At 65.4% G+C, this 170,749-nt stretch carries 172 protein-coding genes and 1 tRNA gene; 101 read left to right on the top strand and 72 right to left on the bottom strand.

Features of this window, described 5'->3' with window-relative positions:
- Positions 1 to 499, top strand: a 499-nt coding sequence (locus tag LI953_RS05020) for a hypothetical protein (RefSeq protein WP_227074937.1), incomplete at its 5' end; no start/stop codon positions are given.
- A gap of 219 nt (positions 500 to 718) precedes the next feature.
- Here LI953_RS05020 and arsB read toward each other — a convergent pair.
- The 6 genes from arsB to LI953_RS04990 all read right to left on the bottom strand — a co-directional run bounded on the left by arsB (position 719) and on the right by LI953_RS04990 (position 6,809).
- Complete coding sequence (gene arsB, locus LI953_RS05015; RefSeq protein ID WP_227074936.1) at positions 719 to 1,813, bottom strand: ACR3 family arsenite efflux transporter; 1,095 nt, start codon at positions 1,811 to 1,813, stop codon at positions 719 to 721.
- 10 nt (positions 1,814 to 1,823) lie between these two features.
- Entirely contained in the window at positions 1,824 to 2,237 is a 414-nt protein-coding gene (locus LI953_RS05010; protein WP_227074935.1) for an arsenate reductase ArsC, read from the bottom strand.
- A gap of 32 nt (positions 2,238 to 2,269) precedes the next feature.
- Positions 2,270 to 2,791: an arsenate reductase ArsC gene (locus tag LI953_RS05005; RefSeq protein ID WP_227074934.1), complete on the bottom strand. Its 522-nt coding sequence runs from the start codon at positions 2,789 to 2,791 to the stop codon at positions 2,270 to 2,272.
- Complete coding sequence (locus tag LI953_RS05000) at positions 2,788 to 3,144, bottom strand: helix-turn-helix transcriptional regulator (RefSeq protein WP_227074933.1); 357 nt, start codon at positions 3,142 to 3,144, stop codon at positions 2,788 to 2,790. Before LI953_RS05000 ends, LI953_RS05005 begins: the two co-directional genes overlap by 4 nt.
- Positions 3,145 to 3,216: 72 nt before the next feature.
- Positions 3,217 to 4,839, bottom strand: coding sequence for an ABC-F family ATP-binding cassette domain-containing protein (locus tag LI953_RS04995; protein WP_227074932.1), 1,623 nt, complete (start codon positions 4,837 to 4,839; stop codon positions 3,217 to 3,219).
- A 368-nt stretch (positions 4,840 to 5,207) separates the two neighbouring features.
- Positions 5,208 to 6,809: an ABC transporter substrate-binding protein gene (locus LI953_RS04990; RefSeq protein ID WP_227074931.1), complete on the bottom strand. Its 1,602-nt coding sequence runs from the start codon at positions 6,807 to 6,809 to the stop codon at positions 5,208 to 5,210.
- Positions 6,810 to 7,095: 286 nt separating this feature from the next.
- Between LI953_RS04990 and LI953_RS04985 the strand changes: the two genes are divergently transcribed.
- Genes LI953_RS04985 through LI953_RS04970 form a run of 4 tightly spaced genes read left to right on the top strand, consistent with a single transcriptional unit; the run spans position 7,096 to position 12,131 of the window.
- Positions 7,096 to 7,440 (top strand): PqqD family protein, encoded by a 345-nt coding sequence (locus LI953_RS04985; RefSeq protein ID WP_227074930.1) that lies wholly within the window; start codon positions 7,096 to 7,098, stop codon positions 7,438 to 7,440.
- Positions 7,412 to 8,515 carry a hypothetical protein gene (locus LI953_RS04980; protein WP_227074929.1) on the top strand — a complete coding sequence of 368 codons (1,104 nt, stop codon included), beginning with the start codon at positions 7,412 to 7,414 and terminating at the stop codon, positions 8,513 to 8,515. Before LI953_RS04985 ends, LI953_RS04980 begins: the two co-directional genes overlap by 29 nt.
- Positions 8,515 to 9,942: an alanine racemase gene (locus LI953_RS04975; protein WP_227074928.1), complete on the top strand. Its 1,428-nt coding sequence runs from the start codon at positions 8,515 to 8,517 to the stop codon at positions 9,940 to 9,942. Before LI953_RS04980 ends, LI953_RS04975 begins: the two co-directional genes overlap by 1 nt.
- Positions 9,942 to 12,131, top strand: a complete 2,190-nt coding sequence (locus LI953_RS04970; RefSeq protein WP_227074927.1) for an urea transporter — start codon at positions 9,942 to 9,944, stop codon at positions 12,129 to 12,131. The genes LI953_RS04975 and LI953_RS04970 overlap by 1 nt, the downstream gene beginning before the upstream one ends.
- A 6-nt stretch (positions 12,132 to 12,137) precedes the next feature.
- Here LI953_RS04970 and LI953_RS04965 read toward each other — a convergent pair whose 3' ends face one another.
- Positions 12,138 to 12,935 carry a dienelactone hydrolase family protein gene (locus tag LI953_RS04965; RefSeq protein ID WP_227074926.1) on the bottom strand — a complete coding sequence of 266 codons (798 nt, stop codon included), beginning with the start codon at positions 12,933 to 12,935 and terminating at the stop codon, positions 12,138 to 12,140.
- Between the two features lie 322 nt (positions 12,936 to 13,257).
- Here LI953_RS04965 and LI953_RS04960 point away from each other — a divergent pair, with 322 nt between their 5' ends.
- The 3 genes from LI953_RS04960 to glcF are packed head-to-tail and all read left to right on the top strand — an operon-like array spanning position 13,258 to position 17,148.
- Complete coding sequence (locus LI953_RS04960) at positions 13,258 to 14,745, top strand: FAD-linked oxidase C-terminal domain-containing protein (RefSeq protein WP_227074943.1); 1,488 nt, start codon at positions 13,258 to 13,260, stop codon at positions 14,743 to 14,745.
- Positions 14,746 to 14,747: 2 nt separating this feature from the next.
- Positions 14,748 to 15,881 carry a glycolate oxidase subunit GlcE gene (gene glcE, locus LI953_RS04955; protein ID WP_227074925.1) on the top strand — a complete coding sequence of 378 codons (1,134 nt, stop codon included), beginning with the start codon at positions 14,748 to 14,750 and terminating at the stop codon, positions 15,879 to 15,881.
- Between the two features lie 4 nt (positions 15,882 to 15,885).
- Entirely contained in the window at positions 15,886 to 17,148 is a 1,263-nt protein-coding gene (gene glcF, locus LI953_RS04950) for a glycolate oxidase subunit GlcF (RefSeq protein ID WP_227074924.1), read from the top strand.
- Between the two features lie 7 nt (positions 17,149 to 17,155).
- Here glcF and LI953_RS04945 read toward each other — a convergent pair whose 3' ends face one another.
- Positions 17,156 to 17,662: a MarR family winged helix-turn-helix transcriptional regulator gene (locus LI953_RS04945; RefSeq protein WP_227074923.1), complete on the bottom strand. Its 507-nt coding sequence runs from the start codon at positions 17,660 to 17,662 to the stop codon at positions 17,156 to 17,158.
- Positions 17,663 to 17,891: 229 nt separating this feature from the next.
- Between LI953_RS04945 and badH the strand changes: the two genes are divergently transcribed.
- The 10 genes from badH (at position 17,892) to fabG (ending at position 30,415) form a co-directional block, all read left to right on the top strand.
- Complete coding sequence (gene badH, locus LI953_RS04940; RefSeq protein ID WP_227074922.1) at positions 17,892 to 18,659, top strand: 2-hydroxycyclohexanecarboxyl-CoA dehydrogenase; 768 nt, start codon at positions 17,892 to 17,894, stop codon at positions 18,657 to 18,659.
- A gap of 15 nt (positions 18,660 to 18,674) precedes the next feature.
- Positions 18,675 to 19,457 (top strand): 2-ketocyclohexanecarboxyl-CoA hydrolase, encoded by a 783-nt coding sequence (gene badI / locus LI953_RS04935; RefSeq protein WP_227074921.1) that lies wholly within the window; start codon positions 18,675 to 18,677, stop codon positions 19,455 to 19,457.
- 8 nt (positions 19,458 to 19,465) lie between these two features.
- Positions 19,466 to 20,617 carry a cyclohexanecarboxyl-CoA dehydrogenase gene (gene aliB / locus LI953_RS04930; RefSeq protein ID WP_227074920.1) on the top strand — a complete coding sequence of 384 codons (1,152 nt, stop codon included), beginning with the start codon at positions 19,466 to 19,468 and terminating at the stop codon, positions 20,615 to 20,617.
- Positions 20,618 to 20,659: 42 nt separating this feature from the next.
- Positions 20,660 to 22,321, top strand: coding sequence for a cyclohexanecarboxylate-CoA ligase (gene aliA / locus LI953_RS04925; protein WP_227074919.1), 1,662 nt, complete (start codon positions 20,660 to 20,662; stop codon positions 22,319 to 22,321).
- Entirely contained in the window at positions 22,311 to 23,084 is a 774-nt protein-coding gene (locus LI953_RS04920; RefSeq protein ID WP_227074918.1) for an enoyl-CoA hydratase-related protein, read from the top strand. Before aliA ends, LI953_RS04920 begins: the two co-directional genes overlap by 11 nt.
- Positions 23,085 to 23,103: 19 nt before the next feature.
- Positions 23,104 to 24,264 carry an acyl-CoA dehydrogenase family protein gene (locus LI953_RS04915; RefSeq protein ID WP_227074917.1) on the top strand — a complete coding sequence of 387 codons (1,161 nt, stop codon included), beginning with the start codon at positions 23,104 to 23,106 and terminating at the stop codon, positions 24,262 to 24,264.
- 1 nt (position 24,265) lies between these two features.
- Positions 24,266 to 26,302 carry a 3-hydroxyacyl-CoA dehydrogenase NAD-binding domain-containing protein gene (locus LI953_RS04910; protein ID WP_227074916.1) on the top strand — a complete coding sequence of 679 codons (2,037 nt, stop codon included), beginning with the start codon at positions 24,266 to 24,268 and terminating at the stop codon, positions 26,300 to 26,302.
- Positions 26,299 to 27,501: a 3-oxoadipyl-CoA thiolase gene (pcaF, locus tag LI953_RS04905; protein WP_227074915.1), complete on the top strand. Its 1,203-nt coding sequence runs from the start codon at positions 26,299 to 26,301 to the stop codon at positions 27,499 to 27,501. The genes LI953_RS04910 and pcaF overlap by 4 nt, the downstream gene beginning before the upstream one ends.
- A gap of 552 nt (positions 27,502 to 28,053) precedes the next feature.
- Positions 28,054 to 29,583, top strand: coding sequence for an APC family permease (locus LI953_RS04900; RefSeq protein ID WP_227074914.1), 1,530 nt, complete (start codon positions 28,054 to 28,056; stop codon positions 29,581 to 29,583).
- A gap of 67 nt (positions 29,584 to 29,650) precedes the next feature.
- The gene (gene fabG, locus LI953_RS04895; RefSeq protein ID WP_227074913.1) at positions 29,651 to 30,415 is read left to right on the top strand and encodes a 3-oxoacyl-ACP reductase FabG; all 765 of its coding nucleotides are present in this window, start codon (positions 29,651 to 29,653) and stop codon (positions 30,413 to 30,415) included.
- 34 nt (positions 30,416 to 30,449) lie between these two features.
- Here the strand turns inward: fabG and LI953_RS04890 are convergent, their stop codons facing one another.
- Positions 30,450 to 31,253, bottom strand: coding sequence for a DeoR/GlpR family DNA-binding transcription regulator (locus tag LI953_RS04890; protein ID WP_227074912.1), 804 nt, complete (start codon positions 31,251 to 31,253; stop codon positions 30,450 to 30,452).
- Positions 31,254 to 31,423: 170 nt separating this feature from the next.
- Here LI953_RS04890 and LI953_RS04885 point away from each other — a divergent pair, with 170 nt between their 5' ends.
- Genes LI953_RS04885 through LI953_RS04845 form a run of 9 tightly spaced genes read left to right on the top strand, consistent with a single transcriptional unit; the run spans position 31,424 to position 37,853 of the window.
- Positions 31,424 to 32,698, top strand: coding sequence for an aspartate aminotransferase family protein (locus LI953_RS04885; RefSeq protein WP_227074911.1), 1,275 nt, complete (start codon positions 31,424 to 31,426; stop codon positions 32,696 to 32,698).
- Positions 32,682 to 34,238: an aldehyde dehydrogenase family protein gene (locus LI953_RS04880; RefSeq protein WP_227074910.1), complete on the top strand. Its 1,557-nt coding sequence runs from the start codon at positions 32,682 to 32,684 to the stop codon at positions 34,236 to 34,238. The genes LI953_RS04885 and LI953_RS04880 overlap by 17 nt, the downstream gene beginning before the upstream one ends.
- A gap of 2 nt (positions 34,239 to 34,240) precedes the next feature.
- Positions 34,241 to 34,840 carry a BMC domain-containing protein gene (locus LI953_RS04875; protein ID WP_227074909.1) on the top strand — a complete coding sequence of 200 codons (600 nt, stop codon included), beginning with the start codon at positions 34,241 to 34,243 and terminating at the stop codon, positions 34,838 to 34,840.
- Positions 34,841 to 34,843: 3 nt separating this feature from the next.
- The gene (locus tag LI953_RS04870) at positions 34,844 to 35,230 is read left to right on the top strand and encodes a hypothetical protein (RefSeq protein ID WP_227074908.1); all 387 of its coding nucleotides are present in this window, start codon (positions 34,844 to 34,846) and stop codon (positions 35,228 to 35,230) included.
- The gene (locus tag LI953_RS04865) at positions 35,227 to 35,478 is read left to right on the top strand and encodes a EutN/CcmL family microcompartment protein (RefSeq protein ID WP_227074907.1); all 252 of its coding nucleotides are present in this window, start codon (positions 35,227 to 35,229) and stop codon (positions 35,476 to 35,478) included. The genes LI953_RS04870 and LI953_RS04865 overlap by 4 nt, the downstream gene beginning before the upstream one ends.
- 31 nt (positions 35,479 to 35,509) lie before the next feature.
- Positions 35,510 to 35,794 (top strand): BMC domain-containing protein, encoded by a 285-nt coding sequence (locus LI953_RS04860; protein ID WP_227074906.1) that lies wholly within the window; start codon positions 35,510 to 35,512, stop codon positions 35,792 to 35,794.
- 38 nt (positions 35,795 to 35,832) lie between these two features.
- On the top strand, positions 35,833 to 36,486 hold the full coding sequence (locus LI953_RS04855; RefSeq protein ID WP_227074905.1) for a hypothetical protein: 654 nt from the start codon (positions 35,833 to 35,835) through the stop codon (positions 36,484 to 36,486).
- A 10-nt stretch (positions 36,487 to 36,496) separates the two neighbouring features.
- Entirely contained in the window at positions 36,497 to 37,510 is a 1,014-nt protein-coding gene (locus LI953_RS04850; protein WP_227074904.1) for a phosphotransferase enzyme family protein, read from the top strand.
- Positions 37,511 to 37,565: 55 nt separating this feature from the next.
- Positions 37,566 to 37,853 carry a response regulator transcription factor gene (locus tag LI953_RS04845; RefSeq protein WP_227074903.1) on the top strand — a complete coding sequence of 96 codons (288 nt, stop codon included), beginning with the start codon at positions 37,566 to 37,568 and terminating at the stop codon, positions 37,851 to 37,853.
- Positions 37,854 to 37,856: 3 nt separating this feature from the next.
- Here the strand turns inward: LI953_RS04845 and glpD are convergent, their stop codons facing one another.
- Both glpD and LI953_RS04835 read right to left on the bottom strand, forming a co-directional pair.
- Positions 37,857 to 39,377 (bottom strand): glycerol-3-phosphate dehydrogenase, encoded by a 1,521-nt coding sequence (gene glpD / locus LI953_RS04840; RefSeq protein ID WP_227074902.1) that lies wholly within the window; start codon positions 39,375 to 39,377, stop codon positions 37,857 to 37,859.
- Positions 39,374 to 40,897, bottom strand: a complete 1,524-nt coding sequence (locus LI953_RS04835; protein ID WP_227074901.1) for a glycerol kinase — start codon at positions 40,895 to 40,897, stop codon at positions 39,374 to 39,376. The genes glpD and LI953_RS04835 overlap by 4 nt, the downstream gene beginning before the upstream one ends.
- A gap of 245 nt (positions 40,898 to 41,142) precedes the next feature.
- On the opposite strand from LI953_RS04835, the gene LI953_RS04830 reads away from it, so the two are divergent.
- From LI953_RS04830 to LI953_RS04820, 3 genes are all read left to right on the top strand, one after another.
- A complete protein-coding gene (locus LI953_RS04830; protein WP_227074900.1) occupies positions 41,143 to 41,859 on the top strand; it encodes a hypothetical protein in 717 nt (238 codons plus the stop codon).
- Positions 41,856 to 42,548, top strand: a complete 693-nt coding sequence (locus tag LI953_RS04825; RefSeq protein ID WP_227074899.1) for a cysteine hydrolase family protein — start codon at positions 41,856 to 41,858, stop codon at positions 42,546 to 42,548. Before LI953_RS04830 ends, LI953_RS04825 begins: the two co-directional genes overlap by 4 nt.
- A gap of 127 nt (positions 42,549 to 42,675) precedes the next feature.
- Positions 42,676 to 43,209, top strand: coding sequence for a hypothetical protein (locus LI953_RS04820; protein ID WP_227074898.1), 534 nt, complete (start codon positions 42,676 to 42,678; stop codon positions 43,207 to 43,209).
- Between the two features lie 27 nt (positions 43,210 to 43,236).
- Here the strand turns inward: LI953_RS04820 and LI953_RS04815 are convergent, their stop codons facing one another.
- The 5 genes from LI953_RS04815 to LI953_RS04795 all read right to left on the bottom strand — a co-directional run bounded on the left by LI953_RS04815 (position 43,237) and on the right by LI953_RS04795 (position 47,352).
- Complete coding sequence (locus LI953_RS04815) at positions 43,237 to 44,469, bottom strand: EAL and HDOD domain-containing protein (protein WP_227074897.1); 1,233 nt, start codon at positions 44,467 to 44,469, stop codon at positions 43,237 to 43,239.
- 206 nt (positions 44,470 to 44,675) lie between these two features.
- Positions 44,676 to 45,194, bottom strand: a complete 519-nt coding sequence (locus tag LI953_RS04810; RefSeq protein ID WP_227074896.1) for a hypothetical protein — start codon at positions 45,192 to 45,194, stop codon at positions 44,676 to 44,678.
- An 83-nt stretch (positions 45,195 to 45,277) separates the two neighbouring features.
- Positions 45,278 to 45,448 (bottom strand): hypothetical protein, encoded by a 171-nt coding sequence (locus LI953_RS04805; RefSeq protein ID WP_227074895.1) that lies wholly within the window; start codon positions 45,446 to 45,448, stop codon positions 45,278 to 45,280.
- 29 nt (positions 45,449 to 45,477) lie between these two features.
- Complete coding sequence (locus tag LI953_RS04800) at positions 45,478 to 46,410, bottom strand: class I SAM-dependent methyltransferase (RefSeq protein WP_227074894.1); 933 nt, start codon at positions 46,408 to 46,410, stop codon at positions 45,478 to 45,480.
- A 57-nt stretch (positions 46,411 to 46,467) separates the two neighbouring features.
- Positions 46,468 to 47,352 (bottom strand): LysR family transcriptional regulator, encoded by an 885-nt coding sequence (locus LI953_RS04795; protein ID WP_227074893.1) that lies wholly within the window; start codon positions 47,350 to 47,352, stop codon positions 46,468 to 46,470.
- A gap of 106 nt (positions 47,353 to 47,458) precedes the next feature.
- On the opposite strand from LI953_RS04795, the gene LI953_RS04790 reads away from it, so the two are divergent.
- The 3 genes from LI953_RS04790 to LI953_RS04780 are packed head-to-tail and all read left to right on the top strand — an operon-like array spanning position 47,459 to position 51,641.
- The gene (locus tag LI953_RS04790; RefSeq protein WP_227074892.1) at positions 47,459 to 48,802 is read left to right on the top strand and encodes an aspartate aminotransferase family protein; all 1,344 of its coding nucleotides are present in this window, start codon (positions 47,459 to 47,461) and stop codon (positions 48,800 to 48,802) included.
- A 16-nt stretch (positions 48,803 to 48,818) separates the two neighbouring features.
- Complete coding sequence (locus tag LI953_RS04785) at positions 48,819 to 50,315, top strand: CoA-acylating methylmalonate-semialdehyde dehydrogenase (RefSeq protein ID WP_227074891.1); 1,497 nt, start codon at positions 48,819 to 48,821, stop codon at positions 50,313 to 50,315.
- Between the two features lie 33 nt (positions 50,316 to 50,348).
- Positions 50,349 to 51,641, top strand: coding sequence for an FAD-binding oxidoreductase (locus LI953_RS04780; protein WP_227074890.1), 1,293 nt, complete (start codon positions 50,349 to 50,351; stop codon positions 51,639 to 51,641).
- On the opposite strand, the gene LI953_RS04775 is transcribed toward LI953_RS04780, so the two are convergent.
- The gene (locus LI953_RS04775) at positions 51,638 to 52,564 is read right to left on the bottom strand and encodes a DMT family transporter (RefSeq protein WP_227074889.1); all 927 of its coding nucleotides are present in this window, start codon (positions 52,562 to 52,564) and stop codon (positions 51,638 to 51,640) included. The genes LI953_RS04780 and LI953_RS04775 overlap by 4 nt on opposite strands.
- Positions 52,565 to 52,653: 89 nt before the next feature.
- A complete protein-coding gene (locus LI953_RS04770; protein ID WP_227074888.1) occupies positions 52,654 to 53,487 on the bottom strand; it encodes a class I SAM-dependent methyltransferase in 834 nt (277 codons plus the stop codon).
- Between the two features lie 99 nt (positions 53,488 to 53,586).
- Between LI953_RS04770 and LI953_RS04765 the strand changes: the two genes are divergently transcribed.
- From LI953_RS04765 to LI953_RS04750, 4 genes are all read left to right on the top strand, one after another.
- Complete coding sequence (locus tag LI953_RS04765) at positions 53,587 to 54,030, top strand: OsmC family protein (RefSeq protein WP_227074887.1); 444 nt, start codon at positions 53,587 to 53,589, stop codon at positions 54,028 to 54,030.
- Between the two features lie 21 nt (positions 54,031 to 54,051).
- Positions 54,052 to 54,429 carry a group II truncated hemoglobin gene (locus LI953_RS04760; protein WP_227074886.1) on the top strand — a complete coding sequence of 126 codons (378 nt, stop codon included), beginning with the start codon at positions 54,052 to 54,054 and terminating at the stop codon, positions 54,427 to 54,429.
- Positions 54,430 to 54,439: 10 nt separating this feature from the next.
- Entirely contained in the window at positions 54,440 to 54,949 is a 510-nt protein-coding gene (locus LI953_RS04755) for a PaaI family thioesterase (RefSeq protein ID WP_227074885.1), read from the top strand.
- A gap of 130 nt (positions 54,950 to 55,079) precedes the next feature.
- A complete protein-coding gene (locus LI953_RS04750; protein ID WP_227074884.1) occupies positions 55,080 to 56,549 on the top strand; it encodes a basic amino acid/polyamine antiporter in 1,470 nt (489 codons plus the stop codon).
- A 36-nt stretch (positions 56,550 to 56,585) separates the two neighbouring features.
- Here the strand turns inward: LI953_RS04750 and LI953_RS04745 are convergent, their stop codons facing one another.
- The 13 genes from LI953_RS04745 to LI953_RS04685 form a co-directional block, all read right to left on the bottom strand.
- On the bottom strand, positions 56,586 to 58,331 hold the full coding sequence (locus tag LI953_RS04745; protein WP_227074883.1) for a sigma-54-dependent Fis family transcriptional regulator: 1,746 nt from the start codon (positions 58,329 to 58,331) through the stop codon (positions 56,586 to 56,588).
- A gap of 57 nt (positions 58,332 to 58,388) precedes the next feature.
- A complete protein-coding gene (locus LI953_RS04740; protein WP_227074882.1) occupies positions 58,389 to 59,384 on the bottom strand; it encodes a 2Fe-2S iron-sulfur cluster-binding protein in 996 nt (331 codons plus the stop codon).
- Positions 59,384 to 60,370, bottom strand: coding sequence for an aromatic/alkene monooxygenase hydroxylase subunit beta (locus tag LI953_RS04735; protein ID WP_227074881.1), 987 nt, complete (start codon positions 60,368 to 60,370; stop codon positions 59,384 to 59,386). Before LI953_RS04735 ends, LI953_RS04740 begins: the two co-directional genes overlap by 1 nt.
- A gap of 11 nt (positions 60,371 to 60,381) precedes the next feature.
- Positions 60,382 to 60,696 carry an MmoB/DmpM family protein gene (locus LI953_RS04730; RefSeq protein WP_227074880.1) on the bottom strand — a complete coding sequence of 105 codons (315 nt, stop codon included), beginning with the start codon at positions 60,694 to 60,696 and terminating at the stop codon, positions 60,382 to 60,384.
- Positions 60,697 to 60,722: 26 nt separating this feature from the next.
- Positions 60,723 to 61,058 (bottom strand): Rieske 2Fe-2S domain-containing protein, encoded by a 336-nt coding sequence (locus tag LI953_RS04725; RefSeq protein ID WP_227074879.1) that lies wholly within the window; start codon positions 61,056 to 61,058, stop codon positions 60,723 to 60,725.
- A gap of 5 nt (positions 61,059 to 61,063) precedes the next feature.
- Positions 61,064 to 61,324, bottom strand: coding sequence for a toluene-4-monooxygenase system B family protein (locus LI953_RS04720; protein ID WP_227074878.1), 261 nt, complete (start codon positions 61,322 to 61,324; stop codon positions 61,064 to 61,066).
- A 1-nt stretch (position 61,325) separates the two neighbouring features.
- Positions 61,326 to 62,831 (bottom strand): toluene monooxygenase, encoded by a 1,506-nt coding sequence (locus LI953_RS04715; RefSeq protein ID WP_227074877.1) that lies wholly within the window; start codon positions 62,829 to 62,831, stop codon positions 61,326 to 61,328.
- Positions 62,818 to 63,003 carry a hypothetical protein gene (locus LI953_RS04710; RefSeq protein ID WP_227074876.1) on the bottom strand — a complete coding sequence of 62 codons (186 nt, stop codon included), beginning with the start codon at positions 63,001 to 63,003 and terminating at the stop codon, positions 62,818 to 62,820. Before LI953_RS04710 ends, LI953_RS04715 begins: the two co-directional genes overlap by 14 nt.
- A gap of 190 nt (positions 63,004 to 63,193) precedes the next feature.
- Positions 63,194 to 63,547, bottom strand: coding sequence for a carboxymuconolactone decarboxylase family protein (locus LI953_RS04705; protein ID WP_227074875.1), 354 nt, complete (start codon positions 63,545 to 63,547; stop codon positions 63,194 to 63,196).
- Between the two features lie 15 nt (positions 63,548 to 63,562).
- Positions 63,563 to 66,766, bottom strand: a complete 3,204-nt coding sequence (locus LI953_RS04700) for an efflux RND transporter permease subunit (RefSeq protein WP_227074874.1) — start codon at positions 66,764 to 66,766, stop codon at positions 63,563 to 63,565.
- On the bottom strand, positions 66,763 to 67,749 hold the full coding sequence (locus tag LI953_RS04695) for an efflux RND transporter periplasmic adaptor subunit (protein WP_227074873.1): 987 nt from the start codon (positions 67,747 to 67,749) through the stop codon (positions 66,763 to 66,765). The genes LI953_RS04700 and LI953_RS04695 overlap by 4 nt, the downstream gene beginning before the upstream one ends.
- A gap of 37 nt (positions 67,750 to 67,786) precedes the next feature.
- Positions 67,787 to 68,119 (bottom strand): rhodanese-like domain-containing protein, encoded by a 333-nt coding sequence (locus LI953_RS04690; protein WP_227074872.1) that lies wholly within the window; start codon positions 68,117 to 68,119, stop codon positions 67,787 to 67,789.
- Positions 68,120 to 68,152: 33 nt separating this feature from the next.
- Positions 68,153 to 68,503, bottom strand: a complete 351-nt coding sequence (locus LI953_RS04685) for a helix-turn-helix transcriptional regulator (RefSeq protein WP_227074871.1) — start codon at positions 68,501 to 68,503, stop codon at positions 68,153 to 68,155.
- Positions 68,504 to 68,567: 64 nt separating this feature from the next.
- Between LI953_RS04685 and LI953_RS04680 the strand changes: the two genes are divergently transcribed.
- Genes LI953_RS04680 through LI953_RS04655 form a run of 6 tightly spaced genes read left to right on the top strand, consistent with a single transcriptional unit; the run spans position 68,568 to position 72,835 of the window.
- Positions 68,568 to 69,848 carry an NAD(P)/FAD-dependent oxidoreductase gene (locus LI953_RS04680; RefSeq protein ID WP_227074870.1) on the top strand — a complete coding sequence of 427 codons (1,281 nt, stop codon included), beginning with the start codon at positions 68,568 to 68,570 and terminating at the stop codon, positions 69,846 to 69,848.
- An 8-nt stretch (positions 69,849 to 69,856) separates the two neighbouring features.
- Positions 69,857 to 70,294 carry a thioredoxin domain-containing protein gene (locus tag LI953_RS04675; protein ID WP_227074869.1) on the top strand — a complete coding sequence of 146 codons (438 nt, stop codon included), beginning with the start codon at positions 69,857 to 69,859 and terminating at the stop codon, positions 70,292 to 70,294.
- Between the two features lie 10 nt (positions 70,295 to 70,304).
- Positions 70,305 to 70,508, top strand: coding sequence for a DUF2892 domain-containing protein (locus LI953_RS04670; RefSeq protein WP_227074868.1), 204 nt, complete (start codon positions 70,305 to 70,307; stop codon positions 70,506 to 70,508).
- Position 70,509: 1 nt separating this feature from the next.
- The gene (locus LI953_RS04665) at positions 70,510 to 71,142 is read left to right on the top strand and encodes a bifunctional 2-polyprenyl-6-hydroxyphenol methylase/3-demethylubiquinol 3-O-methyltransferase UbiG (RefSeq protein ID WP_227074867.1); all 633 of its coding nucleotides are present in this window, start codon (positions 70,510 to 70,512) and stop codon (positions 71,140 to 71,142) included.
- Positions 71,139 to 72,056: an MBL fold metallo-hydrolase gene (locus tag LI953_RS04660; protein ID WP_227074866.1), complete on the top strand. Its 918-nt coding sequence runs from the start codon at positions 71,139 to 71,141 to the stop codon at positions 72,054 to 72,056. Before LI953_RS04665 ends, LI953_RS04660 begins: the two co-directional genes overlap by 4 nt.
- Before the next feature lie 5 nt (positions 72,057 to 72,061).
- On the top strand, positions 72,062 to 72,835 hold the full coding sequence (locus LI953_RS04655; RefSeq protein ID WP_227074865.1) for a sulfite exporter TauE/SafE family protein: 774 nt from the start codon (positions 72,062 to 72,064) through the stop codon (positions 72,833 to 72,835).
- A gap of 7 nt (positions 72,836 to 72,842) precedes the next feature.
- Here the strand turns inward: LI953_RS04655 and LI953_RS04650 are convergent, their stop codons facing one another.
- Complete coding sequence (locus tag LI953_RS04650; RefSeq protein WP_227074864.1) at positions 72,843 to 73,259, bottom strand: GFA family protein; 417 nt, start codon at positions 73,257 to 73,259, stop codon at positions 72,843 to 72,845.
- 174 nt (positions 73,260 to 73,433) lie between these two features.
- Between LI953_RS04650 and modA the strand changes: the two genes are divergently transcribed.
- The 12 genes from modA to nadC all read left to right on the top strand — a co-directional run bounded on the left by modA (position 73,434) and on the right by nadC (position 85,438).
- A complete protein-coding gene (gene modA, locus LI953_RS04645) occupies positions 73,434 to 74,213 on the top strand; it encodes a molybdate ABC transporter substrate-binding protein (protein ID WP_227074863.1) in 780 nt (259 codons plus the stop codon).
- Positions 74,214 to 74,219: 6 nt separating this feature from the next.
- Positions 74,220 to 74,885: a molybdate ABC transporter permease subunit gene (gene modB / locus LI953_RS04640; protein WP_227074862.1), complete on the top strand. Its 666-nt coding sequence runs from the start codon at positions 74,220 to 74,222 to the stop codon at positions 74,883 to 74,885.
- The gene (gene modC, locus LI953_RS04635; RefSeq protein WP_255643064.1) at positions 74,882 to 75,952 is read left to right on the top strand and encodes a molybdenum ABC transporter ATP-binding protein; all 1,071 of its coding nucleotides are present in this window, start codon (positions 74,882 to 74,884) and stop codon (positions 75,950 to 75,952) included. The genes modB and modC overlap by 4 nt, the downstream gene beginning before the upstream one ends.
- An 86-nt stretch (positions 75,953 to 76,038) precedes the next feature.
- Positions 76,039 to 77,031, top strand: a complete 993-nt coding sequence (locus LI953_RS04630; RefSeq protein WP_227074861.1) for an HlyD family secretion protein — start codon at positions 76,039 to 76,041, stop codon at positions 77,029 to 77,031.
- Positions 77,028 to 77,969 (top strand): ABC transporter ATP-binding protein, encoded by a 942-nt coding sequence (locus tag LI953_RS04625; protein WP_227074860.1) that lies wholly within the window; start codon positions 77,028 to 77,030, stop codon positions 77,967 to 77,969. The genes LI953_RS04630 and LI953_RS04625 overlap by 4 nt, the downstream gene beginning before the upstream one ends.
- Positions 77,966 to 78,913: an ABC transporter ATP-binding protein gene (locus tag LI953_RS04620; RefSeq protein ID WP_227074859.1), complete on the top strand. Its 948-nt coding sequence runs from the start codon at positions 77,966 to 77,968 to the stop codon at positions 78,911 to 78,913. Before LI953_RS04625 ends, LI953_RS04620 begins: the two co-directional genes overlap by 4 nt.
- Positions 78,910 to 80,046: an ABC transporter permease gene (locus LI953_RS04615; protein ID WP_227074858.1), complete on the top strand. Its 1,137-nt coding sequence runs from the start codon at positions 78,910 to 78,912 to the stop codon at positions 80,044 to 80,046. The genes LI953_RS04620 and LI953_RS04615 overlap by 4 nt, the downstream gene beginning before the upstream one ends.
- A 2-nt stretch (positions 80,047 to 80,048) precedes the next feature.
- Complete coding sequence (locus LI953_RS04610; RefSeq protein ID WP_227074857.1) at positions 80,049 to 81,179, top strand: ABC transporter permease; 1,131 nt, start codon at positions 80,049 to 80,051, stop codon at positions 81,177 to 81,179.
- 51 nt (positions 81,180 to 81,230) lie between these two features.
- Positions 81,231 to 82,106 (top strand): NrtR DNA-binding winged helix domain-containing protein, encoded by an 876-nt coding sequence (locus LI953_RS04605; protein ID WP_227074856.1) that lies wholly within the window; start codon positions 81,231 to 81,233, stop codon positions 82,104 to 82,106.
- Between the two features lie 79 nt (positions 82,107 to 82,185).
- On the top strand, positions 82,186 to 83,145 hold the full coding sequence (gene nadA / locus LI953_RS04600; RefSeq protein ID WP_227074855.1) for a quinolinate synthase NadA: 960 nt from the start codon (positions 82,186 to 82,188) through the stop codon (positions 83,143 to 83,145).
- Positions 83,142 to 84,587 (top strand): L-aspartate oxidase, encoded by a 1,446-nt coding sequence (locus LI953_RS04595; RefSeq protein ID WP_227074854.1) that lies wholly within the window; start codon positions 83,142 to 83,144, stop codon positions 84,585 to 84,587. Before nadA ends, LI953_RS04595 begins: the two co-directional genes overlap by 4 nt.
- Positions 84,587 to 85,438 carry a carboxylating nicotinate-nucleotide diphosphorylase gene (nadC, locus tag LI953_RS04590; RefSeq protein WP_227074853.1) on the top strand — a complete coding sequence of 284 codons (852 nt, stop codon included), beginning with the start codon at positions 84,587 to 84,589 and terminating at the stop codon, positions 85,436 to 85,438. Before LI953_RS04595 ends, nadC begins: the two co-directional genes overlap by 1 nt.
- Here nadC and LI953_RS04585 read toward each other — a convergent pair.
- Positions 85,435 to 87,687, bottom strand: a complete 2,253-nt coding sequence (locus tag LI953_RS04585) for an aminotransferase class III-fold pyridoxal phosphate-dependent enzyme (RefSeq protein WP_227074852.1) — start codon at positions 87,685 to 87,687, stop codon at positions 85,435 to 85,437. The two genes, nadC and LI953_RS04585, sit on opposite strands and share 4 nt — an antisense overlap.
- A gap of 172 nt (positions 87,688 to 87,859) precedes the next feature.
- On the opposite strand from LI953_RS04585, the gene LI953_RS04580 reads away from it, so the two are divergent.
- Together LI953_RS04580 and LI953_RS04575 are read left to right on the top strand one after the other, a co-directional pair.
- Positions 87,860 to 88,330, top strand: a complete 471-nt coding sequence (locus LI953_RS04580; RefSeq protein WP_227074851.1) for a host attachment protein — start codon at positions 87,860 to 87,862, stop codon at positions 88,328 to 88,330.
- Between the two features lie 127 nt (positions 88,331 to 88,457).
- On the top strand, positions 88,458 to 89,543 hold the full coding sequence (locus tag LI953_RS04575; RefSeq protein WP_227074850.1) for an OmpA family protein: 1,086 nt from the start codon (positions 88,458 to 88,460) through the stop codon (positions 89,541 to 89,543).
- Positions 89,544 to 89,654: 111 nt separating this feature from the next.
- On the opposite strand, the gene LI953_RS04570 is transcribed toward LI953_RS04575, so the two are convergent.
- Positions 89,655 to 89,730 (bottom strand) — tRNA-His (locus LI953_RS04570).
- Between the two features lie 27 nt (positions 89,731 to 89,757).
- A complete protein-coding gene (locus LI953_RS04565) occupies positions 89,758 to 90,939 on the bottom strand; it encodes an aminotransferase (RefSeq protein WP_227074849.1) in 1,182 nt (393 codons plus the stop codon).
- Between the two features lie 270 nt (positions 90,940 to 91,209).
- Here LI953_RS04565 and LI953_RS04560 point away from each other — a divergent pair, with 270 nt between their 5' ends.
- The 15 genes from LI953_RS04560 to pgmG all read left to right on the top strand — a co-directional run bounded on the left by LI953_RS04560 (position 91,210) and on the right by pgmG (position 108,497).
- A complete protein-coding gene (locus tag LI953_RS04560) occupies positions 91,210 to 91,548 on the top strand; it encodes a P-II family nitrogen regulator (RefSeq protein WP_227074848.1) in 339 nt (112 codons plus the stop codon).
- 130 nt (positions 91,549 to 91,678) lie between these two features.
- Positions 91,679 to 93,109 carry a type I glutamate--ammonia ligase gene (gene glnA, locus LI953_RS04555; protein WP_227074847.1) on the top strand — a complete coding sequence of 477 codons (1,431 nt, stop codon included), beginning with the start codon at positions 91,679 to 91,681 and terminating at the stop codon, positions 93,107 to 93,109.
- Positions 93,110 to 93,211: 102 nt separating this feature from the next.
- Positions 93,212 to 93,907: a hypothetical protein gene (locus tag LI953_RS04550; RefSeq protein ID WP_227074846.1), complete on the top strand. Its 696-nt coding sequence runs from the start codon at positions 93,212 to 93,214 to the stop codon at positions 93,905 to 93,907.
- Complete coding sequence (locus LI953_RS04545) at positions 93,904 to 94,971, top strand: GSCFA domain-containing protein (RefSeq protein ID WP_227074845.1); 1,068 nt, start codon at positions 93,904 to 93,906, stop codon at positions 94,969 to 94,971. Before LI953_RS04550 ends, LI953_RS04545 begins: the two co-directional genes overlap by 4 nt.
- A gap of 124 nt (positions 94,972 to 95,095) precedes the next feature.
- Positions 95,096 to 95,620: a ribosome maturation factor RimP gene (rimP, locus tag LI953_RS04540; protein ID WP_227074844.1), complete on the top strand. Its 525-nt coding sequence runs from the start codon at positions 95,096 to 95,098 to the stop codon at positions 95,618 to 95,620.
- A gap of 8 nt (positions 95,621 to 95,628) precedes the next feature.
- Positions 95,629 to 97,146 carry a transcription termination factor NusA gene (nusA, locus tag LI953_RS04535; RefSeq protein WP_227074843.1) on the top strand — a complete coding sequence of 506 codons (1,518 nt, stop codon included), beginning with the start codon at positions 95,629 to 95,631 and terminating at the stop codon, positions 97,144 to 97,146.
- Complete coding sequence (locus tag LI953_RS04530) at positions 97,130 to 97,756, top strand: RNA-binding protein (protein ID WP_227074842.1); 627 nt, start codon at positions 97,130 to 97,132, stop codon at positions 97,754 to 97,756. The genes nusA and LI953_RS04530 overlap by 17 nt, the downstream gene beginning before the upstream one ends.
- Positions 97,757 to 97,814: 58 nt before the next feature.
- On the top strand, positions 97,815 to 100,502 hold the full coding sequence (gene infB / locus LI953_RS04525; RefSeq protein WP_227074841.1) for a translation initiation factor IF-2: 2,688 nt from the start codon (positions 97,815 to 97,817) through the stop codon (positions 100,500 to 100,502).
- Positions 100,477 to 100,881 carry a 30S ribosome-binding factor RbfA gene (rbfA, locus tag LI953_RS04520; RefSeq protein ID WP_227074840.1) on the top strand — a complete coding sequence of 135 codons (405 nt, stop codon included), beginning with the start codon at positions 100,477 to 100,479 and terminating at the stop codon, positions 100,879 to 100,881. Before infB ends, rbfA begins: the two co-directional genes overlap by 26 nt.
- Before the next feature lie 12 nt (positions 100,882 to 100,893).
- Positions 100,894 to 101,850, top strand: a complete 957-nt coding sequence (locus tag LI953_RS04515) for an L-threonylcarbamoyladenylate synthase (protein WP_227074839.1) — start codon at positions 100,894 to 100,896, stop codon at positions 101,848 to 101,850.
- Between the two features lie 43 nt (positions 101,851 to 101,893).
- A complete protein-coding gene (locus LI953_RS04510; RefSeq protein WP_227074838.1) occupies positions 101,894 to 102,730 on the top strand; it encodes an alpha/beta fold hydrolase in 837 nt (278 codons plus the stop codon).
- Positions 102,727 to 105,165, top strand: a complete 2,439-nt coding sequence (locus tag LI953_RS04505) for a hypothetical protein (RefSeq protein ID WP_227074837.1) — start codon at positions 102,727 to 102,729, stop codon at positions 105,163 to 105,165. Before LI953_RS04510 ends, LI953_RS04505 begins: the two co-directional genes overlap by 4 nt.
- Positions 105,126 to 106,109, top strand: a complete 984-nt coding sequence (locus LI953_RS04500; protein ID WP_227074836.1) for a protein-L-isoaspartate O-methyltransferase — start codon at positions 105,126 to 105,128, stop codon at positions 106,107 to 106,109. Before LI953_RS04505 ends, LI953_RS04500 begins: the two co-directional genes overlap by 40 nt.
- A gap of 100 nt (positions 106,110 to 106,209) precedes the next feature.
- A complete protein-coding gene (galU, locus tag LI953_RS04495) occupies positions 106,210 to 107,085 on the top strand; it encodes a UTP--glucose-1-phosphate uridylyltransferase GalU (protein ID WP_227074835.1) in 876 nt (291 codons plus the stop codon).
- An 8-nt stretch (positions 107,086 to 107,093) separates the two neighbouring features.
- Positions 107,094 to 108,497 carry a phosphoglucomutase/phosphomannomutase PgmG gene (gene pgmG / locus LI953_RS04490; protein WP_227074834.1) on the top strand — a complete coding sequence of 468 codons (1,404 nt, stop codon included), beginning with the start codon at positions 107,094 to 107,096 and terminating at the stop codon, positions 108,495 to 108,497.
- A 31-nt stretch (positions 108,498 to 108,528) separates the two neighbouring features.
- Here the strand turns inward: pgmG and LI953_RS04485 are convergent, their stop codons facing one another.
- From LI953_RS04485 to LI953_RS04430, 12 genes are all read right to left on the bottom strand, one after another.
- Complete coding sequence (locus LI953_RS04485) at positions 108,529 to 109,461, bottom strand: tartrate-resistant acid phosphatase type 5 family protein (protein WP_227074833.1); 933 nt, start codon at positions 109,459 to 109,461, stop codon at positions 108,529 to 108,531.
- A gap of 81 nt (positions 109,462 to 109,542) precedes the next feature.
- Positions 109,543 to 110,826, bottom strand: a complete 1,284-nt coding sequence (locus tag LI953_RS04480) for a folylpolyglutamate synthase/dihydrofolate synthase family protein (protein ID WP_227074832.1) — start codon at positions 110,824 to 110,826, stop codon at positions 109,543 to 109,545.
- On the bottom strand, positions 110,823 to 111,686 hold the full coding sequence (gene accD, locus LI953_RS04475; RefSeq protein WP_227074831.1) for an acetyl-CoA carboxylase, carboxyltransferase subunit beta: 864 nt from the start codon (positions 111,684 to 111,686) through the stop codon (positions 110,823 to 110,825). Before accD ends, LI953_RS04480 begins: the two co-directional genes overlap by 4 nt.
- A gap of 11 nt (positions 111,687 to 111,697) precedes the next feature.
- Complete coding sequence (gene queG / locus LI953_RS04470) at positions 111,698 to 112,753, bottom strand: tRNA epoxyqueuosine(34) reductase QueG (RefSeq protein WP_227074830.1); 1,056 nt, start codon at positions 112,751 to 112,753, stop codon at positions 111,698 to 111,700.
- The gene (gene queF, locus LI953_RS04465) at positions 112,740 to 113,204 is read right to left on the bottom strand and encodes a preQ(1) synthase (protein ID WP_227074829.1); all 465 of its coding nucleotides are present in this window, start codon (positions 113,202 to 113,204) and stop codon (positions 112,740 to 112,742) included. The genes queG and queF overlap by 14 nt, the downstream gene beginning before the upstream one ends.
- Positions 113,197 to 114,321, bottom strand: coding sequence for a tRNA guanosine(34) transglycosylase Tgt (tgt, locus tag LI953_RS04460; protein ID WP_227074828.1), 1,125 nt, complete (start codon positions 114,319 to 114,321; stop codon positions 113,197 to 113,199). Before tgt ends, queF begins: the two co-directional genes overlap by 8 nt.
- A complete protein-coding gene (gene queA, locus LI953_RS04455) occupies positions 114,318 to 115,340 on the bottom strand; it encodes a tRNA preQ1(34) S-adenosylmethionine ribosyltransferase-isomerase QueA (protein ID WP_227074827.1) in 1,023 nt (340 codons plus the stop codon). Before queA ends, tgt begins: the two co-directional genes overlap by 4 nt.
- Positions 115,341 to 115,736 (bottom strand): VOC family protein, encoded by a 396-nt coding sequence (locus LI953_RS04450; RefSeq protein WP_227074826.1) that lies wholly within the window; start codon positions 115,734 to 115,736, stop codon positions 115,341 to 115,343.
- Complete coding sequence (locus tag LI953_RS04445; RefSeq protein WP_304505183.1) at positions 115,733 to 117,379, bottom strand: fumarate hydratase; 1,647 nt, start codon at positions 117,377 to 117,379, stop codon at positions 115,733 to 115,735. The genes LI953_RS04450 and LI953_RS04445 overlap by 4 nt, the downstream gene beginning before the upstream one ends.
- Before the next feature lie 5 nt (positions 117,380 to 117,384).
- A complete protein-coding gene (locus LI953_RS04440; RefSeq protein WP_227074825.1) occupies positions 117,385 to 117,891 on the bottom strand; it encodes an SspB family protein in 507 nt (168 codons plus the stop codon).
- Positions 117,892 to 117,938: 47 nt separating this feature from the next.
- Complete coding sequence (locus LI953_RS04435) at positions 117,939 to 118,760, bottom strand: GNAT family N-acetyltransferase (RefSeq protein ID WP_227074824.1); 822 nt, start codon at positions 118,758 to 118,760, stop codon at positions 117,939 to 117,941.
- Positions 118,761 to 118,771: 11 nt separating this feature from the next.
- Positions 118,772 to 119,182 carry a Fur family transcriptional regulator gene (locus tag LI953_RS04430; RefSeq protein ID WP_227074823.1) on the bottom strand — a complete coding sequence of 137 codons (411 nt, stop codon included), beginning with the start codon at positions 119,180 to 119,182 and terminating at the stop codon, positions 118,772 to 118,774.
- 58 nt (positions 119,183 to 119,240) lie between these two features.
- Here LI953_RS04430 and LI953_RS04425 point away from each other — a divergent pair, with 58 nt between their 5' ends.
- The gene (locus tag LI953_RS04425) at positions 119,241 to 119,489 is read left to right on the top strand and encodes a sulfurtransferase TusA family protein (RefSeq protein WP_227074822.1); all 249 of its coding nucleotides are present in this window, start codon (positions 119,241 to 119,243) and stop codon (positions 119,487 to 119,489) included.
- A gap of 68 nt (positions 119,490 to 119,557) precedes the next feature.
- Here the strand turns inward: LI953_RS04425 and rpsU are convergent, their stop codons facing one another.
- Positions 119,558 to 119,761 carry a 30S ribosomal protein S21 gene (gene rpsU, locus LI953_RS04420; protein WP_048880420.1) on the bottom strand — a complete coding sequence of 68 codons (204 nt, stop codon included), beginning with the start codon at positions 119,759 to 119,761 and terminating at the stop codon, positions 119,558 to 119,560.
- A gap of 140 nt (positions 119,762 to 119,901) precedes the next feature.
- Here rpsU and LI953_RS04415 point away from each other — a divergent pair, with 140 nt between their 5' ends.
- The 7 genes from LI953_RS04415 (at position 119,902) to LI953_RS04385 (ending at position 126,196) form a co-directional block, all read left to right on the top strand.
- Positions 119,902 to 120,435 carry a peptide deformylase gene (locus LI953_RS04415; protein ID WP_227074821.1) on the top strand — a complete coding sequence of 178 codons (534 nt, stop codon included), beginning with the start codon at positions 119,902 to 119,904 and terminating at the stop codon, positions 120,433 to 120,435.
- Positions 120,436 to 120,437: 2 nt separating this feature from the next.
- Positions 120,438 to 121,049, top strand: a complete 612-nt coding sequence (locus LI953_RS04410) for a COQ9 family protein (RefSeq protein WP_227074820.1) — start codon at positions 120,438 to 120,440, stop codon at positions 121,047 to 121,049.
- 84 nt (positions 121,050 to 121,133) lie between these two features.
- Complete coding sequence (locus LI953_RS04405) at positions 121,134 to 122,390, top strand: gamma-glutamyltransferase (protein WP_227074819.1); 1,257 nt, start codon at positions 121,134 to 121,136, stop codon at positions 122,388 to 122,390.
- A gap of 45 nt (positions 122,391 to 122,435) precedes the next feature.
- Positions 122,436 to 123,548 (top strand): pyridoxal phosphate-dependent aminotransferase, encoded by a 1,113-nt coding sequence (locus tag LI953_RS04400; RefSeq protein WP_227074940.1) that lies wholly within the window; start codon positions 122,436 to 122,438, stop codon positions 123,546 to 123,548.
- A gap of 94 nt (positions 123,549 to 123,642) precedes the next feature.
- Positions 123,643 to 124,392, top strand: coding sequence for an electron transfer flavoprotein subunit beta/FixA family protein (locus LI953_RS04395; RefSeq protein WP_227074818.1), 750 nt, complete (start codon positions 123,643 to 123,645; stop codon positions 124,390 to 124,392).
- Positions 124,393 to 124,394: 2 nt separating this feature from the next.
- Positions 124,395 to 125,324, top strand: coding sequence for an FAD-binding protein (locus LI953_RS04390; RefSeq protein ID WP_227074817.1), 930 nt, complete (start codon positions 124,395 to 124,397; stop codon positions 125,322 to 125,324).
- On the top strand, positions 125,321 to 126,196 hold the full coding sequence (locus tag LI953_RS04385) for a 3-hydroxybutyryl-CoA dehydrogenase (protein WP_227074816.1): 876 nt from the start codon (positions 125,321 to 125,323) through the stop codon (positions 126,194 to 126,196). Before LI953_RS04390 ends, LI953_RS04385 begins: the two co-directional genes overlap by 4 nt.
- A 59-nt stretch (positions 126,197 to 126,255) precedes the next feature.
- Here LI953_RS04385 and LI953_RS04380 read toward each other — a convergent pair whose 3' ends face one another.
- A complete protein-coding gene (locus LI953_RS04380; protein WP_227074815.1) occupies positions 126,256 to 127,026 on the bottom strand; it encodes an SDR family oxidoreductase in 771 nt (256 codons plus the stop codon).
- A 124-nt stretch (positions 127,027 to 127,150) separates the two neighbouring features.
- On the opposite strand from LI953_RS04380, the gene ald reads away from it, so the two are divergent.
- Entirely contained in the window at positions 127,151 to 128,266 is a 1,116-nt protein-coding gene (ald, locus tag LI953_RS04375; protein WP_227074814.1) for an alanine dehydrogenase, read from the top strand.
- 6 nt (positions 128,267 to 128,272) lie between these two features.
- Here the strand turns inward: ald and LI953_RS04370 are convergent, their stop codons facing one another.
- The 4 genes from LI953_RS04370 to LI953_RS04355 all read right to left on the bottom strand — a co-directional run bounded on the left by LI953_RS04370 (position 128,273) and on the right by LI953_RS04355 (position 131,020).
- Positions 128,273 to 128,596, bottom strand: a complete 324-nt coding sequence (locus tag LI953_RS04370; protein WP_227074813.1) for a hypothetical protein — start codon at positions 128,594 to 128,596, stop codon at positions 128,273 to 128,275.
- 77 nt (positions 128,597 to 128,673) lie between these two features.
- Complete coding sequence (locus LI953_RS04365; protein ID WP_227074812.1) at positions 128,674 to 128,973, bottom strand: PilZ domain-containing protein; 300 nt, start codon at positions 128,971 to 128,973, stop codon at positions 128,674 to 128,676.
- A gap of 78 nt (positions 128,974 to 129,051) precedes the next feature.
- Positions 129,052 to 130,242 carry a DUF5666 domain-containing protein gene (locus LI953_RS04360; RefSeq protein ID WP_227074811.1) on the bottom strand — a complete coding sequence of 397 codons (1,191 nt, stop codon included), beginning with the start codon at positions 130,240 to 130,242 and terminating at the stop codon, positions 129,052 to 129,054.
- Positions 130,232 to 131,020, bottom strand: coding sequence for a DUF6502 family protein (locus tag LI953_RS04355; RefSeq protein ID WP_370635757.1), 789 nt, complete (start codon positions 131,018 to 131,020; stop codon positions 130,232 to 130,234). The genes LI953_RS04360 and LI953_RS04355 overlap by 11 nt, the downstream gene beginning before the upstream one ends.
- Before the next feature lie 140 nt (positions 131,021 to 131,160).
- Here LI953_RS04355 and LI953_RS04350 point away from each other — a divergent pair, with 140 nt between their 5' ends.
- Entirely contained in the window at positions 131,161 to 131,919 is a 759-nt protein-coding gene (locus LI953_RS04350) for a hypothetical protein (RefSeq protein WP_227074810.1), read from the top strand.
- A 159-nt stretch (positions 131,920 to 132,078) separates the two neighbouring features.
- The gene (locus LI953_RS04345; protein WP_227074809.1) at positions 132,079 to 132,576 is read left to right on the top strand and encodes a hypothetical protein; all 498 of its coding nucleotides are present in this window, start codon (positions 132,079 to 132,081) and stop codon (positions 132,574 to 132,576) included.
- 12 nt (positions 132,577 to 132,588) lie between these two features.
- Here the strand turns inward: LI953_RS04345 and LI953_RS04340 are convergent, their stop codons facing one another.
- The 3 genes from LI953_RS04340 to LI953_RS04330 are packed head-to-tail and all read right to left on the bottom strand — an operon-like array spanning position 132,589 to position 135,466.
- Positions 132,589 to 133,524 (bottom strand): UDP-glucuronic acid decarboxylase family protein, encoded by a 936-nt coding sequence (locus tag LI953_RS04340; protein WP_227074808.1) that lies wholly within the window; start codon positions 133,522 to 133,524, stop codon positions 132,589 to 132,591.
- A 2-nt stretch (positions 133,525 to 133,526) separates the two neighbouring features.
- The gene (locus LI953_RS04335; protein ID WP_227074807.1) at positions 133,527 to 134,519 is read right to left on the bottom strand and encodes a glycosyltransferase; all 993 of its coding nucleotides are present in this window, start codon (positions 134,517 to 134,519) and stop codon (positions 133,527 to 133,529) included.
- Between the two features lie 14 nt (positions 134,520 to 134,533).
- Complete coding sequence (locus LI953_RS04330; RefSeq protein ID WP_227074806.1) at positions 134,534 to 135,466, bottom strand: glycosyltransferase family 25 protein; 933 nt, start codon at positions 135,464 to 135,466, stop codon at positions 134,534 to 134,536.
- 324 nt (positions 135,467 to 135,790) lie between these two features.
- On the opposite strand from LI953_RS04330, the gene LI953_RS04325 reads away from it, so the two are divergent.
- On the top strand, positions 135,791 to 136,609 hold the full coding sequence (locus tag LI953_RS04325; protein ID WP_227074805.1) for a universal stress protein: 819 nt from the start codon (positions 135,791 to 135,793) through the stop codon (positions 136,607 to 136,609).
- Between the two features lie 7 nt (positions 136,610 to 136,616).
- Here the strand turns inward: LI953_RS04325 and recQ are convergent, their stop codons facing one another.
- Complete coding sequence (gene recQ / locus LI953_RS04320; RefSeq protein ID WP_227074804.1) at positions 136,617 to 138,458, bottom strand: DNA helicase RecQ; 1,842 nt, start codon at positions 138,456 to 138,458, stop codon at positions 136,617 to 136,619.
- Between the two features lie 89 nt (positions 138,459 to 138,547).
- On the opposite strand from recQ, the gene LI953_RS04315 reads away from it, so the two are divergent.
- Genes LI953_RS04315 through LI953_RS04305 form a run of 3 tightly spaced genes read left to right on the top strand, consistent with a single transcriptional unit; the run spans position 138,548 to position 143,933 of the window.
- Positions 138,548 to 139,855, top strand: coding sequence for a TolC family protein (locus LI953_RS04315; RefSeq protein ID WP_227074803.1), 1,308 nt, complete (start codon positions 138,548 to 138,550; stop codon positions 139,853 to 139,855).
- Positions 139,852 to 140,892 (top strand): efflux RND transporter periplasmic adaptor subunit, encoded by a 1,041-nt coding sequence (locus tag LI953_RS04310; RefSeq protein WP_227074802.1) that lies wholly within the window; start codon positions 139,852 to 139,854, stop codon positions 140,890 to 140,892. The genes LI953_RS04315 and LI953_RS04310 overlap by 4 nt, the downstream gene beginning before the upstream one ends.
- On the top strand, positions 140,892 to 143,933 hold the full coding sequence (locus LI953_RS04305; RefSeq protein WP_227074801.1) for an efflux RND transporter permease subunit: 3,042 nt from the start codon (positions 140,892 to 140,894) through the stop codon (positions 143,931 to 143,933). Before LI953_RS04310 ends, LI953_RS04305 begins: the two co-directional genes overlap by 1 nt.
- A gap of 57 nt (positions 143,934 to 143,990) precedes the next feature.
- Here LI953_RS04305 and LI953_RS04300 read toward each other — a convergent pair whose 3' ends face one another.
- Genes LI953_RS04300 through LI953_RS04290 form a run of 3 tightly spaced genes read right to left on the bottom strand, consistent with a single transcriptional unit; the run spans position 143,991 to position 146,356 of the window.
- On the bottom strand, positions 143,991 to 145,049 hold the full coding sequence (locus tag LI953_RS04300) for a DMT family transporter (protein WP_227074800.1): 1,059 nt from the start codon (positions 145,047 to 145,049) through the stop codon (positions 143,991 to 143,993).
- A 40-nt stretch (positions 145,050 to 145,089) separates the two neighbouring features.
- The gene (locus LI953_RS04295) at positions 145,090 to 146,070 is read right to left on the bottom strand and encodes a cation diffusion facilitator family transporter (protein ID WP_227074799.1); all 981 of its coding nucleotides are present in this window, start codon (positions 146,068 to 146,070) and stop codon (positions 145,090 to 145,092) included.
- Positions 146,071 to 146,077: 7 nt separating this feature from the next.
- Positions 146,078 to 146,356 carry a metal/formaldehyde-sensitive transcriptional repressor gene (locus LI953_RS04290; protein WP_227074798.1) on the bottom strand — a complete coding sequence of 93 codons (279 nt, stop codon included), beginning with the start codon at positions 146,354 to 146,356 and terminating at the stop codon, positions 146,078 to 146,080.
- A gap of 70 nt (positions 146,357 to 146,426) precedes the next feature.
- On the opposite strand from LI953_RS04290, the gene LI953_RS04285 reads away from it, so the two are divergent.
- Positions 146,427 to 147,023 (top strand): cation transporter, encoded by a 597-nt coding sequence (locus tag LI953_RS04285; protein WP_227074797.1) that lies wholly within the window; start codon positions 146,427 to 146,429, stop codon positions 147,021 to 147,023.
- 20 nt (positions 147,024 to 147,043) lie between these two features.
- Here LI953_RS04285 and LI953_RS15400 read toward each other — a convergent pair whose 3' ends face one another.
- Positions 147,044 to 147,175, bottom strand: a complete 132-nt coding sequence (locus tag LI953_RS15400) for a hypothetical protein (RefSeq protein ID WP_255643060.1) — start codon at positions 147,173 to 147,175, stop codon at positions 147,044 to 147,046.
- Positions 147,176 to 147,993: 818 nt separating this feature from the next.
- On the opposite strand from LI953_RS15400, the gene LI953_RS04280 reads away from it, so the two are divergent.
- The 3 genes from LI953_RS04280 to LI953_RS04270 all read left to right on the top strand — a co-directional run bounded on the left by LI953_RS04280 (position 147,994) and on the right by LI953_RS04270 (position 153,170).
- Positions 147,994 to 150,633, top strand: a complete 2,640-nt coding sequence (locus tag LI953_RS04280; RefSeq protein WP_227074796.1) for an AAA family ATPase — start codon at positions 147,994 to 147,996, stop codon at positions 150,631 to 150,633.
- Between the two features lie 144 nt (positions 150,634 to 150,777).
- A complete protein-coding gene (locus LI953_RS04275) occupies positions 150,778 to 152,055 on the top strand; it encodes a hypothetical protein (protein WP_227074795.1) in 1,278 nt (425 codons plus the stop codon).
- On the top strand, positions 152,052 to 153,170 hold the full coding sequence (locus LI953_RS04270) for a hypothetical protein (protein WP_227074794.1): 1,119 nt from the start codon (positions 152,052 to 152,054) through the stop codon (positions 153,168 to 153,170). The genes LI953_RS04275 and LI953_RS04270 overlap by 4 nt, the downstream gene beginning before the upstream one ends.
- Before the next feature lie 2 nt (positions 153,171 to 153,172).
- Here LI953_RS04270 and LI953_RS04265 read toward each other — a convergent pair whose 3' ends face one another.
- Complete coding sequence (locus tag LI953_RS04265) at positions 153,173 to 154,054, bottom strand: DMT family transporter (protein WP_255643059.1); 882 nt, start codon at positions 154,052 to 154,054, stop codon at positions 153,173 to 153,175.
- An 88-nt stretch (positions 154,055 to 154,142) separates the two neighbouring features.
- Here LI953_RS04265 and LI953_RS04260 point away from each other — a divergent pair, with 88 nt between their 5' ends.
- Positions 154,143 to 155,534, top strand: a complete 1,392-nt coding sequence (locus tag LI953_RS04260; protein ID WP_227074793.1) for a PLP-dependent aminotransferase family protein — start codon at positions 154,143 to 154,145, stop codon at positions 155,532 to 155,534.
- Positions 155,535 to 155,680: 146 nt separating this feature from the next.
- Here the strand turns inward: LI953_RS04260 and LI953_RS04255 are convergent, their stop codons facing one another.
- The 5 genes from LI953_RS04255 to LI953_RS04235 all read right to left on the bottom strand — a co-directional run bounded on the left by LI953_RS04255 (position 155,681) and on the right by LI953_RS04235 (position 159,111).
- Positions 155,681 to 156,157: a hypothetical protein gene (locus LI953_RS04255; RefSeq protein WP_227074792.1), complete on the bottom strand. Its 477-nt coding sequence runs from the start codon at positions 156,155 to 156,157 to the stop codon at positions 155,681 to 155,683.
- Positions 156,158 to 156,573: 416 nt separating this feature from the next.
- A complete protein-coding gene (locus LI953_RS04250) occupies positions 156,574 to 156,813 on the bottom strand; it encodes a hypothetical protein (protein ID WP_227074791.1) in 240 nt (79 codons plus the stop codon).
- 48 nt (positions 156,814 to 156,861) lie between these two features.
- Positions 156,862 to 157,116 (bottom strand): hypothetical protein, encoded by a 255-nt coding sequence (locus LI953_RS04245; RefSeq protein WP_227074790.1) that lies wholly within the window; start codon positions 157,114 to 157,116, stop codon positions 156,862 to 156,864.
- A gap of 213 nt (positions 157,117 to 157,329) precedes the next feature.
- A complete protein-coding gene (locus tag LI953_RS04240; protein WP_227074789.1) occupies positions 157,330 to 157,791 on the bottom strand; it encodes a hypothetical protein in 462 nt (153 codons plus the stop codon).
- A 186-nt stretch (positions 157,792 to 157,977) separates the two neighbouring features.
- On the bottom strand, positions 157,978 to 159,111 hold the full coding sequence (locus LI953_RS04235; RefSeq protein ID WP_227074788.1) for an AAA family ATPase: 1,134 nt from the start codon (positions 159,109 to 159,111) through the stop codon (positions 157,978 to 157,980).
- A gap of 566 nt (positions 159,112 to 159,677) precedes the next feature.
- Here LI953_RS04235 and LI953_RS04230 point away from each other — a divergent pair.
- From LI953_RS04230 to LI953_RS04200, 7 genes are all read left to right on the top strand, one after another.
- Entirely contained in the window at positions 159,678 to 159,977 is a 300-nt protein-coding gene (locus LI953_RS04230; protein WP_227074787.1) for a hypothetical protein, read from the top strand.
- Positions 159,974 to 160,666, top strand: a complete 693-nt coding sequence (locus LI953_RS04225; RefSeq protein ID WP_227074786.1) for a hypothetical protein — start codon at positions 159,974 to 159,976, stop codon at positions 160,664 to 160,666. Before LI953_RS04230 ends, LI953_RS04225 begins: the two co-directional genes overlap by 4 nt.
- A 140-nt stretch (positions 160,667 to 160,806) precedes the next feature.
- On the top strand, positions 160,807 to 161,079 hold the full coding sequence (locus tag LI953_RS04220) for a hypothetical protein (RefSeq protein ID WP_227074785.1): 273 nt from the start codon (positions 160,807 to 160,809) through the stop codon (positions 161,077 to 161,079).
- Positions 161,080 to 161,120: 41 nt separating this feature from the next.
- Positions 161,121 to 161,747 (top strand): hypothetical protein, encoded by a 627-nt coding sequence (locus LI953_RS04215; RefSeq protein WP_227074784.1) that lies wholly within the window; start codon positions 161,121 to 161,123, stop codon positions 161,745 to 161,747.
- Between the two features lie 199 nt (positions 161,748 to 161,946).
- Entirely contained in the window at positions 161,947 to 162,216 is a 270-nt protein-coding gene (locus tag LI953_RS04210) for an AlpA family transcriptional regulator (protein ID WP_227074783.1), read from the top strand.
- A gap of 118 nt (positions 162,217 to 162,334) precedes the next feature.
- On the top strand, positions 162,335 to 163,552 hold the full coding sequence (locus tag LI953_RS04205; protein WP_227074782.1) for a site-specific integrase: 1,218 nt from the start codon (positions 162,335 to 162,337) through the stop codon (positions 163,550 to 163,552).
- An 83-nt stretch (positions 163,553 to 163,635) separates the two neighbouring features.
- Positions 163,636 to 163,920: a hypothetical protein gene (locus tag LI953_RS04200; protein ID WP_227074781.1), complete on the top strand. Its 285-nt coding sequence runs from the start codon at positions 163,636 to 163,638 to the stop codon at positions 163,918 to 163,920.
- 183 nt (positions 163,921 to 164,103) lie between these two features.
- Here LI953_RS04200 and LI953_RS04195 read toward each other — a convergent pair whose 3' ends face one another.
- The 5 genes from LI953_RS04195 to LI953_RS04175 form a co-directional block, all read right to left on the bottom strand.
- Entirely contained in the window at positions 164,104 to 164,421 is a 318-nt protein-coding gene (locus tag LI953_RS04195) for a TIR domain-containing protein (protein ID WP_370635756.1), read from the bottom strand.
- Positions 164,379 to 164,939 carry a hypothetical protein gene (locus LI953_RS04190; protein WP_227074779.1) on the bottom strand — a complete coding sequence of 187 codons (561 nt, stop codon included), beginning with the start codon at positions 164,937 to 164,939 and terminating at the stop codon, positions 164,379 to 164,381. The genes LI953_RS04195 and LI953_RS04190 overlap by 43 nt, the downstream gene beginning before the upstream one ends.
- A gap of 6 nt (positions 164,940 to 164,945) precedes the next feature.
- On the bottom strand, positions 164,946 to 165,653 hold the full coding sequence (locus tag LI953_RS04185) for a helix-turn-helix domain-containing protein (RefSeq protein WP_227074778.1): 708 nt from the start codon (positions 165,651 to 165,653) through the stop codon (positions 164,946 to 164,948).
- Positions 165,654 to 166,033: 380 nt separating this feature from the next.
- The gene (locus tag LI953_RS04180; RefSeq protein ID WP_227074777.1) at positions 166,034 to 166,840 is read right to left on the bottom strand and encodes a bifunctional 2-polyprenyl-6-hydroxyphenol methylase/3-demethylubiquinol 3-O-methyltransferase UbiG; all 807 of its coding nucleotides are present in this window, start codon (positions 166,838 to 166,840) and stop codon (positions 166,034 to 166,036) included.
- Positions 166,837 to 167,634, bottom strand: coding sequence for a glycosyltransferase family 25 protein (locus LI953_RS04175; protein WP_227074776.1), 798 nt, complete (start codon positions 167,632 to 167,634; stop codon positions 166,837 to 166,839). The genes LI953_RS04180 and LI953_RS04175 overlap by 4 nt, the downstream gene beginning before the upstream one ends.
- 123 nt (positions 167,635 to 167,757) lie before the next feature.
- On the opposite strand from LI953_RS04175, the gene LI953_RS04170 reads away from it, so the two are divergent.
- Positions 167,758 to 168,027, top strand: coding sequence for a helix-turn-helix domain-containing protein (locus LI953_RS04170; RefSeq protein WP_227074775.1), 270 nt, complete (start codon positions 167,758 to 167,760; stop codon positions 168,025 to 168,027).
- A 153-nt stretch (positions 168,028 to 168,180) separates the two neighbouring features.
- On the top strand, positions 168,181 to 169,863 hold the full coding sequence (locus LI953_RS04165) for an anti-phage dCTP deaminase (RefSeq protein WP_227074774.1): 1,683 nt from the start codon (positions 168,181 to 168,183) through the stop codon (positions 169,861 to 169,863).
- Positions 169,864 to 170,749: the final 886 nt, after the last annotated feature.

The raw sequence follows: 170,749 nt of genomic DNA, 5'->3' as shown, positions 1-170,749 counted from the left end.
TCTGGTCTGTTGCCGGACGATCACCTCCGGGCGCCCGATAAGATTAAATAGAACCGATTCTGCCATTATTGCGCCGAGTGACGTGATAAAAACGCATATCACCCATTTTAACATGCGTTTTACGCATGCCTCTCTTGGCCAGAATACGTTCTTCCAAGTGTTGAGTGACAGCCTCGTTTACCATACATCGTCGTCTGTCGCAGGGCGCGATCGCCCTTTCGAACGAAGGACTTTTATCATGTCACGTTTCACGAAGTTTGTTTCTGTCGCCATTTTTGCCGCGTCTTTCGCGCCGCTGGCGGCTCAGGCCCGCGTTGGCGAACTCGCCGTCAATGCGCCTGTTCAGCAGCTGGCCCCTGACGCCGGTGCGCAGAATGCCCCGGTCCTGCACGGCCGCGCGGTCGAGAATGCCCCGGTTCCCGTCGGGTTCGACGTGGTTCCGGCGTCCAATCAGGGCGGCAATCCGGATAATCAGAACGCTTTTGTCGGCAAGCGCTGAGACGGGTTCAAAATCGGTGAGGGTCAGAAAATTGTCATTGCAGCCCTGTTAAATCGGCGCTGCTGTAGGAGCGAAGTCCTGACGTACAGATAGCGCTACAGGATTACTTGTCTTCCTGCTTTTGGACATTGATCTCCCTGACCTCGGCGGCGCAGTTTTGCGCCGCCTTTTTTTGGCAGTCTCGGCCTGTGTAAGAAAAGTCGCCGCGATAAAATAACTTTATACGCGCTTTTTCAGCGCTCCCGCGCGGCCGTCATCATACCAGCTCTTGGATGCGATCACGATCCTGACCACCAGCAGCATCACCGGCACCTCGATCAACACGCCGACTACCGTGGCCAGCGCCGCGCCGGAATTGAAACCGAACAGGCTGATCGCCGCCGCCACCGCCAACTCGAAGAAATTCGACGCGCCGATCAGCGCTGAGGGGCAGGCGATATTGTGCGCCTCGCCAACGGCGCGGTTGAGCCCATAGGCGAGGGCGGCATTGAAGAAGACCTGCACCAAAATCGGCACGGCCAGGAGCACGATAACCAGCGGCTGCGCGATGATGGCCGCCCCCTGGAAAGCGAATAGCAGCACCAGCGTAAGCAACAGGGCGAGGATCGACCAGGGCCCGATCTTGGCCATGGCCGCGTCGAAACCCGCCTGGCCGCGCTTGAGCAGAGCGCGCCGCCAGAATTGTGCGATGATCACCGGAATCACGATGTAGAGCACGACTGAGGTGAGCAGCGTTGCCCAGGGCACGGTGATGGATGACAGCCCCAGCAGCAGCCCCACGATGGGCGCGAAGGCGAAGACCATGATGGTATCGTTGAGCGCGACCTGAGACAGCGTGAACAGCGGATCGCCATTGGTAAGCCGGCTCCAGACGAACACCATAGCCGTGCACGGCGCCGCGGCGAGCAGAATCAGCCCGGCGATATAGCTGTCGATCTGCCCCGCCGGCAGGAGCGGGCGGAACAGATGCCCGATGAACAGCGAAGCCAGCAGCGCCATCGAGAACGGCTTCACCAGCCAGTTGACGAACAAGGTGACGCCGATGCCCCGCACATGTTGCCGCACCTCGTGCAGCGCGCCGAAATCGACCTTCACCAGCATCGGGATGATCATCACCCAGATCAGCAGCCCAACCGGCAGATTGACCTGCGCGATCTGCATGCGGCCGACCGCCTGAAACACCCCAGGCGCGGCCTGCCCCGCCAGTATGCCGGCGATGATGCAGAGAAACACCCAGAGGGTGAGGAAGCGTTCAAACACGCTCATCGGCGCGCCAGATGCCGCTTTGGCGGTAACGTTACATTGCACGGACATTGGGCAGGCCTTAAAGTTTGAGGGCGGCGCGTACGGCGGGCACCAGCCGGGCGCGGATGTCGTCACGCACGCGCAGAAAGCTCTCCAGCGGTTCGCCGTGCGGGTCGTGGAACGCCATATGCAAGCGCGGCACCGGACGCGGGAAAACCGGGCAGGTTTCCTTGGCGTTGTCGCACACGGTCACGACCAGATCGATCGGCTCGCCGAGCATCGTATCGATGTCCTTGGGGTATAGCCCTTCGGCTGGCAACCCAGCCTGTTTCAAGGCTTCAATCGCGCCCTCGGCCACTTTGGGCTGCGGGCGTGTTCCCGCCGAAAGTGCGCGCACCGCGCCATGCAGATCGTGGCGCAGAATCACCTCGGCCATCTGCGAGCGGCAGGAATTACCCGTGCAAAGAATGAGCACGGTCTTCGGTGTGGTCATGGTCTGTTATCCGCGTGGTGGAAAAGAGAGGGTCAACCGGGCGTCCCGGTTTGGTCTGGCGTCATTCGGCCAATGGCCGCGCTGCGCTGGGCGAGCGCGATGCGGTCCAAAGACTCGAAGGGCAAAACAACGAAAATCTTGATACGATTCTCCAGCATGCGCAGCGCGTCGCGATAGGCTTGCGCCTTTTCCATCGCGGAACCTTGCACGGCGGCGGGGTCGGGCTGCCCCCAATGCGCGGTAACCGGCTGCCCCGGCCAAGCCGGGCACGCTTCGCCCGCCGCTTGGTCGCAAAGCGTGAAGATGAAATCCATCTCCGGCGCGCCGGGTTTGGCAAACTCCTCCCAATTTTTGCTGCGCAGCCCCTCGGTCGGCAGACCAAGCGAGGCCAGCAGCGACAGGGCGCCGGGCTGTACGACGCCCTTCGGGTGGCTGCCCGCGCTGTACGCCCGGAACTTGCCCTGTCCCCAATGGTTCAGCAGCGCCTCGGCCATGATGCTGCGCGCCGAATTTCCCGTGCATAGAAACAGCACATTGAAAGGCCGCTTGGTCATGCCGGTGTCCCCATCGCGGGTTTGATGAGCTTGGCGCCATCGCAAAGGCTGGGGCCGCAGGCGGCGGTATCACCCTGGCAGCAATTTTCGGTGAGATAAGCCAACAAGGCATTCATGTTAGCGAATTCGGCCGAATAAATCAGCGACCGGCTTTCGCGCTGGAAGCTCACCAGCCCGGCATGGCGCAATTCCTTGAGGTGGAAAGACAGCGTGGCCGCAGGCAGGGCCAGACGCTCGCCCAATTGTCCGGCCGGCAATCCCGCCGGCCCGGCTTGCACAAGTAGGCGGAAAATATCCAGCCGGGTCTCCTGGGCCAAAGCGGCGAGAGCGGCGATGACGTCTGTTTTATCCATAATTCCATATTTATGGAAATATGATCTTTGGTCAAGTGGCCTCGTCACACTATGCTCACCCCGCACTCAGCCTCAGGCGTGCAGCCCCGGCGCCTCCTGCCCGGTGCGTGCCACGTATTCGATGTAACCTCCGTCATATTGATGGATACCCTCGGGCGTGAGCTCCAGCACGCGGTTGGACAGCGCCGCCAGGAAATGCCGGTCGTGAGACACGAACAGCATGGTGCCCTCGTAATTCGCGAGCGCCTTGATCAGCATCTCCTTGGTCCCGAGGTCCAGATGGTTGGTCGGCTCGTCCAGCACCAGGAAGTTCGGCGGGTCGAACAGCATCATCGCCATCACCAGCCGCGCCTTCTCGCCGCCCGAGAGCACGCGCACGCGCTTCTCCACCTCATCGCCCGAAAACCCGAACGCCCCGGCCAGGTTGCGCAGCACACCTTGCCCGGCATGGGGGAAAGCGGCGTCCAGCGCCTCGAACACGGTGGCGCTGCCATCGAGCAGGTCCATGGCGTGCTGGGCGAAGTAACCCAGCTTCACGCTGCCGCCCAAGGTCACGCTTCCCGCATCCGGCGCGGCGGTGCCGGTGACGAGTTTGAGCAGGGTGGATTTGCCCGCGCCATTGATGCCCAGCACGCAGCAGCGCTCCTTGCGGCGGATCAGCAGATCCAGCCCGTCATAGATCACCTTGCTGCCATAGGCTTTGCTCACGCCTCGCAGATTGGCGACGTCATCGCCCGAGCGCGGCGCGGGCTTGAACTCGAACTCGATGGTCTGGCGGCGCTTGGGCGGGTCCACCCGCTCGATCTTGTCCAGCTTCTTTACCCGGCTCTGCACTTGGGCGGCGTGGCTGGCGCGGGCCTTGAAGCGCTCGATGAAGGCGATCTCCTTGGCCAGCATCGCCTGCTGGCGCTCAAATTGCGCCTGCTGCTGTTTCTCGTTCAGCGCCGCCTGGGTGGCGTAGAATTCATAATTACCGGAGAAGCTGGTGAGGTTGCCGGCATCGATCTCGATGACCTTGTTGACCACACGGTTCATGAATTCGCGGTCATGCGAGGTCATCAGCAGCGCGCCGTCATACCCGGCCAGGAATTGCTCCAGCCAGATTAGGCTTTCCAGGTCGAGATGGTTGCTCGGCTCGTCGAGCAGCATCACATCCGGGCGCATGAGCAGGATGCGGGCCAGGGCCACGCGCATTTTCCAGCCGCCGGAAAGCAGGCCGACATCGCCATCCATCATCTCCTGCGAGAAGCCGAGCCCGTGCAGCACTTCGCGGGCCTTGGCCTCCAGCGCATAGCCGCCGAGTTCCTCGAAGCGCGTCTGCACCTCGCCGAAGCGCTCCAAAATCTTGTCCAGCTGGTCGAATTGTTCAGGGTCGGCCATGGCCGCTTCCAGCGTGGCCAGCTCGGCCGCCACCTCGCTCACCGGCCCGGCGCCGTCCATCACCTCGGCCACGGCGCTGCGCCCGGCCATTTCGCCGACATCCTGGCTGAATAGCCCGATGCTCACGCCCTTATCGACCAGGATCTGCCCCTCATCGGCCTGCTCCTGCCCTGTGATCAGCCGGAACAGGGTGGATTTGCCCGCCCCGTTGGGGCCGACCAGGCCGATCTTCTCGCCCTTTTGCAAAGCGGCCGAAGCCTCGATGAAAATCAGGCGTGAGCCGTTCTGCTTGCTAATATTATCCAGGCGAATCATTTGTCTCTCATGTCTGCGGGGCGTGCGGAAGGCTCATAAGCCCTCTGCCGCGGCGCGGCAAACATGGCGGCCCTGCCGCATGCATCATACTCACTCAGGTACAGGCGGCGTGCTTCTTCGTGGGCGTGATCAGGCCGTCATCGGTTGTCGCGATGGTGGGCACTGGCAATGCCTCGCCCGGTTGGTGCTGATCCAAACATTGCGAAGCGCGGGCTCGTCGGGCCGCTGCTGATGGCGTCGTAGAGCTATGGCCGAAGTTGATGTCCGATGCCGACATCTTCGCCGTGGCATGCAGATTTCTGTTTTGGGACATAAAAACATATCGGCCCAGCGCACTGGGCCGATATGTAAGTGGGCATGGCGATTTTTCAGGGGGTCATTTCCCAGAAGAACTGAACTGGTGTGGTCAGGCCAGACACACTCTTGTTGAACGCGATTGGTTCGAAGAACTGCCCAAGGATGCCCACGGTCGCATCATTCAACACGTCCTGCTGAACCAATCCGGCCTTCGCTTGCTGGTCAGCCAAGGTCGTCGCTTCGACAAATGCGGCACGATCAGCTTCAAGTTTCGGATCATTCGGCCAGCCAACCCAGCCGGTTTTCGGATCGCCTGAATACGCGATTGCCTGCGGCGTCGCGATATCATCCGCGATCCACCAAGTATCGAACACGTTCCAGCCGTTTTCTGCGCCCTGGTTGGTCCGGCGTTTCAGCATTTCCTCCCAGGTCATGTTCTCAACCTTGACGGTCATGCCGATATCTTTCAGCATTTTTACGGTGACATCTGTAAATGCGGCTAACACGGGTATGTCAACCGGATCGAGCACCACCACCGGCGTATCCTTATATCCGGCTTTTTCCAGTGCATAGCGAGCTGCCTGGGGATTGGCCATTTTCATGATCCAATTGCCCGCATCCGTGGCATATGGCGTGCCGCAGGGGAAGATGGAGTAACACGTCCGCCACCAGCGCGGATCGCTGCCAAAGGCCGCCTTCATATAGGCTGTCTGGTCGATAGCCTCGAGCACGGCGCGGCGGATGGCTGGATTATTGAAGGGAGGAATTGTTGTGTTGAAACGCATCATGCCGACCGACCCGGGTGGGGATGTCGGCTCGACCACGATATTCTGATCCGCCTCTAGCATAGGGACGACGCTCATCGGCGGAGATTCGTCGTATTGCACATATCCATTCATCAAGGCCTTGGCGGCTGCCTTTGGATCCGTGTAATGGATCAATTCGATTTTGTCGGCTTGCGCTATTTTCGCCCCGGCGGCCAATGAAGGCGCGCCCGATCGCGGCGTGTAATAGGGATTTTTAACGTAAACCGCCTTTTCGCCGGGCACCCAATCCTTCATGACAAACATATACGGACCGGAACCTGTGGGATCCTTGATCGAGACGTAAGGGCTTGTTTGAGCGATGCGGGCAGGCATCATAAACGGCACGTTCGATGACAACTTACCAAGCGAGTAGAGCACCATATCGTCCGGCGCCTTCAGTTGCATCACGATTGTCTTGTTATCGCTCGCCGTCAGGCTGGTGATATCGGAGAAGAGCTGTTGCCCCATGCCGTCGCGCTTGCCCCAGCGTTCAAGCGAGGCAACGCAATCCGCCGCGGTGACATCGGTGCCGTCGCTCCATTTCAGCCCGTCACGCAGCACGAACGTCCAGGTCTTCTGGTCGGGGGATACTGTCCAGCGATCAACCATCTGAGGTTGTGGTTGGAGGTTCTTGTCCAGGGCAAAAAGCGTGTCATAGACCAGATAGCCGTGGGTCCGGTCGATATAGGCCGTGGTCGCGATCGGGTCGAGCGTCTCAAGGCCCACATGGACGGAAACGCGCAACACCGATGGCGCGGGCTTTGGCTGCGGACCAGCATAAGCCGGCCCTGCCATAACGCCGCCAAGCATGACTGGAGCCAAGAGAGTTGCTGACAGAGCCAACTTCCTTAATTGTCGCAGCGACATGGCTAGAGCCTCCTATTTGCTTATCATGCCTTTTTAACGGGACTATTTCCGGCCCGTATAAATTGTTGTCTTGAATTTCAATTTACACAGAATTAAGCTTTGTCGGCATTGACGAAAATCAAGGTTTTTTCGCGCCAGCAAGGATACAAGAATATTAAACGTCGTAAATTTTTCTAAACGCCGGTGGAAGTTGGTGTTTGTGGGGAAGGGCGGCAGCTGCTCAAGCAATTGTGATTTATTCGCGGCGCCAGGGAATGGCAATGATGAGACGCGACGGGAGAGGCTTATGGATGTTCATCTCACCAATCACTTAGCTGAAGCCGCCAAAGCCGGGGCGCGTGAGAGGGTGTCTGAGAATAATGGAGCGATCATCTCAGGGCTGCGCTTTTATGGGGATGAGTTCGTCTTTGACACCGTCTCGGGCATGTTTTTCCGGTTGAGCGCGACGGCAAGTTTTATTCTCCGGTCGATTGTGGAGGGCGTGCAGCTTGCTGATCTGCCGGCAGCCATGGAGCGGCGATACGGTATAGACCGTGCGACCGCGGCCAGAGATGTCCAGCTTTTCTTGAACGAGTTGTCTGCACTCGAACCCTTGGGCCGTTTTGTTCATGACAAAGCAACTACCCATTAACACCATTTCAGTTGCTGTCACGGGGTTGCATCGGGGCGATAATCCACAACCTGGGGCGGCGGTGATCGCGAGTTTACGCAGGCGGTTTCCGGGCATCCGGATCGTCGGCTTGTCCTATGATCCGATGGAAAGCTCGATTTATTGCCGGGACAATAACCGCCTCGATGCGGTATATCTTCTGCCCTACCCGCGGACCGGTGCCAAGGCGCTAATGGAGAGACTCGAGGTTATTCTCGATAAAGAGAAAATTAGCGTGATCATTCCCTGCCTAGATTCGGAGGTTATGAATTTCATAGAACTTCAGGATAGTCTGGCGCGGCGTGGGATCAAGATGATGTTGCCGAGCAAGGCGGCCTTCTTGCGGCGAAGTAAAGAGGCGCTCTCGCTGCTTTGTCATCGTATTAACATTCCGGTTCCAGAAACGAGAGTGGCCCATGACGCGGCCGATTTGGCGCGCTTTGCCGAACAGATCGGCTACCCCGTCTATGTGAAGGGTAAGTATTACGAGGCTCATTTGGCGACGACGGAGGCAGAGCTATACGCCGCGTTCAAGGATCTCACCGATATGTGGGGGCTGCCTGTTCTGGTGCAGGAAATGGTTGTTGGAGAGGAATATGACGTTGTGGGCCTCGGCGATGGGCGGGGCGGCATCGTTGGCAGCTGTTCCATCAGAAAGATGTTGCGGACGTCGGCGGGCAAGGGCTTTGCCGGGGTGGTGGTTGCCGACCCCAGGATTGACCATTTAGTGCACAGGTTTATCCGCGCACTGCGCTGGGCGGGGCCATTCGAGCTCGAATTTATCAAGGCGCCAGCGAGGCCGCATTTGCTGTTTGAAATGAATCCTCGGTTTCCGGCCTGGGTCGATTTCCCGTCGCAGCTTGGCTGTAACCTGCCTGCTCGCCTGCTGGAGCTGTTGGTGGGGTTTGAAGAGACGGAACTCGCTCCGTGCGAGGCGGGACGCATGTTCATCAGGCACTCTGTCGATGTTCTTGGAGATATCACCGATTTGGCGGAGCTCGCCGCCAAGGGTGAACGCACGGGCGCGCCGCTGCTCAACTTGTCTGGGAGGTCATGATGGATCGCTCTTACGTTCCGCCTGTCATCAGTGGCGAACTTGGGCGTAACGCCCCGCGCGTGGCTGAAGACCGCAATTTTTATGCGCGCGGCCCACGGGCGCCGTCGTTGTTCCAGATTGACGGTCTTCCCGTCACCGGGCTCATCGAGGAATTCGGTTCGCCGCTTTTTGTCTTCTCGGAATATGATCTCCGGGCGAAGGCAAAGAGAATGCGCGAGGCGTTCAGAAGCCGCTATCAAAAAACCAGCTTTGCTTGGTCGATGAAGACTAATTATCTTGGAGCGATATGCAAAATTTTCAAAAGTGAAGGTTGGATCGCCGAGGTCGTTTCGCAATTTGAATACGAAAAGGCCAGAAAAATCGGTTTTGATGGCAGCGAGATCGTATTCAACGGCCCCTACAAGCCCCGCTCGGCCCTGAAGGCGGCTATCGACGATGGCGCGCTCATTCAAATCGATAATTGGGATGAGTTGAGCCTGGTTGAGGAATTGGCGTCAGAGCACGGCAAGGTCATCGAGGTTGGACTCCGGGTTTGGCTTGATCCTGGTATAAAGCCAGTATGGTCTAAATTTGGTTTCGCGTTGGAAAATGGAGAGGCGGAAAGGGCAGCTACCCGGATTATCGATAATCCGAAACTGCAATTGCATACCCTGCATTCCCACATCGGCACATATATATTGATGCCCGATGCTTACGCGGTGACGGCGAAAAAGCTGGTCCAGTTGCGTGAACAACTGCGGCGCAAACACCATCATTTGGTGCCTTATCTGAATCTGGGCGGCGGTTTCCCGTCGCAGAGTCTTCTGCATGGTTTCCTTGGCCCGGTAGAGCAGGTAGTCCCACCGATCGAAGCCTTCGCGACCGCGATCACGGAGGTGCTGCGGGAGTTACCTCCCGCAGAGCAGCCTATGTTGCGGCTTGAGTCGGGCCGCTACCTGGTGGATGAGGCAGGCTATTTGCTCAGCACGGTGATCGCCGTGAAGGGGGTGAATCGTCCGATGCTCACCGATGAGGGGCTTTCAGCACGCGCTTACAAGGAACGCATGATCCTCAACGAGGATTCGCGCATTGGCTATGTCATCGATGCGGGAATCAATCTTCTGTATACCAGCGCCTGGTATCAGTTCCAGATCTTGCCAGCGCGAGCGATCGACGCCCCTCCCGTGCCGTCGCGGATTTACGGCTCTCTGTGCATGGCCATCGATGTTATCAGAGATCATGTCGATCTGCCGCCACTGGAGACCGGTGACATTCTAACAATCCATCCGGTCGGTGCCTATAACATTACGCAGTGGATGCAGTTTATCCAATACCGGCCCGCAGTGGTGTTGATTGGCAGTGACGGCAAGGCGGATATTATCCGTGCGCGTGAGACGCTTGAGGATGTTTGCGGCCCGGAGCGGATGCCCGAGCATCTGACGAAATAATGCTGGAGCAAACGAATCTTGCGGCCCAGGCGGGAGAGCCGCGCTCTTCCCGCCAGGTGCGTCGCGCCGGTGATCTTCTGATGCTTCGCGTGGGCAGCGCGCTGGCGTCGGCCTTCTTGATCGGAGACGCGAAGCTCGGCCTCTTGCTGTGGGCGGCAGTTGCGGTCGGGCATCTCCGCGGGCTGATCTTTGGTCTGTTCGGGCTTTGGGTTGGGGATTTCATCGGCCGCGTCATCGGCGTGCAGGACAAGCCGGGAATAGGCGGTGGCGTTCGGGCCAATGCGATTTTGGCCGCCATCGCGGTGTCATGGCTCACCTACGGCTCTTACGTGTCAACCGAAACCGATATCGCCTTGACGACATTGGCAGCGAGTTCGGCGGCCGTGATTAGCGCGGCCTTGATGCGTGGCCTTGCCGGCATGATCCTGCCGCCGATGGTGCTTGGCTTCAGCATCGTCGCAGGCACACTCTTCACGCTTTTCCCGGTTTGGGTGGCGAATGCGTCAAGCCAGCTTCTCGTCTGGCCCGTTCCGGTCAATGCCTGGGCGGGAATGCAGATTTTTATACGTTCTCTTGGTTCGTTGGTATTTTCACCAACATTGCAGGTTGGCCTTCTCGTCTGTTTCGCGCTGCTGCTGTGGTCGCGTGCCATTTTTCTGGGCGGCCTTGTCGGCTGGCTGGCCGGGGCGCTCACCTCGATCGAACTGCAGGGCCTTTCCGTGCCATTTTACTGGCAGCCCGCCTCGTATAATTTCTTTATCGCGGGTATGGCGCTGGGGGCGGCATATTTTCTGCCCGGCTGGCGGAGTTTGATGTTGGCGGCGGTCGGCGGTGCCGGGGCGGCCGTGATTGCGGCGCTGGTGCAGCATGTGCAGCCAGCTTGGGCGTTTTTACCGCTATCGGCGATTGGCGTCGTCTGGATTTGCCTGTTGGCGTTCACCCTGACCGAGGGAAAGGCGCTCGTGAGGCGCAATGAACGTAACGACCTGCCTCCTGAGCAGGCTTGGGTATATGTGGTGGACCAAGCCCGCCGCTTCGGTAGCCGCGAGCCTCTGCTTGTTGTGCCCATGGCGGGTGACGTCAAGATCTCCCAGGGCTTTGACGGAAGGCTGAGCCATTCCGGCGCGTGGTGCCATGCGCTCGACTTCCAGCGCCCGGATGGCGAACCGATCTGGGAAGCGCCGGTCATCGCACCGGCGTCAGGTGTGGTGGAGCGCGTGCGCGCCGACGTCGCGGATAATCAGGTTGGCGTATGCAACTACGCGGAGAATTGGGGTAATTACGTGCTGCTGCGCATGGACCAGGGGGGCTGGGCGCTCCTCGCGCATCTTAAGCAGTCGAGTATCGCGGTCACGGCCGGCGCGCGTGTGGAACTTGGCGCTTATCTCGGCAAGGTGGGTAATTCGGGTCGTTCACCTGTTCCCCATCTGCATCTGCAAGTTCAGGAATCATCTTTCATCGGGGCGCCGACGATCCCATTCCGGATCGCCAATTATCAGACCCGCCCCGCCCAGCCAGGTGCGGGGCTACTCTGGCGCGAATCCGGTATCCCGCCCGAAGGGATCGTGATCGCCGCAGCTTGGGCAAACGCACCCACCCATGGCGTATTGACGAGTTTGGCGCCGGGGAGCGGCGTGTGGGGAGCCGAGGTTGTCGGCAAGGTGCCGGCGCGGTTTCGTCAGCCGCGTGGCCGCGCCAGGATTGAGAATATCACAACTCGTCTCGATGCCGCCGGGCAGCATGTCCTCACCTCGGCAGCAGGGGATGATTTGGTTCTGCACCTCGATCCTGATGCGTGGCGTATCCGTGAAGTTCACAGCCTGAGCGCGCCGCTGCTGAGATTGCTCACACTAGCGGTGCCATCCATTCCTTATGCCGCCAAGACCGGCATGGAGTGGTATGAACCGGCGCTTGCATGGGCGTGTGCCGCGGATTCCCTCACGCTTTCACTTTGGCCTTATCGGCGGCTGCCAGTGCCAGAGATGCGGTGCCTTTGCGTGGAAGCGCCGGCTACCGATCGTGACATGTTGACGGTGGAGACCGTTCCACTCAAGCCTGCATCGTCGCTGCCCATGAAGATAAACTGTAGCTTCCAGCGCCTGCGCGGTCCGGTAAAGATTGAGGCGGTCTTCGAGGATGGTAGCGTCACCTATACGCAACTATCCTTCCAACCCGGCTTGCCATTCTAGTGCCGTTCAGTCTTGGCGGATGTCAGGTGTAAGTTTGGCGTTGAAGAAGGCAAGCATTCTTGTCTCGCTATCCTGGGCCGCTTGCGGATCGTAGCCGACCCAGTGGCCCTGGTAGAGTTGTTTGGGGATGTCGATGTCGAATGAATGCACCGCATCGGGGTAGGTGATTTCCGACACATTCTCACCGGAGGCTTGGATTTTTGTACATTGGCTGGCCGAAACCCAATTATCGGCGCCGCCGTTGAAGATCAGCAGAGGTGAGGCGAGCGCGACTTCGCGCTGCTCCGGGAAGACGCCGCACCAGGGGTAATAGGCGACAACACCGCGAAACGTGCCGGGGGCGTCAAACGTCTTCAAATCATCGGCGGCGGCGGCCTCCATCGCCACGCTGCCGCCATTGCTCTGGCCCATCAAAAATATATCCTTCGGCTCGACGAAAGGCTGTGAGCGCAGAAACTTCATCGCATCGAAGGCATCATGGGCGCGATAGATAAGGGCTTGGCGTAACCGCGCGTTGCTGGCGCACATGTCGTCGCCCGAGAGATTGCGGGGGCCGAAGCTATCGACGCTGAGCACGACATAGCCATGCTCGCTCAGATATTCAGAGAGCAGGTCCAGCGAATACCGCACGGCGGGCTGCCAGCCGCCGCATCCATGCATCAGCACCACGGCGGGAAAGGGGCCATTGCCGAGCGGCTTGTTCAATACGCCGGTGAGGGTGATCTGGCGGGCGGTGAACGGATCTGAGGCGGGGAATCCGACCTGCTCCTGAGCCCGGGCAACTCCAACAAAAACAGTACACAAGCAGATAGCCGCAGCCATCGCCGCGGCAAGCGACCGGATGATTTTCATATTTGCTCCCAGAAAAGCCCCGCCGGCGACAAAAGATACCGGTAGAATAAGCTGGTATCGGCCAAAAGGCGTAGGTCAAATTAACGATTTTTTATTTTGTTTGCCAAAGCTGCCAGTTCACCGTTGAAAAAGGAGCCGTCCAGCAATCCGCCGCACAGGAAGCTGTGCTCCGGGGCCTTGCCCGTTATCCTGATATGGGCAGACGGCCCCGTCTGGCGGCATCGGCCAAGCCTGCTATTCTCGCGTTACCGAAGCCGCCCCGAGGTGCCGCATGATCCTGATGCCCGAACCCGATGCCACGGCGCTGGCCCGCCGGGCCGAGATTGTCTCCGCGCTGCGGCGCATTGTGCCCGGCGAGGGAGTGGTGGACAGCGAGACCGGCCTGCGCGCTTATGAGTGCGACGCGCTCACCGCCTATCGCCAGATGCCGATGGTGGCGGTGCTGCCCAGCACCACGGCGCAGGTGGCCGCGGTGCTCAGCTATTGCCACGAGAACAATATCAAGGTGGTGCCGCGCGGGGCGGGCACCTCGCTCTCGGGCGGGGCGCTGCCGCTGGCCGATGGCGTGTTGCTGGCCATGGGCAAGTTCAACCGCGTCGTCGAGATCGACGAGGCCAATCGCTGCGCCGTGGTGCAGCCGGGCGTGACCAACCTTGGCATCTCCCAGGCGGTGAAGCATCTCGGGCTATATTACGCGCCCGACCCGTCCTCGCAGATTGCCTGCACCATCGGCGGCAATGTGGCGGAAAATTCCGGCGGCGTGCATTGCCTGAAATATGGGCTGACCACCAACAACGTGCTGGGCGTGGAGATCGTCACGCTGGAAGGCGAGATCATCCGCCTCGGCGGCAAGCATTATGACGGGCCGGGCTACGACCTGCTCGGCGTGGTGGTCGGGTCCGAGGGGATGCTGGGCGTGGTGACGGAGGTGACCGTCCGGCTGCTGCCGATCCCGCCCATCGCCCGCGCGGTGATGATCGGCTTTCCCAGCGTGGAGGCCGCCGGCGACTGCGTGGCGGCGGTGATCGCGGCGGGCATCATTCCCGGCGGCATGGAGATCATGGACAAGCCCGCCATCGCCGCCGCCGAGGCGTTTGTGCAGGCGGGGTATCCGCTGGATGTGGAGGCGCTGCTGATCGTCGAACTCGACGGCAACGAGGCCGAGGTGGATCATCTCGCGGCGGCGGTCGAGCGCATCGCCCGCGCGCATGGGGCGGTCAGTGTGCGCACCAGCGCCAGCGAGGAGGAGCGGCTGCTGTTTTGGGCCGGGCGCAAGGCGGCGTTCCCCGCCGTGGGGCGGCTCTCGCCGGATTATCTGTGCATGGACGGCACCATCCCGCGTAAGCGCATTGGTGAGGTGCTCAACCGGATGAAGACGATGGAGAATGAATTTGGCCTCAGGGTTGCCAATGTCTTCCACGCTGGAGACGGCAATCTGCACCCGCTCATCATGTACGACGCCAATATTCCCGGTCAACTCCAGGCGGCCGAGGATTTCGGCGCGGCCATCTTGCGTCTGTGCGTGCAGATGGGCGGGGTGCTGACCGGCGAGCATGGCGTGGGCATCGAGAAGCGCGACCTGATGCCGGAGATGTTCACCCAGGCCGATATGGACCAGCAGCAGCGCCTGAAATGCGCCTTCGACGATGCCGGGCTGCTCAACCCCGGCAAGGTCTTCCCCATGCTGTGCCGCTGTGCGGAGTTGAACCGGACGCATGTGCATGGCGACGCGCTGCGCTTCCCTGAGATCGAGCGGTTTTGAGCATGAGCAGCGTCACCCCGGCGGATGCCGCCGAACTTGCCGAGATCGTCAGCCGCGCGGCGGCGGAAGGCGCGCCATTGGAGATCGTCGCCGGTGGCTCCAAGCGCGGCCTCGGGCGGTTTGCCCCGGTCGCGCGGCGACTCGACATCAGCCGCCTGAGCGGGGTTATCGATTACGATCCGGCGGAGCTGGTGCTCACCGCCCGCGCCGCCACGCCGCTGGCCGAGATCGCGGCGCTGCTGGCGGGGCAGCGGCAGATGCTGGCCTTCGAGCCGCCGGATTGGACGGCGCTGCTGGGCGGCACCGGCGCGCCAACGCTGGGCGGGGTGCTGGCGGTCAACCAGTCCGGCCCCAGGCGGCTGAAGGCGGGGGCGGCACGCGACCATCTGCTCGGCTTCGCGGCGGTGAACGGGCTGGGTCAGATCTGGAAGGCGGGGGCCAGGGTGGTGAAGAACGTCACTGGCTACGACATGGCGAAGCTGCAGGCGGGCGCCTTTGGCACGCTTTCGGTGCTGACCGAGGTGAGCGTGAAGGTGCTGCCCCGCCCGGAAACCGAGCTGACTCTGCTCTGGCCGGTGGCGGATGCCCGCGCGGCCGTGGCGCGCATGAGCGCGGCGCTGAACACGCCGCATGAGGTCAGCGGCGCGGCCTATCTACCGGCGCGGGGCGTGGTGGCGCTGCGGTTGGAAGGCCCGGCGCCCTCGGTGGCGCATCGCGCCGCCGCGCTGGGCGGAGAACGGCTGGACGAAGCCGCCAGCGCGGCGCTGTGGCACGATATCGGCGCGGTGCTGCCAGTGCTCGGCGCCCATGCCGAAATCTGGCGCCTCAACCCCGAACCCGCCGCCGCCCCGGCCGTGCTGGCGGCGCTGCACGCGCATTTCCCCGAGGGCGCCGCGTTTCTCGACTGGGGAGGGGGGTTGCTCTGGCTTGGCCTGCCGCGTGCCAACGGCGGGGCGGTACGCACTTGCCTGCGGGGCGGCCATGCCACGCTGTTTGCCGCGCCCGAGGATGTGCGGGCCAGCGCCGATGTGTTTGAGCCGCTGCCCCCGCCGCTCGCCGCCCTCACGCGCCGGGTGAAGCAGGGTTTCGACCCGCTCGGCATTCTCAACCCGCGCCGGATGTACCGGGAGTTTTAGGCCGATGCAGACATTCTTCTCCCCGGCTCAGCTGGCCGATCCCGCTCTCGCCGCCGCCGAGGGCATTCTGCGCAAATGCGTGCATTGCGGCTTCTGCACCGCCACCTGTCCGACCTATGTGCTGCTGGGCGACGAGTTGGACAGCCCGCGCGGGCGCATCTACCTGATCAAGGACATGCTGGAGAATGACCGCCCGGTGACGCCGGAGCTGGTGAAGCATGTCGATCGCTGCCTCTCCTGCCTGAGCTGCATGACCACCTGCCCGTCGGGGGTGGATTATATGCACCTCATCGACCATGCCCGCGCGCATATCGAGCATCGGTTCCGGCGCCCGCTGCGGGAGCGCCTGCTGCGCGCGGTGCTGAAAAAACTGCTGCCCGACCCGGTGCTGTTCAGGCGGGCGCTGGTATTGGCGCGGCTGGGGCGGCCATTCGCGCCGCTGCTGCCGCGGCAGATACGCGCCATGTTGGCGCTGGCGCCGAAAACGCTGCCCAAGGCGCGGGAATGGCCCAGACCACAGAGAGCTACGCGCCGTGTGGCGCTGCTGCCGGGCTGCACGCAAAAAGTGCTGGCCCCGCATATCAACGAAGCCACGGCCCGGCTGCTCGCCCGCCATGGCTGCGAGGTGGTGGTTTTGCCGGGCACGGGCTGCTGCGGCGCGCTGCGCCAGCATATGGGCGAGGATGACCACGCCGAAGCCAGGGCGAATGTGCGGGCCTGGCGGGCGGCGGTCGAGGCGGGGGAGGTGGAGGCCATCGTCATCAACGCCTCGGGCTGCGGCACCACGGTGAAGGATTACGGCTTCATGCTTCGCCACGACGCCGAGCTGGCGGCGACCGCCGCGAAAATCTCCGCGATTACCCGCGACATTACGGAGCTGATGACCGAGATTGGGTTGCAGACCCCGGCCGACCCGCCGGGCGGGCGTGTGGCGTATCATCCGGCCTGCTCGCTGCAACACGGGCAGAAGCTCCGCGAACCACCCAAGGCGCTGTTGCGCGCGGCGGGGTTCACGGTGCTGGAGATCCCCGAAGCGCATCTCTGCTGCGGCTCGGCGGGCACTTATAACATCCTGCAGCCCGAAATCGCCACGCAGCTGCGTGCGCGCAAGGTGGCGAATATCGAGGCCACATCGCCCGAGATCATCGCCGCGGGGAATATCGGCTGTATCGTGCAGATCGCCGCCGGCACCGGGCTGCCGGTGGTGCATACGGTGGAGTTGCTCGATTGGGCCACGGGCGGGCCGAAACCCGCCGCCTTGGGGTGAGTGCGCGTTATTCCTCGCCGTCGCCACCGCTCTGCGCGTCGATCTGCTGCATGTTGTTGAGCAGCTTCATCAGATAGTGCAGCGCATGGGTCATATCGGATAGGGAGAACTCGTGCAGCGCCTGCGCGTAATACGCCGCGATTTTTGGCTGCGCGCTGTTGACCCAGACTTCGCGCCCGGCCTCGGTCATCTGCACGATGCGTGAGCGGCGGTCGCGCGCGTCGGGCACTACGTGGATATGCCCGGCGGCTTCCATGCGCTTGAGCACGCCCGCGAGATTTTGGCGGCTGACCATGAGGTAGCGGGCCAGCTCGTTCACCGCCATGCCCGCCGCCGCCGAGGGGCGAGAGAGCGCGCCCATCACCGCCCATTGCTGCGTCGTCAGTCCCTCATCGGCGACCGCGCGTGTGCCGGTTTTGTGCAACATATTGGCGCATTGATAGAGCCGGAAGAAAATCCGGTTGGCCATTTCCAGCCGCGCCACGGCGGCCTGGGCATCGGGCAAAGACGGCATGGGACCCCGTGAATACAGACTTTGCTATACATGGCTGAGATTCTGCGCCAAGCAAAGCCTGATCTGTGGCCCAGTCGCGCGGGGGCGGGGCAAGGCGGTGGTGCGGCGCCGCAGCGTTGGCATGTGACGAAATAAGACAATACATTTACCAAATTTTACTTGCGCGCCCTCCGTGTGCCGGCTAAATAAACGACAATACATTGTCGTATTTTGCGCCAGCGGAGGAAGCATGACGAATTTTGCGGACAAGACCGTCATCGTGACGGGGGGCGGCGGCGGCATTGGCGGCGCCACCTGCAAGCTGTTTGCGGCGCGCGGCGCCAAGGTGGCGGTGTTCGACATGAATCTGGAGGCTGCGCAGAAGGTGGCGGCTGAGATCGCCGCGGCCGGGGGCACTGCCGCCGCGTTCAGCGCCGATATCACCGATCGCGCCGCCGTGGACGCCGGCGTGGCTGCGGCGGAGGCGCAGTTCGGGCCGGTCGGCGTGCTGGTGAACAATGCGGGCTGGGATGTGTTCAAGCCTTTCACCCAGACTATTCCCGCCGAGTGGGAGAAGCTGATCGCCATCAACCTGACCGGGGCGCTGCACATGCATCATGCAGTGTTGCCGGGCATGTCGGCGCGCAGATATGGGCGTATCGTCAACATCGCCTCCGACGCCGCGCGCGTCGGCTCCTCGGGCGAGGCTGTGTATGCCGCCTGCAAGGGCGGGCTGGTGGCGCTGACCAAGGCGCTGGCGCGCGAGCATGCCCGCTATGGCATCACGCTGAACGTGGTTTGCCCGGGCCCCACTGACACCGCGCTGCTGGCCGGCGTGGCCGAGGGTGCGGCCAACCCGGAGAAACTGATCGAGGCCTTCACCCGCGCCATTCCGCTCGGCCGCCTGGGCCAGCCGGATGATCTCGCCAAGGCCATCGTCTTTTTTGGCTCCGATGAGGCGGCCTTCATCACCGGCCAGGTGCTGAGCGTCTCCGGCGGCCTGACCATGAACGGTTAACGAGAGGGAAGCGCGATGAATTACGAGGATATTCTCTACGAGGTCCGCAACGGCGTGGCCTGGATCATCATCAACCGCCCGGAGAAGATGAACGCCTTCCGCGGCACCACTTGCGACGAGATCATCAAGGCGATGAACCGCGCGGGCTATGATAAATCGATTGGCGCCATCGTGCTCACCGGGGCTGGCGACAAGGCGTTTTGCACGGGTGGCGACCAGTCGGCGCATGATGGCAATTACGACGGGCGCGGCACGATCGGTCTGCCCATGGAGGAACTGCACACCGCCATCCGCGACGTGCCGAAGCCGGTGATCGCCCGCGTGCAGGGTTACGCCATTGGCGGCGGCAATGTGCTCGCCACCATCTGCGATCTGACGATTTGCTCGGAGAGGGCGATCTTTGGGCAGGTTGGGCCGAAGATGGGGTCGGTCGATCCGGGTTATGGCACCGCCTTTCTGGCTCGCGTGGTGGGCGAGAAGAAGGCGCGTGAGATCTGGTATATGAACCGCCGTTACTCGGGCAAGGAGGCGGAGGCGATGGGGCTGGCCAATCTTTGCGTGCCGCATGAGCAGCTCGACGCCGAGGTGCAGAAATGGGGCGAGGAGCTGTGCGAACGCTCGCCCACGGCGCTGGCCATCGCCAAGCGCAGCTTCAACATGGACACCGCGCATCAGGCCGGTATCGCCGGGCTGGGGATGTATGCGCTGAAGCTCTATTACGACACGGATGAATCGCGCGAGGGCGTGAATGCGCTGAAGGAGAAGCGCAAGCCCGAGTTCCGCAAATACGCAAAGTGAGCGGCGCGATGAACCCTTATATCACCGAGGAGCTTCAGGCGCTGGCCGAGCAGGCGCGGCGCTTCGCGCAGGACCGTGTGGCACCGGGTTTTCAGGAGCGTGACCAGACCCGCGTGCTGGACCGCGCGATCATGCGCGAGATGGGAGAGATGGGGTTTATCGCTCCCGAACTGCCAGAGGAATATGGTGGGCTGGGCATGAGCCGCATCGCGGCGGGCGTGATCCATGAGGAAATCGCGAGGGCTGATCTCAGCATTTCCTATATCAACCTGCTCGCCTCGCTGAATGGGCAGATCCTGGCTGAACATGGCGAGCCGGAAATCGTCGGCCCCTGGCTGCGCAAGCTGGTGGCGGGCGAGGCGCTGTTCGCCATCGCGCTGACCGAGCCGCGCGGCGGGTCGGATGCCGCTAATCTGCGCCTGCGCGTGGAGCGCGACGGCGATTTTTACGTGCTGAATGGCGAGAAGACCTCGATTTCGGCCGCTGACCAGGCCGATGCCGCCGTGGTTTTTGGCCGCACCGGCACGGTGGAGTCCGGCGCGCATGGCGTGACCGCGCTGCTGGTGCCGATGGATCTGCCGGGCATTACCCGCAACCGGTTCGACTGCCACGGCCAGCGCGCCATTGGCCGCGGCTCGATCTTCTTCGAGAATGTGCGCGTGCCGGTGAATCATCGCCTGGGGTCCGAGAACAAGGGCTTCGTGCAGGTGATGCAGGGCTTCGATTTCTCGCGCGCGCTGATCGGGTTGCAGGTGCTGGCGGTGGCCCGCGTGGCGCTGGAGGAGACATGGGAGTACGTCGCGCAGCGTGAGGCCTTTGGTAAACCTCTGGTATCATTCCAGGGTGTTTCCCACACGCTGGCGGATTTCGATACACAGGTTGAGGCCGCGCGCCTGCTCTGCCTGCAGACGCTGTGGCTGAAGGACAGCCATCTGCCGCACACCGCCGAGGCGGCGATGTGCAAATGGTGGGGGCCGAAACTGGCCTATGACGTCATCCACCAATGTCTGCTCTGCTTTGGCCATGGCGGTTATGACCGTGGGCTGATGGAGCAGCGTCTGCGCGACGTTCTGGGGTTCCAGATCGGCGACGGTACGGCGCAGATCATGAAGACGATCATCGCGCGCACCCGCGTCGGGCGTCAGGCCGTGCCGGCCTGAGCGAGTATAAAAACAAGAATGCCATGATGAGGAACATGATCCATGCAATTCGACGCCGTCTTGCTGCCGCCCCGGCGCGCGAAGATGCTCGCCCAGGGCCATTGGCGCGACCGCACGATTAACGACGCGTTGGAAGACTGCCTGCGCAACTGCCCGGATAAGCTGGCTCTCACGGCTTACCGGGTGGAGGCAGGCGATGTTCGCCGCTTCACCTATGCGGACATGGCGCGGATGGCGGATCGTATCGCCGTCGGGCTGACCCGTCTCGGCATTGGCCGTAACGATGTGGTGGCCTGCCAGCTTCCCAATTGGTGGCAAGTCACGCTCACCTATCTGGCCTGCTCGCGCATCGGCGCTGTGCTCAACCCGTTGATGCATATCTTCCGCGAGCACGAGTTGCGTTTCATGCTGGGCCACGCCGAGACCAAGCTGTTCATCGTGCCGAAACAGTTCCGCAATTTCGACTTCGAGGCGATGGCAAAGGGATTGCAGGCGGAATTGCCCGCGCTGCGCCACGTCGTGGTGGTGGATGGCGACGGGGCGGATAGTTTTGAGGCTCTGCTGAGCGGGCCGGAATGGGAGAGTGCGCCCGACGCGGCGGAGATTTTGCACGCCAACCGCCCCAATGGCGATGATATCACGCAGCTGCTCTATACCTCCGGCACCACGGGCCAGCCGAAAGGCGTGATGCACAGCGCCAATACGACGTTCTCGAACATCCTTCCCTATGCCGGGCGGCTGCATCTGAACGCGGATGACGTGGTGTTGATGGCCTCGCCGATGGCCCACCAGACCGGCTTCATGTACGGGCTGATGATGCCGATCATCCTGCGTGCCCGCGCGGTGCTGCAGGATATCTGGCAGGCGCCGAAGGCAGTGGAGATCATCCGCACCGAGCAGGCCAGCTTCACCATGGCGTCGACGCCATTCCTCACCGATCTCGCGCGCACGGTGGCCGAGGCCGGGGTTGGGCTGCCGTCGCTGCGCCTCTTCCTATGCGCCGGGGCGCCGATCCCCTCGCCGCTGGTGCAGCAGGCGCAGCAGACGCTGGGTGTGAAGATCATTTCCGCCTGGGGCATGACCGAAAATGGCGCGGTGACGCTGACCCGCCCCGAGGATGACGATGAGCGGGCGGTGAATACCGACGGTTTGCCGCTGCCGGGCGTCGAGGTGAAAGTGACGGATCTCGACGGCCACGCGTTGCCGCATGGCGAGCCGGGCCAGCTCTATGTGCGCTCCTGCTCAAATTTCGGCGGCTATCTGAAGCGACCGGAACTGAACGGCACGGACTGCGATGGTTGGTTCGACACGGGCGATGTCGCCCGCATGGATGAGCGCGGCTATATCCGCATCACCGGGCGCAGCAAGGATGTGATCATCCGTGGCGGCGAGAATATTCCGGTCGTGGAGATCGAGGCGATGCTCTACCAGCACCCCGCCATCGCGGCGGTGGCGGTGGTGGGCTACCCCGATGAGCGTATGGGCGAGCGCGCCTGCGCTGTCGTGGTGCCAAAGCAGGGTGAGAGCCTGACGCTGCCGGAACTGGTTGCTTTTCTCAAGGCGAAGCAGGTGGCGATGCAATATATCCCCGAACGGCTGGAAGTGCTGGAGGCGATGCCCGCGACGCCCTCGGGCAAGATCCAGAAATTCAAGCTGCGCGAGCGGTTGCGCACGCATCTGACGGGAGGCGCGCATGGCGGATGAGGTTTTAACCGAGCGCCATGGACGGGTTGGGCTGATCACGCTCAACCGCCCGGTGCAGATGAACGCGCTCAACGGCGCGCTGATGGATGCGCTGGGCGCGGCGCTACTGGCGTTCGACGCTGATGAGGGCATCGGCGTGATCGTGATCACCGGCAATGACAAAGCCTTCGCCGCGGGCGCCGATATCGCGGAGATGGCCGATTACACCTACAGCGATGTTTACGCGGAGCAGTTCATCACCCGCAACTGGGAGACCATAAGGCGCGTGCGCAAGCCGGTGCTGGCGGCGGTGGCCGGGGTCGCGCTGGGTGGCGGCTGCGAGCTGGCGCTGGCCTGCGATATCGTGCTCGCCGCTGAAAATGCCAGATTCTGCCTGCCCGAAATCAAACTCGCTTTGCTCCCCGGCGCGGGGGGCACGCAGCGCATCGCCCGCGCCATCGGCAAGGCCAAGGCGATGGATATGTGTCTCTCCGCGCGCATGCTGGACGCCGCGGAGGCCGAGCGCGCCGGTCTGGTCTCGCGCGTCGTCCCCACCGCCGAGCTGCGCGCCCAGGCGCTGGCGCTGGCGGGCAAGATCGCGGAATTCTCCGCCCCGGCGCTGATGGTGGTGAAGGAGGCGGTGAACCGCGCCTTCGAGACCAGCTTGAGCGAGGGCATCTTGTTTGAGCGGCGCGAACTCTATGCCCGCTTCGCGAGCGCCGATGCGCGCGAGGGGCTGCGCGCCTTCATCGAAAAGCGCGCCCCTCATTTCATCCACCGCTAACGTCCCCGGGAGCAAAACCATGGCCCTCGACAATGAATCCTTCGAGATCCTGCTGGCGACGATCCAGCGCTTCATCCGTGAGCGCTTGGTGCCCGCCGAAAACCATGTCGAGGACCATGACGAGGTTCCCGAAGAGATTGTCGCGGAGATGAAGGAGCTGGGGCTGTTCGGCCTCTCCATTCCTGAGGAATATGGCGGCATCGGCTTGTCGATGAGCCAGGAGGGGCGGGTGGCTTTCGAGCTTGGACGCACCGCGCTCGCCTTCCGCTCGGTGTTCGGCACCAATGTCGGCATTGGTTCGCAGGGCATTCTGATGGATGGCACCGAGGCGCAGAAACACGAGATCCTGCCCCGTGTCGCCTCGGGCGAGCTGATCATGTCCTTCGCGCTCACCGAGCCGGATGCCGGGTCCGACGCGGCATCGCTGAAAACCCGTGCCGAGCTGGATGGCGATCATTACGTGCTCAACGGCACCAAGCGCTACATCACCAACGCGCCGCGCGCGGGCGCGTTCACGTTGATGGCCCGAACGGGTGGGCCGGGGGCATCGGGTGTTTCCGCCTTCATCGTGCCAGCCGACACGCCGGGCCTGCGCCTGGGCAAGCCGGACAAGAAGATGGGGCAGCGCGGCACCAAGACCTGCGACGTGATCCTGGAGGATGTGCGCGTGCCCGCCGCCAACATCATCGGCGGCGTGCCAGGCCAGGGCTTCAAGACCGCGATGAAGGTGCTCGACCGCGGGCGCCTGCACATCTCCGCCGTGGCATGCGGCACGGCCCAGCGCATCATCGAGGAATCGGTAAATTACGCGCGCGAGCGCAAGCAGTTTGGCAAGGCCATTGGCGAGTTCCAGCTCATCCAGGCGATGCTCGCGGATTCCCAGGCCGAGCTGTTGGCCGGGTGGTCGCTGGTGCAGGATGTCACCCGCCGCTTCGACCTGAAGCCGGTGCATGAGAGCGACCCTGAGGTGAGCATGCGGGCCTCCTGCGCCAAGCTGTTTTGCACCGAGATGGTCGGCCGCGTCGCCGATCGCGGCGTGCAGATCCATGGCGGCGCTGGCTATATCAACGAATACAAGGTCGAGCGGTTCTACCGCGATGTCCGCCTGCTGCGCCTGTATGAGGGCACCACGCAGATCCAGCAGATCATCATCGGCCGCGAAATGCTGCGGTCGGCCTGAGATGGAGGCGCTGCAACTCTCGGTGCGCGAGGGTGTGCTGGTCATGGAGATCAGCAATCCGCCGGTGAATGCGCTGTCGCAGCCGGTGCGCGCGGCGCTGATGGCGGCGTTGGCGCGGCTGGGCGCGGATGAGAGCTTGCGCGGCGGCGTCATCGCCGGGGCGAGGGGCACGTTCATCGCGGGCGCGGATATCAAGGAATTCGGCAAGCCGCCGGAGGCACCCTTTCTGCCGGATGTTTTCGCGGCCATCGAGGCGTGTCCGAAGCCGGTGGTGGCGGCGCTGCATGGCGCGGCGCTGGGCGGCGGGTTGGAGTTGGCTTTGGCTTGCGATGTGCGCATCGCGGAGGCGGGCACGGTGCTGGGCCTGCCGGAGGTAACGCTGGGCGTGATTCCCGGTGCGGGCGGCACGCAGCGCCTGCCGCGCCTGGTGGGGGTGAGCGCGGCGTTGCGACTCATTGGCACGGCTGAGCGGATTGGCGCCGGGGCGGCGCATCGGCTGGGCGTTGTGGACGAGGTGGTCGAGGTCGATGTGGTGGGCGCGGCGGTCGCGCATTTGCCCGCCAAGCGGCGGGTGAGCGCGCTGCCGGTGCCGCCCGAGGCCCCGGAAGCGGTGGCGAAGGCCGAGGTGGCGGCGTTGAAGGCCGGCAAGGGCCGCCCCGCCGTGGTGGCCGCCATCGCGGCGGTGAAGGACGCCGCCGCACTGCCCTTTGCCGAGGGCCTGGCGCGCGAGCGCGCCCCCTTCCTTGCGCTGCGCGCCAGCCCCGAGGCGGCGGCGCTGCGCCATATGTTCTTCGCCGAGCGCGAGGCCATGCGCCTGCCCGCCGCGTTGCGTGCCACGCCACGCGCCATTGAAACCGTGGCCGTGATCGGCGCTGGGACCATGGGCAGCGGCATCGCGCAAGCGGCGCTGGAGGAGGGGTTTGCCGTCATCCTGTATGACCAGAATGCGGATTTGCTGACGAAAGCCGGAGAGCGTCTGTGCGCCGCGCTGGCCGAACGCGCCGCCGCCGGAAAAATCACGCCCGCGCTGGCGACGAAGCTGCGCCTCAGCCTCGCCACGGGATGGGCGGAGATCGCGCCGGCCGACCTCGTGATTGAGGCGGTGTTTGAGGATCTGGCGGTGAAGCAGGAGGTGTTCCGCCAGCTCGATGCCCATGCCAAGCCCGGCGCGGTGCTGGCGACCAATACCTCGTATCTCGATATTGACACCATCGCCGCCGCGACGTCCCGCCCGCAGGATGTGTTGGGGCTGCATTTCTTCTCGCCGGCGAATGTGATGAAGCTGCTGGAGGTGGTGCCCGGCAGCGCCTCGGCGCCCGACCTCGCCGCCGCCGGCATGGAATTCGGCAAGCGGCTCAAGAAGCTGCCCGTGCTGTGCGGCAACGCTTTCGGCTTCATCGGCAACCGCATTTACAATGCCTACCGCACCCAGTGCGAATTCATGCTGGAGGACGGGGCTTGGCCCGAGGAGGTGGACGCGGCGCTGGAGGCGTTCGGCTTTGCCATGGGGCCGTTCGCGGTGGCCGACCTCTCCGGGCTGGACATTGCCTGGCGTATGCGCGCCGCCCAGGCCGCGCGACGCGACCCACGCACGCGCTATGTGCCGGTGCTCGACGAACTCTGCGCGCAGGGACGCTTTGGCCGCAAGAGCGGCGCGGGCTATTACACCTATGCCGCGGGCAAGCGCAGCGCGGGCAGCGACGCCACGGTGCGCGGCATCATTGCCGCCGCCTCGGCAGCGCGTGGCGTGAGCCGGCACCCATTGGCGCCGGAAGACATTCAGCGCCGTGCGCTCGCGGCCATGGTGAACGAGGCGGCCTTGCTGCTGGCCGACGGCGTGGCGCAGCGCGCCTCGGATATCGATGTCGTGCTGGTGCAGGGCTATGGTTTTCCGCGCCATGTGGGCGGGCCCGTGTATTGGGCGCGCATGCAGGACCGCGCCGCGCTGGAACGCGGCATCGACATCATCGCCGCCGCCGCCGGTTTCGGTTTCCGGCGCGGCTCCCTTGATCTTTTGCTGACGGAGTCCGCGCCATGACCGATGCCTTCATCTGCGATGCCATCCGCACGCCTTTCGGCCGCTATGGCGGCGCGCTCAGCGCCATGCGTACCGACGATCTCGCGGCTCATCCGATTGCCGCATTATTGGCGCGTAATCCGGGCCTTAATCCGGCTTTGGTGGACGAGGTGATTCTGGGTTGCGCCAATCAGGCGGGAGAGGATAACCGCAATGTCGCGCGCATGGCGGCGCTGCTCGCTGGTTTGCCCGAGGCTGTGCCGGGCACGACGATGAACCGCCTCTGCGGCTCGGGCATGGATGCGGTGGGCACCGCGGCGCGGGCCATCCGCACGGGCGAGGCGGAATTGGTCATCGCCGGCGGCGTGGAGAGCATGAGCCGCGCGCCTTTCGTGCTGCCCAAGGCCGACACGGCGTTTTCGCGCAGTAACGCGGTGTATGACACCACAATCGGATGGCGCTTTGTGAACCCCCGCATGCAAGCGGCCTATGGCACCGAGTCGATGCCGGAGACGGCCGAGAATGTGGCGCGGGATTATGGGATCGCACGTGAGGCGCAGGATGAATTCGCCCTGCGCAGCCAGGCGCGCACGGTGGCCGCGCAGGCGGCGGGGCATCTGGCGCGCGAAATCGCGCCGGTGACGCTGCCTGGAAAGAAGGGCGCGGACATCATCGTGGATATCGACGAACATCCGCGCGCCACCACGCTGGAGGCGCTGGCGAAGCTGAAGCCGATCGTGCGCAAAGACGGCACGATTACCGCGGGCAATGCCTCGGGCGTGAATGATGGCGCGGCGGCGGTATTGGTGGCGTCTGCCCAGGCGGCGGCGCGGTTTGGCCTTGCGCCCCGCGCGCGCGTGGTGGGCATGGCCACGGCCGGAGTGGCGCCGCGCATCATGGGTATCGGCCCGGTGCCCGCCACGCAGAAATTGCTGGCCCGCGTCGGGCTGACGCTCGCGCAAATCGATGTGATCGAGTTGAACGAGGCTTTCGCCGCGCAGGCTCTGGCCGTTACGCGGCGGCTTGAGCTGAGCGATGACGATGCGCGCGTCAACGCCTGGGGCGGCGCCATTGCGCTAGGGCACCCGCTGGGGGCCAGCGGGGCGCGCATCATCGCCACGGCCGTCAACCGGCTGCATGATACAGGCGGGCGTTATGCGCTGTGCACGATGTGCATTGGCGTCGGCCAAGGCATTGCCCTGCTACTAGAGCGGGTATGAGGCCACGTTGATCTGCTCATGACAACTCTCATGTGTCTTGGGTAAGGCGCCGCGGGATCAAGCAACGGGCGCCTCGCGCGCCGAGGGGCGAACGATGGACAAGGCGGCGGGAACTGATGCTGTGACGCTTCTGGCCCGGCAGGCGCGAACCTCGCCAACAAGGCGCCTGCCAACGGCGAGTTGCAGGCCGGGTTGATTTGGCCTCCCTGCAGGGTGGATTGCGGGGATTTGCGTGAGAAATCAGTCAGCCGCCGCGAATCGGCGCGTGTGGCTGCATAATTGATCATATCGTCTGACGTTTTGGCGCCAACTGATCGGCCTTTCCCTTGTCGCTTTTCCGCGCTCAAGCTCAGCGCGCCAGCTTTGCTAAGGGTAAGACGACACCGAATTGCCCGAGTCGCCACAGATATTTAGTCGAACGACTAGCTGGTCAAACAGAAAACTTTGGACTTAACTACAAACAAAAGTACCGGGCACAAATCTCAAATTAAAAAGCTCGACCCGGTGCAAGGACGGTATACTAACGAATAATATCATTAAGGAGGAAACCGCATGAGTGAGTCCAAAATTACCGGGACCATAGACGTCGGTAAGAGAGAGAACGTCGCGAAATTACATTCGAAGGCTGTTGGCGTTATCGGCGTGCTCTTTTTGTGCGTGACGGGCGCCGCACCGGAATCGGCGATGCTGGGCAACGTGCCGTTCGCTGCCGGGTTTGGCACCGGCGTCCACACACCGGCGGCCTTCCTGCTGGCGACCATCGTGCTGGTCATCTTCAGCGTCGGCTATGCGACGATGGCTTCCCAGGTCTCGTCGGTAGGTGGTTTCTATTCCTACATCGCGCAAGGTCTCGGCCGGGAACTTGGCATGTCGGCGGGCCTTACGGCGCTGGCCTGTTACTCGATCTTCGAGGCCTCGCTCTACGGGCTGTTCGCCTATTTTGGTAATATCTGGCTTTCTCAGCATTTAGGCATCAACATCGGTTGGGTCTGGCTGGCTTTGGCGGCGGTGGTGGGGGCCGGCGTGCTGTCGCTGCGCGATGTCCGCCTCAGCACCGCGGTTTTGGGAACGGCGGTGCTTTGCGAGACCGTCGTGCTGCTGATTTTCTCCTTTGGCGTGGCCTTGGCCCATGGCGGAACTAGCTTCTCACTCGAGGCGCTCAATATCTTTCATGTCACCGTACCGGTCGCGGCGCAGAAGGTTGGCAATGTTGCCATTCCGGCTGGTGCGGCGGCGGTCGGTATTTTCATGGCCTTCTGGTCGTGGGTCGGATTTGAGATGGCGCCGAACTACGCCGAGGAGAGCCGCAACCCCAAGCGGGTGATACCCATCGCGCTCTATTCTTCCGTGATTTTGCTTGGTGTGATCTACACGTTCGTGTCCTGGTGCGGCGTCTCTGCCTATCCTAACGCGGGCGCGATGCTGGCGCAGGCGGTCAATGATTCGGGTGACTTTTACCTGACGCCGATGAAGCAGTTTGTCGGCGACTGGGGTTACCAGGCGTTGAGCTTCCTGATCCTCACCAGCTCGTTTGCCTGCGGCATGGCCTTCCACAACACCACGGCGCGCTACATGTACTCCCTCGGACGCGAGGGCATTCTGCCGCATCATCTGGGCAAAACCCATGATGTGCTGCGTAGCCCGCATTATGCTTCGGTTGTGCAGTCCGTGCTGGCGGCGGCTTGGATCGTGTTGTTTGGGGTTTTCAACGGATTTAACAGTCCGATGGACCAGGCTTATGACGGCATTTACACGCTTTACGCGGTGCTGGGCACGGGGCTGTTACTGGTTTTGCAAGCGTTCGTGTCGCTGGCGATCTGGAATTATTTCCGCAAGAATGGCGGCGGTAGCCTGCTCAAAACCACGATTGCCCCGTGGATTTCTTTCGTCGTGCAACTTTGGCTCGTGTATCTTCTGGTTTCCAATCTGGTCACCTTCGCGGGCAGCTCGGCCTTCGCCAACGCGATTCCCTATATCGGCGGGGCCATCATCGCGGTCGGCTTGGTCTGGGGTTTTGTGCTCAAACACATAAATCCAGAGGCTTACAAACATATTGGTCACATGGTGCATGAAATCGACTGATCTGGACGTGGCTTAAATCCCAGGCGGCAGTTTCTTGCCGCCTGGTTTTATATTCAAGGAGCAAGGAATGAGCGCATCGTTGAAGGGCCGTGTGGTCGTGGTAACGGGCGGGTCGAAGGGTATCGGCCGAGGCATAGCCAAGGTCTTTGCTGAAGCTGGCGCGATCGTCGCAATCATGGCCCGCCATGCCGACGACGCAGACGCCGCTGCGAGAACGATTGGCTATGGCGCTTACGGCATTTTTGGCGATGTCACTGTTCACCAAAGCCTCATAGCGGCTTTCGCTGAAGTGGCCGAGCGTAGTGGAGGCATTGACGTTCTCTGTGCTAATGCGGGAATTTTTCCGCAGGCTCGGCTTGAGGACATGACCGAGACGCAATGGGATACGGTGAGCAATACGAATCTCAAAGGCACGTTCATGTCCGTCCAGGCGGCGCTGCCTTATCTCAAACAATCCGACCAGGGACGGGTCGTGCTGACATCTTCGATCACCGGCCCCGTGACGGGCTATCCCGGATGGGCGCATTACGCGGCGACCAAGGCGGGCCAACTCGGCTTCATGCGCACCGCCTGTATTGAGCTCGCGAAATACGGCATCACCATGAATGCGGTACTGCCGGGCAATATCATCACTGAAGGTCTTGCGGGGATGGGCGAGGATTACCAGCGAACCATGGCTGCCTCGGTGCCGCTGAAGCGGCTCGGCACGGTGGAGGATATTGGCTATGCCGCGCTTTATTTTGCGTCGAAGGAAGCCGCCTATGTGACGGGCCAAACCATCATCGTCGATGGCGGGCAGATCCTCCCCGAAACATTGGAAGCGCTTGATTGAGCAGGACGGGCGAGGGGGCGTGATAACCCCCTCCTTACATCGAGAATTCGACGTCGTCGCTGCGTGCTTCAACCACATTGGCGCCCGCCTGTAGTAGCGCCGTGGCCAGCCGGCCCTTGGGTTTGATGTCAGTGATCAATGTCGTCGCGGGAGACCATTCACCATAGACGGTCAGCGAAGGGCGGTCGAATTTGGTGTGATCGGCGACGATGATGGTGTGCGCGGCCCGGCGCATCATCATGCTAAACGTCATGCCAGGGCCAACGCCGGCATCATTGGGACCTTCGACCGTTAGGCCGCTCGCGCCAAGAAGGGCCTTGTTGGCGTGGAAGCGCTGCAACGCATCGATGGTCTCCGGGCCATAAATCACGCCCTCGCGCCCGTCATACTGGCCTGGCAGCATGATCACTTTATGGGTCGGATTGGCGGCGACCGCGGTCGCGATGGAAAATGCATGTGTGATGATGGTCAGGCCATTGAGAGTCGCCGCCAGGCGCCGCGCGACATGCAGCGTCGTGGCGCCACCGCCGATCATCAGGATGTCGTTTGGCTCCACGAGTTGCACGGCGGCCTCGGCAATCCGTTCGCGTTCGGCCAGCATCAGTCCCTCCCGCACCGCAACGGCTGGCTCGGAAGGCACGGAGCGGACCGCCCCGCCATAAGTGCGGTTGATCAAGCCGACTTCTGCCAGTTCCGCGAGGTCGCGGCGCACAGTTTCAGTTGAGACCGACAACCGCTCGGAGAGCTTGTTGACGCGCAGAGATGGGGAGGCGGCCAGTTCAGCAACAATGCGAGCCTGCCGCTCGGTCTTGCTTAGTCGTTGGAAACGTTTGCTCATGGCTCCTTATCGCACAAAGGTACGACAAAAACAGGGTGGACGTGAGAATAGCCGACATCCAACGCCGAGGCAAAAAATCACATCTAATTTGGCGCTTGACAACCATAAAATGACATGCTTCAAACATATGATATTGGAAGTCGCGCAAAAACTACATCAAGGACGCGCCAATGTTTGACTACGGTCATTTCAGGTTCGATAGCAAACAAGAGTGCCTGGATACGGCGATTCGCTATTGGAACCCGGATAAAACCCTCTTCTGGCAGAAGGCGGGGATTGACCTCGTGATTGGCCGCCGTGAGGGGTATTGCCTTTATGACATGGATGGCCGCCGCCTGATTGATCTGCACCTTAATGGCGGCACCTTCAATTTTGGTCACCGCCACCCAGAACTTGTGGAAACGCTCAAAGGAGCGCTGGATTATTTTGATATAGGCAACCACTGGTTTCCTTCCGTGGCCCGTGCGGCGCTGTCAGAGGCGCTGATCAAGGCGACGCCGGGTATGAAATATGCGGTGTTCGGCGCTGGCGGGGCGGAGGCTGTGGATATCGCGATCAAGTCCGCTCGCTACGCGACGAAGCGGCGCAAGATCGTTTCCATCATCAAGGGGTATCATGGCCATGGCGGCCTTTCGGTCGCCACGGGAGATGAGCGCTTCAGCAAAATTTTTCTTGCCGATCAACCCGAGACCTTTCTGCATGTACCGTTCAATGACGTCGACGCGATGGAGCGGGCGCTTAAATCCGGTGACATCGCCGCGGTGATCATGGAGACGATTCCGGCGACCTACGGCTTTCCGATGCCCAAAGAGGGCTATCTCGCGGCGTGCAAGACGCTCTGTGAAAAATATGGCGCCATGTATATCGCGGACGAGGTACAGACCGGGTTGATGCGTTGCGGCGCGCTTTGGGGGTGGCAGACTTACGGGATCCAGCCTGACATCATGGTGACGGCCAAGGGGCTTTCCGGTGGCTTGTATCCAATCTCAGCCTGCCTTGTGAATGAGCGGGCCGGTGGCTGGTTGAATGAGGATGGTGCCGCTCATATCTCGACCTCGGGCGGGGCTGAGCTCGGTTGTGTTGTCGGGCATAAGGTTATGGAGATCTTGCAGCGTCCCGAGGTGATTGCGAACGTACATGCGGTTAGCGCGTTTTTTCGCGACAGTATGGCGGAGATGATGCGCCGTCACGGTGATATTTTCAGCGGTGTGCGTCAACGCGGCGTGATTCTCGGATTGGAGTTCAACCATCCGGAAGGCGCGGTATTCGTATCTCGTGCGTTGTATGAGCATGGCGTCTGGGCTATTTTCTCGTCCCTCGACAAGCGCGTACTGCAGTGGAAGCCAGGCGTACTGCTGAGCCATGATATGTGCGAGGAAATCATGGACCGGTTTGATGCGGCAATGCCGCGCGCGCGGCAGCTGCTGCGTGAAGCCGGCCGATAAACGGGAGTTCGACGTGAGCGAAACTGCACCTCCTCTGCTGCGTGTTCCTGATGCGGTTTATGAGCAGACGCTGCTCAAAATAGAGCGTTCGCGCTGGGCCGCCGCGCAGTTTCAGAAATTAGACCGTGCGAAGACGGAACGTATTGTGCAGGCTGTTGCCGAAGCGGCTTATGCGAAGGCACGATTTTATGCCGAGTGGGCCGTGCGCGAAACAGGCATGGGTGTGGTCGCGCACAAACAACTCAAGAACGAGGCATGCTCGCGCGGCTTGGTCGAAAAATACGGTGGGGACGATTTGGTGTCGCCGCGCATTGACCGAGCCGGAAAGATCGTGGCACTGCTGCGTCCCGTTGGCGTGATCTTTGCGCTGGTTCCGGTCACTAATCCCGTTGCGACCGTATACTTCAAGACGTTGTTGGCGCTAATGTCGCGCAATGCGATCATTTTGTCGCCGCATCCAGGCGCAAAGGATGTGTGCGCCGACGCAGCCCGGATCATGGCCGAGGCGGCCAAGGCCGCTGGTGCGCCAGATGGTGTCATCCAAGTTATTGAAGAACCCACGATTCCTCTGATCGAAAAGCTGATTGCCGATGCGCGAATTGACCTCGTGATCGCAACTGGTGGTCCGGCGGTGGTGAAGGCCGCGTATAAATCCGGCAATCCGGCACTGGGTGTTGGTCCTGGAAATGCACCGGTACTGGTTGATCATACAGCGGATATTCGTAAGGCTGCACAGCGTATCGTCGCATCAAAATCGTTTGACAACTCAATTCTATGCACCAATGAATCAACTCTGCTGGCTTTTGCGGGCATCGCGGATCAACTTCTGGCGGCAATGAAAGCCGAGGGGGCGCATCTCTGCACACCGGATGAGACGGCGAAGATCAGGCGTTTGCTATTTGGCGGCGGCGGCTTTAATGCGGCAGTCATCGGCAAAGATGCGAGCCTGATTGCGCGCGAAGCGGGGTTCACGGCGCCGGGCGCGAAAATTTTGCTTACACCGGTCGATCTCGTGCAGCCGGAAGAAGAGCTGGTGCGAGAAAAATTATGTCCAGTGCTAGCATTCGCGCGGGTCGATGGCCTGGGTCAGGCGATTTCAAGCGCGCGATCGATGATGCGGAAAGCCGGGCGTGGGCATTCGGCCGCCATTCACTCCCGGCACGAAGCGCATATTGTAGCTTTTGCCGCAGCATTGCCCGCCTTGCGTGTGGTCGTAAATGCGGGATGCTCGCTAGGAGCATCTGGATTCGAAACAAATCTTGGGCCGTCGATGACTATAGGCACGGGCTTTGCCGGTGGATCCTCGCTATCTGAAAATCTATCCCCGCGTCATCTCGTACAGTTTGTCAATGTTGCTTATAACCGCGAGGATGCAGAGTTGTTCGGTAATTTCGAGAGTGTAGATCCTTTCGCCTCGCTAGCCGCCACATCCACGTCAGTTAGGCCGGTCCCATTATCCCTTCCTGCCGATGCAAGTGATTTGCGGCGGACGTTGCGTCAGATCATTCTCGAAGAACTCAACGCGGTGCTGACGGCTTAGCCATGTCAATCCTCAGATCCTTCATCTTTGTCGATCAATTGCAGCCGCAAACCATGTGCTACCTCGGCACATGGATCAGAGGATCTCTGCCACGCCGGAATATGGCCGCGCAAATCATCGAGGTCGCGCCGGGGTTGGATATCGAAGCGCTGACCGACATTGCCTTAAAGGCGGCGGATGTGCAGGGCGGTGTTTTGGTGGTGGAGCGACAGTTTGGATATCTGGAGATTCATGCGCGTGATATAGCAGCGGTCAAGGCCGCGGCGGAAGCGGTTGTCGCTTCAATGGGCAAGACGCCGGGCGATGCGTTGAAGCCGAAAATCCTGGCGTCGCAGATTATCAACCGCATCGATCCAGGGCATGCCTTTCTGATCAACCGCAACAAGGTTGGGTCGATGGTTCTGGCTGGCGAGACACTTTTTGTTCTCGAAACGGAGCCCGCTGCCCATGTCATTCTGGCGGCTAACGCCGCCGAGAAGGCCGCGAATATAAAGATCGTCGATTACCGCATGATCGGCGCGACGGGAAGGCTTTACCTGTCGGGGACCGAATCGGATGTGCGGGCCGCAGCTGTCGCGGCGGAACAGGCGTTGGTGGGGTAAGCCATGGCTCATCCAAGCGAAGCGGAACTGCGTCATATGGTCCGCGAATTGTTGCGCGAGATCATGGTGGAGCGCAGGTCGCTTGCAGGGGTTGAGGATGTCCGGATGACATCGGACGCCGAGTTGCAGGCGTTTGTAAAGAAGTTGATGGCACCTGGGATTGTTGAGGCCGTGCGTGACGGGAGGCTGCGGTTCAGGCTGGTGGCGGATGCAGTTCAACTGCCAGAAGCTCAACAAAAGCCGGTGTTGTCTGGCGTGATATCTGAGCGGAAGCTCGCCGGATGTGCCGCGGGCGAGACCATCGTTTTGGCGCGGGGCGCGGTGCTCACGCCCTTGGCGAGGGATCTGACTCGCCGCCTTGGCCTGAAGATCGAAAGGAGGAGCGGATGATCAAGGCAACGGTCGCGGGCCGCGTCTGGTCGACCAAAAAGGTGAAGGAAATGCCAGCCGGTTCGATCCTCGAAGTCAGGGTGGATGAGTCATCCTCCACGCTACTCGCCTTCGATCCGCTGAATTGCGGGATCGGAGAAAAGGTCATCGTCGCGACCGGTTCGGTTGCCGCGGCATGGTTCCAGGGCAAGTCGCCGCCTATTGACGCGTTGATCATCGGGTTGATCGATGAAACGCACAGTTCCTGAAACGGATTACAAATCTTGAGGAGGTAAGTTCATGTCTAGCAATGCACTTGGAATGATTGAGACCAAAGGTTATGTGGCAGCGCTGGCCGCAGCTGACGCGATGGTGAAGGCAGCGAATGTTAGCATCATCGCCCGTGAACAGGTTGGTGATGGCTTGGTCGCCGTCGTTATATCGGGCGATGTCGGCGCGGTGAAAGCGGCGACGGAAGCGGGGGCGGAAGTCGCTGGGCAGGTGGGTACGCTGGTTTCGGTGCATGTGATTCCCCGCCCGCATGCGGATGTATCAAAGTATTTTTTGATGGCAGCCGCGAAATAGCATCCACATCGGTGTGGTGTGCGGGAGGGGTATGAAAATTGTCAGAGACGGTGAAATCCGCCAAGGGTGACCTTCGGGTTTATCTTTTGCTCGAAACTCTGCAGCCGCAATTCGCGGCCTATCTCGGCACACCAACGCGGGCCCGCGGTTACCCGCCATTTGCCGGGCAGCATTCGCTAATTATCGAAATTGCACCTGGTTTGATGATCGAACGAGTGATCGATCTCGCGCTGAAGGCCGACCCGGATTTGGAGCCAGGAATCTTGTTTGTCGAGCGCCAGTTTGGGATTCTAGAAATTCATGGAAGTGATAAGGACAAGCTGCTTCGGGCGGGAGCGGCGATCCTCTCGGGGATGCAGCTGGCGGCGGCGGACCAGCTGGCACCGAAAATCGTGTATACCGACATGATTGAGGATGTTACCGATCAGCACGCCGTCATCATCAACCGCAATCGTCAGGCTTCCATGATCATGCCCGGAGAGACGCTTCTGGTCATGGAAGTGGTGCCCGCGCTCTATGCCGCGATGGCGGCGAACGTGGCAGAGAAGGCGGCACCGGGCCTGACGCTTGTCGATGTGCAGATGATTGGCGCGGCCGGGCGGCTTTATATGTCCGGCCGGACCGAGGACGTCAGGACAGGGCTTGGTGAAATTGAGCATGTACTCGGCAATATCAAGGGACGGGCAGCATAGGGGACAGGGTATGATGCACGATTTCGATACGCTCTCCCACGACGGACAAATGGCAATTTTAATGGAACTCGCGCAATCCGTGACGCGATCCTATGATCTGCCTGCTGGCGTCGATGTCAAGCTGCTCAATCTGTCGGAGAATGCGACCTACCGTGTGCAGGCACCGGATGGCCAACGTTGGGCGCTCAGGGTGCATCGCGGCGGCTATCATACCAAGGAGGCGATCGCCTCGGAGCTGGCATGGCTGCGGGATTTACGCGCCCAGAACGTGGTGGTCACGCCCACGCCGATCGCGGGGAAAAATGGCGAGTTGATTCAGACGGTCCATCATCCGCGCATGATCGAGCCACGGCACGTCGTGCTTTCGCATTGGGAAGCGGGGGTGGAGCCGGGGATTGGCGATGATCTTACGCAACCATTCGAAGTGCTTGGCGAAATCACGGCCCGCATGCATCAGCATAGCCGGCAGTGGCGGCGGCCCTCCTGGTTTGTTCGCCCGACCTGGAATTTCGAGACGACACTCGGGGAGCGCAACCCGCATTGGGGAAAGTGGCGCGATGGCATGGGAGTGGATGCACAGAAGGCCGCTCTGTTTGGCCGCACCGTCGATGTCATCGGCAAACGGCTGCTTGCCTATGGTCAGGACGAAAGCCGCTTTGGCCTGATCCATTGTGATTTGCGTCTCGCGAATCTTTTGATCGATGATGATATTGTCAAGGTGATCGACTTTGATGATTGCGGCTTTGGCTGGTTCATGTATGACGCCGCCACTCCCCTCTCGTTTTACGAACACGAACCGCAAGTTTCAGGCCTGATCGAAGCCTGGAAGACAGGATACCGTAGAGTGGCGAAACTCCCCGCGGCGGATGAGCGGGAGATCCCGACCTTCGTCATGCTGCGCCGAATTTTGCTGCTGGCCTGGATCGGCTCACACGCGGAAACGGAAACCGCGCAGTCGATGGGTGTTCCCTACACTGAGGGGACGGTCGGGCTTTGCGAGGACTACCTCGCAAAATATGGTTGAAATGACTTTCTCACATGCGTAGGGATGGTAAATCTTGTCCAACTCGCTACAGCCTTTGACGATCAACATGGCCGCAAAACGCCCAGCAGCGCCGAGTACACAACCCGACATCCAGGCGGCGCGAATGATGGGCTATGCGCCCAATCGAGTCGTGCTCAGTGGGCGCCAGCTTGTGGTGGCGCAGCTTGTCGCGCTCGGGCTCGCGGATAAGGAAATCGCAAACTTCCTGAATGTGAGCCAGGGCACGGTAAAGAGCTGTGTGTCGATGATCCTGCAGAGGCTCGCCCTGCGGCGGCGTACGCAAATCTGCCGCTATATTCATGAGATGGGATTGTTTCCCTAGGCGTCAGCCTAGTTCAATCTGTTCCGCCATATAGGCCGCCAATTTGGCGGCCTCTTCATTGGTCAGCCGCAGGCCGAGCTTGGTCCGGCGCCACAGCACATCCTCCGCGTTTGCGGCCCATTCGGTCTGCATGAGAAAATCGACCTCACGCTGATAAAGATCGTAGCCAAAATGCTGACCGAGATCGGCGATGTTGCCAGCGGCCCCGATCAGCGCCTTAGCGCGCGTGCCGTAGTTACGTACCCAGCGCCGGCGCAGGGGGGCAGGGAGCCAGGCGTGGCGGCGGGCGAGGCTAGCTTCAAAACCAACCAGGCCATCGGCGCCGAACGCGCCGCCTGGCAGCGGGTTGCTTGCCTCCGGTTTCGGCGCGGGCATGGAGAACACTGCCGCCAGCCGCGCCATCGCGTCTTCAGCCATACGCCGGTGCGTGGTCAGCTTGCCCCCGAAGACGGTGAGCGCGGGCGGGCCTTGATTGTCGATCTCGAAGGCATAATCGCGCGTCAGCGTGGTGAGGTCGGAATCGCGCCCGCCGCCGACCTCGAATAAGGGCCGCACACCGGCATAGGCCCAGCGTATATCCGCGCGCCGCACCGGGGTTTTTAGATAATTATTCACTTGCGCGAGCATGTAGTCGATTTCGTCGGGGGAAACATCCACCTCCTCGGGCGGGCGCTCCCACGGCGTATCCGTGGTGCCGATCGAGGTGAAATCATCCTCATACGGGAACATTTCCATGGTGCGGTTGTCTGTGGTTTGCAGGAAATATCCCTGTTCGCCGGCCCATAGGCGGGGCACCACGATATGGCTGCCGCGCACCAGCCGCATCCGCCGGTGCGTAATCACGCCGGCCAGCGTTCCCGCCACATGGTCCACCCAGGGGCCGGCGGCGTTAACCAAAGCGCGCGCCGTGACCTCGCGGGTTTCGCCGCTGGCGGCATCCTCCAGCGTGATGCGCCATTTGCCATCCGCACGCTGCGCGGCGGTGACTTTCTGGCGCGGTAAAATCGTCGCGCCAAATGCCTGCGCGCCGAGCAGATTGGCGATCACCAGGCGAGCATCATCGCCCCGGCAATCGGAATAGGCAAAGGCGAATTCATAATCTTCCTTGAGCGGCGCGCCAAAGGCATGGCCGTGCAGCCGGATCATCTCGGAGCCTGGCAGTGTCTTGCGGCTGGCCAGATGGTCGTAAAGAAACAGCCCCAGGCGGATCATCCAGCGTGGCCTCAGGGCGGGCACATGCGGCAGCACCAGGCGGATCGGCCAGACCAGATGCGGCGTGCGCGCCATCAGAATTTCCCGCTCCTGCAGCGCATGGCGAACCAGGCGGAAATCATAAGTCTCCAGATAGCGCAGCCCGCCATGGATCAGCTTTGATGAGCGCGACGACGTGCCAAACCCGAAATCGCGGGCATCCGCGAGCGCCACGGCCAAGCCTCGCCCGGCGGCGGCGCAGGCGATGGCGGCGCCATTGATGCCACCGCCGATCACGAAGAGATCGTACGGTTCTGCTTGCGGGTTGGTCATGCGGCGTTTTCCGGTTGGGGTTTCGTGGCGGCGATGGCGGCATCCACCGCGCGCAGCCAGGTGTGGTATCCGGCGTCTTGGCGGGTTTGCGTGGCTGGGTTGGGGTGGGTCTCGCGGCCAGCGCCCACCAGCGGGCGCAACTCATCGGTCCCCCGCCAGATCCCCGCACCGAGCCCGGCCATCAGTGCCACGCCGAATGGTGTCAGCGCCTCCTGCGCTGCCAAATGCAGCGGAATCTGCAAGCAATCCGCTTGCAACTGCATCAACGCCGCCGCGCGCGTCGGCCCGCCATCAGCGCGCACCAGGGCTGGCGGCCGTCCGATCGCGGCGGCGATTCCCTCCAGCGCGGCGCGCACCTGGTAGCAGACGGCCTCCAGCCCAGCCTGGCAGATCTCGGCCACGCTGGTCGCCTCCGTCATGCCCGAGAGCACGGCGCGGACATCGGCATTCCACCATGGCGAACCCAGCCCCTGAAACGCGGGTACCAGCGTCACGCCATGGCTATCCGCCGCCTCCCGGGCCTTCGCCACCACCGCCTCGCCCCCGCCCGCCAAACCGAACTGCCTGGCGAGCCAGTTCAGCGTCGCCCCGGCTGACATCACGAACCCCTCCAGCGCGTAAGTGGGCGCGCCCAAATCCCAGGCAATGGTGCGGATCAGCCCATCGGCCCGTCCTGGCGGCATCCGCGCCCCCGCATTCGCCCACATGAAAGCGCCGGTGCCATAGGTCACCTTCAGATCGCCCGGCGCGAAACACCCATGCCCGAACAGCGAGGCCTGCTGATCCCCCATTGCCGCGGTGATTGGAATTTCCGCCTCGAACAACCCGGCCGCGGTCTCGCCATAATGCCGCGCGGTCAGCCCGGTTTCGGGCAATCTCGCAAGCTCCAGGCCGAACAAGGCCAGCAATTCGGCATCCCAGCCGCCGCGCTCTAGCGCAAACAGCGCGGTGCGTGAGGCATTGCCTGGCTCGGTCGCGTAAATCCGCCCGCCGCTCAAGCGCCACAGCAGCCAGCAATCCACCGTGCCGCAAAGCAACGCGCCCTCGCGCAGCCCCGCCGCGATCTCGGGAAGGTGGCGCGTCACCCAGGCCAGTTTGGCGGCGGTGAAGGTGGGGTCGAGATCCACCCCGGTCCGCGCGGCGATCAGGGCGGCGGTTTCCGGACGGCGCAGCGGCGCGATCTCCGCCTCGCCGCGCCGGCACTGCCAGACCATCGCGGGCATCACCGGCTTGGCGGTCGTGGGGTCCCAGATCACCAGCGTCTCGGTCTGGTTAGCAATTCCCAACCCCGCCACATCCCGCGCCGAGGCGCCGGCGCGCTCGATCACCTCGCGGATACAAGCCACGCAATTGGCGAACATCGCCAGCGCGTCCTGCTCCACCCATCCCGGCTGCGGCGAGGCGGTGGCGATCGGACGTTCCGTCTGGGCCAGCACCCGCCCGGCGGAATCGATCGCCATCGCCTTGGTGTTGGTTGTCCCCTGATCGACGCCGACGATGATTGGCCCGCCGTGTTTCAAATCCCCTCCACGGTCCCGGATTTATTTTCGGTTGTGAGGCCAGTTTGCTGACCCGGGAAAATACTATGTAATGTATGTTTGGCTTGCAACATACGGGTTGTAAATTTCAACATTTTGCGGCTACTATCTCATGTCCCGCACTCTTATCCGTCAATCACGAACGTTACCATGCCGCACAGGGCAGACTGCATTCAAACAAAAAAACCCACCGGTCGGCGCGGCATGGCGGGTTTTGGGAGGTCCGTATGATGGATTTCATTTTCATGTTGACCCGCAACGACCAGACGGTCACCGATTGTCTGGAGCTATGCGAGTTGATCCGCCCGTTGGGGCTCAAGCATATCGGGTTCAAGGATGTCGGCGTCAGTGTCGAGACGCTGCACCGGCTCACCGCCAAAATCCGCGCCCTGGGCGCCAGCACCTATATGGAGGTGGTGAGCGCCACGCCGGACGCCGCGCTCGACTCGGCGCGCGCGGCGGTGGCGCTGGGGGTGGACCATCTGCTCGGCGGCACCGAGGTTGACGCCACGCTGGAGATCATCCGCGGCACCGGCATCCGCTACTACCCGTTCCCCGGCACACCTGTCGGCCATCCCACGGCGCTGGGCGGCACTGCCGCGCAGGTCGAGGCGCAATGCCGTAGCTTCATGGCCAAGGGTTGCGCGGGGGCCGATCTGCTCGCCTACCGCGCTACCGAGGATGCGCCGCTCAACCTTGTCGAGGCCGCGCGCCGCGGCGTGGGCGAGGGGCGGCTGATCGTGGCGGGCAGCATCGACTCCGCCGCCCGCATCGCCAGCATCGCACAGCGCGGGGCGGATGCCTTCACCATCGGCTCAGCCATTTTCAACGGGGCCTATTCGCCCAACAAGGGCTCTACCCTGTCGCAGCTTGCCGATGTCATGAGCGATTGCGGCGCGGCCAGCACGCCTGGCGAACTGCCAAGAAGAAAGGAAGCCCTATGAGTTGGAAAACCGCCTTCCGTTCGCTTTACTACCAGGGCGCCCCCGCGCCGGAGGACCCGGTGCTGGAACGCGGCAAGACGGCGCTGCTGGTGATCGACGTGCAGAACACCTATCTCCAGCGCCCAGACCGCGCCAGCCTGCCCCCCGCCGAGCAGGCGCTCTATGACGCCTGGACGCCATTTCACGAGCGGATGCATGGCGTGGTGATTCCAACCATTGCCAAGCTCATCGCCGCGTTCCGCGCGGGCGGGCATGAGGTGCTCTTCGCCCGCATCGCCTGCCAGACCAGGGACGGGCGCGACCGCTCGCTCTCACAGAAGAAGCCCGGCTGGAACAATCTGCTGCTGCCCAAGGATGAATGGGAGTCGCAGATCGTTCCCGAACTGGCGCCGCAGGGTGACGAGATCGTCGTCACCAAGACCACCGATTCCGCGCTCACCGGCACCAATCTGCGCCTGATGCTGGGCAATCTCGGCATCACCAATGTCGTCTGCGCCGGCATCTTCACCGATCAATGCGTCTCCTCCACCGTGCGCTCGCTGGCCGATGAGAGTTTCGGCGTGCTGGTGGTCGAGGATGGCTGCGCCGCGGGCAGCCATGAATTGCATCTCAAGGAGTTGGAGATCATCAACATGATCTACGGCCATGTGATGAGCAGCGACGAGTTGCTCGCCTACTTGCCGGGTTGACGAGAGGGCGCCGAGCCGCCGGGCCAACGATCCCACGCCACGTTGACGAAGATTAAACCGTTACGTGCATACAGACAGCGTGGTTGGCAGGAGATCGTTGTGTCCCGATGAGAGAGGCGCCCTATCCATGAGCAGCGAGCAGCCGGACGCGGATGAGCGGCGCATCGCGCAGCGCATGGCGGTCGACAATCAGAGCCCTTTGGCCCAGCGAACGCACCTCGTCGTGCCCGGCCAATCCCGTGCGCATAAATGCCGTATCACCGATACTTCGGCCACCGGCTACCGTATCGTCCTCCTCTCGCCCAACCCCGAGGCCGGGCGGCAATTCGCGCCGGGGCAGGAGGTGCTTATGGAGCATATCGATGGCTGGAGCCGCGCGGTCAGCATACGCTGGATCAAAGGCAATCAACTGGGGCTGAAAATCCTGAACCCGGTTACGCGGATGATCCTCACCGACGATTGCGGCGCGCCGCAGCCTTATGAATGCAAATTGCTTGGCACACACAGCGATTTATACCGCGTCACGATGAGCGGCCAGCCGGTGATGTTCGGCGTTTTTACTTTGGAGTTGCCGAATGGCGAACGCCTGCCCGTGCGTGTGCGCTGGACGGTGGAGGGCGAGATCTGCCTGCAACGCGTGCAACACCGCCGCAGATTGTGATGGCCCGGTCCGCCCGGTGCGGCCGGGTCAGAAATGATTCGCCCAGCGCAGCGCCTCCAGATGTAGGCGGTTCAGCATCTCGGCGTCACCGCCCCCCATTGCGGCCAAGCGCTGAGTAAGCGCGAGCGCTGTTCCCGTCGTCTGGGCGTGTTCTGTCATCTCCACCAGGTCGAGCATCTGCCCCAGCCGCCCCTCGCGCCGCAGCAAAGCGCTTCGCATTGCCTCATCTAGTGACAGGATCTCGGCCAGCTTCTCCAGCGGTTTGCCAAACAACGCATCCGCGAGGCTTAACATCCCCAGCATGAAGGCGCGGGGCTTGAGTTCCGGTTCCGCGCAGGCCTCAGCCAGCCCCTCCATCATCCGGCCGCGGATCACGGCCATCTGCGCCAGCGGATTGGCCGTCACGGTCTCGCCGCTGCCCTGGGTGAACATCATGATTTGCACGAGCCGGTTGATCTGTATACGCCCAAGCGCGAGAATCGCCTGACGCAGGCTGGAGATTTTGCCTGAACGCCGCAACCCCGCGGAATTGACCATCTTGAGCAGTTTCAGTGTAAATCCCGGATTGCGCTTAAGCGCTTCCTCCAATTCCTCGATCTCGGCATCTGAGGCGATCAGTTCGAGGAGTTTCAGCAGCGCGAGGGTGGAGGCCGAGGGGGCTTGCCCCCGCAGCATTTTCGGCCGGGCGAAATGATAGCCTTGGAACAGCGCGAACCCGGCGGCGAGGCAGCGCTCAAATTGTTCTTGGGTGTCCACCTTCTCGGCCAGCAGCTTCACGTCATGGCGTTGCGCCTCGCGCGCAACCAGTTCCAGCGCCTCTGGCGGCGCGGCCAGCATGTCCACCTTGATGATGTCGATCAGCGGCAGGATGGCGATCATGGCATCGTCCAGCGCGATCACGTCGTCGAGCGCGAGGCGCAGCCCTTTCGCCTTCAGGTGCCGGCAGCGCTCAATGAGCGGTGCGGTGATCCGCACCGTTTCCAGCAACTCAATCACGACATGGTTGGCGGGCAGAACCTCCAGCGCGTCGCTCATCAACAACGCCTCCGAGGCGTTGATGAACGCGGTTTTCCCGCCCAGCGCTTCCTCCATGCCAAGGTCGAGAAACGCATGCTGAATCACCGCCGCGCTCGCCGCCACATCGTCGCTCACCTCGGCCCGGTTCTCCTGGCTGGCGCGGAACAGCAGCTCATAGGCCACGAGCTGGCGGTTTCGGTCGAGAATCGGTTGGCGCGCAAGAAAGAAATGTTGACCGAGCATGAGCAGGCCCCGCGGCGAAAATTATTTCAAGTTCGCCATGCACCGGCGCTGAGGGCGCGTGCGCATATCAGGTCAAGGGGCAGCCAGACAGTCGGGCGTGTGATGGCGACGTTTATCATTGTGCCATCGGTGGTACCGGCAGGTTCTTTACAGCGGCTTAATTGAGCACGTTAAAAATGTCGGGTCGGCTGTCTGTTTCGGCGTGGCTACGCCGCCAGCTTGTGGACATGGACATCATGCGCCCCCTGCGCCTGCAAGGTCTGCTTGGCCGTGGCTTCGGCCGCGGCGTCGCGCACGCTCACCCAGAGCACCACCCCGCCGCGGGCCAGTTGCTCCTGGATGCGCACCGCGTAGTGGTGATGGATCAACCCGCCCAGAGCGGCGCCGATTAGCCCTCCAGCCCCAGCGGCGATAATCGCCGGAATGCCGCCGCCAACCCCGGCCAGCATCAGCCAGCCCAGCGAGGCGAGGGCAGGGGCGGGAAAAGTCTCGGCTTCAAGCCGCGACATGCGAGAGAAGAACGCCTCGCGCGGCACCTTCGGGTCATCCTCGACATCGCGCACCTGCTGGTAGCGATGCCCGAGCGCGCTCGCCACCGTATCCTCCGTGGCCAGGACCGAGAGCGCGGCACGGTCGAAGCCCTGCGTCTCCAGCGCAAATACGGCGCGGTCCAGCGCGGCGGGGTCATCAAACGCGGCAACAACCTCGCGGATTTCATCAGACATGGCCAAGCTCCTTCTCGTGTTTGCGGCCATTATTGTTGGCACGGGCGCGGCTATAGCGGAAGCCCGCTCCGGCAACACGGTATTCAACGCCTTCCGGGCAGGTGCCGGTACATCACCAGCGCGTCCACATAGCCGAGCGCCTCCCGCTCGCTCATCTCGGGGGCGAGCGTATAGGTCTCGCCGGCGCGCATGACCGGGCCGATGATCGACCAGATGGCGGCGGTGTCTTCTGGGCGGGCGGGGCGGATGATCATGCCCCGGAAAATTAGGGAAGCCGGGCGGCTCAGGCAACGCCGAGGCGGGCGGTGAGCGGCTTCCGCCCGCGCAAATACAGCATGCGGCTGGTGGTCATGAATTTTCCGCCTTCGATGGACGGGCGCAGCGCCGTCTCGAACCGCGCCCGCTCGGCGGGGGTGAAGCGCGTCGCCAGGATCTCGGTGAGCGGCGGCGCCAGCGGGTGCGGGGCGGTGGCGCAGAAGGCGGCCCAGTCCCGTTTCGGCGCGGGCCGCTCGTCGATGTGCAACTCCAGATGCAACTCCCCGAATCCGGCCTGGCGGGCGAAGCCCAGCATGTCCCGCTCGGTGTAATTGGTCAGCGGGTTGGCCTGCGCCGTGGCTTCGGTATCGGGGAATTGCGCGGCCTTCCATTTGTGCAGCAGCGGCAGCAGCGGGTCGGCGGAGGTTTCGGTGAGGTTGCGCAGGGCGCGGGCGGCCAGGGCTTCCTCGTGAAACAGCGGCTCGGCGATGCAGAGCGCGCCGCCGGGGCGCAGCACACGAAAGGCGGCGCGGAAGGCGGCGGTCTTATCGGCGGCATAGGCGATGGCGGAGCGGCTGGTCACCAGATCATAGGCGGCGGCCTCGGCGCCGGGCAGCCCCTCGGCGCCGCTGTGCAGAAAGCGGCATTGGTGGCTGACGCGACGCGCCTGCGCCTCGGTCTCGGCCTGGGCCAGCAGGGGGGCGGAGATGTCGGTCAGCGTAACGGTGAGGTGCGGCCACCGCGCCAGTGCCGCCCAGGCCACCAGCCCGGCGCCGCTGCCGATATCGAGCATCGCCGCCGGGGTGGCGGGCGCGAGGTTCAGCAACTTGCCGGCGAAGGCGGCGGTTTCATCCGCCACCCGGGCGCGGATCGCCGGGTCCCCGCCATCGCGCCGATGGTTGAGCCAGGAGGACCAGGGATCATCGGCCACGCGGCCGGCGGTGTGAAGGGTGGAGCTCATGCCTCCACGCTACCATGCAGGTCCTTAACACTTTCCGAATCTGGCGTGGAGCGGGCGCTATTCCTGCCGTTCCAGAAAATTCAAAAAGGTGGACAGCACCAAATTCGGATGGCCGCTGCGCGAGGTGACGGCCTGATACTCCACAGTCTGGGCGTAAAGATCGGGCCGTATGGCTCGCATCTGGCCGCGCTCCTCCCATTGCCGGGCGTAATGGGTGGGCAGGAAGCCGATATAGCAGCCGGTAAGGATGAGGAATGCCACGCCCTCGCGGTCGGCGGCGGTGGCAGTCACCCGCAGGGGGTGCTCGCTGGTCAAGCCGGAAGGCGCCACCGCATCCGCCCCGGCGATGGCGGCGGCGTCCACCACCCCGGCGCGCGCGAAGAACGGATGCTCCGCCGCGCAATAAAGATGTGAAACCTCGTCATAGAGCGGCAATTCGCGCAGCCCGGGCAGGGTGCGCCCGGCGGGGATGATGCCGACATGCAACTGCCCATCCAACACGCCGCGCTCGATCTGGCTGGGCGGCACCATGCGGATATTCACCCGCACCTCCGGCCCCTGGGTTTTCAACGCCCGCAGCGCGCGGGTCACCCGCATGCGCGGTGAGGTGACAAGGTTATCGGTGATGCCGATATTCAACTCGCCGCGCAGATGTTCACGCAACGCGTTGATCTCGCCGCGGAAATTCTCCACCGCCGCGAACATGCGCAGCAACGCCTGATACACCGCCTCGCCCTCGGTGGTCAGGCGGAACCCGGCGCGGCCGCGCTGGCAGAGCGTCAGCCCCAGGCGCTGTTCCAGATCCGCCATGTGCTGGCTGATCGCCGGGCGTGAGATGTTCAGCTCCACCTCGGCCGGGCTGAATCCGCCGCATTCCACCACGGTGCGGAAGATGCGCAGCAGCCGCAGATCGGCTTCATTCAGGCGGGTGAGCGGAGACATGCGTAAGTAAAACCTGAAGTTAGCGTAATTAAGTTAGGATTTATTCGATCTAAAACCGCCCTTACTGTGGCGTCAATCTTATTCGCAGATCACGGGGACACGCACCATGCCAAGCTATGACCAGCAAGCCGCCGCCGGCCTCAGCCGCGAGGAATTGAACGCCTACTGGATGCCGTTCACGGCCAACCGGGAGTTCAAGAACAACCCGCGCATGATGGTCGCCGCCGAGGGCTGCCATTTCATCGACGGCAAAGGGCGCAAGGTGTTCGACAGCCTCTCCGGCCTGTGGTGCACCGGCTTCGGCCATCGCCGCGCCGAGATCGTGCAGGCCGTGTCGCACCAGATCGCCGAACTCGACTACGCGCCCAATTTCCAGTTCGGCCATCCGCTCGCCTTCAAGCTGGCCAACAAGGTCGCGGCCATGGCCCCGGCGGGGCTGGACCATGTGTTCTTCACCAATTCCGGCTCCGAATCCGCCGATACGGCGCTGAAGATGGCGCGCGGCTATTGGCGCCAGAAGGGGATGCCGACCAAGACCAAGATCATCGGCCGCATCAAGGGCTATCACGGCGTGAATTACGGCGGCACCAGCGTCGGCGGCATTGTCGGCAACCGCAAGCTGTTTGGCTTGCTGGGCGATGTCGACCATCTGCCGCATACGCTCCTGGCGCAGAACCGCTTTACCAAGGGCATGCCCGAGCATGGCGCTGAATTGGCCGACGCGCTGGAGGAGATGGTCGGGCTGCATGACGCCTCCAACATCGCGGCGGTGATCGTGGAGCCCTTTTCCGGCTCGGCGGGCATGGTGGTGCCGCCCAAGGGCTATCTCAAGCGCCTGCGCGAGCTGTGCACCAAGCACAACATCCTGCTGATCTTCGACGAGGTGATCACCGGCTTCGGCCGCGCGGGCGGGGCCTTTGGCGCGCAGGTATTCGGCGTCACGCCGGACATCATCACCTGCGCCAAGGGCCTCACCAACGGCACCGTGCCGATGGGCGCGGTGATCGCCTCGGGCGAGATCTACAACACCTATATGGCGGCGGGCGGGCCGGAATATCTGGTTGAGTTCCCGCATGGCTACACCTATTCCGGGCATCCGGTGGCCTGCGCGGCGGGGCTGGCGGCGATGGAGATTTTCGAGAAAGACGATATGGCTGGGCGGGTGCAGGCGCTGGCGCCGGTGTTCGAGGAGCTGATCCACGGCCTGAAGGGGCTGAAATATGTCGCCGATATCCGCAATTTCGGCCTCGCCGGGGCGGTGCAGATCGAGGCGGCGCCCGGCGAACCGGCCCGCCGCCCGTGGGAGATTTCGATGAAATGCTGGCAGGCGGGCTATTATGTCCGCTACGGCGGCGATACGCTGCAATTCGGTCCGCCCTTCATCTCCGAGAAGCGCGACCTCGAAGGTCTGTTCAACGCCGTGGCCGACGCCATCACCTCCCTCGCCTGAGCCGAAAGACACCGACATGACCAAGCCCGTCGCCCATCTTATCAATGGCGAGATCGTCTCCTGCCCGCAGGCGCGGCTGCAGGATATTTATAACCCCGCCACCGGCGCCGTCTCCGGCCAGGTGGAGCTGGCCGCGCGCGGCACGGTGGAGGCCGCCATCGCCGCCGCCGAAGCCGCGTTTCCGGCTTGGCGCGAGATGATCCCAGCGCGGCGCGCGCGCATCCTGGCGCGGTTCCAGCGCCTGCTGGAAGACCGCGCGGACGAGATCTGCGCCGCCATCACCGCCGAGCACGGCAAGGTGACTGAGGATGCGCGGGGCGAATTGCAGCGCGGCATCGAGAACGTGGAATTCGCCACCTATGTCCCCGAATTGCTGAAGGGCGAGCACAGCAAGAATGTCGGCCCGCGCATTGATAGCTGGTCGGAATTCCAGCCGCTGGGCGTGGTCGCGGGCATCACCCCGTTCAATTTCCCGGCCATGGTGCCGCTGTGGATGTATCCGGCGGCGCTGGCCTGCGGCAACACCTTCGTGCTCAAGCCCTCTGAGCGCGACCCGAGCGCCGCGCTGCTGATCGCGCGGCTGGCGCTGGAGGCCGGGGTGCCGCCAGGTGTGCTGAACGTGGTGAATGGCGGCAAGGAGGCGGTGGACACGCTGCTCACCGATAAGCGTGTGCAGGCGGTGAGCTTCGTCGGCTCCACGCCGATCGCGGAATATATTTACGCCACCGCCAGCGCCAACGGCAAACGCGTGCAGGCGCTGGGCGGCGCGAAAAACCATGCGGTGGTGATGCCAGACGCCGATCTCGACAACGCGGTAAACGCGCTGATGGGCGCGGCTTATGGCTCCTGCGGCGAGCGCTGCATGGCCATCTCGGTGGCCGTGGCCGTGGGCAACGAGGTGGCGGATGCGCTGGTAGAGAAGCTCTCCACCGCGCTCAAGCGCCTCGCCGTTGGCCCCGGCACGCAGCCGGGGGCCGAGATGGGGCCGCTGATCTCGCAGCCGCATTTCGAGAAGGTGCGCGGCTATGTCGATGCTGGCGTTGGCGAGGGCGCGACGCTGGTGGTCGATGGCCGCGGGCTGAGCGTGCCGGGCCATGAGGGCGGGTATTTCCTCGGTGGCACGCTGTTCGACTATGTGAAGCCGGAGATGAGCATCTACCGCGACGAGATTTTCGGCCCGGTGCTGTGCGTGGTGCGCGCTCACTCGCTGGAGGAGGCAATGGCGCTGATCGACGCGCATGAATACGGCAATGGCACCTGCATCTTCACCCGTGACGGCGAGGCGGCGCGCTATTTCACCGACAACATCAAGGTCGGCATGGTCGGCGTGAACGTGCCATTGCCCGTGCCGGTGTCGTATCACAGCTTCGGCGGCTGGAAGCGCTCGCTGTTTGGCGATCTCTCCGCCTATGGCCCGGACGCGGTGCGCTTCTATACCCGCCGCAAGACGATCAGCCAGCGCTGGCCCACGGGCGGCGTGCGCGAAAAAGCCCAGTTCGCCTTCCCGGCCTGATCCACCACCCGCCTTCCTGAAAGACGACGTCTCATGGCGCAGGATTATCCGCGTTCCTACTATGCCGCGACCCGCAACCCGGTCGCGCCCTTTCCCCGTCTTGAAGCCGACATCGAAGCGGATGTCGCCATTATCGGCGGCGGCTTCACCGGTGTCGCCAGCGCCGTTGAGCTAAGCGAGCGCGGGCTGAAAGTGGCGCTGCTGGAGGCGGAGCGGATCGGCTGGGGCGCCACGGGGCGCAATGGCGGGCAGATCACCGGCTCGCTCTCGGGCGATACGGCGATGGAAAAGCAGTTCAGCCGCGTGCTAGGCAAGGCCAGGGCTGCGGATTTCGTCTGGAACCTGCGCTGGCGCGGGCATGAAATCATTAAGCGCCGGGTGGAAAAATACGGCATTGCCTGCGATCTCAAGCATGGCCATCTGCACGCCGCCTATAAGCCCTCGCACGTGGCGGAGCTGGAGGCAACCTATGCCGCCGCCCAGGCGCATGGCATGGGCGATGAGGTGCAACTGCTGCGCGGCGCGGCGCTACACGACCTGGTCGGGACCGAGGTTTATTGCGCCGGGCTGCTCAACCGGCGCAACATGCATGTGCATTCGCTAAATTTATGTCTGGGCGAGGCCGATGCCGCGCGCCATATGGGCGCGCAGATCTTCACCGACACCAAGGTGCTGCGCATTGAATACGGCGCCGTGCCGCGCGTGGTCACCGCGCATGGCAGCGTGCGGGCGAAGCAAGTGCTGCTCGCGGGCAACGGCTATCACCGGCTGGGGCAGCGCAAGCTGGCCGGGCTGCTGTTTCCGGCCACGCTGGGCATCGTCGCCACCGAGCCGCTCTCCGAGGCCATGGCGAAGAGCGTGCTGCCCACCGACATCGCGGTGTATGACACGCGTTTCGTACTCGATTACTACCGCCTCACCGCCGACCGCCGCCTGATCTTCGGCAGCGGCACCAATTATACGGGCGGCGAGAGTCACGACATCGCCGGGCAGATCCGCCCCGCCATCGAGAAGACCTTCCCCCAGCTTAAGGGCGTCGGCATCGATTTCGCTTGGCAGGGGCAGGATGGCATCAGCATCAACCGCATCCCGCAGCTCGGGCGCATCACCCCGAATGTGTTTTACGCCCAGGGTTATTCGGGGCATGGCATCGCCACCTCGCATATCGTGGCGGAGGTGATGGCCAAGGCCCTCACCGGCGACACGCGGGATTTCGATATCTTCGCCAGCGCGCGCATGTGGCGCCTGCCGGTGGGGCGGTTTCTGGGCAATCAGGCCCTTGCTCTGGGCATGTGGTATTACCAGAAGCTCGACGCGCTGCGTTAATCCTCGGCCGCACCGGGGCGCTTGGGGCGGATCTCGCTCAGCACCACCCCGGCGACGATCAGCCCCGCCCCGGCCAGGGCCAGCGGCGGCAGCCGGTCGCCGCCCAGCCGCCCGAACACCCCGCCCCAGACCGGCTCACCCGCATAAATCACGGTGGCCTTGGTTGGCGAAATGGATTTCTGCGCCCAGTTCATCGTGAGCTGGATCACGGCGCTGGCCGCGCCAAGCCCCAGGGCGGCGCTGAGCCAGATCCAGGAGAAGCCGGGCAACGCCTCGCCCGCCAGTGGCATGCCCGCGAGCGAGAACAGCCCCGCCGCGAAAAGCTGCACGATCGTCACCTGCCGGCTATCCACCTCGTTGGCGAAGCGGCTGATCAGGATCACCTCCGCCGCGATGGCGACGGCGCCGAGCAGCGTCGCCACCTCGCCGGGGCTGAAGCTGAGCCGCCCGGCATCCGGCCCGGCCAGCAGCACCAGCCCGAGGAAGGCGAGCACGACGCTGACCCAGCCCATGAGATGCACCGGGCGGCGCAGCACGGCGAGTTGCAGCAGCGGCACAATCGGCACGTAGAGCGCGGTGATGAAGGCCGACTGGCTGCTGCTGATGGTTTTCAGCCCCAGCGTCTGCAGCCCGTAGCCGAGGCAGATGGAAAGCCCAATGGCCGCGCCCGCCACCAGCTCGCGCCGGTTGGGCGCGCGCAGCCCCCGCCCGAACACCAGCCAGCTCATCGCCCCCGCCGCCACGAACCGCACGCCGACGAAAAACAGCGGCCCGCAATGGCGCATGGCCAGATGCACGATCAGGAAGGTGCTGCCCCAGACGATGGTGACGGCGATCAGCGCCAGCTCCTGGCGCGAAATCCGCCAGCGCGGCGCGGGTGCGGCATTTGCCGCCTGATGGTTGGTCCCGGTCGTCGTGCTCATCTGATATCCCCAAGCGTTGTCCTGGGGTTATCAACCGGGGCGCATGGCGTCGACCCCCTGCTGCCGTGGCGCTGCCTTGCGCGCGCGGCCTACATGTTGCGCCTGGCCAGCATCCGCACGGGCGCGATCACCCCAGCCTCGACCCCGGCGGCGAGGTTGGCGAGTTTCTGCCGGGCCTCGGCGCCCATCAGCACATGCAGCCCGAGCGGCGGTGGCGCGGCCTGTGCCATGCGTTCGCGTACCTTGGCGAAGAAATCCAGCGCCATCTCGCGTTGATTGCTCTCGACCACCACCTCCATTCCCGCCGCCGCCAGCGCGCCGCGATAGCCCGCCGGAGTATCGAGGAACGACGTCGCCTCGTCCGCCGCCCAGGGCACGGGATAGGCGAGGGGGCCGTCGCCGAGGCGCATCACGTCGTACACCGCCAACACACCGACCGGTTTCAGCACGCGCGCGATCTGCGTGAACAGCGCGGCTTTGTCGGGGATGTTCATGCCGACATGCAGCATCGTCGCGCGGTCGAACCGCGCGGGCGGGAAGGGCAGCTCCAGCGCGCTGGCGCAGCGCAGGCTGATCCGCTCCTGCAGCCCGAGCTTGGCGTTGAGTATGTTTCCGGTCTCGACATATTCCGCCGTGATGTCGATGCCGGTGACATCGCAGCCATGCGCAACGGCGAGGAAGCGCGCCGTGCCGCCCAGGCCGCAGCCGATATCGAGCACGCTGAGCCCCGGCGAAAGTTGCAGTTGCGCCGCCAATTCCGCCGTGGCGGCGCGGCCACCGACATGGAATTCGTCAATGCCGGCGAGGCGTTCGAGCAGGGCTTGCGGCGTCTGCCCGGTGGTGTCGCCCAGCGCGGCAAGAATCGTCGCGCCCAGGCTCCCATGCGCGTAATGTTGCGAGACGATCTCTTCGATCTTGTTCATGTTGTTATCCTCCATTCCGCCGCCATGCGCGCCCTGGCGGCCCGCCGGTCTATATCCTAAACTCCGCTCCGGATATGTTACAAACTGGAGAGAGGCGGCATGAGCGACACGGTCACGGTCAACATCACGCGCGAATCACGCTACAAATTCTCTGTGGATTTCGGCGCGGGCCTGCCAGGCCTCACGGCGGATGAGCCGTCGCCGCTCGGTGAGGATGCGGGGCCTTCGCCCACACAGCTTCTGGCCGCGGCGGTGGCGAATTGCCTGAGCGCCAGCTTCATCTTCGCGTGCAATAAATACAAGGAAGACCCCGGCGCGCTGACCGCGACGGCGGTGTGCCAGATCGGCCGCAACGAGAAAAACCGCCTGCGCGTGACCGGCATTGATGTGCGCATCAGCCTCGGCGCCGCGCCGCAGACGCTGAGCCATCTTGACCGCGTGATGGCACAGTTCGAAGAGTTCTGCACCGTGTCGCAAAGCGTGCGCGCGGGCATTCCGTTCACCGCGCAGATCGTGGCGCCAGATGGGACCGTTTTGAAATAACCGATGACAGAGACAGAAAAAATGACCCCCTATGCCGCTCTTGGCGGCGAGGCGGTGTTGCGCAAACTTACCAAGCGCTTCTACGAGCTGATGGATACGCTGCCCGAGGCCAAAGCCTGCCGCGACATCCACCCGAAAGACCTGAGCAGGAGCGAGGAGAAGCTGTTTGAGTATCTCTCCGGCTGGCTGGGCGGCCCGCCGCTGTTCACCGACAAATATGGCCCGCCGATGCTGCGCCGGCGCCACCTGCCCGCCAAGATCGGCGGAGCCGAGGCCGAGGGCTGGCTGCTCTGCTTCCGCCAGGCTTGGGCCGAGGTGATCGGCGATAATGCGCTGGGCGCGGCACTGCTGCCGCAAATCGAGGCGCTAGGGCAGCATATGATCAACCAGGCCGCATGAGGCCCGGCGGATGCGCAACGACGCGAAAGGAAACCTGGCCGTGAAGGCGATTCAGGATGATTACCCCGAGGAATTGTCGCATTGCTATGGCTGCGGCAGCCAGAACGAGCATGGTTACCAGATCAAGACCTACTGGGAGGGCGATGAGACGGTGACGCGCTTCACCCCGCAACCCTACCACACCGCCGTGCCGGGGTTCGTGTATGGCGGGCTGATCGCCTCGCTCATCGACTGCCACGGCACCGGCTCGGCTGCCGCCGCCACCTACCGCGCCGAGGGGCGAGAGCCGGGCACCGCGCCGGTGGTCCGGTTCGTCACGGGCTCGCTGAAGGTCACCTATCTGAAGCCGACGAGGCTGGGGCCCGAGATCGAGATCCGCGGGCGGGTGCGTGAATTGAAGGAGCGCAAGGTTATCATCGATAGCCGGGTGCTGGTCGATGGCGTGGAAACCGCGCAGGGCGAAGTGGTGGCGATCCGCATGCCCGTGGATTTCGGCAAGGCGCCCGAAGCCACATCTTGATTTTTATCAATGAAATGACTCCGCCGATCCGTTAGGTGAGGGGAGCGGATAAGGGCAGCGGGCTTGTCACTCCCGCGAGCGGCAAGCCACAAGCTGCCCACTCCGCGCGACAAGAGCGGAGGACATAATCGTGAGCGACGTAACGCCAACCTCAAACCAGGGCGCGCAGCCGGAAGCCCGCGCCGTCGGCTTCTTCAGCCTGCTCGGCATGGTGATCGGCTCGATGATCGGCGGCGGCGTCTTCAACCTGCCGCAGAACATGGCTTCGGGGGCGGGGCTGGGCGCCGTCGTCATTGCCTGGATCGTGACCGGCGTGGGCATGTTTTTCCTGGCCAACACCTTCCGCACCTTGGCCGATAAGCGCCCCGACCTCACCGCCGGCATCTACTCCTATGCGCGCGAGGGTTTCGGCCGCTTCGCCGGGTTTAATTCGGCCTGGGGGTATTGGCTGAGCGCGGCGTTTGGCAATGTCGGCTTCGCCGTGCTGGTGATGCAGACTTTCGGCTTTTTCTTCCCCAGCCTGCTCAGCGGCAAATCCTGGCAGGCGATATTGGGCGGCTCCATCCTGATTTGGGCGATGTATTTCGTGGTGCTGGCGGGGGTGAAGAGCGCGGCCTTCCTCAACGCCGTGGCCACTGCCACCAAGATCGTGCCAATCCTGGCGCTGATCGTGATCCTCGCCGTGTTCTTCAACAATGCCAGCTTCTCCACGGATACCTGGGGCGTGCAGGCGCATCTGGGCAGTGTGCTGACCCAGGTGAAAAGCACGATGATGGTGACGCTGTGGGTGTTCATCGGCATCGAGGGCGCGGTCGTCGTGTCCGGCCGCGCGCGGCGCTCAGAAGATGTCGGGCGTGCTACCTTCTTCGGTCTGCTGGTTTGCCTGCTGCTTTATTTCCTGGTCTCGGTGCTGCCGTTCGGGGTGATGTCGCAAGCCGAGCTGGCCGGGCTGAATGGCCCCTCGACGGCCTATGTGCTGCAAAAAGTGGTCGGGCATTGGGGGGCGGTGTTCATCATCCTCTCGGTGCTGGTGTCGCTGCTAAGCTGCTGGCTGGCCTGGACGATCCTGGTCGCCGAATTGCCGTTTGAGGGCGCGCGCGACGGTGTTTTCCCCAAAATCCTGGCGCGGGAGAATAGCAGCCACTCCCCGGCGCCCTCGCTGCTGCTCTCCACGCTGGTGATGCAGGCGACGATGTTCATCGTGATCCTCGCCAATAATGCCTGGCTGTGGATGGTGGCGATCACCGGCGTGATGATCCTGCCGCCCTATTTCGCCAGCACCGCCTATCTGTTCCGCTATTGTGGCACGGCGGGTTTCATCGCCGCGCACGGCACCGAGACGCGGGGCGCGGCGCTGATCAGCGGACTGCTGGGCTCGGTGTATGCGATCTGGCTGCTTTACGCCGCGGGACTGCAATTCGTGCTGCTTTCCACGATCGTTTATGCCGTGGGCATTCCCGTGTTCTGGTGGGCGCAGCGCGAGAACGCCCCTGGTCAGCCCGCCTTCAACCGCACGGAGGCAGTCGCCGCCTTCCTGCTGCTGGCGGCGGCGGTGATCTCGATGGTGCTGATCGCCAATGGCACGGTGAGCATCGGCTGACCCGCCGGGGGGAATGCGCCTCGCGCTGCCCCCGGCCTAATCCTCGATGGCGATGCCGTGCTTCTTCAGCCGGTAGGCGAGTTGCGGGCGGGTGACGCCGAGCAGCCGCGCCGCCTTGGCCAAATTGCCCTTCGCCTCGGCCACCGCGGCGCGCAGCATGGCGGCTTCGGTTTCGGCCAGGCCGGGCTTGGCGGTGGCGGCCGCGCCATCGGTCCCCGATTCCGCCGCAGGCACGATATTGCCGTTGCGCTTGAGCACGAAGGAGGAGGTGTCGATCTCCTCGCCGGTGGTGAATAAATAGCACAGATCGAGCGCCCCGCCATCTTCGGCCAGGATCACGGCGCGCTCGATCATATTCTCCAGCTCACGCACATTGCCCGGCCAGTCATAGTTGAACAGCGCGTCCACCGCGCGCTCGCGGAAGCCGGTGATGAGCTTGCCGTGCTTGGCGGTGAAGCGCTGCATGAACCAGTTCATCAGCAGCGGAATGTCGTCGCGCCGCTCGCGCAGGGGCGGCACCTTGATGGGGAACACGTTGAGGCGGAAGAACAGATCCTCGCGGAACAGCCCCGCCTTCACCGCCTCGCGCAAATTCACGTTGGTGGCGGCGATCACGCGCACATCCACCTTGCGCGTGCGGGTGTCGCCCACGCGCTCGACCTCGCCTTGCTGCAAGGCGCGCAGCAGCTTGCCTTGGGCGGTGTAACTGAGCGTGCCGATTTCGTCGAGGAACAGCGTGCCGCCATCGGCGCGCTCAAACCGCCCGGGGCGAGACGAGGTGGCGCCGGTGAAGCCGCCCTTCTCCACGCCGAACAGCTCCGATTCCATCAGATGCTCGGGGATGGACGCGCAGTTGACGGCGATGAACGGCCCGTCGCGCCGCTTGGAGAGCTGGTGCAGGTTATGCGCGAAGATCTCCTTGCCGACGCCGCTCTCGCCCAGGAACAGCACCGTCGCCTCGGTCGGCGCGGCTTTTTTCACCATATGGCAGACCATGTTAAACCCGGCGGAGATGCCGACCATGCCGAAGCTGTTTTCCGGCACCGCGCCGGGGGCGGCGATGCGGCTGGTGGCGGGCAGGCTGTCCGGCGAGTCGCAGGACCATTTCACGAAATCGCCGATCTGCAGGAAGCGCAGATCATCCTGCGCGTCCTCCCAATCCTCCACCGGCTTGCCGATCACCCGGCAGCGGTCATGCCCCATGGCGCGGCACTCCACCTCGCGCCACAGGATCGGCCGGCCCATGAAGGCGCTGGTATAGCCGCAGGCATAGCCGACCAGCATCCAGCACACCGGCTCGTTGCCGATACCGTAGCTGGCGACATGCGCTTCGGCTTCCGAGCAGTCGATGAGCGCGAAATCGCCGTAATAATGCCCGCGGCTGACATCGATATCGAGCGCCAGCGGCTCGCAATGCACGATCCCTTCTAGCGAGACGAGCTGCGGCCCGGCCAGGAAATCGTCATACCAATTGGAGCCCGCGCGCACCTTGCGCGCCATCGCGGCGTCATGCGTTCCGGCCTGGTAGCCGATGCGGGTGATCAGCCCGCGCGCGGTTTCCGTGCCGAGGCTCTCGATCAGCTCCTGCCGCAGAGCGCCGAGCGAGGAGATGTGCATCAGCATCATCCGCTGATCGTCCAGCCAGATCCGCCCCTGCTGCGGCGCGAAGCGCAGGCGCTTGGCGAGATCGTGCATGTCCGGCATGCGGATGGCCGCCGCCGGCTTGGCCCGCGCCGGCCCGGCCTGCGCCGTGGCCGCTCTTACGGGCCTTCCTTCCACCATGTTTCCCCCTGCGCGCCTTGGGGCGCGCCTGTTGTTTTGCTGTGAAGCAAACCCGCTTCACAGAAATCTGTCAAAGTGAATCTGACTGTAGGGGACTTGGTGCTGCACCATCAACAAGGTTTGCAGGGCCTCGATCATCGGCGGCGGCCCGGCGAAGTAGAACTCGTACTGCATCAGCGGCGCCGGTAGAGTGTGGGCCACCGCCTCGTGCACGAAGCCCGTCGCGCCCTGCCAGGCGGCATCCGGGGTAGAGAGCACCGGCAGGTAGTTCAGGTGCGGCCCCGTCAGCGGGGCCAGCAATGCGCCGCCGCACAAATCGCCCGCGGTGCGCGCGCCGTCGAAGAAATGCACCTGCTTCGGCGCGGGTGCGCCGAGCGCGGCGCGGGCGATGCCCAGCATCGGCGCCAGCCCCGAGCCGCCAGCGACGCAAACGATCTCGCGCGGCGCTTCCTCGCGCAGATAGGCGTGGCCGTAGGGGCCGTCGAAGGTCAGGGTGGCGCCCAGATCCAGCGTGTCGAACAGCGCGTTGCTGCCGCGCCCGCCGGGCACGCGGCGGATAATGAACTGCCACAGCCCGTCCTCATTGGGCAGGTTGGACATTGAATAGGCCCGCGCCCCGGTGGCGCCGGGCGGGTAGAGCAGGGCGTATTGCCCGGGCAGGAAGGCGGCGGCGCCGGGCACGCGGAGGGTGAACTCGGCCATGTCCGCGGTGAGCATCCGCCGGGCTTCCAGCTTCGCCTCGCGCCGGCGCGGCGGCACCACGGGGCGGTATTCATCCGTGCAGCGCAGCTTGATCGCGCAATCCGTGAGCGGGCGCGATTGGCAGGCGAGGAACCGGCCACGCTTGCGCTCGCGCTCCGAGAGGCCCGGCGCCTCCGGCCAGAGCCGCACCATCTCGCCGCTCAACAGGTCGTAGCGGCAGGCGCCGCAGCCGCCGACGCTGCATTCATGCGGCATACCCACGCCCGCGCGCAGGGCCGCGCGCAGCAGCGTATCTTCCTCCGGGGGGAAGGCGAACCCCTCCCCCCCTTCGATTTGAACCCGGTACGCCATTACAGCCCGATGCCCTGGCGGAATTCGCGCACCGCGGCACGCGCGGTGGCAGCGGCTGCCGGCACGTCCGGCAGGGCGGCGCAATAGGCATCGATGGCGGCATCGCCGAGCGGCTCCCACTTCGCGACCCAGTTTTGCAGCACCGCCTTGTTGGCGTCCTGGCTCAGCGCCATCTTCACCAGCGCCGTGGCCCAGCGGCGGTGGCGCTGCGCATCCACCAGCTGCGCGTCGGTGAGCATGCCGAGCAGCGTGTCGCCATTATGCCGGCCGGCGGCGCCCAGGGCGCGCAACACCGTCTCCTCCAGCGCCGGGCGCAGGATCAGGCTGAGGCTGACAAAGCTCTCGCCCCAGTCATAAGCGACGAGCGCCTTCTCCGCGAGTTCGCGGAAACCCTGCCAGGCCTTGTCGTTTTCCCAATAGCCGCGCTCATCGGTGCCAAGGCCGATATCGCCGAAGGTCTTCGAGAGCTCCTTGGTGCGATACGCGGTGTGGGTGAGCCAGCGCAGGGAGTCGGCGGACTGATAGGCGGCGCAGTTGGAGATGGTGGAGGCCGGCGCGATCTGCGTGAGATAGGCTGAGCCCATCTGCAGCGCGTGGAACAGATAACGCCCCGGCGTGTAGAGCCGCGCCAGCGAGCCAGCCCAGGTCTTCTCCAGCATGGTGTCGTGCCCGCGCTGGGAGAATTGGTCGAACAACCCGTAGACATAGGTCTCCTGCCCGTCCTGCAGCATGTTGTAGGTGCGGTAGACGATCTCGTCCGGGTCGCGGAACTCGTTCCAGTCCGGGTGCCGTAGAGGGCTGGCGTTGCGGTTGGTCTTGAACCATAGCGCCAGCGCCATGTTCGGGTCGAGCTCGAACGGCGCGTCCGGATTGTCGGTGGTGTAATGCAGGTTGGTGGAGACGATCTCATACTCGCTGGGCTTACGCCGGCGGGTGGCGAGGTGGCTCCAGGTCTTGAGCGGCTTCAGCACTTGCGTTTCAGACATGGCCGGTCTCCTTACAGGGTTTTTTCGTAGTAGAAGCGCACATACTCGTCGGTCGTCTCGATGCGCCCGGAGAAGGAGCCGAGATTCACTTCGAGGTCGGAGATGCGGAACGGCCGCCCCAGGGCGCGCTCCAGGGTCTCGCGCCGGAGCATCATCTCGCTATCGGTGTCAATCCGCACATAGGCGACCTTGTCATCCACGCGGATCTCCTTGCCCGGATTATCCTCGCGCGCGGCCTCGATCACGGCCTCGGTCATGTCGCTGGCGCGCAGCACCGGGCCGACCCGGTTGTTGCGGTAGCCATCCGCTACGTTCTTGGTTGTCACTGTATTCCTCCAGAATTTTTGTTTTTTCAGCTATGCGCGAAGAACGGCGTTACCCCCGTCACCGCGACATAAAGATCATTGCCTTCGATCTTCACCGGATATTGCGCCAGCCGGCAGTCGCCGGGGTTGATCCCGGCGCCGGTGTCGGCGTTGAAGGTCCACAGATGCGCGCGGCAGGTAAGCACGCGCCCATCGAATTTCCCTTCTGAGAGCGGAATGTCCTGGTGCGGGCAAACGCCCTGGAAGGCGCGGATGTCTCCGCCTTCCGGCCAGACGAGCAGCACCACCTGGCCCCCCACCTCGGCTTCGAGCATGTCGCCTTCCCACAGATCGTCGAGCGCACAGGCTTTTTCGAAATTCATCCGCCTTACTCCTCGGCGAAGATGAATTCGAGTGTCTCCATCGGTTTGATGGGCGTCTCGCTCAGCTTGGCGGTACGGGGGAAGAATTCGCTATCCCCCTGCCGGCGCACGCGCACCACCTTATCCAGTTGCGGCGCCACGCGCCGCCCCACGGAATGATGCGCCGCCGCCGCCGCCACCTCGTCCATCGTGTTCTCGGTGTCCACCGGCACGAGCTGCAGCACGAAATCGTATTGGAAATTGGAGATTACGGGAAACAGCGCCATCTTACGCGGCCTTTCTGCTGTAGGGGTTGTTGCGATAGGCTTCGACCCACGCATAGTTATGCGCGTCGTCGCCGATCTCGCCTGGCGAGAGGTTCATGTATTGCAGGGCCCCCATCAGGTTGGGCGGCTGGATATGCCCCGCCAGGAATCGGTCGACCGCCGTCAGATGGTCGCGATAACGCACCGGGTCCTGCTGGAACACCCAGCGGTCGATCTCGGAGTTGAAGTGATAGGTGCGGCCCTTATACTCCAGCGGGTAATCCTGCACGTTCCAGCCCTTGCCCGGCACGGCGCAGATCGGAATCTGGCTCATGTTGCATACGATGGGCAGGGTTTCGGGCACGGTCAGCTCCGGCTTGCCGGCGAGCAGATTGTCGATGATGACATCCCAGCACTTGCCAAATGTGTCGTTCCAGCCAGGATATTTCTCCTCTAGCCAGTCGCGGCATTCGGGCGTCATGCCGGCGGCGGGGTTCCACCACACGGTCGGGCGCCAGAACCACACGCCCAGATGATAGGCATGGTGCTGGTAGTCGAACTCATTGATCATCTTGTCCCAATACCAGGGCAGGTCGAGGCCGAGATCGATCAGGCTGCGCTCGAACTGGCCGACGATCCACTCCTGCATGAACTCCTTGAAGGATTGCTTGCGGTGCTCGATCGGTGTGTAATAATCCATCGACAGCCCGGAGAGCAGCGCGAACAGGCGCCAGGCGCGGGCGATCGCCACGTCCACCAGCTTCTGCGCCTCGGCCTTGCGGCCATTGGCGATGAGGATCTGCAAGGCAGGACCGCCGATCTGCGCGTGCCGCGATTCATCGGTCTGAATCGAGGAGATCAGGCTGGCGAAAGTGTAGTCGCCGGTCTCCGCGGCATCCGCGGCGAGTCCGAGGAACTGCATGTTGGTGAAGCCGGTTTCAAAAGCGAAAGTCAGCATCACCGCGATATCCGTGGCCGAGCGGGCCATGAACAGGTCGTCGAAGGTATGGCGTGCCGCGATCGCACCCCATTCATTGGTGTGATAGGCCTTGTGCGCCCAGTCGAACTGGCGGTCCTTCGGGCAATGCTCATGCGGGAAATAGAGTTGCAGCTGGCCGTGGCGGTTTTCGTCCATCATGCCAAACGTGGCCATGTTGCGCATGCCCGGCGCGCGGCCGAAGCGGGCCATGCGGGCCTCGGCACTCATCGCCGCGTATTCGCCGAGCGCGATCGCGCCGTAATGCGCCTTCAGAATCGAGAGCCAGCCCGGATCGGCGGTGGTGAACATCTGGCTGCGCTCAAGGGCGGCCTTCACCGAATAGGCGCCGGCGTCCTTCTCGCGCTGAATGCGCACATATTCGGGGTAAGACGTCTTGTAGGGCTCGTCATAAGTTTCCCATGTCTCGGCCGGTATGCCCTGGGCACCGGTCATCACATCGGGGAACAGCTCCGCGTCACTTACGTAACCGGGCGTCCAATTCGTCGAACGGACGATGTCGTACCATTCGGAACGATCAAGCAAGGCCATCGATTTCCTCCAAAGCTGGTTTTGTTTGGTCTATCTTGGATGTTTTTTTCTGCGGTCCGCCCAGCAGGTACAGCAAGCGCCGTGCCAGCCCACGGCCAGGGCGAGATGGTGCGGTGCGGTATTGTAGCAGGGGCTTGTTGCGCGATGATTTTTTGCGCTGCGGCACGATCAACGGCGCCAGGCCGGCACGGCGGTGCGGCGGTGGAAATTGATCATTTGATAAAAAGGGCAGGCGATAAAATTTATAATATCGTTATTTGGATGAATTTCGAAAATAAGGCGCTGCCAGCCGGGCAAAAAAACACGCAGGGCGGCGATGGGCCACCCTGCGTTGCCGGGGCTCTGTTCGTCGCTGGGGTCGTTTAGCCCGCTTGCGCCGCCTTCAGCTGGTCAAAGGCCTCCAGCCCTTGCGCGGCATACATCACTGAGGGGCCGGCCCCCATGTAGACAGCCATGCCCATGGTCTCCAGCACCTCCTCGCGCGAGGCGCCATGCTTGGCCGCCGCCTCGGCGTGATAGGCGATGCAGGGCTGGCAGCGCACGGCCACGGCGATGGCGAGCGCGATCAGCTCCTTGGTCTTCTTGTCGAGCACGGTACCGCCGAGCGCGGCCTGGGCGAGGGTGGAAAACCCTTTCATCACATCCGGCGCGCCCTGGCGCAGGGCCTTCAAGCCGCCATTCATGTTCTCGATCAGCTCGGGCCAGTCCTGGATCATGGTTCAAATCTCCTTTCAGGAAGCGGGACGGTTGTCATCGCGCAGCACCACGTAGATGGCCGGGATGACAAGCAGGGTGAGCAGCGTGGAGGAGGCGAGACCGAATAGCAGCGACGTCGCCAGCCCCTGGAAGATCGGGTCGGAGAGGATCGTCGCCGCCGAGATCATCGCCGCCAGCGCGGTGAGCAGGATCGGCTTGGCGCGGATCGCCCCCGCCTCCAGCAGCACATCACGCAGCGGCCGGTGCGAGGCCTGCCGGTGGCGGATGAAATCCACCAACAGGATGGAGTTGCGCACGATGATGCCGGCGAGCGCGATGAAGCCGATCATCGAGGTGGCGGTGAAATCCGCCCCCAGCAGCCAGTGGCCGAGCATGATGCCGATCAGGGTGAGGGGGATCGGGGTGAGCACCACCAGCGGCAGCTTGAAGCTGCCGAACTGCGCGACCACCAGCACATAGATGCCAAGAATGGCGACGCCGAACGCCATGCCCATGTCGCGGAAGGTGACATAAGTAATCTGCCATTCACCATCCCACAGCAGCGAGGGCTTGGCCTCGTCGCGCGGCTGGCTGAAGAACCGGATTTCGGGTTTTGGCAGGCCGGTCCAGGCGGATTTCTCGATCGCGGAATCCACCGCGAACATGCCGTAGATCGGCGCCTCGAATTGGCCCGCCATCTCGGCCGTGACCATGTCGGCGAAATGCCCGTCGCGGCGATAGATGGCGCGCGAGCCCTGAACCATTTGCGCGCTCACCACCTGGCCGAGCTCAACCACGCCGCGCGACCCCGGCAAGGTGTTGGCCGGCACGGGCGTGGATGCCACGGCGTCATCCCAGGTCAGGCCGCTCTTGGGCAGGCCGATGGCGATTTCCAGTGGCGGCCGGTCGGCCCCGCGATAGGAGTAGCCGATGCCTTCGCCCAGGAAGAGGTCACGCAGCGTCTGGTTCACATCGGCTTGCTGTACGTGGAAATATTCCAACTCGTCCTGGTCCACGCTGATTTGCAGGCGTGGCGGCGGCAGGCCGTAACTGTCATCGACGTCGACGATATACGGGATGGACTCGAAGATCTTCTTCACGCGCTGCGCCTCGGCCAGGCGCATCTCCGGCGTCGGGCCATAGATTTCGGCCAGCAGTGAGGAGATCACCGGCGGGCCGGGTGGCACCTCGACCACCTTGATCACGCCGCCGGGCGGCAGCGGGATGTTTTTGTCGAGTTGCTGGCGCAGCGCCACGGCGATGGCGTGACTCTGGCGCGAGCGGTCATCCTTGTTGACCAGCACGATATGCAGCTCGCCCAGCTCGGGCGACTGGCGGGCGTAATAATGCCGGACCAGACCGTTGAAATCATAGGGCGCGGCAGTGCCGGCATAGACCTGCATCGAGGTCACTTCCTTCATCTGCCCAGCGATGCGCGCGGCGGCGAACAGCGTGCGCTCAGTATCCTCCAGCGCTGCGCCCGGCGGCAGGTTGAGCACCACGTCCAGCTCTGATTTATTGTCGAACGGCAGCAGCTTCACCTTCACCAGGTCGAAATAAAACAGCGAGCAGGCAACGATGGTGGCGCCACCGACGATCAGCAGGAAGCGCAGCGCCCGCTTGCGGGTTTGCAGAATGGGGCGGGCAATGCGGATGTACAGCCGGGTCAGGTGGCTATCGGCGTGCTCGGCATGCGCGGCGGCCGGGGCATTGCCCGAAACCTTCAGCATCAGCCAGGGCGCGATGATCATGGCGACGAAGAACGAGAACACCATCGCCACCGAGGCGACCGCCGGGATCGGCGACATATAAGGCCCCATCAGCCCGCTCACGAACAGCATCGGCAGCAGCGCGGTGATCACGGTGAGCGTGGCCACGATTGTCGGGTTGCCGACTTCTGATACCGCCTCGATGGCGGCCTGGATGCGGCTGCGCCCGTCATGCATCGCCCAGTGGCGGGTGATGTTCTCGATCACGACGATGGCGTCATCCACCAGGATGCCGATGGCGAAGATCAGGGCAAAGAGCGAGACGCGGTTGATGGTGTAGCCCATCATCTCGGCGCCGAAGAGGGTGAGCAGGATGGTTGAGGGGATCACCACCGCCGTCACCGCCGCCTCGCGCCAGCCCAGCGCGAAGCCGATCAGCAGGATGATGGAGATGGTGGCCAGCGCCAGATGGAACAGCAGCTCATTGGCCTTCTGCGTTGCTGTCTGGCCGTAATCGCGCGTCACCTGCACCCGGATATCGCCGGGGATCAACTGGCCTTGCAGCGTCTTCACCTGCGCCAGCACGGCCTTCGCCACGTTCACCGCATTGGAGCCGGAGACCTTGGCGATTGCCAGCGTGACCGCCGGGGCCTGGCCCCAGCCGGATTTGTCGCGCGTCAGCGCCCAGACGCGCTCCTCCTGCGGCGCCGGGCCGAACACCACCTTCGCCACGTCGCGCACATAAACCGGGCGGTCGTCGCGCGTGGTCACCAGCAGCAGCCCGATATCGGGCACGCCGTCCAGGGTATGCCCGACATCCACGCCGGGCATCTGCCCGTTCTCGCGCACCACGCCGGCCGAGAACACGTCATTCGCCTCCTGCACGCGGGCGACCAGCTGCTGCAGCGTCACCCCATACAGCGCCAGCTTCTCAGGGTCGGGCTCGATGCGAATCTGCTCGGGATCTTCGCCCGAGATGTAGGTGAGCCCCACATTCGGGATCTTGATCATCTCGCCCTGGAGCTTCTGCGCGAGATCGGTCAGCCCGGCGTAGTCCCAGCGATTGGCGGCATCGGGTTTGGGGCTGAGGGTGAGGGTGATGATGGCGACATCATCGATGCCGTGCCCGACCACCATCGGCTCAGGGATGCCGATCGGGATGCGGTTCATGTTGGCGCGGATCTTGTCGTTCACCAGCAGGACCGCTTTATCCTCGTTGGTGCCGACGACAAAGCGCGCGGTGACGGTGACATGGTTGTCCACGGTGGTGGAATAGATATGCTCCACGCCCGGAATGGCGCGCAGCACCACCTCCAGCGGCTTGGTCACCAGTTCCACCGCATCCGAGGCCTTCAGCCCATCGGTGTTCACGATCACGTCGACCATCGGCACGTGGATCTGCGGGTCCTCCTCGCGCGGGATGGTCGTCAGCGCGATCAGGCCGCAGACCACTGCGGCGATCAGGAAGAGCGGGGTGAGCGGGGAGCGGATGAAGCGCTTGGTCAGCGCACCGGAAATGCCGAGGCTCATGGCGCGCTGCCCGGCGGAAGCAGCACATCGCCGGCGCTCAGGCCGGTGAGGATCTCGACGCCATCCGGCAGGCCGGGCGTGGGCTGCGGCGCGCCGCGCTGGATCGGCACGGCGACCGCCTTGCCATCCGCCGCGCGCAGATCGGCGTAATCGAGGCCGAAGCGGGTATCGATGAAGCTGGCCGGGATGACGATGCCTGGGCGTGACCCGGCATAGACCCAGACCTCAATGCGCTGGCCGACGAAATAGCCGCCAATATCCGGCGCGGTGGCGTCGGCCTCGACTCGGCCATTCGTGACCTGCGGATAGATCAGGCTGATCCGCCCGAAGCGCGGCGGATCTCCGGCGATGCGCACCGGATCGCCAAGATGCAGATAGCGCGTGTGCCGCTCAGGAACATCGAGGCGCAGCACGTAATCCTGCTCGGCGATGCTGGCGACCGTGTCGCCCGCCAGCACCACCGTGCCCTGCGTCACCGGGGTGTGCAGCACGCGGCCAGCCACCGGGGCGAGCACCGCCCCCTCGTTGATCTGCTGGGCCAGCGCGTCATGCGCGGCGGTTTTTGCCTTCAGCGTCGCCTGCGCGACGTTCACCTCCGTCCGCGCCTGGTCGAACACCGAGCGCGACACCGCGCCCTCGCCCACCAGTTTCTGGGCGCGGGCGAGGTCGGTATTGGCCTGGGCGAGTTGGGCGCGCGCGGCGGTGATGTCGGCGCTGAGCGCGGCGAGTTGCTGGGCCATCGCCGGGTCGGCGACCATCGCGATCTGCTGCCCGGCCTGCACCATGTCGCCATCCTGCACCGTGTAGGTGGTGATGGTGCCGCCGATGCGCGCGCGCGCCGGCACGACATGCACCGCCTCCACTGTGGCGAACACAGCCTTCTGGTCGGCGATGCTGGCGGTGGCCACGGTAAAGCTCGTCGGCTGCGCCTGCGCCGCGGCGGCGCAGAGGCTCAGGGCGAGCGCCCAGCGGAGGACGGACATGGTGACGGCTCCCAGTTTGTTTTTGCGCGCGGCGGTTTTAGTTGGTCTTGACGGGCAGGCCAGCCTGCACCCAGGCGTTAAGGCCGCCCGCCAGATGCCCCGCGATCTTGACCCCGGCCTTGGCGCAATGTTCGGCGGCCATGGCCGAGCGCCGGCCGACGCCGCAATGCAGCACCACATTGCCCGCGGGCAGGGCCTTGGGGTTGAAGCTGGAGAGCGGATGGCAGATCGCGCCCTCAATGCGCACATCGGCATGCTCGCCATGCTCGCGCACATCCACGAGGATCACCTCGCCCTTGGCCAGTGCGGCTTCCAGTTCGCGCGGGGTGAAGTCGCGCAGATCGGTTTTTTTTCCGGTGAAGAACAGCATATTGGGTTATCCTTGATAGTTCTAGTTGAGTGATTAGTGTTTGCCGGCAGTGTCCGGCTCGGCGCCGCATAGGCGGGCGGCTTCGGGGGCGCAGAACAATTCGAACAGCGTTTCCAAAATCCGCCGCGCTGGCTGGCTGGCGATGTCGTAATAGATTGTCTGCGCCTCGCGCCGCGCCACCACCAGCCCCTCGCGCCGCAACAGCGCCAGATGCTGCGACACGGTGGAACTGCGCAAATCGAGGAACGCCGCCAACTCTCCCACGGAGCGCTCGCCCTCCAGCAACTGGCAAAGAATCATCAGCCGGTGCGAATTGGCCAGAGACTTCAGCAAGTCACTCGCCTGATCGGCGGCGCTGTGCATGAGGTTTGGATCAATATTCATAGTTGCGAATATACGAATTATGGAATATATCTGCAACACGAAAATCGCTGGGGGAAAGAAATTTATGGCTGAAATCATTATCTTGGGCGCAGGGCTGGGCGGTACGTTGATGGCGTATGAGCTGTCGGAGCAGCTGCGTCCGGAAGACCGGATCACGGTGATCGGCCAGGGGGCGACCTATCAGTTTTATCCCTCCAACCCGTGGGTTGCGGTGGGCTGGCGCCAGCGGCGGGAGATCGAGGTCGATCTGACCAAGGTGATGGCGAAGAAGAACATCCGCTTCATCACCGAGGGGGCGGAGCGCGTGCATCCGGCCGAAAACCGCGTGCAGCTCAAGAGCGGCGAATCTTTGGCCTATGACTACATGATCATCGCCACCGGCCCTGAGCTGGCCTTCGACGAGATCCCCGGCTTCGGCCCGCAGGCGCATACGCAGTCGATCTGCGAAACCGGCCATGCCGAGCAGGCCTATGCGGCGTTTGAGGAATTCTGCAAGAATCCGCGCCCGATCGTCGTCGGCGCCGCGCAGGGCGTCTCGTGTTTCGGCCCGGCCTATGAGTTCGCCTTCGTGCTCGACGCTGAACTGCGCCGCCGTAAAATCCGTAACAAGGTCCCGATGACCTTCGTCACCTCCGAGCCCTATATCGGCCATCTCGGCCTCGACGGCGTGGGGGACACCAAGGGGCTGCTGGAGAGCGCGCTGCGCAACCGTCACATCAAATGGGTCACCAACGCCCGCGTCAAGGAGGTGACGGAAGGCCATATGAGCGTGGAGGAGCTGAACGACGATGCCAGCGTCAAGACCACGCATGAGATGGATTTCGGCTTCTCGATGATGATGCCGCCTTTCCGCGGCGTGAAGGCGGTGCATGGCATTGAAGGGCTGACCAACCCGCGCGGCTTCATCCTGGCCGATGGCTATCAGCGCAACCCGACCTTCCGCAACGTGTTCTCCATTGGCGTGTGCGTCGCGATTCCGCCCACCGGGAAGACGCCCGTGCCCGTCGGGGTGCCCAAGACCGGGTTCATGATCGAGTCGATGGTCACTGCCACGGCGCATAATCTGGGCGCCATGCTGCGCGGCGGCGAAGCCTCCATCAAGCCGAGCTGGAATGCCATCTGTCTCGCCGATTTCGGTGATACCGGCGTCGCTTTCGTGGCGCAGCCGCAGCTGCCGCCGCGTAACGCCAACTGGGCGGCGCAGGGCAAATGGGTGCATCTGGCCAAAATCGGGTTCGAGAAATACTTCCTGCACAAGATCAAGGTCGGCAAGAGTGAGCCCTTTTATGAGCGGCTGATGCTGAAGATGGCCCGCATCCACAAATTCGAGAATGGAGGCCACTAGGGTCCACCATGACCGCGCTCACCCTGGTTTGCCCCGCCTGCGGCACGCTCAACCGTGTGCCCGCCGCCAAGCTGGCCGATGGCCCGATCTGCGGCGCCTGCCGCAAGAAGCTGTTCACTGGCCAGCCCCAGGCGGTGGACGAGGCGGGGCTGGCGCGGCATGTGGCGCATGACGGCATCCCCGTGCTGGTCGATGTCTGGGCCAATTGGTGCGGCCCCTGCCGCGCCATGGCGCCGCAATTCGCCCAGACGGCGGCGCTGCTGGAGCCGCGCGCGCGGCTGCTGAAACTGGATGCCGACACCGCGCCCGAGACGATGGCGCGGTACGGCATCCGCTCGATCCCCACGCTGATGCTGTTTTCGGGCGGCAAGCTCGCCGCGCAGCAGGCCGGGGCGATGGCCGCCGCGCAGATCGTGCAATGGACCCGCCCGTTTCTATCCCCTTAAGGAGTTGACGATGAACATTGATAGAGCCGTATTTTCGTTCGCCGGTTTCATGGTGCTGCTGAGCCTCGGGCTGAGCCTGGCGTTTTCGCATTGGTGGCTGCTGCTCACCGCCTTTGTCGGGCTCAATCTGCTGCAAACCGGGTTTTCCGGCTTCTGCCCGGCGGCGCTGATCCTGAAGAAGCTCGGCCTGAAATCCGGCTGCGCGTTTAACTGAGATGGCACAGCTCCCCCGCGCCGAATTCTGGGAACAGCGCTTCGCCGCGACCGAGGATTACGTGTTCGGCGAGGCGCCAAACGCGTTTCTCGCGGCGCAGGCCGGGCGGATCAAGCCGGGGGCGCGCGTGCTCAGCGTGGCCGATGGCGAGGGCCGCAACGGGGTGTTCCTCGCCAGCCTGGGGGCGGATGTGCTCGCCACCGAGATTTCCCCCGCCGCCATCGCCAAGGCCAGGCGCCTCGCCGCCGCGCGCGGGGTGAGCCTGCGCTGGGAGCGGGCGGATGTCACAAGCTGGGCCTGGCCGGAAGCGGCCTTCGATGTGGTGGCCGCCATCTTCGTGCAGTTCATCGTTCCGGCAGAGCGCCCGGCCTTCTTCAGCCATCTCAAGCGCGCGCTCAAACCGGGTGGGGTGCTGCTGATGCAGGGCTACCGCCCGGAGCAGCGCGGCTTCAACACCGGCGGCCCGCCGGAGATCGACCAGCTCTACACCGAAGCCCAGCTGCGCGAGGCCTTCGCCGACATGGAGATCGCCGAGCTGCGCGCGCATGATAGCGTGATCGCCGAAGGCAAGGCGCATGCCGGCATGTCGGCGCTCATCGATCTCGTCGCCATTCGCAAACCGGATACACCATGACCGACACCGCCCTCGCCGCCGCCGCCGCACAGATCGACGCCACCAGCGCCGCGCGCGCCCTGGTGCGCAGTTTTTTCGACGAGGCGACCTTCACCGCCACACATGTCGTCTACGACCCCGCTGCGGGGCGCGCGGCGGTGATCGACAGCGTGCTCGATTTCGACCCCGCCTCGGGCCGCACCGCCACGCGCTCGGCCGACGCGGTGATCGCCTTCCTGCGCGAGACGGGGCTGCAGCTCGATTGGCTGCTGGAAACCCACGCCCATGCCGATCACCTCTCCGCCGCCGCCTACATCCAGAAACAATGCGGCGGACGCATCGCCATCGGCGAGCATATCGCCGCGGTGCAGCAGGTGTTTGGCAGGATCTTCAATCTCGGCGGTGAGTTCGCGCGTGATGGCGGCCAGTTCGACCATTTGTTCAAGGATGGCGAGGGTTTCGCCATTGGCGGTGTACCCGCCATCGCGCTGCATGTGCCGGGCCATACTCCGGCTGATCTCGCTTATGTGATCGGCGATGCGGTGTTCGCCGGCGACACGCTGTTCATGCCCGATTATGGCACCGCCCGCGCCGATTTCCCCGGCGGCGATGCCGCGCAGCTGTTCCGCTCCATCCGCCGCCTGCTGGCTTTGCCGGGGCAGGCGCGGCTGTTCCTCTGCCACGACTACAAAGCCCCGGGGCGGGACGACTATGTGTGGGAGACCACCATCGCCGCCGAGCGCGTGGGCAACATTCATGTGCATGACGGCGTGAGCGAGGCGGCCTTCACCGCCATGCGCACCGCGCGCGACGCCAAGCTGGATATGCCGCGCCTGTTGCTGCCCTCAGTACAGGTGAATATCCGCGCCGGGCATTTCCCGCCCGCGGAAACAAACGGAGTCAGCTATCTGAAGCTGCCGCTGAACATGCTGTAACCGCAATGAATATGGACCTGCTGCATAGCGCTTTGGCCCTGCTCTCGGGTGGGGCGGTGGGCTTCACACTCGGGCTGGTGGGGGGCGGCGGCTCGATCCTGGCGGTGCCGCTGATGCTCTATGTCGTCGGCGTGCATGACCCGCATATCGCCATTGGCACCTCGGCCCTGGCCGTGGCCGCCAATGCCGCCACCGGGCTGTTCCACCATGCCCGCGCGGGCAATGTGCGCTGGAAATGCGGCGGCGTGTTCGCGGCGGCCGGAATTCTGGGCGCCGCGCTCGGCTCCTCGGCGGGCAAGGCCTTCAACGGGCAGCATCTGTTGTTCCTGTTCGCGCTGCTGATGCTGCTGGTGGCGGCGCTGATGCTGCGCCATCGCCACGCGCCCGAGACCCTGGGCGCCGATTGCGACCGCGAGCGCGCCCCGCGCGTGGCCGCGTTTGGCTTCGGCACCGGGGCGTTCTCGGGCTTCTTCGGCATTGGCGGCGGGTTTCTCATCGTGCCGGGGTTGATCGGCTCCACCGGCATGCCGATCCTCAACGCCGTCGCCACCTCTCTTGTCGCCGTCACCGCCTTCGGCCTGACCACGGCGGCGAATTACGCCCTCTCCGGGCTGGTGGACTGGCTGCTGGCCGCGCTGTTCATCGCGGGCGGCATTTTTGGCGGCGTGGCCGGGTCGATGGCCGCGCGGGGGCTCGCCGCCCAGCGCGGTCGGCTCACCACCGTCTTCGCGGAGCTGATCTGCGTCGTCGCCGTTTATATGCTGGCGCGCAGCTTTTAACGCCCGCTCACCCCGGCATGCCGGGGTATTGCGGCAGGCCGTCCGTGATCTTGTCCCAGGGCTGGGCGCTGGCGGTGAAGATGTGCATGGTCGGGTTCACCTTCGACGAATCGTCCAGGCTGCCGACGGCGATGAAGGTCACATCCGGCAGCGCGCCGAGATTATTGGTGTACAGCCGCGCGCCGCAATTCGGGCAGAAATTGCGGTCCAGCCCCTTGCCGCTATTGCCGGCGTAGTGGAACGATTTCGGCGTGCCCTTCGTCACCCGGAAGGCGGCGCTCGGCACGCCGCTCACGGTGGCCATTCCGCCGCCCGAGGCCTGCTGGCAGTCGCGGCAATGGCAATGCGCGGTGAATAGTGGCTCGGCGGTGCATTCGTAACGGATCTGGCCGCATGCGCAGCCTCCTTCGAGAAGCGCGGACATCGTCGAAATCCTCCTGTGATTTTTGCTGGCGCGGGAGCGCACCCCGCCGCCGCGAGTTTAGGAAGGCTCCCGCCCTCAAGGCAAGTGCCGCGTTGCCGCGATTCGGGCTTTGAGGGTAAACACGGAGCGCATGCCCGGGGCTTTGCGGGCCGAACAATCTTGCCGGAGACGCCCATGACATTGCCGCGCCCCCCCTCCCGCCGCCAGTTGGCGATGCTCGCCGCGCTCGGCATCGTGGCTTTTGGTCTGCGGCCTGCCCCGGCCCGCGCGGAGGAGACCTCGGTCGCCGTGGCGGCGGATTTCACCGTGCCGGCCAAGCGCCTCGCCGCCGCCTTCGAGCAGAAGACCGGTGACACCCTGGTATTGAGCTTCGCCGCCTCGGGACAAATTTTGGCGCAAATCACCCAGGGCGCGCCCTATGCGGTGTTCCTCTCGGCCGACGCCGCGCGCCCGCGGAAGCTCGCGGCGATGGGGCTGGCCGTGCCGGGCAGCGTGTTCACCTACGCTGTTGGCCGGCTGGCGCTGTGGAGCGCGCAGCCCGGCTTCGTCGATGCCCAGGGCCAAGTGTTGCAGACGGGCCATTTCACCCATCTCGCCATCGCCAACCCGCAATCGGCCCCTTATGGCGCGGCGGCGGTGCAGGCGCTGAAGGCGTTGGGCGTGTATGCCGCGGTGGCGCCCAAGCTGGTCACCGGCGAAAATATCGCCCAGGCTTATCAGTTCATCGCCAGCGGCAATGCCGAGCTGGGGTTTGTCGCTCTCTCCGAAGTGTTGCAGGATAAATCCGGCTCCGCCTGGGTGGTGCCGCAGAGCCTGTATCAGCCGATCATGCAGGACGCCGCGCTGCTGAAAGCCGGAGAAGATGACCCCGCCGCCCGCGCCTTTTTGGCCTATCTGCAAACGCCGGAGGCGCGTGCGATCATCCGCGGCTACGGCTACGGCACCACGCCCTAAGCCGCGATGCCCGCCGCCATCCCCCTCACGCTGGAACTGGCGGGGCTGAGTACGGCGCTGCTGTTGCTGCTGGGCGTGCCCCTCGCCTGGGGCTTGGCGCGCGGGCGGGGCTGGTGGGTCGAGGCGCTGGGCGCGGTGATCGCGCTGCCGCTGGTGCTGCCACCGACCGTGCTGGGCTTCTATTTGCTCATCCTGCTCGGGCCGCATGGCCCGTTGGCGCCGCTGCTGGCGCTGGCCGGGCTGCACACGCTGGCCTTCAGCTTCACGGGTCTCGTCATCGGCTCGGTGGTCTGCTCGCTGCCCTTCATGGTGCAGCCGGTGCGCAGCGCCTTCGCCGCTATCGGCTCGGCCCCGTGGGAGGCCGCGCTCACCCTGCGCGCCGCGCCGTGGGACGCGTTCGTGTTCGTCATCCTGCCGCTGGCGCGCGGCGGCATCGTCACTGGCGCGATCCTCAGCTTCGCGCATACGCTGGGCGAATTCGGCATGGTGCTGATGCTGGGCGGCGACATCCCCGGCAAGACCGAGGTCCTCTCCATCGTCATCTTCAACGATGTGGAGACGCTGCGCTGGCCCGAGGCCGGAGCCCTGGCCGCAGGCATGGCGGTGTTCTCCTTCGGTGTCATTCTCGTCACCTTACGGGCGGAGGCGCGCATGGCGCGGCTGCGCGCCTGATCGCCGCGCGCTTCGCGGGTGATGCCGGGGGCTTCGCGCTCGATGTGGCGTTTGAGGCCCCGTCAGCGGGCATTACCGGGCTGTTCGGCCCCTCGGGCTGCGGCAAGACCACGCTGCTGCGCTGCCTGGCCGGGCTGCTGCGCCTGCCCGGCGCGGCGCTGCGCGTGGACGGCGAAATCTGGCAGGAGGGGCCGATATTTCTGCCGCCGCACCGGCGGGCGCTGGGCATGGTGTTTCAGGAGGCGCGGCTGTTCGCGCATCTCTCGGTGCGGGAGAATCTGCGCTTCGGCCTGCGCCGGGCCAAGGGCGCGCCGCGCATTACCGATGCTGCGGTGATCGACGCCCTGGGGCTGGAACCGTTGCTCGCCCGCGCCCCGGCCGGGCTCTCGGGTGGCGAGCGCCAGCGCGTCGCCATTGGCCGCGCCCTGCTGGCCCAGCCGCGTCTGCTGTTGCTCGACGAACCCCTTGCCGCGCTCGACCGCGAGGCGGCGCAGCAGATCCTGCCCCGTCTGCGCGAGGTCTCGCGGTTGTTCGCGGTGCCCGCGGTCTATGTCTCGCACGACCTCGCCGAGATCGAGCAGATCGCCGATTATCTGCTGCTGATGCGCCCCGGCGGGCGGATCGCCGCGCGCGGAGAGCTCGGCGCGCTGCTCACCGACCCGGCGTTGCCCTTCGCCGCCAGGCGCGACGCCGCCATGGTGCTGGAACTGCGCGCCCAGGCTTACGACGAAATTTATGACCTCACCACCTGCGCCGGGGCGGGGGTGGCGCTTACCGTGCCCGGATGGCACGGGCCAGCGGGTGCGGCGGTGCGGCTAAGGGTTCGTGCCAGCGATGTCAGCATCGCCAAAACCGAGCCCTGGGACAGCAGCATTCTCAATGCGCTGCCCGCGCGTATTCTCTCCGCCGAGACCGCTGCCGGCCCGCATGTCAATCTCGTGTTGGCGGTGGGGCAAACGCGGCTGCTCTCCAGCATCACCCGCAAATCCTTCGACAGCCTGGGCCTCGCCGTGGGCGGCATGGTTTATGCGCAGGTTAAGGCGATGGCGCTGGCCGCGCCGGGCTGAGCGCGTCTTGACGCAGGTCAAGGTTTGGCGATGATCAAGCCGTTACGGTTTTGCCAGATGCCGATATTTCCCATGGTCCGTTCCGCATGACCCTCCGCCGTGCCCTTACCGCGCTCGCGGTGCTGCTTGTCGCCGCGGGGTTGTATGCGGCATGGCGGCTCGATACGGGCGGGCAGGGGCCGTTTGGCGCCGCGGCGCCGGGGCAGGTGATCGTTTCGGGCAATATCGAGGCGCATGAGAGCGTACTCAGCTTCACCAATGTGCAGGCCCCCATCGTGGCCCTGCCGTTCGACGAAGGCGCCGAGGTGCGGGCCGGTACCGTGCTGGCCCGGCTCGACGACCGGATCTACCGCCAGCAGGTCGAGATCGACCGCGCCAATGTGCAAGTGGCCGAGGCCCAGGTGGCGGTGAACCAGAGCAGCCTCGCCGCCGCGCAGCACAACATCGCCAGCGATCAGGCCGATCTGGCCGAGAAGCAGCGTGACGCCGCCCGCGCCCAGCAATTGCTGGCGGCCAAGGCGGTCTCGGTGCAGACGCGCGATCTGGCGGTGACGGCGGCCAAGCAATCCGCCGCCACTTTGGCGCATGATGAGGCCGTGGCGCAGCAGGCCGCGGCCAATATCGGGCTGGCGCAGGCTGATCTCGCCGCCGCGCAGGCCAGGCAGCATCTCGATGACATCACGCTCGGCTACACCACGCTCACCGCGCCATTCGCGGGCGTGATCGCGGTGCGCGAGGCCGAGTTGGGGGAACTCGCCGGGCCGGGGGTGGCGATCTTCACGCTCGACGATCTCGACCATGTCTGGCTGCGCGCCTATGTGAACGAGCCCGACCTCGGCAAGATCCGGCTGGGCGAGGCGGTGGACGTGGCCACCGACACCTATCCGGGCAAGATCTATCACGGCCATATCAGCTTCATTTCGCCACAGGCCGAGTTCACGCCGAAGACCGTGCAGACCTATGCCGAGCGCATCACGCTGGTTTACCGGGTGCGGATCGACATCGACAACCCGACCCATGAGCTGCTGCCCGGCATGCCGGCCGATGCCCGCATCGCGCTGCTGCCGCCGGGGCCATGAGCAGCGCGGGCGCCCGGATCGCGATCACCGCCAGCGGCGTCTCGCGCCATTTCGGTGAGCTTGCGGCGGTGAGCGGGGTGGATCTCAGCATCGCCCGCGGCGAGATTTTCGGCCTGGTCGGGCCGGATGGCGCGGGCAAGACGACGCTGATGCGCATGTTGGCCGGGGTGCTGCGCCCGGATGCGGGCAGCATCACGCTCGATGGTATCGACGTTCTGGCCGACCCGGAGGCCGTGAAGCCGCGCCTCTCATATATGCCGCAGCGCTTTGGCCTGTATGAGGACCTGACCGTGGCGGAGAACATCTTTTTTTACGCCGAGCTGTTCGGGGGGGCGCCGGCGGAGCGCCGCGCGCGGACGGCGGAGCTGCTGGAGGCGGCGGGCATGGCGCCGTTCCGCCGCCGCCTCGCTGGTCAGCTCTCGGGCGGGATGAAACAAAAACTCGGCCTGGTTTGCGCGCTCATCCACCAACCCTCGGTGCTGCTGCTGGACGAGCCGACCACCGGCGTGGACCCGGTCTCACGCCGCGATTTCTGGGCCATTCTCTACAATCTGCGCGAATCCGGCGTCACCATCATGTTTTCCACCGCCTATATGGACGAGGCGGAACGCTGCTCGCGCCTCGCCCTGATGCATGCGGGCAAGGTGCGCCTGTGCGACACGCCGGCGCGGCTCAAACAGGCAATGCCCGGTGTCCTGCTCGCCGTGTCCGCGCCCGACCCGCGCGCGGTGCGCGCCGCGCTGGCCGAGGCGCCGGGCGTGCTCGGCGTGCTGCTCAAGGGCGACCATGTGAATCTGCGCGCTGACAGCACCGCCCGCGCCGGGGAATTTGCCGCCATCCTGGGCGCGCGGGGGATCGCCTACACCGCCATCACCCCGGAGGCGCCGGGGATTGAGGATGTGTTCGTCGCCCTCACCGGCGCGCAGGCGGCATCATGAGCGACGGCGCGCCGGTGGTGCATGCGCGCGGCCTGAGCAAGCGCTTTGGCGATTTCACCGCCGTGGATAGGTTGGATCTCGACATCGCCAAGGGCGAGGTGGTGGGCTTCATCGGCCCCAACGGCGCGGGCAAATCCACTACCATCCGCATGCTCTGCGGGCTACTGCGCCCCTCGGCGGGCGAGGCCATTGTGGCGGGCTTCGATGTCGCCCGCCAGCCTGAGGCGGTGCGCGCGCATATCGGCTATATGTCGCAGAAATTTTCGCTCTATGCCGACCTCACCGTGGCCGAGAATTTGCGCTTCTTCGGCGGCATCTACCGCGTGCCGCGCGAGGAACTGGCGGCGCGGATGCGCTTCGCCGTGACCATGGCCGGGCTGGAGGGGCGCGAGACCGCGCTGGTCCGCACCCTGGCCGGGGGCTGGAAGCAGCGTCTCGCCCTGGGCTGCGCCATCCTGCACCGCCCGCCCGTGCTGTTCCTCGATGAACCAACTTCCGGCGTGGAGCCGAAGGCGCGGCGGCGCTTCTGGGACCTCATCAACAGCCTGGCGGCGGATGGCGTCACCATCCTGGTTTCCACCCATTACATGGACGAGGCCGAGTATTGTAACCGCATCGTGCTGATCGATGGCGGGCGGCTGGTGGCGGCGGGCAGCCCCACCGAATTGCGCAAGCACGATCTCGGCGGCGCGCTGTTTGAAATGGAGAGCGCGACGCTGGGCGCGGCGCTGACCGTGCTGCGCGCGGCGCCGGGAGTGGTCGAGGCGGCAATCTTTGGCGATCGGCTGCATGTGCTGCTCGCCCCGGCGGCTGACCCCGCCGCGCTGGCGCCGCTGCTGGCCGCGCGCGGCATCGCCGCCGGGCCGCCCATGCCGATCACGCCAAGCCTTGAGGATGTGTTCGTGCGCCTCGTCTCCCGCCACCGCGCGCCGGAGGCGGCATGAATCTACGCCGCCTCGTCGCCATCGCCTATAAGGAGACGCTGCAGATCTGGCGCGACCCGCGCAGCCTCGCCATCGCGCTGCTGATGCCAGTGATGCAGATGGGCCTGCTCGGCTACGGCGTCAGCCTGGACATCAAGCACGTGCCGCTCTGCGTGTATGACCAGGAGCAGAGCAGCCTGAGCCGCCAGATTGTGGACAGCTTCACCGCCGCGCAATGGTTCCGGACGGTGGCGGTGCTCGGCACCGACCGCGAGTTGCGCGCGGCGATGGATCACGGCAGTTGCACCGCCGCGCTGGTCATCCCAGTCGGCTTCACGCGCACGCTGTTCACCACCGGGCGGGCCGAACTGCAAACCGTGTTCGACGCCACCGACACCAACACCGCCAATGTCGCCACCGGCTACGCCCAGGGCATCGTGGCGCAGCTCGACGCCACGCTGAACGCGCGATGGCAGGCGGCGCATGCGGTGAGCGCCTCGGCGGCGGGCACGGTCAATCTCTCGCCGCGCGTCTGGTTCAACGAGGGGCTGGACAGCCGCAATTTCATTGTCCCTGGCGTGGTCGCCATCATTCTCGCGCTGGTCGGTTCGCAGCTCACCTCGCTCACCGTCTCGCGCGAGTGGGAGCGCGGCACCATGGAGCAGCTTATCTCCACCCCGGTCACCGCGCTGGAGTTGATGTTCGGCAAGATGACGCCGTATTTCGCCATCGGGTTGCTAGATGCCGCGTTCTGCCTTGCCGTCGCGGCGTTCTGGTTCGAGGTGCCATTTCGCGGCAGCCTGTTCGCGCTCATCGTCACCACGGCGTTGTTCGCCCTGGTGGTGATGGGGCTTGGCTATCTGCTCTCGGTGCGGATTCACAGCCAGCTCGGGGCCAGCCAGATCGCGCTCATGCTCACCATGCTGCCGACGACGATGCTTTCGGGCTACACCTTCCCGCTCGACCAGATGCCGCGGGCGGTGCAGGCCGTCTCGTTGATTGTCCCGGCGCGTTATTATGTCGCCATCCTGCGCGCGGTGTTTCTCAAGGGCAGTTCGCTCTGGGAGATGGCGGTGCCGATCGCGGCGCTGGTGATCTATGCCGGGCTCATCATACGCGCCGCCGCCCGCGCCTTCCGCAAGAGCCTCGACTAGCCATGTTCGACCGCATTCTGGCCATGCTCGCGAAGGAATTCATCGAACTCAAGCGCGACCGCTGGGCGATGGTGCGCCTGATCGCGCCGCTGGTCATCCAGCTTGTCATCTATGGCTATGCCGCCACCTTCACGGTCAATCATGTCTCCACCGCGGTGCTGGACCTCGATAACAGCCAGGTCAGCCGCGCCCTGATCTCGCATTTCGTCGCCACGGGCCGGTTTGACATCGTCGATTATCCCTCAAGCCAGGCGCAGTTCAACCGCGATATCAATACCGGCACGGCGGTGGCGGGTATCATCATCCATGCAGGCTTCGCCAAGGGGTTCGCCAATGGCGCCGGCGCCCCGCTGGAGGTCGCGGTGGATGGCACCAACTCCAACACCGCGCTGATTGCGCTCGGCTATGTCAGTCAGATCGTGGGTGTGTTCGAGCAGGAACGCGCGCCGCCGGCCGTTGGCGGCGGAATCGGCGCGGCGCCGCGGGCGGTGAATATCTCGCTACAGGCGCGCCCTTGGTTCAATGAGGGGTTGGACGATCGCTGGTTCTTCATCCCCGGCGTGATCGGCACGCTGGCGATGATGCAAGTGATCAGCCTGACCGCCTTCGCCGTGGTGCGCGAGCGCGAGATGGGCACGCTGGAGCAGATCATGGTCAGCCCGATCGGCCGGGTGGAGTTCATCCTGGGCAAGACGGTGCCGTTCTTCCTCATCGGCTTCGGCGATGTCGCGCTCGTCACCGGGCTGGGGGCGTTGCTGTTTCACATCCCCTTCATCGGCGGGCCGCTGGTGCTGATGCTCGGCTCCACCCTGTTCCTGCTCGCCGCCATCGGCTTCGGCCTGCTGCTCTCCACCCAATCACGCACGCAACAGCAGGCTTTCGCGCTGAATTTCTTCATCGTGAATCCGTTCTTCATCCTCTCCGGCTTCGCCTTTCCCATCGCCGCCATGCCCGTGGCGCTGCAATGGTTCACGCTCATCAACCCGCTGCGTTATTATATCGTCATCCTGCGGGCGGTGTTCCTCAAGGGCGTGGGGGTGGCGGTGCTGTGGCCCGATTTCCTGGCGTTGTTCATGCTCTCCGCCATCATGCTGGTGGTGAGCGTGCTGCGCTTCCAGAAATCGCTCGACTGAACGGCTTTTCGCGCGGCGGCAAATGCGCGACAAAGCGGTATGGAAAGCGGAATGGTTCAGGCGGAGCTGATCGCGGTGCTGGCCGCGGTGACGGATGGAGACCCGCGCGTGCTTACCATCGACGCTGGCACGGCGCTGCCCTCAGGCCCGTTGCAGGAGGGGCATCGCTCCCTGCAGACGGGGTTGCGCGCCTGGGTGGAGCGGCAGACGCACCATGCGCCCGGCTATGTCGAGCAGCTTTACACCTTCGCCGGGCAGCTTCCGGGGGCGGCGCGCAGCATTTCCATCTCCTATCTCGGCCTCAGCCGGCAGGCCGTGACCGAGTATCCGGGCGCCGAGTGGCATAGCTGGTACGAATATTTCCCCTGGGAGGACGCCCGCGCCAACCGCGCCGCGCCGGTGCTGGCGGAAATCCTGCCCCGTCTGGCGCGCTGGGCAGGCGATGATCCGGCCCGGCAATCGCGCGTGGCCGGGCTGTTCGGCACGGGCGGGCGGGGCTGGAATGAGGAACTGGTGCTGCAACGCTACGAGCTGCTGTGGGAGGCCGCGCTGGTGCCGGAGGCAAGGCGCCTGCGTGCGGGGGAGGGCGAGACCGTGCCCGGCAAGGAGATGACGCACGACCACCGCCGCATCCTGGCCACCGCCATCGCCCGGCTGCGGGCCAAGATCAAATACCGCCCCGTGGTGTTCGAGCTGCTGGCGCATGAATTCACCATGCTGGAGTTGCAGCAGACCATGGAGGCCCTGGCCGGGCAGACCCTGCACAAGCCCAATTTCCGCCGCTTCATCGAGCAGCAGGAACTGGTGGAGGAAACCGGCAAGAGCACCTCGGGTCTCGCCGGGCGCCCGGCCAAGCTGCTGCGCTTCCGCGCCGCCGTGCTGGAGGAGCGTGGAGTCTCGGGCACCAAGCTGCCGCTCGTGAAATAAGTCTTGCCATGTTATTCTCAGAGTGAGTATAACCGCATCCGAGATAATTATACTCATACTGAGTATAAAGGAGAGCGAGATGCCGTTAGATCTTTACGACCGCGTTTCCCGGGTGATCCCGCCCATCGAATGGGCCACCATGGCGGAGGATGCCGCGGCCATCCTGGAACTGAAGCGCCAGCGCCGCGCCGTGATCCTGGCGCATAACTACCAGACCCCCGAGATCTTCCATGGCGTGGCCGATATCGTGGGCGACAGCCTGGCCCTGGCGCGCGAGGCCGAGACCGCCGATGCCGACGTGATCGTGCTGGCTGGCGTGCATTTCATGGCCGAGACGGCCAAGCTGATGAACCCGGCCAAGACCGTGCTGATCCCCGACGCGCAGGCGGGCTGCTCGCTGGCGGAATCGATCACCGCCGAGGACGTGGCCCTGTTGCGCGCCAAATATCCCGGCCGCCCGGTGGTGGCTTATGTCAACACCTCGGCCGCGGTGAAGGCGGCGAGTGATATCTGCTGCACCTCGGGCAACGCCAAAAAAGTGGTGGAATCGCTCGGCGTGCCGGAGGTGATCATGCTCCCCGACGAATTCCTGGCCCAGAACGTGGCCAAGGAGACGGCGGTGAAGATCATCGCCTGGAAGGGGCATTGCGAGGTGCATGAGCGCTTCACCCCGCAGGAGATCGAGCAACTGCGCGTCACGCATCCGGGCGTCGTCATCCTGGCGCATCCCGAATGCCCGCCCGAGGTGGTGGCGGTGGCGGATTTCTCCGGCTCTACCGCGGTGATGGCGAATTACGTGCGCGACCAGAAGCCCGCCCGCGTGGCCCTGATCACCGAATGCTCGATGAGCGACAATATCGCCCAGGCCAATCCGGGCACCGCGTTCGTGCGCCCGTGCAATCTTTGCCCGCACATGAAGCGGATCACCCTGAAGAACATCCGCAAGGCGCTTGAGGAGATGCAGACCGAGGTGACGATCCCGGCCGAGTATTTCGCCCCGGCGCGGCGCGCGGTCGAGCGGATGCTCGCCGTTAAATGAGCGCGGATTCTGGGCGTCAAACGATCGTCATCATCGGCGGCGGCGTGGCGGGGCTGATGGCTGCCCTGGCCGCGGCGCCGCACCCGGTCACGCTGCTCAATGCCGGCCCCCTGGGCGCGCAGGCGGCCAGCGCCTGGGCCCAGGGCGGCATGGCGGCCGCGATTGGCGAGGAGGATAGCACCGCCCTGCATGTGGCCGACACCCTGGCCGCCGGGGCTGGCTTGTGCGACCGCGCGGCGGTGGAGCGCATCATCGGCGCTGGCCCGGCGATGGTGGAGACACTGCTGCGCCTGGGCGTGCGCTTCGACCGCAAGGCCTCTGGCGCGCTGGCGCTGGGGCTGGAGGCCGCGCATGCCCGCCCGCGCATCCTGCACGCCAATGGCGACGCCACGGGCGCGGAAATCCTGCGCGCGCTGATCGAGCGCGTGCGCGCCACCCCCAGCGTCACCGTGCTGGACGCCACCGCCCGCCAGATTTTCACCGATGATGCCGGGGTGTGCGGCGTACTGGCCATGCGCGGCGGTGAGGCCTTCACCCTGGCGGCCGACCGCGTGCTGCTGGCCACGGGCGGTATTGGCGGGCTGTTCCGCTACTCCACCAACCCGCAAGGCGCCATCGGCCAGGGGCTGATGCTGGCCATGCAGGCCGGGGCGGTGCTGCGCGACCTCGAATTCATCCAGTTTCACCCCACGGCGCTGGACGCGCCGGGCGGCGGCGCGCTGCCGCTGATCTCCGAGGCGGTGCGCGGCGAGGGCGCGCGTTTGATCGACGAAACCGGGGCCTATTTCATGCAGGGCGCCGATCTCGCCCCGCGCGATGTGGTGGCCCGCGCTGTGTTCGCCCATGCCCAGGCCGGGCATCATGTCTGTCTCGACGCCCGCAACCTGGGCCCGCGCTTCGCCACGCGCTTCCCCCGCATCGCCGCCATCTGCGCCGAGGCCGGCATCGACCCCGCCACCCAGCCCATCCCGGTGCGCCCGGCGGCGCATTACCACATGGGCGGCGTGGCGGTGGATGCCGAGGGGCGCAGCAACGTCGCGGGGCTGTTCGCGGCGGGCGAGGTGGCCCGCACCGGGTTGCACGGCGCCAACCGCCTAGCCAGCAACTCGCTGCTCGAAGCCGCGATCTGCGGTGAGGCGGCGGGCCGCGCCATGGCGGGGCAGGTGGCCAAGCCTGCCCGCGCCCTGCCCGCGCGGGCGCCAGCCCCGGCGCCGGATGCCGCGCCGCTGCGCGCGCTGATGTCGGTGCATTTGGGCGTGCTGCGCGATGCCGCCGGGCTGCGCGATGCCGCCGAGGCCTTCGCCGCCCTGGCCCCCGCCAACCCGGCCGCCGCGCTGGCGTTGCGCATTGCCCAGGCGGCGCTGGCGCGCGAAACCTCCGTCGGCGCGCATGCCCGTGCCGATTCCGCCCCGCTCCGGAACTCTCTTCATAAGGCCGCGTAATGTCCCTGCTTTCGCTTCCCGACATCATGATCGAACCCGCCGTGCGCGCCGCCCTGCTCGAAGATTTGGGCCGCGCCGGGGATATCACCTCAGACGCCGTGATCCCGCCCGCCACCCAGGCCCGCGTGGCGCTGGTGGCGCGCGAGCCCGGCGTGGTGGCGGGGCTGGATTTCGCCCGGCTCACCTTCCGGCTGGTGGATCCGCAGATCCGCTTCGCCCCGCGGCTGGAGGATGGCGCGCGGCTACAGCCGGGCGACATCATCGCCGATATCGACGGCCCGGCGCGCGGCATCCTCACCGGCGAGCGCGTGGCGCTGAACTTTCTAGGGCATCTCTCCGGCATCGCCTCGGCCACGCGCGGCATTGCCGATGCCATCGCCCATACCGGGGCGAAAATCACTTGCACCCGCAAGACCACGCCGGGGCTGCGCTTCGCCGAGAAATACGCGGTGCGCGCCGGAGGCGGGGCGAATCACCGCTTCGGGCTCGATGACGCCATTCTGATCAAGGACAACCACATCGCCATCGCCGGCGGGGTGGGGGTGGCGATGGCGCGTGCGCGCGCCGCCGCCGGGCATCTGGTGAAGATCGAGATCGAGGTGGACACACTGGCCCAGCTCGACGAGGCGCTGGCGCACGGGCCGGATGCGATTTTGCTCGACAACATGACGCCCGAGACGCTGCGCGAGGCGGTGCGCCGCATTGGCGGGCGAGCCATCGCCGAGGCCTCCGGGCGGATTAACGCCGAGACCGCCCCCGCCATCGCGGAGAGCAGGGTGGACCTGCTCTCCGCCGGATGGCTCACCCACTCGGCGCGGGTGCTCGATATCGGGCTGGATTTCCTCGATTAAGGCAGGCTGGCGCGCAGCGCGTCGAGGAAGATCTCCACATGCGCCGGCCCGAAGGGCAAGGGCGGGCGGATCTTCAGCACATTGCCCTGTGGCCCCTCGGTGCCGATGAGCACGCGGTTGCGGCGCATGGCGTTGGCCACCCCCTTGGTCAGCGCCGCGCTGCCGTCCATTTGCACGCCGATCATCAGCCCCCGCCCGCGCACCTCGGCGATGGCCGGGTGGTTGAGGGCGCGGATGCCCTGGCGCAGCATCTCGCCGGTGGCGTGGGCATTCTCCTGCAAGCCGCGGCTTTGCAACTCCTCCAGCGTGGCGAGCGAGGCCGCCGCCGAGACCGGATTGCCGCCGAAGGTCGAGAAAAAATCGATCTTGTCGGTGAAGGCTTTCAGCAGCGCGCGCGGCGCCACGACCATGCCGGTCGGGTGGCCATTGGCCATCGGCTTGCCCAGGGTGACGAGGTCCGGCACCACGCTGTGCAGGGCGAAGCCCCAGAATTCATCGCCCATGCGCCCGAAGCCGGACTGTACCTCATCGCCCACCACCAGCCCGCCGGCCTTGCGCACCTCCTCCGCCACGGCGGCGAACCAGCCGGGCGGCACATCGACGATGCCGTTGGAGACAAAGGCGGAATCGATCAGCAGCATGGCCACGCCATGCCCGCTCTCGCGCAGCGCCGCGATCGCCTGCCGCGCCGCCACCGCCGGGTCGGCGCCGCTATCGGGTGAGGGCAGGGTTTGCACGAAGGGGGCCAGCGGCTGCACGAACGGCCCATGATAGGGCGAGAGCGCCGCGGCGATGTCGGTGACGCCGTGATAGGCGTTTTCCACCACGATCGCGCCGGTCTGGCCGGTGACGATTTTGGCGATCCGGTAGGCGGCGTCATTCGCCTCGGAGCCGGAATTCACATACAGGCAGGTATCCAGCCCGGCGGGCAGGGTGGCGGTCAGGCGCTCGGCATATTCCACCACGCTCTCGTGCAGATAGCGGGTGTTGGCGCACAGCGTCTCCATCTGCCGGGCGATGGCGGCGGCCACTTTGCGGTTGCCATGGCCGACCGAGGGCACGTTGTTATAAGCGTCGAGGAAGCGCGTGCCATCGGGCGCGTAGAGGAACACACCCTCGCCGCGCACCAGATGCACCGGCTCGTCATACGAGAGCTCCAGACCGCGCCCGAGCGCGTGGAAGCGCCGCTCCAGCAGGTTGCCAGCCCCCGGCTTGGCCGCGGCGGCGGCGCGGAATTTGGCGACCACGGCCTCGCGCCCGGCGCTGAGGTAAGCTTCGATGGCCGGGGCGCCGAGGGCGGAGAGCGCGCCCAGCTTTTCGGCCCCCGCGGGGTCGTGATGCCGCCGCCAAGCCTGGATGGTGGTGATGAGCGCATGGCGGGCGATGATCGCCTCGAACAGTGCCGGGAATTCGGCATCCTGCAGCGGCATCACCGCGTCATACCCGGCGACGATCGCGGTGCCGTAATCGATCGGGGCCATCTCGCCCACCGTCTCGGCCGCGGTCACTGCCACGTCGAACACCAGCGGCGCGTGGATCATGTCGCCAAAATCCAGCAGGCCGGTGACTTCGGTAGCGCCCTCGTCCACCAGCATATTGCCGGGGTGCAGGTCGTTATGCGCCATCTGGTGGCGCAGACGCGACATCTGCGGCAGAAAGGCGATGAAGCGGTCAAGCACGGTTTCCACCAGCTTGCGGGTCTCGGCGTCCTCGATCAGTCCGGTCGAGGGGCGCAGATCGACGGCCCGGCGCAAATCCCACACGATCCGCTGCCCCGCCGCCGGGTGGAAGAAATTGCTGAGCGCGAGGTTGAGCCGGGCCAGCGTGCCGCCGGCATGGCGCAGCAGCGCGGGGGAGGGATCGACGCTGTCCATCACCCGGCCGGGCTGGAAATCGAGCGCGCGCACGATATGCGGGATGCCGCGCTCATCCGGGATGCTCGTATAGGCCTCGCCCGCCACGGTGCGGCGCACGCGGGGCACGGGCAGGGCGGGGTCCATCATGGCGATATGGCCCAGCGCCTCGGTCTGGAACGCCACGGTCTGCGGGTCCTCGGTGGGGCCGAGAATCTTCAGGATGATACCGGGGCCGCTGGCGGTTTTGATGCGGAAATTCTGGTCGCGCTCGCCGTAAAGCGGATGCGCCGTGCCGTCGATGCCGAAAATCTCCCGGGCCATGCGGGCGGCGGCCTCGGTGGGGAAGGCCGGCGGGCTAGTTTCGAGCGCGACGAGACGAAGCGGTTCAGTCATGATTAGGGGTACCTCAAGGCGTTTTTCTGCCGCCAGAATAAGCCCGGGCGGGCGCGGCGCGCTAAACAGCGGAACACAAACCGCCGCTCGGGCGCGGTAAAATATTGATCTCGGTCAAACCCTTTGCGAGGCCGACAGGCTAGGCTCGCCAAGCCCGAAGGAGGGATAAAAAATGTCCAAACCGAAGCGCTTCCTCGTCGCCATCGCCGATGGCGAGCACGCCCGCATTGTCCGCCCAGACGAGCATCACGTTTTGCACACCGAGCGCTGGATCGACTCGGCGGCGGCGCATAAGCAATCCTCCGACCTGCGCAGCGACCGCCCCGGCGCCTCGTTCCATAGCGATTCCACGGCGCATCACGGCATCACGCCGCGCCATGATCCCCAGAAACTGGAGGCCGGGCGGTTTGCCCAGCAGGTCGCTCATGAATTGAACGGGTTGCAGGCCGACCCCGGGTTTGATGTGCTGATCATCGCCGCGCCCGCGCATACGGTGCAGGCGATCCAGCAGGAGCTGGATACTGAAACCCAGGCCAAGCTCGCCGGCACGCTGCATAAGGATCTGGTGAAGACGCCGGATGGCGAGTTGTGGCCGCATCTGCAGGAGTTTCTGCCCGCGCCGCACCCACCGCGCCTGGCGTGAGCGGCGCGGCGGTGGCGGCGAAGCATATTTGCCACAGTGGAGACAAATATTCCGGCTGAGAGCCGAAAAATGCTGAAAATCTGGTCTGTTTGACGTAAAAAATCTTTGGATTTTAGGGAGGCCTACCATGAAGTTCCGTTACGCTCTTGCTGCGGCCAGCTGCCTCGTAATGCCACTTGCCGCCCATGCTCAGCCGGTTACCGGCCCGTTTGTCGATCTCGGCGCCGGCACCAGCATCCTCACCCCTACGAATGTTTCGGTAACCGGGGGCGCAGTCTCTGGCAAAATCCTTTGGCGCCCATCCTATGCCGGTGTGGCTGATGTCGGTTACGGCTTCGGCAATGGCCTGCGCGTGCAGTTGGGCATGGATTTCATCCGCAACACGGCGCATGAGGCCGACGTAGCGGGTGGGCATTACCGCGTCTCTGGCGGTGACAATACCTATGGCCCGATGGTCAACGTGGTCTATGACATCGACGCCGGCTGGCCGGTCTTCCCCTATGTCGGCGCTGGCGTCGGCTACCAATGGGCCAAGATCAGCCCGAATATCGGGGCGGCCGGCATCTCGGCCGGTGGCACGCGCGGCAGCTTTGCGTATGACCTGATCGCTGGTGTGTCCTATCCGCTGCCTTGGGTGCAGGGGTTGTCGCTCACCGCGGAATATCGCTTCATGCAGCTGACAGCGAGCCGGAACTACAGCATCTCCAGCGCCGCCGTGCCTGGACTGTTGGGACAGTCCCCGATTGGGGGTACGGTGAAGGTGGGCCAGCAGAGTTACAATACCTTCCTGCTCGGCCTGCGCTATCAGCTGTTCAACGCCCCTGCGGCGGCCCCGGCTCCGGCGCCCGCGCCGGCCCCGATGGCGGCTCCGGCCCCGGCTCCGGCCAAGACCTATCTCGTGTTCTTCGATTGGGATAAGTACAACCTGACCCCGCGCGCGACGCAGATCATCGCCCAGGCGGCGTCTGACTCCAAGACCCAGAACGTCACCACGCTGGATGTGTCCGGTTACACCGACACCTCGGGCACCCCGCAATATAATATGGGCCTGTCTGAGCGCCGTGCGAAGGCGGTGGCCGCGCAGCTGGTTACCGATGGCGTGCCGGCCTCGGAGATCGAGATCCACGCTTACGGCGAGACGCACCTGCTGGTGCCGACCGGCCCGAACGTGCGTGAGCCGCAGAACCGCCGCGTCGAGATCGTGCTGCACTAAGCCGCCACGCGATCGTCCAAAACACGAACCCCGGCCCAAAAGGCCGGGGTTTTTTCGTGGGGATGTGGCCAATAAAAAACCCGCCTCCAGGCGGGGCGGGTGGGTAACCCCTGGGGCGAACGACGGGGATCGAACCCGCGACAACCGGTACCACAAACCGGCGCTCTACCAACTGAGCTACGTCCGCCATCCAGGGTGGGGCCTCGTAACGCGCTCAGGGCGATGCCGTCAATGGTCTTGATGCCACCCAGCGCTCCAAACGTTGCAATGCGGCTTGCAAAACCTCGTCCTGCTTGCAGAACGCGAAGCGCGCGTAATGCCGGGGCGGGGCGTCGACGTAAAACGCAGAGACGGGAATCGCCGTCACCCCGGCCTGTTCGGTGATGGCGCGGCAGAAGGCCACATCGTCGCCCGCGAAGCCGAGGCTGGAGAAATCGGCGGTGATAAAATAGCTGCCATTGGCGGGCAGGGTGGCGAAGCCCAGGCGGCGCAGCCCGGTATCCAGCAGGTCGCGCTTGGCTTGCAGCGCCCCGGCCAACCCGGCGAAATACTCATCCGGCTTGCCCAGCCCGTAGGCGACGGCGCGCTGCAAATTCGGCGCGGTGGTGAAGGTGAGATTCTGGTGCGCCTTGGCGACCAGCGAAATCAGCGCCGCCGGGCCGGAGACATAGCCCACCTTCCAGCCGGTGAGCGAGAAGGTCTTGCCCGCGCTGCCGATGCGCAGGCAGCGCTCGGCCATGCCCGGCAGGGTCATCAGCGGCATATGCCGCGCGCCCGCGAACACCAGATGCTCATACACCTCGTCGCACACCGCATAGGCATCGTGCTGCCGGAGCAGCCCGGCGATGAAGTCCAGCTCCTCTTGCGTGAACACCTTGCCGGTCGGGTTCATCGGCGAGTTGAGCAGCAGCAGCTTGGTCTTCGGCCCGAAGGCCGCGGCCAGTTCGGCGCGCGGCAGCGCCCAGCCCGGCGGCTCCAGCCGCACCAGGCGCGGGATGGCGCCGAGCAGCTTCACCACCGGCAGGTAGGTGTCATAGAGCGGCTCGATCAGCACCACCTCGTCGCCGGGGTTGAGCAGCGCCATCAGGCAGGCGGTGATCGCCTCGGTCGCCCCAGAGGTGACGCACACGCCCGAATCCGGGTCGATGCTCAGCCCGTAAAAGCGGGCATTCGCCGCCGCCACGGCCTGGCGCAACTCGGGCGTGCCGGTGAGCGGCGGGTATTGGTTGCGCTGGTCGAGCAGCGCGGCCGCGGCGGCGCGGACCACGTCTTCCGGCCCCTCGGTGTCAGGGAAGCCCTGGCCCAGATTGATCGCGCCGTGCTGCATGGCGAGCGCGGACATCACGGTGAAGATGGTGGTGCCCGTCTGGGCGAGGAGGGTATTGGCGGGTTTCACGGGCGGGATCCTGATTTCGGCGGCGCAGACTATATTGCCTAACGCGGCGGCGGCAAACTTGCCTTGTTTTTAGGCAAATGCCGCCATTCACGGGGGCAGCGCGCCGGATCCACCTGCCCGTAAAATAACTTCCCCACGGATTTCCGCCCCTGATTGGCTTGGCACGCGGCGTGCTATAACAGAAACCGTCAGCCCGTTGGCTGGCGCGCACTCGCGCTGTCGCAGGAAACACAGAGGAGGACGCGGGCCTTGCGGCTCGGCGTGGACCAGATGAAGAAGATCGAAGCGATCATCAAGCCGTTCAAGCTCGACGAAGTGAAGGAAGCGCTGCACGAAGTCGGGCTGCAAGGCATTACCGTGGTCGAGGCCAAGGGGTTCGGGCGCCAGAAGGGGCATACCGAACTCTACCGCGGCGCCGAATACGTGGTGGATTTTCTGCCGAAGGTGAAGATCGAGGTCATCTGTGAGGATGGCGTGGTCGAGCGCGCGGTCGAGGCCATTATGAACGCCGCCCGCACGGGCCGGATCGGCGATGGCAAGATCTTCATCTCCCCGGTCGAGGAAGTAATCCGCATCCGCACGGGCGAGAAAGGCGAGGCGGCGGTCTGAACGGCCATTGTCGCCGGGGCCGCGCATGGCTAAACATGCGGGCGCTGCGCGTAGACGGGGCGGGGCTGACACCGGTCTTCCGCGGGTAGGCCGGTAACAAAATTTCTTTACACACGACGAAGGAAAACACATGGCTAAGAAGGCCGAGAGCGACGACGCCGTCGCGAAAGTTCTCAACCTGATCAAGGAGAACGGGGTCGAGTATGTCGACCTGCGGTTCACCGATCCGAAGGGCAAGTGGCAGCACACGGCGCAGCACGTCGCCACCATCGACGAGGATACGCTGAAGGACGGCTTCATGTTCGACGGCTCCTCGATCGCCGGCTGGAAGGCGATCAACGAGTCCGACATGATCCTGCAGCCCGACTTGGCGACGGCGGTGATGGACCCGTTCTCCGCCAAGCCGAGCCTGATCCTGTTCTGCGACATCATCGAGCCCGCTACCGGCCAGGGTTATGCCCGCGACCCGCGCTCCACCGCGAAGAAGGCCGAGGCCTATCTGAAGTCCACCGGCATCGGTGACACCGCGTTCATCGGCGCCGAGGCGGAGTTCTTCATCTTCGACTCCGTCAAGTTCGGCACCGGCGGCAATTTCGGCACCTACCAGCTCGACTCCATCGAGGGCCCTGGCTCTTCGCTGAAGGACTACCCCGAGGGCAATATGGGCCACCGTCCGGGCGTCAAGGGCGGCTATTTCCCAGTTCCGCCGGTGGATGCCGACTCCGACCTGCGCGCCGAGATGCTCTCCGCCATGGGTGAGATGGGGCTGCCGATCGAGAAGCATCACCACGAGGTGGCGCAGAGCCAGCACGAGCTGGGCACCCGCTTCAACTCGCTGACCAAGATGGCCGACGAGATGCAGATCTATAAGTACTGCGTCCACAACGTCGCGCACTCCTACGGCAAGACCGCGACCTTCATGCCGAAGCCGATCTATGGCGATAACGGCTCGGGCATGCACACGCACGCCTCGATCTGGAAGAACGGCAAGCCGCTCTTCGCCGGCAATGGCTATGCCGACCTGTCCGAGATGTGCCTGTACTTCATTGGTGGCGTGATCAAGCACGCGAAGGCGATCAACGCCTTCTCGAACCCCTCCACCAACTCCTACAAGCGCCTGATCCCGGGCTTCGAGGCGCCGGTGCTGCTGGCCTATTCCGCCCGCAACCGCTCGGCCTCCTGCCGCATTCCGTACACCACCAGCCCGAAGGCCAAGCGCGTCGAGGTCCGCTTCCCCGACCCGACTTGCAACCCCTATCTGTCCTTCTCGGCGCTGCTAATGGCCGGCCTCGACGGCATCAAGAACAAGATCCACCCGGGCGACCCGATGGACAAGGATCTGTACGAGCTGCCGCCGGAGGAGCTGAAGGGCATCCCGACCGTCTGCGGCTCGCTGCGCGAGGCGCTGCAGGCGCTGGAAGCCGACCACGAGTTCCTGCTGCAGGGCGATGTGTTCACCAAGGAGCAGATCGAGTCCTACATGGAGATCAAGTGGAAGGAAGTGTACCGCTTCGAGCACACGCCGCACCCGGTCGAGTTCGAGATGTACTACTCCGCCTAACCGGCGAAATTTCACGGAACGGGGGCCTTTTGGTCCCCGTTTTCGTTTGCGGGGAAGGCTGGCGGGGCCTGGCCCGTTCAAGCTGCCGCCCGGAAGACCGTCATGCCTCGTCTCCTCTGTGTCGGACACAGCCATATCACCGCGTTGCGCCTCGCCTGGGCGCAGCAGGGCGGTGGCGATGCGTGCGCGTTCCTGTGCGTCAACGAGCCGCAATATCAACCAGTGCTGCGGGAGGGGCGGCTGCATCCGGAGATCCAGGCGCGGCTTGGCGCGGCGGCGCTGCATGTGTCGCTATTCGTCGGCAATGACCATTCCATTATTGGCATGCTCAACCACCCGCGCCGGTTCGACTTCGTCTTACCCGAGGCGCCCGCGCTCTTTGTCGATGAGAGCGCGGAATTGCTGCCCGCCGGGCTGCTGCGCCGGGAGCTGGCGCGCCGGGTGGCCCCGCATCTGGAGGCGCTGGCGGCCTATCGCGCGGCGGTGCCGGGGCTGCTCGTGCATGTCGAGTCGCCGCCGCCCATCCCCTCCGCCGCCCATATCCAGGCGCATCCGGGCGTGTTCAAAGACCTCATCGCTGAGCGCGGCGTCTCCCCGGCGCTGCTGCGCTTCAAGCTCTGGCGGCTGCATTCCGGGCTGTACCGCGAGGCCTGCGCGGCGCTGGGCGTGGAATTCCTGCCCGTGCCGCCAGAGATGCAGGATGTCGAGGGCATGCTGGTGCCTCAGGCGTGGAACCCCGACCCCACCCATGGCAACGCGCTTTATGGGCAGCATGTGCTGGCGAGGCTGATGGCATGACGCATCCCTACAAATCCCTGCCCGACAGCGCCTTCTGGAGCCGTGACGTGGCCGGCGTCGCGCCCGAGGCGGTGAACCCGGCCATGGCCGCGCAAATCCGCATCGGGCCGGGCGACGCCGTGGCCACGGCGGGCAGCTGCTTCGCCCAGCATATTGGCGGCATGTTGCAGGCCATCGGCTTCCACCATCTCGTCACGGAACCGGCGCATCCGCTCTTCACCCCGGAGCAGGCGCGGGAGTATGGCTACGGGCTGTTCTCGGCGCGTTACGGCAATATCTACACCGCCCGCCAGCTTTTGCAGTTGCTGCGCCGGGCTTATGGCGAGTTTCATCCGGCCGAGGATTGCTGGGGTGAGGGGGGCACCTGGATCGACCCATTCCGCCCGCGCATCCAGCCTGGCGGCTTTGCCTCGCGGCGCGAGCTCGAGCTCGACCGCGCCCGCCACCTCGCCGCCGTGCGCCGGATGGTGGAGGAGCTGGATGTGTTGGTCTTCACCCTTGGCCTCACCGAGGCTTGGCTCAGCCGTGAGGATGGCGCGGTCTTCACGCTCTGCCCCGGGGTGGCGGGCGGCGCGTTCGATCCCTCACGCCACGTATTCCATAATTTCAGCGAGGCCGAGGTGGTGGCGGACATGACCGCCTGCATCGCCGCGCTACGCCAGCGCAACCCCAAGGCGCGGGTGATCCTCACCGTCTCGCCCGTGCCGCTGGCGGCCACGGCGCGGGCCGACATGCATGTGCTGGTGGCCAGCTTCCAGGCCAAATCAATGCTCGTCGCCGCGGCCGCGAAGCTGGCGCAAACGCTGCCATCGGTGGCTTATTTCCCAGCCTATGAGATCATCATGAGCCGGGCTTTTGACGCGGGCAGCTATTTTGGGCCGGACCGGCGCAGTGTCACCGGCGCCGGGGTGGCGCATGTAATGCGCGTTTTCGCCGCCGCCTTTGCCGGCCTTGACGCACCCCCGCCGCCCCCGGCCCCCGCCGCGCCCGATCAAGCCGGGATGTCTCAGATCGAAGCGCTGATGCAGGCGCATTGCGACGAGGCCGCGCTCGACCCTGGCTGATCCGCCGGTGTGAAAAAACTCCTTGCTGTTGCGGCCGTGACGGCGTAAACACCCTTTCAACAAAACCCGCTTTTTCGCAGGGTGGCCCTTAAACAGGCCGCCTTTTTTATTGGATTTTCGCCGCTTGTCAGAAAACCGTCCGATCCATACCGGCCTTGAGGGCCGTATTGCCGATATCATCGTGGAGCCGCTGGAGGCCCAGGGCTATGAGCTGGTGCGGGTGCAGGTGAAGGGCACGGAAACCCCGACCGTGCAGATCATGGCCGACCGTGCCGATGGCGCCGCCTTCACGCTCGAGGATTGCGAGACGGTGAGCCACCTGCTCTCCGCCGTGCTCGACGTGGAAGACCCGATCGACTCCGCCTGGACGCTGGAAGTCTCCTCCGCGGGCATCGACCGGCCGCTGACTCGGACTAAGGATTTCAACGGCTATGCGGGGTTTGATGCGCGGATCGAACTGAATTTTCCGGGCCCCGGCAACCGCAAGCGTTTCACCGGCAAACTGGCCGGCGCCGATGCCGAGACCGTGCGGCTGAAGCTGGACACCGGCGACGATGTGGAGCTTCGCCGCGCTGATATCCGCAAGGCCAAGCTTGTTCTCACGGACGAGTTGATCGCCTTCACCACCCAACCCAAAGTCACCAATTGAGGACCCTCATGGATACCGCAGTCAACCGCCCGGAATTGCTGGTCGTCGCCGATGCCGTGGCGCGTGAGAAGCAGATCGATCGCGAGGAAGTGCTGGAGGCGATGGAGCAGGCGATCCAGAAAGCCGGCCGCGCCAAATACGGGCACGAGAAGGATATCCGCGCCGTGATCGACCGTAAGACCGGCGATGTCCGCCTCTCGCGCTGGACCGAGATCGTGGAGACCGTGGAGAACGAGGAGACGCAGATTCCCGTCGCCATCGCCAAGAAATTCGCGCCGGAGAAGAATGTCGGCGATTATCTGGTGGACCCGCTGCCGCCGATCGATTTCGGCCGCATCGCCGCGCAGACCGCCAAGCAGGTGATCGTGCAGCGCGTGCGCGAATATGAGCGCGCCAAGCAGTATAATGAGTTCAAGGACCGCGTGGGCGAGATCATCAACGGCGTGGTCAAGCGCACCGAGTATGGCAACCTGATGGTTGATCTCGGCCGGGCCGAAGCGCTGCTGCGCCGCGACGAGTGCATCCCGCGCGAGAACCTGAAGAATGGCGACCGCGTGCGCGCCTATATCTATGACGTGCGCGAGGAGCCGCGCGGCCCGCAGATTTTCCTCTCGCGCACCCATCCTGGCTTCCTGGCCAAGCTGTTCGCGCAGGAAGTGCCGGAAATCTATGACGGCATCATTGAGATCAAGGCCGTGGCCCGCGACCCGGGTTCGCGCGCCAAGATGGCCGTGATCTCGCGCGATGGCGCGATCGACCCGGTCGGCGCCTGCGTTGGTATGCGCGGCTCGCGCGTGCAGGCGGTGGTGGCCGAGCTGCAGGGCGAGAAGATCGACATCATCCCCTGGTCGCCCAATGTCGCCACCTTCGTGGTCAACGCGCTGGCGCCGGCCGAGGTGTCCAAGGTGGTGATGGATGAGGAGGCCGGGCGCGTCGAGGTGGTGGTGCCCGACAATCAGCTCTCGCTCGCCATTGGCCGGCGCGGCCAAAATGTGCGCCTCGCCTCGCAGCTGACGCGCTGGGATATCGACATCCTGACCGAAGCCGAGGAGAGCGAGCGCCGCCAGGAGGAATTCCGCCGCAAGACCGGGCTGTTCGTCGAGGCGCTGGACGTGGACGACATGATCGCCGGGCTTTTGGTGCAGGAAGGCTTCGAGGCGATCGAGGATCTGGCCGCGACGCCGGAGGAGGAGGTCGCCTCTATCGAGGGCTTCGACGAGAACGTGGCGGCCGAGTTGCTGCGCCGCTCCAATGCCTTCCTCGAGCGCCAGGCCAATGAGCTGGAGGAGAAGCGCGTCGCCCTCGGTGTGACCGACGAGATCGCGGCGTTCGACGTGTTCTCCGCCAAGGATCTGATCGCGCTGGGTGAGAAGGGTGTGAAGACGCTGGACGATCTGGCCGATCTGGCCGGTGACGAACTGGTCGAGATCCTCGGCAAGGATGCGATGACCGAGGAGCAGGCCAACGAGGTCATCATGGCCGCCCGTGCGCATTGGTTCGAAGGAGAGGATGGCAACGCAGGCTGATCCCGACACGCTGGACCTGCCCGAGGCGGATGAGCGCGGCCCGCTGCGCCGCTGCCTCGTCACCCGCGAGCCGGTGCCGCGCGAGCAGGCGCTGCGCTTCGTGGTGGGGCCGGGCAACCGCTTGGTGTTCGACGCTTCCGCAACCCTGCCCGGACGAGGGCTGTGGTTGAGTGCGCGTGCGGATGTGCTAAACCAAGCGGTCCGGCGCGGTGTGTTCGCCCGCGCCGCACGGGCGCAGGTGGTGCTGGCGCCTGATTTGCCGGGCGAGGTGCGGGCGGTTCTCGCCCGCCGCGTGGCGGAGCTGCTGGGCCTGGCCCGGCGCGGCGGCGGCGCCATCTCCGGCTTCGAGAAAGCGCGGGAATGGTTGCAGTCCGGCAGGGCCGGGCTGGTGGTGCAGGCATCGGATGGCAGCCCGGAGGAACGGGCGCGCTTTCTGGGCGGGCGCGATGTGCCCGCGGTGGCGGTTCTCGATGCCGCCACGCTGGGAAAAGTCTTTGGCCGTGACCATATCGTGCATGTGGTCATCGCCCCCGGGCGGTTGGCCAGGATGATCGAAATCGAGGCGCGGCGCCTGCAGGGTGTTGCGGTGGAAGTCACAAGCGGGCAGTAGAGCCCAACAAGGCCGGTTGATTCCGGCCATGAAGAAGTTGAATTGGACCGGATTAGGCATGAGTGACGGCAACGACCAGAGTGAAACCAAGGGCAGGCTCTCGCTGCGGCCGGCAGCGCGCGGCGACGCGGGGCATACGGTTGATGCCGGCTCCGTGCGTCAGAGCTTCTCGCATGGCCGCTCCAAGGTCGTGCAGGTGGAAGTGCGCAAGAAGCGCGGCCCCGGCGCGGCTCCGGCTGGTGCTGCCCCGCAGGCCCCGAGCAGCGCGCCGGCCCCGGCGCTGTCGCTGAAGCCCGCGGCTGAGCGCCCGGCGGCTCCGGCCCCGGCGCGTCCGCGCCCCGCCACGGGCCCGGGCGGACGGACCCTGACCGCCGCCGAGCTGGCGACCCGCCAGCGCGTGCTGGCCGAAGCCGCGCAGCGCGAGGCCGAGCGCCGCGAGCAGGAGAAGATTTCGATCCTCTCCGCCGCCGAGGAGGCCCGCCGCAAGGCTGAAGAGGAAGCCCGGCTGAAGGCCGAGGAAGAAGCTCGGCAGCAAGCCGAGGAAGAGGCGCGCGCGAAGGCTGAGGAAGAAGCCAAGGCCCAGGCCGCGCAGGAAGCCGCGATGAAGCCCGCCGCGCCAGCGGCTGCGGCGCCCGCCGCCGCCAAGCCTGCTCCGGTGGCGGCGCGTCCGGCTGGCGCGCCCGTGCGCCCGGCCGCCCCGGCCGCGCGCGAGACACTGCAGCTTAAGCCCGGCGGCCGCACGGCTGAAGAGGAAGAGGAAGCGCCGCGCAATGTCCGCCGCCCCGTCACCCCCGCGCCCAAGCGTGGCGTGCCCGTGGCCCCGGCCAAGAAGATCGGTGATGGCAACCGCCGCAGCGGCCGCATCGACGTGCAGGCGGCGATCGAGGGCGAGGATGAGAAGACCCGTTCGCTCGCCTCGGTGCGCCGCCAGCGCGAGCGTGAGCGCCGTCAGGCCGAGTTGGAGCGCCTGCGCTCCGACGGCGTGAAGGTGGTGCGCGAGGTTGTGCTGCCCGAGACCATCACCGTCCAGGAGCTGGCCAACCGTATGGCCGCCCAGGGGCGCGACGTGGTGCGCGCGCTGATGAAGATGGGCGTGATGGCGACCATCACCCAGGCCATCGACGCCGACACGGCGGAGCTGATCGTCAACGAATTCGGCCACAAGGTCCGCCGCGTCTCCGACGCCGATGTCGAAATCGGCCTGGAGGGCGAGGAGGACACCGAGGCCGAGCTGCTGCCGCGCCCGCCGGTCGTCACCATCATGGGCCATGTCGACCATGGCAAGACCTCGCTGCTCGACGCGCTGCGCCACGCCAATGTGGCCTCGGGCGAGGCGGGCGGCATCACCCAGCATATCGGCGCCTATCAGGTGTCGCTGCCATCGGGCGACAAGGTCACCTTCCTCGACACGCCGGGCCATGAGGCGTTCACCGCCATGCGCGCCCGCGGCGCCGCCGCCACCGATATCGTGGTGCTGGTCGTCGCCGCCGATGACGGCGTGATGCCGCAGACCATCGAGGCGATCAAACACGCCAAGGCGGCGGAGGTGCCGATCATCGTGGCGATCAACAAGATCGACCGCCCCGGCGCCGACCCCAACCGTGTGCGCAACGAGCTGCTCCAGCACGAGATCGTGGTGGAGAGCATGGGCGGCGACACCATGGATGTGGAAGTCTCGGCGCTGAAGAAGCTCAACCTCGATAAGCTGCTGGAGGCGATCCTGCTGCAGGCCGAGGTGCTGGAGCTGCGCGCCAACCCCGACCGCGCCGCCGAAGGCGCGATCATCGAGAGCCGCCTCGACAAGGGGCGCGGCCCGGTGGCCACGGTGCTTGTGCAAAAGGGCACGCTGCATCAGGGCGAGATCGTGGTGGCGGGCGCCCAGTGGGGCCGCGTGCGCGCCATGCTGGACGACATGGGCCAGCCGGTGAAGGAAGCTGGGCCGTCGGTGCCGGTGGAGATCCTCGGCCTGTCCGGCGCGCCCACGGCGGGCGAACCCTTTGTGGTGGTGGATAACGAGCAGCGCGCCCGCGAGATCACCGAATACCGCCAGCAGAAGCTGCGCGAGCGGCAGGTGGCGGCGCAGACCGCGATGCGCGGCACCATGGAAGAGATGCTGGCCCGGATTCAGGCTGGCGCGCAGAAGGAAGTGGCGCTCGTCGTCAAGGCCGATGTGCAGGGCTCTGCCGAAGCCATCGGCGTGGTTGTCACCAAGGTCGGCAACGAGGAGGTGCGCGTACGCGTCATCTACTCCGGCGTTGGTCAGATCACCGAGAGCGATGTGCAGCTGGCCAAAGCCTCCGACGCGCTCATCGTCGCCTTCAACGTGCGTGCCAACGCGCAGGCGCGTGAGCTGGCAAGCCGCGAGGGCGTGGATATTCGCTACTACTCGATCATCTACGAAGTGGCGGACGACATCGAGAAGCTGGTCAAGGGCAAGCTGGCGCCGATCGTGCGCGAGAAGTTCCTGGGCTATGCCGAAATCCGCCAGGTGTTCAACATCACCAAGACCGGCAAGGTCGCGGGCTGTTATGTCACCGAGGGCGTGGTCAAGCGCGGCTGCGGCGTGCGCCTGCTGCGCGACAACGTGGTCATCCACCAGGGCGAGCTGTCGCAGCTCAAGCGCTTCAAGGACGATGTGAAGGAAGTGGCGCGCGGTTATGAGTGTGGCCTGTCCTTCGCGGGGTTCCAGGATCTGCGCGAGGGTGATGTGGTTGAGTGCTATGAAACAGAGATCATCCCGGCCTGAGGCCGGCCCGTCGCAGCGCCAGCTGCGGGTGGGTGAGGAGATCCGCCATATCCTCGCCGATGTGCTGCTGCGCACCGAGTTTCACGACCCGGTGCTGGCGCGCGAACACATCACGGTGTCGGAGGTGCGGATGTCTCCGGACCTGAAACACGCGCTCGTCTTCGCCTCGGTGCTGGGGCACAAGGATATCGCGCCGCTGTTGCCCGCGCTCAAGCGGGTGGCGCCTTATCTGCGCGCGCAGATCGCGCCGCGGATTGGGCTGCGGGTGACGCCGGATCTCAAATTCGTGGCCGATGAGGCGCTGGAGCAGGCCACCCGCATCAACGAGATCCTGCATTCGCCGGATGTGGCGCGCGATCTCGACGAGTCCAAGGATTAGGCCCGCGCGGGCATGACCGAGCGCCTGACACCCGACGAGATCGGCCGCGCCGTGGCGTTGCTGCGCGCGGGCGAACTTGTCGCCTTCGGCACCGAGACCGTGTACGGGCTGGGCGCCGATGCCTGCAACGGGCGGGCCGTGGCCGCGATTTATGCCGCCAAGGGCCGCCCCAGCTTCAACCCGCTGATCTGTCATTTCGCCGATGCCGCCACGGCCTTCCGCTATGTGCGCGCCAATGCGCTGGCCGAAAAACTGGCGGCCAAATTCTGGCCGGGACCGCTGACGCTGGTACTGCCGCGCGCGGCCGATTGCTTGGTCTCGCAACTCGCCGGGGCGGGGCTGCCCACGCTGGCGGTGCGCGTGCCGGCGCAGCCCGTGGCGCATCGCCTGCTGGCGGCGTTTGGCGGCCCGGTGGCGGCGCCTTCGGCCAATCGTTCGGGGCGGATCTCGCCCACCACCGCCGCGCATGTGCTGGCGGAGCTGGAGGGACGGATCGCCGCAGTGCTCGATTCGGGGCCATGTCCGGTCGGGGTGGAGTCGACGGTGCTCGACCTCTCCGGCGAGACGCCGGTGCTGCTGCGCCCCGGCGGGGTGACGCTGGAGGCGCTGCAAGCCGAGATCGGCCCCATCGCCCGCGCCAGTGGCGAGGTCGCCGCGCCCATCGCGCCGGGGATGCTGGCCTCGCATTACGCCCCGGGCTTGCCGGTGCGGCTCAACGCCGCGCGCCTGGAGCCTGGCGAGGCGCTGCTCGCCTTTGGGCCGCCATTGCCGGGCGCGGCGCTGTGCTTCCAGCTCTCCGCCACGCGCGATCTCACCGAGGCGGCCGCCCGGCTGTTCGAGGGGCTGCGCGCGCTGGATGCCGAGGCCCCCGCGCGGGGGCTGACGCGCATCGCCGTGCAGCCGGTTCCCGCCCAAGGGTTGGGGCTGGCGATCAACGACCGCCTGACCCGCGCCGCCGCCCCGCGCTGAAATTCATTTGACACGGCCGCGCCGCAAGGCCGCAAATGCGCTCATGCGGTCCTGGCTTCTCGCGCTGTGCTGGCTGTTTATCGCCGCCCCGGCCTCGGCGGCGGATTATTACTTCACGGCCTCCGATGGCGCGCGCCTGCACTACACCGAGAGCGGCCCGGCGGGCGCGCCCTTCCTGGTGTTCGTGCCGGGCTGGACCATGCCCGGCTGGATCTTCACGCCCCAGCTCAAGGCCTTCAGCAAATCCTACCGCGTGGTGCTGTTCGACCCGCGCGGCCAGGGCAGCTCCGAGGTGACGGAAACCGGCTATAACCAGGAGCGGCGCGGCGAGGATCTGGGTGAGTTGGTGGACCGCCTGCCGGGCAAGGTGGTGGTGATCGGCTGGTCGCTCGGCGTGCTGGATACGCTGGCCTGGATTCACCAGGGCGGCAGCGACAAGCTGGCCGGGCTGGTGCTGATCGATAATTCGGTGGGCGAGAACCCGCCGCCCAGCCCCGGCCCGGCCTCGCCGCCATTGCCGCGCAGCCGGGAGGCGCGGATGCGGGCCTTCGTCGCGGGCATGTTCCACAAGGCGCAGAGCTGCGCCTATCTCGACCGGCTCGCCCGCATTTGCCTGCGCGTGCCCCCGGCCCAGGCCGAGGAATTGCTGCGCTACCCCGTCCCGCGCAGTTATTGGAAAGATGCGGTCCTCTCCACCGATGTGCCGCTGCTCTATGCGGTGCGCCCGCATCTGCAAGGGCAGGCGGACAACCTGCTCATCGACCGGCCGAACACCTCTATTGCGATCTTCCCCAAAGCAGGCCATGCGCTGTTCGTCGACGACGCCAACCGGTTCGACGCGCTGCTGCAACAATTCCTGGATGACAAAGCCCGCTTATGAGATTTTTCTGGCCGCTGTTTCTGGTTTCCGCCGCCGCGGTCGGGGTGGAGACGGCGCTGACCCGCTACTTCGCCGTCGCCAACTGGTCCGATTACGGCTACTGGGTCATCTCCATCGTGATGGTTGGGTTCGCGCTCTCGGGCGCGGTGCTGGCGCTCGGGCATGGGGCTTTTCACCGTCATGCCCAGGCGCTTTTCGCCGTGCTGCCGGCGCTGCTCACGCTCAGCGCGGCGCTTGGCTATAGCGGCACCATCATCAACCCGTTCAACCCGCTGGCGCTGCAAAACCCCGACACCTACGCGCCGCAGCTCGGGTTGATCGCGCTGTATTACGCGGCGCTGCTGCCGTTTTTCTTCCTCACCGGGCTGTATATCTCGCTCTGCTTCGCCACCAATGCGCGGCGCATCGGCGCGGTTTACGCGGCGGATCTGTTCGGGGCCGGGCTGGGCTCAGTGCTGGTGCTCGGGCTGATGTATCTGGTCTCGCCCTTCGCGCTCATCCCCTGGCTGCTGCCGCTGCTGGCGCTGGCGGCGCTGGGGGCTGGGCAATACCGCAAGCGCGCCGGCGCGGCGGCGCTGGCGGCGCTGCTGGCGGGGGAGCTGCTGCTGGCTCTCGGCCCGCAGGCGGAAATCAGCCAATACAAACCAGTTTACGCGCCGCTGCACACACCCGGCGCGCGGGTGCTGGCCAGCGTCAACAGCCCGCGCGGCGCGTATCTGCTGCTCGATGATTTCACCGAGCGGGTGAACACCGACATCTCCAATGATTCCGGCATGATGGGCTATCCCAGCCCGCCGCGCAGCTATGGGCTGTATCGCGACGGCGCGCGCATCGCCTCGCTGCCCATGCCCGGCCCGGCGCAGACCGGCTACGCCCCCGGCGCGCTGGATGCGCTGCCCTACACGCTGCGCCCGCATCCGCGCACGCTGCTCATTGGCGCCTCGGGCGGTGAGCGCGTCACCGAGACGCTGGCGCTGGGCGCCGGGCCGCTCACCGCGCTGGAGCCGGACCCGGTGCTTTATCACGCGCTACGCCACGGTCTGGCCGGGTCGCCGCCCCTGGCGCTGGCGCCGGACGTGCGAATTTTTGATGACAATCCGCGCGTCTTCGCGGTCTCCGGCGCGGGCTATGATGTCATCGACATCTCGGCTGATTTCCTCGACGAGGCGCCGGCCAATGTCTATGCGTTCTCGGCCCAGGCCTTCGCCGCCGACCTCGGTGCGCTCTCACCCCAGGGCGTGCTCTCGGTCCCGGTCTCGATCCAGGATTTCCCGGCCTATGCGCTGCGCCTGCTGGCGACGATGCGCGAGGCGCTGCGGCTGCGTGGCGTGGCCGATCCGGGGGCGCATGTCATCCTCTACCGCTCGGCCTGGAATGCCCGGCTGCTGGTCAGCCCAGCCCCGTTTTCCGCCGCCGATATCGCCGCCGCCGCCAAATGGTGCGGCGACCGCTCCTTCGACATCTCCTATTACCAGGGCTTCGATGCGGTGGCGGCGCGCGCGAATCTCTATAACGACCTGCCTGCGGTCTCCTTCCAGACCGGCACCATGGCGGCGCAGGGCGATGACGACTCGCTGGCCGACGAAGCGCCGGGCATCCTCGCCGGGCAGGCCACGCCCTCGGCCCAGGCCTTCGATTTGCGGCCCGTGACCGATAACCGCCCGGCCTTTTACGCGATCCTGCGCCTGAACGATCTGCCGCTGCTGCTGGCCCGGCTGCAGATCCTGCCGCAAGCCGAGATCGGGGCGCTGGTGAACCTCGCCGTGCTGGCGCAGGCGGTGATCATCGCCGCGCTGGTGCTGCTGGTGCCCCTGGCCGCGCCGAGGCGCGAGCGGCTGGGCCATCCGGTGCTGCGCCCGGCGCTGTATTTCTCGGCGCTGGGGCTGGGCTTTCTGTTTATGGAACTCTTCGCCATCGAGCGCGCCTCGCTGGCGCTGGATGACCGCGCGATGGGTTTCTCGCTGGTGCTGGGGGCGATGCTGGTGGCCTCGGGCCTGGGCAGTTTCGTCTCGGGGCGAATCGGCGCGGCGGCGGGGGCGATGCGCCTCGCCTGGCTGGCGGTGGCGCTGTGGGCGGGGGCGATGCTCTGGCTCTCCGGCCCGCTGGCGCTGGCGGGCATGGGGCTGCCTTTCGGGCTGCGGGCGGCGGCGATCGTGGCGCTGATCGCGCCGCTCGGCTTCGCCATGGGGCTGCCCTTTCCGCTCGGGCTGCGGCAGTTGCGGGGGGAGTTCTTCCTGCCCTGGGCCTGGGGGCTGAATGGCGCCTTCTCGGTGGTCGCCACCCCTCTTGCCAATCTGCTGCTGCGGGCTGTAGGCCTGCACGCGGTGCTGGGCGGCGGTGTTCTGCTGTACACCATCGCCGCGCTCAGCTTCCCCGCGCTTGAAGGACAGTTTGCTTGGACTCCATTTCTGAAACGCTCGGCCGCCGTGGATTGATCGCCGGTCTGGCCGCTTGCGCCGCCGCGCCCGCCTTCGCCGATAACAGCGCCACTCCGGCCGCGCCCGCCATCGCCCCCGCGGCTCCGGCCCCGGCAAAGCCCGTGGCGGCCGCCGCGCCAGCTCTGCCCACACCCGCCACGCCAAATGGCAAGCCGTGGGACAAGGCCGCCTTTGAGGCCGCGATGGCCGCCTCGGGCCGCCCGGTGTCGCTCAACGACGACCAGTTCAACGCCATCCAGGCGCGCAAGCCCGCGGCGATGCAGCTGATTGAGAGCTATCTCGTGCAGCGTCTGGGCAAAGCCGACCCGCTGGTGCTCGCCGCCTTCAACGCCGTGCCGCGCGAATATTACCATTACAATTACGAGGAACACCGCACCACCTGCGGCGACGCCTATGACAATCCGCCCAAGCCCTGGGCGCTGGGGTACGGCTCGGCCCTGTCGGATTATCTCGGCCAAGCTTACATGACCCAGATCATCGCCCCCAAGCCGGGCGAGGTCTCGCTGGAGATCGGCACTGGTTCGGGTTACCAATCCTCGGTGCTGTCGCGCATCGTCAGCCACGCTTATTCCATCGAGATCATCCAGCCGCTGGGCGAGGCGGTGCATAAGATCTTTGCCCCGCTCGGCTATGACAACGTGACCAACAAGGTGGGCGACGGTTTTTACGGCTGGCCCGAGGTGCAGGGCGGGTTTGATGTCATCATCGTCACCTGCGCCGCGCAATATGCGCCGCCGGCCTTGTTCGCCCAGCTCAAGCCGGGCGGGCGGATGATCATCCCCATCGGCCAGCCTTTCAAGCAGGGGCAGGTTTTTTATGTCTACCACAAAGATGCCGCAGGGAAGATCCATTCCCGCCGCGATATGGGATGCTTCTTCATCCCGATGACCGGTGCGATGATGAAGATCCCGGCTGGTCAGGCGCAGGCCGTCCAGGCCTGAACCGCTCCCACGTTGCAACCCGTTTCCGGGCGCTCGCTGTCTTGCCGCCCTGTGCCGGTCATGGCACTCAAAGGCAAAAGCGCCCCACAAGGAGGAATTCTTGGTTAAACCATTGCGCAAGGCCGTACTCCCGGTCGCGGGTCTTGGCACCCGCTTCCTACCCGCCACCAAGGCGATGCCCAAGGAGATGCTGCCGGTCGTCGACAAGCCGCTGATCCAATACGCGGTGGACGAAGCTCGTGCCGCTGGCATCGACCAGTTCTGCATGGTCACCGGCCGCGGCAAGACGGCGCTGATCGACCATTTTGATATCGCCTTCGAGCTGGAAGCCACGCTGGCCGAACGCGGCAAGCGCGAGGCGCTGGAATTGCTGCGCGACGAGGCGATGCCCCCCGGCTCGATCTCCACCGTGCGCCAGCAGGTGCCGCTGGGCCTCGGCCATGCCATCTGGTGCGCCCGCACCTTCATTGGCGACGATCCGTTCGCCATCCTGCTGCCGGATGATCTCGTGCTGTCGCAGACACCCTGCACCGCGCAACTCGTGAAGGTGTATAACGAGACCGGCGGCAATGTCGTCGCGGTGTCCGAGGTGCCGCCCGAGCATACCAACCGCTATGGCATCCTGAAGGTCGGCGAGACCCATGGCGACCGCGTGGAAGTGACTGGGCTGGTGGAGAAGCCGGCGCCCGAGAAGGCGCCCTCCAACCTCTCCGTCATCGGCCGCTATGTGCTGCTGCCCGAGGTCGTCACCTATCTCAGCCGCATGGAGCGCGGTGCCGGCAACGAGGTGCAGCTCACCGACGCCATGGCTCAGATGATCGGCCACGCGCCGTTCCACGGGCTGAAATTCGAGGGCAAGCGTTTCGATTGCGGCGACAAGGTCGGGTTCCTGGAGGCGCAGATCGCCTTCTCCCTGGCCCGCCCCGATCTCGGCCCCGCCGTGCGCGAATTCCTCAAGAACTACGTCAACGCCTAAGGTCATCCATGAGCTTTTCGCATCAATTCCCCAAGAGCAGCCTGCGCGAATACGATATCCGCGGCATTGTCGGCGAGAGCCTGGGCGAGGCTGATGCCTTCGCCATCGGCCGCGTCTTCGGCTCGATCGTCGCCGATGCCGGTGGCCGCACCGTGGTGGTGGGGCGCGATGGGCGGCTTTCTTCGCCCACGCTGGCGGCGGCGCTGATCAAGGGGCTGATGGCCAGCGGCATGGCGGTGACGGATGTCGGCCAGGGGCCGACGCCGATGCTGTATTTCGCCTCCTTCGACGCCAAGGCCGATGGCGCGGTGATGGTCACCGGCAGCCACAACCCGCCCAATTATAACGGTTTCAAGATGATGCTGAAGAACAAGCCGTTCTTCGGCCAGGATATCCAGAGGCTTGGCGCCCGCGCCGCCGCCGGCCAGGTGGTGGAGCAGGCCCAGGGCAGCGTGGCGCAGAAGGATGTGGCGGAGGCCTATGTCGCCCGTCTGCTCAAGGATTGGGACGGCGCGCGCAAGCTGAAAGTGGTGTGGGATAACGGCAATGGCGCGGCGGGCGATGTGCTCGCCAAGCTGGTGGCGCAGCTCCCCGGCCAGCACAAGGTGCTGAACGGCAAGGTGGACGGCACCTTCCCCGCGCATCACCCGGACCCGACCGTGCCGAAGAATCTGGAACAGCTGATCGACGCCGTGAAGAAGGACGGCGCGGATGTCGGCGTCGCCTTCGACGGCGATGCCGACCGCATCGGCCTCGTGGATAATGAGGGGCATATCCTGTTCGGCGACCAGTTCCTGATCCTGATGGCGCGCGACGTGCTGCGCGACCATCCGGGCGCCACCATCATCGCGGATGTGAAGGCCAGCCAGGTGCTGTTCGACGAGATCGCCAAGGCCGGCGGCCAGCCGCTGATGTGGAAGACCGGGCATTCGCTGATCAAGTCCAAGATGGCCGAGCAGGGCTCGCCGCTCGCGGGCGAGATGTCGGGTCATATCTTCTATAACGACAAATGGTACGGGTTCGACGACGCGCTCTATGCCGCCGTGCGTATCCTGGGCGTGATCGCGCGCATGCCGGAGACATTGGGGGCGTTCCGCGCCTCGCTGCCCGCCGTGGTCAACACGCCGGAGCTGCGCTTCGACTGCGCAGAGGACCGCAAATTCGCTGTTGTGGCGGAAGTGGCCGAGCGCCTGAAGGCGGCGGGGGAGAAAGTCTCCGACACCGATGGCGTGCGCGTGAACACCGAGGATGGCTGGTGGCTGCTGCGCGCCTCCAACACCCAGGCGGTGCTGGTGGCGCGGGCGGAGAGCAACTCCGAGGCCGGGCTGTCGCGCTTGAAGGCGGCGCTGGCCAGCCAGCTCGCGGCCTCTGGTCTGGCGCCGGATTTCTCCGCGAGCAACGCGGGACACTGACAAGGAAAGGGGGGCTTACCGCCCCCCGCCCTTAGCCGCGCAGGATGGATTGCGAGAACAGCGCGGCGCCGTGCATGTCCACCAGGCTGTAATCAAAGCGCTGGCTGGAGAGCTTGGCGGCCATGAAGCCGTGGCTGCCGGAGGCGAAGCCGCCGCGGATCGCCGCGTCCGGGCGGTATGTCTGCGATCCCGCCCCGGTGACGACATAGGTGATGCCATCCATCTGCACTGATTGCAGCGTATGGTCGTGCCCGCAGATATAAACCGGCACGTTATGCTTCACCAGAATCGGGTGCAGCCGAGCGATCAGGTCCGGCTGGTCGTGGTCGTAGCCGTCCTGATCGGCGAGCGCGGTATAGACCGGGTGGTGGCCGATCACGATATTCCATTCGGCGGTGGAGGCGGCGAGCTTCGTATCCAGCCAGTCGAGCTGGGCTTGGCTGTCCTGCCCCTGCACCTGTACGTTGGAGCCGTAATATTTCTGGATGAAGGGCGACGTGTCCAGATAATAGAAGGCGGCCTTGGCACCGTCCGGCAGTGCCACCACCTCGGTGTAATAGCGCGCGGGCAGCCGCCAGCGCGGGCTGCGCTGGCTGTAATCGAGCTGCGCCTGCACGTTCCCGCGGTAATCATGGTTGCCCAGGATCACCTTCCACGGCGTTTGCAGCGATGGCGCGGTGTAGATCTGCTCGAATGAGCTTTGCCATTGCGGGTCGTCCAGCCCGGTGACGCCGTTCTCGTAGAAATTATCCCCGACCGAGACGGTGAACTGGCTGCCGATGGCGTCGGCGGTGCGGCCCATCTGCGCGGCCACGTCGTGCTGGTGGTCGTGCCCGTGGCGGCCCCAATCGCCGATCAGCACGAAGGGCAGGGCGGTTGCGGCCGCGTCGGCGGGCGGGCAGAGCGCCGCCCCGGCACCCAGGATGGCGGTGGTGGAGACGAAGGCGCGACGTGTCAGTTGCATGCAAGAACCTCAGCAAATAAGCGGCTGGATAACAACAGCCCGGCCGCTTGTTTGCGACAGTTCGGAGATAAAACACCCGGCTCAGGCGGCGTCCAGCTTTAGCGCCTCGCCCGCCAGATACAAGCTGCCGCAAATCAACACCCGCGTCGGCGCGGTGATCTGCGCCAGCGCGCCGCGCAGATCGGGGCCGGGTTTGGCCGTGCCGCCAGAGGCCTCGATGATCGCCTCCACCGGCAGCGCCAGATGCTGCTCTGGCTCGGCGACGGCAAATATGGCGGCGGCGTGCGGGAGCAGCAGGCGCAGCACCTCGCCCACATCCTTGGATTGCTTCATGCCCAGGATCAGCGTGGTCGGGCCCTCCCAGGCGGTGAGCTGGGCGGCCAGGATCTCGGCGCCGCCAGGGTTATGCGCGCCATCCAGCCAGAGTTCAGAGCCCGCGGGCAGCCGCTTGGCCAGCGCGCCGGTGAGGCGTTGCAGCCGGGCCGGCCATTCGGCGCTTTGCAGCCCCTTCGCCATGGCCTCGGGCGGGATGGCGAAGCCCGCGGCGCGCAGGGCAGCCAGGGCGATGCCGGCATTCTCCACCTGATGCAGCCCGGCCAGAGCAGGCGGGGGCAGGGCGATGCCGTCGAACACCACGCCCGAGGCGGTGGGCTCGATGGTCCATTCATGCCCCCGGCGCAGCAGCGGCGCGTTATTCTCCGCCGCCACGGCCGTGATGCGCGCCAGCACCTCGGGCGGGTGGAAGCCGGTGACGACCGGGATGCCGGGCTTGATGATCCCGGCCTTCTCCCCGGCGATCGCCTCCAGCGTCGGGCCGAGGAAATCCTGATGGTCGAGCGAGATGGAGGTGATCGCGCAGGCGGCGGGGGTGACGACATTGGTCGCATCTAGCCTGCCGCCGAGCCCAACCTCGATGATGGCGATATCCGCCGGGACGCGCGCGAACAGCCAGAACGCGGCCGCCGTGATCGCCTCGAACACCGTGATCTGCGCGGGACCGTTCACGGCCTCGATCGCGTCCAGCGCCTCGGCCAGTTGATCGTCGGTGACGAGCTGGCCCGCCAGCCGGATGCGCTCGTTGAACCGCACCAGATGCGGCGAGGTGAACACATGCGCGCGCAGCCCGGCGGCCTCGGCCACGGCGCGGGCAAAGGCACAGACCGAGCCCTTGCCATTGGTGCCGGCGACATGGATGACCGGCGGCAAGTGCCGCTCCGGGTGGCCCAGCGCGCCGAGCAGGCGTTGCAGCCGGTCGAGCTTGAGGTCGATCAGCTTGGGGTAGAGCGTGTGCAGCCGCTCCAGAGCCGCGCTCACCCGCACCCGTGCGGGCGAGGCGCCAGGCTCGCGCGCCAGCTCGTTGGTCAAGCCGGGGCGCGCTGATTGGCAGTGGTGAACTCGATGAGCCGGGCCAGCGTGGCGGTCAGGTCGCCGCGCTTCACCACCATGTCGATGATGCCATGCTCGTGCAGATATTCGGCGCGCTGGAAGCCAGGCGGGAGTTTCTCGCGCACGGTTTGCTCGATTACGCGCGCTCCGGCGAAGCCGATCAGCGTGTTCGGCTCGGCGATCTGGATATCCCCCAGCATGGCGAAGCTGGCGGTGACGCCGCCCGTGGTCGGGTCGGTGAGCACCACGATATAAGGCAGGCCGGCCTCTTTCACCATTTGCGCGGCGATGGTCGAGCGCGGCATCTGCATCAGGCTGATCGCGCCTTCTTGCATGCGTGCGCCGCCCGAGGCGGTGTAAACGATCAGCGGCGCGTTTTGCAGCACGGCGAGCTTGGCGGCGGCAACCAGCCCTTCGCCCACGCCAGCCCCCATGGAGCCGCCCATGAACTCGAACGACATCGCCGCCACCACGGCCTTGTGGCCGCCCACGGTGCCATGCGCCACCAGCAGGGCATCATCCTGCTTGGTCTTGTCGCGGGCTTCCTTCAGGCGGTCGGCATAGCGCTTCTGGTCGCGGAATTTCAGCGGGTCCAGCACCGGCTTGGGCAGGTCGATCCGGGTGTAATGCCCGTCATCGAAGGTCCAGGCCAGGCGCTCCTGCGCGGTGGCGCGCATGTGGTGGCCGCAATGCGGGCACACTTTCTTCGCGGCTTCCAGCTCGCGGTGGAAGATCATCTGCTGGCAGGAGGGGCATTGGTGCCAGAGGTTATCCGGCGCCTCCTTGCGGCCAAGCAGGGTGCGGATCTTGGGGCGGACATATTCGGTAAGCCAGCTCATGGAGGAGGCCATTAACCCGTTTGCGCGGATAAGGGAAGCAAGCGTCGCAGCGCCCAGGATCCGGCCTCGGCCACCACCGGGTCGGCGTCATGCGCCAGGGCCTGGGCGGCTTGCAGCAAGGCGGGGCTGGCGGTGTTGCCAATGGCGATGGCGACATTGCGCGCGAAGCGGTTGCGGCCGATGCGCTTGACCGGCGAACCGGCGAACAGGGCGCGGAATCCGGCATCGTCGAGTGCCGCCAACGCGGTCAGCTGGGGGGCGGCGAGATCCTCCCGCGCCGCCAGTTTCTGTTCCCGCCCGGCCTGGGCGAATTTGTTCCAGGGGCAGACAGCCAGGCAGTCATCGCAGCCATAGATGCGATTGCCGATCGCCGCGCGGAACTCCTCGGGGATCGGCCCGTCATGCTCGATGGTCAGGTAGGAGACGCAGCGCCGCGCATCCAGCTGATACGGGGCGGGGAAGGCGGCGGTGGGGCAGATGGTCTGGCAGGCGGCGCAGGAGCCGCAGCGATCAGCATGCGGGGCGTCCGGCGCCAAGGCCAGGGTGGTGTAGATCTCGCCCAGGAACAGCCAGGAGCCGTGGCGGCGCGAGACGAGGTTGGTGTGCTTGCCTTGCCAGCCGAGCCCGGCCTGCTGGGCGAGCGGTTTCTCCATCACCGGGGCGGTGTCCACAAACACCTTCACCCCGCCCCCGGCGCGCGAGACGATGAACTGCCCGAGATGCTTCAGGCGGCCCTTGATGATGTCGTGATAATCCCGGTTGCGGGCATAGACCGAGATGTTCCCCACCTCCGGCCTGGCGAGGTTGGCGAGCGGGTCCTCGGCTGGGGCGTAGGAGGTACCAAGCGCGATCACGCTCACCGCCTCCGGCCACAAGGCTTGCGGATGGGCGCGCTGTTCGGCGCGGTCCGCCAGCCAGCCCATGCCGCCGTGATGGCCGCGGGCGAGGAAGCTGTTCAGCCGTTCTCGCGCCGCTGCCGGCAGGGTGGCGGCGCAAAACCCGATGGCGTCGAAGCCCAGGGCTTCGGCCTTGGCCGTGATTTGCGCCTTCAGCTCAGCCGCGGCCACGGTAAGGCGGCACGCCCTGGTCGGGGATCCAGGCGCCCTCGGGCGGTGCGCCGGTCTGCCAGAACACGTCGATGGGAATGCCGCCGCGCGGATACCAATAGGCGCCGATGCGCAGCCATTTCGGCGCTAGCAATTCCACCAGCCGATCCGCGATCATCAGCGTGCAGGCCTCGTGGAAGCCGCCATGGTTACGGAAGGAGTGAAAGAACAGCTTCAGCGACTTGCTCTCCACCAGCCAGTCGCCGGGGATGTAGTCGATGACGATATGCGCGAAATCCGGCTGGCCGGTGAGCGGGCAGAGCGAGGTGAATTCCGGGCAGACGAAGCGCACCACGGCGTTTTTGCCGCCGGTCTTGGCGGGCACGCGCTCCAGCACGGCCGCTTCGGGGCTTTGCGGGGTGGGGGTGTGGGCGCCGAGCTGGTGCAGTCCGGCGTAACGGTCGTCACTCATGGCTTGGTTCCCCTCTGGCCCAGCCCTCGCGCACGGCGGCGCAATAATCGGCGTAGCCGCCCGCCAGAATGGCGTCGCGCCCGCTCTGCATCAGGCTTTGGTAATAGGTGAGGTTGTGGGTGGTGAGCAGCATCGGCCCGAGCATTTCCTCGCAGCGGAACAGATGATGCAGATAGGCCCGCGTATGGCGCGTGCAGCACAGGCAGCCGCAATCGGGGTCGAGCGGTCGCGTGTCGTCCTGAAAGCGGGCGTTGCGCAGGTTGAAGATGCCGCGCGAGGTGAAGCCCCGCGCGGTGCGCCCGGCGCGGGTGGGCATCACGCAGTCGAACATATCCACCCCGCGCGCGACGGCGCCGAGCAGATCATCCGGCGTGCCCACGCCCATCAGATAGCGCGGCTTATGCGCGGGCAGCATCGGGGCGGTGTAGTCGAGCACCTCGAACATCATCGCCTGGCCTTCGCCCACGGCCAGGCCGCCAATCGCGTAGCCCTCGAATTCCAGAGCCGCCAGCGCGTCAGCGGATTCGCGGCGCAGATCCTCATATACGCTGCCCTGCACGATGCCGAACTGGCCGTAGCCCTCGCGGCGGAAGAAGGCGTCGCGCGAGCGTTTGGCCCAGCGGGCGGAGAGACGCATCGACTCCGCCGCCTCGTGATGCGTGGCGGGGAATTTGGTGCACTCGTCGAGCTGCATGGTAATGGTGGCGTCCAGCAGATGCTGGATCTCGGTCGAGCGCTCGGGGGTGAGGTGATAGGCCGTGCCGTCGATATGCGAGCGGAAGGTGACGCCGCTTTCCTCCAGCTTGCGCAGCTTGGCGAGCGACATCACCTGGAACCCGCCCGAATCGGTGAGGATCGGGCCGGGCCAGTCCATCATCTTGTGCAGGCCGCCGAGCCGGGCGACGCGCTCCGGGCCGGGGCGCAGCATCAGGTGGTAGGTGTTGCCGAGCACGATCTTGGCGCCGGTGGCGCGCACGGCATCGGCAGTCATCGCCTTTACCGTGCCCGCGGTGCCCACCGCCATGAAGGTTGGAGTTGGCACATCGCCATGCGCGGTGTGCAGCGTGCCGGCGCGGGCGGCGCCGTCTGTGGCCAGCAGGTCGTAGGAAAAATTCATGCGCGCTCCAGCAGGCAGGCATCGCCGTAGGAATAAAACCGGTACCCGGTGGCGATGGCGTGCGCATAGGCGGCGCGGATGCGCGCCATGCCGGCGAAGGCCGAGACCAGCATCAGCAGGGTGGATTTCGGCAGATGGAAATTGGTGAACAGCAGATCCGCCACCTTGAAGCGGTAGCCGGGGATGATGAAGATATCCGTCTCGCTGTCAAATGGATGCACAAGGCCGGAATTGTCGGACGCGCTCTCGATCAGCCGCAGCGCCGTGGTGCCGACGGCGATAATCCGCCCGCCCGCCTTGCGCGTGGCGTTGATCTTGGCGGCGGTGGCGGCGGTGACGAAGCCGCGCTCGGCATGCATGCGGTGCTGGGTCACGTCCTCCACGCGCACGGGCAGGAAGGTTCCGGCGCCGACATGCAGCGTCACCCGCGCTGTTTCCACGCCGCGCGCCTTGAGCGCCGCCAGTAGCTCCGGGGTGAAATGCAGCCCCGCCGTGGGGGCGGCCACCGCCCCCTCATGCGCGGCGAACATGGTCTGATAATCAGCCTCGTCCCGCGCCGTTATCCCCTTGGGGCGGGCGATATAGGGCGGCAGCGCCAGCGCGCCGCAGCGGGCGAGGGCGGCGTAGAAATCATCGGCGGCAAAGCGCAGCCGCGCCGCGCCGCCTTCGTATATGTCTTCGACCTGCGCGGAGAATTCCGGGTCGATGGCGAGCGTGTCGCCCGCATGCACGCGCCGCGCATTGCGCAGCAACACGCGCCATGAGCCGTCATCCAGCCGGCGGTCGAGCGTGACCCCGATTTTTGCGGCGCCCCGGAAGGCGGTGAGCTGCGCCGGGATCACCTTGGTGTCGTTCACCACCAGCAGGTCGCCCGGGCGCAGCAGGCCCGGCAGGTCGCGCACATGGTAATCCATCAGCGTGGCGCCGACATGCAGCAGCCGCGCCGAATCGCGGGGGCGCGCCGGTTCCACCGCGATCCGCTCGGGGGGCAGATCGTAATCGAAATCCGCGAGCTTCATTCAGAGATCGGCGTAGGTGGCGATCTCGATCAGATTGCCATCCGGGTCGCGGCAATAGACGGAGGTGATGTCGCCCAGCGCGCCGATGCGCGAGACCGGGCCGCGCTCGATCTCCACCTCGCAGGCACGCAAATGGTTCACCACATCCTCCGACGGCACGGCCACCACGAAGCATAGATCCAGCGCGCCGGGCGAAGCGGCCTCGGCATGCGGCACCACCTTGGCGTCCACCTCGTGCAAGTTGAGCTTGCAGGCGCCGAAGCGCAGGGCGGTGCGGTTCTTGCCGCCATATTCCTCGCGCTCCATGCCCAGCACGCGCTGATACCAAGCGGCGGTGGCCGTGAGGTCACGGCACACCAGCACGAGATGGTCGATGCGGTCGATGGTGAACTTCATGCGAGATCGGCGAAGAAATCGTTGCCCTTGTCATCCACCACGATGAAGGCCGGGAAGTCCTTCACCTCGATCTTCCACACGGCTTCCATGCCGAGCTCCGGATATTCCAGCACCTCGACCTTCTTGATGTTGTTCTGCGCCAGCACCGCGGCGGGGCCGCCGATGGAGCCGAGATAGAAGCCGCCATAGGTCTTGCAGGCTTCGGTCACCGCCTTGCTGCGGTTGCCCTTGGCCAGCATCACCAGCGAGCCGCCGGCCTTCTGGAAGGTGGCGACGTAGCTGTCCATGCGCCCGGCGGTGGTGGGGCCGAAGGAGCCGGTGGGCATGCCCTCGGGCGTTTTCGCCGGGCCGGCGTAATACACCGGATGGTCCTTCATGTATTGCGGGAGCCCCTCGCCGCGGTCCAGCCGCTCCTGCAGCTTGGCGTGGGCGATGTCGCGCGCCACCACGATGGTGCCGGTCAGCGCCACGCGGGTCTTGATCGGGTATTGAGAGAGCTTGGCGCGGATCGCATCCATCGGCTGGTTGAGGTCGATGGCCACCACCTCGCCGCTGAGATGCTCGTCGGTGATCTCGGGCAGGTACTTGGCCGGGTTGGTTTCCAGCTGTTCGAGGAACACGCCGTCCTTGGTAATCTTGGCCTTCACCTGGCGGTCAGCCGAGCAGGACACGCCCAGCCCGATGGGCAGGCTGGCGCCGTGGCGCGGCAGGCGGATGACGCGCACGTCGTGGCAGAAATACTTGCCGCCGAACTGCGCGCCGATGCCGATCTTGCGGGTGATCTCCAGCACCTTCTGCTCCATCTCGAGGTCGCGGAAGGCATGGCCGGTAAGGTCGCCGCTGGTCGGCAGGGCGTCGAGATAGCGGGTGGAGCCGAGCTTCACCGTCTTCAGGTTCAGCTCCGCCGAGGTGCCGCCAATGACGATGCACAGATGATAAGGCGGGCAGGCCGAGGTGCCGAGGGTTTTGATCTTGGTTTCCAGGAAGGAATAGATCTTCTCCGGCGTCAGCGTCGCGCGGGTTTCCTGGAACAGATAAGTCTTGTTGGCCGAGCCGCCGCCCTTGGCGATGAATTGCAGGTGGAACTCATCGGCATGGTGCTCGCCCGGCGCGGCCATGATGTCGAACTGCACGGGCAGGTTGTTGCCGGTGTTCTTTTCCTCGAACATGCTGAGCGGTGCCATCTGCGAATAGCGCAGATTGGTCTCGGTATAGGTGCGCTGCACGCCGAAGCTGAACGCCTCTTCCTCGTCGCCCTCCACCCAGACGCGCTGGCCCTTCTTGCCGAACACCAGCGCGGTGCCGGTATCCTGGCACATCGGCAGCACGCCCTTGGCGGCGATCACCGCGTTGTTGAGGAACTCGCGCGCGACATATTGGTCGTTCTCGCTCGCTTCCGGGTCTTTCAGGATGTTGGCGAGCTGTTGCAGATGCGACGGGCGCAGCAGATGCGCGACATCATGAAAGGCGGCGAAGGCCAGCTCCTCCAGCGCCGTGGGGCTGATCTTCAGCACGGCCTTGCCTTCCACCTCGATGGTGGAGACGCCGGAGATGTCCAGCTTGCGATACACCGTCTTGTCTTCGCCCAGCGGGAACATCGGGCTGTAAGCGAAACCGGGGTGGCGCGGGGCGTCTGCGTTCATCGTCTTTAGTCTTTCTGCCGTTTGCGAAAAGCGTCCAGGCTCACCACGGCGGCGGGGCCGTCATTGGGGCGGGCTGGGACATCATCCCCCTCGGGGGCGGGGATATCGGCCACCTTCACCGGCTCGGGCACCGTCACCTCGAAATGCAGGCCGAAGCGCACTTCGGGGTCGGCAAAGCTGGTGATGGCGGCGATGGGGATGGTGAGCGTGGAGGGGATGCCCGAGAATGACAGCCCGACGGACATGATTGTGCCGGCTTCGTCCACGGTGAGGCTGTGGAACTGGTGCTGCAGCACGATCGTCATTTCATCGGGATATTGCGCGCGCAGCCGATCGGGGATCGCCACGCCCGGATAGGCGGTCTTGAAGCTGATGTAGAAATGGTGCCCGCCGGGCAGGCCCTCATGCGCCGCATGGCGGAGGGCGCTGACCACAACCTGGCGCAGGGCGTCCTGCGTCCACTCGTCATAGGGCAGCAGCGAATCCGGTATGGTCACATCATCTTCAGCCATTTTTACACTCTCCCGCGGCGCAGCGTCATCACGGCGCGGCTTATGCCTCAGCGAGCCTCCCGCTCATAGTGCCGGTAGTATTTTTCCGTCACCAGGTCGGTCTGCACCACCACCGCGATGTCCGTGGTATTGAATTGGGCATCGATCACCGCGCCGTCACCCACGAAACCGCCGAGGCGCAGATAACCTTTGACGAGCGGGGGCAGGCGCATCAGCGCTGCTTTCGGGTTGAGTGCGGCGGGGTCCATGCGGCGCATTTCCACATAGCGGCCGGGCAAGGCGCGTGGGCGGATCGCCTCCGGCGCCATATGGTGCGCGGCGAGATAGGTCAGCTCCTCGGCCAGGGCGGCGGGGTCGGTGCCGTGCAGGCTGGCGCAGCCGAACATAAGGTCGATGCCGTGGTGGAAGACATAGGCGGCGATGCCGCGCCAAAGCAGTTGCAGCACCGCGCGCGAGCGATAGGCCGGGGCGGTGCAGCTGCGGCCCAGCTCCAGCTTGCGCCCGGCGAAGCGCTTCAGCGGCCCGATGTCGTATTCGCTCTCTGAGTAATAGCGCCCGAATTTCTCCGCCATTTCCTGGCGGATGAGCCGGTAGGTGCCGACCACGCTCTCCGTGCCCTCGCCGAGGTCATGGTCCACCACCAGCAGGTGGTCGGCGATGGCGTCGAACTCGTCATGGTCGCGCTGGCTGGCCTGGGTGGCGGGGTCGGCTTTGGCGCCCATCTCGGCGTAAAACACGCGGTAACGCAGGCTTTGCGCGGCATCCAGCTCGGCGGCGGTGGTGGCTAGGCGCACGCCCAGATTGCCGGCGCGCAGCTCCGGAAAGCCGGGGGCGGCGTTGCCGATGGTGAAACGCGGCAGCTCAGGCATGAGACTCTGATTCATTCGGCCGACCGCCGGCCGAAAAGCTCGATTTTTATGTTGTCCACCTCGAAGCCCTGGGCCGCCGCGATTTCGCGCAGCATCGCCTCGGCCTGGGGGGCGGCGAATTCCACCACGGTCCCGTTTTCGCGGTCAACCAAATGGAAATGGTGCTTGTCGCCGCTCGGCTCATAGCGCGCGCGGCGGCTGCCGAGGTCGCGGCGCGACAGGATGCCCTTGGATTCGAGCAGGCGGACGGTACGGTAAACGGTGGCGAGCGAGATCCGGGGATCGACGCGATTCGCCCGCCGGTGTAGTTCATCCACATCCGGGTGGTCGGTCGCTTCAGACAACACCCGCGCGATCACCCGGCGCGGCCCTGTCATCTTCAGCCCATTCTCTATGCACAGGCGTTCGATGCTTATATCCATCTTGCTGCCTTGTGGCCCAAGTTTATGTTCGGGTCCAGCCTTAAATCCAGAGTTTGCCATGTCCGCTTCCACCTTGCCGCCGCACGATAAAGCCATCGACATCACCGCTGAGACCTGCCCCATGACCTATGTGCGGACCCGCCTTGCGCTGGATACGCTGGCGGAGGGGCAGGTCCTGCTGGTGCGGCTCAAGGGCGAGGATCCGCTGAAAAACGTGCCCCGCGCCGCCGCTGACCAGGGGCACGACCCGCTCGACCTGCTGGAGCAGGCGGATGGCACTTGGCTGCTGGTCATCCGCAAGGGATAGCCGCCAACAGGAAAAGCCGCGGATGGCGTCCCATCCGCGGCTCCCAAAGGCGAATTCTCGTAAACTTATTAGAAGCCTTCGCGCTCGACGCGCTTGCGCTCCATCTTGCGGGCGCGGCGCACAGCCTCGGCTGCCTCGCGCGCGCGGCGCTCGGAGGGCTTCTCGTAATGGCGGCGGAGCTTCATCTCGCGGAACACGCCCTCGCGCTGGAGCTTCTTTTTGAGCGCCTTGAGCGCCTGATCGACGTTATTATCACGAACGAGAACTTGCACCGGGTCGCCAACTCCTGAACAGGGGTTAAAATAGGGTAAAGCGAAACGCGGCCGAGTTTGGCCGGTTCCGCAAAGCTGCGGCGCCTATAGCACAGATTCCGCTCTCGCCAAATCAATTCTGCGGGGGCAAACATGCAATTATGTCGGTTTTGAAGATCGCCCGCATGGGCCACCCGGTTCTGCTGCGCCGCGCCGCCGAGGTCGATGACCTCGCCAGCCCCGAATTTGCCCGCCTGCTGGCGGATATGGCCGAGACCCTGGCCGATAGCGGTGGAGTCGGCCTCGCCGCGCCGCAGGTATTCGTCTCGCGTCGGGTGTTTCTGTTCCAGGTCCCGGCCAGCCGGTCAGACAATGGGGTGGCGCTGGCGCTGCGCGCCATCGTCAACCCGGTCATCACCCCGCTTTCGGATGAGCGGGTGTTGGGCTGGGAGGGGTGTCTTTCGATTCCCGGCCTGCGCGCCGTGGTGCCGCGCTACAAGCGCATCCGCCTCACTGGCCTTCTGCCCGATGGCGCCTCGGTGGATGACGTGCTCACCGGCTTCGCCGCGCGGGTGGCGCAGCACGAGGCCGACCATCTGGACGGCATCCTCTACCCGATGCGGATGGAGGATTTCCGCTATTTCGGCTACAACGAGGAGCTGGAGCGCAACCCCGTTCCGCTGCCGGAGATTTGACGATGCAGATCGATGAAGAAACCGCCAAGGTGCTGGACGCGCTGGTGCCCAACGTGCCGTTCGACGGCTGGACCCGCACCGCCCTGCGCGCCGCGCTGGCGGCCGCGGGGCGCGCGCCGGAGGAAGCCGGGCTGGTGTTCAGCGGCGGCGCCGGGGAGATGATCGAGGCTTATTTCGCGCTGGCCGATCAGCGCATGATTGAGGCCGCGCAAGGGCTGGAAGGCGGGCTCACCGCGCGGGTGCGCGCCACGCTGGCGCTGCGCCTGGAGCAGAATGCGGGGGATAAGGAGGCGATCCGCCGCGCCCTCTCCTGGCTGGCGCTGCCGGGGCAGGCGCCGCGTTTGGCCCGCATCATCGCCGCCACGGCCGACGCCGTGTGGTACGCTGTGGGCGACCAATCGGCCGATTTCTCCTGGTACACCAAACGCGCCAGCCTGGGCGCGGTGTATCTCGCCACGCTGCTGTTCTGGCTGAGCGATGTCTCGCCCGAGCATGAGCGCACGCTCGCCTTCCTCGACCGCCGGCTCGCCGGCATCGGCCGGGTAACCAAGCTGCGCAAGGGCTTCACCAAGCGGCTCGGCATTCTGCGCCCGGGGCGGCAAGCCGCCGCCTGAGCCTTGGCGGCGGCGCCATTCACGGCTAAGCAGGCAGGGCGCCAGTCCCGGCCGGATTTCAGCTCTTTCAAAGGGTATCGCCGCTTGCATAGCCGTATCTTCCGCCTTGCCGCCGCACTCTCCTTCACCGCGCTGTCGGGTTGCGCCACCATCGGCCACCAGCTGCTCGGCACCAATGCCGGGCCGGATGCCAGCCTGGGCCAGAACGCGGCGCCGCCCAGCGTGTTTGGCTATGCCGTGGCGGACGAACCGCAGGCCGCGCTGATCGGGCGGCAAGTGCTGAACCAAGGCGGCAATGCCGCCGATGCCGCCGCGGCGGAGGGATTCGCGATGGCCGTGACGCTGCCGTCGCGCGCGTCGCTCGGCGGGGGCGGCGCCTGCCTGGTCCGGATGCCGGACGCCAAGGGCAACATGCAACCGCCTGTGGCGCTGCTCTTCCCCGCCGGTTCGCCCGCCGCTGAGAGCGGCGACCGCCCCGCTGCCGTGCCCACCATGGCGCGCGGCCTGCTGGCGCTGCAGGCGGGCTATGGCCAGTTGCCGCAATCGGCGGTGATCGTGCCGGCCGAGCGCCTTGCCGCCAGCGCCCAGCTTTCCCCGGCGCTGGAGTCGGATCTCACCGTCGTCGGCAGTGCGCTGCTGGCCGATCCGGCTGCCGCCGCGGTGTTCGCCCCAGGCGGCACGATGTTGCCGGCCGGCGCCAATCTGCAGCAGCCCGACCTCGCCGCCACGCTGGAGACGCTGCGCGTCCAGGGCGTGCAGGGCTTCTATGCCGGGTCGTATGCCCGCCAATTCGCCGCCGCGGCGCAGGAGGCCGGGGGCGGGCTGACGGTGGAGGATCTCGCTTCCGCCAAGCCGCATATCGAGCCTGCGGTCACCGGCACCGCCGATGGCTATGCCACGGCGTCGCTGCCGGTGAGCACCCCGGCGATGGAGACGCTGCCCGCCTCGGCCAGCTTCATGGCGCTGGACAAGAATGGCGGCGCGGTGATCTGCGTCACCTCGCTGAATAACTTGTTTGGCACGGGGCGGATCGCGCCCGGCACCGGCGTGGTGCTGGCGGCTTCGCCGCATAGCAACCCGGTGCCCGATCTCGCCGCCGCCATGGCCTATACGTCCGGGGGCGCTTTCCACGCCGCCGCCAGCGGCACCGGCCAGAGCGCCGCTGCCCAGGCCGCGCAGGCCGGGCTGACCAACGCCCTGGCCGGGCATCCTGGCGTGCCGGTGCCGGAGCCCGGCCGCGCCAATGTCATCTCCTGCCCTGGCGGCGTGCCGGGCGGGGAGGGCAGTTGCACTGCCGCTGCCGATGCGCGGGGCCAGGGCTTGGCGGTCGGCGGGCGTTAACGCTTGAAGATCGGGGTTGGACGGCACGTACCGCCTTTCCAGGTGATGCAGGTCATCACCCGGGCCAATGCGCGCGCCGCCGCGCTGCCGCCCGGGGCGCCGCCCATCCTGCGCCTGGAGGTCGGGCAGCCCGGCACCGGCCTGCCCGCCGGGGCCAAGGCGGCGGTGGCGGCGGCGCTGCAAGGCGATGACACGCTTGGCTATACCGAGGCGCTGGGCCGCCCGGAGCTGCGCCAGCGCCTCGCCGCGCATATCAAGGAATGGTACGGCATCGAGGTACCGCCCGCGCGCATCGCGGTCACCTTCGGGGCCTCGGGCGCATTTCCACTGGCCTATCTCGCGGCGTTTGACGCCGGGGACGAGATTGCCCTCGCCGCGCCTTATTACCCGCCTTATGTGAATATCGCGGTGGCGCTGGGGCTGAAGCCGGTGGTGCTGCCCTGCGGCATCGAGACCGGGTTCCAGCCGACGGTGGCAATGCTCGAAGCTCTGCCGCGCCGCCCCGAGGGGCTGATCGTCGCCAGCCCGGCCAACCCCACCGGCTCCATGCTCGCCCCCGAGGCTCTTGCTGAGCTTGCCCGCTATTGCGACGCCAACGGCATCCGCCTGATCTCCGACGAAATCTATCACGGCCTCACCTATGGCAAGCCGCAGGCCTCGGCCGCGCTATTCTCGGCCAGCGCGATCGTCATCAACTCCTTCTCTAAATATTTCTCGATGACGGGCTGGCGCGTCGGCTGGATGGTGCTGCCCGAGGCGCTGGCGCCGGTGGTGGACCGGCTGGCGGCGAATTTCTTCGTCTCACCCTCTTATATCTCGCAGGTCGCGGCCATGGCGGCGCTGGATTGCCGCGCGGAACTCGAAGCCAACCGCCGCAATTACGAAACCGCCCGCGCGGTGATGAGCGAGGGGCTGCGCGCCGCCGGGTTCGATGTGTTCTCCCCCGCCGATGGCGCCTTTTATATCTATGTCGATCTGCAGGGGCGGGGTGAGGACAGCGCCGCTTTCTGCGCCCGGCTGCTGGAGGAGCAGAACATCGCCACCACGCCGGGCTATGATTTCGACCCCGCGCGCGGGGGGCGCTATCTGCGCTTGAGCTATTGCGCCAGGCTGGACGATGTGGAGGAGGCGATGCGGCGGCTGCGCCGGGTGAAATAAGCAGCGTTATTATATGCTCGCTGGGGTCTTTCCAGGCCGGGCAACATCCAATATCAAGGCAACATCCTATTTCGGGAAAGAAGCGAGGTAAGAAATGAAATTGCTGGTCGCTGTGAAGCGCGTGGTCGATTATAACGTCAAGGTCCGGGTGAAATCGGACAAGACGGGGGTCGAGACCGCCGGCGTGAAGATGTCGATGAACCCGTTTGACGAGATTGCGGTTGAGGAAGCGGTGCGCCTGAAGGAGAAGGGCGTGGCGTCCGAGATCGTGGCGGTGTCGATTGGCGTGAGCCAGGCGCAGGAGACGATCCGCACGGCGCTGGCGATGGGTGCCGACCGTGGCGTGCTGGTGGAGACCGACGTGGCGGTGGAGCCGCTGGCGGTAGCCAAGGTGCTGAAGGCGCTGGCCGAGAAGGAAGGCGCGCAGATCGTGGTGCTGGGCAAGCAGGCGATCGATGACGACATGAACGCGACCGGGCAGATGCTGGCGGCGCTGCTGGGCTGGCCGCAGGGCACCTTCGCCTCGAAGGTCGAGATCGCCGACGGCACCGCGACGGTGACGCGCGAGATCGATGGCGGTCTGGAGACGGTGGCGCTGGCGCTGCCGGCGGTGATCACCGCCGATCTGCGCCTGAACGAGCCGCGCTATGCCTCGCTGCCGAACATCATGAAGGCGCGCAAGAAGTCGATCGACATGCTCAAGCCCGAGGATCTCGGCGTGGATGTGACGCCGCGCCTGACCACGCTCAGCGTGTCCGAGCCGCCGGTGCGCAAGGCCGGCATCAAGGTGCCGGATGTGGCCACCCTGATTGAGAAACTGCGTAACGAAGCGAAGGTGATCTGACCATGACGGCTCTTGTTGTTCTCGATTACGACGCCCACGGCATTAAGCAGCCGGCGCGCTCGGCGATTGCGGCGGCGGCCAAGCTGGGCGAGGTGCATGGCCTGGTGGTGGGCGCTGGCGTGAGTGCGGCGGCCGAGGCAGCGGCGAAGATTCCGGGCCTCGCCAAGGTGCTGGTGGCGGACGCGCCGGGCTACGCGCATGAGCTGGCGGAGCCGGTGGCGGCGCTGATCGTGTCGCTGGCCGGTAATTACAGCCACATCCTGCAGGCGGCGACGGCGGTGGGCAAAAACGTGCTGCCCCGCGCCGCGGCGCTGCTGGACGTGCAGGTGATCTCCGACATCTCCGATGTGGTCGACGCCGATACGTTCGTGCGCCCGATCTATGCCGGCAACGCGCTGGCCACGGTGAAGTCGGCCGACGCCAAGAAGGTGCTGACCGTGCGCGCCTCGTCCTTCGACCCCGTGCCGGCCGAGGGCGGCTCCGCCCCGGTCGAGGCGGTGAGCATCGCCCCGGCGGACGGCAAGTCGAAATATGTCGGCGCCGAGTTGTCGAAGTCTGAGCGGCCGGAGCTGACGGCGGCGAAGATCATCATCTCCGGCGGCCGCGGCATGCAGAATGGCGAGAACTTCACCAAGCTGCTCGATCCGATCGCCGATAAGCTTGGGGCCGCGGTCGGCGCCTCGCGCGCGGCGGTGGATGCCGGGTTCGTGCCGAATGATTACCAGGTCGGCCAGACCGGCAAGATCGTGGCGCCGGAGCTGTATATCGCGGTCGGCATCTCGGGCGCGATCCAGCATCTCGCCGGCATGAAGGACTCCAAGGTGATCGTCGCCATCAACAAGGATGAGGACGCGCCGATCTTCCAGGTGGCCGATTACGGGCTGGTGGGCGATCTCTTCACCGTGCTGCCGGAGCTGGAGAAGGCGCTGTGAGCATCAGCAAGATCGGCGTCATCGGCGCGGGGCTGATGGGCAATGGCATTGCCCATGCCTCCCTGCTCGCCGGGTTCGAGGTGACGCTGGTGGACGCTTTCGTGGCGGCGCTGCCCAAGGCCCTGGCCACCATGACCAAGAACATGGAGCGCCAAGCCGCCAAGGGCAGCATCACCGAGGAGCAAAAGGCCGCCGCCCTGGCGCGCCTGACCACCTCGACCGACTGGCATGCCTTGGCCGGGGCCGATATCGTCATCGAGGCGGTGCCGGAGAAGCTGGAGATCAAGGAGAGCATCTACAAGGAGCTGGCGGCGGCGTTGAAGCCGGAGGCGATCATCGCCTCCAACACCTCATCCATCTCCATCACCAAGCTGGCGGCGATGTCCGGCCGGCCGGATAAGTTCATCGGGATGCATTTCTTCAACCCGGTGCCGATGATGAAGCTGGTGGAGATCATCCGTGGTCTCGCGACCTCGGAGGAGACCTATCAGGCCGTGGCCGCCCTGGCCGCCAAGATGGGCAAGACCGCCGTCACCGCGCATGACGCGCCGGGCTTCATCGTCAACCGCATCCTCTGCCCGATGTTGAACGAGGCGGTCTTCGCGCTCGCCGAGGGCGTGGGCACGGTGCAGTCGATCGATGCCGGCATGAAGCTGGGCGCCAACCACCCGATGGGGCCGCTGGAACTGGCGGATTTCGTGGGGCTGGATACGCTGCTCAGCATCATGCAGGTGCTGCATAAGGAGCTGGGCGAAGACAAATACCGCCCCGCCCCGCTGCTGGTGAAATATGTCGAGGCCGGGTGGTACGGGCGCAAATCCGGCCGCGGCTTCTACGATTACAGCCAGACCCCGCCGGTGCCGACGCGCTGAGCGCTGTCACGGGCTGAGTTTAAGAGGCGCCGCAACCCGTTTGCGGCGCCTTTTGCTTGTCAGGCCTGCTGGTGGGCCGCCTTGTCGATGAACACGATGTCGCGCGGCAGGCGTTGCAGCACCTGCCCGGCATCGATGACCATGGTTTGGCCGTGATAGGCGGGCGAGGCGAGGATGAAGTCCACCGCGTTCAGGATCTGCTCCGGCGTGCAGCCCCGCCCGAGCGGGTTGTTGCGGTGGGTGCGCTGGAACTCCGCCTCGGTCTGCAACCCGCTGATGAGCGTGATGCCCGGCGCGATGCCCGCCACGCGGATATGCGGGGCAAAGGCCATGGCCAGCATCTGGGTCATGCCCTGCAGCGCCACCTTGGCCAGAGTGTAGGAGAAATAATCTGGGTTGAGCGCGAATACCTTGTTGTCGATCATGTTGATGATCACACCCTCGCCGCCGCGCGCGCGCACCGCTGCCTGAAACCCCTGCGCGAGCAGGGCGGGGGCGTAGAGATTGACGCGCATATTGTGGTCCAGCTTGGCGGCGCTGGTGGTGGCGGCGGTGTCGTACTCAAAGGTCGAGGCGTTGTTGATCAGCAGCCCGAGCGGGCAGATCGCCTCGCAGCGACTGATGAGCGTGCCCACGGCCTCCATATCCGCGAGATCGGCGCCAATGGCGCTGGCCTGCCCCCCCGCGGCGGTGATCGCGGCGGCGGTGGCCTCGGCCTCCTCCCGCGAATGGTTGTAATGCACGAAAACGTGCCAGCCCTTGGCACCGAGATGAGTGGCGATGGCGGCGCCGAGGCGCTTGCCGCTTCCGGTAACGAGTACACCTTGCATGCCGGTTGGATAGACGAGCCCGCGCCGATTACCAAGCCCATGCCGCCCTTTGGTTTTTTGTTGTTCCGCAAGAGTGATCAAACTAGCATTTCAGTGCGGCACAAGCCGCCAAGGGAGAACGCAAATGCTTGTCGGGCTGCCAAAGGAAATCAAGGACAATGAATTCCGCGTCGGGCTGACCCCGGCCTCGGTGCGCGAACTGGCGGCGCATGGCCACCAGGTGCTGGTGCAGAGCGGGGCGGGGGCGGGCATCGGCATGGGCGACGATGCCTATCGCAAGGCCGGGGGGGAGGTGACGCCCGATGCCGCTGAGATCTTCGCCCGCGCCGAGATGATCGTGAAGGTGAAGGAGCCGCAGCCGGTGGAATGCCGGATGTTGCGCCCGGGGCAGATCCTGTTCACTTATCTGCATCTGGCGCCCGACCCCGAGCAGGCGAAGATGATCGAGGCCTCGGGCGCCGTGGCGATCGCTTATGAGACGGTGACGGACGAGGCCGGACGCCTGCCGCTGCTGGCACCGATGAGCGAGGTGGCTGGGCGCATGGCGGTGCAGGTGGGGGCGGTGTCGCTGCAAAAGGCCCTGGGCGGGCTGGGCGTGCTGCTGGCCGGCGTGCCCGGCGTGCCGCCGGCCAAGGTGGTGGTGCTGGGCGGCGGCGTGGTCGGCACCAACGCGGCGCGCATCGCGCTCGGCATGGGCGCGGATGTGACGATCTTCGACCGCTCCCTGCCGCGGCTGGCACAACTCGACGATCTTTACGGCCCGCATCTGAAGACCTGTTATTCCACCGCCGAGGCCGTGGAGGAGGCGGTGTTCCACGCCGACCTCGTGATCGGGGCGGTGCTGGTGCCGGGGGCGGCGGCGCCCAAGCTGGTGACGCGCGGCATGCTCGCGCATATGCGCCCGGGCGCGGTGCTGGTCGATGTCGCCATCGATCAGGGCGGCTGCTTCGAGACCAGCCGCCCGACGACCCATTCGCACCCCACCTTCGTACTGGAGGGCATCGTGCATTACTGCGTCGCCAACATGCCCGGCGCGGTGCCGCGCACCTCCACCTTCGCGCTCACCCAGGCGACGATCCCCTACACGCTGCAACTCGCGGATAAGGGCTGGCGCGCGGCGCTGCGCGACAATGTGCATCTGCGCCACGGGCTGAACGTGGCGGAAGGGCGCATCACTTACCCTGCCGTGGCCGAGGCGCTGGGCCAGGCGCTCTACCCGGTGGAAAAAGTTCTAGCCTGAGGCGGGTTACGGGCTGACGGCGGTGAAGCCGGCGTCATCGGCCTCGGCCTTGCAGGCATATTGGCCCACGCCGCTGCCGTAACCCGGTACGCCGGGCAGGCGGTAGGTCAGGTTTGGCCCGGAGAGCCAGACAATGACATCGCCGGGGCAATGATCCGCCGCGGCGGCGGTTGTGGCGAAGCGATGTGAGGTGCCGAGGCCAGTGGTCGCGCCCTCGCGCTGATTCTGCGCGGAGGGGGAAAGCGTCTGGCTTGGCGGGGCGGCGGCGGCGATGGCGCCGGCAAACAGCGCGGCGGCCAACCCTAAGGCGAAAAATGCGGTTTTTGGCATGGCATCCTCCTGCCCGCCTGCTCTCATGGCGGGCGGATTTCCGCAATGACCTTGGTCAATCGCCGCGCGCGTGGGAGTCAGCCGAAGGTGAATTCCAGCCCTAGCTCGCGGCCCTGGCGCCAGCGCAGTCGCACGCGGCAATAAATATCACAGAATTCCAGCGAGAAATGTTCCGGCAACGGGTCGATCTCGGCGTCGGTCCGCAAGCGTACGCCCGTTTCGGAGAGGTCAAGAATCTGGCAGGCGACCAGGCCGGGGGTCAGCCCGCCATAGGCGAGCCGGCCGCGTCGCTGCACCGGGCTGCGCTGCATCGTCCGCCGCTCGGCGTCGAGCAGCGCCGGCAGCGTGGCGGCGGAAAGTGGCGTGGAACTGTCCATGTTTGGACGTATAATTCAAAACCGCACGCGGCGGCATCAAAACATCGTTATCGGCCCGGTATGAGGCGGCGCGGCGCGTCAGTGGTTCGCGGGCAAGGCTCTGTCTATCACGTCGTCCGGCAGTTCGGGGTGGGCCGCCTCCAGCGCCGGGGCGTCATCCACGTCGCCGGGCGGCTCGATATCGTTGGCGAGGTCGTGGTCGAGATCGGGCGGCTCGATACTATCCAGCGGCGAGCTGGCAATGCTGTCCACGTCCAGAACCCCTGGTTCGACCAGCGTGCCGCCCAGCTCCTCCGCCCGCATGCCGGTGAGCGGGGTGGCTTGCGGCAGGTTGACGGCGGCGAGGCCGTCCGGCGCGGCGGCGCGGCCATCCGGGCCGGACTGGAAATAATCCTCGACCTCGACGCGCGTGCCCGGCGCCCCGGCCAGCAGTTTGACGGTGGCGAGGCTGCTCGCCTGCAGCGCCGCGCCCGCAAACGTGCCGCGCACGGTGAGCATCGTTCCCGGCTGGACCGTGGCGGCCAGCGCGGCGGGGCCAGACACGGCGACACCGCCGACACTGAGCCGCCCCCCGGCGAAGGCGGCGGGGCCGACGATCTGCGCGGGCGTGCCGGGCGGCATGGCCTGCGCCGCACGGGCAATCCAGGTGCCATCCGCCCGCCGCTGGGCCGAGATGGCGATGATCGTGCCCAGCCTGAGCGCGGCGAACAGCGCCTTGTCATGCGCGGCGGCGACACGCTGCCCCAGCACCGTGACCATCTGGCCATTGCCGCCCATGGCGGTGATGGGGCCGATGAGCGGGTGCAGCACGGAAATGGCGGTGGCATAGCCATGCGGGCCACTGGCGGTGACCCCCTGAACCTGGGCGAGATCACCCACGTGGAGCGCCCTGACCGTGGCCGGGGCGCCGTCGATGGTGACGCGCGTGTGGCTGTCGATGGCGTATTCGCGGCCATTGACGAACACGCTGCCGAAGGCCTGGATCGGGCCGTAGCCGATGATCGCCTGCCCGGCCGGGGTGGCGCCGGTGCCGCCGATGCCGCCCGTATCGGGTATCGGGCCGGTGCCGCCATTCTCCGCCACGCTGCCCGTGCCGCCAATGCCGCCGCCATTGGCGCTGACGCCTGTACCGCCAATCCCGCCGCTGGTTGAACTTATGCCTGTGCCGCCAATCCCGCCGGTTTCCCCGCTTTGCGCCAGGGCGGGAGCGGCCCAGAGCAGCAGCACCACCGCCACCGCGCCGCGCGCGCGCCGCCAGTCACGGCGCATCGCCAGCCTCCGCGTCGTAATAATAGACGCCCAGGCGCAGCCGCCGTTTGGGCGATGGGGTGGCCTCCGGCCCCTCAGACTGTCCCGCGCCCAGCAGCGTCTCATTGGCTTGGCGCAGCATCTTGTCGGCCAGCTCCGCCAGCACCGGGCGCAGCGCCGCCTGCTGCGCGGCATCCAGCCCGTTATGGAATAGCGCCCGCTCGATGAAGACCGGGCTGTTACCATCGAGATTATGCAGGGCGGCGCGCAAATGGTCGCTCACATTGGCGGCCAGGAACAGCATCTTCTCGCGCGGCGTTTCGGGCGTGAAGGAGGTGCGCAGCAAGTGCAGCCGCCCATCCTCCCGCCGCTCCACCACCCCGGCGCGCTCAAGTTCGCCGATCACGGTGCGGGCCCGCACATCCACTTTCGCGGCGCGCAGCAACGCGTCGAAATCCAGCGTGCCGCCCTCGCCGTGAATCTCCAGCGGGCGGGGCGCGCCATCCGGCGCCCGGAAGGCCGCGGCTGAGGCCCAGGTGGCGACCACGCGCGCCGCCATGTTCACGCCGCTCATCGGGTCCCGGATGTCCTGGTCGGCGGGGTGGGCGGCTTCCTCACGCAGGCGCTTCACCTCGCGCCGGTTGATGCCGGTGACCAGGCTGATGCTGCTATCCGTGGGGGACGCCTCGGCGGGCTGCTGGCGCAGGGCTTCCTCGACATAGATATTCTTCAACAGATCGCGCAGCGCGATGTAGCCGATGCCCCGGCGCATCAGCATCGCAATGAGAGGGCGCAACACGCGCCGCAGCATCCTGTCGAGATCGGCATCCATTCGTCTTAATTTACGCAGATTTGTTGATTTTTGTACAATGCCCGCGCCGCCGATCCGGGCCGCGCCCTCTTGCCAAGAGCCGCCGCCAGCGGCAGAGCCGAAAATGCATGAACCCAATGCTCCCCGCCCTGGCTGGCCTCGCCGGCCTTATCGCCGCGCCGGCTTATGCCGGGCCGGGTTTCTTCACCATCGGGGTGGAGCCCTCGGTGTTTGCCGGCGGGTTCGGCTATGGCAGCAATCTGCATGTTTACGAATTGCCGCTGACGTTGCGCTATCATGGCGATGGCTGGCGCGTCAGCCTGGAAGTGCCGGGGCTGGTGGTCTCGGGCGCCGGGGTGGTGACCGATGGCGCGGCCATCCGCGCAACCACGCAGAGCGGCGCGCGTGTCGGGCTTGGCGATATCTGGCTCAGCGGCGATGTCACGGTGGCGCGGGCCGATGGGCTGCTGCCCGAGCTCGCGCCTTATGTGAAACTGAAGATGCCCACCGCGTCGCGCGCGCAAGGGCTTGGCACGGGCGCGCCGGATGAGGAGATCGGGCTGCGCGCGATCTGGGAGGCGGGCAAGCTGTACCCCTTCCTGCGCGCCGGATACCGGTTCGTCGGCGGCGCCCAGGGTTTGCAATTGCACAACGCGCCGGTGGTGGAGGCGGGGCTGAGCTATCGTTTTTTGCCGGGGCAATATATCAGCCTCGGCGTTTCGCATCGCGGCGAAATCCAGACCGGCGCCGGACCGTCCGAGTTGGCGCTGGCGGCTTATACGGTGCAGCTCACGCCCCGGCTCGATGTGCAGCTCTACGCCCTGCGCGGCTTCACCCCGGACAGCCCGGCCTACGGGTTTGGCCTTGGCGCCACGGCGCGGTTTTAGGGACCGTTCGCGGACTTGATCCCGCTTTTGTAATTTGACTGCGGAACTTTTTTCCACAAAAATTGGCGAAAGCCGAATTTCGGCCCGGCGCGGTGCCGCCCAGCCACGGATGCCGCCTCGCTGATCGACAAAAACCAATGGCTGGGAAAAGAGGGATGTGTGACGATCGACGCCTTGTCAGAGTTTTCTCCGAAAACCGTTGGCTGGGGCCCGGCTAAACCGCCCGGCGAGCGGCTGGCGGCGCTGGTCAACCGTCACGGCCCCGCCTCGGGTACGGCAGTGGTGCTTGGCGGTGGTAACGTGGTTCCCGCCCTGGCCGCGCGCTTCAGCGTTCATGCTTTTGGCGCGCATACTTGCATGGCGGAGGCGGCGGATAGCCCGGCGGGTTTCGCTGACGCCTCGCTCGCCGCCGTGGTGGTGCATGGCGGGCCGCGCGATGCCGAGGAGCTGCGCGCGCTGCTGCGCTGGCTCGGCCGCAAGCTGGGCCATGATGGTGTGGCCGTGCTGCGGCTGCCCGCTTGGCTGAGCCGGCTGGATTTTTTGCGCAGGGCGGAGGTCGCGGGGTTGATGGCGCGGTTTGCGTGGCACCCGCACCCGCGTGAATGGATGGGGCCGGCGATGCTGCTCACCGCGCGGGCGCGCTGGGAGATTTTTTAGCGCCGCCCCCGGTCAGTCGACGATTTTGCGGAAATAGGCGATGGTTTCCTTCAGCCCGTCTTCCAGCGCGGTGCGGGGCGCCCAGCCCAGGGCGCGCTCGGCCAACCCGATATCGGGGCGGCGCTGTTTCGGGTCGTCCTGCGGCAGCGGGCGGAACTCGATGGCCGAGGCGCTGCCGGTCAGGCGGCAGATCGTGTCAGCCAGTTCCAGCATCGTCGTCTCCTGCGGGTTGCCGACATTCACCGGGCCGGTGAACGCAGCGGGGCTGTCCATCAGCCGCATCATGCCGTCGACCAGGTCATCCACATAGCAGAAGCTGCGGGTCTGCGTGCCGTCGCCATAGATGGTGATCGGCTCGCCCTTCAGCGCCTGCACGATGAAATTGCTGACCACCCGGCCGTCATTAGGGTGCATGCGCGGGCCGTAAGTGTTGAAGATGCGCATGACCTTGATCTCCAGCCGGTGCTGGCGCCAATAATCAAAGAACAAGGTCTCGGCGCAGCGCTTGCCCTCGTCGTAGCAGCTGCGGATGCCGATCGGGTTGACCTTGCCCCAGTAATCCTCGGTCTGCGGATGCACCTCCGGGTCGCCATACACCTCGGAGGTCGAGGCTTGCAGGATGCGCGCGCGCAGCCGCTTGGCGAGGCCCAGCATGTTGATCGCGCCATGCACATTCACCTTGGTCGTCTGCACTGGGTCGTGCTGGTAATGCACGGGCGAGGCCGGGCAGGCGAGGTTGTAGATCTGGTCAACCTCGACATAGAGCGGGAAGGTGACGTCGTGGCGCATCACCTCGAAATGCGGCAGGCCAAGCAGATGCTCGATATTGGCCTTGCTGCCGGTGAAGTAGTTATCGACGCAGAGCACATCATGGCCCTGGGCGACGAGACGCTCGCACAAATGCGAGCCGAGAAACCCGGCGCCGCCGGTGACGAGGATTTTTCGCATGTTCACGCTGCCGGGCTGGGGGAGGGGAAGGGGTGCGCCTGCTCCGCCGTGACGGGCGGACGCAGGCTGAGCCGGATCGGGTTGGTGGCGCGAAACGGCGCGCAGACAATGGCCTCGCCACGTTCATCCGGCCCCAGCAGGCCGGCGAGCGCGCGCAGCCGCCCGGCCAGCGCCCCCGCGCGCACTCCCAGCCCGCCATGGCGCGCGGCCCAGGACCAAGCCCGCCCGCTCACCCGGCGCATACCGTAGCGGCGCAGCTCAGGCGGCAGTTCGGGGTGCTGGCGCAGGAAGCGCATCACCGCCAAATTCACGTCGTGCAATATCTGCGCTTCATTGCCCGAGAGCCGGTCCGGCGCCTCCTGCGGCGCGAAGAAGATCGTGTTGTCGAGCATCACGAAATCGGCTGCCGCGGCGAGGCGCAATTCGAAGGAGTAATCCTGGATGAAGACGCCGAAATCGCTGCCCCCGGCGGCCCGCACGGTTTCGGCGCGGGCCAGCCAGGCGGTGGGGTTGGTACGGGCGGAATGCAGCGACAGCCGCAGCGAACCGGTTTCTGCATGGGCGCGCAGCGGTGTGGCGGGGGTTGTCAGCACGGCCTCGGGCACGTCTTGCCCCGGCTGATAGCGGCGCATCTTTCTCATATCGCCAAAGGCCACGGAACGTCCGGTGGTCTCGATCGCCTCCAGCAGATAGGCGGTGGCCCAGGGGGCGAGCATGTCGTCGCCATCCACCGGCTTGATGAAATCGCCCGCGCAGCGCGCCAACCCCGCATTGGTGGCGGCGGCTGGCCCGGCATTGGCCTGCTCGATGATCGTCACATTCGCCCACCCAGCGGTCATCGCGCGCAAGAGCGGCACGGTGTCGTCGGTCGAGCCGTCATCGACGAAGATCATCTCCCGCCGGAAATCCCCCTCCTGGCGCGCCAGCCCGGCGAGCAGATAAGGCAGGAAATTCCGCTTATTGTAGAGGGTGACGACGTAGGAGACGAGGCGCATGCAAATCCGGACGGTCAGTTTCCGCCTTCTGTGGACCGCCGCTGCCCGGTTTGGCAAGATAGCCGCCGGCGCAGGCGCAGATGGTCGGACAGGGCGTGACCATAATAAAAGCCGCGCTTGAGGAGGTTTTGCGTTAGCCGCAGAGCGAAGCTGGCCACCGGATAGAGCGCGCGCTCCAGCCCTTTGGTCTTGGGGCCGCGCTCGAAGCGCGCATCGCCGATATCGGAGCCGAGCTGCTTGTCCTGCCAGGCCAGCCCTGGCCACACGGTCAGCGCCTCCAGCCCGGTTTTCCAGGGTTGGCCCATCAGCGTGTCGATCGGCGTGCCGGTGTAGCGCAACTGGCGCAGCAGCTTGCGCGCGCCGGCGGGGCTGATCAGGTAAGCATGCGCCTCGCCCGGCGTGGTGGAGAGGCGGGTGAGCCAATAGCCCGCCGCGAGCGGCAGCAATTTCCGCTGCAATCGTTTGGCGTGTTTCTCATCGCCAAAAAAGCGCACCAATTCCCAGTCATCCGGCGTGGCCATCAGGGCGCGGATGACGGCGGGGAAATCATCGCCCAGCTGTACGTCATCCTCCAGGATCAGCCAGGGTGTGTCATCCGCCGCCACGCGCGCGATGGCGTGTTTGTGTGACAGCAGGCAGGCGATCTCGCCAGGGTAGAGATCCTTACCCATGAAAATCCGCCGCTTGCGGCCGTTGTAAACCGCGCGGTCGGCGGCGGTCAGGGTCAGGCCGTCCACCGCGTCCATGAACTCGAACGCCAAGCCCAGATCCTCAAGCCGGGCGCGCAGCGTGGCGCGGCGCACGCCGGCGCGGGCGAGGCTGATGATCAGGATGGGCGGAAAAGCGGGTTGTGGCGGCAGGGTGGACGCCCCCTCAGGGCTTGGCGCAACGAGGTCTTGTCGCGTCTGTTGTCCGCTCCTATCGAGGCGGGCGGTTATGAAGCTCATAGACCGGCACTCCGGAAGTCAGTGCATTACCCCTCGATTTCCGGGGACAGATATAACACTCATATCGTAACGTGGGATGAATGTCCACGAAGCGGGTCGTGAACACTTGCTTACACTAAGTTTATTTTGTTTATAGTTTATTGCTTTTGCGGCGTATTTGGCGCGGCCGATCTGGGCCTGCAGGCCAGATTGCGTCATTCAAATGACCATACAGCCAAAGATATAGGCTGAGTTTCGGGCAAAATTGGGGCGGCAAGGGTAGTGTCGCGCTGGCCGGTGTAGGGGTCTATATCTCCGCGCGGATGCCGGAGCGGGAGGCGGGCCATGTCCAATGTCGTGTTGGCGGTTTTGACGAGGGTGGAGACCGCGCCGGTGGTGCTGGCGGCGGCGGCGCGGCTGGCTGCGCTCGCGGGCGGCGCCAGAATCGAGGCGCTGGTGATGCGCCAGCCGCCGCTATCGACGATCCTGGTTACCGAGGAGATTTTGACCGCGGAGCAGGAGCAGCGCATCCGCGAACAGGAAAACCAGCGGGCCACGGCGCTGCACGGGGTGTTCGCGGCCTGGGCCGCCGGGCAGCCCAGCGGCGATGGCGCGCCACGCTGGATCAACGAGGAGGGGGCGGCCGAGGCGCTGGTCAAACGTTGGGGCGCGCGCGCGGATTATATCGTCGTCGCCCAGCCGCCGGCGCAGGGCAGTCACGGCGAGCATGACGCGCTGCATGCCGCGCTGTTCAGTTCGGAGCGCCCGGTGCTGATGGTGCCGCCCGGCGCGCGGACGGATTTCGGCAAGACCGTCGCGGTGGCGTGGCGCGATGACAAATTCACGCTGCACGCGGTGATGGAGGCGCTGCACTGCGTCCCGAAAGTGGCGGCGGTGCATGTGCTCATGGGCCGGCGGGCGGGCGCGGCGGCGCCGCGAATCCCCGATGTGCTGCTTGAGCATGGGGTGGAGGTGAGCGGGCATGAGCTGCCGGTGGGGACGGCGGTGTTCGGCGCCCAGCTGCTGGCCAAGGCGCATGAGGTGAATGCCGATTTGCTGGTGATGGGCGCGTTTGTCCACCAAGCCTGGCGCAGCCTGCTGTTTGGCGGCGTGACCCGCTACATGCTCGCCCATGCCGACCTGCCCGTGCTCATGCGCCACTAAGCGGCGCTCAGCCGGCGATGATGCCCAGGATCGCCGCGCCGTAGCGTTCGATCTTGGAGGCACCGATGCCGGGGATGCGGGCCAGTTCGGCGGTGCTGGCGGGGCGCGCGGCGGCGATGGCGGCCAGCGTCGCGTCGTGGAAGATGACATAGGCGGGCACGTTCTGCGCCTTGGCGAGGCGGGCGCGCTCGGCGCGCAGCGCCTCGAACAGCGCCTGATCTGCCGCCGCCACCTCCAGCCGCTCGGCTTTCTTCTTCAGCAGGGTGCGGGCGCTACCGCTGGCGGTTTCGCGGCGCAGGCGCACGCTCTCCTTGCCGCGCAAAATCGCCTCGCCCGCGGGGGTGAGACAGAGCGCGCCGTAATTCTCGTGATCGACCTCCAGCGCCCCGCGCACGATGAGCTGGCGGAACACCGAGGCCCAGCCCTTGCGGTCGAGCTCGGTGCCGACGCCGAAGGTCGGCAGCTGATCATGCTCGAAGCGCTCGATCTTCTCGGTCTTCACGCCCAGCAGCAAATCGGTGAGATGGCCGACGCCGAAGCGCTGGCGCGTGCGCCACACCGCCGAGAGCGCCTTTTGCGCCGCGATCGTGCCATCCCAGGTTTCGGCCGGGGTGAGGCAGTTGTCGCAATTGCCGCAGGGCTGGGCCAGGGTTTCGCCGAAATGCGCGAGGATCGCCTGGCGCCGGCAGGTGACGGTCTCGCACACGCCGAGCAGCGCATCGAGCTTGGCGCGTTCGAGCTGCTTGATCTCCACGGGCGCGCCGCTCTGCTCGATCATGCCCCGGCGCAGGACCAGATCCTGCATGCCGTAGAGCAGCAGCGTCTCTGCGGGCAGGCCGTCGCGCCCGGCGCGGCCCGTCTCCTGGTAGAAGGCTTCCAGGCTGGCGGGCAGGTCGAGATGCGCGACGAAGCGGACATCGGGCTTGTCGATGCCCATGCCGAAGGCGACGGTGGCGACCAGCACCAGCCCTTCCTCGGTGGTCAGGAAGGCGTCCTGGTTGGCGGCGCGCGTCTCGGGCGCCAGCTTGGCGTGATAGGGCAGGGCCTTGATGCCGTGCGCGTTCAGCGCCGCCGCCGTCTGCTCCACAGTGTTGCGGCTGAGGCAATAGACAATGCCGCTCTCGCCCTCATGCGCGCGCAGGAAGGTGAGCAGCTGGCGCAGCGGCGCCTCCTTGCGCAGCACGGCGTAGCGGATATTCGGGCGGTCGAAGCTGGAGAGGAACAGCCGCGCGTCGTCCAGCGCCAGGCGGTGGGCGATGTCCTGGCGGGTCTGCGGGTCGGCGGTGGCGGTGAGGGCGATGCGCGGCACGCCGGGGAAGCGCGCCCCCAGCTGCGCCAGCTCCAGATATTCGGGGCGGAAATCATGGCCCCATTGGCTGACGCAATGGGCTTCGTCGATGGCGAAGAGCGCGATCTCGGCGCCGTCCAGCATCTCCAGGAAATCCGGCATCAATAGCCGCTCGGGGGCGGCGTAGAGCAGCTTCAGCCGCCCGGCGCGCAGATCGGCGCGCACCTTCGCCCGCTCGGGGCCGGTGAGGCTGGAGTTGAGCGCCGCCGCCGCCACGCCGAGCTGGCGCAGCGCCGCCACCTGGTCGCGCATTAGCGCGATCAGCGGCGAGACGACGATGCCAATGCCGGGCCGGCACAGGGCGGGTAGTTGGTAGCACAGCGATTTGCCGCCGCCCGTGGGCATCAGCACGACCGCATCGCCGCCGGCGATGACATGCGAGACCACGTCTTCCTGCTGCCCGCGAAACGCGCTGTAGCCGAACAGGCGATGCAGCGCCTCGGCGGGGTCGATGGCGCGATCGGGCCGGTGGCGAGGGGTGTCTGGCGGTAAATGGCCCATGCCCCTCGTATAAGTCGCGGGGCGGGTTGCGCAATGGCCGGGGGCGGGTGATTTTGACAGCGGCGAGGTCAGCCGCTAGGCCTTCGGCCATGCGTTTAATCTCCGCGCGCGGCCTCTCGGTGTTGGCGGTCTGCACGGCACTCGCCGGATGCGCCGCTTATCACCCCGCCCCTTTGCCCTCCACCCCGTCTTTGGCGCCGTCGCTCTCGTCATCCACGCCCCTCGGCCTCACCGAGGTCGCGGCCCTGGCCGTGCAGCGCGACCCTGATCTGGTGGCGGCTCGGGCGCAGCGCGGCATCGCCGAGGCGCAATTGCTGGCCGCGGGCACGCCGCCCGACCCGTCCATCAGCGGCGGGTTCGCCGCTCTGTTGAGCGGCCCGGCGACGATGTCGGCCATCTCCGGCAGCCTGGTGCAGGACATCTCGGCGCTGATCACGTATGTGCCGGAAAAGGCCGCCGCCAGGGCCGGGCTGGCCCAGGTGGATGCGGGGATTTTGTGGCAGGAATGGCAAGTGGCGGCGCAGGCCGAGCAGCTCTGCGTGGCGCTGACGAGCGACCGCGCCACCCTGGCCAGCCTGCGGGACGACGAGGCGGCGCTCTCCGGGCTCGATCGCGCGACGCAGGCGCAGATGGCGGCGGGCAACCTCACCCTGGCCGAGACATCCACCAGCGCCGCCGCGCTGGCCGTGGTGCAGAGCGCGCTGGATGCCGCCAGCCAGGGCTATGCCCGGGATCTTGACCAGCTGGACGCGCTGCTCGGCCTTGCGCCCGGCGTGGAGGTGAATCTGGTGCCGCCGCGGCTCTCGCCTGTGCCCGTGGATGTCGCGCAACGCGCCATCGCCACCCTGCCGGAGCGCCGCCCGGACCTGATCGCCCTGCGCTACGGCTACACCCAGGCTGATGAGAAGCTGCGCGCCGCCATCTGGAGCCAGTTTCTGCCGGTCAGCCTGGGCGCCTCGGGCGGGCGGGATACCTCGGGCGTGGTGAGCGCCGGGCCGCAGGTCACGCTCACCTTGCCATTGTTCAACCGCAACCGCCCCGCCATCGCCGCCGCCGAGGCGACGCGCGGCGCCCTGCGCGCCCAATATGCCGCTAGCCTGGACAGCGCCGCGGCGGGCGCCGAGGCGCTGGTGCAGGAGATCACCTTGTTGCGCGGCCAGGCCGAGGCGGCTGACGCGGCGGCGGCGCAGGCGCAATCCGCCGCTGCCGACGCGCGCCGCGCTTTTGCCGCCGGAGCGCTGAATGCGCGGACCGAGACCGATCTGATCACCGCCGCCGGGGAGCGCACGCGCACGGCCATCTCCCTGCGCGCGCAAGTGCAGACCGCCGAACTCTCTCTCGCCACCCTGCTCGGCCTTGGCCTGCCGCCGATCAGCCCCCAGGAGCCAACCCGATGAAACGCCTTTTGCTCGCCGCCGCCATCGGGCTCGCGGCGCTCATCCTGTTTCTGCTGCTGCGCGGCGGTCCCGCCCCGCAATCCGCCGCCACCCCGAGCGTCGCGGTGCAGACAATGACGCTGACCCGCACGACGGTGCCGAATCTGGTTGAGGCCTATGGCAGCGTGGTGGGCGGACCGGCGGAGCGGGAGGTCGTCCTGCCCGCTGCTGGCCTCGTGGAGCGGCTGCTGGTCGTCCCGGGGGAGCGCGTGGATGCCGGGCAGCTGCTGGCGCATATCGCGCCGGACGCACAATCGGTGGCGGAGCTGCGCAAGGCTGAAGACGCGGTGAGCGCGGCCCAGGCGGCGCGGACGCATATTGCCGCGCTGCTCGTCTCGCATCTCGCCACCACCGCCGACCTCGCCGCCGCGGATCAGGCGCTGCGTGATGCCCAGGCCCAGCTCGCGGCGCTGCGCCAGTCGGGCACTGGCGCGGCGCGTGACGTGACCGCGCCCATGGCCGGGGTGATCACCGCCGTGCTGGTGGCGCAGGGCAGCGCGCAGCCGGTTGGCGCCTCGCTGTTCCGCCTTGCCGATGCCGCGCACCTCGCCGCGCAGCTGGGCGTGCCGGAGGGGCAGGCGGCTGGCATCGCACCCGGGGCGGCGGCCACGCTCACGCTGCTCGATAGCGGCGCCACTGTGACGGGTGTGGTGAGCGCCCGGGCGGATATGCTCGACCCGCAGACCGGGCTGATCGACATCACCCTGGCCCTGGACGGCAAGGCGGCCATCGGCGAGCCGGTGCGGGCGGCGCTGCCGGCCGGTAACCTAACCGGCTACGCCGTGCCGCGCGATGCCGTACAAAACGACCAGGACGGGAACTACGTGTTCCAGGTGGGCGCCGATCATCTGGCGCACCGCGCCAATGTGCAGATCCTGGGCCAGTCTGGCGCCCAGACGGTGCTGGCCCCCACGCTTAACCCGGCTCTGCCGCTCATCACCAGCGGCGCCTATGAGCTCTCGGATGGGATGGCGGTGCGCGAAGCGGGGCAGAACTAATGTTCCTTGCCTGGCTGGAGAAACACCGGCGCTTCGTGCTGATGCTGGCGGCCGCTCTGGCGCTTGGCGGCATCGCCGCCGCCGTACTGCTGCCCATCGGGCTTTACCCCGAGGCCAATTTCCCGCGCGTGCGCATCACCGTGGACACGGGCAGCCAGCCCGCCGCGCAGATGGTGCAGCAGGTGACCCAGCCGATCGAACAGGTGGCGCGGGCGGTGCCGGGGGTGGTTGACGTTACCTCCACAACGTCGCGCGGCTCGGCGCAGATCATCATCAACTTCGCCTGGGGCTCGAACATGACGGCCGCCACGCTGGGCGTGAATGCCGCCGTGGCGCAGCTTCTCCCCGTTTTGCCAGCCAGCATCTCCTACACCGTGCTGCGCATGGACCCCACGGTGTTTCCGTTCATGGCCTTCGCGCTCACCTCGTCCGATGTGCCGCCGGTGACCTTGCAGGACATTGCCAAGCTTCGTCTAGTGCCGCAGCTCTCCGCGGTTGCGGGGGTTGCGCGCGTGCAGGTGCAGGGCGGCGGCACCGGTGAGATCGAGGTGCGCGCCGACCCGGCACGGCTGGCGGCTTACCACGTCACGCTCGATGAGCTTTCTAAAGCGATCACCCAGGCCGATACGCTGCAATCGGTGGGGCAGTTGCAGGACCACAACCTGCTCTACCTGCTGATGGCGAGCAATCCGCTCACCGGGGTCAGCGACGTGAAGAACGTCGTCGTGCGCGGCGGCCCGAAGGGCGTGGTGCGCGTGGGCGATGTGGCGCAGGTGAGCCTGGGTGCCGAGCCGCGGCTTTTCTCCGTCTCCGCCGATGGCAAGCAGGCGGTGACGCTGATGCTCTTTCAGCAACCGGGCAGTAACATGGTGTCCATCGCCCACCGCGCGGCGGCGGCGCTGCAAGCCTATCGGCCGGATCTGCCGCCCGGTGTGACATTGAGCACATGGTATGACCAGAGCACGCTGGTGCTGGCCGCCGCGAGTTCTGTGCGCGATGCCATCGTGATCGGCGTGATCCTGGCGGCGCTGGTGCTGCTGGCTTTCCTGCGCAGTTTCAGGGTCACGCTGCTGGCCATGCTGATCGTACCCGCCTCCCTCGCCGTTGCGGTGCTGGTGCTGTTCCTGCTCGGCATGAGCTTCAATATCATGACATTGGGCGGGTTGGCGGCCTCGGTCGGGCTGGTGATCGACGATGTGATCGTGATGATCGAGCATATCGCCCGGCGCAGCGCCGCTGAGACCGGACCGGCGCGCAGCTGGGTGCTGCGCGCGGGCGCCGAGTTTTTACGCCCGCTCACCTTCTCATCCGCGGCCACGCTCGTCGTGTTCGCGCCGCTTGGTTTTCTCTCCGGCGTCACCGGCACGTTCTTCAAGGCGCTGTCCATCACCATGGCGGCGACGCTGGCGGCCTCCTGGGCGCTCACCGCCTTCGCCGTGCCGCTGTTGGCCGAGACGCTGGTGGATTTCTCCGCCTTCCACGATCCCGAGGCCGCGCATGCGAGCAAACTCGTCACGATGCATCACCACCTGCTGCGCAATTTGTTTCGGCGCCCGCTCTGGCTGGCCGTGGCGGGTGTGGTGTTGCTGCTGCTTGGCGGCTTTTCGCTCACGCGCGTGGCCACCGGCTTCATGCCCCATATCGATGAGGGCGGCTTCGTGCTGGATTATCAGACCGAGCCCGGTACCTCGCTGACCGAGACCGCGCGCGAGATCGGCCAGGTGGAGGAAATTTTGCGCGCCGATCCGGCGGTGGCGAGTTTCTCCACCCGCATCGGCGCCGGTTTCGGCGGCGACATGGCCGAGCCAAATACCGGCGATATCGTCGTGCGGCTGAAACCCCTCAACCAGCGCGCCGCCATCGGCACGGTAATGGACCGGATCGGCAATGAGGTGGCGCTCAAGGTGCCGGGGGTGGATACCGATATCCATCAGCTCATCGGCGACGAGCTGGGTGACCTGACCGGCGTGCCGCAGCCGATCGAGATCAAGCTCGCCGGCGCCGACCCCGCCGAACTCGCCAACACCGCCCAGCGCGTGGCGGATGCCATCTCCGGCATCAAGGGGGTGAATTCGGTGATCAACGGCATCACCCCGGCGGGGGATGCCATTGACATCAATGTGGACCCGGCGCGCGCCGCAATGAAGGGGTTGGACCCGGCTGCCGTGGCGGCGCAGGTGCAAACGGCGATGGCGGGCAGCATCGTGGGGGAGACGCAGGGCGTGGTTCCCGCGCGCGCCATCCGCGTGCGCCTCAGCCCAGGGATGGTCACCAACACTGACGATTTGGGCGCGCTGCCGATCGCCACGCCCTCCGGCGCGCTGGTGCCGCTCGGGCAGATCGCCAGCTTCACGGTCGAGCAGGGGCAGCCGGAGATCACCCGCGAAAACCTGCAGCAGGTCGTGAATGTGACCGCGCGTCTGAACGGGCGCGGTTTGAGCGCCGGCATTGCCGACGTGAAGACGGCGCTGGGCAAACCCGGCGTGCTGGGGCCGGGCGTAACCTACACGCTTGGCGGTGTGTATGCGCAGCAGCAGCAGGCTTTCGCGGGGCTGGCGCGTGTGTTCATCGCGGCGCTCGCGGCGGAGTTTTTGCTGCTGCTGTTCCTCTATGAGCGGTTCAGCTGGGTGTTGGCGATCATGGGCACATCGCTGCTCTCGACCACGGCGGTGTTCACGGGGCTTTATGTCACCGGCATCGAACTGAACATCACGGCGCTCATGGGCATGGTGATGATTGTCGGCATCGCGACCGAGATGGCGATCTTTTATGTCTCCGAATTCGTGCATCTGCATGAGAGCTTACCCTTACGCGAAGCCCTGGTCGCGGCCTCCACCAACCGTCTGCGCCCCATCGCCATGACCACGCTGGCCGCCATCCTCACCCTGCTGCCGCTGGCGCTCGATCTCGGCCAGGGGGCGGGGATGCAGCAGCCGCTGGCCGTGGCGATCATCGCCGGTCTGCTGGTGCAGTTTCCGCTTGTGCTGCTCGCCTTGCCCGTGGTGCTCGCCCTGCTCACAAAAGTAAGCGCTGGGCGGTAATGGGCTGGCGGAGGCATCCGGAGGCTTGATCTGACCGCGCGTTGACGAAAGGGGGACCTATCGGGGCGTGCGTTTGTGCGTATGCCGGTGGTGCAGGTCTGGGTAATGCGCGTGCTTGTGCACCAGACGCGCGTGCCGGTGGCGGTGTGAGTGCGGTTCGCCCGGCGGCGCGTCCGCGCTGTGCTCGTGCTGGTGGTGTTCGTCGTGGCTGTGGCGGTGCTCGTGCTCCAGTTCCTCATGCTCATGCTCGTGCTCGTGCCGTTCCGCCAGATGCAGCCAGAGGCCGAGGCCCATGAGCGCCCCCGAGACCAGCAGCCTGGCGGATAATGGCTCGCCAAGGAACGCAACCGCGATCATGGCGCCTACGAAGGGGGCGAGGGAGAAATACGCGCCGGTGCGGGCCGTGCCGAGGTGGCGGAGCGCCAGCACGAACAGCACCAGGCTTACCCCGTAACCAAGGAAGCCAACCAGACCGGCCGCCACGAGCAGCCCCGGCGCGGGAAAATGCCCGCCCGCGGCAAGCGCCAGCGCCACGTTCATCGCCCCGGCGACCAGCCCTTTCAGCATCGCGATCTGCACCGGGTCGGCTGAGGAGAGTTTGCGGGTGAGGTTGTTGTCGATCCCCCAGCAGATACAGGCGCCGGCGATCAGGGCGGCGCCGAAATCCAGGCTCGCCCGCCCCTGCCAGGACAGCAGCCCCGCGCCAGCAAGGATCGCGAATGCACCGAGCAGTAGGCGCCGGTCCACGTTCTCCCGGAAGGCGACCCAGGCGATGCCCATGGTGGCTAATCCCTCCAGGTTCAGCAGCAGCGAGGCGCTGGCCGCACCGGTGTGGGACAGACCGAACATGAGTAGGAGCGGGCCGGCAAGGCCGCCGGAGAGGATCACCAGCCCGAGCCAGGGCAGGTCCGCGCGCCGCAGCGGCGCCTCTGTTGCCGGACGACGCAGCATCGTGCGGGATGCGTGGATGGACGCGAGGCCAAGACCAGCCCCCAAATAGAGCAGCCCGGCCATCATCCAGGGGCTCACCGCCCCGAGCAGGAGCTTGGCGAACGGGGTGCTGGCGCCGAACAGTACGGCCGAGAGAAGGGCGAGCAAGATGCCAGTGCGGGACATGGCACCGCCCCAACCCGGCAAGCCCTGGCCGCCGCCAGATTCAGATGACATGGTCAGGCCGCAGCTCGCAGGTCTCTGCTGTCTCCGCGGTCTCAAACTGAATTGTCGAGTGGCCGATGGCGAACCGCTCCCACATGTCCTCGGTGATACGTGGCAGGAGCATCTGCGTGTCGCCCCCTTTGGCGTGGACGAGATGGACCGTGAGCGCCACATCCGTTGTGCTGAGCCCCCAGATGTGGAGGTCATGTATAGCCTCGACACCGGGCAGCGCCCGCAAATATGCCTCTACCGCGAAGCGGTCGATCCCCGTGGGGATAGCATCCAGCGACAGATTCACGGCGTCTCGCAGCAGCGACCAGGTGCCCGCGACAATTACCGCGCTGATGACGAGGCTAACCACAGGATCGATCCACTCCCGTCCCGTCCACACGATCAGCGCGCCGGCGGCCACCGTGCCCGCCGCCACCAGGGCGTCGGACGCCATGTGGAAGAACGCGCCCCTGACGTTCAGGTCGCCCTTGCGTCCGGACATGAACAGCAGCGCCGTGGCGCCATTGATGACGATGCCGATCGCCGCCACCACCATGATGATAAGGCCGCCTGGATGCCCCGGCTCTGCCAGCCTCCGGAGGGCCTCCCAAACGATGCCGCCGGTGACGACCAGCAGCAGCACGGCATTGGCCAGAGCCGCGAGGATTGAAGATCGGCGAAGGCCATAGGTGTATCTGCCCGAGGGCAACCGGCGGCTTAGCAGCGTCGCCGTCCAGCCTCCTGCCAGCCCGAGCACATCGCCGAGATTGTGCCCGGCATCGGCAAGCAGGGCGAGAGAGTGGCCAGCCACACCGTAGAAGGCCTCCGTCACCACATAGGCGAGATTAAGAGCAAGGCCGATGGCGAAAGCCCGGCCATAATTCGCGGGCGCATGGCTGTGGCCGCCAATTCCATGATGATGGCCGCCGTGGTCATGATCGTGGTCATGGTCGTGATCATGGTGGTGCGTCGACGATGGTTCGCGGTGCATGGTGTTCTCACTTCAGATAGGTGCGGACGACATCGAGCAGCTGCTCTGCCGCGTCCTCGTTCAGCGCGCCGGGATGCTTCTCGGCATCCACGAGATGGGTAAGGACGTGGTCCTCGACGATCTGCGCCATCAGCCCGGCCGTGGCGCCACGCATTCCAGCGAGCAGGTGCATCACCTTCTCGCAACTGGCCTCGCTCTCCAGCGCGCGCTCAATGGCTTCAACCTGGCCGCGGATGCGGCGCACGCGCGCCAGCAGGCGCTGCCTGTCACGGACGGTATGGGTCATACGGCTTGTATAGCCTACCCCCCTATGCCATGGAAGACGCACAACGAGATTGCGCCAGAGAGGATCGCGCTTGAGTGAGACCATCACAAACCCCAGCTTCCGCCGCGCCGTGTTCTGGGCCGGCACGCTCAACCTCGCCTATTTCGGCGTCGAGTTCGCCGTGGCGCTGGCCATCGGCTCGGTCTCGCTCTTCGCCGACAGCATCGACTTCCTGGAGGACGCCTCGGTCAATCTGCTCATCATGCTGGCGCTGGGCTGGAGCCTGAAGCAGCGCGCGCGGCTCGGCATGGCGCTGGCCGGCATCCTGCTGGTGCCTGGCCTCGCCACGCTCTGGATGGCCTGGCAGAAATTCCTCCACCCCATGCCGCCCTCGCCTGCGCTGCTCTCTGCCACGGCCGCCGGGGCGATGCTCGTCAACGCCGCTTGCGCGCTCATGCTGGCCCGCCACCGCGCGCATGGCGGCAGCCTCGCCAAGGCCGCCTACCTCTCCGCCCGCAACGACGTGCTGGCCAACATCGCCATCATCCTTGCCGGGGCAGTCACGGCCTATCTCTGGCGCTCGGCCTGGCCCGACCTGCTGGTCGGCCTCGGCATCGCCGCCATGAACGCGGATGCGGCCCGCGAGGTATGGTCCGCCGCCCGCGAGGAACACAGCGCGGCGGCGTAGGGCACGCGGCTGGCTGAGGCTCAGGCGCGCCAGAACGTCATGAGCGCGCCGCCGGCGACGATGAGGACGCCGCCGGCCACCACAGGGACGGTGGGCGAGGTTCCAAACACCAGCAGATTGATGAGCTGTGCCACCACGAAGAAGAGCGTCACGTACACGCCCAGCAGGCGCCCGAAATCCCACGGGGGGAATTCACTGTCACGCCGTAGGTGAAGAGCACGACCGCGCCTACCCCGAACAGTGCCAAGCGGGCAGCGCCTTGATGATTATGTAGACCCAGCCTGACCAATGCATCGCCTCCTGCTTCCAGGCAGGCAGCGAGCAGCAGAAGTCCATATGCAGCGAAAGTTCCCATGTTATCCTCGATATCGTCGTGTGGGCGCTAGACGTGGTCGCCGGTGGAATTGTCAAGCAATTGTCGAGCCAATTCCGCCGCCGCGCGCGCTTCCCACCGGGCGATCTGCGGCGAAACGAGGCCAATGAGGGGATAGTGGTGGGCAGCCCCGAAACGCCAACGGGCCGGTCCACCAGGACCGGCCCGCTTTTGCTTGTATTTCAATGAATTCCGTGGCGCGCCCGAAGAGATTCGAACTCCTGACCCTCAGATTCGTAGTAGGTTCGAAACGAAAGTCGGACCGTCTTTGATCGCCTGCGATCACCCTCGATGGCCTACCATCGTCATGCCGTGGCACGCAACCCGGGCGGGTTGCACCCCACGTTGACCGCAGATCGCCTCCCCCCCCCCGTCGGTCGCCCGAGGGGATTGTGGGGGGAAGAGAGGATGGGGCGGGCACCCCTCTCCCGACTCTGCGTCGGTTAATTCCGGGGCCGGGGCAGTTCGAGATTCTCACTTTTCTCAGGCAGGGCTGGCGTTGACTCGCCGATCGCGCCAGACTGGCTTTAAGATTGGCGGCGGGGCAAGGTTCGGTTGCGATCTGGACGAGATAGGGAACTGCGCGCAGAAGGCATCATGGCGAAGGAGCCAATTGACGACATCATCGCATGGTCCACCACCCTGCCCCTCTGGCGGCAGGACTGTCTTCGCCGCCTCGCGATATCGAACGAGTTGACGGACACCGACCGCGAAGAGCTGCTTGCGATGGTGAAAGTGGCCGCCGGACTTGCCACTGAAGGCGAGCCTCCCATACCGACCCCCTTCGCCAAGGAGCATTTCGGCGGGAGCAAGCAGGCACCCATCATCCTCAAGGGAATCGCCAATGTCGAGGGCGTGAATCGCCTCGTGGCCAAGGCTTCATTGAGCTTCTGCCCCAAGGCCCTCACCATCGTCTATGGCCGCAACGGGAGCGGCAAGAGCGGATTCGTCCGGATACTTCGGACGGCATGTCGCACCAGGATCGAGAATCCGGTAACACTAAAGGTCTTCGGGGATGTCTACGGTGACGGCAGCGGCGTGCAGGCGGCAGACATCGTCATCGACGCAGGCGCAGGCGACGAGCCCATCGCCTGGACAGCGGGCATGGCCGCTGCCCCACAGTTGATGCAAGTCTCCGTCTTCGATAGCGCTTCGGCACAGCTCTACGTCGATAGTGGCAACCAGATCAGGTTCCTGCCATTCGGCCTCGCGCTTCCTCACCGCCTGAACGCTGCGTGCCTCGAACTCAAGGCGATGCTAGAGGCAGAACATTTGGCAACGGTCGGAGGCAAGATCGAGTTGAGTGCCATCACCTTCGCACCCGTACGAGACACCACCCCGCAGAGGTTCGCCAGTGCGATCAACAGCAAGACGACTGACCTCGAGATTGAGACCGCGACGAAATTCTCCGACACAGACGCCACACGCATCGACGAGATCGCAGGCATACTCGCATCAGGATCGACGGCCCGGGCGGACTTGGCAACGCTCCTATCATGGGTCGAAGCCGTAGCCGAGGAGTGCCGATCCGCGTTGACGGCTCTATCTGACGAGCCACTCGCGGCGCTGACAGCCCTGAAGGAGAGGGCCATCGCGGCCCGTAGGGCCGCCGAGGTTTCGGCGGGCGCCCTGTTCGACGACGAACCGCTCGACGGCGTGGGCAGCGAGAGTTGGCGCGCCCTGTGGGTTGCTGCTCGCAACTACTCTCTCGCCGAGGCTTATCCGGGTCAGGACTTCCCGGTCGTCAACCAAGATGTCGACGCCGCTTGTGTGCTGTGTCAGCAGCCGCTGCTCCCGGAAGGCGTTGACCGTATGCAGCGGTTCCAGGCCTACATGGACGACACCCTGGACAAGGCCGCATCACTCGATGAGGAAGCGCTTGCTGCAGCGAAGGAGGCACTTCCCACACTTGCAAAACTGCGTGCCGATGACTTCCCGGAGCGCCTGGAACAGGTCAGATCGCGCGATGCCGATCTTGCCGACAAGCTGTCGGCGTTCGAGCGAGCGGTTGCCGATCGCCTTGCCGACGCCACAGTCCGCCTGGATGGCGGGGAGAGTTCGCCTGTCGCGGAGCTCGTCTCTCCGGTCGCCGATGTCGAAGCGCTTGCTGTCAAGCTCGGCGTCGAGAAGGAGCAACTCTCCTTGGCGGAGGACGCGGCATGGCGAGACAAGCTTGCCGCAGAGAAGGCCGAACTCGAGGATCAGAAAATCCTCAATGCCAATAAGGCGAAGCTGACTACGCGTCGTGATTTGATGGTGCTCGATGGTGCCTTCACCAAGGCGATCAGCTCCTGCGTGACCACCGGCATCACCAAGCGCGCCAACGAGCTCATCGACGCGCACCTATCATCCGCCGTGGTGGCTAGGTTCGAACGCGAGTGCGACGGGCTCGACATCAGCAACCTCAAGGTCAGCCTGGCCCGGAAGAGTGGCCAGCTTAAGGCCGAGTTCCAGATCGATCCGAAGACCAAACTAACCAGGGTCACCTCTCAGATTCTGAGCGAAGGGGAGCAGCGCGCCCTGGCGCTCGCCAGCTTCTTGACGGAGGTTGCCCTGACCGATGGCTCGGGGCCAATCATCGTGGACGATCCGGTCTCCTCCTTGGACCGAGACCGCAGCAGCCGTGTCGCCGAGCGGATCGCGCAGGAGGCAACCCAGCGCCAAGTCATCGTGTTCACTCATGATATCGTCTTCTTCAACGAGCTGTGCAGAGCAGCAGACGCGGTGGGTATCGAGCCGGTCACTGTCGCGCTCTTCAGCGACCAGGATGCGGCTGGCAAAATTGACCCGGCCGGCATGGTATGGAAAGGCCTCGACGTCTTCAAACGGATTGGACAGATCAAGGTGCGGCTCGCGGTGCTCCGCAAGCTCAGCGCCAACAGCCCTGCTGACTATGAGTATGAGATCAAGGGCCTCTACGGGAGACTGCGCGACACCTATGAGCGCATGGTCGAGGAAGTGATCTTCCGCAACATCGTGCGTCGCGGGACCGATGTCATTCAGACGCAGCTTCTACGTTACGTCACGCTACCAGACGCTCTCGCGATCCGGTTCCACGAGGGCATGACCCGTGCCAACACCCATAGCCACGACAATCCCGCTTCCGACACGGTTCCCGTACCTACGCCCGAAGAGTTCGCGGCCCACCTCGCCGATCTCGAATCTCTGATTGCTGACTTCAACGCAGCCAAGGAAGAGACTGAGGCCGCTCGACCACAGATGAAGCCCAGGAAGTAGCGATCTGCGCTCGACCAATGATCAGCACAATTCGGCGCCACAACGCGTCAGGCGTTACCTCTTTTCGGAACGACAGACCTCATGCCCATTGCTGACCGCTGGAAACGCCTTGCGACGCCTGGAACTGTGATCCCCTGTCGATCGATGACTCTGCTGGCCGCCGACCACGAGCCGCCGGTTGCGGTTGGCTCCGGCCAATTGACCGTGGAGTCTCTCACGTCAATTCGCTACGAGATGCACGGACTGCCTTCAGACGTCAGACACGCCCTGCATGCGCTCAACCGCATCCACGGCGATCCCTACGACGGACTTCATCGACAGCGCCTGCAGGTTGTCACGGAGGAGGGGCTGTCCCTCCTTGGCGGATGGACCATCCCGAAAGTGTATGTGCCCGAGTCAGGAGGTGAATGGACATTCTCCGGGCAGATCGAGGGGATGATGACGGACGAACCAGGCGGAAATCAGCCTGGCACGGAGGTGACGTTCCTGCTCCCACGCGAACATCTTGCCCGGATCATCCTGCGCCGATTCTTTCCGAGACCGGAAGAGGAGGGCGCGACCGTTGAGCATCGCCTTTCTGTCCTTGGAACCGAAGTTATCTTCACCCTCGACGACGCAGCCGACATGCTGACCGTTGGCGCCGCGGCCAGTGAGGTGCTGCCCCTGATGTTCACAGAGCATTGGCTGGGTGAGCCGTTGAGGATCATGTTCGGTCAGCTCATCTATCCGAGATTCATCATCCGCGCTCTCCCGACACGGACGATGGTCTCGATCCGCCCGTCGCCCGCTTGGCGGGCCGAGTCCAATGCCTGCGCACTCTGGCACGGCGACCATATCCTCGCAGATGCAAGTGGCTTTTGGCAGACCTATGCAGGACTCCTCACCTACATCGTCTCGGCACGGGACGATCAAGGGCAACCCAATTTCGAGGCAAACAAGGTGACTGCGCTGTACGTCGAAGTGATCCAGGCGGCGCGCGGTTCGCGCTGGGTGTGGGCGCTCACCTTCGCAAGCGCAGTTGAGGGCATGGTGAAGATTCTTGTCCCCAGGGGCGCACACCGAGCAGATGTTGATTCCGCCAGCGTCGAGATGTTGAAGAGGCATATCGACGAGTGGACGGGAGGCGCATACCTCAAAGGTGTCGCCAAAAGCGCCGTATCACGCGCACTCGAAATAACCACCGCTACAGCACTTCGTGAGCTTCGAGATGCTGGCACGATCACGCCGGATCAACATCGAGCTTGGAACAAGGTTCGGAATCGAGTTATGCATGGCAGCTTGGTCTCTCCATACTCAAGTGCCGAGGACGACAAGCTCTTGGTCGACCTGATTGATTTGCTGCGTTCGTTGACTCGAGGTTTAATTGCAAATGGTGGACCGATTCCACAACGGGTCATATATCGTAATGGAATTACGCTTTGACTCTTTTTACTGCTACGATCATTGCGCCGGACAGCTCGCATTGGGGAAAATGGTTGGACGCAGCCCAGTCTCCAAATCCAGAGCGGAGACGGCGGGCGCATACGTTGCACGGGAGACTGCTCGAACAGGGACGCCTGCCGCTCCTATCCTGGCATCATCTTGAGGAGTTGCTCGGAGTCGAGAATGATTCAACCGCCCGAACGCGGATCGAATTTCTCCAACAATTGCCATTCGTGGCTTATTTACGCTTACCCAATGAGAAAGAGGGATTATTAGGCTCGATCGTGCAAGTGCTGGCAGCCGAAGCGATCGCAGCCGCCGAAGGGTGCGGTGATCTCATTGCCGTTCGCAATCGAGCTCGGGAGCTATTGCTAACAATAGGAAATGGCAGGCAGGCAATTGGTGAAGATATTAGAGTATGGGAAGCTTCGCGGCCAAACGTACAATCCCGCAAGGGGACGGCTAACATGATCGCGACGTTTGGGCCATTACGGACATTTGATGAGAAGCTAACAATCGGTGAATTGGCCAAATTGCCGTTCAATTCACCTGACCAGATACGCATGCAACTCGACTTGAGCTATGCACGGGCTCTGCGAGAGGCGATTCTGAGTACTGGCGGCGATACCATTGGGGCACGTAAGATGGCCGACGAGTTCATGACGCAGGTATTGGCTAGGACGCCGCCGCCGGGCGCGACGGTACGTGAGATGCTGGTGTTGATGTTGGTCGACCAGGGCGTGGATGAAAGCGAGATTCGTGACGAGAGCGTTCTCGAAGACCTGAATAGGCTTGCGTTGTTTAGAAGTCAGCTGCGAGTTGTAGCTTCGAAGACTGGCCGATCGTTTCAAGAACTTAAAAAAGTATCGATGGATGTGCTGCCTAGCCGGGTCATCAGTGAAGCACTTAAGGTTCACGGGCAGCCTCGTTCGTTGCGTCCAGGAAGTGACCACATTGATAGCCATTTAGCTGTCCTCGCTGCGTATTGCACAGTTCTTTATGTAGATAAACGTACGGCCGAGGATTTTAGACGTGCACGAAATAAAGAGCCTAGGTTAACAGGACTCATTGGTGATATTGCCAAAGCCGGAGATTTTGAAGGGCTTCTGGCTTAACCTCACACGAACCTCTTAGCCCCCGCGACGCAGAGGACGATGGCAAAGGTGACTACAGCCATGACGGGCGGCACGGTCTCATGCAGCACTAGCGCGGAGGCGGCAAGACCAAGCCCAGGCTGCAGCAATTGCAGCTGACCCACGGCCGCGATGCCGCCCAGCGCCAAGCCGCGATACCAGAACACGAACCCAACCAGCATGCTGAAGACCGCCACATAGGCGAGCCCCGCCCAGGCGCCGCCCGGCACATGCATCAGCGTGGCGGGCGCGTTCAGCCAGCACAGGACCAGCATCAGGGGTAGAGCCAGGACCAGCGCCCAGGAGATGACCTGCCAGCCGCCCAACCGCCGTGAGAGTTTCGCCCCCTCCGCGTAACCCAGCCCGCACACCAGGATCGCGGCCAGCATCAGCGCCACCCCGGCCACAGGCAGGCCCGCGCCGTGGCGCAGCGCGACGCCGATCACGCAGGCGCTGCCCAGTCCGGCGAAGAGCCAGAACCCGCAGCGCGGACGTTCCCCGCCGCGCAGCACGCCGAACGTGGCCGTGGCGAGCGGCAGCAGCCCCAGGAAAATTTGTGACTGCGCGGCGTTGATGTGCCGCAGGGCCAGGGCGGAGAGCAGCGGGAAGCCCAGCACCACGCCCAGCGCCACAACGACGAGGGAGGCGAGATCGCCCCGCGCCGGGCGCGGCTGGCGGAAGGCGAGAAGCAGGGTTACCGCCAGCATCCCCGCCAGTGCCGCCCGCGCCACGGTGAGGAAGAGCGGATCGAACCCGGCCAGCGCCGCGCGCGTGGCGGGCATAGACCCGCTGAAAATCACCACGCCCAGCGCGCCGCACACCCAACCGTCGATCGTCTTCTCCATGCCCATGCCCTTCCGCGTCATGCGATCCTTGTGGCGGGCCGGGGCTGGCGCATCCAGGCACAGGTGAGTACAATCTTCACAAACTGTACTTGGCACTGGAGAGGTACGAATGGCTCCGCCGGATGGCACATTGGTCGCCCAGCTCGTGCAGGAGATGCGTGGGCGCATCGCCGCGCGAACGCTGGCACCCGGCACCAGACTGCTCTCCATCCGCGCTCAAGCCACCGCGCGCGGCATCTCCAAGACCACGGTGGTGGAAGCCTACGACCGGCTGGCGGCGGAAGGCGTCATCGAGTCCCGGCGCGGCTCCGGCTTCTACGTCGCGGGGCACCCGCCGCCATTCAGCTTGGCGGAAACTGGGCCGAAGTTGGACCGAGACATGGACCCGCTCTGGGTCTCGCGGCAATCGCTGGAGATGCCGGACAATGCGCTCAAGCCGGGCTGCGGCTGGCTGCCGCCCTCGTGGATGCCAGAAGCCAGCCTGCGCCGCGCCCTGCGCGGGCTGGCCAGGGCCGATGCCGCCGCCCTGACCGATTACGGCAGCCCGCGAGGTTTCGCGCCGCTGCGCGAGCATCTCGCCCGGCGGCTGGGCAGCTTCGGCGTGCCGGCAGCACCAGGACAAATCCTGCTCGTCGACTCCGGCACCCAGGCGGTCGATCTGCTCTGCCGCTTCCTGCTGGAGCCGGGCGACACGGTGCTGGTGGACGACCCCTGCTACTTCAATTTCCGCGCTCTGCTGCGCGCGCACCGGGCGCGGGTGGTCAGCGTGCCCTACACGCCGGCGGGGCCGGATATCGCCGCCTTCGGCCAGGTGCTGGAGGACCAAAAACCCCGCCTCTACATCACCAATTGCGCCGTGCATAACCCCACCGGCGCCTCGCTCTCCCCCGTCACCGCGCACCGGCTGCTGAAGCTGGCCGAGCAGCATGGGCTGACCATCATCGAGGACGACATCTTCGCGGATTTCGAGGCCGAGCCGTCGCCGCGCCTTGCCGCCTTCGACGGGCTGGAGCGCGTGGTGCAGGTCGGCAGCTTCTCCAAGACGGTCTCGGCTTCGCTCCGCTGTGGCTACATCGCCGTCAAGTCGGACTGGATCGAGGGGTTGACGGATTTGAAGATCGCCTCGTCCTTCTCCAGCGGGCGGCTCTCGGCCGAGCTGCTGCTGGCGGTGTTGCAGGACGGCTCCTACAGGAAGCACATCGAGACCCTGCGCGCGAAGCTGGCGGGCGCGATGAGCCAAGCCAGCACCCGGCTCCGGGCCATCGGGTTGACACCCTGGGTAATGCCGCGCGCGGGGATGTACCTGTGGTGCGAATTGCCCGCGAGGCTGGACGCCGCCGAGATCGCGCGCCGCGCGCTGGAAGACGGCATCGTGCTGGCGCCGGGGAACGTGTTCAGCCCGGCGCAGACAGCAGGACGCTTCCTGCGCTTCAACGTCGCGCAGTGCGCCGACCCGCGAATCTTCCAGATGCTCAACCGCGCCATGGCGGCGCCGAGATGAAAAAACTGCCCTGGACCTCACGGCCCAGGGCAGCATGTCGGTTATCAAGCGGGGCTCGCGGTGACGCACCGATGACGGAGTACACCGCCTGCCTCACGTCGGCCGGTCACCATACCGGCCTCGCCGGCATGCAAGCGGGCTGCAGCTTATTTCGCTTCGCTGGTATCCTCGCCGCACAGCTTCCAGCCCATCCCATCGTGCTCGATCATCTCCGCGTCGGCGAGCTTCGTCAGCGCCGCGGAGATGCTGCCGGGCGGCACCTCGCCGCCGCCGTCGGCGGAGAGCAGGGTGATGATCTCCTTCCGGGTGAGGATGCCGTGCTGCTGGATCAGGTCGCGGACGCGCGCGTAAACGGTGTTTGCGCCCGGGCGCCAGTTTTTCTTGCGACGATCCTCTGCGAGCAGCCCGCGGTTGCGCACTCCCGCCATCTTGGCGATCGTCTCCCGCATGCTGGCCAGCTTGACCAGCTCCTCCTGCTGGGCGTCGATTTTCTCATCGAGCAGCGCGACGAGCGAGGCGGGGTCGGCGCAGGGCGCGAGGCCCAGGCTCGCGCCGAGTGCGTTCATCAGCTCGACCTTCACGATCTTGGTATCGAGCTTCTTGAGCTTGAGGGGGGTGTTCATCATGTCTCCTTGGTCTCTGTGTTGAAGGGCAGCCGCGCACCGGAATTTGAGTGCCGGCTCACCCCTGTGTTCCCTGAGATTTGCCGTTTAAGCGGCAGCCCTTGGCTTTGATCGTCTCGTTTTCACCTCGTCCTTGGCTGTGACACGCCGGCTGCGGCGCAAAGGCCGCAGCCGGGTGTTGTACGGTGCCGCCCGGGCACCGGCGCCGGATACCCGGCGGCTTAACGACCGCTCGCCGATCACGGCTGCACGGCCCTGGCTTTGATGGCGCATGCTGTCGGCAGGCCGCCGTTCATGGTGACCTGCGCGACCTGCCGGCCTTGTGCGGCTTAGCGGGCGCCGCCGTTAGCTTCGGCCATGCCGCCAGCACGGACGGCACGGCTCTGACTAACAGAGTGCCGGCTGTAGCCCTGTGGCTAGTGCCGCGTCGCAGGCCACATCGCGGCGATCGCATCGCAGAGCTTGGCCAGATTGCGCCCTTCCTCGAGATACCATTCCGAGCGGGAAGAGAGCATCCAGACCAAGTCCTCGAAGCTCTCGCCTATGGGCAGGCCGAGCTCGGCGCACATGGCGTTGGCCGCATCCAGCATTTCCTCGTCCTTCTCTTTCTTGTGAGACCCTCTGGTTTCCGCGATGATGGTGTCGGCATCCTTCATTTAGCCTCCAAAAAAGCCAGATGTGAGAATTGATCGGGCCGCGCGGGATCAGTGGGCGGCCACCTTGCCCTTCGCTGGCGCCCGGCGATTGCCGCGCGCCAGCACGGCGGCCATTTCTCTGCGCAGCACCGCCAGGCTCGCGGCCTCTGTGGTGAGCCTTTCAATGCAGGCGTCGCAGAGTGTCAGGAACTCGTTCAGGTCCGCGGGCTCGGGCAGGCCCAGCACCGTAAATGCGTCCCGCGCCGCGGCGCGGATGCGCTCTTCCTCGGCCCGCCACGCGGCCGCGCTCTTCTTCGTCTTCATGTGTTCTCCAGTGAGTAAGAGCATGGCCGGCTGCGGCGCGAGGGCCGCAACCGGGTGTGATCATGCTGATTCGTGCGATGCCGCGCGGGCACCGGCGCCGGTCACCCGGCGACTTAACGACCGCGCGCAGATTTCGCGCGCACGGCCCTGGCCTTAATGGCCTGGCGCCTTCGGCAAGCCGCCATTCGTGGCGGCTTGCCGACTTGGCACTACCTAGCTGACGGTGCCGCTGAGCGCGTGCTCGCCCTGGATCACCCAGCCGTCGGGGCCGGCGTCAATCTTGCCGCCCAGCGCCAGCATCTCCAGCGCGTAGCGCACCCGCCCCTCGGGGATGCCCATGGACGGGCAGAATTCGACGAGCGCCGGCGTGGTCATCGGAATCCCCGATTCCGTGAGAACGTCCATGATGCTCACCATATCATCATAGGCCTGCTCCGCCTTCGCGCGCACCAGCTCCGTGCGCGGCATGGCTGGGCGGAGCGCCTTGAACGCCCTGATCGCCATCGTCACCTCCCGAACCTTGGTCTGGCGCCAGTCGCGCTCGATTTCGGCATCGGCGATGATTGCGTCCAGGCTATCCGCCGTGCGCAGGCCCAGCGTCTTGCAGACGACCTGGGCGGCGCCGAGCGCGCGTTCTTCCTCGATTTCGAGGAAGAGGGAATCACTTATGCGCATGTATGATCTCCAATGTTGTGTGTGGCCAGCCGCGGCCTCATGGGCCACGGCCTAACCATTGAAGGGAGGTCGGCTCACCAGCGGTTTGTATAACCGCGGGCTCGCGTCTGTATTTTCTGGGCCGCGGCGAAACCGCCACGACCCGATCTTCATTTGGGCGCCCCATCGCGGCACCCCTTGGCGCCCTCAGCGGCCCTTTTTCGTCAGCGCCACGATCTCAAGCGCGGGCGCGGTTGTGCCGTTAACGGGCACTTCCACGCGTTTGAAATAGGTCGGGCGGCCCGGCCTGCGGCTGTACGAAGACTTCACCACATCCCGGCGGATGTAGTCCGGCGCGGCCTCATCCGTGATGCCGAAATCCTCGCGCTCCTTCTTGGAGAGTTCGGAAAACACATCGGCGTGGCGGATGGAGGCGCCGGTAGCGCCGGCACCCCGCGCGGTGTGGATGGTCGGCGGCGCGTCGCCCTTGTCGGGCTTCACGCTGTGGTGCGCTAGCACCACGGCGTAGTTGCCGGCCCGCGCGCGTGTGCGGAGCTTGGCCATCAGCTCGTGCATCGCGCCGTTGTCCATTTCTGGCAGGCGGTGGAGTTCGGCCATGGGGTCGAGGCAGACCACGTCCGTGCCGAACCCTTCGACCTCGGCGAAGAACGACCGCCCAACGTCGGTCATTTTCGCGCCATTGGGCCCGGGCTCGAACAGCACGCAGGAATCATCGTGGTGCACGATCCGAAGATTGCGCTCCAGGACTTCCATGTCGGCCCCCAGGGCCGAGGCCATGGCCTCGATCCTGTCGACCAATATGTCGGCTTCATCCTCAGGCGAAAGGATGACGACCTTGTGCGCACCGCTCGGCACGTAGCCACCGAACGGGCGCCCGGACGCCATCGCGACGCCGCCTTGCACCAGGTACTGGCTTTTGCCGATGCCCGGTTGCCCGACCACCAGCGACACCAGACGCCGCCGCACATTGCCCCAGATGGGCGCCTGGCGTCGGGCCGCGGCTATCCGCTTCAGGTTGCTGAACCTGAGTAGCAGCCCCGGCCCGGCCTGCCGGCCATCCGTGCCTTCCACACTGGCCTGCGATTGAGACTCGGCCTGGGCCTCGCCTGTCGCTGCCTGGACCCGCGGGATATCCCTGGTCCCTTTTTCGCTGCCCCCCTCCACTGGAGGGGCTATACGCGCCGTATCTGGCGCCGCTTCGCCGGTGGTACCATCGCCCGCCGATACCGGGGTTGTCCCCAGCCCGAGCGCGGAATTCCACGGCGAGAGTTGAACGTCACGACCGACTAGGGCCGTTTCGTCATGATGGGTTTTCGCCATCAACTCCTCTGATGTACCCGGCCACGTCAGCCGGGGCTGCGCCCCTAGCACCGGCCGGGAGGTGGTGTCCAGAGATTTTTGAAAATTTTTTACCATTCACTTTCATGGTCGAGGTAGTGAAGTTGGTTCTGGCTCCTTCGCCGGCCCTCACCTTGCCGCGCGTCAGCCGGTGGGCCAGTTGGCGGTTGGTGGCCTGGGTCGCGGAAAGGCATCTGCGCCTGGGCGTGATGGCAATGGATATGGGGGAGGGGGCCTTAAAGCCCCCTCCCCCATATCCATTGTTCTCTGCTCGCGTTCAACTTGTCGCCTAAGTCAGAGCGCGGACGATCCGATGCCAAATCGTCAATGGCTCGCGGAGATACGCAAGCGGAACTCGGACGGCGAGGTACATCAGGACGCCGCATATCTCATTACTATACCGTACCACGTCCAGCTCAAGTGTGGCAGAGCCTGCCTCCAAGCGCATGTCATGGTCTCGCCCGCGCCGTGCGGGCAGCAACCCCAACCCCGCGCGAGACGGCCAGCCCTTGAAGGGGCTGGCCGCATCGCGCCTTGGAGACCATCACATGACCCAAACCTTCCCCCAGGCCGAGGCGCTTGAGGCGCTCTTGCGGCGCCACGCCGCCGGGCGCGATCTGCCCCGGCACGTGCCGCAACTTCGCCTGGCCGATGCCCTGGTGCGCGGCGATGATCCACTGCACCTGTTGCCATACCTTAACGATTTGGGCGTGCGGATCGGCACGCTGGAAGACCTGCTCGCGGCCTGCGCCGACCCCGGCGAGGAAGAAGTCCAAGCCTATCGCGTCGAGGAAGGAATTGCCGTCTATCTCGTAACGGACGGGCAATGGGCGGTCTTCACGCGATGACGTCAGCCAGCATGGCAACCGGCACCGGCCAGACCGGCGGTAACGCCACCGGACGGCGCCTCAACCGCGACGTTGTCGCCTGGCACACCACCAGCGCCGGGCGCAATGTCGCCCTCGTCGCCATCGACCTGATCCCGGGCCGGCCGTTGCGCTTGTGGGGTGCGGCGGTCGAGATCGCGGATGGCGGAGTATTCATCCGCCTCGCCATCTCCGGCCCGTTCGATGGCTGGAACGTTGCCCAGCTCATCTCCGTGGCGATGGCGCGGTTCGAGGCCGAGCTGGCGCATTCCGGCGAGCCCGCCCTGGCCGAGATCGTGCGCCACCTTGAACACGCCGCCGCCGTGCATCGCGAGCCCCAGGAGAGAGACATCGTGCCGCCGGTTTCATTCGAGCCTGCCCCGCCGGGCGGCGTGGCCTCGCCCTTCCCGTGGACCGCGGCCAGGGCTGGGCAGTTCTCCATTGCCCTGTGCCCGGATGCCGAGGCGCGGCAGCGCGGCGTCACGCCCGAGCAACTTTTGCTCGTGCTCGAAATGGCGCTTACGTCCTGGCTGCCGGTCACGCCCTGGCGGCGAAGCTGCTGGGAGGCGCGTCGGGAAGTACGCGCGGCGCTGGTCCTGGAGGCTGCACGGGCCAAGGCGCGATGGGCGGCGCATGTGGCGGATTACGACGGAGAGCCGGACGCGGGCTGAGTCGGGTGGCGCATCGGCGGCGCCGGTCAATCGCATGTGATGCCATTGCACAGGCCGCATCTGGCCCGGGCAATCATCCCCCCGAACGAGCAGGAAGCCCCGCCCTTCAAAGGCAGGGCTTCCTGCGTCTGGAGCATCACATGGACGAAACGAAAACCGAGACGCTGGAGGAGCTGCTGCGGCGCTACTCCGACATCGAAAGATTGAGCGAGGTGCAGCGCGTCAACTTCGCCGACGCGGTGCGCACCGGCGAGGACCCGCTGCACGTCATCAAGTACCTCGCCACCCTCGGCATCGAGGTGAAGACGCCGGCCGACCTGTTCCGCCTCAACGACGACGACGACGAGGAGGAGCTGGTCTGCTTCTGGATTCCCGAGGGCGTGGCGGCGACGATCAACAGCGACGATTCCTGACTGGTGTTCGAGGTCGACCGCGCCGACGGAGGCGCACGCCCATGATCGACCTCGACGAGAAATCCATCGTCGCCGCACGCCGCACCGCCGACGGGGAGCGCTTCGCGCTGTTCAGCAACGCCGACGTGCGACCGTTCTGGGGGCAGAACTTCTGGGCGGTCGTGCTCGACACCGGCGGCGACGGCTTCGGCCTGCCGGTCCGGTACGGAACGGTCTGCTCCGCGCCCTCGGGCTGGACGCTGCGCCAGCTCATCTGCGTGGCGCAGGCCCGCATGGCGGTTGAGCACGCGCGGATGCCGGAGGCGGGCGCGCTGGCCGTGCTGGATGCGCTCGGCCGCGCGGCCCGGTCCATGCACGTGGGCGAGACGCTGGGCAGCGGTGTGGATTTCCGCCCCGGCGCTCAGCCGTCGCCGTACCAATGGACCGTGGCGCGCTGCGGCGATCTGCACATCGAGCTCTGCCCCGACCCCGCCAGCCGCGAGGAGGGCGTGGTGCCGGAGTTGTTGCTGATCGTCATCGACGAGGCGTTGCGGGACTGGACCGATCGCGCGCCGTACAACCGGCGGCTCTGGGAATGCCGGCACGCCATCCAGGACGCCATCGAGGCCGAGACGCGAAGGGTGCGCATCGCGCGCCTCATCGCGGACGCCGCCGGCGAGCCAGGGTAGGGAAAGACCCAGGGGATCAGCCGAAGAATCGCCAACGCGCGGCGCGGAGTTTTGTCCGCAAGGTGCGTTGGCGGATTGCAAGCGGTGCGGCGAGCAACGCCACGAACGACCTTTGGCGACAAAGTGCGGCCACCGAACACCTCCATGGACGAAGCCGGGGCAAGAACGCCCTCGGCGCCCAGCACCATGGAGACCCGGCATGGCCGACAAGACCAGCCAGACCAGCCAGACCAAGCACACCGCCGCCGCGGAAACCACCACGGCCGGCCCAACCGAACTCCGCCCCCTGCTGACCGCCAATCAGGCCGCCGAGCGCCTGGGCGTCCCGCCCAGCGTGCTCGAACGCTGGCGCGGGACCGGCGAGGGGCCGGCCTACATCAAGCTCTCCGGCAAATACGTCAGGTACAGGCAAGAGGACCTCGAAACGTTCATCGAGGCCCGCCGCTGCCAGAGCACGGCGCAGGGGTGAGCCTCGCTCCATCCCAAGCCGCCAGGATCGCGCCGCAGCCCGGGGCCGCAAGCCCCCGGGTGCTGGCGCTCGTCCCATGGCCCCCATGACCCCCATGCCCTAACGCGAAAGGAGCACCATGCCCGCAACGACCATCACGCGCAGCCTCGTGCAGAAGCTGCCGCCGCTGCCCGAAGGAGCGGCAAAGCACCGCATCTTCGACGACCGGCTGGTCGGCTTCATCGCCGAGCAGCGCCGCACCACCGTGACGTTCTACTTCCGGTACAAGGACGCGCGCGGCCGCCAGCACGAGGTCCGGCTCGGTCGCCTCGGCGACGTCACCGTCGACCAGGCCCGGCGCCGCGCCGAGCAGCTCAAGGCCAAGGTCAGCCTGGGGGGCGACCCTGTGGCAGAGAAGGCAAAGCTCAGGGCCGTGCCAACGATCGATGAGTTCGCCCGCGACAGATACCTGCCGCACGTGCAGGAGCGCCAGCGCTCCGCGCACAATGTCGAAGCGTACCTGCGCAAGCGCATCCTGCCCGCCCTGGGCAAGAAGGCATTGGACGAGGTGACGCCGCAGGACGTCGCCGAGCTGCGGCGCAAGATGGTGGCGGAAGGTTTGGCCAACGGTACCGTCAACCGGCACTTGGCGACGCTGCGTGCGATGTTCAACCTCGCAATGAAGTGGGAGCTGTACGAGGGCAAGAACCCGGCCAGCTCGCCGGGGATGCTGCGCGAGGTGCACCGCGACAAGTACCTGTCCCCGGCAGAAACGCAGGCGCTCTTCCGGGCGCTGGCCGCCGACCCGGACGAGACCGCCGCGGCGGTGCTGGCGCTGCTCGCCGTCACCGGCGCCCGCCGGGGCGAGGCGCTGAAGGCGAGGTGGGAGAACGTGGATTTGGAGCGCGGCCTGCTCACCGTGCCCCGCTCCAAGTCCGGCCGCACCCGGCACATCCCGCTCTCGGCCGTTGCGGTGGCGATCCTGCGGCGCCAGCTCGCCAAGCGGCAGCTCCACCCGGACAACCCGTACGTCTTCCCCAGCGCCCGCCGGGCCGGCGCGCCCGTCGAGGGCGTGCGCGGCGCGTGGCGGCGGGCCAGGATCGCGGCGGGGCTTCCCGAGGACCTGCGCATCCACGACCTGCGGCACAGCTTCGCAAGTGCCCTGGCCAACGCTGGAACTCCTCTGAACGAGATCGGCACCGTGCTGGGGCACACGCAGCTCAGCACGACCCAGAGGTACGCGCACCACAGCCCGCAGCGCCTGATCGACACCGCGACGACTGCGCTGCGGGCGTGGAACCTGCTGGCGCTGCCGGCGCCGGTGGCGAGCGAGGCGGAGACGCAGAACGCCGCGTGAGGCAGGCCGATCGAAACCCGCACCGACGCGAGGATGGGGGAAGGCGCTGAAGCGCCTTCCCCCATCCATCGCCAAATCAGAACTTGAAAGGAACCACCATGCAGAACGAGAAGAACCTGCTCACCATCGTCACCGAGATTGCGCCGCCGTGCCAGGGGCAGAAACCGGCCCTAGGGGCCAGGAAGCGCGGCCTTTGGAACCGCCTGCCGGTCGCGGTGAAGATCATCCTCACCCTGCCGGTGGCGATGGCGCTGCTGGCGGCCGAGGTCGAGCTGCGCCTAGCGCCCCAGCTCGATCTCGTCCTGACTGCCGCCGGCGTCTGTGCCATGTGGGCATGGTTGTCAGGGGGGCCGCCTGCTGCAGGGTGAGCAAATTCCGGGTGGCTGTGGGGTGGAGCCACCCCTGGAAGGCACTGCTTTTTTTGCCCAATCTGAATGATGAAAAGACAGAATTTATGTGTGTTGCCACCAGGTAGGTGAAACTGGCAGATTAGCGGCGTGAAGTTCGGTCACCAACTTTCGTTGCCAACCATCTTGGTCGTCGAAGGGCACCTAGACGATGCCGTCATAGTCTGAAGGCCTTTCGACGCCGGGTCGTACTAGTGCACAGACACGGTCGAGGCCAAGTTGCCCGATGAAAAAACCCATCTCGAAGATCACATTCTGACGAGGTCGGGGTGTGGGCTCCGTTCTGGTGCCGGCAAGTTCAGGGCGGAGCGTTCCAGAATCATCACCCGTCATCAGTATGACCGCGAACGTGGCGCCATCGGCTTCTTGTTGGAACTTTGTCAGGATCGAGCGTCCGCGATTGGGGCGCTCGCTCAAGATCACGACATCGAGACCGACACGGCGTTCGAGAAAGCGCGCCACCGCATGCTTGACTGCTTCGTCCCGGCCATGAACCAAAAAACTTTCGCCGGTGTCACATCCACTGCGGGGGTGGGTGGAGTGATCGGCTCAGGTAGATGTATTGGCATCGCCACGCGGATGTGGCCATCCTCCTTCAGGATGGCGTAGAGGTCTCCTTCCTTGACCGCCCAATGTGTTCGGCTGAATTCAAAGTTGGCGAGCTGTAGCTGACGTTTGAGCGAAACGATCTTCTCCCTGGTGAGGGGGGGCACCGTTTCGTCGAACTCGAAAATCACACGGAACTCGGAGCCGCGCTGTTGGATGCGCTTGATCCTGCCGACACGCGGCGTTCCCTGGGTATCTTGCTCATACATGAAGAGGGTTGGCAGGGAGGCGAGTTCCTCAAGCGCCGTGTTCGACAGCGTGTGAAGTCGCCCGCGAATGGGTTCCTCGGTGTATTCAAGGATGCGGGTGCGATCCCAAGTATATGCGCCTTCTTCCCAGGCGTTATCGCTGGCGGTTACCATGATATTGAACATACGTCTTCACATCTCCTCTTCGTCTGGCGCTTCAGCTTCCTCGGTGCGGTGCTTGGTAGGTGGATAGATGATGGCAGTTCCGTGGGGAGTTTCCCATTGGCCGAGAGTGCGTAGCACGTGGGCGCGGAGAATTTCATCTGGGGTACGGCCTACTCGTAGCGCCACGCGGCGTTCGTCCCATTGTGCCAACAGGAAAGCTGGGCCGCCACCGCCGTCGTCATCAACTTCGTAGACCTTGACCTCAAAATCGGCGCCGCCAACGCAGAAGCCCTTCTCGGCAAGAGCTTTGATATGATCACGCGTCTCGAGCTCGCGTGAGACCAGCACGATGGGTGACAGCGGTCTTTCAAGTGCCGCTAGGGCGTGACAAAAATCATGGAAGATTTCGATCGCCTTGGCATCGTCAAGATTGTCCAGTTCCGAAAATCCAAAATCGATACGCGAGCTGTCGAGTAATAGTTCAACTAGGCAACGACCGCTGCGAATCGGCTCCAACGGCAGATAGGCCTCGAAGTTGTCCGCAGCGTCTGCCGCGAGTTCGCTCGCGGGTATGCCAAAGGCGGCTGCGATCGAGGCAAGGCTGTCGGCCGAGAGCCGCCTGCCGCTCTCGGCTCGCTGGATCGTCGCGAGTCCACATCCCGCTTTGGCGGCGAGATCTTCTTGGGTCATCCCATGGTCGCGGCGCATGGCTTTGATCTTGTCGGAAGTTTTCATCGTGCAAGAATTCATAGTGTGATCTCCTCGGTGATGGAAACTTTTCCTCCGGGAGATGCACACCATACCACGTCACGCGGGCTTCAGTTGGCCATCAGGCCAAAGGGGGCGGTTCTGGTTGGAGGGCTCGCTGGCGCGCGCGAGAGAGCTTCGAGATTTAAGGTGATGGCCTGCTTCCGCCGGTCTGTCCATCTCTCTGAGGCGTCGGAGCAGGGCGATTTGCCTGAACTTCAGTCCGTCCTTTGTTGCGTAGGAGGGATAGGCACCGTGTGTGGGATGATTGACCTGCCCGGGAACGCCACCAGCCACATGAAGACGAACGGCCCGACCAGTGGGATGAACAGCACGGCCAGCAGCCAGCGCCGCAGGCCTGCGGCTCTTCAGTTTTTTCCCTTGAACGCGAGCACGCGGACGCCGGGCTTTCTGTTGGGCAGGACGATGACGCGGTGGAAGTGCGGCGCCAGCGCGGCGCGCACGCCGTCCCTGGTGAAGAGGGTGAGGTGCTCCGGCGGGCAGACCATGCCCCAGCGCAACGGGTCGCCGCGCACGGTATGGTGCCCGGCGTCCGGCGTGGTGAGGAAGAGCAAGCCGCCCGGCGCCACGGCGGCGGCGAGCTGCGCCACCAGGCGCTGCGGGTTTGGCACGTGCTCCAGCACCTCGACGCACTGCACGAGGTCGAATTGCCGCCCGGCCGGCAGCGCATCCAGCGTGCCGACGAAGTACTCGTTGCGCGGGAAGTGCCGGCGGGCGATCTCCACGGCATCCGCGCCCGGCTCGATCCCGGCCGCCGCGAAGCCGTTCCGGCGCGCGGCCTCGACCGCGCAGCCGATGCCGCTGCCCACGTCCAGGAAGCGCCGGCCGCGCACCGCCAGCCGCAGGCAGAAGAGCCGCCGCGTCTCCAGCCCCAGCTTACTCTTGATCTTCGCCAGGGACCGGGCCGTCCCGGAATAGGCGCCGTAGAAGCGACCGAGGGCGGCTGGCGGGGGCACGCGGTCGGTGAAGAGCGTGCCGCACGCGCCGCAGCGCAGGAACGCATCGAAGGCCAGCTCCGGGTCGGCCTCCATCGCCGCCCAAGCATCACGCCGCTCCCGCAGGGCGGCGTCGCGCCACTCGGCGCGGGTGAAGACCTCGGCCAGATCGGCCGAGCCGCAGGCCGGGCAGCGGTCGCGGAGGGTGCCGCCGGTCATGCCAGGTACATCCGCAGCAAGCCGTGCAGGATGCTGAAATTCCGGCGCAGGGTGCGGAGGGCGATCTGGTACAGCCCAACCGGGCCGCGCCTCGTGTCGTCGGCCGCGCGCTCGCCGATGGTGGAGGCGATGCCGGTCTCGTGGCGGACCGGGTAGGGTAGCACGGCGTAGGTGTCGAGCCGGTTGAAGCAGGTCTCGTCCAGGGCGATGTCGATTTGCTGGGTGATCGGCGAGCAGTAGGAGATGAGCTTGCGCGCGCCGGCGGCGGTGATGACGTAGGCCTGGGCACCGCAGGGCCCGACGGCCAAGCGCACCAGCGCATGCCCGCCGGAAAGCTGGCGGACGATCCTGCCCCGGCGCTCGCGCAGCCCAGCCAGGCGCACCACGTCGAAGCTCCCCCGCCGCATGCCGGCCAGATCGGCCAGCACGGGCGCCACCGCATCAGAGAGCACCACGTCGTCCTCCAGCACCAGCCCGATGCCAGCCTCGCTCTGCGCGATGCGGCGGCAGGCCTCCAGGTGGCTGAGGCAACAGGCGATCTCCGCCCGGGTGAGGTCGGTGCCGTAGGTGCGCAGGCGCCGGGGGCGGTCGTAGAGTCGCTCCAGCCCCTCGATCGGCTGGCGCCCGTCCACGGCCGTGACGATCTCGTGGGCAAGGCCCAGGCTCGCCATCTGCGCGCGCATGTGCGCCCGGCGCTCTGGGGCGCGGTCGAGGGAGATGACGTAGATGGGGATGGCGGTTGAATTGGGCACAGCCGTACCGGCTGGCCCGAAGCACTCCTCGGGTCTCTTCACGCGACAATCTCCTGCTGGCGGCGCGGGGGCGCCGCCTGTCACGCGGGGATCGGCCGATCGGTCCGCTTAAATACGTGACTATAGTGCGTGGAATAATAGGCCGCAAGCTGCGCCGATCGGCGCATGGATGCACGGGCGCGCGTGGCGTGGAACATCAGGCGGCTGAGGGTGACGCGGGGCGTCTCGCAGGAGGCGTTCGCCGTGGATGCTGGCATCGACCGCACCTACGTCAGCCGGCTGGAGCGCGGGATGGAGAACCCCACCGTGGCGGTGCTGGAGGGCATCGCCGCAGCGCTGGGCGTGGAGATCGAGGCGCTGTTCGCCCGGCCCCAGCCGGGCGAGGAAGCGCCGGGGCCGCTGCCAAGCGGGAGGAAGCGGCAGAAGATTGTGTAAATGGCGGGTGGTAAGCGTTTCAGGGCGAGGAATTTGTTGATCGACTGAGAAGAGGTTGCTTGCTATCGGTAAAACACCCCTGGGGTGATTCGGTGCTGCTGAAGCGTTCAGCGAGGACGCAACCAGTAGCTAATGCACCGAAAGCTGGGACAAATGGTGGTGCTGGCGAGGAATGCTACGGTGTCGGGTCTGAAACTTATCAAGCCGCAGGATGACGCTAATACCGGGAGCGAGGAAATCTCCCCCCTGTCCCTCGAGCTTGTCATCGGTGTGGTTGGCTACGTCGGAGCTGGCTGCTCTACAGCCTGCAGCCGCCTTGAAGTGCTCCTGCAGCAGGAAGGGTATCAGGTAGAAGTCATCAAACTGAGCCGCCTTATCGCACGCCATATGGGCCAGGATGACACTCTCCAGGAAACGCATGGCATTGGAGCGGGCTCGGCGCGCTTCCATCGTGCGAGTGGTCTTCAAGACTCAGGGGACACCCTGCGAGAACAGCATGGTCACGATGCCGTTGCTGCATTGGCGATTGCCGAGATCAGAGCGCTTCGGGGCCATGACGAGGCGGGATTAAAAAAACGAGCCTTCATCCTCGACTCATTGAAGCATTCTGCTGAGGTCGACCTTCTCCGGAAAGTTTACGACCAATCTTTTCGGCTTGTGGCCGTCCATTGTGATCGTCCAATTCGTGAAAATCGCCTAGTAGGCGGCAAAACCTCGACGTCTAAATACGCGGGCGTCGGGGAAGTTGATGTCCTAAATTATATGGATCGTGACGAGAAAGACCAGGGGCGCAAGAATGGTCAGCAGGTGCGGGACGCCTTTTACCTCGCTGACTTCTTTATCGACAATAATTTGGCCTCGCAATCAGGTGCAAGCCTAACAGGGGATCTGCATCGCTTCGTCAATCTGGTCCTTGGGTCAGGCCTCGTGCGCCCGACGAAGAGCGAACGGGCTATGTACCATGCTCATGCTGCAGCATTGCAGTCCTCCTGTCTGTCACGACAAGTCGGCGCCGCACTCGTCGCCTCGGATGGCACCGTCGTCGCTACTGGCACCAATGATGTCCCTAGGTTCGGAGGCGGCGTCTACGATGAAGATAGTGATCCGGACCACCGCTGCTTTGCTTGGGAGTGGAAAGATGGAAAGGTGACGTTCACGGGTTGTCACAATCAACGCAAGAAGAAACAACTCCGAGAAGACATTGGCAAGTTTCTGGCGGAGAAATTTTCGAAAGGACTCGCGCTAGCCGCCCATCCCCAAGGAAGCGCTGATTTCGACCCTGCGGCCGAAGCGCGCGACGAGGCAGAGCGCCGGATCCGCGAATTCTTCGCAGATAATGCAGTGGCTATGGCGGACCTGCCCGGGATTAAAGATATCGTGGAGTACTCCCGTTCTATCCATGCGGAGATGAACGCACTCCTCTCGGCGGCAAGGAACGGCATCTCACCGGTCGGGACAACCCTCTACTGCACGACGTATCCTTGTCATAATTGTGCCCGGCACCTTGTCACAGCCGGCGTGACACGCGTCTACTACATTGAACCTTACGTGAAGAGTCTTGCAACGGAATTGCACTCGGACGCGATTGCGACCCAAACAACACCGACAATAGGCGGCACTCAATCAAAGCAAACTCATATGGTTGTGACTCCATTTACAGGGGTTGGCCCGCGTATGTACGAAGATTTTTTTACGAAGCGCACGGAGGTGAAGAGAGCTGATGGCACATACGAGGCTCCGGATCGCAAGCTGCCCGCCCAGGCGGTCCGACTTCGTGAACTCCGAATGGTCGAGGAGCGTGCGGCTGCACTAATCCAACAGGTGGCCGATGTCTGACGATAAGGTTGTGGGCTTCCCAGGTGTACCCTTTACGACATCTAGCCGAACTCTGCCGGCTCAACAGTTGAACCTTTTTGACCACAGAGGAGATAACTGCGGCAGGATCACGTTCCTTGACGTTCGCTGGTTTGCTGAGGAAACCCTGCTGAACCTGATGAGCCGCAATGGCGTTACCGCTCTAGTAGACTTGCGACCGAGGCCGGTCTTTGAGCGCCCCTATTTTAGGCATCGGCACGTAGTGCATTACCTCTGTGAGCACGGTGTGCACTATCTGGAATATGCTCTGCTAGCGCGAAGCGCGACCGATGACTGGGTTCGCTCTCACACGTGGCCGCTTGGTGCCGAAGCTCGAATACACGAGATGCTTTCGCGAGGACTAACTGTCTGTCTATACGATGAGGGAGCGCGTTCAGCTGGCTGGATCGATGCTGTCAGGCACATGGTGCGCTCAACGCCCAGTTACCGAGCCGAAGTGCATCCCCGTGCCCTAGTAGGGGCACCTGAGGGGGTTGGGCGACGTTGACGGAGTTGATGGTCGGTAGGCCCGTACGCACTGTACCTGGGAATCACGGTGTGCTGTGCGCCTTCCCATGCGGTGACCGCCGATGAAACGCGGCCACCGGAGGGGATAGTGGTGGGCCGGGCCCAAACGAAAACGGGCTGGTCATCGCTGACCAGCCCGTTTAGCCTTGTTTATCAAGGAATTCTGTGGCGCGCCCGAAGAGATTCGAACTCCTGACCCTCAGATTCGTAGTATGTTCGAAACAAATTTCCGGGGCCCCTTGTCCGCCTCTGCGGGCCGCGCCTGACCGCGCTTGGCCATGCCGGCGGTCACCTTGGATACGGGCTTCACCCCTTGTTGACCTCGATTTGCCGCTCATCG

This window comes from Acidocella sp. KAb 2-4, assembly GCF_020567705.1.
Classification (GTDB): domain Bacteria; phylum Pseudomonadota; class Alphaproteobacteria; order Acetobacterales; family Acetobacteraceae; genus Acidocella.
This window is presented reverse-complemented; position numbering and strand designations above follow the sequence as displayed.

Excerpts from the sequence above, each read along its gene's own strand:
- arsB (WP_227074936.1), bottom strand. The coding sequence starts at position 1,813 with ATGTCCGTGCAATGTAACGTTACCGCCAAAGCGGCATCTGGCGCGCCG.
- LI953_RS05010 (WP_227074935.1), bottom strand. The coding sequence starts at position 2,237 with ATGACCACACCGAAGACCGTGCTCATTCTTTGCACGGGTAATTCCTGC.
- LI953_RS05005 (WP_227074934.1), bottom strand. The coding sequence starts at position 2,791 with ATGACCAAGCGGCCTTTCAATGTGCTGTTTCTATGCACGGGAAATTCG.
- LI953_RS05000 (WP_227074933.1), bottom strand. The coding sequence starts at position 3,144 with ATGGATAAAACAGACGTCATCGCCGCTCTCGCCGCTTTGGCCCAGGAG.
- LI953_RS04995 (WP_227074932.1), bottom strand. The coding sequence starts at position 4,839 with ATGATTCGCCTGGATAATATTAGCAAGCAGAACGGCTCACGCCTGATT.
- LI953_RS04990 (WP_227074931.1), bottom strand. The coding sequence starts at position 6,809 with ATGTCGCTGCGACAATTAAGGAAGTTGGCTCTGTCAGCAACTCTCTTG.
- LI953_RS04985 (WP_227074930.1), top strand. The coding sequence starts at position 7,096 with ATGGATGTTCATCTCACCAATCACTTAGCTGAAGCCGCCAAAGCCGGG.
- LI953_RS04975 (WP_227074928.1), top strand. The coding sequence starts at position 8,515 with ATGGATCGCTCTTACGTTCCGCCTGTCATCAGTGGCGAACTTGGGCGT.
- LI953_RS04970 (WP_227074927.1), top strand. The coding sequence starts at position 9,942 with ATGCTGGAGCAAACGAATCTTGCGGCCCAGGCGGGAGAGCCGCGCTCT.
- glcE (WP_227074925.1), top strand. The coding sequence starts at position 14,748 with ATGAGCAGCGTCACCCCGGCGGATGCCGCCGAACTTGCCGAGATCGTC.
- glcF (WP_227074924.1), top strand. The coding sequence starts at position 15,886 with ATGCAGACATTCTTCTCCCCGGCTCAGCTGGCCGATCCCGCTCTCGCC.
- LI953_RS04945 (WP_227074923.1), bottom strand. The coding sequence starts at position 17,662 with ATGCCGTCTTTGCCCGATGCCCAGGCCGCCGTGGCGCGGCTGGAAATG.
- badH (WP_227074922.1), top strand. The coding sequence starts at position 17,892 with ATGACGAATTTTGCGGACAAGACCGTCATCGTGACGGGGGGCGGCGGC.
- badI (WP_227074921.1), top strand. The coding sequence starts at position 18,675 with ATGAATTACGAGGATATTCTCTACGAGGTCCGCAACGGCGTGGCCTGG.
- aliB (WP_227074920.1), top strand. The coding sequence starts at position 19,466 with ATGAACCCTTATATCACCGAGGAGCTTCAGGCGCTGGCCGAGCAGGCG.
- aliA (WP_227074919.1), top strand. The coding sequence starts at position 20,660 with ATGCAATTCGACGCCGTCTTGCTGCCGCCCCGGCGCGCGAAGATGCTC.
- LI953_RS04920 (WP_227074918.1), top strand. The coding sequence starts at position 22,311 with ATGGCGGATGAGGTTTTAACCGAGCGCCATGGACGGGTTGGGCTGATC.
- LI953_RS04915 (WP_227074917.1), top strand. The coding sequence starts at position 23,104 with ATGGCCCTCGACAATGAATCCTTCGAGATCCTGCTGGCGACGATCCAG.
- LI953_RS04910 (WP_227074916.1), top strand. The coding sequence starts at position 24,266 with ATGGAGGCGCTGCAACTCTCGGTGCGCGAGGGTGTGCTGGTCATGGAG.
- pcaF (WP_227074915.1), top strand. The coding sequence starts at position 26,299 with ATGACCGATGCCTTCATCTGCGATGCCATCCGCACGCCTTTCGGCCGC.
- LI953_RS04900 (WP_227074914.1), top strand. The coding sequence starts at position 28,054 with ATGAGTGAGTCCAAAATTACCGGGACCATAGACGTCGGTAAGAGAGAG.
- fabG (WP_227074913.1), top strand. The coding sequence starts at position 29,651 with ATGAGCGCATCGTTGAAGGGCCGTGTGGTCGTGGTAACGGGCGGGTCG.
- LI953_RS04890 (WP_227074912.1), bottom strand. The coding sequence starts at position 31,253 with ATGAGCAAACGTTTCCAACGACTAAGCAAGACCGAGCGGCAGGCTCGC.
- LI953_RS04885 (WP_227074911.1), top strand. The coding sequence starts at position 31,424 with ATGTTTGACTACGGTCATTTCAGGTTCGATAGCAAACAAGAGTGCCTG.
- LI953_RS04875 (WP_227074909.1), top strand. The coding sequence starts at position 34,241 with ATGTCAATCCTCAGATCCTTCATCTTTGTCGATCAATTGCAGCCGCAA.
- LI953_RS04870 (WP_227074908.1), top strand. The coding sequence starts at position 34,844 with ATGGCTCATCCAAGCGAAGCGGAACTGCGTCATATGGTCCGCGAATTG.
- LI953_RS04865 (WP_227074907.1), top strand. The coding sequence starts at position 35,227 with ATGATCAAGGCAACGGTCGCGGGCCGCGTCTGGTCGACCAAAAAGGTG.
- LI953_RS04860 (WP_227074906.1), top strand. The coding sequence starts at position 35,510 with ATGTCTAGCAATGCACTTGGAATGATTGAGACCAAAGGTTATGTGGCA.
- LI953_RS04850 (WP_227074904.1), top strand. The coding sequence starts at position 36,497 with ATGATGCACGATTTCGATACGCTCTCCCACGACGGACAAATGGCAATT.
- glpD (WP_227074902.1), bottom strand. The coding sequence starts at position 39,377 with ATGACCAACCCGCAAGCAGAACCGTACGATCTCTTCGTGATCGGCGGT.
- LI953_RS04830 (WP_227074900.1), top strand. The coding sequence starts at position 41,143 with ATGATGGATTTCATTTTCATGTTGACCCGCAACGACCAGACGGTCACC.
- LI953_RS04825 (WP_227074899.1), top strand. The coding sequence starts at position 41,856 with ATGAGTTGGAAAACCGCCTTCCGTTCGCTTTACTACCAGGGCGCCCCC.
- LI953_RS04820 (WP_227074898.1), top strand. The coding sequence starts at position 42,676 with ATGAGCAGCGAGCAGCCGGACGCGGATGAGCGGCGCATCGCGCAGCGC.
- LI953_RS04815 (WP_227074897.1), bottom strand. The coding sequence starts at position 44,469 with ATGCTCGGTCAACATTTCTTTCTTGCGCGCCAACCGATTCTCGACCGA.
- LI953_RS04810 (WP_227074896.1), bottom strand. The coding sequence starts at position 45,194 with ATGTCTGATGAAATCCGCGAGGTTGTTGCCGCGTTTGATGACCCCGCC.
- LI953_RS04805 (WP_227074895.1), bottom strand. The coding sequence starts at position 45,448 with ATGATCATCCGCCCCGCCCGCCCAGAAGACACCGCCGCCATCTGGTCG.
- LI953_RS04800 (WP_227074894.1), bottom strand. The coding sequence starts at position 46,410 with ATGAGCTCCACCCTTCACACCGCCGGCCGCGTGGCCGATGATCCCTGG.
- LI953_RS04795 (WP_227074893.1), bottom strand. The coding sequence starts at position 47,352 with ATGTCTCCGCTCACCCGCCTGAATGAAGCCGATCTGCGGCTGCTGCGC.
- LI953_RS04790 (WP_227074892.1), top strand. The coding sequence starts at position 47,459 with ATGCCAAGCTATGACCAGCAAGCCGCCGCCGGCCTCAGCCGCGAGGAA.
- LI953_RS04785 (WP_227074891.1), top strand. The coding sequence starts at position 48,819 with ATGACCAAGCCCGTCGCCCATCTTATCAATGGCGAGATCGTCTCCTGC.
- LI953_RS04780 (WP_227074890.1), top strand. The coding sequence starts at position 50,349 with ATGGCGCAGGATTATCCGCGTTCCTACTATGCCGCGACCCGCAACCCG.
- LI953_RS04775 (WP_227074889.1), bottom strand. The coding sequence starts at position 52,564 with ATGAGCACGACGACCGGGACCAACCATCAGGCGGCAAATGCCGCACCC.
- LI953_RS04770 (WP_227074888.1), bottom strand. The coding sequence starts at position 53,487 with ATGAACAAGATCGAAGAGATCGTCTCGCAACATTACGCGCATGGGAGC.
- LI953_RS04765 (WP_227074887.1), top strand. The coding sequence starts at position 53,587 with ATGAGCGACACGGTCACGGTCAACATCACGCGCGAATCACGCTACAAA.
- LI953_RS04760 (WP_227074886.1), top strand. The coding sequence starts at position 54,052 with ATGACCCCCTATGCCGCTCTTGGCGGCGAGGCGGTGTTGCGCAAACTT.
- LI953_RS04755 (WP_227074885.1), top strand. The coding sequence starts at position 54,440 with ATGCGCAACGACGCGAAAGGAAACCTGGCCGTGAAGGCGATTCAGGAT.
- LI953_RS04745 (WP_227074883.1), bottom strand. The coding sequence starts at position 58,331 with ATGGTGGAAGGAAGGCCCGTAAGAGCGGCCACGGCGCAGGCCGGGCCG.
- LI953_RS04740 (WP_227074882.1), bottom strand. The coding sequence starts at position 59,384 with ATGGCGTACCGGGTTCAAATCGAAGGGGGGGAGGGGTTCGCCTTCCCC.
- LI953_RS04735 (WP_227074881.1), bottom strand. The coding sequence starts at position 60,370 with ATGTCTGAAACGCAAGTGCTGAAGCCGCTCAAGACCTGGAGCCACCTC.
- LI953_RS04725 (WP_227074879.1), bottom strand. The coding sequence starts at position 61,058 with ATGAATTTCGAAAAAGCCTGTGCGCTCGACGATCTGTGGGAAGGCGAC.
- LI953_RS04720 (WP_227074878.1), bottom strand. The coding sequence starts at position 61,324 with ATGGCGCTGTTTCCCGTAATCTCCAATTTCCAATACGATTTCGTGCTG.
- LI953_RS04715 (WP_227074877.1), bottom strand. The coding sequence starts at position 62,831 with ATGGCCTTGCTTGATCGTTCCGAATGGTACGACATCGTCCGTTCGACG.
- LI953_RS04705 (WP_227074875.1), bottom strand. The coding sequence starts at position 63,547 with ATGATCCAGGACTGGCCCGAGCTGATCGAGAACATGAATGGCGGCTTG.
- LI953_RS04700 (WP_227074874.1), bottom strand. The coding sequence starts at position 66,766 with ATGAGCCTCGGCATTTCCGGTGCGCTGACCAAGCGCTTCATCCGCTCC.
- LI953_RS04695 (WP_227074873.1), bottom strand. The coding sequence starts at position 67,749 with ATGTCCGTCCTCCGCTGGGCGCTCGCCCTGAGCCTCTGCGCCGCCGCG.
- LI953_RS04690 (WP_227074872.1), bottom strand. The coding sequence starts at position 68,119 with ATGCTGTTCTTCACCGGAAAAAAAACCGATCTGCGCGACTTCACCCCG.
- LI953_RS04685 (WP_227074871.1), bottom strand. The coding sequence starts at position 68,503 with ATGAATATTGATCCAAACCTCATGCACAGCGCCGCCGATCAGGCGAGT.
- LI953_RS04680 (WP_227074870.1), top strand. The coding sequence starts at position 68,568 with ATGGCTGAAATCATTATCTTGGGCGCAGGGCTGGGCGGTACGTTGATG.
- LI953_RS04675 (WP_227074869.1), top strand. The coding sequence starts at position 69,857 with ATGACCGCGCTCACCCTGGTTTGCCCCGCCTGCGGCACGCTCAACCGT.
- LI953_RS04670 (WP_227074868.1), top strand. The coding sequence starts at position 70,305 with ATGAACATTGATAGAGCCGTATTTTCGTTCGCCGGTTTCATGGTGCTG.
- LI953_RS04665 (WP_227074867.1), top strand. The coding sequence starts at position 70,510 with ATGGCACAGCTCCCCCGCGCCGAATTCTGGGAACAGCGCTTCGCCGCG.
- LI953_RS04660 (WP_227074866.1), top strand. The coding sequence starts at position 71,139 with ATGACCGACACCGCCCTCGCCGCCGCCGCCGCACAGATCGACGCCACC.
- LI953_RS04655 (WP_227074865.1), top strand. The coding sequence starts at position 72,062 with ATGAATATGGACCTGCTGCATAGCGCTTTGGCCCTGCTCTCGGGTGGG.
- LI953_RS04650 (WP_227074864.1), bottom strand. The coding sequence starts at position 73,259 with ATGTCCGCGCTTCTCGAAGGAGGCTGCGCATGCGGCCAGATCCGTTAC.
- modA (WP_227074863.1), top strand. The coding sequence starts at position 73,434 with ATGACATTGCCGCGCCCCCCCTCCCGCCGCCAGTTGGCGATGCTCGCC.
- modB (WP_227074862.1), top strand. The coding sequence starts at position 74,220 with ATGCCCGCCGCCATCCCCCTCACGCTGGAACTGGCGGGGCTGAGTACG.
- LI953_RS04630 (WP_227074861.1), top strand. The coding sequence starts at position 76,039 with ATGACCCTCCGCCGTGCCCTTACCGCGCTCGCGGTGCTGCTTGTCGCC.
- LI953_RS04625 (WP_227074860.1), top strand. The coding sequence starts at position 77,028 with ATGAGCAGCGCGGGCGCCCGGATCGCGATCACCGCCAGCGGCGTCTCG.
- LI953_RS04620 (WP_227074859.1), top strand. The coding sequence starts at position 77,966 with ATGAGCGACGGCGCGCCGGTGGTGCATGCGCGCGGCCTGAGCAAGCGC.
- LI953_RS04615 (WP_227074858.1), top strand. The coding sequence starts at position 78,910 with ATGAATCTACGCCGCCTCGTCGCCATCGCCTATAAGGAGACGCTGCAG.
- LI953_RS04610 (WP_227074857.1), top strand. The coding sequence starts at position 80,049 with ATGTTCGACCGCATTCTGGCCATGCTCGCGAAGGAATTCATCGAACTC.
- LI953_RS04605 (WP_227074856.1), top strand. The coding sequence starts at position 81,231 with ATGGTTCAGGCGGAGCTGATCGCGGTGCTGGCCGCGGTGACGGATGGA.
- nadA (WP_227074855.1), top strand. The coding sequence starts at position 82,186 with ATGCCGTTAGATCTTTACGACCGCGTTTCCCGGGTGATCCCGCCCATC.
- LI953_RS04595 (WP_227074854.1), top strand. The coding sequence starts at position 83,142 with ATGAGCGCGGATTCTGGGCGTCAAACGATCGTCATCATCGGCGGCGGC.
- nadC (WP_227074853.1), top strand. The coding sequence starts at position 84,587 with ATGTCCCTGCTTTCGCTTCCCGACATCATGATCGAACCCGCCGTGCGC.
- LI953_RS04585 (WP_227074852.1), bottom strand. The coding sequence starts at position 87,687 with ATGACTGAACCGCTTCGTCTCGTCGCGCTCGAAACTAGCCCGCCGGCC.
- LI953_RS04580 (WP_227074851.1), top strand. The coding sequence starts at position 87,860 with ATGTCCAAACCGAAGCGCTTCCTCGTCGCCATCGCCGATGGCGAGCAC.
- LI953_RS04575 (WP_227074850.1), top strand. The coding sequence starts at position 88,458 with ATGAAGTTCCGTTACGCTCTTGCTGCGGCCAGCTGCCTCGTAATGCCA.
- LI953_RS04560 (WP_227074848.1), top strand. The coding sequence starts at position 91,210 with ATGAAGAAGATCGAAGCGATCATCAAGCCGTTCAAGCTCGACGAAGTG.
- glnA (WP_227074847.1), top strand. The coding sequence starts at position 91,679 with ATGGCTAAGAAGGCCGAGAGCGACGACGCCGTCGCGAAAGTTCTCAAC.
- LI953_RS04550 (WP_227074846.1), top strand. The coding sequence starts at position 93,212 with ATGCCTCGTCTCCTCTGTGTCGGACACAGCCATATCACCGCGTTGCGC.
- LI953_RS04545 (WP_227074845.1), top strand. The coding sequence starts at position 93,904 with ATGACGCATCCCTACAAATCCCTGCCCGACAGCGCCTTCTGGAGCCGT.
- nusA (WP_227074843.1), top strand. The coding sequence starts at position 95,629 with ATGGATACCGCAGTCAACCGCCCGGAATTGCTGGTCGTCGCCGATGCC.
- LI953_RS04530 (WP_227074842.1), top strand. The coding sequence starts at position 97,130 with ATGGCAACGCAGGCTGATCCCGACACGCTGGACCTGCCCGAGGCGGAT.
- infB (WP_227074841.1), top strand. The coding sequence starts at position 97,815 with ATGAGTGACGGCAACGACCAGAGTGAAACCAAGGGCAGGCTCTCGCTG.
- rbfA (WP_227074840.1), top strand. The coding sequence starts at position 100,477 with ATGAAACAGAGATCATCCCGGCCTGAGGCCGGCCCGTCGCAGCGCCAG.
- LI953_RS04515 (WP_227074839.1), top strand. The coding sequence starts at position 100,894 with ATGACCGAGCGCCTGACACCCGACGAGATCGGCCGCGCCGTGGCGTTG.
- LI953_RS04510 (WP_227074838.1), top strand. The coding sequence starts at position 101,894 with ATGCGGTCCTGGCTTCTCGCGCTGTGCTGGCTGTTTATCGCCGCCCCG.
- LI953_RS04505 (WP_227074837.1), top strand. The coding sequence starts at position 102,727 with ATGAGATTTTTCTGGCCGCTGTTTCTGGTTTCCGCCGCCGCGGTCGGG.
- pgmG (WP_227074834.1), top strand. The coding sequence starts at position 107,094 with ATGAGCTTTTCGCATCAATTCCCCAAGAGCAGCCTGCGCGAATACGAT.
- LI953_RS04485 (WP_227074833.1), bottom strand. The coding sequence starts at position 109,461 with ATGCAACTGACACGTCGCGCCTTCGTCTCCACCACCGCCATCCTGGGT.
- accD (WP_227074831.1), bottom strand. The coding sequence starts at position 111,686 with ATGAGCTGGCTTACCGAATATGTCCGCCCCAAGATCCGCACCCTGCTT.
- queF (WP_227074829.1), bottom strand. The coding sequence starts at position 113,204 with ATGAGTGACGACCGTTACGCCGGACTGCACCAGCTCGGCGCCCACACC.
- tgt (WP_227074828.1), bottom strand. The coding sequence starts at position 114,321 with ATGAATTTTTCCTACGACCTGCTGGCCACAGACGGCGCCGCCCGCGCC.
- queA (WP_227074827.1), bottom strand. The coding sequence starts at position 115,340 with ATGAAGCTCGCGGATTTCGATTACGATCTGCCCCCCGAGCGGATCGCG.
- LI953_RS04450 (WP_227074826.1), bottom strand. The coding sequence starts at position 115,736 with ATGAAGTTCACCATCGACCGCATCGACCATCTCGTGCTGGTGTGCCGT.
- LI953_RS04445 (WP_304505183.1), bottom strand. The coding sequence starts at position 117,379 with ATGAACGCAGACGCCCCGCGCCACCCCGGTTTCGCTTACAGCCCGATG.
- LI953_RS04440 (WP_227074825.1), bottom strand. The coding sequence starts at position 117,891 with ATGGCTGAAGATGATGTGACCATACCGGATTCGCTGCTGCCCTATGAC.
- LI953_RS04435 (WP_227074824.1), bottom strand. The coding sequence starts at position 118,760 with ATGCCTGAGCTGCCGCGTTTCACCATCGGCAACGCCGCCCCCGGCTTT.
- LI953_RS04430 (WP_227074823.1), bottom strand. The coding sequence starts at position 119,182 with ATGGATATAAGCATCGAACGCCTGTGCATAGAGAATGGGCTGAAGATG.
- LI953_RS04425 (WP_227074822.1), top strand. The coding sequence starts at position 119,241 with ATGTCCGCTTCCACCTTGCCGCCGCACGATAAAGCCATCGACATCACC.
- LI953_RS04415 (WP_227074821.1), top strand. The coding sequence starts at position 119,902 with ATGTCGGTTTTGAAGATCGCCCGCATGGGCCACCCGGTTCTGCTGCGC.
- LI953_RS04410 (WP_227074820.1), top strand. The coding sequence starts at position 120,438 with ATGCAGATCGATGAAGAAACCGCCAAGGTGCTGGACGCGCTGGTGCCC.
- LI953_RS04400 (WP_227074940.1), top strand. The coding sequence starts at position 122,436 with ATGCAGGTCATCACCCGGGCCAATGCGCGCGCCGCCGCGCTGCCGCCC.
- LI953_RS04395 (WP_227074818.1), top strand. The coding sequence starts at position 123,643 with ATGAAATTGCTGGTCGCTGTGAAGCGCGTGGTCGATTATAACGTCAAG.
- LI953_RS04390 (WP_227074817.1), top strand. The coding sequence starts at position 124,395 with ATGACGGCTCTTGTTGTTCTCGATTACGACGCCCACGGCATTAAGCAG.
- LI953_RS04380 (WP_227074815.1), bottom strand. The coding sequence starts at position 127,026 with ATGCAAGGTGTACTCGTTACCGGAAGCGGCAAGCGCCTCGGCGCCGCC.
- ald (WP_227074814.1), top strand. The coding sequence starts at position 127,151 with ATGCTTGTCGGGCTGCCAAAGGAAATCAAGGACAATGAATTCCGCGTC.
- LI953_RS04370 (WP_227074813.1), bottom strand. The coding sequence starts at position 128,596 with ATGCCAAAAACCGCATTTTTCGCCTTAGGGTTGGCCGCCGCGCTGTTT.
- LI953_RS04365 (WP_227074812.1), bottom strand. The coding sequence starts at position 128,973 with ATGGACAGTTCCACGCCACTTTCCGCCGCCACGCTGCCGGCGCTGCTC.
- LI953_RS04360 (WP_227074811.1), bottom strand. The coding sequence starts at position 130,242 with ATGCGCCGTGACTGGCGGCGCGCGCGCGGCGCGGTGGCGGTGGTGCTG.
- LI953_RS04350 (WP_227074810.1), top strand. The coding sequence starts at position 131,161 with ATGAACCCAATGCTCCCCGCCCTGGCTGGCCTCGCCGGCCTTATCGCC.
- LI953_RS04340 (WP_227074808.1), bottom strand. The coding sequence starts at position 133,524 with ATGCGAAAAATCCTCGTCACCGGCGGCGCCGGGTTTCTCGGCTCGCAT.
- LI953_RS04335 (WP_227074807.1), bottom strand. The coding sequence starts at position 134,519 with ATGCGCCTCGTCTCCTACGTCGTCACCCTCTACAATAAGCGGAATTTC.
- LI953_RS04330 (WP_227074806.1), bottom strand. The coding sequence starts at position 135,466 with ATGAGCTTCATAACCGCCCGCCTCGATAGGAGCGGACAACAGACGCGA.
- LI953_RS04325 (WP_227074805.1), top strand. The coding sequence starts at position 135,791 with ATGTCCAATGTCGTGTTGGCGGTTTTGACGAGGGTGGAGACCGCGCCG.
- recQ (WP_227074804.1), bottom strand. The coding sequence starts at position 138,458 with ATGGGCCATTTACCGCCAGACACCCCTCGCCACCGGCCCGATCGCGCC.
- LI953_RS04315 (WP_227074803.1), top strand. The coding sequence starts at position 138,548 with ATGCGTTTAATCTCCGCGCGCGGCCTCTCGGTGTTGGCGGTCTGCACG.
- LI953_RS04310 (WP_227074802.1), top strand. The coding sequence starts at position 139,852 with ATGAAACGCCTTTTGCTCGCCGCCGCCATCGGGCTCGCGGCGCTCATC.
- LI953_RS04305 (WP_227074801.1), top strand. The coding sequence starts at position 140,892 with ATGTTCCTTGCCTGGCTGGAGAAACACCGGCGCTTCGTGCTGATGCTG.
- LI953_RS04300 (WP_227074800.1), bottom strand. The coding sequence starts at position 145,049 with ATGTCCCGCACTGGCATCTTGCTCGCCCTTCTCTCGGCCGTACTGTTC.
- LI953_RS04295 (WP_227074799.1), bottom strand. The coding sequence starts at position 146,070 with ATGCACCGCGAACCATCGTCGACGCACCACCATGATCACGACCATGAC.
- LI953_RS04290 (WP_227074798.1), bottom strand. The coding sequence starts at position 146,356 with ATGACCCATACCGTCCGTGACAGGCAGCGCCTGCTGGCGCGCGTGCGC.
- LI953_RS04280 (WP_227074796.1), top strand. The coding sequence starts at position 147,994 with ATGGCGAAGGAGCCAATTGACGACATCATCGCATGGTCCACCACCCTG.
- LI953_RS04275 (WP_227074795.1), top strand. The coding sequence starts at position 150,778 with ATGACTCTGCTGGCCGCCGACCACGAGCCGCCGGTTGCGGTTGGCTCC.
- LI953_RS04265 (WP_255643059.1), bottom strand. The coding sequence starts at position 154,054 with ATGACGCGGAAGGGCATGGGCATGGAGAAGACGATCGACGGTTGGGTG.
- LI953_RS04260 (WP_227074793.1), top strand. The coding sequence starts at position 154,143 with ATGGCTCCGCCGGATGGCACATTGGTCGCCCAGCTCGTGCAGGAGATG.
- LI953_RS04255 (WP_227074792.1), bottom strand. The coding sequence starts at position 156,157 with ATGAACACCCCCCTCAAGCTCAAGAAGCTCGATACCAAGATCGTGAAG.
- LI953_RS04250 (WP_227074791.1), bottom strand. The coding sequence starts at position 156,813 with ATGAAGGATGCCGACACCATCATCGCGGAAACCAGAGGGTCTCACAAG.
- LI953_RS04245 (WP_227074790.1), bottom strand. The coding sequence starts at position 157,116 with ATGAAGACGAAGAAGAGCGCGGCCGCGTGGCGGGCCGAGGAAGAGCGC.
- LI953_RS04240 (WP_227074789.1), bottom strand. The coding sequence starts at position 157,791 with ATGCGCATAAGTGATTCCCTCTTCCTCGAAATCGAGGAAGAACGCGCG.
- LI953_RS04235 (WP_227074788.1), bottom strand. The coding sequence starts at position 159,111 with ATGGCGAAAACCCATCATGACGAAACGGCCCTAGTCGGTCGTGACGTT.
- LI953_RS04230 (WP_227074787.1), top strand. The coding sequence starts at position 159,678 with ATGACCCAAACCTTCCCCCAGGCCGAGGCGCTTGAGGCGCTCTTGCGG.
- LI953_RS04225 (WP_227074786.1), top strand. The coding sequence starts at position 159,974 with ATGACGTCAGCCAGCATGGCAACCGGCACCGGCCAGACCGGCGGTAAC.
- LI953_RS04220 (WP_227074785.1), top strand. The coding sequence starts at position 160,807 with ATGGACGAAACGAAAACCGAGACGCTGGAGGAGCTGCTGCGGCGCTAC.
- LI953_RS04215 (WP_227074784.1), top strand. The coding sequence starts at position 161,121 with ATGATCGACCTCGACGAGAAATCCATCGTCGCCGCACGCCGCACCGCC.
- LI953_RS04210 (WP_227074783.1), top strand. The coding sequence starts at position 161,947 with ATGGCCGACAAGACCAGCCAGACCAGCCAGACCAAGCACACCGCCGCC.
- LI953_RS04205 (WP_227074782.1), top strand. The coding sequence starts at position 162,335 with ATGCCCGCAACGACCATCACGCGCAGCCTCGTGCAGAAGCTGCCGCCG.
- LI953_RS04190 (WP_227074779.1), bottom strand. The coding sequence starts at position 164,939 with ATGTTCAATATCATGGTAACCGCCAGCGATAACGCCTGGGAAGAAGGC.
- LI953_RS04185 (WP_227074778.1), bottom strand. The coding sequence starts at position 165,653 with ATGAAAACTTCCGACAAGATCAAAGCCATGCGCCGCGACCATGGGATG.
- LI953_RS04180 (WP_227074777.1), bottom strand. The coding sequence starts at position 166,840 with ATGACCGGCGGCACCCTCCGCGACCGCTGCCCGGCCTGCGGCTCGGCC.
- LI953_RS04170 (WP_227074775.1), top strand. The coding sequence starts at position 167,758 with ATGGATGCACGGGCGCGCGTGGCGTGGAACATCAGGCGGCTGAGGGTG.
- LI953_RS04165 (WP_227074774.1), top strand. The coding sequence starts at position 168,181 with ATGGTGGTGCTGGCGAGGAATGCTACGGTGTCGGGTCTGAAACTTATC.